The sequence below is a fragment of the Burkholderia oklahomensis C6786 genome (assembly GCF_000959365.1).
Taxonomy (GTDB): Bacteria; Pseudomonadota; Gammaproteobacteria; order Burkholderiales; family Burkholderiaceae; genus Burkholderia; species Burkholderia oklahomensis.
This window is the reverse complement of record NZ_CP009555.1, coordinates 1,931,500-2,159,596: the sequence shown is the minus strand read 5'-3', so window position 1 is coordinate 2,159,596 and position 228,097 is coordinate 1,931,500. Positions and strand designations below refer to the sequence as shown.

The 228,097-nt window shown below is 65.0% G+C and carries 214 protein-coding genes, 8 tRNA genes, 3 rRNA genes, 2 pseudogenes and 1 riboswitch (2 of these 228 running past the window's edge); of the genes and pseudogenes, 65 read left to right on the top strand and 162 right to left on the bottom strand.

Annotated elements, in window-relative coordinates; translation table 11 throughout:
- The 6 genes from hemA to BG90_RS09720 all read left to right on the top strand — a co-directional run.
- Positions 1-1,257, top strand: partial view of a glutamyl-tRNA reductase gene (gene hemA, locus BG90_RS09745; RefSeq protein ID WP_010117186.1) — the 3' portion only. Its footprint begins 42 nt before the window's first position; the window shows 1,257 of its 1,299 coding nt (coding positions 43-1,299); the start codon falls outside the window, past its left edge; it ends in the stop codon at positions 1,255-1,257.
- A gap of 65 nt (positions 1,258-1,322) precedes the next feature.
- The gene (gene prfA / locus BG90_RS09740; RefSeq protein WP_010106709.1) at positions 1,323-2,405 is read left to right on the top strand and encodes a peptide chain release factor 1; all 1,083 of its coding nucleotides are present in this window, start codon (positions 1,323-1,325) and stop codon (positions 2,403-2,405) included.
- A gap of 22 nt (positions 2,406-2,427) precedes the next feature.
- Complete coding sequence (prmC, locus tag BG90_RS09735) at positions 2,428-3,285, top strand: peptide chain release factor N(5)-glutamine methyltransferase (protein WP_045568125.1); 858 nt, start codon at positions 2,428-2,430, stop codon at positions 3,283-3,285.
- 78 nt (positions 3,286-3,363) lie between these two features.
- Entirely contained in the window at positions 3,364-3,672 is a 309-nt protein-coding gene (grxD, locus tag BG90_RS09730; RefSeq protein ID WP_010106712.1) for a Grx4 family monothiol glutaredoxin, read from the top strand.
- 13 nt (positions 3,673-3,685) lie between these two features.
- A complete protein-coding gene (locus tag BG90_RS09725; protein WP_010106713.1) occupies positions 3,686-4,282 on the top strand; it encodes a UbiX family flavin prenyltransferase in 597 nt (198 codons plus the stop codon).
- A 231-nt stretch (positions 4,283-4,513) separates the two neighbouring features.
- Complete coding sequence (locus tag BG90_RS09720) at positions 4,514-5,302, top strand: DODA-type extradiol aromatic ring-opening family dioxygenase (protein ID WP_010106714.1); 789 nt, start codon at positions 4,514-4,516, stop codon at positions 5,300-5,302.
- A 475-nt stretch (positions 5,303-5,777) separates the two neighbouring features.
- Here the strand turns inward: BG90_RS09720 and BG90_RS09715 are convergent, their stop codons facing one another.
- Positions 5,778-7,376, bottom strand: a complete 1,599-nt coding sequence (locus BG90_RS09715; RefSeq protein WP_010117191.1) for an APC family permease — start codon at positions 7,374-7,376, stop codon at positions 5,778-5,780.
- A 434-nt stretch (positions 7,377-7,810) separates the two neighbouring features.
- Here BG90_RS09715 and BG90_RS09710 point away from each other — a divergent pair, with 434 nt between their 5' ends.
- Positions 7,811-8,014, top strand: coding sequence for a cold-shock protein (locus tag BG90_RS09710; protein ID WP_010106722.1), 204 nt, complete (start codon positions 7,811-7,813; stop codon positions 8,012-8,014).
- Positions 8,015-8,129: 115 nt separating this feature from the next.
- On the opposite strand, the gene BG90_RS09705 is transcribed toward BG90_RS09710, so the two are convergent.
- A complete protein-coding gene (locus BG90_RS09705; protein WP_010117193.1) occupies positions 8,130-9,389 on the bottom strand; it encodes an Hsp70 family protein in 1,260 nt (419 codons plus the stop codon).
- A gap of 432 nt (positions 9,390-9,821) precedes the next feature.
- Positions 9,822-10,427 (bottom strand): nitroreductase family protein, encoded by a 606-nt coding sequence (locus BG90_RS09700; protein ID WP_010106727.1) that lies wholly within the window; start codon positions 10,425-10,427, stop codon positions 9,822-9,824.
- Here BG90_RS09700 and BG90_RS37810 point away from each other — a divergent pair.
- A pseudogene (locus BG90_RS37810) lies at positions 10,389-10,553 on the top strand (restriction endonuclease subunit R); the annotation flags it as partial. The gene BG90_RS09700 and the pseudogene BG90_RS37810 sit on opposite strands and share 39 nt — an antisense overlap.
- Before the next feature lie 362 nt (positions 10,554-10,915).
- Here the strand turns inward: BG90_RS37810 and BG90_RS09695 are convergent.
- The gene (locus BG90_RS09695) at positions 10,916-12,199 is read right to left on the bottom strand and encodes an MFS transporter (protein ID WP_010106729.1); all 1,284 of its coding nucleotides are present in this window, start codon (positions 12,197-12,199) and stop codon (positions 10,916-10,918) included.
- Between the two features lie 161 nt (positions 12,200-12,360).
- Between BG90_RS09695 and BG90_RS09690 the strand changes: the two genes are divergently transcribed.
- On the top strand, positions 12,361-12,990 hold the full coding sequence (locus BG90_RS09690) for a TetR/AcrR family transcriptional regulator (RefSeq protein WP_010106731.1): 630 nt from the start codon (positions 12,361-12,363) through the stop codon (positions 12,988-12,990).
- A gap of 669 nt (positions 12,991-13,659) precedes the next feature.
- Entirely contained in the window at positions 13,660-14,241 is a 582-nt protein-coding gene (locus tag BG90_RS09685) for a DUF1415 domain-containing protein (protein WP_010117197.1), read from the top strand.
- Between the two features lie 69 nt (positions 14,242-14,310).
- Here the strand turns inward: BG90_RS09685 and BG90_RS09680 are convergent, their stop codons facing one another.
- The 4 genes from BG90_RS09680 to BG90_RS09665 form a co-directional block, all read right to left on the bottom strand.
- Positions 14,311-15,204 carry a class I SAM-dependent methyltransferase gene (locus BG90_RS09680; RefSeq protein ID WP_010117198.1) on the bottom strand — a complete coding sequence of 298 codons (894 nt, stop codon included), beginning with the start codon at positions 15,202-15,204 and terminating at the stop codon, positions 14,311-14,313.
- A 129-nt stretch (positions 15,205-15,333) separates the two neighbouring features.
- Positions 15,334-16,470, bottom strand: a complete 1,137-nt coding sequence (locus BG90_RS09675) for a methyltransferase (RefSeq protein WP_010117200.1) — start codon at positions 16,468-16,470, stop codon at positions 15,334-15,336.
- 420 nt (positions 16,471-16,890) lie between these two features.
- A complete protein-coding gene (locus BG90_RS09670) occupies positions 16,891-18,009 on the bottom strand; it encodes an acyltransferase family protein (protein ID WP_010117202.1) in 1,119 nt (372 codons plus the stop codon).
- A 413-nt stretch (positions 18,010-18,422) separates the two neighbouring features.
- A complete protein-coding gene (locus BG90_RS09665; RefSeq protein ID WP_025990018.1) occupies positions 18,423-18,929 on the bottom strand; it encodes an LEA/WHy family protein in 507 nt (168 codons plus the stop codon).
- 25 nt (positions 18,930-18,954) lie between these two features.
- Between BG90_RS09665 and BG90_RS34920 the strand changes: the two genes are divergently transcribed.
- The 7 genes from BG90_RS34920 (at position 18,955) to BG90_RS09635 (ending at position 28,915) form a co-directional block, all read left to right on the top strand.
- A complete protein-coding gene (locus tag BG90_RS34920; RefSeq protein ID WP_107950763.1) occupies positions 18,955-19,194 on the top strand; it encodes a hypothetical protein in 240 nt (79 codons plus the stop codon).
- Between the two features lie 346 nt (positions 19,195-19,540).
- A complete protein-coding gene (locus BG90_RS09660; RefSeq protein WP_038802021.1) occupies positions 19,541-21,694 on the top strand; it encodes a M1 family metallopeptidase in 2,154 nt (717 codons plus the stop codon).
- 1,035 nt (positions 21,695-22,729) lie between these two features.
- Positions 22,730-22,966, top strand: coding sequence for a hypothetical protein (locus BG90_RS09655; RefSeq protein WP_010106747.1), 237 nt, complete (start codon positions 22,730-22,732; stop codon positions 22,964-22,966).
- Between the two features lie 106 nt (positions 22,967-23,072).
- Positions 23,073-23,303, top strand: coding sequence for a hypothetical protein (locus BG90_RS09650; protein WP_010106749.1), 231 nt, complete (start codon positions 23,073-23,075; stop codon positions 23,301-23,303).
- Positions 23,304-23,939: 636 nt separating this feature from the next.
- Positions 23,940-25,208, top strand: coding sequence for an HlyD family secretion protein (locus tag BG90_RS09645; protein WP_010106752.1), 1,269 nt, complete (start codon positions 23,940-23,942; stop codon positions 25,206-25,208).
- Between the two features lie 15 nt (positions 25,209-25,223).
- Complete coding sequence (locus BG90_RS09640; protein ID WP_045568124.1) at positions 25,224-27,470, top strand: peptidase domain-containing ABC transporter; 2,247 nt, start codon at positions 25,224-25,226, stop codon at positions 27,468-27,470.
- Positions 27,467-28,915, top strand: a complete 1,449-nt coding sequence (locus BG90_RS09635) for a TolC family protein (RefSeq protein WP_025990019.1) — start codon at positions 27,467-27,469, stop codon at positions 28,913-28,915. Before BG90_RS09640 ends, BG90_RS09635 begins: the two co-directional genes overlap by 4 nt.
- Before the next feature lie 144 nt (positions 28,916-29,059).
- On the opposite strand, the gene BG90_RS09630 is transcribed toward BG90_RS09635, so the two are convergent.
- Positions 29,060-30,019 carry a hypothetical protein gene (locus BG90_RS09630; protein ID WP_010117208.1) on the bottom strand — a complete coding sequence of 320 codons (960 nt, stop codon included), beginning with the start codon at positions 30,017-30,019 and terminating at the stop codon, positions 29,060-29,062.
- A 125-nt stretch (positions 30,020-30,144) separates the two neighbouring features.
- On the opposite strand from BG90_RS09630, the gene BG90_RS09625 reads away from it, so the two are divergent.
- The 5 genes from BG90_RS09625 (at position 30,145) to BG90_RS09610 (ending at position 37,123) form a co-directional block, all read left to right on the top strand.
- Positions 30,145-30,996 (top strand): M15 family metallopeptidase, encoded by an 852-nt coding sequence (locus BG90_RS09625; protein ID WP_010117209.1) that lies wholly within the window; start codon positions 30,145-30,147, stop codon positions 30,994-30,996.
- A gap of 99 nt (positions 30,997-31,095) precedes the next feature.
- Positions 31,096-31,305, top strand: a complete 210-nt coding sequence (locus BG90_RS36110; protein ID WP_157135632.1) for a hypothetical protein — start codon at positions 31,096-31,098, stop codon at positions 31,303-31,305.
- Positions 31,306-31,312: 7 nt separating this feature from the next.
- Positions 31,313-35,206, top strand: coding sequence for a type VI secretion system membrane subunit TssM (tssM, locus tag BG90_RS09620; RefSeq protein ID WP_010117211.1), 3,894 nt, complete (start codon positions 31,313-31,315; stop codon positions 35,204-35,206).
- Complete coding sequence (gene tagF, locus BG90_RS09615; protein ID WP_010106765.1) at positions 35,203-36,192, top strand: type VI secretion system-associated protein TagF; 990 nt, start codon at positions 35,203-35,205, stop codon at positions 36,190-36,192. Before tssM ends, tagF begins: the two co-directional genes overlap by 4 nt.
- 4 nt (positions 36,193-36,196) lie before the next feature.
- Positions 36,197-37,123 (top strand): OmpA family protein, encoded by a 927-nt coding sequence (locus tag BG90_RS09610; RefSeq protein ID WP_010117212.1) that lies wholly within the window; start codon positions 36,197-36,199, stop codon positions 37,121-37,123.
- Positions 37,124-37,279: 156 nt separating this feature from the next.
- Here BG90_RS09610 and tssA read toward each other — a convergent pair whose 3' ends face one another.
- From tssA to BG90_RS09565, 9 genes are all read right to left on the bottom strand, one after another.
- Positions 37,280-38,395 carry a type VI secretion system protein TssA gene (gene tssA / locus BG90_RS09605; RefSeq protein WP_010117213.1) on the bottom strand — a complete coding sequence of 372 codons (1,116 nt, stop codon included), beginning with the start codon at positions 38,393-38,395 and terminating at the stop codon, positions 37,280-37,282.
- An 82-nt stretch (positions 38,396-38,477) separates the two neighbouring features.
- Positions 38,478-41,147 (bottom strand): type VI secretion system ATPase TssH, encoded by a 2,670-nt coding sequence (gene tssH, locus BG90_RS09600; RefSeq protein ID WP_010117214.1) that lies wholly within the window; start codon positions 41,145-41,147, stop codon positions 38,478-38,480.
- A 33-nt stretch (positions 41,148-41,180) separates the two neighbouring features.
- Entirely contained in the window at positions 41,181-42,281 is a 1,101-nt protein-coding gene (gene tssG, locus BG90_RS09595; RefSeq protein ID WP_010117215.1) for a type VI secretion system baseplate subunit TssG, read from the bottom strand.
- On the bottom strand, positions 42,245-44,083 hold the full coding sequence (gene tssF / locus BG90_RS09590) for a type VI secretion system baseplate subunit TssF (RefSeq protein WP_010117216.1): 1,839 nt from the start codon (positions 44,081-44,083) through the stop codon (positions 42,245-42,247). Before tssF ends, tssG begins: the two co-directional genes overlap by 37 nt.
- A gap of 78 nt (positions 44,084-44,161) precedes the next feature.
- Positions 44,162-44,644 (bottom strand): type VI secretion system baseplate subunit TssE, encoded by a 483-nt coding sequence (gene tssE, locus BG90_RS09585; protein ID WP_010117217.1) that lies wholly within the window; start codon positions 44,642-44,644, stop codon positions 44,162-44,164.
- Positions 44,645-44,701: 57 nt separating this feature from the next.
- Entirely contained in the window at positions 44,702-45,205 is a 504-nt protein-coding gene (locus BG90_RS09580) for an Hcp family type VI secretion system effector (protein WP_010106777.1), read from the bottom strand.
- A gap of 71 nt (positions 45,206-45,276) precedes the next feature.
- A complete protein-coding gene (tssC, locus tag BG90_RS09575; RefSeq protein ID WP_010117218.1) occupies positions 45,277-46,767 on the bottom strand; it encodes a type VI secretion system contractile sheath large subunit in 1,491 nt (496 codons plus the stop codon).
- A 16-nt stretch (positions 46,768-46,783) separates the two neighbouring features.
- Complete coding sequence (gene tssB, locus BG90_RS09570; protein WP_010106779.1) at positions 46,784-47,302, bottom strand: type VI secretion system contractile sheath small subunit; 519 nt, start codon at positions 47,300-47,302, stop codon at positions 46,784-46,786.
- A gap of 36 nt (positions 47,303-47,338) precedes the next feature.
- Positions 47,339-48,013: a tetratricopeptide repeat protein gene (locus BG90_RS09565; RefSeq protein ID WP_045568123.1), complete on the bottom strand. Its 675-nt coding sequence runs from the start codon at positions 48,011-48,013 to the stop codon at positions 47,339-47,341.
- A gap of 376 nt (positions 48,014-48,389) precedes the next feature.
- Between BG90_RS09565 and tssJ the strand changes: the two genes are divergently transcribed.
- From tssJ to icmH, 3 genes are all read left to right on the top strand, one after another.
- Positions 48,390-49,004: a type VI secretion system lipoprotein TssJ gene (gene tssJ / locus BG90_RS09560; RefSeq protein ID WP_010117220.1), complete on the top strand. Its 615-nt coding sequence runs from the start codon at positions 48,390-48,392 to the stop codon at positions 49,002-49,004.
- Positions 49,005-49,112: 108 nt separating this feature from the next.
- Positions 49,113-50,459, top strand: coding sequence for a type VI secretion system baseplate subunit TssK (gene tssK / locus BG90_RS09555; protein ID WP_010106783.1), 1,347 nt, complete (start codon positions 49,113-49,115; stop codon positions 50,457-50,459).
- Complete coding sequence (gene icmH / locus BG90_RS09550; RefSeq protein ID WP_010117222.1) at positions 50,456-51,241, top strand: type IVB secretion system protein IcmH/DotU; 786 nt, start codon at positions 50,456-50,458, stop codon at positions 51,239-51,241. Before tssK ends, icmH begins: the two co-directional genes overlap by 4 nt.
- A 93-nt stretch (positions 51,242-51,334) precedes the next feature.
- Here the strand turns inward: icmH and BG90_RS37805 are convergent, their stop codons facing one another.
- Positions 51,335-52,303, bottom strand: coding sequence for a YadA family autotransporter adhesin (locus BG90_RS37805; protein ID WP_107950862.1), 969 nt, complete (start codon positions 52,301-52,303; stop codon positions 51,335-51,337).
- A 420-nt stretch (positions 52,304-52,723) separates the two neighbouring features.
- Between BG90_RS37805 and BG90_RS34905 the strand changes: the two genes are divergently transcribed.
- Positions 52,724-53,481, top strand: a protein-coding gene (locus BG90_RS34905; RefSeq protein ID WP_107950761.1) for an IS5 family transposase whose coding sequence is annotated in 2 segments (ribosomal slippage) — positions 52,724-53,039 and positions 53,039-53,481 — 759 coding nt in all. Because the reading frame shifts where the segments join, the coding sequence is not laid out codon by codon here.
- Positions 53,482-53,614: 133 nt separating this feature from the next.
- On the opposite strand, the gene BG90_RS09530 is transcribed toward BG90_RS34905, so the two are convergent.
- The 8 genes from BG90_RS09530 to BG90_RS09500 all read right to left on the bottom strand — a co-directional run bounded on the left by BG90_RS09530 (position 53,615) and on the right by BG90_RS09500 (position 64,695).
- Entirely contained in the window at positions 53,615-53,878 is a 264-nt protein-coding gene (locus tag BG90_RS09530) for a PAAR domain-containing protein (protein ID WP_010117228.1), read from the bottom strand.
- A gap of 9 nt (positions 53,879-53,887) precedes the next feature.
- On the bottom strand, positions 53,888-55,534 hold the full coding sequence (locus tag BG90_RS09525; RefSeq protein WP_052712363.1) for a type VI lipase adapter Tla3 domain-containing protein: 1,647 nt from the start codon (positions 55,532-55,534) through the stop codon (positions 53,888-53,890).
- Positions 55,535-55,552: 18 nt separating this feature from the next.
- Entirely contained in the window at positions 55,553-57,793 is a 2,241-nt protein-coding gene (locus BG90_RS09520; RefSeq protein ID WP_045568122.1) for a DUF3274 domain-containing protein, read from the bottom strand.
- Positions 57,794-57,806: 13 nt separating this feature from the next.
- Positions 57,807-60,596: a type VI secretion system Vgr family protein gene (locus BG90_RS09515; RefSeq protein ID WP_045568121.1), complete on the bottom strand. Its 2,790-nt coding sequence runs from the start codon at positions 60,594-60,596 to the stop codon at positions 57,807-57,809.
- Between the two features lie 414 nt (positions 60,597-61,010).
- Entirely contained in the window at positions 61,011-61,319 is a 309-nt protein-coding gene (locus BG90_RS31030; RefSeq protein WP_010117671.1) for an H-NS histone family protein, read from the bottom strand.
- A 661-nt stretch (positions 61,320-61,980) separates the two neighbouring features.
- Positions 61,981-63,012 carry an extracellular solute-binding protein gene (locus BG90_RS09510; protein ID WP_010117669.1) on the bottom strand — a complete coding sequence of 344 codons (1,032 nt, stop codon included), beginning with the start codon at positions 63,010-63,012 and terminating at the stop codon, positions 61,981-61,983.
- Positions 63,009-63,863, bottom strand: coding sequence for an ABC transporter permease (locus tag BG90_RS09505; protein WP_010117668.1), 855 nt, complete (start codon positions 63,861-63,863; stop codon positions 63,009-63,011). The genes BG90_RS09510 and BG90_RS09505 overlap by 4 nt, the downstream gene beginning before the upstream one ends.
- Positions 63,850-64,695: an ABC transporter permease gene (locus BG90_RS09500; protein ID WP_025990088.1), complete on the bottom strand. Its 846-nt coding sequence runs from the start codon at positions 64,693-64,695 to the stop codon at positions 63,850-63,852. The genes BG90_RS09505 and BG90_RS09500 overlap by 14 nt, the downstream gene beginning before the upstream one ends.
- A gap of 529 nt (positions 64,696-65,224) precedes the next feature.
- Here BG90_RS09500 and BG90_RS32370 point away from each other — a divergent pair.
- Together BG90_RS32370 and BG90_RS09495 are read left to right on the top strand one after the other, a co-directional pair.
- Positions 65,225-65,677 carry a GNAT family N-acetyltransferase gene (locus BG90_RS32370; protein WP_010117666.1) on the top strand — a complete coding sequence of 151 codons (453 nt, stop codon included), beginning with the start codon at positions 65,225-65,227 and terminating at the stop codon, positions 65,675-65,677.
- A gap of 16 nt (positions 65,678-65,693) precedes the next feature.
- A complete protein-coding gene (locus BG90_RS09495) occupies positions 65,694-66,710 on the top strand; it encodes an AraC family transcriptional regulator (protein WP_010117665.1) in 1,017 nt (338 codons plus the stop codon).
- A gap of 16 nt (positions 66,711-66,726) precedes the next feature.
- Here the strand turns inward: BG90_RS09495 and BG90_RS09490 are convergent, their stop codons facing one another.
- The 5 genes and pseudogenes from BG90_RS09490 to BG90_RS09480 form a co-directional block, all read right to left on the bottom strand.
- Positions 66,727-67,164, bottom strand: coding sequence for an SET domain-containing protein (locus BG90_RS09490; RefSeq protein ID WP_010117664.1), 438 nt, complete (start codon positions 67,162-67,164; stop codon positions 66,727-66,729).
- A gap of 320 nt (positions 67,165-67,484) precedes the next feature.
- Positions 67,485-67,790: pseudogene (locus BG90_RS09485) on the bottom strand (integrase core domain-containing protein); the annotation flags it as partial.
- Between the two features lie 17 nt (positions 67,791-67,807).
- On the bottom strand, positions 67,808-68,032 hold the full coding sequence (locus BG90_RS37285) for a hypothetical protein (protein WP_144444681.1): 225 nt from the start codon (positions 68,030-68,032) through the stop codon (positions 67,808-67,810).
- A complete protein-coding gene (locus tag BG90_RS32365) occupies positions 68,029-68,445 on the bottom strand; it encodes a hypothetical protein (RefSeq protein ID WP_232288913.1) in 417 nt (138 codons plus the stop codon). Before BG90_RS32365 ends, BG90_RS37285 begins: the two co-directional genes overlap by 4 nt.
- Before the next feature lie 372 nt (positions 68,446-68,817).
- A protein-coding gene (locus tag BG90_RS09480; RefSeq protein WP_085970859.1) for an IS3 family transposase occupies positions 68,818-70,052 on the bottom strand; the annotation gives its coding sequence in 2 pieces (ribosomal slippage) (positions 68,818-69,698 and positions 69,698-70,052; 1,236 coding nt in all).
- A gap of 473 nt (positions 70,053-70,525) precedes the next feature.
- Between BG90_RS09480 and BG90_RS37280 the strand changes: the two genes are divergently transcribed.
- The 3 genes from BG90_RS37280 to BG90_RS09465 all read left to right on the top strand — a co-directional run bounded on the left by BG90_RS37280 (position 70,526) and on the right by BG90_RS09465 (position 72,221).
- On the top strand, positions 70,526-70,810 hold the full coding sequence (locus BG90_RS37280; RefSeq protein WP_232288902.1) for a hypothetical protein: 285 nt from the start codon (positions 70,526-70,528) through the stop codon (positions 70,808-70,810).
- Positions 70,811-70,926: 116 nt separating this feature from the next.
- Positions 70,927-71,193, top strand: a complete 267-nt coding sequence (locus BG90_RS09470; protein ID WP_010117235.1) for a DUF4224 domain-containing protein — start codon at positions 70,927-70,929, stop codon at positions 71,191-71,193.
- Positions 71,193-72,221, top strand: a complete 1,029-nt coding sequence (locus BG90_RS09465) for a tyrosine-type recombinase/integrase (RefSeq protein ID WP_010117237.1) — start codon at positions 71,193-71,195, stop codon at positions 72,219-72,221. The genes BG90_RS09470 and BG90_RS09465 overlap by 1 nt, the downstream gene beginning before the upstream one ends.
- A 76-nt stretch (positions 72,222-72,297) precedes the next feature.
- Here the strand turns inward: BG90_RS09465 and BG90_RS09460 are convergent.
- The 7 genes from BG90_RS09460 to BG90_RS09430 all read right to left on the bottom strand — a co-directional run bounded on the left by BG90_RS09460 (position 72,298) and on the right by BG90_RS09430 (position 77,443).
- Positions 72,298-72,373: transfer RNA gene (locus BG90_RS09460), tRNA-Thr, on the bottom strand.
- Between the two features lie 20 nt (positions 72,374-72,393).
- Positions 72,394-72,918 (bottom strand): ClpXP protease specificity-enhancing factor, encoded by a 525-nt coding sequence (locus BG90_RS09455; protein ID WP_025990023.1) that lies wholly within the window; start codon positions 72,916-72,918, stop codon positions 72,394-72,396.
- A 69-nt stretch (positions 72,919-72,987) separates the two neighbouring features.
- A complete protein-coding gene (locus BG90_RS09450; RefSeq protein ID WP_010106845.1) occupies positions 72,988-73,599 on the bottom strand; it encodes a glutathione S-transferase N-terminal domain-containing protein in 612 nt (203 codons plus the stop codon).
- Between the two features lie 93 nt (positions 73,600-73,692).
- Positions 73,693-74,451: a cytochrome c1 gene (locus tag BG90_RS09445; RefSeq protein WP_010117241.1), complete on the bottom strand. Its 759-nt coding sequence runs from the start codon at positions 74,449-74,451 to the stop codon at positions 73,693-73,695.
- Positions 74,452-74,472: 21 nt separating this feature from the next.
- Positions 74,473-75,855, bottom strand: a complete 1,383-nt coding sequence (locus BG90_RS09440; protein WP_010106848.1) for a cytochrome b — start codon at positions 75,853-75,855, stop codon at positions 74,473-74,475.
- On the bottom strand, positions 75,856-76,476 hold the full coding sequence (gene petA / locus BG90_RS09435) for a ubiquinol-cytochrome c reductase iron-sulfur subunit (protein WP_025990024.1): 621 nt from the start codon (positions 76,474-76,476) through the stop codon (positions 75,856-75,858).
- Between the two features lie 220 nt (positions 76,477-76,696).
- Positions 76,697-77,443 (bottom strand): Nif3-like dinuclear metal center hexameric protein, encoded by a 747-nt coding sequence (locus tag BG90_RS09430; protein WP_010106850.1) that lies wholly within the window; start codon positions 77,441-77,443, stop codon positions 76,697-76,699.
- 21 nt (positions 77,444-77,464) lie between these two features.
- On the opposite strand from BG90_RS09430, the gene BG90_RS09425 reads away from it, so the two are divergent.
- The gene (locus BG90_RS09425; RefSeq protein ID WP_010106851.1) at positions 77,465-78,673 is read left to right on the top strand and encodes a Do family serine endopeptidase; all 1,209 of its coding nucleotides are present in this window, start codon (positions 77,465-77,467) and stop codon (positions 78,671-78,673) included.
- A gap of 307 nt (positions 78,674-78,980) precedes the next feature.
- Here BG90_RS09425 and tatC read toward each other — a convergent pair whose 3' ends face one another.
- From tatC to BG90_RS09280, 29 genes are all read right to left on the bottom strand, one after another.
- Positions 78,981-79,763, bottom strand: a complete 783-nt coding sequence (gene tatC / locus BG90_RS09420) for a twin-arginine translocase subunit TatC (protein WP_010106852.1) — start codon at positions 79,761-79,763, stop codon at positions 78,981-78,983.
- Between the two features lie 38 nt (positions 79,764-79,801).
- A complete protein-coding gene (gene tatB / locus BG90_RS09415; protein ID WP_010117244.1) occupies positions 79,802-80,329 on the bottom strand; it encodes a Sec-independent protein translocase protein TatB in 528 nt (175 codons plus the stop codon).
- Between the two features lie 22 nt (positions 80,330-80,351).
- Positions 80,352-80,588, bottom strand: a complete 237-nt coding sequence (gene tatA, locus BG90_RS09410) for a Sec-independent protein translocase subunit TatA (RefSeq protein ID WP_010106854.1) — start codon at positions 80,586-80,588, stop codon at positions 80,352-80,354.
- Between the two features lie 87 nt (positions 80,589-80,675).
- Positions 80,676-81,041: a histidine triad nucleotide-binding protein gene (locus tag BG90_RS09405; protein WP_010106855.1), complete on the bottom strand. Its 366-nt coding sequence runs from the start codon at positions 81,039-81,041 to the stop codon at positions 80,676-80,678.
- 28 nt (positions 81,042-81,069) lie between these two features.
- Positions 81,070-81,459, bottom strand: coding sequence for a DUF4870 family protein (locus tag BG90_RS09400; protein WP_010106856.1), 390 nt, complete (start codon positions 81,457-81,459; stop codon positions 81,070-81,072).
- A 53-nt stretch (positions 81,460-81,512) separates the two neighbouring features.
- Complete coding sequence (locus BG90_RS09395; RefSeq protein ID WP_010106857.1) at positions 81,513-81,881, bottom strand: phosphoribosyl-ATP diphosphatase; 369 nt, start codon at positions 81,879-81,881, stop codon at positions 81,513-81,515.
- Positions 81,878-82,291, bottom strand: a complete 414-nt coding sequence (gene hisI, locus BG90_RS09390; protein ID WP_010106859.1) for a phosphoribosyl-AMP cyclohydrolase — start codon at positions 82,289-82,291, stop codon at positions 81,878-81,880. The genes BG90_RS09395 and hisI overlap by 4 nt, the downstream gene beginning before the upstream one ends.
- Positions 82,291-83,064, bottom strand: a complete 774-nt coding sequence (gene hisF / locus BG90_RS09385) for an imidazole glycerol phosphate synthase subunit HisF (RefSeq protein ID WP_010106861.1) — start codon at positions 83,062-83,064, stop codon at positions 82,291-82,293. The genes hisI and hisF overlap by 1 nt, the downstream gene beginning before the upstream one ends.
- Positions 83,065-83,146: 82 nt before the next feature.
- A complete protein-coding gene (gene hisA, locus BG90_RS09380) occupies positions 83,147-83,902 on the bottom strand; it encodes a 1-(5-phosphoribosyl)-5-[(5-phosphoribosylamino)methylideneamino]imidazole-4-carboxamide isomerase (protein WP_010106863.1) in 756 nt (251 codons plus the stop codon).
- Between the two features lie 166 nt (positions 83,903-84,068).
- Complete coding sequence (gene hisH, locus BG90_RS09375) at positions 84,069-84,710, bottom strand: imidazole glycerol phosphate synthase subunit HisH (RefSeq protein ID WP_010106865.1); 642 nt, start codon at positions 84,708-84,710, stop codon at positions 84,069-84,071.
- Complete coding sequence (locus BG90_RS09370) at positions 84,707-85,327, bottom strand: YchE family NAAT transporter (protein WP_010106867.1); 621 nt, start codon at positions 85,325-85,327, stop codon at positions 84,707-84,709. The genes hisH and BG90_RS09370 overlap by 4 nt, the downstream gene beginning before the upstream one ends.
- Positions 85,328-85,382: 55 nt before the next feature.
- Positions 85,383-85,970 carry an imidazoleglycerol-phosphate dehydratase HisB gene (hisB, locus tag BG90_RS09365; protein WP_010106868.1) on the bottom strand — a complete coding sequence of 196 codons (588 nt, stop codon included), beginning with the start codon at positions 85,968-85,970 and terminating at the stop codon, positions 85,383-85,385.
- 63 nt (positions 85,971-86,033) lie between these two features.
- Entirely contained in the window at positions 86,034-87,104 is a 1,071-nt protein-coding gene (gene hisC / locus BG90_RS09360; protein WP_010106870.1) for a histidinol-phosphate transaminase, read from the bottom strand.
- Between the two features lie 151 nt (positions 87,105-87,255).
- Positions 87,256-88,593 carry a histidinol dehydrogenase gene (gene hisD / locus BG90_RS09355; protein WP_010106871.1) on the bottom strand — a complete coding sequence of 446 codons (1,338 nt, stop codon included), beginning with the start codon at positions 88,591-88,593 and terminating at the stop codon, positions 87,256-87,258.
- Between the two features lie 40 nt (positions 88,594-88,633).
- The gene (hisG, locus tag BG90_RS09350) at positions 88,634-89,290 is read right to left on the bottom strand and encodes an ATP phosphoribosyltransferase (protein WP_010106872.1); all 657 of its coding nucleotides are present in this window, start codon (positions 89,288-89,290) and stop codon (positions 88,634-88,636) included.
- A complete protein-coding gene (gene murA, locus BG90_RS09345) occupies positions 89,287-90,636 on the bottom strand; it encodes a UDP-N-acetylglucosamine 1-carboxyvinyltransferase (protein ID WP_010117245.1) in 1,350 nt (449 codons plus the stop codon). The genes hisG and murA overlap by 4 nt, the downstream gene beginning before the upstream one ends.
- A 13-nt stretch (positions 90,637-90,649) precedes the next feature.
- Positions 90,650-90,889, bottom strand: a complete 240-nt coding sequence (locus BG90_RS09340; protein WP_006029348.1) for a BolA family protein — start codon at positions 90,887-90,889, stop codon at positions 90,650-90,652.
- Between the two features lie 94 nt (positions 90,890-90,983).
- On the bottom strand, positions 90,984-91,739 hold the full coding sequence (locus BG90_RS09335) for an ABC transporter permease (protein WP_010117247.1): 756 nt from the start codon (positions 91,737-91,739) through the stop codon (positions 90,984-90,986).
- Positions 91,736-92,662, bottom strand: a complete 927-nt coding sequence (locus BG90_RS09330) for an ABC transporter ATP-binding protein (protein ID WP_010106878.1) — start codon at positions 92,660-92,662, stop codon at positions 91,736-91,738. Before BG90_RS09330 ends, BG90_RS09335 begins: the two co-directional genes overlap by 4 nt.
- A gap of 229 nt (positions 92,663-92,891) precedes the next feature.
- Positions 92,892-93,161 carry an STAS domain-containing protein gene (locus BG90_RS09325; RefSeq protein ID WP_010106879.1) on the bottom strand — a complete coding sequence of 90 codons (270 nt, stop codon included), beginning with the start codon at positions 93,159-93,161 and terminating at the stop codon, positions 92,892-92,894.
- The gene (locus BG90_RS09320) at positions 93,158-93,790 is read right to left on the bottom strand and encodes an MlaC/ttg2D family ABC transporter substrate-binding protein (protein ID WP_010106880.1); all 633 of its coding nucleotides are present in this window, start codon (positions 93,788-93,790) and stop codon (positions 93,158-93,160) included. Before BG90_RS09320 ends, BG90_RS09325 begins: the two co-directional genes overlap by 4 nt.
- Positions 93,791-93,904: 114 nt before the next feature.
- Positions 93,905-94,858, bottom strand: a complete 954-nt coding sequence (locus tag BG90_RS09315) for an MlaA family lipoprotein (protein WP_010117250.1) — start codon at positions 94,856-94,858, stop codon at positions 93,905-93,907.
- A gap of 47 nt (positions 94,859-94,905) precedes the next feature.
- Positions 94,906-95,439, bottom strand: a complete 534-nt coding sequence (gene mlaD / locus BG90_RS09310) for an outer membrane lipid asymmetry maintenance protein MlaD (RefSeq protein ID WP_010117253.1) — start codon at positions 95,437-95,439, stop codon at positions 94,906-94,908.
- A 12-nt stretch (positions 95,440-95,451) separates the two neighbouring features.
- Positions 95,452-96,219, bottom strand: a complete 768-nt coding sequence (gene mlaE, locus BG90_RS09305) for a lipid asymmetry maintenance ABC transporter permease subunit MlaE (RefSeq protein ID WP_010106886.1) — start codon at positions 96,217-96,219, stop codon at positions 95,452-95,454.
- Complete coding sequence (locus tag BG90_RS09300) at positions 96,216-97,034, bottom strand: ABC transporter ATP-binding protein (RefSeq protein WP_010106887.1); 819 nt, start codon at positions 97,032-97,034, stop codon at positions 96,216-96,218. The genes mlaE and BG90_RS09300 overlap by 4 nt, the downstream gene beginning before the upstream one ends.
- A gap of 99 nt (positions 97,035-97,133) precedes the next feature.
- A complete protein-coding gene (gene thiE / locus BG90_RS32350; protein ID WP_010117255.1) occupies positions 97,134-98,237 on the bottom strand; it encodes a thiamine phosphate synthase in 1,104 nt (367 codons plus the stop codon).
- Positions 98,234-99,049, bottom strand: a complete 816-nt coding sequence (locus tag BG90_RS09290) for a thiazole synthase (RefSeq protein ID WP_010117258.1) — start codon at positions 99,047-99,049, stop codon at positions 98,234-98,236. Before BG90_RS09290 ends, thiE begins: the two co-directional genes overlap by 4 nt.
- A 51-nt stretch (positions 99,050-99,100) precedes the next feature.
- Positions 99,101-99,298, bottom strand: coding sequence for a sulfur carrier protein ThiS (thiS, locus tag BG90_RS09285; RefSeq protein WP_010106892.1), 198 nt, complete (start codon positions 99,296-99,298; stop codon positions 99,101-99,103).
- A gap of 41 nt (positions 99,299-99,339) precedes the next feature.
- Positions 99,340-100,473, bottom strand: a complete 1,134-nt coding sequence (locus tag BG90_RS09280) for an FAD-dependent oxidoreductase (protein WP_010117260.1) — start codon at positions 100,471-100,473, stop codon at positions 99,340-99,342.
- 225 nt (positions 100,474-100,698) lie between these two features.
- Positions 100,699-100,828: riboswitch (TPP riboswitch) on the bottom strand.
- Positions 100,829-101,097: 269 nt separating this feature from the next.
- On the opposite strand from BG90_RS09280, the gene BG90_RS09275 reads away from it, so the two are divergent.
- A complete protein-coding gene (locus BG90_RS09275) occupies positions 101,098-102,864 on the top strand; it encodes an ABC transporter ATP-binding protein/permease (RefSeq protein ID WP_025990025.1) in 1,767 nt (588 codons plus the stop codon).
- A gap of 148 nt (positions 102,865-103,012) precedes the next feature.
- On the opposite strand, the gene BG90_RS36965 is transcribed toward BG90_RS09275, so the two are convergent.
- Positions 103,013-103,204 carry a hypothetical protein gene (locus BG90_RS36965; RefSeq protein WP_158335890.1) on the bottom strand — a complete coding sequence of 64 codons (192 nt, stop codon included), beginning with the start codon at positions 103,202-103,204 and terminating at the stop codon, positions 103,013-103,015.
- 177 nt (positions 103,205-103,381) lie between these two features.
- Between BG90_RS36965 and BG90_RS09265 the strand changes: the two genes are divergently transcribed.
- Positions 103,382-104,626: an MFS transporter gene (locus tag BG90_RS09265; protein WP_010117268.1), complete on the top strand. Its 1,245-nt coding sequence runs from the start codon at positions 103,382-103,384 to the stop codon at positions 104,624-104,626.
- A 24-nt stretch (positions 104,627-104,650) separates the two neighbouring features.
- Complete coding sequence (locus BG90_RS09260) at positions 104,651-105,952, top strand: D-amino acid dehydrogenase (protein ID WP_010117269.1); 1,302 nt, start codon at positions 104,651-104,653, stop codon at positions 105,950-105,952.
- Positions 105,953-106,606: 654 nt separating this feature from the next.
- Here BG90_RS09260 and thpR read toward each other — a convergent pair.
- From thpR to BG90_RS09225, 5 genes are all read right to left on the bottom strand, one after another.
- Positions 106,607-107,167, bottom strand: coding sequence for an RNA 2',3'-cyclic phosphodiesterase (thpR, locus tag BG90_RS09250; RefSeq protein ID WP_025990026.1), 561 nt, complete (start codon positions 107,165-107,167; stop codon positions 106,607-106,609).
- Positions 107,164-108,678 carry an alanine/glycine:cation symporter family protein gene (locus BG90_RS09245; RefSeq protein WP_045568119.1) on the bottom strand — a complete coding sequence of 505 codons (1,515 nt, stop codon included), beginning with the start codon at positions 108,676-108,678 and terminating at the stop codon, positions 107,164-107,166. Before BG90_RS09245 ends, thpR begins: the two co-directional genes overlap by 4 nt.
- A gap of 277 nt (positions 108,679-108,955) precedes the next feature.
- A complete protein-coding gene (locus BG90_RS09235) occupies positions 108,956-110,422 on the bottom strand; it encodes a glutamate synthase subunit beta (RefSeq protein WP_010117283.1) in 1,467 nt (488 codons plus the stop codon).
- 92 nt (positions 110,423-110,514) lie between these two features.
- Positions 110,515-115,218, bottom strand: a complete 4,704-nt coding sequence (locus BG90_RS09230) for a glutamate synthase-related protein (protein ID WP_010106906.1) — start codon at positions 115,216-115,218, stop codon at positions 110,515-110,517.
- Between the two features lie 293 nt (positions 115,219-115,511).
- Positions 115,512-116,225 (bottom strand): transposase, encoded by a 714-nt coding sequence (locus tag BG90_RS09225; protein WP_010106907.1) that lies wholly within the window; start codon positions 116,223-116,225, stop codon positions 115,512-115,514.
- Positions 116,226-116,417: 192 nt separating this feature from the next.
- Between BG90_RS09225 and BG90_RS09220 the strand changes: the two genes are divergently transcribed.
- Positions 116,418-117,149 carry an OmpW/AlkL family protein gene (locus BG90_RS09220; protein WP_025990027.1) on the top strand — a complete coding sequence of 244 codons (732 nt, stop codon included), beginning with the start codon at positions 116,418-116,420 and terminating at the stop codon, positions 117,147-117,149.
- 145 nt (positions 117,150-117,294) lie between these two features.
- Here BG90_RS09220 and ugpQ read toward each other — a convergent pair whose 3' ends face one another.
- From ugpQ to pilM, 12 genes are all read right to left on the bottom strand, one after another.
- On the bottom strand, positions 117,295-118,056 hold the full coding sequence (gene ugpQ, locus BG90_RS09215) for a glycerophosphodiester phosphodiesterase (protein WP_010117284.1): 762 nt from the start codon (positions 118,054-118,056) through the stop codon (positions 117,295-117,297).
- 29 nt (positions 118,057-118,085) lie between these two features.
- On the bottom strand, positions 118,086-119,171 hold the full coding sequence (locus tag BG90_RS09210) for a sn-glycerol-3-phosphate import ATP-binding protein UgpC (RefSeq protein ID WP_045568118.1): 1,086 nt from the start codon (positions 119,169-119,171) through the stop codon (positions 118,086-118,088).
- Between the two features lie 25 nt (positions 119,172-119,196).
- Positions 119,197-120,042: a sn-glycerol-3-phosphate ABC transporter permease UgpE gene (ugpE, locus tag BG90_RS09205; protein ID WP_010117287.1), complete on the bottom strand. Its 846-nt coding sequence runs from the start codon at positions 120,040-120,042 to the stop codon at positions 119,197-119,199.
- Positions 120,039-120,923, bottom strand: coding sequence for a sn-glycerol-3-phosphate ABC transporter permease UgpA (ugpA, locus tag BG90_RS09200; RefSeq protein ID WP_025990028.1), 885 nt, complete (start codon positions 120,921-120,923; stop codon positions 120,039-120,041). Before ugpA ends, ugpE begins: the two co-directional genes overlap by 4 nt.
- A gap of 124 nt (positions 120,924-121,047) precedes the next feature.
- Positions 121,048-122,373, bottom strand: coding sequence for a sn-glycerol-3-phosphate ABC transporter substrate-binding protein UgpB (gene ugpB, locus BG90_RS09195; RefSeq protein WP_010117289.1), 1,326 nt, complete (start codon positions 122,371-122,373; stop codon positions 121,048-121,050).
- Positions 122,374-122,455: 82 nt separating this feature from the next.
- Positions 122,456-123,685, bottom strand: coding sequence for a deoxyguanosinetriphosphate triphosphohydrolase (locus BG90_RS09190; protein ID WP_045568117.1), 1,230 nt, complete (start codon positions 123,683-123,685; stop codon positions 122,456-122,458).
- 47 nt (positions 123,686-123,732) lie between these two features.
- A complete protein-coding gene (aroB, locus tag BG90_RS09185) occupies positions 123,733-124,812 on the bottom strand; it encodes a 3-dehydroquinate synthase (RefSeq protein ID WP_010117293.1) in 1,080 nt (359 codons plus the stop codon).
- Entirely contained in the window at positions 124,809-125,363 is a 555-nt protein-coding gene (locus BG90_RS09180; RefSeq protein WP_010106921.1) for a shikimate kinase, read from the bottom strand. Before BG90_RS09180 ends, aroB begins: the two co-directional genes overlap by 4 nt.
- A gap of 80 nt (positions 125,364-125,443) precedes the next feature.
- Positions 125,444-127,132, bottom strand: coding sequence for a type IV pilus secretin PilQ (locus BG90_RS09175; protein WP_045568294.1), 1,689 nt, complete (start codon positions 127,130-127,132; stop codon positions 125,444-125,446).
- Between the two features lie 5 nt (positions 127,133-127,137).
- A complete protein-coding gene (locus tag BG90_RS09170) occupies positions 127,138-127,959 on the bottom strand; it encodes a hypothetical protein (protein WP_010117295.1) in 822 nt (273 codons plus the stop codon).
- Between the two features lie 38 nt (positions 127,960-127,997).
- A complete protein-coding gene (locus BG90_RS09165; RefSeq protein ID WP_010106925.1) occupies positions 127,998-128,687 on the bottom strand; it encodes a hypothetical protein in 690 nt (229 codons plus the stop codon).
- The gene (gene pilM / locus BG90_RS09160) at positions 128,684-129,631 is read right to left on the bottom strand and encodes a pilus assembly protein PilM (RefSeq protein WP_010117296.1); all 948 of its coding nucleotides are present in this window, start codon (positions 129,629-129,631) and stop codon (positions 128,684-128,686) included. Before pilM ends, BG90_RS09165 begins: the two co-directional genes overlap by 4 nt.
- A gap of 239 nt (positions 129,632-129,870) precedes the next feature.
- On the opposite strand from pilM, the gene BG90_RS09155 reads away from it, so the two are divergent.
- Positions 129,871-132,264, top strand: a complete 2,394-nt coding sequence (locus BG90_RS09155; RefSeq protein ID WP_025990029.1) for a penicillin-binding protein 1A — start codon at positions 129,871-129,873, stop codon at positions 132,262-132,264.
- A 113-nt stretch (positions 132,265-132,377) separates the two neighbouring features.
- Here BG90_RS09155 and cyaY read toward each other — a convergent pair whose 3' ends face one another.
- Positions 132,378-132,704: an iron donor protein CyaY gene (cyaY, locus tag BG90_RS09150; protein ID WP_010106932.1), complete on the bottom strand. Its 327-nt coding sequence runs from the start codon at positions 132,702-132,704 to the stop codon at positions 132,378-132,380.
- Between the two features lie 36 nt (positions 132,705-132,740).
- Between cyaY and lptM the strand changes: the two genes are divergently transcribed.
- Together lptM and lysA are read left to right on the top strand one after the other, a co-directional pair.
- Positions 132,741-133,022 (top strand): LPS translocon maturation chaperone LptM, encoded by a 282-nt coding sequence (gene lptM / locus BG90_RS09145; protein ID WP_010106933.1) that lies wholly within the window; start codon positions 132,741-132,743, stop codon positions 133,020-133,022.
- A 10-nt stretch (positions 133,023-133,032) separates the two neighbouring features.
- Complete coding sequence (gene lysA, locus BG90_RS09140; protein ID WP_010106934.1) at positions 133,033-134,304, top strand: diaminopimelate decarboxylase; 1,272 nt, start codon at positions 133,033-133,035, stop codon at positions 134,302-134,304.
- Positions 134,305-134,465: 161 nt separating this feature from the next.
- Here the strand turns inward: lysA and msrQ are convergent, their stop codons facing one another.
- The 5 genes from msrQ to BG90_RS09115 form a co-directional block, all read right to left on the bottom strand.
- Positions 134,466-135,188, bottom strand: a complete 723-nt coding sequence (gene msrQ, locus BG90_RS09135; RefSeq protein WP_010117300.1) for a protein-methionine-sulfoxide reductase heme-binding subunit MsrQ — start codon at positions 135,186-135,188, stop codon at positions 134,466-134,468.
- Between the two features lie 10 nt (positions 135,189-135,198).
- Complete coding sequence (msrP, locus tag BG90_RS09130; protein WP_010106936.1) at positions 135,199-136,194, bottom strand: protein-methionine-sulfoxide reductase catalytic subunit MsrP; 996 nt, start codon at positions 136,192-136,194, stop codon at positions 135,199-135,201.
- A 164-nt stretch (positions 136,195-136,358) separates the two neighbouring features.
- Positions 136,359-137,549 (bottom strand): c-type cytochrome biogenesis protein CcsB, encoded by a 1,191-nt coding sequence (gene ccsB, locus BG90_RS09125; protein WP_010117303.1) that lies wholly within the window; start codon positions 137,547-137,549, stop codon positions 136,359-136,361.
- A gap of 4 nt (positions 137,550-137,553) precedes the next feature.
- Positions 137,554-139,734 carry a cytochrome c biogenesis protein ResB gene (locus BG90_RS09120; protein WP_025990030.1) on the bottom strand — a complete coding sequence of 727 codons (2,181 nt, stop codon included), beginning with the start codon at positions 139,732-139,734 and terminating at the stop codon, positions 137,554-137,556.
- A 128-nt stretch (positions 139,735-139,862) separates the two neighbouring features.
- Positions 139,863-140,510 carry a c-type cytochrome gene (locus BG90_RS09115; RefSeq protein ID WP_025990031.1) on the bottom strand — a complete coding sequence of 216 codons (648 nt, stop codon included), beginning with the start codon at positions 140,508-140,510 and terminating at the stop codon, positions 139,863-139,865.
- Positions 140,511-140,726: 216 nt separating this feature from the next.
- On the opposite strand from BG90_RS09115, the gene yihA reads away from it, so the two are divergent.
- Together yihA and hemB are read left to right on the top strand one after the other, a co-directional pair.
- Positions 140,727-141,386 carry a ribosome biogenesis GTP-binding protein YihA/YsxC gene (gene yihA / locus BG90_RS09110; RefSeq protein WP_010117309.1) on the top strand — a complete coding sequence of 220 codons (660 nt, stop codon included), beginning with the start codon at positions 140,727-140,729 and terminating at the stop codon, positions 141,384-141,386.
- Positions 141,387-141,645: 259 nt separating this feature from the next.
- A complete protein-coding gene (hemB, locus tag BG90_RS09105) occupies positions 141,646-142,644 on the top strand; it encodes a porphobilinogen synthase (RefSeq protein WP_010117310.1) in 999 nt (332 codons plus the stop codon).
- Between the two features lie 162 nt (positions 142,645-142,806).
- Here hemB and dsbD read toward each other — a convergent pair whose 3' ends face one another.
- The 57 genes from dsbD to BG90_RS08820 all read right to left on the bottom strand — a co-directional run bounded on the left by dsbD (position 142,807) and on the right by BG90_RS08820 (position 190,218).
- On the bottom strand, positions 142,807-144,693 hold the full coding sequence (dsbD, locus tag BG90_RS09100; RefSeq protein ID WP_010117312.1) for a protein-disulfide reductase DsbD: 1,887 nt from the start codon (positions 144,691-144,693) through the stop codon (positions 142,807-142,809).
- Positions 144,686-145,012, bottom strand: a complete 327-nt coding sequence (cutA, locus tag BG90_RS09095) for a divalent-cation tolerance protein CutA (protein WP_010106945.1) — start codon at positions 145,010-145,012, stop codon at positions 144,686-144,688. The genes dsbD and cutA overlap by 8 nt, the downstream gene beginning before the upstream one ends.
- Before the next feature lie 159 nt (positions 145,013-145,171).
- Positions 145,172-145,567 carry a 50S ribosomal protein L17 gene (gene rplQ, locus BG90_RS09090; protein ID WP_006400638.1) on the bottom strand — a complete coding sequence of 132 codons (396 nt, stop codon included), beginning with the start codon at positions 145,565-145,567 and terminating at the stop codon, positions 145,172-145,174.
- 141 nt (positions 145,568-145,708) lie between these two features.
- Positions 145,709-146,686 (bottom strand): DNA-directed RNA polymerase subunit alpha, encoded by a 978-nt coding sequence (locus tag BG90_RS09085; protein ID WP_009888441.1) that lies wholly within the window; start codon positions 146,684-146,686, stop codon positions 145,709-145,711.
- A gap of 127 nt (positions 146,687-146,813) precedes the next feature.
- Positions 146,814-147,437 carry a 30S ribosomal protein S4 gene (gene rpsD / locus BG90_RS09080; RefSeq protein WP_010106946.1) on the bottom strand — a complete coding sequence of 208 codons (624 nt, stop codon included), beginning with the start codon at positions 147,435-147,437 and terminating at the stop codon, positions 146,814-146,816.
- Between the two features lie 151 nt (positions 147,438-147,588).
- Positions 147,589-147,990: a 30S ribosomal protein S11 gene (gene rpsK, locus BG90_RS09075; RefSeq protein ID WP_010106947.1), complete on the bottom strand. Its 402-nt coding sequence runs from the start codon at positions 147,988-147,990 to the stop codon at positions 147,589-147,591.
- Between the two features lie 28 nt (positions 147,991-148,018).
- Positions 148,019-148,384 (bottom strand): 30S ribosomal protein S13, encoded by a 366-nt coding sequence (gene rpsM, locus BG90_RS09070; protein ID WP_010106948.1) that lies wholly within the window; start codon positions 148,382-148,384, stop codon positions 148,019-148,021.
- A 38-nt stretch (positions 148,385-148,422) separates the two neighbouring features.
- Positions 148,423-148,539 carry a 50S ribosomal protein L36 gene (gene rpmJ / locus BG90_RS31025; RefSeq protein WP_004199844.1) on the bottom strand — a complete coding sequence of 39 codons (117 nt, stop codon included), beginning with the start codon at positions 148,537-148,539 and terminating at the stop codon, positions 148,423-148,425.
- Positions 148,540-148,559: 20 nt separating this feature from the next.
- Positions 148,560-148,778: a translation initiation factor IF-1 gene (infA, locus tag BG90_RS09065; RefSeq protein WP_004521905.1), complete on the bottom strand. Its 219-nt coding sequence runs from the start codon at positions 148,776-148,778 to the stop codon at positions 148,560-148,562.
- A gap of 9 nt (positions 148,779-148,787) precedes the next feature.
- Positions 148,788-150,134, bottom strand: coding sequence for a preprotein translocase subunit SecY (gene secY, locus BG90_RS09060; RefSeq protein ID WP_006029294.1), 1,347 nt, complete (start codon positions 150,132-150,134; stop codon positions 148,788-148,790).
- Positions 150,135-150,178: 44 nt separating this feature from the next.
- Positions 150,179-150,613 carry a 50S ribosomal protein L15 gene (gene rplO, locus BG90_RS09055; protein ID WP_010106951.1) on the bottom strand — a complete coding sequence of 145 codons (435 nt, stop codon included), beginning with the start codon at positions 150,611-150,613 and terminating at the stop codon, positions 150,179-150,181.
- Positions 150,614-150,641: 28 nt separating this feature from the next.
- Positions 150,642-150,824, bottom strand: a complete 183-nt coding sequence (gene rpmD / locus BG90_RS09050; protein WP_010106952.1) for a 50S ribosomal protein L30 — start codon at positions 150,822-150,824, stop codon at positions 150,642-150,644.
- A 15-nt stretch (positions 150,825-150,839) separates the two neighbouring features.
- Positions 150,840-151,358 carry a 30S ribosomal protein S5 gene (gene rpsE / locus BG90_RS09045; protein WP_010106955.1) on the bottom strand — a complete coding sequence of 173 codons (519 nt, stop codon included), beginning with the start codon at positions 151,356-151,358 and terminating at the stop codon, positions 150,840-150,842.
- Positions 151,359-151,372: 14 nt separating this feature from the next.
- Positions 151,373-151,738: a 50S ribosomal protein L18 gene (gene rplR / locus BG90_RS09040; protein WP_010106956.1), complete on the bottom strand. Its 366-nt coding sequence runs from the start codon at positions 151,736-151,738 to the stop codon at positions 151,373-151,375.
- A 12-nt stretch (positions 151,739-151,750) separates the two neighbouring features.
- Positions 151,751-152,281 (bottom strand): 50S ribosomal protein L6, encoded by a 531-nt coding sequence (gene rplF, locus BG90_RS09035; protein ID WP_010106957.1) that lies wholly within the window; start codon positions 152,279-152,281, stop codon positions 151,751-151,753.
- Positions 152,282-152,301: 20 nt separating this feature from the next.
- Positions 152,302-152,697 carry a 30S ribosomal protein S8 gene (gene rpsH, locus BG90_RS09030; RefSeq protein WP_004185153.1) on the bottom strand — a complete coding sequence of 132 codons (396 nt, stop codon included), beginning with the start codon at positions 152,695-152,697 and terminating at the stop codon, positions 152,302-152,304.
- Between the two features lie 14 nt (positions 152,698-152,711).
- The gene (gene rpsN, locus BG90_RS09025) at positions 152,712-153,017 is read right to left on the bottom strand and encodes a 30S ribosomal protein S14 (protein ID WP_010106961.1); all 306 of its coding nucleotides are present in this window, start codon (positions 153,015-153,017) and stop codon (positions 152,712-152,714) included.
- Positions 153,018-153,024: 7 nt separating this feature from the next.
- Positions 153,025-153,564, bottom strand: a complete 540-nt coding sequence (rplE, locus tag BG90_RS09020; RefSeq protein ID WP_004202757.1) for a 50S ribosomal protein L5 — start codon at positions 153,562-153,564, stop codon at positions 153,025-153,027.
- Between the two features lie 17 nt (positions 153,565-153,581).
- Complete coding sequence (gene rplX, locus BG90_RS09015; protein ID WP_010106963.1) at positions 153,582-153,890, bottom strand: 50S ribosomal protein L24; 309 nt, start codon at positions 153,888-153,890, stop codon at positions 153,582-153,584.
- Between the two features lie 9 nt (positions 153,891-153,899).
- A complete protein-coding gene (rplN, locus tag BG90_RS09010; RefSeq protein ID WP_004197951.1) occupies positions 153,900-154,268 on the bottom strand; it encodes a 50S ribosomal protein L14 in 369 nt (122 codons plus the stop codon).
- Positions 154,269-154,578: 310 nt separating this feature from the next.
- Positions 154,579-154,851 carry a 30S ribosomal protein S17 gene (rpsQ, locus tag BG90_RS09005; RefSeq protein ID WP_009888377.1) on the bottom strand — a complete coding sequence of 91 codons (273 nt, stop codon included), beginning with the start codon at positions 154,849-154,851 and terminating at the stop codon, positions 154,579-154,581.
- Entirely contained in the window at positions 154,848-155,042 is a 195-nt protein-coding gene (gene rpmC, locus BG90_RS09000) for a 50S ribosomal protein L29 (RefSeq protein WP_004199856.1), read from the bottom strand. Before rpmC ends, rpsQ begins: the two co-directional genes overlap by 4 nt.
- A gap of 9 nt (positions 155,043-155,051) precedes the next feature.
- Positions 155,052-155,468: a 50S ribosomal protein L16 gene (gene rplP / locus BG90_RS08995; RefSeq protein WP_004199857.1), complete on the bottom strand. Its 417-nt coding sequence runs from the start codon at positions 155,466-155,468 to the stop codon at positions 155,052-155,054.
- A 2-nt stretch (positions 155,469-155,470) separates the two neighbouring features.
- A complete protein-coding gene (rpsC, locus tag BG90_RS08990) occupies positions 155,471-156,271 on the bottom strand; it encodes a 30S ribosomal protein S3 (RefSeq protein WP_010106966.1) in 801 nt (266 codons plus the stop codon).
- A gap of 11 nt (positions 156,272-156,282) precedes the next feature.
- The gene (rplV, locus tag BG90_RS08985; protein WP_004199272.1) at positions 156,283-156,612 is read right to left on the bottom strand and encodes a 50S ribosomal protein L22; all 330 of its coding nucleotides are present in this window, start codon (positions 156,610-156,612) and stop codon (positions 156,283-156,285) included.
- Positions 156,613-156,624: 12 nt separating this feature from the next.
- Complete coding sequence (gene rpsS, locus BG90_RS08980) at positions 156,625-156,900, bottom strand: 30S ribosomal protein S19 (protein ID WP_004199273.1); 276 nt, start codon at positions 156,898-156,900, stop codon at positions 156,625-156,627.
- A 10-nt stretch (positions 156,901-156,910) separates the two neighbouring features.
- Positions 156,911-157,738 carry a 50S ribosomal protein L2 gene (gene rplB, locus BG90_RS08975; RefSeq protein ID WP_010106968.1) on the bottom strand — a complete coding sequence of 276 codons (828 nt, stop codon included), beginning with the start codon at positions 157,736-157,738 and terminating at the stop codon, positions 156,911-156,913.
- Positions 157,739-157,740: 2 nt separating this feature from the next.
- The gene (gene rplW, locus BG90_RS08970) at positions 157,741-158,055 is read right to left on the bottom strand and encodes a 50S ribosomal protein L23 (RefSeq protein WP_004199275.1); all 315 of its coding nucleotides are present in this window, start codon (positions 158,053-158,055) and stop codon (positions 157,741-157,743) included.
- A complete protein-coding gene (rplD, locus tag BG90_RS08965; RefSeq protein ID WP_006029285.1) occupies positions 158,052-158,672 on the bottom strand; it encodes a 50S ribosomal protein L4 in 621 nt (206 codons plus the stop codon). Before rplD ends, rplW begins: the two co-directional genes overlap by 4 nt.
- Positions 158,672-159,331 carry a 50S ribosomal protein L3 gene (gene rplC, locus BG90_RS08960; RefSeq protein ID WP_010106969.1) on the bottom strand — a complete coding sequence of 220 codons (660 nt, stop codon included), beginning with the start codon at positions 159,329-159,331 and terminating at the stop codon, positions 158,672-158,674. Before rplC ends, rplD begins: the two co-directional genes overlap by 1 nt.
- 187 nt (positions 159,332-159,518) lie before the next feature.
- Positions 159,519-159,830 carry a 30S ribosomal protein S10 gene (rpsJ, locus tag BG90_RS08955; protein ID WP_004199280.1) on the bottom strand — a complete coding sequence of 104 codons (312 nt, stop codon included), beginning with the start codon at positions 159,828-159,830 and terminating at the stop codon, positions 159,519-159,521.
- Positions 159,831-159,962: 132 nt separating this feature from the next.
- Positions 159,963-161,153, bottom strand: a complete 1,191-nt coding sequence (tuf, locus tag BG90_RS08950) for an elongation factor Tu (protein ID WP_038802782.1) — start codon at positions 161,151-161,153, stop codon at positions 159,963-159,965.
- A gap of 39 nt (positions 161,154-161,192) precedes the next feature.
- Positions 161,193-163,295: an elongation factor G gene (fusA, locus tag BG90_RS08945; protein WP_010106972.1), complete on the bottom strand. Its 2,103-nt coding sequence runs from the start codon at positions 163,293-163,295 to the stop codon at positions 161,193-161,195.
- 121 nt (positions 163,296-163,416) lie between these two features.
- Positions 163,417-163,887 (bottom strand): 30S ribosomal protein S7, encoded by a 471-nt coding sequence (gene rpsG / locus BG90_RS08940; RefSeq protein ID WP_004198359.1) that lies wholly within the window; start codon positions 163,885-163,887, stop codon positions 163,417-163,419.
- 170 nt (positions 163,888-164,057) lie between these two features.
- Positions 164,058-164,438, bottom strand: coding sequence for a 30S ribosomal protein S12 (gene rpsL / locus BG90_RS08935; protein WP_010106973.1), 381 nt, complete (start codon positions 164,436-164,438; stop codon positions 164,058-164,060).
- 215 nt (positions 164,439-164,653) lie between these two features.
- Positions 164,654-166,501, bottom strand: coding sequence for a DNA helicase RecQ (recQ, locus tag BG90_RS08930; RefSeq protein WP_010117322.1), 1,848 nt, complete (start codon positions 166,499-166,501; stop codon positions 164,654-164,656).
- A gap of 192 nt (positions 166,502-166,693) precedes the next feature.
- Positions 166,694-170,932, bottom strand: coding sequence for a DNA-directed RNA polymerase subunit beta' (gene rpoC, locus BG90_RS08925; RefSeq protein ID WP_025990032.1), 4,239 nt, complete (start codon positions 170,930-170,932; stop codon positions 166,694-166,696).
- A gap of 21 nt (positions 170,933-170,953) precedes the next feature.
- Positions 170,954-175,060, bottom strand: coding sequence for a DNA-directed RNA polymerase subunit beta (gene rpoB, locus BG90_RS08920; RefSeq protein ID WP_010106977.1), 4,107 nt, complete (start codon positions 175,058-175,060; stop codon positions 170,954-170,956).
- Positions 175,061-175,424: 364 nt separating this feature from the next.
- Complete coding sequence (gene rplL, locus BG90_RS08915; RefSeq protein WP_010106978.1) at positions 175,425-175,799, bottom strand: 50S ribosomal protein L7/L12; 375 nt, start codon at positions 175,797-175,799, stop codon at positions 175,425-175,427.
- A 63-nt stretch (positions 175,800-175,862) separates the two neighbouring features.
- Entirely contained in the window at positions 175,863-176,360 is a 498-nt protein-coding gene (gene rplJ, locus BG90_RS08910; RefSeq protein ID WP_010106979.1) for a 50S ribosomal protein L10, read from the bottom strand.
- A gap of 298 nt (positions 176,361-176,658) precedes the next feature.
- Entirely contained in the window at positions 176,659-177,357 is a 699-nt protein-coding gene (gene rplA / locus BG90_RS08905; RefSeq protein ID WP_010106980.1) for a 50S ribosomal protein L1, read from the bottom strand.
- Positions 177,358-177,789 (bottom strand): 50S ribosomal protein L11, encoded by a 432-nt coding sequence (gene rplK / locus BG90_RS08900; RefSeq protein ID WP_004198368.1) that lies wholly within the window; start codon positions 177,787-177,789, stop codon positions 177,358-177,360.
- 146 nt (positions 177,790-177,935) lie between these two features.
- Positions 177,936-178,493, bottom strand: coding sequence for a transcription termination/antitermination protein NusG (gene nusG, locus BG90_RS08895; RefSeq protein WP_004525645.1), 558 nt, complete (start codon positions 178,491-178,493; stop codon positions 177,936-177,938).
- Between the two features lies 1 nt (position 178,494).
- Positions 178,495-178,875: a preprotein translocase subunit SecE gene (gene secE, locus BG90_RS08890; RefSeq protein ID WP_025990033.1), complete on the bottom strand. Its 381-nt coding sequence runs from the start codon at positions 178,873-178,875 to the stop codon at positions 178,495-178,497.
- A 42-nt stretch (positions 178,876-178,917) separates the two neighbouring features.
- Positions 178,918-178,993 (bottom strand) — tRNA-Trp (locus BG90_RS08885).
- A gap of 59 nt (positions 178,994-179,052) precedes the next feature.
- Positions 179,053-180,243 carry an elongation factor Tu gene (gene tuf / locus BG90_RS08880; protein WP_038802783.1) on the bottom strand — a complete coding sequence of 397 codons (1,191 nt, stop codon included), beginning with the start codon at positions 180,241-180,243 and terminating at the stop codon, positions 179,053-179,055.
- A gap of 63 nt (positions 180,244-180,306) precedes the next feature.
- Positions 180,307-180,381: transfer RNA gene (locus tag BG90_RS08875), tRNA-Thr, on the bottom strand.
- 24 nt (positions 180,382-180,405) lie between these two features.
- Positions 180,406-180,479 (bottom strand) — tRNA-Gly (locus BG90_RS08870).
- A 43-nt stretch (positions 180,480-180,522) separates the two neighbouring features.
- Positions 180,523-180,608: transfer RNA gene (locus BG90_RS08865), tRNA-Tyr, on the bottom strand.
- Between the two features lie 393 nt (positions 180,609-181,001).
- Positions 181,002-181,358 carry a GNAT family N-acetyltransferase gene (locus BG90_RS08860; RefSeq protein WP_010122024.1) on the bottom strand — a complete coding sequence of 119 codons (357 nt, stop codon included), beginning with the start codon at positions 181,356-181,358 and terminating at the stop codon, positions 181,002-181,004.
- Between the two features lie 290 nt (positions 181,359-181,648).
- A protein-coding gene (locus tag BG90_RS32345) for an IS5 family transposase (RefSeq protein ID WP_181911579.1) occupies positions 181,649-182,460 on the bottom strand; the annotation gives its coding sequence in 2 pieces (ribosomal slippage) (positions 181,649-182,112 and positions 182,112-182,460; 813 coding nt in all).
- Positions 182,461-183,142: 682 nt separating this feature from the next.
- Positions 183,143-183,256, bottom strand: a 5S ribosomal RNA gene (rrf, locus tag BG90_RS08850).
- A 185-nt stretch (positions 183,257-183,441) separates the two neighbouring features.
- Positions 183,442-186,322: ribosomal RNA gene (locus BG90_RS08845) — 23S ribosomal RNA — on the bottom strand.
- A 355-nt stretch (positions 186,323-186,677) separates the two neighbouring features.
- Positions 186,678-186,753 (bottom strand) — tRNA-Ala (locus tag BG90_RS08840).
- Between the two features lie 39 nt (positions 186,754-186,792).
- Positions 186,793-186,869, bottom strand: a tRNA-Ile gene (locus BG90_RS08835).
- A 63-nt stretch (positions 186,870-186,932) separates the two neighbouring features.
- A 16S ribosomal RNA gene (locus BG90_RS08830) occupies positions 186,933-188,465 on the bottom strand.
- The 16S, 23S and 5S rRNA genes sit together here with 2 tRNA genes alongside, the layout of an rRNA operon.
- Before the next feature lie 469 nt (positions 188,466-188,934).
- A complete protein-coding gene (locus tag BG90_RS08820) occupies positions 188,935-190,218 on the bottom strand; it encodes an SGNH/GDSL hydrolase family protein (protein WP_025990034.1) in 1,284 nt (427 codons plus the stop codon).
- A gap of 487 nt (positions 190,219-190,705) precedes the next feature.
- Between BG90_RS08820 and paaA the strand changes: the two genes are divergently transcribed.
- From paaA to BG90_RS08780, 8 genes are all read left to right on the top strand, one after another.
- Positions 190,706-191,701, top strand: a complete 996-nt coding sequence (paaA, locus tag BG90_RS08815; protein ID WP_010117328.1) for a 1,2-phenylacetyl-CoA epoxidase subunit PaaA — start codon at positions 190,706-190,708, stop codon at positions 191,699-191,701.
- A 44-nt stretch (positions 191,702-191,745) separates the two neighbouring features.
- Entirely contained in the window at positions 191,746-192,030 is a 285-nt protein-coding gene (paaB, locus tag BG90_RS08810; RefSeq protein WP_006023751.1) for a 1,2-phenylacetyl-CoA epoxidase subunit PaaB, read from the top strand.
- A gap of 10 nt (positions 192,031-192,040) precedes the next feature.
- Entirely contained in the window at positions 192,041-192,844 is an 804-nt protein-coding gene (paaC, locus tag BG90_RS08805; RefSeq protein WP_010117329.1) for a 1,2-phenylacetyl-CoA epoxidase subunit PaaC, read from the top strand.
- A gap of 38 nt (positions 192,845-192,882) precedes the next feature.
- A complete protein-coding gene (gene paaD, locus BG90_RS08800; RefSeq protein WP_010117330.1) occupies positions 192,883-193,488 on the top strand; it encodes a 1,2-phenylacetyl-CoA epoxidase subunit PaaD in 606 nt (201 codons plus the stop codon).
- A gap of 1 nt (position 193,489) precedes the next feature.
- Complete coding sequence (gene paaE, locus BG90_RS08795) at positions 193,490-194,578, top strand: 1,2-phenylacetyl-CoA epoxidase subunit PaaE (RefSeq protein WP_010117331.1); 1,089 nt, start codon at positions 193,490-193,492, stop codon at positions 194,576-194,578.
- A gap of 121 nt (positions 194,579-194,699) precedes the next feature.
- On the top strand, positions 194,700-195,530 hold the full coding sequence (locus BG90_RS08790) for a DUF1835 domain-containing protein (protein ID WP_025990035.1): 831 nt from the start codon (positions 194,700-194,702) through the stop codon (positions 195,528-195,530).
- A gap of 28 nt (positions 195,531-195,558) precedes the next feature.
- Positions 195,559-196,158: a TetR/AcrR family transcriptional regulator gene (locus BG90_RS08785; RefSeq protein ID WP_009888231.1), complete on the top strand. Its 600-nt coding sequence runs from the start codon at positions 195,559-195,561 to the stop codon at positions 196,156-196,158.
- Positions 196,159-196,402: 244 nt separating this feature from the next.
- On the top strand, positions 196,403-197,050 hold the full coding sequence (locus tag BG90_RS08780; protein WP_010106994.1) for a GNAT family N-acetyltransferase: 648 nt from the start codon (positions 196,403-196,405) through the stop codon (positions 197,048-197,050).
- A gap of 84 nt (positions 197,051-197,134) precedes the next feature.
- Here the strand turns inward: BG90_RS08780 and BG90_RS08775 are convergent, their stop codons facing one another.
- A complete protein-coding gene (locus BG90_RS08775; RefSeq protein WP_045568114.1) occupies positions 197,135-197,650 on the bottom strand; it encodes an Lrp/AsnC family transcriptional regulator in 516 nt (171 codons plus the stop codon).
- 151 nt (positions 197,651-197,801) lie between these two features.
- Here BG90_RS08775 and hppD point away from each other — a divergent pair, with 151 nt between their 5' ends.
- Positions 197,802-198,899, top strand: a complete 1,098-nt coding sequence (hppD, locus tag BG90_RS08770; protein ID WP_010106996.1) for a 4-hydroxyphenylpyruvate dioxygenase — start codon at positions 197,802-197,804, stop codon at positions 198,897-198,899.
- Positions 198,900-199,058: 159 nt separating this feature from the next.
- Here hppD and BG90_RS08765 read toward each other — a convergent pair whose 3' ends face one another.
- On the bottom strand, positions 199,059-199,256 hold the full coding sequence (locus BG90_RS08765) for a hypothetical protein (protein ID WP_025990036.1): 198 nt from the start codon (positions 199,254-199,256) through the stop codon (positions 199,059-199,061).
- Between the two features lie 319 nt (positions 199,257-199,575).
- Between BG90_RS08765 and BG90_RS08760 the strand changes: the two genes are divergently transcribed.
- On the top strand, positions 199,576-203,157 hold the full coding sequence (locus BG90_RS08760; protein ID WP_010117335.1) for an indolepyruvate ferredoxin oxidoreductase family protein: 3,582 nt from the start codon (positions 199,576-199,578) through the stop codon (positions 203,155-203,157).
- A 298-nt stretch (positions 203,158-203,455) separates the two neighbouring features.
- Here BG90_RS08760 and BG90_RS08755 read toward each other — a convergent pair whose 3' ends face one another.
- Positions 203,456-205,726 carry an NADP-dependent malic enzyme gene (locus BG90_RS08755; RefSeq protein ID WP_010117336.1) on the bottom strand — a complete coding sequence of 757 codons (2,271 nt, stop codon included), beginning with the start codon at positions 205,724-205,726 and terminating at the stop codon, positions 203,456-203,458.
- A 528-nt stretch (positions 205,727-206,254) separates the two neighbouring features.
- Between BG90_RS08755 and BG90_RS08750 the strand changes: the two genes are divergently transcribed.
- The 7 genes from BG90_RS08750 to BG90_RS08715 all read left to right on the top strand — a co-directional run bounded on the left by BG90_RS08750 (position 206,255) and on the right by BG90_RS08715 (position 214,164).
- On the top strand, positions 206,255-206,941 hold the full coding sequence (locus tag BG90_RS08750; RefSeq protein WP_010117338.1) for an orotate phosphoribosyltransferase: 687 nt from the start codon (positions 206,255-206,257) through the stop codon (positions 206,939-206,941).
- Positions 206,942-207,619: 678 nt separating this feature from the next.
- The gene (locus tag BG90_RS08740) at positions 207,620-208,216 is read left to right on the top strand and encodes a YbhB/YbcL family Raf kinase inhibitor-like protein (protein WP_010117343.1); all 597 of its coding nucleotides are present in this window, start codon (positions 207,620-207,622) and stop codon (positions 208,214-208,216) included.
- Positions 208,217-208,414: 198 nt separating this feature from the next.
- Positions 208,415-208,984 carry a flavodoxin family protein gene (locus BG90_RS08735; protein ID WP_010117345.1) on the top strand — a complete coding sequence of 190 codons (570 nt, stop codon included), beginning with the start codon at positions 208,415-208,417 and terminating at the stop codon, positions 208,982-208,984.
- Between the two features lie 160 nt (positions 208,985-209,144).
- Positions 209,145-210,089 carry an N-acetyl-gamma-glutamyl-phosphate reductase gene (argC, locus tag BG90_RS08730; RefSeq protein ID WP_010117347.1) on the top strand — a complete coding sequence of 315 codons (945 nt, stop codon included), beginning with the start codon at positions 209,145-209,147 and terminating at the stop codon, positions 210,087-210,089.
- Positions 210,090-210,564: 475 nt separating this feature from the next.
- Positions 210,565-211,938 carry a DUF2957 domain-containing protein gene (locus tag BG90_RS08725; protein ID WP_010117349.1) on the top strand — a complete coding sequence of 458 codons (1,374 nt, stop codon included), beginning with the start codon at positions 210,565-210,567 and terminating at the stop codon, positions 211,936-211,938.
- Positions 211,939-212,063: 125 nt separating this feature from the next.
- Positions 212,064-213,317 (top strand): DUF2957 domain-containing protein, encoded by a 1,254-nt coding sequence (locus tag BG90_RS08720; RefSeq protein WP_010117351.1) that lies wholly within the window; start codon positions 212,064-212,066, stop codon positions 213,315-213,317.
- 16 nt (positions 213,318-213,333) lie between these two features.
- Positions 213,334-214,164 (top strand): OmpW/AlkL family protein, encoded by an 831-nt coding sequence (locus tag BG90_RS08715; protein WP_010107011.1) that lies wholly within the window; start codon positions 213,334-213,336, stop codon positions 214,162-214,164.
- Positions 214,165-214,348: 184 nt separating this feature from the next.
- Here BG90_RS08715 and BG90_RS08710 read toward each other — a convergent pair whose 3' ends face one another.
- Positions 214,349-215,287 carry a LysR family transcriptional regulator gene (locus tag BG90_RS08710; protein WP_010117353.1) on the bottom strand — a complete coding sequence of 313 codons (939 nt, stop codon included), beginning with the start codon at positions 215,285-215,287 and terminating at the stop codon, positions 214,349-214,351.
- A gap of 95 nt (positions 215,288-215,382) precedes the next feature.
- On the opposite strand from BG90_RS08710, the gene BG90_RS08705 reads away from it, so the two are divergent.
- Positions 215,383-216,651 carry an MFS transporter gene (locus BG90_RS08705; protein ID WP_025990037.1) on the top strand — a complete coding sequence of 423 codons (1,269 nt, stop codon included), beginning with the start codon at positions 215,383-215,385 and terminating at the stop codon, positions 216,649-216,651.
- 351 nt (positions 216,652-217,002) lie between these two features.
- On the opposite strand, the gene BG90_RS08695 is transcribed toward BG90_RS08705, so the two are convergent.
- Together BG90_RS08695 and BG90_RS08690 are read right to left on the bottom strand one after the other, a co-directional pair.
- Positions 217,003-217,659, bottom strand: a complete 657-nt coding sequence (locus tag BG90_RS08695) for a LysE family translocator (protein WP_010107013.1) — start codon at positions 217,657-217,659, stop codon at positions 217,003-217,005.
- 106 nt (positions 217,660-217,765) lie between these two features.
- Positions 217,766-218,635 (bottom strand): NAD(P)-dependent oxidoreductase, encoded by an 870-nt coding sequence (locus BG90_RS08690; protein WP_010107014.1) that lies wholly within the window; start codon positions 218,633-218,635, stop codon positions 217,766-217,768.
- A 129-nt stretch (positions 218,636-218,764) separates the two neighbouring features.
- Between BG90_RS08690 and BG90_RS08685 the strand changes: the two genes are divergently transcribed.
- Complete coding sequence (locus tag BG90_RS08685; protein WP_010117358.1) at positions 218,765-219,520, top strand: Mut7-C RNAse domain-containing protein; 756 nt, start codon at positions 218,765-218,767, stop codon at positions 219,518-219,520.
- Positions 219,521-219,612: 92 nt separating this feature from the next.
- Here BG90_RS08685 and BG90_RS36405 read toward each other — a convergent pair whose 3' ends face one another.
- Positions 219,613-219,843, bottom strand: a complete 231-nt coding sequence (locus BG90_RS36405) for a hypothetical protein (RefSeq protein WP_010107017.1) — start codon at positions 219,841-219,843, stop codon at positions 219,613-219,615.
- A gap of 233 nt (positions 219,844-220,076) precedes the next feature.
- Between BG90_RS36405 and BG90_RS34885 the strand changes: the two genes are divergently transcribed.
- The 3 genes from BG90_RS34885 (at position 220,077) to BG90_RS36105 (ending at position 222,416) form a co-directional block, all read left to right on the top strand.
- Positions 220,077-220,550: a hypothetical protein gene (locus BG90_RS34885; protein WP_124072246.1), complete on the top strand. Its 474-nt coding sequence runs from the start codon at positions 220,077-220,079 to the stop codon at positions 220,548-220,550.
- Positions 220,551-220,822: 272 nt separating this feature from the next.
- On the top strand, positions 220,823-221,194 hold the full coding sequence (locus tag BG90_RS08675) for a hypothetical protein (RefSeq protein ID WP_010107020.1): 372 nt from the start codon (positions 220,823-220,825) through the stop codon (positions 221,192-221,194).
- A gap of 931 nt (positions 221,195-222,125) precedes the next feature.
- Entirely contained in the window at positions 222,126-222,416 is a 291-nt protein-coding gene (locus BG90_RS36105; RefSeq protein WP_157135633.1) for a hypothetical protein, read from the top strand.
- 96 nt (positions 222,417-222,512) lie between these two features.
- Here BG90_RS36105 and BG90_RS08670 read toward each other — a convergent pair whose 3' ends face one another.
- On the bottom strand, positions 222,513-222,830 hold the full coding sequence (locus BG90_RS08670) for a hypothetical protein (RefSeq protein ID WP_025990038.1): 318 nt from the start codon (positions 222,828-222,830) through the stop codon (positions 222,513-222,515).
- A gap of 516 nt (positions 222,831-223,346) precedes the next feature.
- Between BG90_RS08670 and BG90_RS08665 the strand changes: the two genes are divergently transcribed.
- Positions 223,347-224,753, top strand: coding sequence for an amino acid permease (locus BG90_RS08665; protein WP_010117365.1), 1,407 nt, complete (start codon positions 223,347-223,349; stop codon positions 224,751-224,753).
- Between the two features lie 136 nt (positions 224,754-224,889).
- Here the strand turns inward: BG90_RS08665 and BG90_RS08660 are convergent.
- From BG90_RS08660 to BG90_RS08640, 5 genes are all read right to left on the bottom strand, one after another.
- A tRNA-Ala gene (locus tag BG90_RS08660) sits at positions 224,890-224,965 on the bottom strand.
- 60 nt (positions 224,966-225,025) lie between these two features.
- Complete coding sequence (locus BG90_RS08655) at positions 225,026-225,382, bottom strand: c-type cytochrome (protein ID WP_010107026.1); 357 nt, start codon at positions 225,380-225,382, stop codon at positions 225,026-225,028.
- On the bottom strand, positions 225,379-226,179 hold the full coding sequence (locus tag BG90_RS08650; RefSeq protein WP_010107028.1) for a BON domain-containing protein: 801 nt from the start codon (positions 226,177-226,179) through the stop codon (positions 225,379-225,381). Before BG90_RS08650 ends, BG90_RS08655 begins: the two co-directional genes overlap by 4 nt.
- 18 nt (positions 226,180-226,197) lie before the next feature.
- Positions 226,198-226,773, bottom strand: a complete 576-nt coding sequence (locus BG90_RS08645) for an SIS domain-containing protein (RefSeq protein WP_010107029.1) — start codon at positions 226,771-226,773, stop codon at positions 226,198-226,200.
- 122 nt (positions 226,774-226,895) lie between these two features.
- Complete coding sequence (locus BG90_RS08640) at positions 226,896-227,330, bottom strand: YraN family protein (RefSeq protein ID WP_045568113.1); 435 nt, start codon at positions 227,328-227,330, stop codon at positions 226,896-226,898.
- Between the two features lie 46 nt (positions 227,331-227,376).
- Here BG90_RS08640 and rsmI point away from each other — a divergent pair, with 46 nt between their 5' ends.
- Positions 227,377-228,097, top strand: partial view of a 16S rRNA (cytidine(1402)-2'-O)-methyltransferase gene (gene rsmI, locus BG90_RS08635; RefSeq protein ID WP_010107031.1) — the 5' portion only. Its footprint extends 167 nt past the window's final position; only the first 721 of its 888 coding nucleotides appear in the window; the start codon lies at positions 227,377-227,379; the stop codon falls past the right edge of the window.

The following is a 228,097-nucleotide window of genomic DNA, read 5'->3' as shown; positions in this document are numbered from 1 at the left end:
GTCGCCTTGCGCGAACGCGTGGCGTTTCCGCTCGAACAGATCAAGCCTGCACTCGCGACGTTCAAGAGCGTCTTCCTCGGCCATCCCGCGCCGAACTCGCCCGAAGCGGCGATCCTGTCGACCTGCAACCGCACCGAGCTGTACTGCGCGACCAACGATCGCGCGGCCCGCGACGCCGCGATCCGCTGGATGTCCGACTATCACCGCATTCCCGCCGACGAGCTCGCGCCGCACGTCTACGCGCTGCCGCAGTCCGAGGCGGTGCGTCACGCGTTCCGCGTCGCGTCGGGGCTCGATTCGATGGTGCTCGGCGAAACGCAGATCCTCGGCCAGATGAAGAACGCGGTGCGCACCGCGTCCGAGGCGGGCTCGCTCGGCACCTATCTGAACCAGCTGTTCCAGCGCACGTTCGCGGTCGCGAAGGAAGTGCGCGGGACGACCGAGATCGGCGCGCAGTCGGTGTCGATGGCGGCCGCGGCCGTGCGGCTTGCGCAGCGGATCTTCGAACAGGTCGCGCAGCAGCGCGTGCTGTTCATCGGCGCGGGCGAGATGATCGAACTCTGCGCGACGCACTTCGCCGCGCAAGGTCCGCGCGAGCTCGTCGTCGCGAACCGCACCGCCGAGCGCGGCGCGAAGCTCGCCGAGCGCTTCGGCGGCCGCGCGATGCCGCTCTCCGACTTGCCCGCGCGCATGCACGAGTTCGACATCATCGTGTCGTGCACCGCATCGACGCTGCCGATCATCGGCCTGGGCGCCGTCGAGCGCGCGGTGAAGGCGCGCCGCCATCGCCCGATCTTCATGGTCGACCTGGCGGTGCCGCGCGACATCGAGCCCGAAGTCGGCGAGCTGAAGGACGTGTTCCTCTACACGGTCGACGATCTCGGCGCGATCGTCCGCGAAGGCAATGCGTCGCGGCAGGCAGCCGTCGCGCAAGCCGAGGCGATCATCGAGACGCGCGTGCAGAACTTCATGCAGTGGCTCGACGCGCGCAGCATCGTGCCCGTGATCCGTCACATGCACACGCAAGCCGACGCGCTGCGCCGCGCGGAAGTCGAGCGCGCGCAGAAGATGCTCGCGCGCGGCGACGATCCGGCCGCCGTGCTCGACGCGCTGTCGCAGGCGCTCACCAACAAGCTGATCCACGGCCCGACGAGCGCGCTCAACCGCGCGAACGGCGCCGACCGCGATTCGTTGATCGAACTGATGCGCGGCTTCTACCAGCACGCGCCCCGCTCGTCGGACTCGTCGGGCCGTTAGCGGCGCCCGCCTGTCCGTCCCCCCTTTCCTTTTCGAATTCTTCCCTGGGAGCGTCGCTCCGCACCATGAAGACGAGCATGCAAAGCAAGCTCGACCAGCTCACAACGCGGCTGGCCGAACTGAACGACCTGTTGAGCCGCGAGAACGTCACCGCGGATCTCGACCAGTACCGCAAGCTGACGCGCGAACACGCGGAAATCGGCCCCGTCGTCGAGCACTACGCGCAGTGGCGCCAGGCGCGCGCCGACGAGCTCGCCGCGCAGGAGCTGCTCGGCGACGCGTCGATGCGCGACTTCGCCGAAGACGAGCTGCGCGGCGCGCGCGAGCGGATGGGCCGCCTCGCGGCCGAGCTGCAGACGATGCTGCTGCCGAAGGATCCGAACGACGAGCGCAACATCTTCGTCGAAATCCGCGCGGGCACGGGCGGCGACGAATCGGCCCTGTTCGCGGGCGATCTGCTCCGGATGTACCTGCGCTACGCGGAGCGGCAGCGCTGGCAGGTCGAGATGATGTCGGAGAGCCCGTCGGATCTCGGCGGCTACAAGGAAGTGATCGTGCGGATCGCGGGCTATGGCGCGTACTCGCGCCTGAAGTTCGAATCGGGCGGGCACCGCGTGCAGCGCGTGCCCGCGACCGAGACGCAGGGCCGCATCCACACGTCCGCGTGCACGGTCGCGGTAATGCCGGAAGCCGACGAGATCGGCGAAGTCGAGATCAATCCGGCCGACTTGCGGATCGACACGTTCCGCGCGTCCGGCGCGGGCGGCCAGCACATCAACAAGACCGATTCGGCGGTGCGCGTCACGCACATCCCGACGGGGATCGTCGTCGAATGCCAGGACGACCGCTCGCAGCACAAGAACAAGGACCGCGCGCTGAAGGTGCTCGCCGCGCGGATCAAGGACAAGCAGTATCACGAGCAGCACGCGAAGGAAGCGGCGACCCGCAAGAGCCTGATCGGCTCGGGCGACCGCTCCGAGCGGATCCGCACGTACAACTTCCCGCAGGGCCGGATGACCGATCACCGGATCAACCTGACGCTGTACAAGCTCGAGCAGATCATGGACGGCGATCTCGACGAGCTGATCGCCGCACTCGTCAGCGAGCATCAGGCCGAACTGCTCGCGTCGCTCGGCGACGCCGAGTGACATCGTCCGGAAACCACGCACGATGAGCACGACGAGGCCCACGCCCGCCACCGCCGCCGATTTGCTGCGCGCGTCGCCGCTCGACGCGGTCGACGCGCGGATCCTGCTCGCGCACGCGCTCGGCTGGACCCGCACGCAGTTGATCACGCGCGCCGACGAACCGCTCGACGCCGCCGCGGTCGAGCGCTACCTCGCGCTCGAGGCGCGCCGCGCGGCGGGCGAGCCGGTCGCGCAGCTCACCGGCGCGCGCGAGTTCTTCGGCCTCGAATTCGAGATCACGCCGGACGTGCTGATCCCGCGGCCGGAGACGGAGCTGCTCGTCGAGACGGCGCTCGACGCGATCGACGGGATCGCCTCGCCATGCGTGCTCGATCTCGGCACGGGCAGCGGCGCGATCGCGGTGTCGATCGCATCCGAGCGGCCCGACGCGCGCGTGTGGGCGCTCGACCGGTCGGCGGCGGCGCTCGACGTCGCGCGCCGCAACGCGCGCAAGCTGCTCGCCCCGGCGCGCCCGGGCGGCCCGCTGCAGTTTCTCGAAAGCGACTGGTACGCGGCGCTCGATTCCGGCCGGCGCTTTCATGTGATCGTCAGCAACCCGCCGTACATTGCGCGGCACGATCCGCACCTCGCCGAAGGCGATCTGCGCTTCGAGCCGCGCGGCGCGCTCACCGACGACGACGACGGCCTCGCCGCGATCCGCGCGATCGTTGCCGGCGCGCATGCGTTCCTCGCGCCGGGCGGCGCGCTGTGGATCGAACACGGCTACGATCAGGCGGCCGCCGTGCGCGCGCGCCTCGAGGCGGCGGGCTTCGCCGACGTCGAATCGCTCGCGGATCTCGCGTCGATCGAGCGCGCGACGGGCGGCCGCCTGCCCGGCTGACGCCGCGGGCTCGCCCGCCGGCCCAGGTGAAATCCAGTATCATTTCTCTTCTAACGCCCAGCTACAGCAAGGTCAGTCATGGATACCCAACAACGTATCAAGCAAATCGTCGACGAAAACCAGGTCGTGCTCTTCATGAAAGGCACCGCGCAATTCCCGATGTGCGGCTTTTCGGGCCGCGCCGTGCAGGTGCTGAAGGCGTGCGGCGTCGACCAGTTCAAGACGGTCAACGTGCTCGAGGACGAAGAGATCCGCCAGGGCATCAAGGAATTCTCGAACTGGCCGACGATCCCGCAGCTATACGTGAAGGGTGAATTCGTCGGCGGCTCGGACATCATGATGGAGATGTACCAGTCGGGCGAACTGCAGCAGCTCTTCACCGCCTGATCCGCACATCCCGATGGAGCCTCGTCCGGCGCCGCCGCGGCGCCTGATCGTCGCGATCACGGGCGCCACCGGCGCGATCTACGGCGTGCGCATGCTCGACATGCTGCGCGCGTCGGGCGGCGTCGAAACGCACCTGTTGATCTCGAGCGCCGGCTGGCTCAACCTCCAGCACGAACTGCAACTGTCGAAGGACGACATGCTGGCGCGCGCCGATGTCGTCCATTCGGTGCGCGACGTCGGCGCGAGCATCGCGTCCGGCTCGTTCGCGACGGACGGCATGATCGTCGCGCCGTGCTCGATGAAGACGCTCGCGAGCATCGCGCACGGCCTGTCCGACAACCTGATCACCCGCGCCGCGGACGTCACGCTGAAGGAGCGCCGCCGGCTCGTGCTGCTCGTGCGCGAAACGCCGTTCAACCTCGCGCACCTGCGCAACATGACGGCCGTCACCGAGATGGGCGGCGTGATCTTTCCGCCAATGCCCGCGTTCTACGCAATGCCGAAATCGATCGACGAGATGGTCGACCATACGGTCGGACGCGTGCTCGACATGTTCGCGCTCGGCGCGCCGCGCACCACACCGTGGCAAGGGCTGCGCGAGCACGGCTGACGCCGAGGGCCGAGACCGGCATGGCGGCGTTTCTCCGTCGGCAGTCAACCGCGCGCCATTCGCGCCCGTCGCCCCACGTAATCGCGACCGGCCGCCCATTGTTGCCGCATTGTCGCACCCGCGCGATTAACAACATCCCCGATACAATCAAATCCGTTTTTCGCATTTATCAATGATCGGTACGAGCCTATAGTCTTAGGCAATGTCACTTCCCAGAAGTCCCCGATCATCATGAACCGCCTTCCGTCCCTCTATCTGTCGCACGGCGCGCCGACGCTGCCGATCGATCCGACGCTGCCGTCCGGCGCATTCGCGGTGCTTGGCGGCGAGCTGCCCCGCCCGCGCGCGGTGCTGATGCTGTCCGCGCATTGGCTCACGCATCAGCCCGTCGTCAGCAACGCCGAACGGCCCGACACGATCCACGATTTCTACGGCTTTCCGCGCGCGCTCTACGAGATCCGCTATCCGGCGCCCGGCGCGCCCGACGTCGCGGCCCGCGCGGCCGCGCTGCTCGGCGAAGCAGGCATCGAGACGGCGACCACGCCGCACGGGCTCGATCACGGCGCGTGGGTGCCGATGCTGCTGATGTTCCCGAACGCGGACGTACCGGTCGCGCAGTTGTCGATCCAGCCGCGCGCCGACGCCGCGCACCACTTCCGCGTCGGCCGTGCGCTGCGGTCGTTGCGCGACGAGGGCGTGATGGTGATCGGCTCGGGCCAGATCACGCACAACCTGCGCGCGGCGGATTTCTCGGCCGCTCCCGAGGACGCGGACCCGCGCGTCGCCGAATTCACCGGCTGGTTCGAGGAGAAGCTCGCCGCGCGCGACGTCGACGCGCTGCTCGACTATCGCCGCCAGGCGCCGCAAGCGGTGCTGATGCATCCGACCGACGAGCACCTGCTGCCCGTGTTCGCGGCGCTCGGCGCGGCGGACGACGACTACCGGCTGCGCATCCAGTCGCTCGGCACGTACCAGCGCGTGCTCGCGATGACGAACTATGTATTCGACTCGGCGGCCTGACGCGCGCTGAGCCGGGAGCTTCGGGAGCTTCGGGAGCTTCGGGGGTTTCGGGGGTTTCGGGGGTTTCGGGGGTTTCGGGGGTTTCGGGGGTTTCGGGGGTTTCGGGGGTTTCGGGGGTTTCGGGAGTTCGGAGCTTCGGGCTTCGGGACTTCGGACTTTCGGGACTTCGAAGCTCCCAAGCACCGCGCCGGCTTCGTTCGGGCAACAGCGTCCCGCCGCCGCGACCATCCGCCGGGAGCGTTCCGGCACGAACCCACGACGTCCGGCCCGCACCACCAGCAACGGCATGCCGACACGGACAACGCGCTTCGCCCGAGCGACGCCGCTCGCCCCGGCGGCCCGCCCGAACGCGTCGGCCGACACACCACACTCCGGCCGCCCCAAAACGACAAAGCCCGCCCGGGATTTCCCAGGCGGGCTTTGTCTTCGCGCTTCGACGTCCGTCGCCGCCGATCGTCGGCGACGGACCGCGCGATTACGCGCCGATCCCTTCGAGGATCTCGTCGCGCGACTCGCGCTCGTCGAGATATTCGGTGCGATAACCGGTATTCACGCCCCAGTAGTAAAACACGAGCGAGATCGCCGCGACGACCAGCATGTCCCAGCCGTACGGCAACAGGTTGTGGCCGCCGAACTCCTTGCTGCCGATGAGCGACAGCACGGCCATCGTCGGCAGATACGCAACGAGCCACCACGCGGCCTTGAGATCGCGGCCCCAACCGCCCCAGCCGGACTTCGCCTGGAAGTAGAAGTAGACGGGCAGCGCGACGACCATCAGCAGGATGATTTCGCCCGTCAGCGGCCACTTCGCCCAGTACAGGATCAGCGACGCGCATACGAACGCAAACGGCGCGATCAGCTTCATGCCCGGGATCGCCAGCGGACGCTCGAGGTCCGTCGCCGCGCGGCGCAGCGCCATCAGGCTGATCGGGCCCGTCAGATACGAGATCACGGTCGCGACCGAGATCACCGCCGCGAGCGAGCTCCAGCCGCGGAAGAAGAACAGGAAGACGAACGACACGATCAGGTTGAACCACATCGCGGGGCGCGGCACGCCGTAGAGCGGATGCACGCTGCCGAAGATCTTCGGCATCGTGTTGTTGCGCTCCATCGCATAGATCATGCGGGTCGTCGTCGCCATGTAGGTCGTGCCGGTGCCGCTCGGGCTCACGAACGCGTCGATGTACAGCAGGATCGCGAGCCAGTTCAGGTTCAGCGCGATCGCGAGTTCCGCGAACGGCGAAGCGAAGTTGAAGTGCACCCAGCCCTTCGCGACGTCGGCCGGATTCACCGCGCCGATGTAGGCGACTTGCAGCAGCACGTAGATCACGAGCGCGATCAGGATCGACGAAATCACCGCGAACGGCACGCTGCGCGACGGATTGCGCGCCTCGCCGGCGAGGTTCACGGGACTCTGGAACCCGTTGAACGCGAACACGATGCCGCTCGTCGCGACCGCGGTCAGCACGGCCGACCAGCCATACGGCGCGAAGCTCGCGTTCGTCGCGGCGCCGAGGTTCTCGCTATGGAAGCTCGACAGCATCAGGCCTGCGATCGTGAGACCGGGAATCAGGAACTTGAAGATCGTGATCGTGGTGTTTGCGCGCGCGAAGAGCTTCACCCCCCAATAATTGAGCAGGAAGTAGATGACGACGAGGACCGCCGACAGCAGGAGGCCGGGTGTCGTGAGTTCGCCGTTGACGAATAGCGCGTGCGCCCACGCGTACGGCCAGGTGCTCATGTATTGGATCGACGCCTCCGCCTCGATCGGGATCACCGAGACGATCGCGATCCAGTTCGCCCACGCGCTGATGAAGCCGACGAGCGAGCCGTGCGAATAGCGCGCATAGCGGACCATGCCGCCCGATTCGGGGAACATCGCGCCGAGTTCGGCATACGTCAGTGCAATGGCGAGAATCACGACCGCGCCGATGATCCACGCGCAGATGGCGGCGGGTCCGGCGATCTTGGCGGCTTTCCATGCGCCGAACAGCCAGCCCGATCCGATGATCGATCCCAGCCCGGTCAGCATCAAGGCGAACGGACCGATGTTCCGTTGAATAGAACTCTTCACAACCTCTCCTATGTCTCAAAAAGCAAGGTCGGCACGCCGCCAAGGATCGAGCCGGACGGCACCGCACATGCATTCTTGGGGGACAGGTTGTCCGATCGGGAGCAACCCATCCGCGCGCGGCGCGTAGTTTAACGGTTGCACCGCGGAATGGACGTAAAAATCGATCGCCCCCTACAAAAAATTGATGACAATGGCAAGCTTTGTAAGCTCTAATATTCGGTTGCCTCAGCATTAACCCTGATATTCGATCGAATACGATTGACCGTCGAATCGAATAGTCGTATAAACGGTCGAGCAGGATTTCAAGCGGCGAGTGAATAGGTACTTTCGTAGTTCGCCCATCAACGGTACTCCGGTTGGTCCCATTACCCCCTTCCTTGATTTTCATGCGCTCCCCGGGCTTTGGCCCTGTTTTACATTTTTAGGAACAAGTTATGGCAACCGGCACCGTCAAGTGGTTCAACGACGCTAAGGGTTTTGGTTTCATCACCCCGGAAGGCGGCGGCGAAGACCTCTTCGCGCATTTCTCGGAAATCCGCAGCGAAGGCTTCAAGACGCTGCAAGAGAACCAGAAGGTCGAGTTCGAAGTGAAGACCGGCCCGAAGGGTCTGCAAGCAGCGAACATCAAGCCGCTGTAAGCGCAGCGCGAGATTTCGCAGCACAGTAAAAAGCCCCGCTTCGGCGGGGCTTTTTGTTTTCGGCGAATCGGGAGGTCACCGGCGCGGGTGCGGCGAGCCGCCCGCGCACCGTCCGTCAGCCGTACACGCGCTGCGCGTGGATGCCGAGCCCCGTCGCGACGCTCGCAAGGCGATCGCCGTACACCGGCTGCGCATCCTGGAACGCCGCCGCGAGCGCGCCCGACAGGAACGCGAGCCCCGTCGAGCCGCCCGTGAAATACAGCGCGCCGACGTCGTGCGGCGCGATCCCAGCGAGCCGCACCGTCTCGCGGGCGGCGTCGACGATCCGCGCGGTCTCGTCGCGGCTCGCGTCGATCAGTTGGTCCGCGTCGAATGCGATCTGCAGATCCTCCTCGACGTCGTTCAAATCGATCATCGTCTCGCCGCCCGCCGATACGCCGATCTTCGCCTCTTCCGCGCGCGCGGCGAGCGCGTGGCCGAGCCGCCGCTCGACGACGCGCAGCAGCCGCTCGAAATGGCGGACATCCGTATACAGATGCTTCATCAGCTTGAGCTCGCCGATCCGCTTCGGCGTGTAGACGGTATTGATCAGGTGCCAGGTCGCGAGATCGAAATAGATCCGATTCGGCAGCTCGCGGCCCTCCGGGTTGAGCGCGCGGTAGCCGAACGCGGACAGCACCGCCGACAGCTCGACGCGCCGGTCGTAATCGGTGCCCGCGACGTGCACGCCGTGGTGCGCGAGCACGTCGTCCTTGCGCTCGAGCCGGCGCATCCGCTCGGGGCCGACGCGCACGAGCGAGAAGTCCGACGTGCCGCCGCCGATGTCCGCGACGAGCACGAGCCGTTCGGCGTCCTGCCGCGACTCGTAGTCGAACGCGGCGGCGATCGGCTCGTACTGGAATTGCACTTCGGTCAGCCCCACCGCGTGCGCGGCCGCTTCGAGCTGCTGCTGCGCGAGGCGGTCGGCGCGCGGATCGTCGTCGACGAAGAACACCGGGCGGCCGAGCACCGCGCGGCCGATCGCGCCGCCCGCGCACGCCTCGGCCTTCTGCTTCAGATGCATCAGGAAGAGCGCGATGATGTCGGTGTACGCGATCGCGGAGCCGTCGCCGAGATCGGTCGTGGTTTCCGCGAGCGGCGAGCCTAGGATGCTCTTCATCGAGCGCATCAGGCGGCCGTCGAAGCCGTCGATGTACGATGCGAGCGCCGAGCGGCCGTATTCGCGGGCGCCCTCGTCGGTGTTGAAGAAGATGGCGGTGGGCAGCGTCAGGTGCTCGCCCTCGACGGGAGCGAGCCGCATGCCGGGCGCGCCGCCGTCGCGCGGCAACGCGACTGCGGAATTGGACGTGCCGAAGTCGATCGCGCAGTAGGTCATGGAGCGGGTCGCCGGATGGCGGTGCAAAAACGGAAGGACCGGCTTTTTATCACGAAACCGCCGGGCGTCACAACCGGGGCGCGGACGGATGCGCGGCGGCGCTCCGATGCGGACGATGCGGGCGCGGGTGCTCCGGGCGGGGGTGCTCCGCGCCGGCCCGGCATGCCGGGCGCGGCCGCCGGCCTTCACGGTCGGCCGGGCTTTTGCTTCCCGATGTTCCGACACGATATCGTCGAGCGACGGCGGCACGCGCTATGTCGCCGCCTCGATCGACAACTGCTTCAACGTGCCCATCGATTCGGCATCGCCGGCCGCGCGCTCGCCGCCGATCGGGCCGGGGCGCCGGCGCGGCGAACCCGCATCGGCGACACCGGCACGCGCGCGGCCCGGCCGCTCGACTCGCCGCGCGCGCCGCATGCCCGCCGCGTTGCGTCACGCCGCCGACGAGAACGGCTTTTGCCACGCGTCCGCGTAGACGACCTCGCCGAGCGGATGACGCGTGCGCGGCGCGCGCTCGCGCTCGCGCAGCACCGGATCGAGCTTGTCGGCGTCGCCATAGTGGCCGATCGAGATGATCGCGAGCGGCTCGACGTCGGCCGGGATCGCGAACGCGTCGCGGAACGCCTTCGTGTCGAAGCCGCTCATCTGGTGCGCGGCGAGGCCGAGCGCGTGTGCCTGCAGCACGAGCGACATCGCGGCCGCGCCGGCGTCGTAGAACGCCGTCGTGCTCGGCTCGCCCTTCGACGTCAGCGTGTGCGCGGTCACCGCGATCAGCACCGGCGCGGGCGCGTTCCAGCCCTGGTTGAACGGCACGAGCGTCGAGAATGCGCGCTTGAACGCGACCTCGTCCTTGCTGCGGTCGAACACGATGAAGCGCCACGGCTGCGCGTTGTACGCGGACGGCGCCCAGCGCGCCGCTTCGAGCACCGCATGCAAATGCTCGGCGCTGACAGGCTCGCTCGAATACGCGCGCGGACTCCAGCGGCCAGCGATCAGCTCGTGAATCGATACGGAAGTGGGAGCGGGTTTGACGGACATGCGTTTCCTCACCAATTTGAAAAAAGGGCTCGGTCGCCCGGAAAAGAAACGCCAGCATAACCGCTTGTCGCGGAACTTGCCGGACTGCGCTCGCGAATGTAAATCGGCGACGGCGCAAAGGACCGTCGGGTGTCGGGTGTCGGGTGTCGGGTGTCGGGTGTCGGGTGTCGGACGTGCGGCCGAGGGGGGTCGCCTGGTCGCTTGGTCGCCGGATCTGCGGATCGCCGGATCGCCGAATCTGCGACGATCGGCGATCTGGTCGCACGCTGCGGGCAATCGTCGCGCTTTCGAGGCGGCCAAGTCAGTCGAAGCCGGGGCGGCCGGCACAATCGAGCGCCGAGCCTTTGCCCTTCGCCTACGGCTTTCCGACCATGGCTCCCCGCTCTCCGCCGCCCTCCGCTTTTCATCACCCGTCGCCCACGGCCCGCTCCTCACCGGCCGCCCGCGGTTGCACCGCGCGTCTGCCGAGCGCGCCGCGCCCGAGCCGCTCAGGCCGCGCTCGCCGACACCCGCGCCGTCCCGCGATTGATCCGCAGCACGATCAGCGCACCGACGAGGCACAGCCCGCCCGAGATCATCGACGCGACCGTGTACGTGCCGAGGCTCGCGCGCAGCACGCCGGCGCCGAGCGCCGCGAACGCCGCGCCGAGCTGATGGCCCGCGACGATCCAGCCGAACACCACGGGCGCCGCGTCCTTGCCGTACACGTCGGTCGCGAGGCGCACGGTGGGCGGCACGGTTGCGATCCAGTCGAGCCCGTAGAACACCGCGAAGAGCGGCAGCCCGAAGAAGTCGATGCCGAATGCATGCGGCAGATAGATCAGCGACAGCCCGCGCAGCCCGTAATACCAGAACAGCAGCACGCGGCTGTCGTAGCGGTCGGACAGCCAGCCGGACATCGTCGTGCCGATCAGGTCGAACACGCCCATCGCGGCGAGCAGCGACGCGCCCTGCACTTCCGTCATCCCGTAATCGCTGCACATCGCGATCAGATGCGTGCCGACGTAGCCGTTCGTGCTCGCGCCGCAGATGAAGAAGCTCATGAACAGCAGCCAGAAGTCGCGCGTCTTCGACGCCATCGCGAGCGTGCCGAACGCGACCGCGATCGGGTTGCGCCTCGCGCCGTCGTCCGCGCGCGGCGCGCCGGCGGGCTCGCCGTACGGGCGCAGGCCGACGTCGGACGGCCGCTCCGGCAGCAGCAGCGCGACGAGCGGCACCGCGATCGCCACCGCCACCGCGACCGTCAGCACGACGGGCCGCCAGCCGTGACGCTGCGCGATCGCCGCGAGCATCGGCAGGAACACGAGCTGGCCCGTCGCGGAGCTCGCGGTCAAGAGCCCCATCACGAGGCCGCGCCGCGCGACGAACCAGCGGGTCACGAACGTCGCCGACAGCGTGAGCGCAGCGACGCCCGTCGCGCCGCCGACCATCACGCCCCAGATCAGCACCATTTGCCACGTCGCCGTCATTATCGACGACAGCGCGACGCCCGCGCCCATCACGCCGAGCGCGGCGAGGATCGTCGGACGGACGCCGAAGCGCTGCATCGCCGCCGCCGCGAACGGCCCGGTGAGTCCGTACAGCGCGATGTTCACCGAGATCGCGAGCGAGATCGCCGCGCGGCTCCAGCCGAATTCGTGCTCGAGCGGCACCATCAGCACGCTCGGCGTCGCGCGCGTGCCCGCCGCCGCGAGAAGGATCAGGAACACCACCGCCGCCGCGAGCCAGCCGTAATGGAAACGCCCGCCTATCCTCTTTACCGCCCAGTTCATTCGGATCACTCCTGACACCGGCCGCGCCGATCCCGTCGGCACGCCGGAAGTTGAGGGGAAGATGCGCCGATCCTTGTTACCGATCAGTCACAAGTTGTTGCGATCCTAGTGACCGATCGGTAACATGTCAAGCAGTCAATTTTTCTTGATCGAGATCGAGCATGGTCACCACCGTCGCCAAAGCCGCCAAGCCGGCCGGCCGCCGGACGCGCAGCCTCCAGATCGCGGGCGCGGAAGCGCAGCAGCATCTGCTGCGCGCGGCGGAAGAGCTGTTCTATCAGGAAGGGATTCGCGCGGTGGGCGTCGACGCGATCGTCGAACGCGCGGGCGTCAACAAGATGAGCCTGTACCGGCAGTTCGCGTCGAAGGACGAGCTCGTGCTCGCATACCTAGACCGAATGGACGCGTGCTTCTTCGAGCGCCTCGACACGAGCGTCGCCAAGCATCCGGGCGATCCGAAGGCGCAACTCGTCCAGTATTTCGACGACCTCGCGCAGCGCGCGTCGCAACCCGGCTATCGCGGCTGTCCGTTCGTCAACGTCGCGACCGAGTTTTCGGAACTCGATCATCCGGCGCGGCTCGCGGTCGCCGACAACAAGGATCGGCTGATGGCGCGGCTCGTCGCGCTGTCGGAAGCAGCGGGCGCGCGCGAGCCGCAGGCACTCGCCGACGCGCTCGCACTGCTGATCGAAGGAATTTACGCGGCGAGTCAGACATACCGGCCGGGCGCTTCCCCGATCGGCCGCGCGCCGCGCGTCGCGCGGCAGTTGATCGACGCGGCATGCGCGTGAAGCGATGCCGGCAAATGCGCGGCCGCTAAAAGAGGCGCGAGGTGTGACGGTCGATTGGTCGAACTGCCGATACGCTGATTGGTCGAATTTCGGACGCTCGGACGCTCGGACGCTCGGACGCTCGGACGCTCGGACGCTCGGACGCTCGGACGCTCGGACGCTCGGACGCTCGGACGCTCGGACGCTCGGACGCTCGGACGCTCGGACGCTCGGACGCTCGGACGCTCGGACGCTCGGACGCTCGGACGCTCGGACGCTCGGACGCTCGGACGCTCGGACGCTCGGACGCTCGGACGCTCGGACGCTCGGACGCTCGGACGCTCGGACGCTCGGACGCTCGGACGCTCGGACGCTCGGACGCTCGGACGCTCGGACGCTCGGACGCTCGGACGCTCGGACTCGCAGATTCCCGGATTGGCCGACCGGCCAACCGCCGCAACGGCGGAAATCGCCGCGTCATGCGCCGGCCGCCGGCGTCGCCAAAAAGCCGCCATGCCGCAACGCAGGCCATCGCCACATCGCCGCGCGCTCGCCGGCTTCGGGCACGCATCGGCGCGAGCCAGCCCTGAGCGCGCCGACCGTGCGCCGTACCCGAAGCGCGACGCGCCGACGCACGCCGCCCCGCCCCCGCCCGCTACAATCGCGGCTTGACCGCCACGCCGTTGCCCCATGACCGAAATCTCTCCGCCCGAGACCGAAATCCTCGCCGCCACGCGCCACTGGCTGACGCGTGCGGTGATCGGGCTCAACCTGTGCCCGTTCGCGAAGAGCGTCCACGTGAAGCGCCAGATCCGCTACGCGATCAGCCGCGCGACGTCGCTGGAAGCCGCGCTGACCGATCTCGAGCGCGAGCTGCGGCGCCTCGAAGCCGCCGATCCGGACGAAATCGACACGACGCTGCTGATCTTCCCGAACACGTTCGGCGATTTCCTCGACTACAACGACGCGCTCTGGTTCGCCGATCGCCTCTTGCAGCAACTGCGGCTCGAAGGCACGTTGCAGATCGCGAGCTTCCATCCGCACTATCAGTTCGACGGCACCGGGCCCGACGACATCGAGAACTACACGAATCGCGCGCCGTATCCGATCCTGCACTTGCTGCGCGAAGCAAGCATCGAGCGGGCCGTCGACGCCTTCCCGGACGCGGCCGACATCTACGAGCGCAATCAGGCGACGCTGCGGCGCTTGGGCCATGCGGGCTGGCGCGACTGGATGGCGCAGCGCGGCGAGGACGAAGAAGAAGCGAAATAGCGCGACGCGGCGTGAAGCGCGAAGCGATTTCGCACCGAACGCCGCATATGGCGCGTCACGCGCCGAAAGTCATGCGCGCGGCTCGGACTCGGCGGCGGCCGATTCGGCCTGCGCGGCATCGGCCGGTTGCGCGGCGGGCGCGAAGAAGCGCTCGTGCAATTCCGCGAGCCCGAACATGTCGAGGATCTCGTTGAGGCGCTCGCTCGGCTTGCGCCGCGGCAGATTCTTGTATTGCGCGACGATGAGCTCGTTCTTCATCGAATGCTCCCATCCGACGAGCTCCGTCACGTTCACCTGATAGCCGTGCGCCTCGAGCTGCAGACAGCGCAGCACGTTGGTGATCTGGCTGCCGAACTCGCGCGTGTGCAGCGGATGCCGCCACACTTCGGTCAGCGCATTCGCGAGCGACTTCCCCTTGTTCTTGCGCAGCACGCCCGCGACCTCCGCCTGGCAGCACGGCACGAGCACGATGTACCGCGCGCGCTTCGCGAGCGCGAAGCGGATCGCGTCGTCGGTCGCGGTGTCGCACGCGTGCAGCGCGGTGACGACGTCGACCATCTCCGGCAGTTGCGGCGATGCGATCGAATCGGCGACCGACAGGTTCAGAAACGACATCCCGCCGAAACCGAGCCGCTCGGCGAGCTCGGTCGAGCGCACGACGAGCGCCTCGCGCGTTTCGATGCCGTAGATGTGCGAACCGGCGAGCGGGCGCGCCTTGAAGAACAGGTCGTACAGGATGAAGCCGAGATACGACTTGCCCGCGCCGTGATCGACGAGCGTCACGCCGCCCTTGTCCCGCTCGACGTCGGCGAGCAGCGGCTCGATGAACTGGAACAGGTGGTACACCTGCTTCAGCTTGCGGCGGCTGTCCTGGTTCATCTTGCCGTCGCGCGTCAGGATGTGCAGCTCCTTCAGCAGTTCGATCGACTGGTTCGGGCGAATTTCGTAAGTCTTGGTCGACATCGGGAGGCAGGCCGGCGGCCGCTCGAATCAAACGTCGGGCGGCGGTGGGCGGCGTCAAAGCGTGCGTGGAAGCGTCACAGTTTACCTAAAACAACCCGCACCGCCCCGGTTGGCGTCGCGCGCGCCGGCTCAGCCGCGCACGGCGAGACGCCAGAGCGACGTCGTCTCGGCCGCCCGCGCGCGATGCAGCGGATCGGCGGGGTCCGACGCCTTCGGATGAACGGGCTTCACGTCGTCACGGCCGACGACGGCGAGGCCCGCCGCATCGATCCAGCCGAGCAATTCGTCGCGCGTGCGCAGGCCGAGATGCTCGGCGAAGTCCGACAGGATCAGCCAGCCCTCGCCGCCCGGCGCGAGATGCGCGGCGAGTCCCGCGAGAAAGCCCTTCAGCATCCGGCTGTCCGGATCGTAGATCGCGTATTCGAGCGGCGAGCTCGGCCGCGCGGGCACCCAAGGCGGATTGCAAACGACGAGCGGCGCGCGTCCGTCGGGAAACAGATCGGCTTCGACGATCTCGACCTGCGACGCGTAGCCGAGCCGCGCGACGTTCTCGGCCGCGCACGCGAGCGCACGCGGGTCCTGATCGGTCGCGACGACGCGTTCGACGCCGCGCGACGCGAGCACCACGGCGAGCACGCCTGTGCCGACGCCGATGTCGAACGCGAGCGACGTCGACGGCAGCGATGCACGCGCGACGAGATCCACGTATTCGCCGCGCACGGGCGAAAACACGCCGTAGTGCGGATGAATCCGCTCGCCGCCGAGCGCGGCGATCGGCACGCCCTTCTTGCGCCATTCATGCGCGCCGACGATGCCGAGCAGTTCGCGCAGCGACGCGATCGAACGCTCGCCGCCCGCGCCGTACGCCTCTTCGCATGCGGCCCGCAGATCCGGCGCGCGGCGCAGCGCGATCGAGTAGTCGGCTTCGAGCGGAATCAGCAGCATCCCGAGCGTGCGCGCGCGCTGCGCCTGCGCCATCCGGTGGAGATTGAACGCGTCGACGGGCGTCGCGGCCGGCTTCGTCTTCTTCGGCTTGCGCTCGATCCGGCGCGCGAGCGCCTGCAATAGCTGGCGCGCGTTCTGGAAGTCGCCCTGCCAGACGAGCGCCGTGCCTTCGCAGGCGAGGCGGTAGGCGGCGTCGGCCGTCGTGCGGTCGTCGGCCGCGACCGCGCGGCGCGGCGGCGGCGAGCCGGCTTCGGAGCGCCAGCGAACGGCGTGCTCGACGCCGTCGGCGTCGGTCCAATGGAATTCGGGAAAGGCGGTCACAAGGAATCGGGAATCGTTGAGTCGATGGGCGGCGCGACGCGCCGCGGACGACACAGTACCGCGCTTTGCCCCCGGCCGGCAAAAAAGCGCCCGGCGCACGATGGCGGCGCGTGCGGTTTGCGCATCGATGATCGATGTGGTCAGTCACTGCGCTGCGCATAGCATGCGGCGGCGCGTATCGAAAGTCGGTCGTCGAAGGTCACACGCCGCGCGTCGAATCTCGAACGGTGCGTCATGCGCCACATGGGCGGCATTCGCGACAGGCTGCCGTCGAACATCGAACGCCGGCTGTCGAATGCAAATGCAAAATGCGAAACATCATCGCGAACCGATCGCGTCACAACCGATCGCCGCAGCAATCGACGACCGGCGAGCAACGCGCGGCGCTCGCCGTGCGCCGCCGCAAGCGAACCCCTCGCTTCAGACCTTCGCCGTCGCTGCGTCGACGCGACGCTTCGGCGTCAACGCATGCGCGAAGCGCACGAACGGCGCCTCGCATAACCGATAGCTCACCCACGACAGCGCAATCGCCGGCAGAACCGGCAGGGCCATGTAGACGCCGAGCGGCAGATCCGTGATCCCGTGTCGCTCGCACATCCACAGCAACAGATACAGCGGAATGCCGTGCAGCAGATAGATCGAGTAGCTGATCTCGCCGAGCCACGCGAAGAGCCGCAGACGAATCTTCAATACCGTTGCGAGCGCAACGAAAATCGCGATGCCGAATACGTAGCCGAGCGACGCGGAAACATGCACGAAATCGCGATGCCGCCAGTTCGCGGCCGCCATCAGCAGCGAGATCGCGACGATGAGCGCGCCGAGCGCGATCGTCGCCGAGCGATACGTGAGCGGTAAGCGGCCGCGCATCGGCGCGAACGTCTTCAACGGCGTCTCGTACGCCTGCCGGAAGCACGCGCCCCAGAACATGATCGCGAGGTGATAGAGCATCCCCTTGTACTGGCCGAGCGCGTCCGCCGGAACGATCCGCAGCGCCGACGTGGCGACGAAGAACACGCACAGTCCCGCGCAAGCCGCGCACAGAACGCGCATGCGATGCAGCGCGCCGATATTGAACAGCAGTACGCACAGCACGTAGAAGTACAGCTCGGTTTCGAGCGTCCAGTAGTGCCCCATCACCGGATCTCGACCGAACGCGGTCGGGATCATCGTCAGGTTCGCGAGCAGGCCGGTCGCATCCATTCGCAGCCCGAACAACCGCCAATACACGAGATAACCGAGCGGCAGCGACAGCCAGAACGCCGGGTAGAGCCGAAAAAAGCGACGCACGACGAAGCGGCGCGTGCCCTCCGACGGCGCGCCGCGCAGGCTCGTCGGAATCAGCATCCCGCTGATGCAGAAGAAAATGACGACGCCGATGCGACCGAAATTCACCGAGCGCTGCAACGCGTCGAGCACATGCTGCGAGCCCGCGAGCTTGTCGAACAGCTCCGCGTAGTGAGTCCACATGACGAACAGCACGGCGACGGCGCGCATCGCATCGACATGCGCGAAACGGCTCGGACTGGTGGAATCGGACATGGCGGAATCGATCGTACGGCTGGCGCTGCGCGCGAAACGGCGACGCGCGCGAACTCGACACGCAAGCGCGCCGAGCGGCATCGCCGCCTCGTCACGACACCGTAGCGCGCCGCGCGCGCGCTTTCCGTGCGGCACCGCACGCAGCGGCCCGGCCGGTGCGATCGATGGGCGGGCGGCACGACATGCGGCGCGCGGCCGGCGACTGACGCCACGCGGCCGAACTCGACTCGCGAGCGCCCCGCGCGAAAGAAGGCGAGCGGGTGCGCGGCGTACGCCGATCAATCGGGGCAACGCGGTCGGAACGATGCGCGAGCGCCGCTTCCCGCGACATAGCGACATCAAGCGGCAGAAGACGTCACGTCCGCCCGGCGCATAACCGGCGCCCGATCACCCGCGAATCGCCCGCCTCACGCTCAATAACCGCCGCCATCACCGCCCGGCGACGCCGGCAAGCTGAGCGTGCCGGAATCGGTGAAGCCCACGCTGCCGAACATCCCGCCGGCAAGCTTGCCGCGCAGCACGTAAGGCAGCTTGCCCGATTCCGTCACGTCCGCGAGTCCGAACGCCTGCCGCGCAGCCGAGAACGCGGACACCGTGACGGGCACGCTCAGCACCTGTTCGCCGAAGCGCGGCACCGTGCCCCGCGCGTCGCTCACGCCGCTCGCGAACGGCCTGCCGTTCAGTTCGAGATCGAGCGCGACGCCGTCGTATTCGATCGGCGCGTCGTTCGGATTCTGCAGCCGCAGCTTCACGTCGAAGCGCATTTCGAGCCCCTGCCCGACGAGCGGCTCGATGCCGACGACGCTCACGCGCACCGGATCGCGCGCGGTCAACGCCGCGCACCCGACGAGCGCGAGCAGCGCGGCGAGCGCGACGAGCAATTGGCCAACGAAGAAACGGGAACGGTGCATGGCATGCATCGGCGACGGCCCTCAAGAGCGAGACATGGAAGCGGTCATTGTAACCAGCGCCGATGCGACGACCGCCGCACCGGACCGCCCGAGCCGCGTCCGGCGCGCAACGCCCGCTTTTCGTAGTTCGCAAGTCGACTTCCCGCTCTTCGCGGCCACCCACTACGAACATTCAATTAGCACCATTCGCGGATTAATCATTCCGGAAATGAAATTAGAAGAAGGAATCGGAAAGTCATATCTCATCAAATTTTTTTTGATTCCTTTACGTTAATCCATCAAGTATATTGAGCCATCTTTCGAATCGCCTGACATTCCTTAACGCCGCTTGACGAATCTGACGTTTCGCCTGGAGGCAAACGGCAGCGCTTCGCCGGGCCGCCCCGGAGCGTACGGGCGACGAAGGCCGCCGGCACGCGCTTCGCGCCGCGCCGGCCATCATCCACAAACCAGAATCAAAAGGGGGCACCCAACCATGATTATCTTCACGTAAGCAGCCAGCATTCCTTTCGAATATAACCGGGGTAATTCATTTCGCTGTCGATTGACGGCGAAGGCGAACTATTGCCCGTTGAATTCATGCAGGACCGGACAATTTTCTTTCCAATTCGAGGTTCAGTATGTGGATAAACAATCGTAGATTGCGATATCTGTCCCTGCTAGGCGCCCTCACGCTCGCCGCCTGCGGCGGCGACGACGGCGGCACCGGCTCGGCCGTGTCGCTCGGCGCCGCGCACAGCCCGTCGAACGGCACCAACAGCGGCAACGCAACCGCGCCCGCAGCCGCCGTCGACAAGAGCACGAAGCCCGTCGAAATGCCCGACACCGTCGTGCCCGTCAACTACAAGCTCTGGTTCCGCCCGAACGCGGACCTGAACCAGTTCAACGGCCGCGCGGACGTCGAGATCAAGGTCCTCAAGCCCGTCAACGCGATCGTCGTCGCGGGCCACCGGATCCAGTTCGCGAACGGCAAGATCACGCTGCAGCCGGGCAACGTACAGCTGATCGCCACGCCGCAGGACAAGGGCGACTTCTATCAGTTGCGCCCCGCGAGCGGCCAGATCGCCCCGGGCAACTACTCGCTGCACATGGAGTGGCAAGGGATCATCAACTTCAAGTCGTACGACGATCCCGTCAATCGCACGGGCGGCAGCTGCGGCAACGATCCTTATCCGGGCTGCTCGGCGGCCGAAGGGATCTTCCGCGTCGACCTGAAGAGCACCGACGGCACGACGAGCGGCGCGATTCTCACGCAAGGCGAAACGAATCTGTCGCGCCAGTGGTTCCCGGGCTGGGACGAGCCCGCGTTCCGCCCGACCTATGAAGTGACGGCCGAAGTGCCGCAGGCATGGCGCGTCGTGTCGAACGCGGCCGAGAAGCCGGCGGTGAACGTCGGGGCCGGCTACAAGCTGGTGTCGTTCGAAAAGACGCCGCCGATGCCGTCGTATCTGCTCTTCTTCGGCGGCGGCCTGTTCGACGTGCTCGAAGACGACTTCACGAGCCCGCTGCCCGACGGCCGCGGCCTGCATCTGCGCGTGTTCACGCCGCCCGGCATGCGGGACTGGGCGAAGCCCGCCATGCAGCGCACGAAGCAGGCGCTCGATTACTACTATCGCTACACCGGCATCACGCTGCCGCTCACCAAGTTCGACACGGTCGCCGCGAACGATGCGTTCAAGGATCAGAAGGGCCTGAACTTCGGCGGCATGGAGAACTGGGGCTCGATTCTCGAGTTCGCCGACGACATCCTGCCCGAACCGGGCCAGCCGATGTCGCGCTACGGCAACCAAGTGCTCACGCACGAAGTCGCGCATCAATGGTTCGGCGATCTCGTGACGACCGACTGGTGGGACGACGTTTGGCTGAACGAATCGTTCGCGCGGTTCTTCGAGACGAAGACGACGATCCTGTTCTTCCCGGACGAATTCAACTGGCTCGACCACATCAAGTCCAAGTATCGCGTGATCAACAAGGACATCGGCCCGGATGCGTTCCCGGTGCAGCCGAACTTCAACGGCTGGGCGTCGAACGACTTCGTGCTGAGCGCGAGCGCGTTCACCTATAACAAGGGCGGGCACGTGCTGAAGATGCTCGAGGGCTATCTTGGCGAAGAGACGCTGCGCAAGGGCCTGCGGCAGCACCTGACCGACTACGCGTTCGGCAACGGCACGCCGAAGCGTCTGTGGGATGCGCTCTCCGCCGCGAGCGGCCAGCAGATCGGGCCGATCGGCGACAGCTTCGTGCGTCAGACGGGCGTGCCGCTCCTGTCGCTCGACACGCAGTGCGACTTGACGAAGAACCAGAACGTCGTCACGCTCAAGCAGTCGCCGTTCCCGAACAAGAACAAGTACCCGGGCTCGCAATGGACGATTCCGGTGACGCTTGCTTACGGCAACGGCCTCGTCAACCGCAAGACGCTCGCGCTGAGTGATACGCAGACGCAGATCCGCCTCGACGGCTGCTCGGCCGTCATCGCGAATCCGAGCGGGTTCGACTATTACGTGACGAACTACGGCGACACCGCATGGAGCGCGCTCCTCACGCAGATCAACTCGTCGACCGATCCGGTGCTGCTCTCTAACCTGAAGAACGAGGCCTCGCTGCTCGTCAGCTCGAATCTCGCGCCGGCTTCGCGCGAGACGAGCATCTCGTCGATCAACTCGCCGGCCGCGATGAAGCTGCGTCAGGCGCCGTCGATCTTCGAGACGGTGAAGGAACGTCCGGCGCTGCGTTACCAAGGCAAGTTCACGCCGCGCGAACAACGGACGCAATAAGCCGTTCGCGAACATCGCTGCCTGCATCATCCGTCGCCGTGTATCGCGCGGCGGCGGACACCGCGAAGCAGCGACACACGGATGCAACGCGCGTCATTCGGGCCTCCGATCGGAGGCCCGTTTTTTTAACCACGCCACGTCGTCGTTATCGACGCTCGAACAGCATATCCAAACAAAACCAACACGCAGTTCATTTAAATGCGTCGCCATACGGCTGCACGCAAACGGTAGATGTGCGAACGGATTTGTCGAAATTTTGAGAATTTCGACATCGACCGAGCGTATCGGCTCGATGCCGCCGCTGCGGCTTCGACAGAACGAATCGTCTCAGCATGCGCCACAGCGCGGACATGCGACGACGTTCGCCGCGACGCGGCCACGCGCATCGCGCGTATATCACATCGATACGGATCTCACTCATTCCTAATCGAAAATCGTTCGATCGCCAGAACTAAATCACGGTGTTTTTCTACGCCCTTTAAACGTCGATTAAATCGACGGACCGCACCGTGATGATGAGTACGCTACCGAACTTAACAGTTCAATCCGACATTTGATAATTGCCGCACGACAACGCGAGCATCGAAAACATGCCGTCATGTCGTAACGAATTCGCTGAACCTGCGCAATCGCATTTGTTCGATCGCGCGACGCGCCGCAAGACAAGCGCGTCGCAACCAGTCGATGTGCGTTGCCTCCGGCTCGGCGCCGTTCGTCGACGATCGAGCCGCAATGCTCGACGACGAACGAACGTTGCCATTCATCCAAGACCAAGTTCGGGGGCCGATTGATGACGAAGGCAAGGGAAGACAGCATGGATCAGGTGTCCGGCGCATCGCGACCTGGGTCGACGGTGCGCCGGACACAAGGACGACTCGACCATCGGGCGTCGCGAACGGATCGGCGCACGGCGCATCGATCCGCTCCCCGCGACGAACGATCGCCGTAGACCGGATTGATTTGCTGCGCTTCGTCAACGGCGTCGCAGATCTACCCCGCCAGATGGGCCATCTGGCAGTTAATTGGAGAAAGTCAATGCAAGAACTCAACCAACAAGAGATCGACCTCGTCGGCGGCGCAACGGTTGGCGGCGGCCTGATCGGCGGCCTCACGGGCCTGATCGGCGCTTACGGCGGCGCACTGTACGATCTCGGCGCGAACCTGACGGGCGACCTCGTCGGCTTCGCGACGGGTGTGGTTCAAATCGGCGAAACGCTCGTCGGCGGCACGCTCGGCAACATCGCGAGCATCATCACGGGCCCGAAGGCGTAATACACCGGCACACCGATGATCGATTGAGCGCCGACGGACTCCTCTCTCCTTGTCTCGACCGCTCGATGGATTTTTCAGCCACCTGCACATCATTCGGAGATTCACTATGCAAGAACTCAATCAACAAGAAATCGCCATGGTCGGCGGCGCTTCGCTCCTGACCAACCTGGTCGGCGCAATCGGCAACGAAGTGCTGCTGCTGGGCCAGTCGGCCTACAACTTCGGCGCGAACCTGACCGACTCCGCGGGCGCGATCCTCACGCACACGGTCGACGGCGTCGCCGGCGCGCTCACCAGCACGATCGGCATCATCCAGGGTGTGCTGACGGGCAAATAATCGCGTTTCGACGCGACGACTCTCGAAGCACCGGCGTCGAACGATCCTCCGGCGCCGGCAGCTTGGTTAGTTATGCCGAATGCGTGCCCGGTCCCGTCGCCGGGCACGCGAAACGAACGATTCCACTTCCCGTCCGGCGCGAAACGCCATGCGCAACGCACGCGCGATCCGACATGGGCGGCAACCGCACTCGACGCCTCCAAGCCGATTGTTCATCCACTCGAATCATCCGGCACATTGGGTGGAAAGATATCAAAGATCGTCAAAACGTAGACCAACGCGCTTTCCTGTTTTGCTCGGCTCCGATACCTTCTGATGCGACGCCAACGAGAATCGAATCGTCCGCATCCGAGGCCAGGACCGCCGCAATCTTCAGCGAGCGGCCGCTGCGAACGATTCGTCGATGAAACGCCGAGCGCCGCATTGCATTGCGGCTTCGTTCGCCGGGACATCGTCACGACATCCATGACGAGCTAGACATGCACGAACCGACTCGAGCACGAATCGAAGCCGCCGCGCGCAGCGATCGCCCGGTCGACGCGATGCGCACGTTCGCACGCGGCGACGCTCGAACGGCCTGACGCCATCGCGACGCGGCTCCGCGACGACATACACGCTACTTTCGGCAGTCCATCCATGACGCCCAATACTCCACTCTTTCGAACGGCCGCGCAGGAAGCGCAGCGCACGCAGACGCTGGGCGAGATCGTGCTGATCCGTCCGGTGTCGTTCGCCGTGCTGGCCGGCGCAGCCGCGAGCATGGCGCTCGGCGTGATCCTGCTGTTCACGTTCGGCACTTATACGCGACGCACGACGGTCGACGGCGTGCTCACGCCGGATACGGGCCTCGTCAAGGTCTATGCGCAGCAGACGGGCGTCGTGCTGAAGAAGAACGTCGTCGAAGGACAGCACGTCGCGCGTGGACAGGTGCTCTATACGGTGTCCACCGATCTGCAAAGCGCGGCCGCGGGACAGACGCAGGCGGCGCTCATCGAACAGGCGCAGCAACGCAAGACGTCGCTGCAGCAGGAGCTCGACAAGACCAGGACGCTGCAACAGGACGAGCGCGACACGCTGCAATCGAAGATCGCGAGCCTGCGCGCGGAGCTCGCGGGCATCGACGACCAGATCGCCGCGCAACGCACGCGCACGTCGATCGCGGCCGATGCGGCGTCGCGCTACGCCGGCCTTCTCGCGCAGGACTACATCTCGAAGGATCAGGCGCAGCAGCGCCAGGCCGACCTGCTCGATCAGCGCTCGAAGCTGAACAGCCTGATGCGCGATCGCGCAGGCGCCGCGCAAGCGCTGAAGGAAGCGCTCAACGATCTGTCGGGGTTGTCGCTCAAGCAGCAGAACCAGTTGTCGCAAATCGACCGCAGCGTGATCGACGTCGATCGCACGCTGATCGAAAGCGAGGCGAAGCGCGAGCTCGTCATCACCGCGCCGGAAACCGGCACCGCGACCGCGGTGATCGCCGAGCCCGGCCAGACGGCCGACACGTCGCATCCGCTCGCGAGCATCGTGCCGACGGACGCGCACTGGCAGGCGTATCTGTTCGTGCCGAGCGCCGCGGTCGGCTTCATCCACGTCGGCGATCGCGTGCTCGTCCGCTATCAGGCGTATCCATATCAGAAGTTCGGCCAGTACGAAGCGAGCGTCGTGTCGATCGCGCGCACCGCGTTGTCGGCGGCCGAGCTCGCGACGAGCGGCGGCCCCGCCGCGCAAACGGCGAGCGGCACGTACTACCGGATCACGGTCGCACTGAAGTCGCAAAGCGTGACGGCCTACGGCAAGGCGCAGCCGCTCCAGGCGGGCATGGCGTTGCAGGCCGACATCCTGCAGGAGCGCCGCCGTCTGTACGAGTGGGTGCTCGAACCTCTTTACAGCCTGACGGGCAAACTCTGACGCGATCACAAGCCTATGTCACTCCTCGATCGTCTCTCGTTCGGCATCGGCAGCAAGCTGCCGATGATCCTGCAGACCGAAGCAGCCGAATGTGGTCTTGCCTGCCTCGCGATGGTTGCGGGTTTTCACGGCCATCACGTCGACCTCGCGACGATGCGCAGCCGCTTCCCGGTATCGCTGAAAGGCGCGGGCCTCGGCCGCGTGATCGAGATCGCGCAGCGCCTCGATCTCGGCACGCGCGCGCTGAAGCTCGATCTCGATCAGCTCGGCCAGCTACGCGCGCCGTGCGTGCTGCACTGGAACTTCAACCACTTCGTCGTGCTGAAGGAAGTCAACGGCAGGAGCGCGACGATTCACGATCCCGCGCAAGGCGTGCGCAAGCTGTCGCTCGACGAATTATCCCGCTCGTTTACGGGCGTCGCGCTCGAGCTGTGGCCGACAGGCGGCTTCAAGCCGCGCGTGGCGTCGCCCGCCGTGAAGCTGCGTCAACTGCTCGGCCCCGTGTCCGGGCTGTCGCGCTCGCTCGGCCAGATCCTCGTGCTCGCGATCGCGCTCGAAGTGTTCACGCTCGTATCTCCGTTCTTCCTGCAATGGGTGATCGACGAGGTGATCGTCAGCGCGGATCGCGATCTGCTGACCGTGCTCGCACTCGGCTTCGGCCTGTTGCTGCTGATGCAGCAGGCGACGAGCGCGATCCGCGCGTGGGCGCTGATGTATCTCGGCACGACGCTCAACGTGCAATGGCGCGCGAACGTGTTCACGCACCTGCTGAACCTGCCCGTCCAGTACTTCGAGCGGCGCCACCTCGGTGACGTCGTGTCGCGCTTCGGTTCGATCGACACGATCCAGCAGACGCTGACGACCTCGTTCCTGTCCGCAGTGATCGACGGGCTGATGACGATCGTCACGCTCGCGATGATGTTCGTCTACAGCCGCACGCTCGCGTTCGTCGCGCTCGGCACGATGGTCCTCTACGCACTGCTGCGCTGGCTCTGGTATCGGCCGCTGCGGCGCGCGGCGGAAGACCAGATCATCCACACCGCGAAGCAACAGAGCCATTTTCTCGAAACGGTGCGCGGCGTGAAAACCATCAAGCTGTTCAACCGCCAGAGCGAACGCCGCTCGAGCTGGCTCACGCTGCTCGTCGAGCAGATCAATGCCGGCCTGCACGTGCAGAAGCTGCAGCTCCTGTATCAGCAATTGAACGGCCTGCTGTTCGGCCTCGAAGGGCTCGTCATCATCTGGCTCGGCGCGCGTCTCGTGATGGACGGCGAATTCACCGTCGGCGTGCTGATGGCGTTCAACGCGTACAAGGGGCAGTTCGACAGCCGCGTCGGCAGTCTGATCGACAAGTTCTTCGAGGTGAAGATGCTGCAATTGCAGGGCGAGCGGCTCGCCGACATCGTGTTCGCGCAGGGCGAATCCGACGCCGGCGCGCGGCACGTGCCGGGCGAGGCGGAGAACCTCTCCGCGGGCATCGAGGCCAGCGATCTCGTGTTCCGCTATGCCGAAGGCGAGCCGACCGTGCTCGACGGCGTGTCGCTGAAAATCGAGCCGGGCGAGTCGGTCGCGCTGATCGGACCGTCGGGCTGCGGCAAGACGACGCTCGTCAACGTGCTGCTCGGCATCCTCGAACCGACGAGCGGCGCGATCAAGATCGGCGGCGTCGACGTCGAGCGCCTCGGCCTCGACCGGCTGCGTTCGCTCGTCGGCACCGTGCTTCAGGACGACGTGCTGTTCGCCGGCTCGATCGCCGACAACATCAGCTTCTTCGATCCGGACGCCGATCCGAAGTGGGTCGCCGAATGCGCGCATCTCGCGGCCGTGCATGCGGACATCGTCGCGATGCCGATGGGCTACAACACGCTCGTCGGCGACATGGGCACGGTGCTGTCGGGCGGACAGAAGCAACGCGTGCTGCTCGCGCGGGCGCTCTACAAGCGGCCGAAGATCCTCGTGCTCGACGAGGCGACGAGCCACCTCGATCTGCAACGCGAACGGCAGGTGAACGCCGCGGTCGGTGCGCTGAAGATGACGCGCGTGATCGTCGCGCACCGTCCGGAGACGATCGCGTCCGCGTCGCGCGTGATCATGCTGGACGCGGGCAAGGTCGCCCTCGACAAGCCGACCGCCGAGCTCGCCGTGGCGCCGAAGCCGGCCGTGGCTCCTGGCGCAGCGTCCGCTCCGGCTGCGACGCCCGCTCCGGCCGCCGCTCCCGCGCCCGCCGCGCCGGCGGCCGCGCAACCCGTCGCTGGACGGTGAACGCGATGAAGTCCGCACGCACGCTCGTCGCCGCCGGCGCGCTCGCGCTCTTCGCGTCGCACGCCGCGCATGCGCAATGGCTCGATATCTACGGAACCCGAAAGAACGTGTCCGCGACACCCGCCGCACCGCTGTTGAAGAACGCGACGTGCCAGCCCGAGCTGGCAAGCCATCCGATCGCACTCGAAGACGCGATCCTGCAGGCGATCTGCGCGAACCCGCAGGCGCGGCAGGCATGGGCGAATGCGCGCGCGCAAGCGGCGCAGGTCGGCGTGAACGAGGCCGCGTATTTGCCGACGCTGAACGCGACGGGCGGCATTCAGCGGAACTGGGCATCCACGACCTACGAGGCCAATCTCGGGACCGTCTCGGCGAGCGATACGCAAACGCAAACACAAACGAGCCGCTACGGCGCGCTCAACCTGAGCTGGGTGCTGTTCGATTTCGGCAAGCGCAGCGCGGCGCTCAGGCAGGCGCGCGAACTTCTTGCCGCCGCCAACGCGACGCAGGATGACACGCTGCAGACGATCCTCTTCAACGCCGCGCAAGCGTATTACAACCTGCGCGACGCGCAGGCGGCCGTCGACGCGGCGCGCACGATCGAACGCGCCGCGCAGGAAAGCCTCACCGAGGCGAAAGCGAAGCACGACGCCGGCGCGGGCACGCTGAGCGACCAATTGCAGGCGCAGACGAGCTACCGCCGCGCGGTGCTCGATCGCGTGAGCGCCGAAGGCGACGTGCAGAATGCAACCGGTGCGCTCGCAGTCGCGATGGGACTCGACGCGAACACGCCGCTGCAAATCGCTCCCGCCGAGCCGGCCGTCGATCGCAACGCATTCGCGGAAGGCGTCGCGCAATTGATCGACGAAGCGAAACGGCAGCATCCGAAACTCGTCGCCGCGCGCGCGAAGCTCGACGCCGCGCGCGCGAACGTCGACGCGGCGCGCGCGCAAGGACGTCCGACCATTTCGCTGACGGGCAGCCTCAGCCGCAACAGTCCTTCGTATCAGCAACAGTTCGGCATCCAGACCACTGCGAGCCACGGCAGCACGATCGGCGTCCAGGTGACGATCCCGCTCTTCGAAGGCTTCGCGTCAGGCTACCGCGTCGCGGCCGCGCAGGCGCAGGCGGACGCGCAGGAAGCGGACGTGCAGAACGCCGAGCTGAACGTGTCGCTCGACGTGTGGAAGAGCTTTCAGAGCCTGCAGACCGACACCGCGAATCTCGACAACTCGAAAGACCTGCTCGGCGACGCGCAGCGCTCGCTCGACATCGCGCGCGGCCGCTACAAGGCGGGCGTCGGCACGTTCACCGAGCTGCTGAATGCGCAGACGGCGCTCGCCGACGCGCAGAAGCAGCGCGTGCAGGCGGTATCGAAATGGCGCACCGCGCGGCTCAAGCTCGCGGCGAGCCTCGGCGGCATCGGGTTGTGGTCGGTGCGTTGAAGGAGCGTCGATGCGGCGGCATGCGCCGCGATTCGGCATCGGCAACGGAGTACGAAAGATTGAAAAATCGAGGAGAGGCGCCGGACTAAAGCGCGGCGCGTTCACATTCGCGTCACCGCACGCATGCCGGATGTCACGCGTGCGTCACGGCTGACGGTTCTGCGTCGCGGAAGTCGGGCACGCCGGATCCTTGCCCCAGTGGTTTTCGCACACGCGCCAGCGGCACAGTTGATCCTCGAAGAAGCCGCGCTCGCCGCATTCCTTCACGCGCGCGGCAAGCGACGTATCGGCCGATGCGGACGTCGCCGCCGCAGCCTTCTTCGACGCCGTATTCGCGCTCGTCTTCGCCGCATCGGCAGGATTCGCGGGCTTCGTCCGCGCGACGAGCGCGGCGAGCAGATCGGCGTCCGGATCGTCCTTGCCGGTCTTCTTCGCACCGGTTTCGCGGCGCTTCTTCGCCTGCGCGGTTTCGGTAGCCTGCGTCTTGTCGTGACGCTTGCGCGCCGCGGCTTCCGTTTTCGCCTGCGCCGCATCCTGCTTCGCGGCGACGCTCTTCGTCGCGCCCTTCTCCACGCGCTTCGCCGGCGTCGCTGCGGCGACCGCGGCCGCGGCGGCGGTCGCGCCGACGACGGCCTCGGTCGGCGAAACGTCGGATGCGCCGTTCGCGAGCGCGCGCGACAAGCGGCTCTCGCCGGCTGCCGACGCCGCGGCGGCCGGCTTCGCGTCGCTCGCGGCGCTGTCGTCGTTCACGATCGTCGCGGGCTGCGGCGCCGATGCCTGCGTGATCTGCGCCCCGCTTGCCGGCACGGCGTTGCTCGCGGGCGCTGCGGCGACGGCCGGCGCCGATGCGGAGGCCGCGATTTCGGCATGTTCGGTGGAGGGCTGCTGCAGCCGCCATGCGCCCCACCCTGCCACCGCGACGACAGCGAGCGCGACGAGCGCGAGCGGCCCTTTTCGCGAACGCGGTGCGTTTTCGGGTTGGGGGGAGACGCGGCCTTCAAGATTCGCGAGAATACGCGAGTTGTTCGCGCCGCTTTCTTTGCCGGCATGGGAAGAAAGCAGGCTAGGCGGGGCTTTCGAATTCGAATCGTCCGGCGCGCTCATTCAGTGTCTCGTTGAATCCTGGTTTAATTCGCCGCAATAATATTGTCCCGGCCTACGCGGAGGCAGGCCTGATTCTAAGATCAAGCATTGCAAATTACAATCGATTCCATATTCCGGGGTTTTCTTTGATTGCCGTCGTTCTAGTCGCATATTTCGCCATCGCCGTCCTCGCAGCGGCGCTGCTGTTATTACCGGCAGTGCGCGCAACGGTATTCGATTCGGTCGCCCAATTCCACGGCCGAATCAGCCGGCGTGCATCCGATCGCGCCGCCCGTGCGCGCGAGCATCTCGCGCAATCGGCAAAAATGTCGCGCTCGACTTTAAGCGGCATGCAAAATTTACTAGTGCGGCGGCGCTTGCTGATTGCGACCACGACAGGTATTCTTGCGACGCCTCCATTGATCGCTATCGCGTTACGCGGTCGGCAACTATTCCAATACGACGACACTTTACGCGCGCCGGACGAGAAAATTGCCGCGCTTTTAAAAGGCGAGCAGCTCGTTCCGCCGTTGCCGCTGCCGCCCGAAGTTTTCGCCACCCGCGAGGTCGAGCAGGTTCGGCCCGCGCTGAAGGACGCAAGCCGCGATTGGAATTTGCTCGATACCGATTTCAGAACGCGCCTGTTGCTCGTCTACAAGATCATGCACGAGCGATACGGCTATGAAATGGCGTTGCTCGAAGGCTATCGCAGCCCCGAGCGACAAAACCGATTGGCGCAAATGGGCAGCAACGTCACCAATGCGGCGGCGTTCCAGAGCTATCACCAATACGGACTGGCGGCCGACAACGCATTCCTGCGCGACGGCAAGCTCGTCATCTCGGAAAAAGATCCGTGGGCCATGCGAGGCTATCAGTTGTACGGACAAGTCGCCGAAGAGGTCGGCTTGACCTGGGGTGGCCGATGGAAATTGATGGACCTCGGACACGTCGAATACCATAAGCCCGGCTTCAAGCTGGGGCGCTCGTCCGCTCGATAAAGGACGAGCAGGAAATAATGAGGGCGGCATGGGGCAACCAAACTTCGCGACGGAAACACAATCCGGCAATCATTCGATCGGCACGCGCCGGCCGGCGCGATGCGCCGCCCGCTCGTCGACGAACGCATTTCGCACGAGCGCGCCGCCGCCCGCCCCGCCGAAGCGGCCTGCCTTCCCGCTAGATGCATTCACGACAACGTGACGTCACCCGATGCCGTCACGCTTGTCGGCACAGCACGCGCGCGTCGCGCCGCGCGTGCGTTTCGCGCCGCCGCCCAATTCGCCTTATTGAATCGCACCGGAACCTGAACGTCCTATGCAACGCTTCCTCAACGTGTTGACTCACCCTCGCACGCTCACGATCGTCGGCTTCGCCGCGCTCGCGGCGGTTCTGTTCCTCGCGGCCGATGCGCTACAGATCGGCTTCGTATGGGCGGCCGTCGCGTTCGCCGTCGCCGTCGCGCTCTGGCTCGCGACGAAGCTCTGGCGCCGCTGGCGCGTGCGCCGCGCGAACCGCCGGCTCGGCGACATCCTCGAACAGCAGGCCGAAACGGGCAAGATGTCCGCTGCCGCGGCCGAGCCCGCGAAGCAGGCGGACCTCGACGTGCTGCGCACCCGTCTCGCCGACACGGTGAAGACGATCAAGACGTCGAAGATCGGTCAGGTGTCGGGCGGCTCCGCGCTCTACGAGCTGCCGTGGTACATCGTGATCGGCAACCCGGCCGCAGGCAAGAGCAGCGCCGTCATCAACTCGGGGTTGCAGTTTCCGTTCGCGGACAAGAACAGCGCGGTGATCCACGGCATCGGCGGCACCCGGAACTGCGACTGGTTCTTCACGACGGAAGGCATCCTGCTCGACACCGCGGGCCGCTATTCGGTGCACGAGGAAGATCGCAGCGAATGGCTCGGCTTCCTCGATCTGCTGAAGCGCCATCGCCCGAAGGCGCCGATCAACGGGATCATCGTCACGGCGAGCATCGCCGAGCTGACCGGCAACCGTCCCGAATTCGCGATCAACCTCGCGAAGAACCTGCGCCAGCGCGTGCAGGAGCTCACCGAGAAGCTCGAAGTATTCGCGCCCGTCTACGTGATGTTCACGAAGGCCGATCTGATCACGGGCTTCACCGAATTCTTCAGCAGCAGCGACCGCCAGGAATACGACCGCGTATGGGGCGCGACGCTGCCGTACGAGCCGGACGAGAAGCGCGACGTCGTCGCGCTGTTCGACGAGCGTTTCGAAGAGCTGTACGAAGGGCTGAAGGAGATCAGCGTCGCGCAACTGTCGATCAGCCGCGGCAACAAGCTTTCGCCCGGCCAACTGAGCTTTCCGCTCGAGTTCTCGACGATCAAGCCCGCGCTGCGCTCGTTCCTCGCGACGCTGTTCGAAAACAATCCGTTCCAGTACAAGCCGATCTTCCGCGGCTTCTACTTCACGAGCGCGCTGCAGGAAGGCGAGACGAACAGCGCCGCCGCGCAGCGGATCGCGAATCGCTTCGGCCTCGACGCGCAAAGCCTGCCGAAGCCGCACAGCGCGTTCTCGAAGAACGGATTCTTCCTGCGCGACCTGTTCTCGAAGGTGATCTTCGCGGACCGCCAGACGGTCCGCCAGTTCGCGAGCCCGACGAAGACGCGCATGCGCTACGCGACGTTCTTCGGCTTCGTCGCGGCGCTCGCGCTCGCGCTCGGCGGCTGGACCTGGTCGACGATCGGCAACCAGCAGCTCGTGTCGAACGTGCAGGCCGACCTCGACAACGTGACCCGCCTGCAGCAGAACCGCAACGACCTGCAGTCCCGTCTGCAGGCGATGGACATCCTCGAAGACCGGATCGAGCAGCTCGAGCAGTTCCGCCGCGACAAGCCGCTGTCCGTATCGCTCGGCCTCTATCAAGGCGACCGTCTCGAGCAGCATCTGCTGACCGAGTACTACAACGGCGTGCGGCAAATCCTGCTGAACCCGGTCTCGGGCAACCTCGCGTCGTTCCTGAAGGACGTGAACACGCATCCGGACCAGCTCGCGCCGATGACGCGCGCGCCGGAATCGGGCGCGGTCCAAGCGGGCGCCGTGCCGGTGTCGACGAACCCGGCGGCGCCGGGCGCGGCCCCCTCCCCTGCCGCCGCGCAGAATCCGCAGCAGGGCGGCCTCTACAACGACGCGTCGCCGACCAACGTCGAGGACGCGTACAACGCGCTCAAGACCTACCTGATGCTGTCCGACAAGCGGCACGTCGAGCAGGCGCATCTGACCGACCAGATCGCGCGCTTCTGGCGCGGCTGGCTCGAGACGAATCGCGGCAACATGCCGCGCGACGAGATGATCAAGAGCGCGGAGCGAATGATCACGTTCTATCTGTCGCGCGTCTCCGACAACGACTGGCCGATGATCGAAGCGAACCTCGCGCTCGTCGACCAGACCCGCGAGAACCTGCGCCGCGTCGTGCGCGGGATGCCGGCGCGCCAGCGCGTGTACGAAGAAATCAAGGCGCGCGCGTCGACCCGCTTCGCGCCGATGACGATCGCGCGGATCGTCGGCGAAGGCAACACGGGCCTCGTCGCGGGCAGCTACGCGATCCCCGGCACGTTCACGCGCGAAGCGTGGTTCCAGTACGTGCAGCCCGCGATCCGCGACGCCGCGACGAAGGAGCTGCAGGCGAAGGACTGGGTGCTGAACACCGCGACGGCCGACGACCTGACGCTCGAGGGCAGCCCCGAGCAGATCCAGAAGACGCTCGTCGCGATGTACAAGACCGAGTACGCGCAGCACTGGCAGAAGTTCATGCAGGGCATCGCGGTGCAGGGCTTCGGCAACTTCGGCCAGGCGGTCGACGCGATGAACAAGCTCGGCGACCCGCAGGATTCGCCGATCCGCAAGGTGCTCGAGACCGCGTACGACCAGACGTCGTGGGACAACCCGTCGCTCGCGAACGCGACGATCAAGAAGGCGCAGACGGGCGTCGTGAACTGGGTCAGGCAATGGTTCACGCGTCAGCCGGGCGGCCAGGTCGCGGCGAACATCGACATCAACGGCAATCCCGCCGAGGCGCCGATGGGTCCGATCGGCCAGGAGTTCATCGGGCTCGGCCGGATCGTCGCGACGCATGACGGCACGTCGATGCTGAAGGGCTACATGGACACGCTGTCGAAGGTCCGCACGCGCTTCAACGTGATCAAGAACCAGGGCGACCCCGGCCCCGGCGCGCGCCAGCTCATGCAGCAGACGCTCGACGGCAACGGCTCCGAGCTCGCCGATTCGCTGAAGTTCGTCGACGAGCAGATGCTGACGGGCCTGACCGATTCGCAGCGCAAGTCGCTGCGTCCGCTCCTCGTGCGTCCGCTGATGCAGGCGTTCGCGGTCGTGATCCAGCCGGCGAGCGTCGAAGTGAACAAGGTGTGGAACGCGCAGGTCTACCAGACGTTCCAGGGCTCGCTCGCGAACAAGTATCCGTTCGCGGCGGGCGCGAAGGTCGAAGCGGGCGCGAGCGAAATCGCGCAGGTGTTCGGTCCGGACGGCTCGATCGCGAAGTTCGTCGGCACGACGCTCGGGCCGCTCGCGGTGCGCCGCGGCGACACGCTGTCCGCGCGCACCTGGGGCGACATGGGCCTCGCGCTCACGCCTGACTTCACGAACGGCTTCGCACGCTGGGTCGCGCCGCTTGCGGGCGGCGCGGCGGCGAGCGCCGCCGCGTCGTCCGAACCGCAGACCGTGTTTCAGGTCCTGCCGCAGCCGAGCAGCGGCACGACCGAATACACGATCGCGATCGACGGCCAGCAGCTGCGCTACCGCAACACGCCGCCGCAGTGGACGAACTTCGTGTGGCCGAACCCGCAGGGCTCGCCCGGCGCGACGCTGTCCGCGACGACGTTCGACGGCCGCACGCTCCAGCTCGTCAACGAGCCGGGCCGCTACGGTCTCGAGAAGCTGATCAACTCGGCGCAGCGCAAGCGCCGTCCGGACGGCACGTTCGACCTGACGTGGACGCAAGGCAACGTCAGCGTATCGGTGACGATGCGCATCATCAGCACGTCGCAGCCGACGGGCGGCGGCGACCAGCCGCAGCAGCAGAGCCTGCGCGGGCTGCGCCTGCCGTCGTCGGTCGCCGACGCGAGCGCGGGCGGCGCGGCCAACGCGACTGCGCAGCCGGGCTCGAGCGCCGCGGCCCCGCAGGCCGCCGTCGCGGCGGCTTCCGCATCGAACGCACAGAGGGCGCAATGACGCAAACGGTCCAGGCCCAGATCGCCTACTTCGGCAAGATCCCGTCGCGCGGCGACTTCGTGAAGAGCGCGCACAACCCGCAGTTGCTGCAGACGCTCGACCACTGGATCGCACGCGCGATGGAGCTCCTCGCCGACGACCCGCGCTGGAAGATCGTCTACGAGAACGCGAAGCCGATGCACTTCGCGTTCCTCGGCTCGAAGAGCCGGCTCGCGATCGCGGGCCACATGATCGCGAGCCATGACGCGTCGAACCGGCGCTTCCCGTTCCTCGCCGCGACGGCGCTCGAAGTCGAGCGGCCGCTGCCGTTCCTCGCGCGCAGCCCGCTCGCGTTCGCGCGGCTCTGGTCGCGCGCCGCCGCGCAGATGCAAACCCTCCTCGGTCCGCAGGAGCCGGCCGGCGCGCTGCAGGCGCTCGGCGACACGCAAGTGCCGATCGACACGGGCGGCCCGGGCAGCGCGCACGACGGCACGTTCAACGATTTCGTCGAGCACCAGACCCTGTACGGCCTCGAGCAGATGCTGCTCGCGAGCGGCCATCCGGTGAAGCTGCGCGGCGCGATGCTCGCGCTCGGCTCGCTGCTGCGTCCCGTGATGCAAAGCGGCACGTCGCACATCGAGCGCGGGCTCACGCTGCCGCTGCCGACCGATCCGTTCTATCGCACCCTCGTCGCCGCGTTCTGGCTCGAGCTCGTCGCACCATTCGTGTCGCGCGCCGATTTCGAGCTGGCGATCTTCATCGGCACGATCGCCGAGCGCGAGCGGCTCATCATCGGCTTCAACGGCGCGTCCGCGAAAACCCTGCACAGCGTGGTCGATCCGCAGACTTACGCCGAACACAACATCGACATCGACGATCCGGAGTGGATCGACGCACATGCGCAAAACGACCATGGGATCAGCAAGCTCGTCAGTTATCTCGAACAACCGCAACTGTCGCTGCGTGTCTGCATCGACACGTTCCATGAAGCGTTCATCGGAGCGTGATGCGATGACGAAGCCGCTCCGCTCTTCCCGCTTCAGGCTCACGCTCGCCGCGCTCGCGCTGGGCGGCACGCTGCACGGCGTCGCGCTCGCCGACAACGTCGGCCCCGCGACCGTCACGCCGATCGACGCAGGCGGCGTGCCCGTGAAATCGACCCCGCTCGCCGCACCCGCTCCCGCCGCGGCAAGCGGCGCGGGCGGCGGCGCGACCGTGTCGTCGCCACCGCCCGCGAACGCGACGCCCGGTCAGGTCGTCGCCGGCGGCAAGGTCGCCGACGAGGCGACGAAGGCCGCCGTGCTGCAGCGCCTGCGCGACACGTACGGCGCCGCGAACGTCGTCGATCAGATCGAAGTCGGCGACGTCGCGACGCCGCCGAACTGGTCCGCGAACGTGCAGAAGCTGATCGGCCCGCAGTTGAAGCAGATCAGCAAAGGACAGCTCAAGATCGACGGCACGCAGATCGACGTGAAGGGCGAGGTCCACAACGAGGCGCAGCGCCAGCAGCTCGCGAGCGACATGGCGAACGCGCTGAACCCGACCTACACGATCAAGAACGGGCTGCGCGTGAGCGCATCCGAGCAGGGCCTGCTCGACCAGACGCTCGCGAACCGCACGATCGAATTCGAAACCGGCAGCGCGACGCTCACGCCGCAAGGCCGCGCGATCCTCGACCAGATGGCGGGCGCGCTCGCGAAGATGTCGAGCCGCACGGTCGAGATCATCGGCCACACCGACAACTCGGGCAATCGCGCGTCGAACATCGCGCTCAGCCAGGCGCGCGCCGACGCGGTGAAGGGCTATCTGGTGGCGAAGGGCATCGCGTCGCAGCAGTTGACGACGACGGGCGTCGGCCCCGATCAGCCGATCGCGTCGAACGACACGAACGACGGACGCGCGCGCAATCGCCGGATCGAGTTCCGCGCGGGGCAGTAAGCGGCGCGAGCGCCAACGGCGGCGGGGCGGGCGGCCCGCCTGCGCGGCGGTACAGCGATCCGCCGGTACGGCAAGCAAGATGGAAATGGCGACGGACGGTCCTTGGCGGCCGCTCCGTCGCTTTTTTTGGGCCGGCCGCCGCGAGCCGGCCGACGCTCACGCGTTGTCATCCGGCTTCAGGCCGAGCAGCTCGCGGATGTGCGCGAGCGAGCCGTCGTCCTTGACGACCGACGCGAGCCACTGATGCAGCGGCATGTCCGCCCATTCGGCGGCCTTGTCGGCGAGATACGCGACGGGGCTGTGCGGCTCCGTCCCGCGGAAATACTTCGCGACCGCGCGCAGCTGCTCGACGGCCTGCGCGCGATTCTGGATGCCGGCGATCACGATCGGCGCGGGAGCGGACGGCGTATGCCTCTGCGCGTGTTCGTCCGGGTAAAGCGGCGTCTTGAAGCTCGGCTCCGCGCGCTCGATCGGCGTGCTCGGCGCGGCGGCCTGCGGCTGCGCGTCCGGCGAGTAGCCCTGCTCCTTCGCGAAGCGCTCGGCGAGCCGATAGACCGTTTCGTACGTGTCGCGCGCCTGCCGGAAACTCGGCGCCGCATCGCCCGCGCGCTGGTCGAGCTCCTGCTCGAGCGCGTCGAGCGCCACCTGGAACGCCCTCAGCTCGCCGAGCAGCCGCGCGTAGAACGCGACGGACGTCATCCGCTTCGACGCTTCGATCTGCTCGACCGACGGCTTGCCGCGCGCTATTTCGTCCGCCTGCTCGGGATCGCGCTTGATCGCCTGCGCGACGTGCTGCGCGACGTCCCAGTCGAGCTCGCTGAACGCGTTCGACGCCCCGTCGGTGAGCGGCACCGCGCGCAGCAGCTCGGCCGTTCGCCCGACGAGCCACGCGACGTTGCCGAGCCGGTACTCGGCGTCGTCGCCGTCCGGCAGCGGGTGCACGTGATCCCAGAATTGCCGGCACAGATTCGTCAGCAGCTCGTAGCCCTGCGTGAGCCCGCCGATGCCGTCCTCGAGCGCGAGCGCCTCGGTCAGCCATACCGCGAGCCGCAGGTCCTTGGTCCGATCGCGCAAGAGCGCGGTCGATTGCTCGACGACGAAGCTCCAGTCCGCTTCCTTGATGTCGGTGATCCACTCGCCCTGGTCGAGCGACGGATCGTCGAACTTGCGCGCGTGCTGGATCGCGTCGAATTCGGCGGAGAACAGGAGATCGTCGCCGCACGGCGACGCTTCGCTGATCGGCGTCAGCAAGTCGTTGAAGTTGATCGGCATGGTCGAATGCTATGTCTGTCCGTTGCGGCGTCCATCGTTGCGATGACCACGCGACGCGTGACGCACGCGCCGCGCGGCGGTCTTACTCGACCGTGTACTCGAATTCGCCCGTCTCGGCCGCGCGCGCGGCGATCCGCGCGATCGCTTCGCCGTCGGCGATCCGCGACAGCACGTGCCCGGCGATCTCCGGCAGCAGCGTGCCGTTCAGGATGTGATCGACATTGCGCGCGCCCGAATCGACTTCGGTGCAGCGCGCGAGCACGGCGTCGACGAGCGACTCGTCCCACTCGAACGCGGCCTTGTGGTTCGATTCGATCCGGCGGCGGATCCGTTCGAGCTTCAGCTCGATGATGTCGGCGAGCACGTCGTCGGAGATCGGATAGTACGGAATCACCTTCATCCGGCCGAGGAACGCGGGCTTGAACGCCTTGTAGAGCTGCGGGCGCAGCGTCTCGGCGAGCGCCTCGGCGTCGGGCAGCTCCTCCGGCGCCTTGTTCAGGCACGCCTGCATCACCGCGGACGACCCGACGTTCGACGTCAGGATGATCAGCGTGTTGCGGAAGTCGATCTCGCGCCCTTCGGCGTCGTCCATCGCGCCCTTGTCGAACACCTGGAAGAACATTTCGAGCACGTCCGGATGCGCCTTCTCGACTTCGTCGAGCAGCACGACCGAATACGGATTGCGGCGCACCGCTTCCGTCAGCACGCCGCCTTCGCCGTAGCCGACGTAGCCGGGCGGCGAGCCCTTCAGGCCCGATACGCTGTGCGCTTCCTGGTACTCGCTCATGTTGATCGTGATCATCTTGCGCTCGCCGCCGTACAGCACGTCGGCAAGCGCGAGCGCGGTCTCGGTCTTGCCGACGCCCGACGGCCCGACGAACATGAACACGCCGCGCGGCTTGTTCGGATCCTCGAGGTTCGCGGTCGCGGTGCGCACGCGCTGCGCGATCGCGTCGAGCGCGTGGTCCTGGCCGATCACGCGCGCGCCGATCAGATCGCGCAGATTCAGCACGGTCTCGATCTCGTCCTTCACCATCCGGCCGAGCGGAATGCCGGTCCACGACGCGACGATCTCCGCGACGACGTGGCCGTCGACCTGCAGCGGCACCATCGGCTGATTGCCCTGCAGCGCGCGCAGCGCGTCGACGCGCTCGGCGAGCGTCGCGCGGGTCGCGTCGACGTCGACCGGCTTGCCGTCGACGGACGGCTCGCGCGCCGCATCGAGATCGGCACGCAATGCGCCGATCTCGGTGACGAGCGCGCGCTCCTGTTCGTAACGCGCTTCGTCTTCGGCGAGCGCCTTCAAATCGGCATCGCGCTCGTCGCGCAGCTCGGCGAGGCGCTCGTCGTGCGCGGCGCCGCCCGCGACTTCGCGCTCGAGCGCCGCGATCTCCGCGTCGATCCGCTCGATGCGCTTTTTCGTGTCGTCGATCGCGGCGGGCGTCGCGCTGTGCGCGAGCGCGACTTTCGCGCAGGCGGTGTCGAGCACGCTGATCGCCTTGTCCGGCAGCTGGCGGCCGCTGATGTAGCGATGCGACAGCCGCACCGCCTCGGTGATCGCATCGTCGAGAATCCGCACGTTGAAGTGCTTCTCCATCAGCCCCGCCATCCCGCGCAGCATCGCGGCGGCGAGCGGCTCGCTCGGCTCCTCGATCTTCACGACCTGGAAGCGCCGCGCGAGCGCCGCGTCCTTTTCGAAGTACTTCTTGTATTCGCTCCACGTCGTCGCCGCGATCGTGCGCAGCTCGCCGCGCGCGAGCGCCGGCTTCAGCAGGTTCGCCGCATCGTTCTGGCCGGCCTGCCCGCCCGCGCCGATGATCGTGTGCGCTTCGTCGATGAAGAGAATGATCGGATGCGCGCTCTTCTTCACCTCGTCGATCACGCTCTTCAGGCGGTTCTCGAACTCGCCCTTCACGCTCGCGCCCGCCTGCAGGAGCCCCATGTCGAGCACGTGCAGCGCGACGCCGCGAAGCGGCGGCGGCACGTCGTCAGCCGCGATCCGCAGCGCGAGCCCTTCAACGACGGCTGTCTTCCCGACGCCCGCCTCGCCCGTCATGATCGGGTTGTTTTGCCGACGGCGCATCAGGATGTCGATCGCCTGGCGGATCTCCGCGTCGCGGCCGATCACGGGATCGATCTTGCCTTCGCGCGCACGCTGCGTGAGGTTCGTCGTGTACGTGTCGAGCGCCGGCGTCTTCGACGGGCCGCGCGGCGCGCCGCCCGCCGCCGCGGCGCCGTCCGGCACGGCGGCGTCGCTCTCCGCCTGTCGCGGCTCGGCTTCGACCGAGCCCGCGGTGATCTCGTCGAACTTGTGCTTCAGGTCGTCGACGCGCACGCGCGTGAACTGCGACGACATCCGCTGCGCGAACTGCGCGAGATCGGGCCCCGTCAGCAATGCAAGCAGCAAGTGGCCCGAACGGATCCGGCCGATCTGCGAATCGAGCGACGCGATGAGCCACGCCTGCTCGAACAGCTCGGTCAGATGCACCGAGAACACCGGCGTGCGCGTATTGCCCGTCTTCAATCCTTCGAGCTCGCGCTCGAGGTCCGCGCGCAGCGCGTGCGGATCGACGCCGCTCGCGCGCAGCACGAGCGGCACGTCGCCGGTCGACTCGTCGAGCAGCGCGAGGAACAGGTGCTCGAGATCCACTTCATAGTGGCCGCGCGCGAAACAGTGGCTGGCGGCGCGCTCGGCGGCCTTCCGGCACACCGGATTCAGTTTCGCGATCAGGGTCTTCAGGGGCGTGCTCATCGGTTACGGTCCACTCAGGTTCGATCGTTGTTATCAATGAATGACATGCAGTTCGTAGCGCGCGTCCGCGCGGTCGCGCTCGGCTTCGCGCGTGCAGAGGAACGCGTCCCAGCCGAGTCGCGCGCCATTGCCGAGGATGCTCGCGCCGACCTCGGTACGGCGCAGCACGAGCGATACTTCATATTCGAGCGTGACGCCGGCGAGCAGCGTCAACATCCGCTCGAGCGCGACCGCGCGCTCCTCGCCTGGCAAGAACGCCTCGTAGTCGCGCTTCGACAGCGGCCCGACGACGAGCCGCGCGCGCATGTCGCGCTGCCACACGCGTTCGCCGACGAGCGCCGTCGCGCCGAGCGTCACGTTCACGTCGCCGAGCACGCTCAGTTGATCGGGCGGCACGTCGTACCACTTGCCGACGAACTGCTCGATGCGGATCGGCACGCGGAAGTACTCGGACAGCGTGCGCTGCAGATAGGCGGCCGACACCGGCCGGTGCCGCGCGGCGAGCGCATAGCCCGCGATCGCTTCGTCGAGCAGCGCGCCGCGGCCTTCCTGCACGGTCGAGCGCGCATCGTCGTTCGCGACGCCCGCGAGCGCGAGCAACAGCGGCAGATAGCGCTCGTCGCGGTCGAGCTCGTAATGCAGCGGCAGCCGGTACTTCTTCCACGCCGCGTAGAACAACGCGGTCGCGCGATTCGAGAACACGTCGAAAAACGCGCGCGCCGCGTGATCGCGCTTCAGCTGCTCGCGCGCGATGATCTGCTCGGTGTAATGGAGCGGCAACGCGCCCTGGCCGCCCAGCAGGCCGAAGAAAGCCGGCGTGAGCTCGACGCGCGACAGCGCGCCCGCTTCGACCGCCGCGTTGCGCTGCGGCTCGTCCTTCAGCGCGTCGCCCGCTTCGTCGTACGACTGCGCGCGCTCGAGCTCGCTCGGCGGAAAACCGAGCGACAACGTGTTTCTGAAGCCGATCCGCCGCGCGACGATCTCGCCCGGCCGGCTCGCCGCGTAGCGTTGCGGATGACGCTTCGCGAACCAGGTCTCGAGCAGCCGCACCGCCTGAAAGAACTCGAAGCGATGCGGCTCGTCGAGCAGCCGCTCGACTACGCCAGGATCGATTCGCCGCTGCGCGGTTTGCATCGCATGATCTCCTCGCCGGTGCGCTTCGACACGACGATCAGTTGAACAAAGCTGTTGAGGTGCACGTAAAGCCCGAAGAACGCGTCGATCATCCGCACGAACGTCGCGAGGCTCGATCCGACGAAATGCTCGTCGTCGATCGTGAGCCGGATCTCGACGCCGCGCACGAACGTCGCGAACGGCTTGCCGGGCAGCCACTGCACCGCGCCCTTCTGCTCGATGCCGACGATCCCGTCGATGTGACGCGTCGACACCGCAGACCGTCTCAGATCGTACAGCACGAGCACTTCCTTCAGCGCGGCGAGCCCTTCCTCGGCGAGCGACACGTGATTGAGCGCGAGGTGCGACACGAGCCGCCAGTGCGCGGCGCGGCCGCGCTCGAAGCGCGCGCTCGGCGTCGGCCGGCGCAGCAGCGCGATCGGGCCGGGCTGCGCGTCGCCGTCGATGAAGAGATCGCCGCCGTCGAGCCCCGTCGCGAGCGCGGCCGGCAGGTCGCGGTTCGTGCAGGTGAGATCGAGGCTCAGCGTGTCGGTCTGCGGCGCGCCCGGCTCGAAGTCGATGTCGACGACCGAAATCTCGGTCTCGTAGCCGGGGCTCTTGCGCGCGACGTTGTCGTCGCGGCGCGCGAACCAATAGTGCCCCACCTGCCCTTCCTCGCCGTGATGCAGCGAATAGAACGGCCGGAATTCGATGACCGCTTCCCGATTGGCGCGCTGCCGCACGAGATGCACGGAATCGATCGAATACACCTCGTACGCGAACGCGCGGCGCGCGTCGGCGATGACCGGATACGACACCGCCTGATGGCTGACCCGGATCGGCTCGCCGTGCTGCCGGAACAGGTTGACGACCGGCGTGCAGAACAGGCGAAAGTGACTCGCGGCCAGCAGATCGAGCAGCCGCGCGACGTGCGAATCGCTGCGCACGTCGCGCAGGACCACGTGCAGCGTCAACTGCCGGCAATGGCCCGCGCGGCGCGCCAGCGCGGCCAGATCGAAGTCGACGAAGTTGAATTTGTCCGGGAATGCGAAATATTCGGTCAGCAGCCGGTACGCCGGGTGCGAACGGGCCGGATAGTCGATCAGCGCATCGGCTTCGTCGAAGCCCGCGTGCTCGAACGGCGCCTTGCCGAGCGCGATCCAGCGGCCGCCGCGCTCGGGCTCGACGTAGAACGCGAGCGCATGCGCGAACAGGCAATCGGCCAGCGCGGCGACGAACGACTGCTCGCCGTGCAGATGCGCGCGCAGCTTGCCGAGCTTCAGCTCGGCGAGATCGAGCTGCGGCGACGTCGATTCGAACGCGATCGAGATCACACCCGTCGCGTTGCCGGGCAGCGCGGCCGAGCTCGGCGCCGCGGCGATCGATCCGTAGCGCGCATCGGCGAGCCGGACCGGCGCGAGCGTCACGTCGTACGCGGTGCGGAAGCGGCACTGCACGCCGCGGATCGCGCGGCTCTTCAGCTCGGTGCCGCGCTCGACGACCTGCGGCTCGGTCAGTCGAGCGAACGATTCGGGCGCGCCGAATTGCGCGATCGAGCACGACGGAAACGGTCGCAGATAATGCGGATAGAGAACTTCGACGAGCGCTTCGGTGAATTCGGGATACTCGTCGTCGAGCTTTTTGTTGATCCGCGCGCCGAGGAGCGCGAACGATTCGATCATCCGCTCGACGTGCGGATCCTCGCAATGCTCGCCCGTCTGCGACAGACGCGCGGCGATCTTCGGGTACCGGTTCGCGAATTCGAGCGAATAGCGCCGCAGAAACGACAGCTCGCGTTCGTAATACGGCAGCAACTCTTCCATCGACGATCCCCGAAACCTGATGCTCTCGTGCCGGGCTTCTCGTTGCCGCGCGGCGCCCGGCGGCTCACGCGATACGGCTCAAACCTTGGTGGCGCGCGAGCGCGTCACCGAATATTGCAACGTCGACGGCTGCAGCATCGCATCGAAGGTCACCGGCTCCTCGGCCGGATGCACGACGAGCAGCGCCTGGATCGCGAAGTAGAGCGCGTTCGTCGACTGCTCGTTCAGCTCGAACGTCACCAACACCTGCTGCAGCCGCGGCTCGTGCCGCGCGATCGCCTGCTGAATCGACTTGCAGATGAACGTGCGGTCGTAGTGGCTCGCGAGGCTCAGGCCGGCGAAGTCGTTCAGCCCGTAGGTCAACACCGAGCGCTGGCACTCCGGCAGCGCGGCAAGATCTTCGTCGGTCAGCGCGATGCGCGTGTTCAGGATCGCCTCGACGTCGCGCGCGACCGTGTTCTTCAGTTCTTCCAGCGACAATTGCCGCATTGCAGCGGGCGCCGGCACATGCGGTTCGTCGTCGAACAGCTTGTCGAGGAAGCTCGGTTCGAAGCGTTTCATCGGGCTCCACGCAAAACGGGAACGGGGCACGCGCCGTGCCCCGTTCCCGCGTCGAACTTAGACCGCGTAGGTCTTGTCGTTCTTCGTGAGGCTCCAGGCGCCCTGCGTGTTGCCGCCCTGGTTGCCGCCGATCTTCTGCTGCGTCTGCTTCCACTGGACCGCGGCGTACTTCAGCGCGAATTGCTCGAGGGGCAGGCCTTCCTTCTGCACGCTCGGCGTCACGCTCGCGACGATCACGTACTTCAGCTTGATCTCGAGATACTTGACGCGCTCGCCTTCGCCGTCCGAACGCATGAAATCGATCGTCACTTCGTCGAACGTCGTGCCGCCCGACGCGTGCTGATACAGCAGCGGGCTCGCCATATCGATTTCTTTCGTGAACACCATGTCGCCGTGCTCGCAACGCTCCGACGTGTGGCCGCCCGAAGTCGACGCGGTCGCCGAACGCGGCTGGACGATCGAATGGTCCCAGGATTTCAGCTCGATCCAACCGGCATGGTCCTTGTCCGCGGACTCGCCCTTGATGGCAGGATTGCCGAACTTCAAGTACATGTCTAACATGGCCTACGACTCCCCAAAGAGGTGGTTTTAACGTCCTACCCGGGCGGCCCGCCCGGGCGATCTCAACTCGCTTATGAATTTGCCGGTTTGGGCAGATCAGCGACAAGGCGCAGAGAAATCGACAGCTCGTCGAGCTGGAAGTGCGGGCGCAGGAACGCGACCGAACGATACGCACCCGGCTTGCCGGGAATCTCTGACACTTGTACGGAGGCTTCGCGCAGCGGGAACTGCGCTTTCTGTTCCTGAGTCGCGTTGTCGTCCAGCAACACGTACTGCGAGATCCAGCGATTGAGGAACGTTTCGACGTTCTGCGCGGACGCGAAGCTGCCGATCTTGTCGCGCATCATCGCCTTCAGGTAATGCGCGATGCGCGATACCGAGAAGATGTACTGCAGCTGGGCGGACAGGACGGCATTCGCATTGGCGCTGTCGGTGCTGTATTTCTTCGGTTTTTGCACCGATTGCGCAGCAAAGAACGCGGCGTAGTCGGAATTCTTGCAATGCACGAGCGGGATGAAGCCGAGGTCGCTCAACTCCTTCTCGCGGCGGTCGGTGATCGCGATCTCGGTCGGGCACTTGAGCGCGATTTCGCCGTCGTCGGTCTTGAACGTGTGGGTCGGCAGATCCTCGACGAGGCCGCCGCCTTCGACGCCGCGAATCGCCGCGCACCAGCCGAAGTCGTCGAACGCGGCCGTCAGACGCGCGGCAAACGCCCACGAGGCGTTGCACCACAGGTACTTGTTGTGATCGGTGCCGTCGACGTCCTCGACGAAGTTGAAGCTCTCCGCGATCGCGCCGTCCTTCGGATTGAACGGCAGGCGGCCGAGGAAGCGCGGCAGCGTGAGGCCGACGTAGCGCGAATCCTCGGAATCGCGGAACGACTTCCACTTCGCATATTCGACGGTGTCGAACACCTTGCCGAGGTCGCGCGGCTTGCCGAGATCGGCGAACGACTCGAGGCCGAGCAGCTCGGGCGCGGCCGACGCGACGAACGGCGCGTGCGCGGCCGCCGCGACGTGCGACATCTGCTCGATGAAGTACAGGTCTTCCGGCTGGCGCGAGATCTCGTAGTCGCCGACCAGCACGCCGAACGGCGAGCCGCCGAACGTGCCGAATTCTTCTTCGTACACCTTCTTGAAGAGCGCGCTCTGGTCGAACTCGGACGCGTTCTTGAAATCGCGCACGAGATCGCGCTTCGGCGCGTGCAGCGCCTTGATCTTGATCGTCGAACCGGTGTTGCTTTCCTTCACCAGGTAGTCGAGCCCGCGCCACGTGCTCTCGAGACGCTGGAACTCGGCCGCGTGCATCACGGCCGAGAGCTGCGACGAGATCAGGCGATCGAGCTCCGCGACGCGCGCGTCGATCGTCGCCGACAGGTTGTCCGACACGACCACCGTGCCGTCGAGCACCTGATTGACGAGTTCGCCGATCAGGTCCTTCGCGCGCGCATGCTCGGATTCGGATTTCGCGACCTTGCTCTTCTCGACGATGTCGTCGAGCAGCGAGGATTCCGTGCCGGCCTGAGCGCCGGTCGATTGGGCCGCAGCCGTTTGCTGGTTCATTTCGCCACCCCGTTGCTCATTCGCCCTGCTTGTCGCCGCCGTCGGCGCTCTTCTTCAGCGCTTCCAGCTGCTGCGTGTTCGACAGCACTTCGCTCAGCAGGTCTTCGAGCTTGTCGTTGCCGGCCAGTTTGTTGCGCAGATCGGCGAGCTTCGAGCGCGCCTCGAGCAGACGCCTCAACGGTTCGACCTGCTCGACGACTTCGTCCGGATTGAAATCGTTGATCGAACGGAACTTCAGATCGACCGCGAACTTGCCGCCCGCTTCGCTCAGGCGGTTCTCCACCTGGAACGCGGCGCGCGGCTCGATCGCCTTCATCACGTCGTCGAAGTTGTCGCGATCGATGTTCACGAACTTACGGTCGCGCAGCTTCGGCTGCTCGACTTCCGACTGCCCGGCCAGATCGCCGACGACCCCGACGACGAACGGCAGCTCCTTGATCTCGATCGCGTCGCCCCGTTCGACCTCGTACGTCAGTTGGACGCGGGGCGGCCGCACTTTCTGCAAGCGCTTTTGAATGCTCTCTTTCTTCGCCATCGACGGCTCCCGATTAGTGTGTGGGTCGCGCGCGGCTTAACGCAGTGCGCTGAACGGATCGCCGCCAGCCGCCTTCGCGGGCGCCGACGTGGTTGCCGCCTTCGCGGGCGCCGGCGTCGCGGGGGCAGCCGGCGTCGCGGGTGCGGCCGCCGTGCTGTTTTCGGCGGGCGCGGCCTCGTGCACGGGCGGCTTCGCGCGGCGCACGATGCGGCGCTTCTTCACGACGGGCTTCGTCTGCTGCTCGGGCGGGAACAGCGCGGCTTCGCCGAGCGTGTCGCGCAGCTGCTTCGCGAGCGCCTGCGCGTCCGACTTCGCGTCGCCCGCGAGCGACGAATCCTGGCGCAGCTCGCCGAGCGATTCGGTCGCGATGCGCAGGCCCGCGACGGCAAGCACGCTCTTCGCCTGACGGTCGGTCTTGTCGCGCTGCAGCGCCTCCTGAGCGGCGACGATCGCCTGGCCGTAGTGGCCCTGCTGGAACTGGATCTGCGCGATTCGCGACCACGGCTCTTCGCGCGTCGGATCGGATTTCGCAAGTTGCTGATAAAGGCCGATCGCGCGGTCCTGATCGCCTGCCTTCGCCACAGCGTCGGCGTCGGCCAACGACTTGTTGAATGCTTCGGGCGTCGGCGGAGTCGGCTGCGACGCGCAACCGGCGATGATGCCGCAGGCCAACACTACCCCAGAAAGTTTTGCGAAGAGACGGTCTTTCATCGTTTATTTCCCCGGCGCGGGCGTTTTAAATCGTTGAGAATTCGTGATTTTGCTTTGCTACAAGCGCGCGGGTATAGTACCGATCAATTTTTCATAATTCAATCTTCGCGTGAAGAGCGGCCGTTTTAAAAGTAGCGCAGCGCGCCGCCCGAAGCGGCCGCGCACGCCCGGGGAATCACACGTGTACCGCTCCCAATGCAATTATTGCCGCAAAAGAATTCGATTTCGCCTAATTTGTGGAAATTTTTTCCGAATACAACGACATTGACGGCGATCTGTCCGGTATTTGAAGATGCAGTTGTTTTTTGTGCCACCAAATCGGCCAAGTAACTGATAGTTTTGACAGGGAGCAAAGGGCGCCGCGCCCGGAAAATCGATGAATCCGCATGTGACTCGTTACGCGCTGCCGCTCGCCGCCTGCGTCCTGCTCGGCGGCTGCGCGGCCGCCGTGCCGCTCCTCGGTTCGGCAGGCAGCGCCGCGCTGCAGATGGTGGGCGTCGGCAAGCCCGACGTGCCCGATTCGCAGAAGCCGCCGCGCAACGTCGGCTTGACGCTCTACGCCGCGCCGAACCTCAACGCCGCGAACGACAACCGCCCGCTCGCGCTCGTCGTGCGCCTCTACGCGCTGAAGGATCCGACATCGTTCCAGCAGGCGCCGTTCGACAGCTTCACCGATCCGGCCAAGGAAAAGACCGCGCTCGGCAACGATTTGCTGAGCGTGCGCGAAATCACGCTGATTCCGGGACAGCGCTACAACGCGACCGAAAAAGTGTCGCGCGAAGCGCAGGCATTCGGCATCGTCGCGCTCTTTCGCGACCCGGCGCTGCAGCGCTGGAAGCTGGCTTTCGATCCTGCGAAGTCCGAGAAATCCGGCATAATTATCGGCCTGCACAACTGCGCGATGACCGTGACGGGCGGCACCGTCATCCCTTCGCAACAGGGCATGCCGGCGGAGCGGCTCGATTTGCTCTCGTCGGTGAACTGCGGGTGAAATTCGAGATGGCATTTAAAAGTCATTTAACAAAGATTAACGATTCGCTCGCCAATTGCGACGCGAATAAACCGACCAACGGCCCAATCACATTTAAGCGGATTTGACATGAGTTATTCGGCCAAGGTGCTCTGGGGGGAAGGCCTCTTTCTGAGGCCGCAGCACTTTCAGCGGCAGGACGCGTATCACGAAGCGCGCCTCTTCGAATCGATTCAGGCGATCCAGCCGTACAACTGGGGCGTGCGTTCGGTGCGGTTCGATCGCGACGCGCTCGGCAGCAACGTGCTGCGCGCAAGCGAACTGTCGCTCGTGTTCCCGGACGGCGCGCTCTACTCCGCGCCGCAGGCCGACGAACTGCCGCCGCCCATCGCGCTCGACACGCTGCCCGAGGGCATCAACGAATTCACGTTCTACCTGGCGCTGCATCCGCTGCGCGAGACGGGCTCGAACTACGCGGAGAACCGCGACGGAGGCTTCGTGTCGCGCTTCGTCAGCGAGCAGGCGAGCGTCGCCGACCACTTCACCGACGCCGCCGAAGCCGACATCACGTTCCTGAAGACCAACGTGAAGCTGATCGCGCACAGCGAGCCGCGCGACCAGTTGCTGTCGATCCCGCTCGTGCGCGTGCGCCGCACCGCGACGTCCGGCTTCGAGATCGACGACAGCTTCGTGCCGCCGTGCCTTGCGATCGAGGCGTCGCCAATCCTGCATCAGCGCCTGCGCCAGCTGATCGACGCGCTGCAGGCGAAGGTGAACGCGCTGTACGGCTTCCATCGCGAACCGACGAAGAACATCATCGAATTCCGCTCGGGCGACATCGCATCGTTCTGGCTGCTGCACACGGCAAGCGCCGCGTTCGCCGCGCTCGCGCACCTGCACCAGCATTCGGCGCTGCATCCGGAGCGGCTGTTCCAGGAACTGCTGCGCCTTGCCGGCCAGCTGATGACGTTTTCGAAGGGCTATGTGCTCGCCGATCTGCCCGCTTATCGGCATGACGATCCGGGCCCCGGCTTCGCGCGCCTCGACACGATCCTGCGCGACCTGCTCGAGACCGTGATCTCGACGCGCTACTTCGCGATCACGCTCGAGGAAGTGCGGCCGTCGTTCCACGTCGGACGGCTCGATTCCGGCAAGATCGACGACAAGACCGCGTTCTATCTCGCGGTGTCGGCGGACATGCCTTCGGTCGAGCTCGTCGAGGCCGTGCCCGCGCGCTTCAAGGTCGGCGCGCCGGACGACGTCGACAAGCTCGTGCTGTCCGCGATGCCGGGCGTGCGCCTCGCGTACACGCCGCAGGTGCCGCCCGCGATTCCCGTGCGCCCGGGCGCATGCTACTTCGCGCTCGATGCGCGCAGCCCGCTCTATGAGCGAATGCTGCAGGCCCAGTCGGCGATGATCTACGCGCCGTCCGGAATCAACGATCTCAAATTCGAACTGATCGCCGTCACGTCATGAGCTACGCGCCTTCCCTTTTCGGCGGCAACACGCCGCCCCCCGCGCCGCAAACGGTGTCGTCGACCGACGCCGGCTTCCAGGCGCGCTCGCTCGTCGATTTGCTGTACGACGGCTTTTTCATGCTGTTCCTGCTGAAGAACGGCCGCGAGCCGGGCGACGCCTCTGAGTTCGGCACGCGCATCCAGGAATTCCTCAGCGAGTTCGAGCGCGGCGCGAAGAAGCTCAACATCGCCGCCGAGGACGTCTATGCGGCGAAGTTCGCATTTTGCGCGGCGATCGACGAATCGGTGCTGTCGTCGCAGTTCAAGATCCGCGCGGACTGGGAGCGCCGGCCGCTGCAGCTCGTACTGTTCGGCGAGCAGCTCGCGGGCGAGAAGTTTTATCAGTATCTCGAAGAATGCCGTGCGCAAGGCGCGGCGCGGCTGCAGTCGCTCGAGGTGTTCCACATGTGCCTGCTGCTCGGTTTTCAGGGCAAGTATCTGCTCGAAGGACCGGAGAAGCTCGCGTATCTGACCGCGCGGCTCGGCGACGAGATCGCGCACATGAAGGGCAAGCGCGCGCCGTTCGCGCCGCATTGGCCGCTGCCGGATCAGATCTCGCACCGGCTCAAGCGCGAGGTGCCGCTGTGGGCGATTGGAGCGGTGTTCGCGCTCGTCGGGCTGCTCGCTTATGCCGGGCTCAACACGTATCTGCGGAATAGCACCGTACGGACGTTGGCGCCTTATTCGCAGGTCATCAAGGTCGGGCCTGAGTCGGCGAATTTGACGATTTCGTTGCCTTGATTGAGGGAAGCCCGGCTGGATGCCGGGCTTTTCATGTCGATGGAAGCGACGGCCGCGGGTCCAGCGGCCGTCGATCATAAAGCGTCCGCAAAGTCAGTGCTGCCAGCTCGCCCCGACGCCTACCGTTTTTCCCTCCGAACTCAACCCGATCCCGGTTCGGATCTTCAGATTGGCCGCAAGCCATGCGGTACCGCCGAGCGCGATCGCATGGCAGCCCTTGTACGATCCTACCCCGATGCCGATCGACAGCGTCTTGTTTCTGTCGACGTCCGGGATCATCGTCAATGCGGTCACGGCCGCCACACCCGAGTAGGCGCTGCGCGCGGTCGCGTCGATTTGTCGCTGCAAGTCGCCGAAACGCCGGTCCGAACGAAGCCCAATCGTCGTCAGCGCCGAGTTGAGCTGGTTTACGTTCACCGCGTCCGTCCCTTTGGTGCCGGGCGCGACATGCACGATCTGGCGCTCGCCGCCCGATCGTCCGACCGAGACAGTGTTGTCTCGCGTCGCCAGCGAGCCAGCACCCAATGCGACCGAGTCGACGCCCGAGGCGGCCGCATCCGCGCCCAGCGCAATTGCACGTTCGCCTGTCGCCCCCGACCTCATGCCGAGTGCGATCGCGCCGTCACCAGCCGTCCGCGCGCTTGTGCCGACGGCAGCCGAGTCTGCATAGGCCGCGCACGGCGAACGAATTGGATCCGTGAGCACGTGCCCAACGCCAGCGCCGCCAGGCACGTCAATCTCGGTCAACAGCATGGTCGACGCTTCGTGAGCATCCCACCACCAATCGTCCCGATTCACAGACCAGCGCTCACTTTCGCCGAATAACGATCCTCCATCCGATCCGTCGATCGAGTCATTGTCTGAATCGTCTTTCCATTCGATGCCCGGCTCGAAGCTCGACACGTAAAACGGGCGATCGGGTGGTTCATTGAGCAAATCGTCGGGTAGATCGACCAAGTAATAGTAGTTGCGAGCGTGATCGCTGTTCGCGTGCTCGGCCTCGTCGAGCGTCGTGCCATGAGAAACAGGCGTGGCATACGCGAAACAAACTGACGCACTCAAGACCAAGCATACAATCGCAGACGGGACGCAGTGCCCGGCTGCTCGGCACTCGCACATATCGCAGACGTGCCGTGTCGACGATGAGGCACCGGCTGATTCCTGTCGTCTCCAAAGTTGGACGAATTTACTGACGTACCGGAGAAGCCGCCCCGATATTTTCATCCACCTCGCACCACAAAAATCGATCACCTGAGATCTACCTCTTATCGTTTTCCGGACGACCAGCACGCCTCTCCTCCAAAAACACTAGCATGCCGACCGTTCGGCGCTGCAATCGCCAGACGCCGAAACGCCACGCCCCACATTCATTTTTTCATCACGCTCATATGCGCGAATCGGGAAAACGCCTTATTTTTCCAACAAGTTGACGACGTGTCAGGGCGTGTTCACACTATATAGATTTAAGGTTATGCTTCGGAGATGGAAATCTCCAAAGCCCAATTCAAACAGATAGAGCATTGCCTGCCACGTCAGCGGGGCAATGTGAGCCTGTCAAACTTGCAAGTGCTCAACGCGATCCTCTATGTCGCCGAGCACGGGTGCAAATGGCGTGGCCTGCCCTCGCGGTTTGGCCGTTGGCACACCATCTATACACGCATGAATCGCTGGTCCCGCAACGGCGTGCTCGACCGTGTGTTCACGGAGTTGCAGCGCGCGCAGATTATTCGCATCCGGATCGAAGCGGTATCGCTGGATAGCACGATCGTCAAAGTTCATCCTGATGGGACCGGCGCGTTAAAAAAAATGGACCACAGGCCACCGGTAAATCTCGCGGAGGATGGACAACCAAGATTCATATGGTTGCCGCGGATGCTCGAACAGCCATAACGTTCGCGCTGTCGCCCGGCCAAGCCGGCGATGCTCCCCAGGGGCGCGCACTGCTTGAAAGTCTGGGGCCACCGAACCGACCGCTGCACCTCCTGATGGACAAGGCGTACGAAGGCAACGAAACCCGGCAACTCGCACTCGACCTCGGCTTCATCCCAGTTATTCCTCCGTTGCGTACACGTGTTGAGCCTTGGGAGTACGATCGCGAAATGTACAAGCGTCGAAACGAAGTCGAACGGCTGTTCCGACGCCTGAAGAGCTTTCGGCGCATCTTCTCGCGCTTTGACAAACTCGATCTGATATTCATTGCCTTTATCAACTTCGCCTTGATCGTCGAAGTTCTTCGATAGTGTGAACACTCCCTAGGGCAATTCGATAAGCTGCGTACGTTCCTGAAAGCACAACCAACGATTCAAGTACCAGGGACGAAACTGAAGGCGTACGGACGGGCGACAGTTCGATGAAGCCGGCCGACGAGCTCCATCACGTGCGTCCCGACTGCGAAATCGACGAGATCAGCGTGGCCCCGCAAGAGGTCTTGTGGCCGTCGAACGCAACCGCGCGGCCATCGATGCGAACGTCCTCGTCCCCCTCCGCAATCACGCAGCGATCGTGGCCGGCCATTGGGCACGTGCAGCGGTCGCCGGCACAGGCCACTGCCCGCCCCATTACGGTCGAATTTTCGCGGCCGGTTTCGACACGGCCGCCGTGCGAAGTCGAGTCACCAATGCGAATCACGCCGCGCATACGCGCCCCTTATCGGAAAGGATTCACATCCGATTGCTTGTGCGTCGGCGGGCTCACCATCACGATCGTCGCCGTGCCGTTCGGCCGCCGATTGATCGTGGCGCTGGCTCCGCCTTCGTTGTAGCCGGCAATCAGACCGAGTCCGATTTGGACCAACGGCGAGCTGATGCCCGTGTTCCCGATCCGGCGGCCGATGTCGTAGCCTTCCTTCACGTCATCGAGACTCGGCGCGGACGGGCCGCTTTGCGCGAGCGCCTGGTTGATCGGCACGACCCAGGTGCGATCGCCCGTCGTGTCATAGAAGACCCGCTTCGGCGTTTCCCCGGTCGGCAGCGTATCGATGGCCTGCTGCCACCCCGCCTTGAGCGCTTCCGCTTGCTGCGCGGTCTTGAGCGGCTTGCCGTGCGCATCGGCGAGTTTCACGTCGATGGGCCGATGCAGGTAGCCGAGCAGCGGCGCGTTGTCGAATTGCTTCACCTGCCATGTCGTCCAGCGCACCGGGATGTACGGCGTCGGTTTGAACTCGCCCGGCCCTTTGTTGCTGATCGTTTTCCAGAAATCGGGGAGTTTGGTTTGCCACCATTGAGCTGACATGAAACCGAGAAAAGCGCGCGGCTGAATGCCCGCCGCCTTCTGCTGCTCTTGATAGTACGCTTCAAAGCTGCCCGGTCCTTCCCCGTTGTTCTTCTCCCAGAAGAAATTCCACAGTTTGGTAATGTCGTATTCGGTCGTGTTCTTGTCGACGTTTTCCGTCTGCTCGACGGCGTACGGACGAATCAGACGGTCGACGCGATCCGAGCGGGACACGAGCAGCGTGACCATGCTATCCGGCATCGTCGGAATGTTCGATTGCTTGAAGGTATCCACGTAGCCTGGTGTCTGATTGAGATCGCGAGTCGCGGCCCCGTCAAAAGTGACGATGACCGCTTCGGGTATGTCCGGATGCGCGTCGAAGAACGCAAACAACTTCTCGATGATGGTAGAACCATCGTTTGTGTTCGCGTCTTCTTGCCACAGCAAGAGCGTGACGCCCAGGCTAGCCTCCTGACGAATACCGGAGAGCTCATTGGCTGGCCGACTAACGTGTGATGCTTTCGGCGGCTCCCAGATGAAGACCGGGACCGGCCAATATTCAACGGAGTGGCGCGCCCCGTATTTGAAGCTGATCCGCGTCGACAACCCTACCTCGGTCATCCGTTCATCTTCGTTGGCGGGATAGTCAGCGGAATCCTGCGACATGTATGTCGAATGGTTGTCTGCCTTGGCCTCGATGGCTTTCCAGATCTCTTCATTCGTCTCCTTTCCCGTCACAAGCCCTAGGCCACGCACTTCCAATACGAATTTTCCGCCTGACTGAGCTAGCAATGCCGGTAAACCGTTGTTCCCGGATGGATCCATAGCCGATTTCGTCGGCGCAGTCGTGGCCGCCGGTGCGGGTTCAGCGGAGCCACTATGCAACCAGAAGTAGCTCGCAGTGAAGGCCGCCACGACGCCCCCCAGCGCAACCAATACACCGTTCCGAATGCTACTCACCATGCCAGGCATCTCCTGTCCCGTTGCTTGCCAATAGTGATAATGCCGCGCCATCACGATGATTGTCCAACCCAGCGCGATCAAGATAAACCCAAGTGCGTACGGCCAGATACGAGGTTTCATAACGCCTCTTCGTCAATCTCACGTTTTCTGTTCAGGCTTCAGTTCACTTGTGATCAGCGGCGGCAGGGCGAGCGAAACAAACTTCTCAGACGGGAATAGGCCCTTCTGATAGTACTTCGCGCATGCATCAATAAAGCCCTGTGTATGATCGTCTAAACGGGCAAAGCTCTTGCAGTTCGTGATCTTCTTCTGTGCGCTCGGCGTCATCTTCCAATCCGCCATCAAAAGCAACAACTGCCGCCAGTCCGGATCATCCAGCGTCACCGCCTGGCCGATCGCCACGTCCATCGCCGTGACCCAGCGATGATTCTCCGAACTGAGCAGAACGCCCGAATGATAGTTGTTCGCTTCCAGTTGATCGGCATCGGCACCCATGCGCTTGCGAACCTCGTCCGGGGTCTCCTCGCGTTGGATCACGTACGTCTGATACCGTCCGCCCGTGGCGGCCGCCGACAGAATCGAACCGAGCGACTGACTCGGCACGATGCGCCAGTTGTGCGATTGCTCGTCGACCGGACGGCCGCGATTGAACGCCAGCTTGTGCGGCTCGATGCTGGCGCCCGGATCGTCCGTCGTCGCGACGTCTTTCCATTTGAACTTCGCGTACTGATTGCCGAGCGCGACGTTTTTCGTCACGTCGTCGGGACGCATCAATCCGGCGACATCGGCGTGCCCGGGCACCTGCCCGCCTTTCTGAACCTCACCGCCGTACAGGTCGGGCTCGTGCGGCGGCTTCAGTTGCTCGCCGTTGATGAGGCGAATGTCGTTGCGCTTGAACGATGCCTGCAGCGCCATGTTCTTGCCGGATTCGACCAATGTGCCGAGCATCGTGCCGTCCGTGTCGGGCCCCGGTGTCAATCGCTGAACCTGATCCCGAACCGGCATGCGCGCGGGCGGCGTGCCGACGGCGACCTTCGAGCGCTTCCCCTTGCCGTCCTGGTCGCGCTCCAGCCGCGTCCACATGCGCTGAAAAAAGCGCTTTGGTTCGAGCACCGTCATCGCGTGCATCGTTTTGCCAAGCTTGGCTGCCGCACCATCGGCCGGAACCTCGTCGGGCACGCCGAACGTGCCGATCCCGCGTACCTTGTCGAGGCCCACCACGGTGTCTTCCGGGCAGAAGTAGAGATAGACCTTGCCGCGATTGTCGCGCTCGTCGAACGTGATCCAGTTCTTGCCGCTCTTGTCCAGCCGCGTTCCTTGCGTCTTGCTCCAGTTCTGTCCGGCGCGCCCGCATGAGTGAGCCGAGTCGATCATCAGCTTGGCCAGGTCCGGAATCGTATGCGGCTCGCTTGTCACCGCGTTGACGATGTCGACCAGCGTCTTGAGCTTCGCGTGCCCGGTTTGATGGCTACCGTCCTTGGTGAACTGAAGGCTGTACGGCGTGTCGACCATGATGATGCAATCGACGCAGCGTTGACCTTGCTGCTTGAGCATCGCCTGCGCGAGCAGCGTGATGATCGTGCCCTGGCTGTGCCCCATCACGGTGATCGTTTCGTGCTGAGGATCCATTCCGTGTTCCAGCGCGAGCGCGGACGGCTGGATGGTCCGAATGGTCTTGATGAGGTTCGCCAGGCGAGCGGCGGCCAGCACGAAGTAGCGGCGATCGGGCGACTTGCCGGCGAAAATCGTATTGCCGGCAAGCGCGTTTTGCATGACCGTGCGCTCCAGCTTGTCCGGTTCGAATCCGCGGCTGTACATCTGAGGGATATTGTTCGTCGCGTTGGCGAAAAACCCGCCGCCCTTGCCGAAATGGGCGTCGAGCCGGTTCGCGTGGATGTCCTGATACTGGCCGCGCGTCAGCAGGTTGCCGTCGCTGTCCGCGACGCGGCTCTTGACCTCGCCCGGACTGTTGATCTTCGCGATCTCGTTGTCCGCCGCGCGATAGCCCCAGTAGAACGGCAGGAACATGCTGTGCGTGCTACTGGCTTCCACGCGTTGATGGAGATACATATCGGGATCACTCAATACTTCCGCGTACCGAACGCTATCGCCCTTGGCCTTCGCAGCGAGCGCACTCGCATACTTCCGGCCATACTCCCCCGGCCGCAGATCGCTTCGCGACAATCGCTCGTTGAGCCCCTGGCACAGCCCGCGCTCCACGGTGAAAAAAGCCGCACCGGGATCGTTGACGCCGTGTATGAAGATCACCACGCCCGGCAGATCACGCGGAATCGGCACGGGCCGATCGCCCGGCCGATTCGCCATCGTGACGCCCGCCCCATGGGCGGCGGTGAAGCACTGATCGTTGATACCGTTCATCGTTCGCTCGGGTTCAAAGCTTCGGCTTCAGATAGTCGATCTTCGCGATACGCATCGCGTCGTCCTTGACCAGATCCGTCAGGCCGCTCGCATCGGTCTTGCCCTCGATGACGCGCCCGTCGTCCAGCGTGATCCGAAATGGCTTGTTCGCCGCCGGCAAATCGCCGTCCTCGCCCGGGTAGTGCAGCTTGAAACGCTGATCCGTCGGCTGATTGTTGAACGCGGTCTTCGTCGCTTGCGCGGTCGACGGCCCGCCCCACTGATGCGACGCCGACAGCAGCTTGATGTCACCGTCCGTGCCCAACGTGACGCCGTTGCCGATCTCGATGTAGCTGCCGTCCTCCGCGACGAGCCGGATCTTCGGCGCGCTCACCAACACTTCGCTCTCGTTCGTCGTGATCTTGACGCCCTTCTGGGCATTCGCCGTCAACGTGCCGGATTGCGCCTGCAGCAGCACGGGTCCTTCGCCCGCCACCGCCTGCACGCCCGTGCCGCGAGCGAACAGCTGCATCCCCTGTCCCGCCGTCGCGTTGAACCGCTGGCCGCTCATCAGTTGCAGGTGCTGCTGCGCGACCTGGTCGATGTTCTCGCCCGCGTACGTGACATGCGTCTTCGGCGTGACATTTACCGACCCAGCCTGGGCGCCGAACGCCATCAGCGCCTGTTCGCCGGTGGCGTCCGCCGTGCCGGAGTCGGCCGCTCCCGCGCCCGTTCCCGGCGCCCAGTTCTTGAAGGTCGCGGCAACGGCCTGCTGGCCGGCCGTATCCGCCGCCTGCCCGCCGTGCTGCCCCGCGTAGTCGCCCAACGCCTTGAACAGCTCCGCGCATTCGCCGAGCAATCGAATCAGTTCGTCACGATCGAGTTGCCCGCCACTCGCCTGGGTGCGCGCGTAGGTCGTCAGCAAGATGCCTTGCGCCGCCCGCAGCGCCGCCGCCGCGTCGGTGCGCAGCTCGGCGCCTTCTCCGCGATCTTTTCCGTGGCCGTTGTCGCGCGGCTGAGTCAGGTAGCCAAGGTTCAACTGCGAATGCGCGTGTTCGCTCGCGAGCTGCGCGCTGATCTGATTGGGCGTGTCGTCGAGACGCAACTGGTTGTACCGCTGCCCCTTGATTTCCTTCGTCTTGATGCCCGATAGATAGCGGTTGCCGGGCAGCCTCCCCGTGTGGCTGAACGTCGCCGGCGGATTCGCGCCGTTGCCCAGCACCCCGATGATCACCAACCGGTCCGGATCGCCCGAAAGGCAACCCAACAGAACTTCCATGCCGACGCGCGGCAGGAACGATGCGCCGAAGTTGGTCCCGGCTAGACTCGTCGCGACGCGAATCGGCGCGCTGTCGCCCGCATTGTCGTTGGTGCCCGCGCCCTGCGCGTGCGCGTGATCCGCCGGATCGAGGCCGTGAATCCGCACGCGCACCCGGCCGTCCTCGTCGCAGAACACTTCCTCACCCTCTGCGCCGACGATCGTGCCCGTCAGCAGATGCACGGACGGCAAGTCGGTCCGCGGGTCGTACGCGGGCGCGAGCGGCACGCCGCGGCGCACGCAGGTGAACGTGTTCTCGTAACGCGTATCCGCATCCTTCGCGAGCGCGCCCGGCAATGCAGCGGCTGCCTGCGCGAGATTGCGACTCGCCGCGAACAGCGCCTGTACGCGTTCGTTGAGTCCTTTGGGCAGGTTGTTCCAAAGATCGTGGTCGATCGACGTGATCACGAACTGGCGCTTGTCGGCAAGTTGCACGTCCCAGTCCGGGTCGCCCGTCAGCGTGATCCACGCGCCCACGGCGAGATCCCGCACACTGCTGACGCCGTCGTAGCGTTCGGCTTCGAACTCGTGCGCGAGCATGCGCGCGTGCGTGAGCCGCTCGTGATCGCTCCACGAATCGCCCGCGTGCGGGATGTCGATCGCGACGTCGGTCAGCAACCTGGCCAGGTCGTTGCCCGACTCGCCCTGATCGAGACTCGAGCCGACGGTCGATTCGTCGATCCGCGCCTTCTTGTAATCCCATGACGGCCGGCCAGCCTTGCCCGGAACCAACTGCCGGCGCAGCGCGAACAGCGTCACCGTGTCGCGCTGTTCGGTGCCGGCGTCGCGCGGATGCAGCCGAACCGTGCCCGCCGGCGCCGTTGGCAGCGACATCGGATCGTCACAGCATACGAGCGTATGCACCGGCGTTTCGTCGTGAATGTTCTGCGCGCGCCTGGCCGGGCCGGCCTTCGCGAATACGGTGATCCCTTCGCGGCGCAACAGGCGACGCACGAAGTGCGCGTCCGATTCATTGACCTGGCGGGTCAGTTCGCGAAGTGGATAGCGGTCGGCGCGAAGGCTGGATAGATCGAATTCGAACGCGCGCGCGAGGGCCGGGCTGCGTTGCTGCCATTCGTTGAACAGCGTGGTGAGAATTTCGACGACGTTCCGCTTTCGAAACACCCGCGAATTGGTGCGCTTGTCCATCAACGACAGTACGTCGCACACGGTCAGCTGGTACACGCAGAGTTCGCCGTCGCTTTGTCCGATCTGGACGTCGCTGATGATCGCGTTCACCAAGTGCAGCTGTCCGCGGTCGGTCACGAGCCGGATCGAAACCGGAATGCCGAGGAACACGCCGGGCGGCAGGTCGTGGCGGGTCGACACGCAGGTCAAACGCCCCCGTATCCCGGTCATCAGTCCTTCCTGAACGCTCGCGTGCTGCAGCGCCAGGAGATGGCCGATCGCGGCATGCGCGGCGCCGAAGTGCAACGCGACTGGACGTTTATTCCAGTCGACCGCCCCCGACGCGAAACCGCGTAGCGTATCGCTCAAATTGGTCACGGCAGACTCTCAGGTTTCTGCTTGGATTCGAATTGGAGGAGTATTGATTTTCGAGGCGATTGAGGCACTCCTCACGGCGCGTTAATTTTAGCAAGATCGGGACAAAAGGCCGCCAAATTGACGAAGGTTCACGATCGCCTTGATGATGGGGCATCGGACAAAGTGGGACCGACCTGTCAGAATTATCAGGGCAGTCCCGTCTATGGGCGAGCCGAGCGGCTACCGGACGGCCCGCGGCAGCAAAACTGAGCTTGCGGATGGATCAATCTTTGCCCGCTCGCTCGAGTCCCATTTGGAAAGCTGGCGTTGGCGCGAGGATTCGAGTCAAAATTCAGCGGCCAACCCGAGATATCAAATTCGTCCACGAATGAGCAGCCAGAAAGGTGGCCTGAGTATCGCGCCGGTGGTCAGTCTCTATCGCGGAGGTTGATCGATGAGGAAATCGTCGCGCGACATGCCGGTCAGCCATTTCGGCGCTCGCCCTCGACCGGTCCACGTCTCCCCGGTCATTGGATTCCGATATTTGGGGGGAAGCGGGCCACGTCGCTTGTCCGGCGAGCGTAAGCGCGTCCAGTTCGGAAAAATCTGCTCCGGCCGGATTTCGTACCTCAAGACAGCCTCTCGAATCTCCGTAAGCACCGCAGAGATTTCGCGCTCTTTGGCTGCTTCGGCCTCCTTATTGAGTGCATCGAGTTGAGCTTTCAGTTCCTCGTAAGTTGCCACAATGTCTCTCCAATAGGATTGCGCGACGTACACACCCGAGCGCCGTGTGACGTCAGGGACATGTATTGCATGCCATGGATGCGATGACACGACGAGAATAAAAAGGCGATCGCCGATACCGACGATCGCAAAACCGCCTGCTCCGAGGCAGATCGGAGGGCAGCAGGCGGTGGCCTAAGCGGTTTTGGCGATCAGGTGTCGCTCACGTATCGGATCGAATGACAGCGAGTGGTGTTCGGCGAAACGATCGAATTGTCGGTCGCAGGTCGGCCACTTTGAGGCGTTAAACGGCGCTCGAACATCCGACTGTCTGAGGTCTTTCGGTATCCCGATGGAGGGCTAATGTCCGTGCGCGATGGGCACAGGCGCTCGCGATTCATGGCGCGTGGCCTTGCTCGCATCGCAACGAAAGGAAACGTCGAGATATCGAAACGACAAGTGTCCCGATGTTCCCGTAGAATAGAGTCAGCCATGGTGGTCTCTCAATGTGTACACCTAGGTCAGGCCGTGGGTAATGTTCGCAGCATTGCCCGCGGCCGCATCATTTCAATACGCCAGGCTCGACGGCCCTTTCCCGAACAACCAGGCATGCCGTCTTAAGCTTGTATTTTTCCTACCTTCAACTACTTGCCGGTTTGGAACTTGTTGGGTCTATGGTGTGTCAGCGATTTCCCTTCAACTTTAGCCAGACTTTGTTTCGTAACTGAATCGCCGTTGGCGAACACATTTTGTAAGGACGGAGCCTTGCTTTGTATTGCTCCGGGGTTTTGATTGCGGGGTTCTTCAATAGTGCGGCATCGATATACCGCTCGGAGCCGATGATCTCGTTGTTGTAGCGAACGGCATTTGTAACCTGTGCGATGTTCTCCGGGCGCATCATCCAGTTGACGAATTGATATGCCGAGTCGGTGTTTCGTGCCTTTGCCGGGATAAGCAAGCTATCCATGAACAGACGGACGCCCTCCTTCGGGTATACAAACGTGATGCTGGGAAGGCGGTCCTGTGCACGCGCAGCGGCGCCGCTCCAGATATGCTGCACTACGATCTGCTTGGATGCGAGACGATCTATGGTCCCATCATTGCTGTACGTCTTCACGAACGGTTTCTGTTTTTGCAGAACGTCGAGCACCCGCTTCGCATCAGCAGGATTTTCTGTGCATTCATCCTGTCCCAGATACCAACTCGCGGCCATATACAGCTCTTCTTCGACATCCAGGTCGCCGATCTGTCCGCGCAACTCCGCCGGCGGATCGAAGAACGACTTCCAACTCTCGTCGAGTTTCCCACCGGAAACGCGCGCACTATCGTACGCGAAGCCAGTCAGCACGACGGTGTATGGCATTGCGTAGTCCCGTTTCGGATCGAATGACGGATGGCGATACTCGGGTTTGATGTTGGCGATATTCGGCAGCTTGTTCTTGTCGAGCTTTTGCAGGAGTCCGGACTTCACAAGCACCGGAACGTAATAGTCCCCTGCGATCACAACGTCGTAGCCACCTCCGCCCGACTGCAACTTTTGAGTCAGGGCTGCATCGCTCGCGTAGGTGTCGAGCGTTGTCTTGATGCCGGTTTCCGCCTGGAACTTCTTGATCAGCGTATCGGGCAAGTAATCCGGCCAGCTGCCGATATGGAGTTCGGCCGAGACGGCATTACCGACAGCAAGCAACAGCATCACTCCGACTACTTTTTTCATACGGTTCCTATCGTTTGAATGTTCGAGTGATACAACTCGGATTGCCCCGGCGTGGCAGTCTGCCCTGCCCCCTTCCTGCCGAGAACCCAGACCGTCAGTAGTTGAATCGACGATAGCCCAATGACGGCTGTCGAGATCGCACTCACCTTTGGCGTAATTCCAATCTTCAATGCGCTGAAGATGTACATGGGCAAGGTGGTCATGCCGGCACCAGCCAAGAAGTAGCTGGTGACGTAGTCGTTCATGGACGCGACGAAGGCAAGCAGCGCACCGGCGGCGATACCGGGCAATGCCAAAGGAACCGTGATTTGACGAAATGCAGCCCATGGCGGGGCTGACAAGTCCGCTGCTGCCTCAAGCAATGTGCGGTCAATTGTCTTCAGACGCGCGTTGATCGGGAGATATGCGAGTGGGACACAAAACACCACATGCGCAAACAGGACGGCAACGAACCCGATTTCGAACGCAAACATCGAGAACACCATCACAGTAGCGATCGCGAGAACAACCTCCGGTATGACGAGCGGCAAAGCAATTACAGTTCCGCGCAGATCGAAGCTGTGCGTCTCCTGTCGTGACCACGCAGCAACCGCCGCACTCGTTGCGAGTGCGGTCGAAAGAACCATAGACGACAAGGCTAAGACCAGGGAGTTTTGCGTCGCACGGATGAGCGTCGGATCAGACCATGCTTCGAGGTATCCCTGGATACTCCAACCTTCCCAAACAAGGGCCGATGGCCCCCGATTGAAACTCATCCATGCGACAACCACCAGCGGCAGATAGAGAAACAAGAGGACAGCAATCGCGAGTTCTACCGTCATCGGAAAGTGGCGCAGTTCACGCGAGGTCATGGGCAAGTTCCCGTCGCTGGAGGGTGGATGTCAGCCGCAGCGTGAGCATGGCCAGAAGAACGACCGCGAGGAGGACAAACGACATAGCTGCGCCCAACGGCCAATCGCGGCCACCTGCGAATTGGAAATCGATCAGGTTCCCGACCATGAATGCGTGATTGCCACCAAGCAAGCTGGGAATCGCGTACGAACCTAGTGCTGGCACGAAGACGAGCCCAATACCGGCCATGATGCCGGGACGACAGCCAGGGACGATCACTTGCAGAAGCGCCCCCCCCTTATTGGCACCAAGATCGTAAGCCGCCTCGACCAATCGCCAGTCAAATTCGTCGAGTGCTGCGAAAATCGGTAAGACCATAAAAGGAGTGAATGCGTAGACGAGGCCGATGAGAGTCGCAATGTCGGTGTAAAGCAGAGCAAGCGGCCCCCGAAGTAGGCCGAATATGCTGAGGGCCCGACTAAGTAAGCCATTGTCCGCCATGACGATAATCCAACCGCACATCTGTACCACGACGCAGGTCCAGAACGGTATGGTTACGAGCACCAACAAGATGGCCCTCCACATCGGAGCACGGGTTGCGATAAATAAAGCCGTGGGAAACCCGAATAACACGCATCCGGTGGTCGCCAGGAACGCCATGACCGTGGACCGTAGAAAGATGCTCACGTAACCCTGTTGAAGCACCAATGAACCGTCCCAATCCCGATCGAACACTACACGCTCATAGGCGCGAATCGTGAAATCTCCCCATGAAACACCACCGAATTCGAGCGGCGTGCTCAATGATATGATCGCGAGGACCGCGAGTGGGAGTATTACGCCTAAAATCATGACCAAGGAGGTCGGTTCGCAAACCGCGCTCCATGAGTTAAGTTTCTTTAGAATGGAAACTCGAAAAGTCACCAATTGCCTCGAATCGGTCAGTTCACTGGGAAGAATGCGTAACAAATTGGTTGCCATATTTTACAGATCGCTCGCGTACTAAACGCGACAATCTGTTATCTCAAAGCGCCAAGTTTGTTACAGGCTCGCATCAAACGCCCCCCGCAATTTCGCATGCCGGAATATTCGAGCACCGATTATAGCCAATAGGTATGGCCATTAGCCAATAACAGCTCAATTATTAACAGACTGTGCATTGTTTGATTTCTGAAAGCATGCGCAGCATGACGTACGTATTGCCCACGCAATTCTCAATCTGCCTTCGTCATTATGCATTGGGCTCTGGACCGCGAACATCGGCGAAGAGGACGATATGGAGCGAGATGCGAAATATGCAACAATTGTGATGCTGTCGTCGATATTGGGTTGTAGGGCGTCAGCACATTTTACGATGTAAAACAGAGAGAAGATAGTCAATATGACAATGGCCTACAGACTAGAATATCGCCCGATGAGCGTAACCGACATAGGGGCGTTTTACGAAATTCGCTTCTCGGTGAAAGAAAATCGGATACATCCGCATCAGATCCATCTACTTGATCGCGATCTTCTGGTGGAACAAATCCATCAAGGAGGTGGTTGGATCTGCGAGTGCGGGGGCGAGGCGGTAGGCGTTTGCTTACCGGTCGTTACGGATACGCCATTTATTTGTGCGCTGTTCGTGAAACCATCGTTCCATGGGTACGGCATTGGACGCGAGCTACTCGAGCGCGCGGTCAAATGGCTGGAAGGCAAAGGCGTAAATCGGGTTAAGCTAGTCACGGACCCGGGTTCGCGAGCGGACGGTTTCTATCAGCAACTTGGCTGGAAACGCGGCGGACTCGACGAATATGGATGCCAAGTTGTGTTCACGAAACTGTTGGCAAATTGATCCAGAGCAAGTTCAGATGAAGCCGGTAGCCAATGTGTTCAGTCATACTGCTGCGCAGCGCCCCGCGTCGCTCCATACCATCGTCATCGCGCTCAATGTGATGAAAGAAATGGGAGTGTCGGCCGAAGTGATATTGAAAGGCACGGGTATTTCGCCGAAGGAGGTCGAGCAAGCCAACGCGATGGTAACGCATGCTCAGGAAATGGTCTTGTTCGCCAATGCTCTTGAGGCGACGGGAAATTCGGCTATCGGACTTCATATTGGGAACTCAATTCCCGTAACGGCATATGGCCTCCGGGGGCATGCGATGCTAGTGAGTCCAACGCTGGGTGACGCGATGCGCCTTGCGTATGAGCATCCGCTACTGGCGATCAGCTATTTCCAGATCACTTTAGGGGTGAATGCCGATCTGGCTCGCGTTACCGTCGGTGGGTACACCTATCGGGCGGATCTGCTGATTCTCAATACGGATATGTGCCTCGCTGCAGTTAGACGTGAAATAGTCGACCTTATCGGGAGAGTTCCGGCGTTTAGGCGGCTGGGGCTTGCGTTTCCGCCACCTATTCATGCCCATGTCTATTCGGAGATATTTAACTGTGAAATTATATTTGATGCCAAGGAAAATTTCTTGGAGTTTGATGCCGACTTGCTAGCCACTAGACTACCTCTCGCACATTCTCTCGAATTCGAAATATCAAAGAGAGCGTGTGAAAAACGTGAATTCGAATTATCGCATTGGATCCCGGCGGACCTTGTTGGACGGCTCCTTGGGATAATGTACGATAATCCGATGTGTCAGGATGTTATGAAATTCACTGAAAGGCTCGGAATGTCGCCGCGGAGCTTACAGCGTAAATTAAAGGAGATGGGCACATCCTTCAGTGCTCTACATGATCTGGTGCGACGCGATATCGCTTCACGATATATTTCCGAAAACAAGTCGATCAAGGAGATAGCAGCGAGACTGGGATACAAAAATACCTCGGCATTCAGCCGTGCAATGAAGCGTTGGTCAAAGCTCACGACGGACTGATCGGATTTGTTCCTATTTAACTGGCGGCCATCATAGTACCGCGGCAGCGCGCACCGCCGCAATGGCATGCATATTCTTGACGTACCTCCTGTAAGTTCGATCCGGCGACCTCCAGGCCATAGTCGAGGAACAGTTCGTCGCCCAGCGCGATGCTCCGAATCGACTCGATGAAGATGCGATTGTTTAACTCGACGGCGTGGCAGTTTGGTTCACATGCGTGGTTGAGCCACCGTGCACTGTTCCCCCCACTGCTACCGTCGATGACGCGCCCGTTGGAAAGCCCGAAGTAGAACGTATGTCCGGCTTGTCCGTTGCAGCGATGCGCCTGCGTGGCTGTTCGCCACGCGATGACTTGTCCCTTGTACTCGAGCAACAACTCGCCCGCCTTAATCGGCCGCAGCGCGAACACACCCCGTCCGTGAATGCGCGACCTGCGCACGGTGAATCGCTTCATCTGAGTTCTTCGATGTCTTGATTTTTGCTGAGGCATCTGGCGGTCCTTTTTTCGCTCACAATTCCCAGAGCGTCGGCGCCAGACGGATTGGCCTTGCAATTCTACTCGCGAGCGTCAGTCGAACGGGCGATGGTCGCGCGTTCGCTTTCGTCTAGCGAAGAGGACCGAACCGAGTCAACGGCGGCAGGTACCGTACGCCATGGGTAATCGCGCGATCTCCGACTCGCCGAAGGGCGAGTCGCGACGCTCCAAGTTAATCGTCCATGGATTCGATCCCGGAGTGCAGTAGGCACTGATCTGCCTGATTTCTTCGGACCACTTCAATCTTGGAGAACAGCCTCGGTTGCTTCAGTTGAACAATGCCGCTGCTTGAACTCGTTGGGCGTCAGGTAGGCCAGACTTGAATGTGGACGAACAGCATTGTAGTGCCGCCTCCATTGGGCGATCACAACGTTCGCTTCCGTACGCGTGCGGAACCATGCAAAGCTCAGGCATTCGTCGCGGAGCTTGCCGTTGAAGCTCTCGTCCGCGCCATTTTGCCAAGGCTTGCCGGGATCGCTGAACGCCATTTCCATCCCGCTATCCGCCGCCCACTTCAGGATGGCCCGCGACACGAACTCCGGACCGTAGTACATGCAGAATGTCAGCCATCAGGGATAACGGGCATCCTTTGGATTGCCCGTTCACCGCCCGCCGGAGGAAACCGAAATGGCCGACTTGCTGGAAGGTCTGTCTTTCCTCCTGTGGTTTGCATCACGCGTTCTTTGGCCAAATCCATCATCGACGCAGCCTTGTCCGTCGCGACCCGGCCGATGCCCTTCGCGAGATTGGCGCCCATGCCGGCCGCAAAGCGACCAGTGTCGCTCATGAATCAGCTGAAACCACCACTGCTGCCAGAAAAACTGCTGACGCCAGCACTACCGCCCCCGAGACTGCCGGAGCCGCTGCTGCCGCCGCTAAACATGCCCGTTCCCTCGGCCTTCCCTCGGTCATATTTCGTTGCGCCCTCTGGAACGCAACCTGCAGGGCCGACGCTCCACCTGCGCCATTGGTCGCGCCGGCCAATACCGAGGAACCGACCGATGCGGCTGCGCTCGCCGTCATGGCGGCCGCTGCCATGACTGAACCAACGCCGACACCACCGATCGAGCCAACACCGCCAACGCCAACGATGCCTGAGATGCTCGGCGGTATCTTGTTTGTGAGATACATCAGCACGAAAGCAGCGATGAGCATGACCGCCTTCCACGTGCCGGAAGTCGTCTTGACGATGGTTGCCATGCACCTGTTCTGAGAGCTGACCGTGCCGAAAATGTACTTTTCAGCGTCCAGCAGAAAGCACAAGGGATTACGTGAAATTCATGCAACCCCTTGAGGCAGCAGCATCTCTTTCGTCAACGCTGCGCGACCTCCACGCCGCATCGCACTTCTTCCCACTCATTTACCCTTCTGTTGATTGGTCCAAGACTCGTCGTTGCCGCCTTTCACTGCGATACCAACGATCGTCCTATTTGCCTTCGTGATCGTAGCATCGGCGTAATGTCGGATTACGGGTGATTCGCAACCGAAAACAGTTCGGGCACCGCGATTAACCACCGTGTTCGGCATCGAGTCCCTGGACTTGCCCCTGCATGACCGGACACGCGGTCACGCTTAGGTTGGAGAATTTGCTTGCTGGCGAAACTCGCGCGGCGAGCAGTATTTCAAGGCGCTGTGCGGATGCGACTCGTTGTAGTGGTCGAACGCAATGGCCAGGTTCTGCAGCGCCGTTCGGGCGTCGGGCTTGGGCATCCACGAAACGTAATCGCGCTTCATCGTTTTGACGAAGCTCTCGGCCATCCCGTTGCTCTGCGGACTTCTGACGGGTGTCGTGACCGGCTTCAGGCCGATTTCACGCGAGAACGTCATTGTCTCGTCGGCAATGTAGCAGGAACCGTTGTCGCTCAACCACTCGATTTCGCTGTCAGCCTTCAACGCACCGGCGAAACGGTTTTCGACCGCCTGAAGCATCACGTCGCGCACCATGTCACCGGTGTAACCACCGGTGGTCGCAGCCCAGCTCATGGCTTCCCGGTCGCAGCAGTCCAGTGCGAAGACGACGCGCAAAGGGGCACCGTCGTCGCAGCGGAATTCGAAACCGTCCGAGCACCAGCGCACGTTGCTTCTGTCCACCGCGACCTTGCCATCGTGCCGACGCGTCGATGGGACATGACGAGGTCGGCGTTCGAGCAGCAGGCCGTGGCGACGCATGACGCGATACACCCGCTTTGCATTGACGCGAGGTTGGCCCAGCGCGTCCCGGCTTCGCCTCAGCAGCGCCCATGCGCGCCGGTAGCCGTACGTGGGCAGGTCGGCAACCAGCTCTCGCAGTTCGGTGACGAGCGGCATGTCATCCAGAACGGGCGTCTTGCGCCGGTCGACCCACTCAGCAGGACGCTTCGACTTGACCGCGAGATTCGCGCGCGACACACCCAGGACTTCACAGACCGTCTTCAACGGTCGTCCCCCGGCAGCAATGGTGAGCGCGCAATCAACTTTTTTGCTCGACCGTACTCCACTGCTTCGCGGAGAATTTCCACTTCCATCGTTTTTTTGCCCAACAGCCGCTGAAGTTCGCGAATCTGCTTCATCGCTTCGGCCAGGTCCGATGCCGGAACCACCTGTTCGCCAGCACTGACGGCCGACAGGCTTCCATCCTGATAGAGCTTGCGCCAGGCGAAGACCTGGTTGGCATTCACCTGATGGCGACGGGCAACACCGGAAACTGTCGCGCCGGGCTCGAACGTCTCGCGCACTATCGCGAGCTTCTCCTCGACAGAACGCCGGCGGCGCTGCTCCGGCTGGGTCAGAACTTCGACCGGTTCTACGTTGTGGTTAGGCTTAAACATAGGCAGAAGACTACCTCATAATTTAAGCGTTACCACGTGTCCGGTTTTCGCGGGGGCTGCTCCAAGCGCCGCATTTACACCCGTCGCGTGCCCTACCTCACGCCGATTTCGCTCGACCGCTTGGCCGCGTTCGGCCTCCACGTGTCGGTACGCGAAGACTTGGCGACGGACGCGCAGCAAGGAGGCCGAGCATGACCCGCTCTCAGCCCATGCGGCCGCCGCGCGGCCGTACCCCTTCCCCCATTCTTTCCGGCCGCGTAGCGGCCCTGGATTCGGGTTTCCGCTGCGTGCGCCGATGCGCGCAGCAGTCGGCGCACGCCAACCCGCGGCCGCCGCTTCGTTCGCTTCCCCCCGTCCCCCCCGCGAGTCGAAACGGCCGGGCAACAGCGCGAGCCGAGAGGGAGCGGGGCCGCGCGCGCGGATTTTTCCACAGCGACCGGGCACGCAGCGCACGCGAATCGTGGATTTCGGGCGTGTCCACTCGTAAGTCCTTGATTGTTGAGAGGACTGCCGCCGCGAGTCTCCGTCTATTTGCCATTAGTCGAGCCGCTTTTGCCACGAGTCCGGTTTTCGCGCCGGCCGCCGTCGCCCTTCTCTCTTCTCTCTCTATTTCATTGAAAAAGAAAGAGAAAGAAAGCGAGGAAGGGCAAGGCATAGGCCAAAACGGACTGCCACGAGTTGAGTGCGTTTTGCCATCAGTTACGGACGCTGCCTATTTTTTAGGCCACGAGTTTTTCGGTGTCGCCATGCCTGAATGATGGCAATTGATGGCACTCGCACACCTTAAAAATCAAAGAGTTATGAGAGATTTGGGTGGAAACCACGAGTCCACTAGTTGTTCTGCGTGTCCCCCCTTTACGCGTTGAAAATCACCATGCAAGAATATCCACGCCGCGGTCCGCAGCGCGGCGCAGGCGCATATCTCGGCCGCCAAGAACTGCGCGAATTGACCGGCACGCCGCAACGCGCGCGCCAAATCCTGTGGCTTGCTCAACAGGGTTGGCCGCACGTCGTCGACGTGCACGGCCGCGTGTTGGTCGCACGCGCTTACCACGACAAACAGATGGGCATCATCGAATCGAAGCAAACGCGCTCGCTACAGCTCACCACGCCCGCATCGCTCAACCTCCGAGCTGTGTGATGGGTCGCAGAGCACAAACCGCTGGAGCGATCCCGCGCTTTCGGTCGCGCACGAACGCAGACGGCACCAAGCGTTACTACTACGACCACGGCGCAATCGAGGGCCGGCGCTTTCTCGAGCCCCTCGGCACCGATCGCGTCGTCGCACTCCAACGATGGGCCGAGCTCGAAGGAAAGCGTGTGCCTTCGGCCGAAACGACGCGGCATACGTTCGCGATGCTTGATCGCGCGTACCGCCAGCGTGAGCTTCCGCATAAATCACTGGCGACGCGGCGCATGTACGACCTTTTCCTGACACGACTCGCGGCCGTCATCGGTGACCGCGAGTTAGACACGCTCACACCCGCTGACGTGGCGTCCATCTGGCGGGCCACGGCCGAGAAGCGCGGCGTCGTGACGGCGAACCGCACGAAAGCTGTGCTATCGCTTGTCCTGAACTGCGGCCGGCTGTGGGACATGATGACGATCGCGAACCCATGCGCGGGCGTGCGCGGCAAGAAAGAGACTGGCCGACAGGACATCCTCATCGATGACGAGCTGTATGCGTCCGTCTACGCCGTCGCCGATGAGCCCCTCCGTAATGCGATGGATTTGGCTGACCTCTGCGCGCAACGCCCGGCGGACATCCTCGGCGTGCAACGATCGAACATCGTGAAGGGCAACCTCATCTTCCGCACGCGCAAGACCAGAGCTTTCGTCACCATTCAGATAACGGGCGAGCTGGCGAAACTGATTGAGCGCTTGCTCGCTTGGCGCGGGTCAAAGGTTGATGTCTCCCCGTATCTGCTGCGTGACGAGGAAGGCTATCCCCTCACAAAAGGCCAGCTACGATCGCGGTTCGACAAAGCGCGCGAAAAGGCTGGCATCAACAAGGCGAAATTTCAGTTCCGCGACCTGCGCGCGCGCGGCGTGACGCACAAAACGATTGACGAAGGATTGGAGGCTGGACAGCGCTTGGCGGGGCATAGCGGCCCCGGCATGACAGCGCGCTACGTGCGCGGCACACGCCCGGTCAAACCGTCGCGCTGATGAGTTTTGGAAACGTGAAGGGTGTTTTGGAAACGTCAAGGGGTTACGCAAACCTCACGTAACCCCTTGATTTATATGGTGCCGGCTGCAGGACTCGAACCCGCCACCTGATGATTACAAATCAACTGCTCTACCAGATGAGCTAAGCCGGCGTTGAACTCAAAATTCTACCTCATTTCACGATCTTGAGGCGAGCCCGGCCGCCTTTCGCGCCATCGCCGTCGCCATCGGACTTCGGCGGTTCGTCCGCGCGATCGCCGGATTCCGGCGCCGCTTCCGCCGCGCCCCGCGCGGCATCGGCCGCCGCGGCCTGCCCACCGCCGTCGTCGCCATCGTCCGCCGCAGCAAGCGCCTCGCCGCCGTCATCGTCGCCAGCCTCCGCGACGACGTCGACCTGAAACGCCATCCCCTGCCCGTTCTCGCGCGCATAGATCGCGAGCACATTCGCAATCGGCACCTCGATCTTGTGCGCCTTGCCCGAGAACCGCGCAGTGAACTCGATCCATTCGTTGCCCATCTGCAACTGGCTCGTCGCCTCGAAGCTGATGTTCAACACGATCTCGCCGTCGCGCACGAACTGGCGCGGCACGCGCGTCGACTTGTCGACCCGCACCGCGATGTGCGGCGTATATCCGTTATCCGTGCACCACTCGTACAGCGCGCGCAGCAAATACGGCTTCGTGGAAATCTCTTGCATCGCCATCCTCGAACGGAAGCGGATGCGGCGACGTCGCGCCGCCGCATCCGCGCCCCAGTCACATACAGCTTAACGACGCATGACCTTTTCGGACGGCGTCAGCGCTTCGATATAGGCAGGACGGCTGAAGATCCGCTCTGCATACTTCATCAGCGGCGCGGCGTTCTTCGACAGATCGATCCCGTAGTGGTCGAGACGCCACAGCAGCGGCGCGATCGCGACGTCGAGCATCGAGAACTCTTCGCCGAGCATGTACTTGTTCTTCAGGAAGATCGGCGCGAGCTGCGTCAGGCGATCGCGGATCGCGAGGCGCGCCTTCTCGTGGCTCTTCTCCGCCGCCTTGCCCTTCTCGTTCTCGAGCGTGCTCACGTGCACGAACAGTTCCTTCTCGAAGTTGAGCAGGAACAGGCGCGCGCGCGCGCGCTGCACCGGGTCGGCCGGCATCAGTTGCGGATGCGGGAAGCGCTCGTCGATGTACTCGTTGATGATGTTCGATTCGTACAGGATCAGATCGCGTTCGACGAGAATCGGCACCTGTCCGTACGGATTCATCACCGCGATGTCTTCCGGCTTGTTGAACAGGTCGACGTCGCGGATCTCGAAATCCATGCCCTTTTCGAACAACACCAGCCGGCAACGCTGGGAGAACGGACAAGTCGTGCCGGAATACAGAACCATCATGTTTGCGTTTCCTCAAAAAGCTGAGGGCCAGCGCGCGGAAAAGCCATCCCACAGGCTCTTCCTTGCGCTGGCCCCACGCCAGTCACGGCGTGATTACTTGATATCTTTCCAGTAGGCGGCATTGAGCCGCCAGGCGAAGAAGGTCAGGACCCCGAGGAACAGCAGCACCCACACGCCGAGACGTTTGCGGGTCTGTTGCGCCGGCTCGGACATCCAGCTCAGGTATGCGACCAGATCGCCGACGGCAGCATCATAATCCACCGGCGAAAGCGTCCCGGGCGTCACCTGCTGGAACCCGACGAGCGTGTGCACCTTCTCGCCCGTTTCCTCGTCCTTCTTTTCCTCGAATTTCGCAATGCGCTCCCCTTGAAGCTGCCACAGCACGTGAGGCATGCCGACGTTCGGGAACACGGCGTTGTTCCAGCCCGTCGGCCGCGTATCGTCGCGGTAGAAAGTGCGCAGATACGTATAGAGCCAATCACGGCTGCGGGCGCGCGCTTCGACGGACAGATCCGGCGGCGCGACGCCGAGCCAGGTCTTCGCGTCTTCCGGCCGCATCGCGACACTCATCGTGTTGCCGACCTTGTCGGTCGTGAACAGGAGATTCGCCTCGATCTCCTTCTGCGAGATGCCGAGATCCGTCAGCCGGTTGTAGCGCATCAGGTTCGCACTATGGCAATTCAGGCAATAGTTTACAAACAACTGCGCGCCATGCTGCAAAGAGACGAGATTCTCCGCGTTGTCGGGCGCACGGTCGAGCGGAAATTCGCCCTCCTCGGCCCGCACGGGGACGCTCGTCAGCAGACATGCCGACACAATAAACATTGCGAGCGTCGAAAGCAATTTCTTCATACTTATTCCTCCTCGCTCACGTCAATGGGGTTTGAACCGCACGCGTTCGGGCGGTTGCTTGAATTTGCCGAGCGGCGTCCAGAACGGCATGCCGAGGAAGAACGCGAAGTACACGAGCGCGCACACCTGCGCGATCAGCGTCGCGGCGGGCGAAGGCGGCCGCGTGCCGAGGAACGCGAGCGTCAGGAACACGATGACGAAGATCCCGAAGAACACCTTGTGGAAAAACGGCCGGTAGCGGATCGACTTCACCGGGCTGCGGTCGAGCCACGGCAGGAAGAACAGCGTGACGACGGCCGCACCCATCACGACGACGCCCCAGAACTTCGATTCGGTGAAGTACATGAAGACGACGAGCGCCGCGGCGAGCGCGGGCAGCGCGATCTTCCACTTGCCGCGCGCGCGCACGAGCGCCAAGAGGCCGAGCGCCACGAGCACGATCATCAGCACGATCTTGAACGGGTCGGTGGTCGCGCGAAGCATCGCGTAGAAGGCGGTGAAGTACCAGACGGGCGCGATCTCGGGCGGCGTCTGCAGCGGATTCGCCGGGATGAAATTATTCGCCTCGAGGAAGTAGCCGCCCATCTCCGGCATGAAGAACAGGATCGCCGCGAACACCATCAGGAACACGCACACGCCGAAGAAATCGTGCACCGAGTAGTACGGGTGGAACGGAATGCCGTCGAGCGGCACGCCCTTCTCGTCCTTCTTCTCCTTGATCTCGATGCCGTCCGGGTTGTTCGACCCCACTTCGTGCAGCGCGATCAGGTGCGCAACGACGAGCCCGAGCAGGACGAGCGGAATCGCGATCACGTGGAACGCGAAGAAGCGGTTCAGCGTGACGTCGGACACGACGTAGTCGCCGCGAATCCACAGCGACAGGTCCGGACCGATGAACGGAATCGCCGAGAACAGGTTCACGATCACTTGCGCGCCCCAGAACGACATCTGCCCCCATGGCAGCAGGTAGCCGAAGAACGCCTCGGCCATCAGGCACAGGAAGATCGCGCAGCCGAAGATCCACACGAGCTCGCGCGGCTTGCGGTACGAGCCGTACAGCAGGCCGCGGAACATGTGCAGGTAGACGACGACGAAGAACATCGACGCGCCCGTCGAGTGCATGTAGCGGATCAGCCAGCCCCACGGCACCTCGCGCATGATGTACTCGACCGACGCGAACGCGAGCGTCGAGTCGGGCTTGTAGTTCATCGTCAGGAAGATGCCCGTGACGATCTGGTTGACGAGCACGAGCAGCGCGAGCGATCCGAAGAAATACCAGACGTTGAAATTCTTCGGTGCGTAGTACTCGGAAAGATGCTGCTTCCAGGTGGAAGTGAGGGGAAAGCGCCGGTCGACCCAGCCGAGCAAGCCTGTCGTGGAGATCTCTTTGTTATCGGTCGCCATTTACGCTTCTCCTTTCTCGTCCTTGCCGATCACGAGCGTCGTGGCCGACGTGAACATGTAAGGCGGGACGTCCAGATTCTGCGGCGCCGGCTTGTTCTTGAAGACCCGGCCGGCCAGGTCGTAGGTCGAGCCGTGGCACGGGCACAGGAAGCCGCCCGGCCAGTCGTCGGGCAGGTTCGGCTGCGGCCCCGGCGTGAAGCGCTGGGTCGGCGTGCAGCCGAGGTGCGTGCACACCGCCATCACGACGAGAATGTTCTTGTGGTCGGCCCTCGACCGGTACTCGTTCGCGCAATACGCGGGCAACGGCATCGAGTATGGGGATTTCGACTGCGGATCGGCGACTTCCTTGTCGGCCTTGACGACGTCGGTGAGCATCGAGTCGGTGCGGTTCAGCACCCAGACCGGCTTGCCGCGCCAGGCGACCGTGAGCATTTCGCCCGGCTTGAGCGCGCCGATATCGACCTCGATGGGTGCGCCCGCCGCCTTGGCCCGGGCAGACGGCGCCAACGACGCCGCGAAAGGTATTACGGTGGCGACGCCTCCTACGCCACCTGCTACGGATGTCGCAATCAGCCATGTCCGGCGGCCGCTGTCGACGTGTTCCTCTTCTTTGTCTCGCATTACACGCCCCAATTACGAGTTGGATTTCCGTCACGACATTTCACACCGCCGCTAGTTTGCTCGAATGGAGTCGGCATTTACAAGACCCGAACGTTAAATACCTTCGGAAGCCATTATTAATCAAGGGTTTCCCCGTGCTATCGAAATTTCCGGGCCGATAATCGACGCAATGCGCACCGCATCATGTTTTTCTTTGGATGCAGCGCGACAATTTGCGCGGTTAAACCGGGTTATGAATGTCGATAAAAATATGCTCGAGATCAAATCGTTCCGATAAATGCTGGCCGAGCGCCTGGATGCCGAAGCGCTCGGTCGCATGGTGCCCCGCCGCAACGAACGCGACGCCGCTCTCGGCCGACGCGTGCGTCACGTACTCGGACACTTCGCCCGTCAGGAACACGTCGGCACCCGCTTCGATCGCCGCGTCGAAATAGCTTTGCGCGCCGCCCGTGCACCATGCGACGCGGCGAAGCTGCTGGTCCTCATCGCCGAGCACGAGCGGCGTGCGGCCGAGCGTGTTCTCGACCTTCGCCGTGAAGTGCTCGAGCGTGACGGGCATCGGCAGCGTCGCGAGCCAGCCGAGGTCCTGGTCGCCGAAGCGGGCGTCGCCGATCAGGCCGAGGCGTTCGCCGAGCTGCGCGTTGTTGCCGAGCTCGGGGTGCGCGTCGAGCGGCAGGTGGAACGCGAACAGGTTCAGGTCGTTCGCGAGCAGGCGCTTCAGGCGCTGGTACTTGCGGCCCGTGATTTGCGGCGCCTCGTTGCGCCAGAAGTAGCCGTGATGGACGAGCACCGCGTCCGCGCCCCATTCGAGTGCGCGATCGAGAAACGCGAGCGAAGCCGTCACGCCGGTGGCGATTTTTTCAATCTTGCGACGGCCCTCCACCTGGAGGCCGTTCGGGCTGTAGTCCTTGAACCGCTCAATTTCGAGGGTATTGTTCAAGTACAATTCAAGTTCGATCCGATCCATATAAACCTCTAATATCTTCAAATGCTTAGACGCTTCTGGCTGTTCTTCGCCCAGGCGGTGACGGTGCTGCTCGCGCTGATGTTCATCGTGGCGACGCTCAAGCCGCAATGGCTCCAACGGCAAGGACAACTCGGCAAACAGCTCGCGGCGCCGATCGTCGCGCTGCGGGAAGTCGCGCCCGGCGTCGGCGGCGCGCCCGCTCAATCCTCGTATGCGGACGCCGCGCAGAAGGCGATGCCCGCGGTCGTCAACGTATTCTCCAGCAAGGACGGTTCGCTGCCGCCCGATCCGCGCGCGAAGGATCCGCTCTTTCGCTATTTCTTCGGCGATCGCAACGCGCGGCGGCAGCAGGATGAGCCCGCGGCCAATCTGGGGTCGGGCGTCATCGTAAGCTCGGAGGGTTACATTCTAACGAACCAGCACGTCGTCGACGGCGCGGACCAGATCGAAGTCGCGCTCGCCGACGGCCGCACCGCGACCGCGAAGGTGATCGGCAGCGATCCCGAGACCGATCTCGCGGTGCTCAAGATCAACATGACGAACCTGCCGACGATCACGCTCGGCCGCTCGGACCAGGCGCGCGTCGGCGACGTCGTGCTCGCGATCGGCAATCCGTTCGGCGTCGGCCAGACGGTCACGATGGGGATCATCAGCGCGCTCGGGCGCAATCATCTCGGCATCAACACGTTCGAGAACTTCATCCAGACCGACGCGCCGATCAACCCGGGCAACTCGGGCGGCGCGCTCGTCGACGTGAACGGCAACCTGCTCGGCATCAACACGGCGATCTACTCGCGCTCGGGCGGCTCGCTCGGCATCGGCTTCGCGATCCCCGTCTCGACCGCGCGCAACGTGCTCGAGAGCATCATCACGACGGGCGCCGTCACGCGCGGCTGGATCGGCGTCGAGCCGCAGGACGTGACGCCCGAGATCGCCGAGTCGTTCAGCCTCGCACAAAAATCGGGCGCGATCGTCGCGGGCGTGCTGCAGGGCGGCCCGGCCGACAAGGCGGGGATCAAGCCGGGCGACATCCTCGTGTCGGTCGACGGCGAGGAAATCACCGATACGACGAAGCTCCTGAACGTCATCGCGCAGATCAAGCCGGGCACGCCGACAAAGGTGCACGTCGTGCGCAAGGGCAAGGAGCTCGACGTGACGGTCGTGATCGGCAAGCGGCCGCCGCCGCCGAAGCAGGCGCTCGACGAGCAGAACAGCGACGAGGAGGAGTAAGCAGGCGTCAGGCGGCCGAAACAACGCCCGCGACGCACGCTTCGCCGCCTTCCGGCGTGACGGCAAACAAAATAGCAACCTAAGTGAGCTGCCCCAAAGGTTGGATCGGTGTCCAGCTTCCTGGGGCCGGTTCAAAGACGGGGGGCTTGTTTGCTTCTGCTTCGCCTGATCGAACCAACCGCCCGACGCGAAATCGGAAACGGCGCTTGCCGCCCGCTCTACGGCCCGCCGGGGCCTGTCGATGGCCTTTCAGCGACCCGGCAGCCACGCGCCGGCAAGCCCGGCCCGCCGCTTGGCCGCCGCCCGCTCAGCTCGCCGCGGTCTTGCCCTGGTCTTCTTCCTTCGGCGGCGGCTTGACGAAGAGCCGCGCCGCGACGATCCCCGCCTCGTACAACAGCACGAGCGGCAGCGCGAGCATCAGTTGCGAGAACACGTCGGGCGGCGTCACCACGGCCGCGACGACGAACGCGCCGACGATCACGTACGGCCGGATCTCCTTGAGCTTCTGCACGGTCAGCACGCCCATCCGCACGAGCAGCACGACGACGACCGGCACCTCGAACGTCACCCCGAACGCGACGAACATGCCGAGCACGAAGCTCAGGTAATTGTCGATGTCGGTCGACATCTCGGCGCCGAGCGGCGCGTTGTAGTGCGCCATCACGCGGAAGATCGTCGGAAACACGAGGAAGTACGCGAACGCCATCCCGCACAGGAACAGGAAGTAGCTGCTGCCCACGAGCGGCGCGACGAGCTTCTTCTCGTGCTGGTACAGCCCCGGCGCGACGAACGCCCAGATCTGGTACAGCACGATCGGCAGCGCGATCACGAGCGCGACGAGCATCGTCACCTTCATCGGCACGAAGAACGAGCCGGTGACGTCGGTCACGATCATCTTGCCGCCCTTCGGCAGGTTCTGCATCAGCGGCCGCGCGAGCAGCCGGAAGATGTCGGGCGCCCAGTAGACGAGCCCGAGAAACACGACGATCACCGCCACGCCCGCCCGGATGATGCGGTCACGCAGCTCGACGAGATGGGAGATGAAGGTCTCTTCCGGACCTTCGTCCGGATTGTGCTGGGGGTCGCTCACACCGGCCCTCGGTTGAAATGACTAGCGCGAATCATCGATCAGAAGAAACGCGCGGGACGGCGCAGACTCGCCGGCTGGTGCCGCGCGACGCGCGCGGCGCCCGACTGCACCTGCGTGCGGCGCATCGTTGCGCGCTTATACCAGACGGGCGTCGCCGTCTTCCTCACCCGCCAGTTGCGGCGCTTCGCCGACGCGGCGGCGACGCCGCGCCACGACGGCTCGCCGAACGGCGCAGCCGGGCCGTCCGACGTGTCGGCGGCCGCCGGATCGCCCGGCGACACCGCCGAGTTCCACACGGCGTTGAGATCGCGCTCGTGCTCGCGCAGGTTGTCGTGGATCGTGTTCTCGACGTTGCGCGCGGCCTGCTCGAAATCGCCCTTCATCGAGCGCAGCGCATCGAGCTCGATCTCGCGCGAGACTTCCGCCTTCACGTCGTTGATGTAGCGCTGCGCGCGCCCGAAGAGCGCGCCCGCCGTCCGCGCGACGCGCGGCAGCCGCTCGGGGCCGAGCACGACGAGCGCGACGACGCCGATCAGCGCCATCTTCGAAAGACCGAGGTCGAGCATCGCGGCAGTCCGTCAGCGCGTCTTACGCTTTGTGCGAATCGGACGAGCGCGGCGCGGCTTCCTTCGCGTCGACGTCGACCGATCCCGAGCGCGGCAGCTGCTGCGCGTCAGCGGGGGTCTCGCTCTCCTTCATGCCATCCTTGAAACCCTTGACCGCACTGCCGAGATCGTTGCCGATGTTGCGCAGCTTCTTCGTGCCGAACACCAGCGCGACGATCAGCAACACGATCAGCCAATGCCAAATACTCAATCCGCCCATGATGAAACTCTCCTAAACCTCGCCGGTCTCGCGGCGCAAATCGCCGGCCCCGCGCCGGCTTCGTTCGGATGACGGGCATCCGTCATCTCATCCCATCCGGCGCCACGGACGCGGCCCGGCCAGAATATGCGCGTGCAGGTGATAAACCTCCTGCCCGCCGCCCGGCCCGGTATTGATCACCGTCCGGAACCCGGTTTCGCCGCCCGTATACGCGCAGCCCAGCTGCTCGGCGAGCCGCGCGACGAGAACCATCATTCTACCAAGCAGCGGCGCGTCTTCCTCGGTGACGGCGGACAGCGTCGGCACGTGCTTGCGCGGAATGACGAGCACGTGCGTATCGGCCGCGGGCCGGATGTCCCTGAAGGCAACGAACTCGTCGTCCTCGTGCACCCTCGTGCTCGGGATCTCGCCTGCCGCGATCTTGCAGAACAGGCAGTTCGGGTCATGACTCATCGTGTTCCCCGACGCGTCCCGCAAGGCGTCAGAACCATGCCTGCGGATCGAGCGTCTTGTTGTCGTTCAAGTACAGCCAGCCTTTGATGATACGGTACAGCGTCCAGATCCACACCGCGCCCAGCACGACGAAGCCGATCCCGACGAGCAGCAGCGCGAAGCCGATCAGATACGCGATCAGCGCGCGCCAGAATGTGCGGATCTGCCATTCGAAATGGGCCTGATACGCGGTGCCGAGCGTATCGTCGCGCTTCACGTAGTTGATGATGATCGCGACGATGCCCGTGATGCCGCCCGTCAGCCAGTGAATCGCGTACAGCAGGTAGAGGATGTGCGTCAGCGTGCGCAACGACTGCTGGCGCTCGCTATCGGTCGCGTTCTGGTACGACGGCGGAAATTGGTTCGGCGACTCTGACATGATGCTATTCCCCTTTTGATGACAAATCTTGCGCGGCGTGTGGTCGCATCGGCTCATCCGCCGTTTTCTTCGCGCTCGCGGCGCTTGCGCAGCGCCTTTTCCTCGATGCCCGACAACCCTTCGCGGCGCTCGAGCTCGGCGATCACGTCGGCGGGGCTCAGGTCGAAGTGCGACAGCGCGACGAGGCAGTGGAACCACAGATCCGCGACCTCGCCCACGAGCGCGGACGGCGCGCCGCCCTGGCGCACGTCCTTCGCGGCGAGCACCACTTCGGTCGCTTCCTCGCCGATCTTCTTCAGGACCGCGTCGTCGCCCTTGTGGAAGAGGCGCGACACGTACGATTGCTCGGGGTCGCCGCCCTTGCGGCTGTCGATCACGGCGGCGAGGCGCAGCAGCGTGTCTTCGATCATCGATTGCGTCATTTGTAGATATGTTCGGGATCTTTGAGCACCGGATCGACCGCGACCCATTCGCCGTCGTCGACGGTGCCCTCGAATTTCTGGAAAAAGCACGAGCGCCGGCCGGTGTGGCACGCGATGCCCTCGACCTGCTCGACCTTCAGCAGCACGACGTCCTCGTCGCAGTCGATCCGCACTTCGCGCACGTGCTGCACGTGGCCCGACTCCTCGCCCTTGAACCACAGGCGCTGCCGCGAGCGCGAGTAGTACACCGCGCGCTTCAATTCGATCGTCTTCGCCAGCGCCTCGCGGTTCATCCACGCGAACATCAGCACGTCGTTCGTCGCCGCGTCCTGCGCGATCGCCGGCACGAGGCCGTTCGCGTCCCAGCGGACCTTGTCGAGCCAGTCGCCCGGCTTCAGTGCATCGCTCATCACAACCTCACAGGAATGCCGCGCTCGGCCATGAAGCGCTTCGCCTCGCCGACCGTGTGCTCGCCGTAGTGGAAGATGCTCGCGGCCAGCACCGCGTCCGCGCCGCCTTCGGTGATGCCCGCCGCGAGGTGCTCGAGCGAGCCGACGCCGCCCGACGCGATCACGGGCACGGACACCGCGTCCGACACCGCGCGCGTCAACGCGAGATCGAAGCCCGCCTTCGTGCCGTCGCGGTCCATGCTCGTGAGCAGGATCTCGCCCGCGCCGAGCTCGGCCATCTTGCGCGCCCATTCGACGGCATCGAGGCCCGTGCCCTTGCGGCCGCCGTGCGTGAACACTTCCCAGCGCGGCGCCTCGCCTTCGCCCGACACGCGCTTCGCGTCGATCGCGACGACGATGCACTGCGAGCCGTACTTGTCGGCCGCATCGCGCACGAGCTGCGGATTCGCGACCGCCGCCGAGTTCATGCCGACCTTGTCCGCGCCGGCGTTCAGGAGGCGCCGCACGTCCTCGACCGCGCGCACGCCGCCGCCCACCGTGAGCGGAATGAACACCTGCGACGCGACCGCCTCGATGATCGGCAGGATCAGGTCGCGGCCGTCCGACGTCGCCGTGATGTCGAGGAACGTGAGTTCGTCGGCGCCCTGCTCGTCGTAGCGCCGCGCGATCTCGACGGGATCGCCCGCGTCGCGCAGCTCGACAAAATTGACGCCCTTGACGACGCGCCCGGCGGTCACGTCGAGACAGGGGATGATGCGTTTAGCTAGAGCCATGATGTTGCGCGGCATGCCGCGGGTAATGCCGCCCGCACGCGGCGGACGGCTTGGCGAAAAGGCGTAGTGCCGACGCGGCGCGTCAGGCGTTGTCGAGCTCGCCGTTCAGTTCGTCCGCGCGTTTCTGCGCGGCGGCGAAATCGAGGTCGCCCGAGTAGATCGCCCGGCCGCAGATCACGCCTTCGACACCTTCGTCTTCCACTTTGCAGAGCTTCTCGATGTCGCCGATGTTCGACAGGCCGCCGCTCGCGATCACCGGAATGCCGACCGCCTGCGCGAGCTTCACCGTCGCCTCGATGTTGACGCCTTGCAGCATCCCGTCGCGGCCGATGTCGGTATACACGATCGACTCGACGCCGTAGTCCTCGAACTTCTGCGCGAGGTCGATCACTTCGTGGCCCGTGAGCTTGCTCCAGCCGTCGGTGGCGACCTTGCCGTCCTTCGCGTCGAGGCCGACGATGATGTTGCCCGCGAACGCGCTGCACGCGTCCTGCAGGAAGCCCGGATCCTTCACCGCCGCCGTGCCGATGATCACGTACGACAGCCCGGCGTCCAGATACTTCTCGATCGTCTCGAGGCTGCGGATGCCGCCGCCCAGTTGCACCGGGATTTCGTCGCCGACCTCTCCGAGAATCGCCTCGATCGCCTCGAGATTCTTCGGCTTGCCGGCGAACGCGCCGTTCAGGTCGACGAGATGCAAACGCCGCGCGCCGAGATCGACCCATTTACGGGCCATCGCCGCAGGATCCTCGGAAAAAATCGTCACCTGGTCCATATCGCCTTGTTTGAGGCGCACACACTGACCGTCTTTAAGATCGATGGCCGGAATCAGCAGCATAGCAATCGGGTGTTGTCAGGGAAAAATGAAGAGATCAAAAGGCGCGCGCCGGCCCATCCGGCGCGATGCCGTCTCGCTAGTTTAGTACAACTCTTTCTGCGTAACCGCTCGCAAGGCCCGTGCGGCGGGCGACTTGCGCACGCCGGCTGTGGCTCTCGCGCCACGTTCAAGGGTTCCAATGGACAAAATTCCGGTATAGCCGCAATCCTGCTTCCGCGCTCTTTTCCGGGTGAAATTGGGTCGCGAAGAGGTTGTCGCGCGCGACCGCGGACGTAAAAACGCCGCCGTATTCGGTCTCGCCCGCAATGTGCGCCGGGTTGTCCGGCACCACGTAATAACTGTGCACGAAATAGAAATACGCGTTGTCCGGCACCCCCTCCCATAGCGGGTGCGGCTGCGCCTGGCGCACGCGGTTCCAGCCCATCTGCGGCACCTTGAAGCGCGAGCCGTCGTCCTGCAGCCGGCCTTCGAGCTCGAAGCGCAGCACCTTGCCCGGCAGCAGGCCGAGGCCCTTCGTGTCGCCTTCCGCGCTCCAGTCGAACAGCATCTGCTCGCCGACGCACACGCCGAGGAGCGGCTTCGCGCGCGACGCCTCGATCACCGCCTCCTGCAGCCCAGACTCGCCGAGGCAGCGCATGCAGTCGGGCATCGCCCCCTGGCCCGGCAGCACGACGCGGTCCGCCGCGCGAATCGCCTCGGGCCGGTCGACGATCTTCACGTCGGCGGCGGGTTCCGCCTTCATGAGCGCCTGCGCGACCGAGCGCAGGTTGCCCATTCCATAATCCACAATCGCAATCGAAGTTTTCATGTCAGTGCAGGCAACAATGCCTTCAGTCCATCGACGATGAATTCCACCGCCAGCGCCGACAGCATCAATCCCATCAGACGCGTGACGATGTTGATGCCGGTGCGGCCGATCCAGTGCGCGATCGGCTCGGCGAGCCGCATCGCAATGAAACAGATGAGCGCGAGCGCCGCGCCGATCGCGACGAGCCCGAGCCGGTCGTACCAGTGCCGGGCGTTCGCCGCGTAGACGATCACCGTGCTGATCGAGCCCGGCCCCGTCAGGAGCGGAATCGCGAGCGGCACGACGGCGACGCTGTTCTTCGACTCCGCCTCGTCGCGCTCCTCGGGCGTCGAGCGCGTGTTGCCGATCTGCGCGTTCAGCATCGAGATCGCCATCAGCAGCATGATGATCCCGCCGCCGACCTCCAGCGAACCCACCGAGATCCCGAAGAAATCGATGATCTGCTGGCCGAGCAGCGTCGTCACCGCGATCACGCAGAACACCGAGATCGCCGCGATGCGGATCGTGTGCCGCCGCTCGGCTTCCGCCTGCTGGGCCGTCAGGCTCAGGAAAAACGGCACCGCGCCGAGCGGATTGATCAGCGCGAGCAGGGAAATGAACGATTTGAGCAGATCCATCGCAAGCCGGCGCAGCCGCCGCGGCCAGTGGGGTCGTTTTCGCTCCGGCCGGGAATCAGAGGCTGCCCTTCGTCGACGGGATCTGCCCCGCCGCACGCTCGTCGAGCTCCACCGCCATCCGCAGCGCGCGGCCGAACGCCTTGAACACCGTCTCGAGCTGATGGTGCGCGTTGACGCCGCGCAGGTTGTCGACATGCAGCGTCACGCCCGCATGATTGACGAAGCCGCGGAAGAATTCGATCGACAGGTCGACGTCGAACGTGCCGATCCGCGCGCGCGTGAACGGCACGTGGAATTCGAGGCCCGGACGCCCGGAGAAATCGATCACGACGCGCGACAGCGCCTCGTCGAGCGGCACGTACGAATGCCCGTAGCGGCGGATGCCCTTCTTGTCGCCGATCGCCTTCGCGACGGCCTGGCCGAGCGAGATGCCGACGTCCTCGACGGTATGGTGATCGTCGATATGCGTGTCTCCATGCGCTTCGATGTCGAGATCGACGAGACCATGGCGCGCGATCTGGTCGAGCATATGGTCGAGGAACGGAACGCCGGTCGCGAGCTTCTGCTTGCCGGTGCCGTCGAGGTCGATCTTCACACGGATCTGCGTTTCGCTGGTGTTGCGAACGACTTCCGCCACGCGCATGGTGATTCCTTGAATTGACTGATGTAAATGGGGACGAGAAAGGCGGCGCCCCGGGGTGGCCCGTCAGGGCAGCGCCAGCTGCAGTGCGGCCAGAAGACGCGCGTTTTCTTCGGGAGACCCAACCGTTACGCGCACGCAATTGGCGAGCAATGGGTGCATTTTACTCACGTTTTTGATCAAGACCCGCTCGGTCAAAAGTACGTCGAACACGGCGGCCGCGTCCGGCACACGCACGAGCAGGAAATTGCCGGCGCTCGGGAACACCGTCGCGCCCGGCAGCGCGCCGATCGCACGCGCGAGCCCGGTGCGCGCGTCGCGCAGCTGCGCGGCCTGCGTATCGAGCACGTCGAGACGCTCGAGCAGGAACTCGGCCGCCGCCTGCGTCAGCACGTTCACGTTGTACGGCGGACGCACCTTGTCGAACTGCGCGAGCCACGCGGGCAGCCCGACGAGGTAGCCCAAGCGGATGCCGGCCAGGCCGAGCTTCGACATCGTGCGCATCACGACGACGTTGTCGAACTCCGCCGCGCGCGGCAGCCAGCTGCGCTGCGCGAACGGCTGGTACGCCTCGTCGATCACGACGAGGCTCGCCTCCGCGGCCGCGATGATCCGCTCGACGCCCTCGTCCGGATACAGCGTGCCCGTCGGGTTGTTCGGATAGGCGAGATAGACGAGCGCCGGCCGATGCTCGGCGAGCGCCGCGAGCATCGCGTCGACGTCGAGCGTCAGGTCGGCCGCGAGCGGCACGCCGACGAACTCGAGCTGCGCGAACTTCGCCGACAGCTCGTACATCACGAAACCCGGCACCGGCGCGAGCACCTTCGCGCCCGGCTTCGCGCACGCCATCGCGAGCATGCCGATGATCTCGTCCGAGCCGTTGCCGAGCAGCACGTCGCATGCGGCGGGCACGCCCATCGCGGTGCGCAGCTTGTCGATCAGCACGGCGGGACGCGGCGCCGGATAGCGGTTCAGCGCGACGTGCGCGAGCCGCTCGCCGAGCTCGGCCGCGAGCGGCGCGGGCAGCGAATACGGGTTCTCCATCGCGTCGAGCTTCACGAAGCCCGTCGCATCCGGCACCGGGTAGCTCGTCATCGCGAGCACGTCGCGGCGGATGATGTCTTCTGGCGTAGTCATGGTGGCAACGGCGCACGGCGCCGGCATGGCTCCGGCCAAAGCGCCCTCGCGCGACACATGCGTCGCGCGGGAGCCGCTTCGCCGGGCGGTCTCGGGTTGTCGTCTTTTTGGGCTGGTCTCGTCTCGCGCTTCCGCCGCGCTGGGCTTACCCTTAGCCTTTCTGGCGGTCGCCCGCCCCCTTCATCCGGTACTCGGCGCTCTTCGCGTGCGCCTGCAATCCTTCCCCGTAGGCGAGCTCGGACGCGATCTCGCCGAGCGTGTGCGCGCCTTCGGCGCTCACCTCGATCAGGCTCGAGCGCTTGAAGAAATCGTAGACGCCGAGCGGCGACGAAAAGCGCGCGGTGCGCGACGTCGGCAGCACGTGGTTCGGGCCCGCGCAGTAGTCGCCGAGGCTCTCGCTCGTGTAGCGGCCGAGGAAGATCGCGCCCGCGTGGCGGATCTGCTTGCCCCATTGCTGCGGCTCGAGCGCGGAGATTTCGAGGTGCTCGGGCGCGATGTCGTTCGCGATCTTGCACGCCTCGCTCATGTCGCGCACCTTGACGAGCGCGCCGCGGCCTTCGAGCGACGCGCGGATCACGTCCTGGCGCGGCATCGTCGGCAGCAGCTCGTCGATCGCCTTCTGGACGCGCTCGATGAACGCATCGTCCGGGCACAGCAGGATCGACTGCGCGAGCTCGTCGTGCTCGGCCTGCGAGAACAGGTCCATCGCGACCCACGACGGATCGGTCGTGCCGTCGCACAGCACGAGGATCTCGGACGGCCCGGCGATCATGTCGATGCCGACCGTGCCGAACACGCGGCGCTTCGCCGACGCAACGTACGCGTTGCCCGGGCCGCAGATCTTGTCGACGGCGGGCACCGTCGCCGTGCCGTACGCGAGCGCGGCCACCGCCTGCGCGCCGCCGATCGTGAACACGCGGTCGACGCCGCCCAGGAACGCGGCGGCGAGCACGAGCTCGTTCTTCACGCCGTCCGGCGTCGGCACGACCATCACGATCTCGCCGACGCCCGCGACGCGCGCGGGAATCGCGTTCATCAACACCGACGACGGATACGCCGCCTTGCCGCCCGGCACGTACAGACCGACGCGGTCGAGCGGTGTGACCTTCTGGCCGAGCACGGTGCCGTCGGCTTCCGTGTACTGCCAGCTGTGGCTGCCGCACTCGATCTTCTGCTTCTCGTGGTAGCCGCGCACGCGCGCCGCCGCCGCCTCCAGCGCCGCGCGGCGCTTCGGCTCGAGGCTTTCGAGCGCCGCCTCCAGCGCGTCCTGCGGCAGCTCGAGCGCCGCGACGCTGTCCGCGTTCAGCCGGTCGAAGCGGTTCGTGTAGTCGAGCACCGCGGCGTCGCCGCGCGCCTTCACGTCCGCGAGGATCTGCGCGACCGAACGCTCGATCGCGTCGTCTTCGCTCGCCTCGAACGCGAGCACCGCGCGCAATTCGGCCGCGAATCCTTCGCTTGCCGAATCGAGTTTGCGAATCTTGATAGCCATGCTGTCATCCGTTCCGGTAATGCGCCGAAAACCGCAAGGGTCAGACTCCGCTCCGCTGCGACGCGCGTTCGAACGCGTCGAGGAACGGCTTCAGCGCGGCGCGCTTCAGCTTCAGCGCGGCCTGGTTCACGACGAGGCGCGACGAGATCGGCATGATCTCCTCGACCTCGACCAGATTGTTCGCCTTCAGCGTGCCGCCCGAGCTGACGAGGTCGACGATCGCGTCGGCCAGGCCCACGAGCGGCGCCAGCTCCATCGAGCCGTACAGCTTGATCAGATCGACGTGCACGCCCTTCGCGGCGAAGTGCTCGCGGGCGGTCTCGACGTATTTCGTCGCGACGCGCAGCCGCGCGCCCTGGCGCACCGCGTTCGCGTAGTCGAAGCCCGCCGGCACCGCAACCGACATCCGGCAGCGCGCGATGTTCAGATCGATCGGCTGGTACAGCCCGCCGCCGCCGTGCTCGAGCAGCACGTCCTTGCCGGCGACGCCGAAGTCGGCTGCGCCGTACTCGACGTAGGTCGGCACGTCGGTCGCACGCACGACGATCACGCGCAGGTTCGGGTCGGTGGTCGGCAGGATCAGCTTGCGCGACGTCTCCGGATCCTCGGCGACCGTCACGCCCGCCGCCGCGAGGAGCGGCACGGTCTCCTCGAAGATACGCCCTTTCGACAGCGCCAGCGTCAGCGGTGCGGTCATGCTTCGCTCCCTGAAATGCGGCGCACGTTCGCGCCGACGGCCGTCAGCTTCGTTTCCATCCGGTCGTAGCCGCGGTCCAAATGATAGATGCGGTCGACGAGCGTCTCGCCTTCCGCGCAAAGGCCAGCGATCACGAGGCTCGCCGATGCGCGCAGGTCGGTCGCCATCACGTTCGCGCCGGACAGCTTGGGCACGCCCGTGACGAGCGCCGTGTTGCCGTCGACCGCGATGCTCGCGCCGAGGCGGTTCAGCTCCTGCACGTGCATGAAGCGGTTCTCGAAAATCGTCTCGATCACCTGCGCGGAGCCGTCCGCGACCGCGTTCAGCGCCATGAACTGCGCCTGCATGTCGGTCGGGAACGCCGGGTATTCGGACGTGCGGATCGCGACCGCGCCCGGCCGGCGGTCCATCTTCACGCGCAGCCGGTCGCCGCCCTCCTCGATCGTCACGCCCGCTTCGCGCAGCTTGTCGATCACCGCGTCGAGGATCTGCGCGCGCATGCCGGTCAACGTCACGTCGCCGCCCGCCGCCGCGACCGCGCACAGGAACGTGCCCGCCTCGATCCGGTCCGGGATCACCGCATGCGTCGCGCCGTGCAGCCTGTCGACACCCTGGATCACGAGCCGGTCGGTGCTGATCCCGTCGATCTTCGCGCCCATCGCGACGAGCAGGTGCGCGAGATCCGACACTTCGGGCTCGCGCGCGGCGTTCTCGATCACCGTCTCGCCGTCCGCGAGCGTCGCCGCCATCAGCAGGTTCTCGGTGCCCGTCACGGTGACCATGTCGGTCACGATCCGCGCACCCTTCAGGCGCTTCGCGCGCGCCTCGATGTAGCCGTGCTCGATGTGGATCTCGGCGCCCATCGCCTGCAGGCCCTTGATGTGCTGGTCGACGGGCCGCGCGCCGATCGCGCAGCCGCCCGGCAGCGATACCTTCGCGTAGCCGAAGCGCGCAAGCAGCGGGCCGAGCACGAGGATCGACGCGCGCATCGTCTTCACGAGCTCGTACGGCGCAACCGGATTGTCGACGCGCGACGCGTCGAGCACCACGCGCGCGCCGTCCGTCTCCTCGCGCATGCCCATCTGGTCGAGCAGCTTGAGCGTCGTGCGCACGTCCTTCAGGTTCGGCACGTTGTCGAGATGGACGGGCTCGGCGGTCAAGAGACCCGCGCAGAGGATCGGCAGCGCGGCGTTCTTCGCGCCCGACACGGCGATCTCGCCCGCCAAGCGGCGGCCGCCCTCGATCACGAGCTTGTCCGTTGCGTGCGCGTGCGCATCCCGATTGCCGGCCGGGGTTGCCGTGGCGACGCGTTCGACGGCGTCGCGTTCGTTGACGGTGACTTGCACTGACTGTTTCCGGTTATGCGTTCTGCCATTCGGCGGGCGTCAGCGTCTTCATGCTGAGCGCGTGGATTTCCTGCTTCATGCGGTCGCCGAGCGCCGCATAGACGAGCTGATGCCGCTGGATCGGCCGCTTGCCCTCGAATGCGGGCGAGACGATCGTCGCGAAGAAGTGCTGGCCGTCGCCTTCGACTTCCAGATGAGTGCAGGCAAGGCCCGCCTCGATGTATTGCTTGACCAGTTCGGGAGTCGGCAACATGAAATGCTCCTGTCAGTACGCGCCGGGCCGCCCGACGTGAATCGACGCGCGCCCACGGGCGGCGGCGAACGCAGCGAGCGGCGATCGTTTCATATCAATGACGCAGTTTGTAGCCGGTGGCGAGGAGCCGCATCGCGATCAACGCGAGCAACACGAAGAACCCGGCGACGACCGCGAGGCTTGCGAGCGGATCCACGTCGGCGACGCCGAAGAACCCGTAGCGGAAGCCGTCGATCATGTAGAAAAACGGATTGAGCCGCGACACTTCGCGCCACACGGGCGGCAGCGAGTGCGTCGAATAGAACACGCCCGACAGGAACGTGAGCGGCATGATGAGGAAGTTCTGGAACGCGGCGAGCTGATCGAACTTCTCGGCCCAGATCCCCGCGATCAGGCCGAGCGTGCCGAGGATCGCCGAGCCGAACAGCGCGAACGCGATGATGTAGAACGGCGCGGCGAAGCTCATCGGAATGAACCAGGCCGTGACGACGAACACGCCCGCGCCGACCGCGAGCCCGCGCACGACGGACGCGAGCACGTACGCGCCGAAGATGTCCGCGTGCGACAGCGGCGGCAGCAGCATGAACACGAGGTTGCCCGTGATCTTCGACTGGATCAGCGACGACGAGCTGTTCGCGAACGCGTTCTGCAGCACGCTCATCATCACGAGGCCGGGCACGAGGAAGCTCACGTACGCGACGCCCGGATACACCTCGACGCGGCCCGTGAGCGCGTGGCCGAAGATCGTCAGATAGAGGAGCGCCGTGACGACGGGCGCGAGCACCGTCTGGAACGACACCTTCCAGAACCGCAGAATTTCCTTGTAGAACAGCGTGCGAAACCCGCTCATGCCAACCCCTCGATCACATCGGCGCCGTTCATCACCTGCACGAACACATCCTCCAGATCGGCCTTGCGGATCTCGATCTCATCGAAGCCGCAGCCGGCCGCGCGGCACAGCGACAGGATCCGCTCGACCTCGTCGTAATCGGTGAGCCGCAGCAGATGCTCGGGCGCGGCGGCCGGCGCGGGCTCGGCTTCGAGCGCGCGCAGCTCGGCGGGCAGCGCGCCATGCGACAGCCGCACGAACAGTTGCAGCCCCGAGAAACGCTGAAGCAGCGCGCGCGTGTGGTCGAGCGCGACGACTTCGCCGCGCCTGAGCATCGCGATGCGATCGCAGAGCGATTCCGCTTCTTCGAGATAGTGGGTCGTCAGCACGATCGTGTGGCCCTCGCGGTTCAGCCGCGAGATGAACTTCCACAGCGTCTGGCGCAGCTCGACGTCGACGCCCGCCGTCGGCTCGTCGAGCACGATCACGGGCGGCCGGTGCACGAGCGCCTGCGCGACGAGCACGCGCCGCTTCATCCCGCCCGACAGCGCGCGCATGTTCGCATCGGCCTTTTCGGTGAGATCGAGGTTCGCCATCACTTCGTCGATCCAGTCGTCGTTGCGGTGCAGTCCGAAATAGCCGGACTGGATCCGCAGCGTCTCGCGAACCGTGAAGAACGGATCGAACACCAGTTCCTGCGGAACGACGCCGAGCGCGCGCCGCGCCGCCCGGAAATCCTTGACGACGTCGTGGCCGCGCACGGTGACGGTGCCTTCGTCGGCGCGCGCGAGGCCGGCGAGAATGCTGATGAGTGTGGTCTTGCCTGCGCCGTTCGGGCCGAGCAGACCGAAAAACTCGCCTTCCTCGACCGACAGGCTGACGCCCTTGAGCGCCTGAAGCGACTTGTAGCGCTTCTTGACGTGACGGATTTCTATGGCTGACATGACTGAGCGCGGCACGACGGCCGCGACGCCTTCTTTATGCTCGATGCGAATGGGGAAATGGGGACCGTTCGGCAGTCCCGCAAAACGGTTGATTATAGGGCAAACCGGCGAGGCCGGCCGGCGCGGGGAACCCGGAGCCGGAACCCTGGAGCGCAAGCCCGTTATCGGCGTGAACGGGCCATAGGCCCGCGGGCGGCGTGGCAGCCGGCGGCGGGCCCGGACGCGAGCGTCAATGTCGCCCGGAGAGAAGCGTGTCGATGCCGTACGCCTGCGCAAGACTCGCAAGCTTCGGCGGCAGATTGAGGATGTCGAGCGTCACGCCGCGCGCACGCGCGGCGCGCTGCCAGGCGAGCAGCACCGCGAGCGCCGACGAATCGAATTGCGCGAGCGCCCCGCAATCGACGGCCGTCGCGCCCGCGTCGATGCGCGCGAGCCCCTCCGCGAGCGCGGCCTTCGCGCTCGCGTGGGTCAGCGTCGCACCGGAGTCGAAGCGGCTCACGATGCCTGCTTGCCCGAGGCAAGCTGCTGGTTGCGCTCGGTCAGGAACTGGATCAGACCGTCGACGCCGCTTTGCTGGATCTTCTCGTTGAACTGCTGCTGGTAGGTCTGGATCAGCCATGCGCCCAGCACGTTCAGGTCATACACGCGCCAGCCCTGCGCCGTCTTGTACAGGCGATAGTCGATCTGCACCGGCTGGCCGTTGTTCATCGCAACCGTGCGCACGACGACGTCGGTCGCATCCGCATCGGCGCGGAACGGCGGGTACTGGATCTGCTGATCCGGCTTCAACTGAGCGAGCGCGCCCGAATACGTGCGGATCAGCAACTGCTTGAACTGCTCGATCACCTGCTGCTGCTGCGCGGGCGTCGCGGTGCGCCAGTTGCGGCCCATCGCGAGCTGCGTCGTGCGGCGGAAATCGGTGTACGGCAGGATGTCCTTGTTGACGATCGTGATGATGCGGGCGGTATCGCCCTGCTTGATCGTCTGCGTGCGCACTTCGTCGAGCACCTGCTGCGTCGCGGACTTGATGAGCGCCTGCGGATTCGACTGGTCGACTTCCGCGTGCGCGGCTGCCGCGCCGAACGAGAACAGCGCAGCAAAGACGGGGATCAGAAACAGTTTCTTCATAGGTATGACCTGCTTATGTGAGTCGATGCCTGACTTGGAACCGTCGACGGCGGCGCAAGTTCGCGCCGGCCGCCGTCAGAATCGTTTCCGGCTGTAACGAATGTAAGTGCCGGATCAGTGCAGCCGGATGCTCGGGAAGCGGATGCCGCCCGGCGACGGCGGCACGACCTGCTGCGCGGGCACGTTGGTCGCGCTGCTCGGGTTCGGCGCCGCGGCCGATGCGGGCGCTGCCGCTGCCGATGCCGGGGCCGCGCCGGAAGCCGCAGCCGGTGCGGAAGCCGCAGCCGCGCCGCTCGCGGGCGCCGCGGCGCCCTCTTCCGGCATCTCGTAATTCGGCGGCGGCGCTTCGTTGCCGTAATTCGGCAGGTTCGACTGCGCGGCCGTGCCGCCGCCGATCAGCGCCTGGCGGCGCTGCAGGTACGCGTTGCGCACGAACGAATACTTGTCGATCGCGGCCGCCTCGAGCACATCGCCCGCGCCGAGCAGATTCGCGCGCGTGTTGACGAGGTTCAGGCCGAACAGGCCCCAGCTCACGCTGTCGGGCCGCACGTAGGTGAGCGGATTGCCGGCATAGTCGACGGCAAGACCCGCCGTGTCGCGCATGGTGCTCGGGCCGAGCAGCGGCAGCACGAGGTACGGGCCGCTCGGCACGCCGTAGTGGCCGAGCGTGATGCCGAAGTCGTTCGCATGCTTCGGCAGGTTCGCGAGCGTCGCGACGTCGAACAGGCCGCCGACGCCGAACACCGTGTTGATCACGACCCGCATGATGTCGCCGACGCCGTCGGCGATCTTCAGCTGCACGAGGTTGTTCGCCGCGATGTAGACGTCGCCGATGTTCGAGAAGAAGTTCGTCACGCTGTCGCGCATCGGCTGCGGCACCGCCCATTGATAGCCGCGCGCGACGGGCTTGAGCGCGTACTGGTCAACCTTGTCGTTGAACGTGTACATCGTCCGGTTGAAGCCTTCGAACGGATCGCCCTTCGTCGGCGTCTGCACGGTCGCGCAACCGCTCAATGCCGCGGCCGCCGTGATCGCCAGCACCGCCTGGCTGATGCGGATCGTCTGCATGATGTTCTTCCCCTCGTTTCTTCTGTCGTGTTCCGCTAGCGCGACGTTCATTGCGCCGCCGCGCCCGACGCAGCCGGCGCAGGCGCCCCCGACGCCGCGGCGGCCGGCTTCGCGCCGCCCGCGTCCGCGGCCTTGCTGTACAGGAACTGGCCGATCAGGTTCTCGAGCACGATCGCCGATTGCGTCATCGTGATCGTGTCGCCCGCCTTCAGCATTTCCGTGTCGCCGCCCGGCTCGAGGCCGATGTACTGCTCGCCGAGCAGGCCCGACGTCAGGATCTTCGCCGACGAATCCTTCGGAAACTGATACTGCTTGTCGAGATCGATCGTGACGAGCGCCTGGTAGGTGTTCGTGTCGAAGCCGATCGAGCCGACGCGGCCGACGACGACGCCCGCGCTCTTCACGGGCGCGCGCGGCTTCAGGCCGCCGATGTTGTCGAACTTCAGCTTGACCGCGTAAGTCGGCTGAAACGACAGCGAACTCATGTTGCCGACCTTCAGCGCGAGGAACAGCAACGCGAGAAAGCCCAACACTACGAAGAGGCCGACCCAGAAGTCGAGAGCAGTCTTTTTCATCGTCATCCCAGAAAAGGCTTAGCTGAACATCAACGCGGTCAGCAGGAAATCGAGGCCGAGTACGGCGAGCGATGCGTACACGACAGTCTTGGTCGTCGCGTGCGACACGCCCTCGGGCGTCGGCTTCGCTTCGTAACCCTGAAACAATGCGATAAACGTGACGGCGAAGCCGAACACGACGCTCTTCAGCACGCCGTTGCCGACGTCGGCCCACACTTCGACGCCGCCTTGCATCTGCGACCAGAACGCGCCGGGGTCGACGCCGATCAGCAGCACGCCGACGACGTAGCCGCCGAGCACGCCGACCGCGCTGAAGATCGCGGCGAGGAGCGGCATCGCGATGACGCCCGCCCACATGCGCGGCGCGATCACGTTCTTGAGCGGGTCGACCGCCATCATCTCGAGCGCGGTGAGCTGCTCGCCCGCCTTCATGAGGCCGATCTCGGCCGTGAGCGACGTGCCCGCGCGGCCCGCGAACAGGAGCGCCGACACGACGGGGCCGAGCTCGCGCACGAGCGACAGCGCGACGAGGAGGCCGAGCGCCTGCTCGGAGCCGTAGCGGTTCAGCGTGTAGTAGCCCTGCAGGCCGAGCACGAAGCCGACGAAGAGGCCCGACACGGCGATGATCACGAACGAATAATTGCCGAGGAAGTGGACCTGCTTCGTGACGAGCCGCGGCCGCCTCAGCAGCGAGAAGAACTCGAGCACGACGCGCACGAACATCCGGGTCGCGTAGCCCGTGCGCTCGAGTCCGCCGAGCACGAAACGACCGATCGCGCTGATCATCTGCGCCCTCCGCCAAGGCCGAAATCCGCCGCGAGCGGCTGGCTCATGTAGTGAAATTTGAACGGGCCGTCCGGCGCGCCGTCGATGAACTGGCGCACGCTCGGATCGGTCGACGCCCGAAGCTCGTCGGGCGTGCCCTCGGCGAGGACGCCGCCGTTCGCGAGGAAGTAGACGTAGTCGGCGATCGCGAACGACTCCGGCACGTCGTGCGTGACGAGGATCGACGTCGCGCCGAGCGCGTGGTTCAGCGTGCGGATCAGGTTCGCGGTGATGCCGAGCGAAATCGGATCGAGGCCCGCGAACGGCTCGTCGTACATGATGAGCTGCGGATCGAGCGCGATCGCGCGCGCGAGCGCGATGCGCCGCGCCATCCCGCCCGACACCTCGGACGGCATCAGGTTGCGCGCGCCGCGCAGGCCCACCGCGTTGAGCTTCATCAGCACGAGATCGCGGATCAGGTCTTCCGGCAGGTTCGTGTGCTCGCGCAGCGCGAATGCGACGTTGTCGAACACCGACATGTCGGTGAAGAGCGCGCCGAACTGGAACAGCATGCCCATCTTTCGGCGCAGCGCGTACAGGCCGTCGCGCGTCTGCGCGCCGACGTCGGCGCCGTCGAACAGCACCTGGCCGCGGCGCGCGCGCACGAGGCCGCCGATCAGGCGCAGCACGGTGGTCTTGCCGCAGCCGGAACCGCCCATCACCGCGACCACCTGGCCGCGCGCGAAGCGCATGTTCAGGTTCGACAGGACGAGACGCTCGCCGTAGCCGAAAGCGACGTCGCGAAGCTCTAGCAGGGACTCGGAGGAGGAGCTCACGGAGCTGACAATCCTTATACGCAGAACGCCGAATTATAGGGCCTGCATCCGAATGATGTCGTGAAGGCCTCTCAGGCGTTCCAGTCAGAGATTGTCAAATTATCGTCCGAATATTTGCTGCATCGCAATGATCGCCGCCCGATAGTCGGCTGCGGCCGTGATCGCGCTGACGACGGCCGCGCTGCCGACGCCCGCCGCCAGCACGGCGCCGAGCGTGTCGACGGTGATTCCGCCGATCGCGACGAGCGGCGCCTGCGGCCCCGCGAAGCGCGCGTAGCGCGCGAGCCGCGCCAAGCCCTGCGGCGGCGCGGCGACCGCCTTCGTCGCGGTCGCGAACACCGGGCCGAGCGCGAGGTAGCTCGCCTTCACCTGCAGCGCGACGAGCATTTCGTAATATCCGTGGCTCGACAGCCCGAGCCGCGCGCCGGCCTGCGCGATCGCCGCGAGATCGGCGGTCTCGAGGTCTTCCTGGCCGAGGTGGACGCCGTACGCGCCCGCGTCGAGCGCGAGCCGCCAGTGATCGTTGATGAACACGCGCGCGTCCGGATGACGGCGGCCCGCGGCGACGGCCCGCTCGATTTCCGCGCGCAGCGCGTCGGGCGACGCATCCTTCACGCGCAGCTGCACCGTCTTCACGCCGCAGTCGAGCACCCGCTCGACCCATTCGGCGCTCGGCAGCACCGGATACAGGCCGAGCCGCTGCGGGCACGCCGGGAACGCGGGCTCGGGCGACGCGGCCGCATCGAGCGCGCGCGGAAAGCGTGCCGGATCGACGGGCCAGGGATCGTCGCCGCGCGCCTCGTCGCCGTCGCGCCACGCGAGCGCGAGCACGAGCGCGTCGGGCGCCGCAAAGCCGCAATCGAGGAACGCGGCGAGCGCGGCGATCCAGTCTTCGGCGAGCGGCGCGCGCGCGGCGAGCGCATGGCGCGCCGCGCCGGCGTACAGCGTCGCCGACGTGTCGTCGATGACGATCGCCTCCGCGCCCGCCGCAGTCAGCCGCGCGAGATGCGCGGCGTCGGCATCGGCGTCGCCCGCGGTCGCGACCCACAGGTCGCCCGCGCGCGGCCGCTCGGGCGGCGCGAGGCAGATCCGCGAGCGCGCCGCGGGCTGCGGCCACACGCCGAGCGTCGCGCGAATCCGCTCGGCGGCCTCGGTGAGCTCGTCGGCGGGCGGCCAGAACGCGTCGGGCAGCGCGGCGCTCATGCGTGGCTCCCGTCCTGATGCCAGAACGGCATCCCGACGACGGGCGTGCTCGCGTGCGCGGTCTCGCGCGCGTCCATCGGCCCGGCCAGGTACGCGGCGCGCCCCGCCTCGACGCCCTGCGCGAACGCGCGCGCCATGATCTCCGGATGCGTCGCCTGCGACACGGCGGTGTTGAGCAGCACGCCGTCGAAGCCCCACTCCATCACCTGGCACGCGTGCGACGGCACGCCGAGCCCCGCGTCGACGATGAGCGGCACGTCCGGCAGCCGCTCGCGCAGCACCCGCAGCCCGTACGGGTTCACGACGCCCTTGCCGGTGCCGATCGGCGCGCCCCACGGCATCAGCGCCTCGCAGCCCGCGTCGAGCAGGCGCCGGCCGATCACGAGATCCTCGGTGCAGTACGGCAGCACCTTGAAGCCGTCCTTCACGAGCAGCGTCGCCGCCTCGATGAGGCCGACCGGGTCCGGCTGCAGCGTGTAGTCGTCGCCGATCAGCTCGAGCTTGATCCAGTCGGTCTCGAACACTTCGCGCGCCATCTGCGCGGTCGTCACCGCCTCGGCGACCGTCTGGCAGCCGGCCGTGTTCGGCAACAGCGGCACGTCGTGGCGCTTGAGCAGTTCGAAGAAGCCGGCCTCGGCCGCGCCGGCGTTCATCTGGCGCCGCAGCGCGACCGTCACCATGCCCGGCCGCGCGGCCGCGATCGAATCGGACAGCGACTGCAGCGACGGATAGCGCGACGTGCCGAGCAGCACGCGGCTTGCGAAGGTTGTGCCGTGGAGCGTGAGCGTGTCGGCGGAAGAAAGAGGCGTCATCGGAAGATCCTGTGGGAACGGGTGCGGGGACGAAGCCGGCGCGTCAACGCGTCAGCCGCCTGCGACCGGATGCACGATGTCGAGCTTGTCGCCCGCGGCGAGCGCGCGTGCCGCGTGCTGCGTGCGCGCGACGAACGCGCCGTTGATCGCGACCGCGAACGGCGGCTGCGCGCCGTATGCGGCGAGCGCATCGGCGACCGTCGCGCCGTCGGGCAGCGAAAGCGTCTGTTGATTGATCTGGATGTCCATGATGCTGTCGATATCGATTGATCGGATCGGCGGGCCGCGCTTCACGCGGGCGCGTGCGCCGCGCCGTGCTGCAGCAGCGCCGGCCAGCGCGCATCGTGCCGCCACGCGGCGAACGTGTCGGCATCCTTCACCGTACGCTCGATGAGCGCGCCTGCGAAGCGGGCCGCGGTGTCGGCGACTTCCGGCGCGATCATGAAGCCGTGCCGGTACAGGCCGTTGACCGCGAGCGTCGCGCCGCCGTCCCAGACGAGCGCCGGGCGATGGTCGGGCAGCGTCGGCCGGCATTGTGCATTCAGCTCGAGGATGCGCGCCTCGCCGAACGCCGGATGCACCGAGAACGCGGCGCTCAGCAGCTCGAGCGCCGAGCGTACGCTGACGGGCGACATGTCCTCGCCTTCGATCTCGGTCGCGCCGATCACGTAGAGATCGTTCTCCTTCGGCGCGACGTAGAGCGGATAGCGCGGATGCAGAAGCCGCACGGGGCGCGTGAGGCCGATGCCCGGCGCGTGCACGCGCGCGACCTCGCCGCGGATCCCGCGCAGCGTCGGCATCTGCGCCTTCGCGCCGAGCCCGCGGCAGTCGATCGTGATGCGCGCGGCGGGCGCCGCCTGCGGCTCGATTGCGGCGTTCCAGTGCGCGTCGACGCCTCGCTCGGCAAGGCCCGCGGCGAGCGCGCGCAGCACCTGGCGGTTGTCGAGCTGGCCTTCGCGCGGCAGCAGGAGGCCGTGCGCGAAGCGCCCGGCGAGCGCCGGCTCGGCCGCGTCGACCTGTGCGCCCGCGAGCGCGACGAGGCCGCCGTCGAGCAGCTCGGCGCTCGCGTTCGCGCGCACGCGGCGCTCGAAGAGCGGCGCTTCCGCGCGGTCCGCGTGATGCCAGACGACGAGCGTGCCGTTGCGCTGGAAGAACACGGGCTCGGGCAGCTCGGCGAGCCAGCTCGGCCACAGGTCGAACGACGCGACGCCGAGATCGGTGATGAAGCGCTCGGCGCTCGCCGCTTCGGCGACCGGCGCGAGCATCGCCGCCGCGACCCAAGCGGCGGAGCCCGAGCCCGCCGCATCGCCGCGCTCGTAGAGCGCGACGCGGTGACCGGCGCCCGCGAGGCGCCACGCGATCAGGCGGCCGACGAGGCCGCCGCCCAGCACCGCGAAATCGGGTTCAGACGCGCGCAGGTTCATCGCATCCGCCTGTCGTGTTCGTCACCAAGAGACGGCCCGAAAGGCGGGCCGGGGAAGCCGCCGCGGCCGACGGCTCGCAGCGAAGCAAAAGAACTGAAGATTGCACGGTCATCGATACCTTCCGTCACGCGCGAAGATGCGCACCCAAAAGGACGAAACCGGCGACTGAGGCCGGCCGGAACCATGCGGCGCGCAGCTCGACAAAGCGACGGCGGCGGGCGCGGCCCGGCGGGATCGGAAACTTCCCGCGCCGGTATTACCCGGATCGGGTGCGAAGGGTCTCTCTCAGCCTCGCCGCGCATCCGGCCTGCCGATCGGCAGGGCCGAGGCGCGCGAAGCACCCCTGTTTCGTCGACGGCCATTAGACCATAAAAGCGGAAACCGCCGCAAACCTCGCACTGCGGCAAATTCGCCTGCCGCACTGCGGCGCTGGCACAATGCCCGCTGGGCGCGGCGCACGAGCGGTATCGCGGCGGCGCGCCCATGTCGCTCCCGGCGTTAAGCGCCGTTTAAGGCATGCTCGCCAGAATCCGCGGCACGAGCGCCGCGCGGCGGCGCCGAACGGGCGCGCCGGGCGCGGCGCAGCCGTCCGCCCGGCGTCGCCGGCCCCACATCAGGAAGCTCATGACTCAATCGATGCAAGCCCTCGCCCCCGTTCCGGACGACCCGTCGCGACATCCGTCTCCGATATCCACGTGGAGCCTCATCAAGCCCTATTGGGTTTCCGAAGAGTGGAAGGTCGCGTGGGGACTGCTCATCACGATCGTCGCGATCAACCTGACGCTCGTGTGGATCAACGTGCGGATCAACTCGTGGAGCGCGTCGTTCTACAACGCGCTGCAATCGAAGGACGTGCGCGACTTCCCGAGCCTGCTGATCACGTTCGCGGTGCTCGCGTTCGCGTTCATCATCCTCGCGGTGTACAGCCTCTACCTGCGGCAGATGCTCGGCTTCCGCTGGCGCCAGTGGCTGACGACGCGCTTCCTGCACGAATGGCTCGGCGACCGCAACTTCTACCGGATCGAGCGCGACCGGCTCGCCGACAACCCCGACCAGCGGATCGCCGACGACCTGCAGTCGCTCGCGTCGACGACGCTGTCGCTGTCGCTCGACCTGCTGTCGACGGTCGTCACGCTGATCTCGTTCGCGACGATCCTCTGGTCGATCGCCGGCGCGGCGACGATCACGCTCGGCGGCCACGCGATCACGATCCCGGGCTACATGGTGTGGGTCGCGATGATCTACGCGATCGCCGGCTCGTACGTGATGCACCGCTTCGGCCATCCGCTCGTGTCGATCAACTATCAGCAGCAGCGCGTCGAGGCGGACTTCCGCTTCAGCCTGATCCGCATCCGCGAGAACGCCGAGCAGATCGCGTTCTACGACGGCGAGCCCGTCGAGACCGCGCACGAGCAGAACCTGTTCCAGCGAATCCGCGAGAACTGGTGGCGCGTGATGCGCTACACGAAGCGCCTCACGTTCGTGCTGAACTTCTACGCGCAGCTCGCGAGCCTCTTTCCGATCGCGGTCGCCGCGCCCCGCTACTTCGCGGGCGCGTTCACGTTCGGCGTGCTGATTCAGATCAGCCGTGCGTTCAGCACCGTCAGCGACTCGTTCTCGTGGTTCATCAACAGTTACGGCACGCTCGCCGAATGGCGCGCGACCGTCAACCGTCTGCGCGAATTCAAGCGCGTGATGGGCGCGTCGCACCTGAAGGAAGCGATGTCGCCCGCGACCGAGCACGGCGGCATCAACCTGCACTACGTCGACACGGCCGAAATCACGACGTCGGGCCTGAAGCTCGCGCTGCCGAACGGCGCGGCGCTCGCGTCGATCGGCGACGTCGCGATCCAGCCCGGCTCGCGCTGGCTCGTGCGCGGGCCGTCCGGCTCCGGCAAGAGCACGCTGATGCGCGCGCTCGCGGGCCTCTGGCCGTTCGGCGACGGCGCGATCGACGCGCCCGTCGACGCGCGGATGATGTTCGTCCCGCAGCAGAGCTATCTGCCGATCGGCACGCTGAAGGCGGCGCTCGCGTATCCGTCGGCCGTCGACACGTTCAGCGACGACGCATGCCGCGACGCGCTGCGCGCATGCGGTCTCAGCGACTATGCCGAGCGGCTCGGCGAGACCGGCCACTGGACGCGCATCCTGTCGCCCGGCGAGCAGCAGCGTCTCGCGGGCGCGCGCGTGCTGCTGCACAAGCCCGACTACCTGTTCCTCGACGAAGCGACGAGCGCGCTCGACGCCGACAACGAAGCGCGCCTCTACCGGCTCTTCGACGAGCGGCTGCCGAAGGCGGCGATCGTCAGCATCGCGCACCGCGAATCGGTCGCGTCGTTCCATGAGCAGACGCTCGACGTGCGCCGCGACGAAGCGAGGGTCGCCGCGTGAGCGACGCGCATTCTCGCGTCGTGCTGATCACGGGCTCGGGGATCGGCGCGGCGCTCATCGCATTTCTGCGCTCCGATGGCGCGCCACGTCACCGGACAGGTGATTCGCGTCGACGGCGGCCTGACGCCCGGTTGAACGCATCGTCCGATTAACGGACCGGTTCGGCCGGCATCGGCATCGGCATCGGCATCGGCATCGGCATCGGCATCGGCATCGGCATCGGCATCGGCATCGGCATCGGCATCGGCATCGGCATCGGCATCGGCATCGGCATCGGCATCGGCATCGGCATCGGCATCGGCATCGGCATCGGCATCGGCATCGGCATCGGCATCGGCATCGGCATCGGTGTCGGCGTCCGCTGTCCGCCGTCAACGCATGATGCGCGACGCGCGCCCCATGCTACGCGCGCCCCCCATTGCAATTTTTTCTGCCGTCACAGCCCCCGTACAATGGCCCGCGTCGCGCGCGACGCGGGCGCGACGACGACAACGGCGGAGCGAGAGGAGCGGCGCGCATGCAGGCATTCCAGTGGTTCCACGAGCTGTCGGCACGCGAGCGGCGCACGCTCTACGCCGTCGACGCGTTCGACTTCATGATCTATTCGTTCCTGATCCCGTCGCTGATCGCCGCGTGGGGGATGTCGAAAAGCGAAGCGGGGATGATCGCGACGAGTTCGCTGATCTCGTCCGCCGTCGGCGGCTGGCTAGCCGGCATCCTCGCCGACCGCTACGGCCGCGTGCGCGTGCTGCAATGGACGATCGCGACGTTCGCGCTGTTCACGTTCCTGTCCGGCTACACACACTCGTTCTGGCAGCTGCTCGCGACGCGCACGCTGCAAGGCTTCGGCTTCGGCGGCGAATGGTCGGTCGTCACGATCATGATGGCCGAGACGATCCGCTCATCAGAGCATCGCGCGAAGGCGGTGGGCACCGTGCAGAGCAGCTGGTCGTTCGGCTGGGCCGCCGCCGCCGTGCTGTACTGGGCGTTCTTCGCGCTGCTGCCCGAGCAATACGCATGGCGCGCGTGCTTCTGGATCGGCATCGTTCCCGCGCTGTGGATCCTCTACATTCGCCGCAACGTGAGCGATCCAGACATCTACGTCGCTGCGCGCCGCGCGCGCGAGCGCGGCATCGACCGCGCGCACTTCCTGCAGATCTTCGACCGCGCGCACCTGAGGACAACGCTGTTCGGCAGCGCGCTCTGCACCGGCATGCTCGGCGGGTACTACGCGATCACGACGTGGTTGCCGACCTATCTGAAGACGGTCCGGCATCTGTCGGTGTTCAACACGAGCGGCTATCTGATCGTGCTGATCGTCGGGTCGTTCGTCGGCTATCTCGTCGGCGCGTGCCTGTCCGACCGGATCGGGCGGCGCGCGTCGTTCGTCCTGTTCGCGGCCGGCTCGTTCTCGCTCGGGATGGCGTACACGATGCTGCCGATCACCGACGCCGCAATGCTGCTGCTCGGCTTTCCGCTCGGCATCGTCGTGCAGGGCATCTTCGCGGGCGTCGGCGCATACTTGTCCGAGCTGTATCCGGGTGCGATCCGCGGCTCCGGCCAAGGCTTCTGCTACAACCTCGGCCGCGGAATTGGCTCGTTCTTTCCGATTCTCGTCGGCTCGCTGTCGCAATCGATGTCGCTCGTGAAGGCGATCGGCCTCGTCGCGGGCAGCGGCTATCTGCTCGTGATCGTCGCGGCGCTCGTGCTGCCGGAGACGAAGGGCAAGTCGCTCGTCGAGCACGCCGAGGCCGCGCGCTGACCGCGCGCATCATTTCGAACCGACATGCATACGATCGTTCTCGGCGCCGGCGTGATCGGCGTCGCCACCGCGTTCCATCTGCGCGAAGCGGGATTCGACGTCACCGTGATCGAGCGCGAGGCCGACGTTGCGCTCGCGACGAGCCGCGGCAACGCCGGCATCATCGCGCCCGGCTACGTGACGCCGTGGGCCGCGCCGGGCATGCCCGCGAAGATCCTCAAGTACCTGTTCAAGCCCGCGTCGCCGCTCATCTTCCGGCCGACGCTCGACCTCGCGCAATGGCGCTGGATCGCGCGCTGGCTGCGCGAGTGCGAGCTCGCGCGGTTTCGCGTGAACAAGCAGCGGATGCAGCGCGTCGCATATTACAGCCGCAGTTGCCTGCGCGCATTCCGCGACCGGCATCCGTTCGACTACGGCGCGAGCCGCGGCTATCTGCAGCTCTTTCGCAGCGAGTTCGACGTGCAGCTCGCGATGCCCGCGCTCGCGGTGCTGCGCGACGCGGGCATCGGGCATCGCGAGGTCGGCGCCGACGAATGCATGCAGATCGAACCCGGCCTGCGCTGGGCGAACGCGCGGCCCGTCGGCGGGCTCTATCTGCCCGACGACGAGGCGGGCGACTGCGCGCGCTTCACGCGTCGGCTTCGTGCGATCTGCGAAGCGAACGGCGTCCGGTTTCGCTTCGGCACCGACGTGCGCGCGCTGCAAATCGAACGCGGTCGCACGTGCGGCGTGACGATCGCGCGCGCGGACGCGCCGCAGCGGCGGCAAGGGCGGCCCGCGCAGGAAGAGCGGCTCGCGGCGGATGCGGTCGTCGTCTCGCTCGGCGTCGACAGCGCGGCGCTGCTCGCGCGCGTCGGCGTCCACGTGCCGCTCTATCCGGTCAAAGGCTATTCGGCGACGCTGCCGATCGTCGACGAAGAAAAAGCGCCGCGCGCCGCGCTGATGGACGAATCGCTGAAGACCGCGATCACGCGCTTCGGGCCGACGCTGCGCGTCGCGGGCACGGCCGAACTCGGCGACCGTCGCGCGACGCTGCGCGAGCAGGCGCTCCGCACGCTGATGAAGGTGCTCGACGACTGGTTCCCGCATGCGGCGCGCGCCGCCGACGCGCAGTTCTGGGTCGGCCGTCGGCCGATGACGCCCGATGGCGCGCCTTTGCTCGGCCCGTCCGGCATCGACGGCTTATGGCTGAACGTCGGCCACGGCTCGACCGGCTGGGCGATGTCGATGGGTTCGGGAAAGGTGGTCGCCGATCTCGTCGCCGGGCGCGAGCCGGAGATCGATCTCGACGGGTTGACGCTCGCGCGGTACGGCGGCGGGCGGTGAGCGGCCGGTGGGTGGCGGCTGGCGACGCGCCAGCGGGACGCGCGGCCGCGGATCGCGGCCACACTCGCCGACGATCGGGAATGCATGTCGACGACGCGCGCGAAGTTGAAGCAATCGTCGCGCGCGAGGCGCGAGCGCCGCAAGCGATCATGCGCGAGGACGGCATTCACCTCGACGAGCGCTGCCGAATGGGCGCGGCGATCATCGGGGCGCGTCCCGATGACAATTGCCGACGCCGCGCCCGCCCAAAGCGATCGGCGCGCGACGGAGAATCACGGCGCGAATGCGGGAACGAATCAAACGAATCAGAAGATAGCCGCCCGATCGAACCAGAAAGCCGCTCGATGTCGCGAAATGAGCATCGAATGACGACCGCCCCATCAAGGCCATCGACGATTGATTGCCCACCCGACGTGCGGATGGCGCAAGCCGCGGACAACAAGAGAACCGCAAGCGGAAGCGGCACGGAGAGAAGCGCCGAGGCCGAGCAGCGTCGCCGAATGCCGATCGGCGACGCAGCCGGTCATTTCGTCAGACGAGCGAAAGAAAGGACATCGAACGACGAGCGGCCGACGCCGCGATCGCTTCGGGAGCCTGAGCGTTCGGCGAAATGCCGCTCAACAACAAGGCCCCCGCGCTATGCTCGCCCCGCCGTCATCCACGCAGCGCCGCCGACGCGAGCACCCGATGCTCGGCGCCCGGGCGCGCGAGAATGCTCTCGTAGAGCGTGAGCGTTTCGAACCGCAACGCGAGCGGCATGCCGCTTGCGGCATCGTTCGCGCTGTCGACCGCCACGCGACGCGCATCGCGCGGAAACCGCGCGATCGTCACGTGCGGCTTGAACGCACGGCTGTCGGGCGGCAAGCCGAGCTCGCGCAACGCGCCGCCCACCCGATCGCCGAGCGCGAGCAACTGGGGCTGCGGCGCGAGCTCCGCGACGACGAGCCGCGCATGCGCGGTGCTCGGCCAGCAGACGACGCGCTCGACGTCGACGGTCGGCACCGCGTCGACCGCCGCGAGTTCGGCGAGGCGCGCGCCGAGCTGCTCGCTCTTCGCCCGCTCGACCGCGCCGAGGAACGCGATCGTCACGTGCAATTGATCGCGCGACGTACGCCGCGCGCCGGCGGCGACGGGCAGCGCCGCGAGCGCGTCGCGCGACGCCCGATCGAGCGTGAGCGCGACGAAGCAGCGCAGCCGGTCGCCCGCCATCGTCACCGCGCGGAGCCGAGCGGCCCCGCGGCCTGAGTCGCGCCCGCGGCACCCGCGCCGCGCGCCGCCGCGAGCTTGTCGCCCTGCGGCAGCGGCCCGTGATCGCCCCACACGTCTTCCGGGAGCACCTTGGCGAGCGCGGGAATCGTCTTGCGCGTAAACACCGGATCGGCCACGCCCGCCGCGCGCTGGCGCTGGTAATCGCGCCATGCGGCGAGCGCGTACTTGCCGAGCATCAGGATCGCGATCAGGTTGATGAGCGCCATCAGGCCCATGCTCGTGTCGGCCATCGCCCACACGAGCGGCAGTTGGCCGACGCTGCCGAACATCACCATCCCGAGCACCGCGAGACGGAAAATCAGCAGCGCGCCGCGCCGGCTCGTGACGAATTCGACGTTGCCTTCCGCATACGCGTAGTTGCCGATCACCGACGAAAATGCGAGGAAGAAGATCGCCACCGCCATGTAGATGCCTCCCCAGTCGCCGACGTGGCTCGAGATCGCGCGCTGCGTGAGCGCCGCGCCTTCCATCGACGTGCCCGGCTCGTACTGCCCCGACAACAGGATCACGAACGCGGTCGCGCTGCAGATCACGATCGTGTCGACGAACACGCCGAGCATCTGGATCAGGCCCTGCGTGACCGGATGCCGCGTGCTCGCGGTCGCGGCCGCGTTCGGCGCGCTGCCCATCCCCGCTTCGTTCGAGAACAGGCCGCGCTTCACGCCGATCGACACCGCCTGGCTCACCGCATAGCCGGCGAAGCCGCCCGCCGCCTGCTCGAGGCCGAACGCGCTCTTCACGATGAGCACGATCATCTCCGGCACGAGCGCGACGTGCGTCGCGACCGCGTAGACGGCGAGCGCGAGATAGCCGATCGCCATCACGGGCACGATCACCTGCGCGACGTGCGCGATCCGGCGAATGCCGCCGAAGATGATCGGCGCCGTCAGCGCGACGAGCCCGAGCCCGACCGCGGCGCGGCTGAAGCCGAACGACGTGTTGAACGCCTCGGCGATCGCATTCGCCTGCACCGCGTTGAACACGAAGCCGAACGCGAGAATCAGCGACAGCGAGAACAGCACGCCGAAGCCGCGCGAGCGCAGCCCGATCTGGATGTAGTACGCGGGACCGCCGCGATACGTGCCGTCATGATGCGACACCTTGAAGATTTGCGCGAGCGTCGCTTCGACGAACGCGGACGACATCCCGACGAGCGCCGTCATCCACATCCAGAAGATCGCGCCCGGGCCGCCCACCGTCATCGCGACCGCGACGCCGGCGATGTTGCCCGTGCCGACGCGGCTCGCGAGCCCGGTCGCGAACGCCTGGAACGACGAGATGCTGCCCGGCTCGCCCTTGCTGCCGACGAGGCGCATGCTGAGGAACAGCGCGCGCAGCTGGATCATCCTGAAGCGCAGCGTGAACCACACGCCCGCGCCGAGCAGCAGCGCAATCAGCACGTAGTTCCAGAGAATGCCGTTGATCCCGTCGATCAACGCATGCACAAAGCCTTCCATCCATCATCTCCTGATTTGGGGTCGGATTATTCTTGATTCCGGTCATAGCCGGCTGAGGGCCGACATGATATGACAGGTTTCGCCGACGCTTACAAAATGAAATTTTTGCAGAGAAAGATGAAAGGATGGGCGCTGCGTGCAGCGCGCGTCGACGAAGCCGTCGCGAGCCGCGCGATACCCGCGCCGTGCCCGCGGCCGGACGATCGCGCATAAAAAAACCGGGCGCCCTAATGGACGCCCGGTTCGTCGAAACGACGCTCTGGCGAACGATGCTCGCTCAGCGCGGCAGTTCCGAACTGCCCATCAGGTACGCGTCGACCGAGCGCGCGCACTGGCGGCCTTCGCGGATCGCCCAGACGACGAGCGACTGGCCACGGCGCATGTCGCCCGCGGCGAACACCTTGTCGACCGACGTGTAGTACGCGCGATCGCCTTCGGTGCCCGCACGCGCGTTGCCGCGCGCGTCCTTCGCGACGCCGAACGCGTCGAGCACGGGTGCGGCCGGCTGCGTGAAGCCCATCGCGAGCAGCACGAGATCGGCCTTGATCTCGAACTCGGAATTCGGCACTTCCTGCATCTTGCCGTCGACCCACGCGACGCGCACCGCGATCAGCTTCTCGACCTTGCCGTTCTTGCCTTCGAAGCGCTTCGTCGCGACCGCCCAGTCGCGCTCGCAGCCTTCGTCGTGCGACGACGACGTGCGCAGCTTGATCGGCCAGTACGGCCACACGAGCGGCTTGTTCTCCGCTTCGGGCGGCTGCGGCAGCAGCTCGAACTGCGTGATGTGCTTCGCGCCGTGGCGGTTCGACGTGCCGACGCAGTCCGAGCCCGTATCGCCGCCGCCGATCACGACGACGTGCTTGCCCTTCGCGAGCAGCTGATCGGGCACCTTGTCGCCAGCGTTCACCTTGTTCTGCTGCGGCAGGAAATCCATCGCGTAATGGATGCCCGCGAGCTCGCGGCCCGGCACCGGCAGATCGCGCGGCGTTTCCGAGCCGCCCGCGATCACGACCGCGTCGAACTCGTCCTTCAGCGCGTCGGGCGAGATCGTCTCCTTCGCCATGTTGCCGATCGACTCGGGCAGCGGCTCGCGGCCGATGAACACGCTCGTGCGGAACGTCACGCCTTCCGCCTCCATCTGGCGCATCCGGCGGTCGATCAGCCACTTCTCGAGCTTGAAGTCGGGGATCCCGTAGCGCAGCAGGCCGCCGATCCGGTCGCTCTTCTCGAACACCGTCACGTCGTGCCCCGCGCGCGCGAGCTGCTGCGCGGCGGCGAGGCCCGCGGGGCCGGAGCCGACGACCGCGACCTTCTTGCCCGTCTTGTGCGCCGCCGGCTGCGGCTCGACCCAGCCTTCCGTCCACGCCTTGTCGATGATCGCGTGCTCGATCGACTTGATGCCGACGGGATCGTCGTTGATCCCGAGCGTGCACGCCGCTTCGCACGGCGCCGGGCAGATGCGGCCCGTGAACTCGGGGAAGTTGTTCGTCGAGTGCAGCACTTCGATCGCCTGCCGCCAATCCTGGCGATACACGAGATCGTTGAAGTCCGGAATGATGTTGTTGACGGGGCACCCGCTGTTGCAGAACGGGATGCCGCAATCCATGCAGCGCGCGCCCTGGATCTTCGCGTCCTCGTCGGTGAGTGCCGCGACGAACTCCTTGTAGTGCTTCACGCGCGTGAGCGGTGCTTCGTACGCCTCGTGGCGGCGTTCGAACTCCAGAAAACCGGTTGCCTTGCCCATAAGGTTCTCTTCTGAATCTGTTGAATCGAGTAAGGGGGACCCGCGCCCGCCATCGGACGGGCGCGTTCGCTATGTCGTCGAGCCGCCCTGCATCAGGCGGCGAGCACCTCGTTGGCTTTCTTCTTCGCGCCGATTTCGCCGAGCGCGCGCTTGTATTCGTGCGGGAACACCTTCACGAACTGGCGACGCGCCGCATCCCAGTTTTCGAGCAGCGACTTCGCGCGCGGCGAGCCGGTGAACTGGAAGTGGCGCTCGACGAGCCCCTTGAGGAGCGCTTCGTCCGTCGCGCCGCCGTGCCAGAGCGCGGGATCGACCGTGCGCTCCTGCTCGGCCTGCTGCAGCACCGGATCGAGCGCGACCATCGACTTGTTGCACTTCGCGGCGAATGCGCCGTCCGGGTCGTACACGTATGCGACGCCGCCCGACATGCCCGCGGCGAAGTTGCGCCCGGTCTCGCCGAGCACGACGACCGTGCCGCCCGTCATGTATTCGCAGCCGTGGTCGCCCGTACCCTCGACGACCGCCGTCGCGCCCGAGTTGCGCACGCAGAAGCGCTCGCCCGCGACGCCGCGGAAGAACGCCTCGCCTTCGAGCGCGCCGTACATCACCGTGTTGCCGCAGATGATGTTCTCCTCGGACTTGCCGCGGAAATCGTTGGTCGGACGGATGATGATCCGGCCGCCCGACAGGCCCTTGCCGACGTAGTCGTTGCCGTCGCCGACGAGGTCGAGCGTCACGCCCTTCGCGAGGAACGCGCCGAAGCTCTGGCCCGCCGTGCCCTTCAGCTGGATGTGCACCGCGTCGTCGGCGAGGCCGTCATGGCCGTGCTTCTTCGCGATCGCGCCGGACAGCATCGCGCCGACCGTGCGGTTCACGTTGCGCACCGGCTGGATGAACGACACGTGCTCGCCGTTCTCGATCGCGGCCTTCGCCTTCTCGATCAGCGTGTGGTCGAGCGCGCGCTCGAGGCCGTGGTCCTGCGACTCGAGGTGGCGGCGCGCAATCCCCTCGCAGCCTTCCGGCTGATAGAACACGCGCGTGAAGTCGAGGCCCTTCGCCTTCCAGTGCTCGACGCCGCGGCGCATGTCGAGCAGATCGGCGCGGCCGACGAGATCGTCGAACTTCGCGATGCCGAGCTGCGCCATGATCTCGCGCGCTTCCTCGGCGACGAAGAAGAAGTAGTTGACGACGTGCTCGGGCTGGCCCGAGAACTTCGCGCGCAGCACCGGATCCTGCGTCGCGACGCCGACCGGGCACGTGTTCAGATGGCACTTGCGCATCATGATGCAGCCTTCGACGACGAGCGGCGCCGTCGCGAAGCCGAATTCGTCCGCGCCGAGGAGCGCGCCGATCACGATGTCGCGGCCCGTCTTCATCTGGCCATCGGCCTGCACGCGGATGCGGCCGCGCAGGCGGTTCAGCACGAGCGTCTGCTGCGTCTCGGCGAGGCCGAGCTCCCACGGCGTGCCCGCGTGCTTGATCGACGACAGCGGCGATGCGCCCGTGCCGCCGTCATGACCCGCGATCACGACGTGATCGGCCTTCGCCTTCGCGACGCCCGCCGCGACCGTGCCGACGCCCACTTCCGACACGAGCTTCACCGAGATGCTCGCGACCGGGTTGACGTTCTTCAGGTCGTGGATCAGCTGCGCGAGATCCTCGATCGAATAGATGTCATGGTGCGGCGGCGGCGAGATGAGACCGACGCCCGGCACCGAGTAGCGCAGCTTGCCGATGTATTCGGACACCTTGTGGCCCGGCAGCTGGCCGCCTTCGCCCGGCTTCGCGCCCTGCGCCATCTTGATCTGGATCTGGTCGGCCGACGCGAGGTACTCGGCCGTCACGCCGAAGCGGCCCGACGCGACCTGCTTGATCTTCGAGCGCAGCGAATCGCCTTCCTTGAGCGGAATGTCGCGGACGATTTCGTCGCCGATCACCGACTTCAGCGTGTCGCCGACCTTGATCGGGATGCCGCGCAGCTCGTTGCGATAGCGGTGCTCGTCCTCGCCGCCTTCGCCGGTGTTCGACTTGCCGCCGATCCGGTTCATCGCGATCGCGAGCGTCGTGTGCGCTTCCGTGCTGATCGAGCCGAGCGACATCGCGCCCGTCGCGAAGCGCTTGACGATGTCCTTCGCCGGCTCGACTTCGTCGATCGAAATCGCCTTCGCCGGATCGACCTTGAACTCGAACAGGCCGCGCAGCGTCATGTGACGCTTCGTCTGATCGTTGATCAGGTGTGCGTATTCCTTGTACGTCTGGTACGAATTGCCGCGCGTCGCGTGCTGCAGCTTCGCGATCGAATCGGGCGTCCACATGTGGTCTTCGCCGCGCACGCGGAACGCGTACTCGCCGCCCGCGTCGAGCATGTCGGCGAGCACCGGGTTGTCGCCGAACGCGTCGCGGTGCAGGCGGATCGCTTCATCGGCCACGTCGAAGAGGCCGATGCCGCCCACCTTCGACGCCGTGCCCTTGAAGTACTTCTCGACGAGATCGGTCGACAGGCCGAGCGCTTCGAAGATCTGCGCGCCGGTGTACGACATGTAGGTGGAGATGCCCATCTTCGACATCACCTTCTGCAGGCCCTTGCCGACCGCCTTCGTGAAGTTGTAGACCGCCTTCTCCGGCGACAGGTCGCCCGGCAGGCCTTCCGCCATCTTCGCGAGCGTTTCCATCGCGAGGTACGGGTGCACGGCTTCCGCGCCGTAGCCCGCGAGCAGCGCGAAGTGGTGCGTCTCGCGCGCGGAGCCCGTCTCGACGACGAGGCCCGTGCTCGTGCGCAGCCCCTGCTGCACGAGGTGCGTGTGGATCGCCGACGTCGCGAGGAGCGCCGGGATCGCGACGTTCTCGGCGTCCGTCTTGCGGTCCGACACGATGAGGATGTTGTAGCCTGACTTCACCGCGTCGACGGCTTCCGCGCACAGCGACGCGAGGCGCGCCTCGATGCCTTCCTTGCCCCACGCGACCGGATAGCAGATGTTCAGCTCGTACGCGCTGAACTTGCCGCCCGTGTAGCGATCGATCGAGCGGATCTTCGCGATGTCCTTGAAGTCGAGCACGGGCTGCGACACTTCGAGACGCATCGGCGGGTTGATGTTGTTCGTGTCGAGCAGGTTCGGCTTCGGGCCGATGAACGACACGAGCGACATCACCATGTTCTCGCGGATCGGGTCGATCGGCGGGTTCGTCACCTGCGCGAACAGCTGCTTGAAGTAGTGATAGAGCGTCTTGTTCTTGTTCGACATGACGGCCAGCGGCGAATCGTTGCCCATCGAGCCGACCGCTTCCTCGCCCTGCTGCGCCATCGGCGCCATCAGGAACTTGAGGTCTTCCTGCGTATAGCCGAACGCCTGCTGGCGATCGAGCAGCACCGCCGACGCGCGGCGCTCGGCCGCGACATCCGCGTCCTCCGGCTCGATCTCGTCGAGCTTGATGCGGACCGCGTCGATCCAGCTCTTGTACGGCTTCGCGTTCGCGAGGTTGTCCTTCAGTTCCTTGTCGTCGATGATCCGGCCGTGCTCCATGTCGATCAGGAACATCTTGCCCGGCTGCAGGCGCCACTTCTTGACGATCTTCGATTCGGGAATCGGCAGCACGCCCGATTCCGACGCCATGATCACGAGATCGTCGTCGGTGATGATGTAGCGCGCCGGACGCAGGCCGTTGCGGTCGAGCGTCGCGCCGATCTGGCGGCCGTCGGTGAACGCGATCGCGGCGGGGCCGTCCCACGGCTCCATCATCGCGGCGTGGTATTCGTAGAACGCGCGGCGGTTGTCGTCCATCAACGTGTGCTGTTCCCACGCTTCCGGAATCATCATCATCACCGCGTGCACGAGCGGATAGCCCGCCATCACGAGCAGCTCGAGGCAGTTGTCGAACGAAGCCGTATCCGACTGGCCCGGATAGATCAGCGGCCAGAGCTTCGGCAGGTCGTCGCCGAGCACGTGCGACGCGATCGCGCCGGTACGCGCGTTCAGCCAGTTGACGTTGCCCTTCACCGTGTTGATTTCGCCGTTGTGCGCGATCATCCGGTACGGGTGCGCCAGCTCCCACGCGGGGAATGTGTTCGTCGAGAAGCGCTGGTGCACGAGCGCGAGCGCGGAGACGACGCGCCCGTCCTGCAGATCGCGGTAGTACACGCCGACCTGGCCGGCGAGCAGCAGGCCCTTGTAGACGACCGTGCGCGCCGACATCGACGGCACGAAGTATTCCTTGCCGTGCTTGAGCTTGAGCGCCTGGATCCGGTGGCTCGCGGTCTTGCGGATCACGTAGAGCTTGCGCTCGAGCGCGTCCGTCACCATCACGTCCTTGCCCCGGCCGATGAAGATCTGGCGGATCACGGGCTCGCTCGCCTTCACCGCGGGCGAGATCGGCATCGCGTGATCGACCGGCACGTCGCGCCAGCCGAGCACGACCTGGCCTTCCGCCTTCACCGTGCGCTCGAGCTCCTGCTCGCACGCGATCCGCGACGCGCTCTCCTTCGGCAGGAAGATCATGCCGACCCCATATTCGCCGGCGGGCGGCAGCGTCACGCTCTGCTTCGCCATCTCCTCGCGATAGAACGCGTCGGGGATCTGGATCAGGATGCCCGCGCCGTCGCCCATCAGCGGATCGGCGCCGACCGCGCCGCGGTGATCGAGATTCTCGAGGATCTTCAGACCCTGCTCGACGATTTCGTGGGTCTTCTTGCCCTTGATGTGAGCGACGAAGCCGACGCCACAGGCGTCGTGCTCGTTTTGCGGGTCGTACAGACCTTGCGCGGCGGGAATCGCGCTCTGCGGCTGCTGGTGGTCGATCATGGGGACACCGTCTGTAAAGGGCCTAACGGCCGTTGAACCATTTGCTTGTTGCCCGTCGCCCCCGCCTCCCGGTGGAGCGCAACGCGGCCGGCCGGGACGGAGCGCACCGCGCCCGGGACCGCCGGAACTCGGAATATACGCGACGAATCAATGGAATAGCAAATTAATGCCAATGATTTGCCCCTAATTATCATCTTGGTGCGCGATCACGCCGTTTTATTGGGGCCGCATCAAAATGGGGCAAAAACAAGCGGCACCCTCGGGCGCCGCCTCGCGCGCCACCGCCGACGCGCTCACTGCTGGATGGGCGGCGTGTTCTCGCGCACCTTGCGAGGCCGCCCGCGCGGCAGCGGCGACACGCGCCGGTTCGCCGTGCGCGCAGCCCACTCGCGGTAGGTCTCGCCGCCCAGCACCCAGCCCTTCAGCGTCGCCTGCTGGAGCTGATCGGCCTGGCGCTCGTCGAGCGGCTGCTCGCACAGCTCCTTGTACGCACGCTGCCGCTCGAACGGCGTGTTGCCGAGCGCCCAGTACAGCGGATGGTCGGTGATCAGGCTGTCGACGGTGAGGCCGACGTGATGCCGATAGCTCGACCAGCGGTACGCTTCGGGGCTCGTCACGAGCTGCGCGCGCACGGGGCTTATCTCGACGACCCGGCTCGCGAGCAGGAAGTAGCGCTCGCCCTCGATGACGGTCGCGCGATAGCGCCCTTCCCACAACGTGCCGCGCCGCGAGTAGCGCCGGTTGAAATGCGCGACGTAGCGGCGGCCGACCGCCTGCATCGCTTTCGGCAGGCTGGCCTCGTCGCTCGGCGTCACAAGAAGCTGGACCTGGCGCGGCAGCAGCACGTATGCATGCACCGCCAGATGATGATCGCGCGCCGCCGCCTTCAGGCAATCGATGAATAATTCGTAATCCTGGTCGTCGACGAACGCCGGTTGCTGATCCAGGCCGCGTAGAATCACGTGCTGCGGCTGATCGGGAACGTAAAGTCGTGCTAGCCGTGCCATGCTGAATGTCCGTTTGATCGCGTTAGGAAATACCCGAAGGCTCGTATAAGTGCGTCCGCGTCAAAGCCCGTCGCGGTGCGGGAATACGCACGGTCGTGCGAATTCTAGGGAAAATGCTCTAGCTTACAACTCTGTTCTGTTTGAAACACCGTCGTCATAATGAGCACGCCCTTTTATCGGAGGAGACAAAGGATGAAACAAAAAATGGCCATTACGGGGGCCGTTGCGCTCGCCTTCGCGGCAGCCGCGACCGCAGCGCACGCGCAATCCGCAGGTAGCTTCTACGTCACGACCGGCTGGTTCCACCTCGCGCCTCAGGACAGCAGCGATCCGCTCAAAGTCATGAACGTCGGCGGCACGCCCGTCAATCACGAGGTGCCCAACACGGGCGCGGGCATCGACAATGCGGATACCATCGGCTTCGCCGCGGGCTACTTCCTGACGGATCACATCGCCACTGAATTGGTCGCCGGGATCCCGCCAAGGTTCAATCTGAACGGCAAAGGCTCGCTCGAACAGTTCGGCGTGCTCGGCCATGCGTACCAATGGAGCCCGGCGCTCCTCCTCAAGTACTACTTCAACGACGCAAAGGCGAAGTTCCGGCCTTACGTCGGCGTCGGTGCTTCGTACATCTGGTTTACCGGTGCGAAGATCTCCAATAGCGCATTCGAGCGCGGTGTGCTCGGCGGCCCGACCAGCGTGACGACCAGCAATCAGTGGGCGCCCGTCCTCAACGCAGGCTTCACTTACAACTTCACCGACCACTGGTTCGGCGGGCTTTCCGTGTCGTATATTCCGGTGAGCCTGACGGCTACGCTGACGACGCAACGCCCGACGCCGATCGGTACGCTCACGCAAACCTCGCAGGCGAAGATCCGACTGAACCCGATCGTGACCTACCTGAACATCGGCTACCGTTTCTAAGCGTAGTCGAATATTTGGGGAATGGTTAATTCCGCTGCAATTTGTAGCGGAATTTTCTTGAGGTTACGAGACGACCATCGCCTCTTGCTCCGGCGGCGACCCGCCGGAGCGGTTTCGTTCGCGCATTGCACGCAAACCGTCGATTTCATCCTTCGCGATCGGCGAAGCCCGGCCCGATCAGGTCGATCCGGTCCGTGCAAATGACGTCCACGCCCCACTGCATGAGCTCGCGGGCCCGCGCGGGATCGTTCACCGTGTACGCGAGAATGCGCAGCCCCGCCGCTTTCACGTCGCGCACGAGCGCCTCGTTGAATTGCGCGTGATACGCGTGCAGCGACACGCAGCCGAGCCTTTGCGTCTCCTCCAGCCAATCGGCCGGAATCTCCTCGTACAGCATCCCGCGCGGCAGGTCCGGCGCCGCCGCGCGCGCGGCGCCGAGTGCCGCCGCCGAGAACGACGACAGCAGCGGCGGCACGGCGGCAGCGCGCCACAGCGCGGCCGCTTCCGCCGCGACGACGCGGCCCGTCTCTTCGTCGCGCTCCAGGCACGGCTTGATCTCGACGTTCGCCGCCAGACCGAGCGCGAGGCAGCGCGCCGCCGCCTGCGCGAGCGTCGGCATCCGCTCACCCGAAAAGCGCGCGTCGAACCACGCGCCGGCGTCGAGCGCCTCGAGCGCCGCGTAGCGCATCTCGCGCGCGGGCCCCGTTCCGCTCGACGTGCGCTCGACCGTGTCGTCGTGCAGCAGGAACGCGACGCCGTCCGCCGACAGCTTCGCGTCGAATTCGACCATCTTGTGTCCGTAGCGCGCGCCCGTGTCGAGCGCGGCCAGCGTGTTTTCCGGCGCGAGCGCGCCGCCGCCCCGGTGCGCGACCACGCGCGGATAAGGCCAGGTTTGCAGGATCGTCATCGCAGTCTCGTCGGAAGCGGTGGGTCGAATCAGCCGGCGCGCTTGCCCGTCGCCGGATCGAAGAAATGCAGATGCCGCGCGGGCAGCGCGACGGGCAGCGTCTCGTCGCGCGCCGGGCGCATCGCATGCGGCAGCCGCACCGCGACGTCGTGCGCGCCCCAGCGGCCGTGCGCGAGGTTGTCCGCGCCGAGCAGCTCGCACGAATCGACCGCGAGCGATGCTGGCGCCGCGCCCGGCTGCGGCGTCATGTGCTCGGGCCGCACGCCGAGTATCCATTCGCGCCCGAGCGCGATCTCGCGGCCGACGCCCGCCGCGCCCGCGACCGGCAGCCTGGGGCCGCCGTCCGCGACGTCGAACGTCGCGCCGTCTTCGGAAAGCCGCCCGTGCATCAGGTTCATCGCCGGCGAGCCGATGAAGCTCGCGACGAACGTCGTCGCCGGTTTCTCGTACACGTCGACGGGCGCGCCGATCTGCTCCGCGTAGCCGCGATTCATCACGATCACGCGCTGCGCGAGCGTCATCGCTTCGATCTGGTCATGCGTCACGTAGACGCTCGTCGTCGCGAGGCGCGCGTGCAGCCGCTGTATTTCGAGACGCATCTGCACGCGCAGCTTCGCGTCGAGGTTCGACAGCGGCTCGTCGAACAGGAACACCGACGGCTCGCGCACGATCGCGCGCCCCATCGCGACGCGCTGCCGCTGCCCGCCCGACAGCTCGCGCGGCCGCCGCGGCAACAGCGGCCCGAGCTCGAGAATCTGCGCGGCCGTCTGAACGCGCGCGTCGATCAGCGCGCGGTCGACGCCGCGGATCTTGAGCCCGTAGCCCATGTTCTGCGCGACCGTCATGTGCGGATACAGCGCGTAGTTCTGGAACACCATCGCGATGTCGCGATCCTTCGGCTCGAGCGCGTTGACGACCCGGCCGCCGATCTCGATCTCGCCTTCCGTCACCGTCTCGAGGCCGGCGATCATCCGCAGCAGCGTCGACTTCCCGCAGCCGGACGGCCCGACGAGCACGACGAACTCGCCGTCGGCGATATCGACGTCGATCCCGTGCAGCACGTATTGCGCGCCGTCGTAACTTTTCCTGACGCCCTTCAAGCTCAGCGCGGCCATGCTTCGACATCCTCCAGATTGCGTTTCATTTTTCCGAATCGACGAGACCGCGCACGAACCAGCGCTGCATCGCGAGCACGACGACGAGCGGCGGCAGCATCGCGACGAGCGTCGCCGCCATCACGAGATGCCACTCGGTCGCGGCGTCGCCGCTCGCGATCATCGACTTGATGCCGACGACGGCCGTCGTCAGCGACGCATCGGTCGTGATCAGGATCGGCCACAGATACTGATTCCAGCCATAGATGAACGTGATCACGAAAAGCGCCGCGATGCTCGTCTTCGACAGCGGCAGCACGACGTCCCAGAAGAAGCGCAGCGGCCCCGCGCCGTCGATGCGCGCGGCATCGACGAGCTCGTCCGGCAGCGTCATGAAGAACTGCCTGAACAGGAACGTCGCCGTCGCCGATGCGATGAGGGGCAGCGTCAGGCCGGCGTAGCTATTCGTCAGATGCAGCGTCGACACGACCTGCACGGTCGGAAAGATCCGCACCTCGACGGGCAGCATCAGCGTGACGAAGATCAGCCAGAACGCGGCATTGCGCAGCGGAAAGCGGAAATAGACGATCGCGTACGCGGACAGGATCGATACCGCGATCTTGCCCACCGCGATCACGAGCGCCATCACGATGCTGTTCACGAGCAGCGTGCCGAACGGCGTCGTCATCCCGCCGCTGCCGCGCTGCCAGACGGCCGCGACGTTCTCGACGAGATGCGTGCTCGGCACGAGCCGCAGCGGCACCGTGAACACTTCGTGCGCGTTCATCGTCGCCGCGCAGAAGCCGACGTACACCGGAAACACGATGACCGCGATCCCGGCGATCAGCATCGCGTGGCAGAACAGGTCGAAGCCCTTGCGATTCTCGATCATGCGTATTGCACCCTGCGCTCGACGAAGCGGAACTGGACGACCGTCAGCGCGACGACGATCGCCATCAGCACGACCGATTGCGCGCCCGAGCTGCCGATGTCGAGCCCCTGAAAACCTTCCGCGTAGATCTTGTAGATCAGCGTCTTCGTGCTCTGCCCCGGGCCGCCCGCGGTGGCGGCGTCGATCACCGGGAACGTGTCGAAGAACGCGTAGACGAGATTGACGACGAGCAGGAAGAAGCTCGTCGGCGACAGCAGCGGCAGCGCGATGTGAAAGAAGCGCCGCACGGGGCCCGCGCCGTCGATCGCGGCCGCCTCGATCAGCGAGCGCGGAATCGCCTGCAGTCCTGCATAGAAGAACAGGAAGTTGTAGCTGACCTGCTTCCACACCGATGCGATCACGACGAGCAGCATCGCCTGGCCGCCGTTCAGCGCGTGATTCCAGACGATGCCGAAGTGCGCGAGCGCATACGTGATCACGCCGATGCTCGGGTTGAACAGGAACGCCCACAGCACGGCGGCGATCGTCGGCGCGACCGCGTACGGCCAGATGAGGAGCGTCCGGTACGCGCGCCCGCCGCGGATCACGCGATCGGCGCACGCGGCGAGCAGCAGCGACACGACGAGCCCGCAGACGGTCACGCTCGCGCTGAACGCGAGCGTCGTCTTGAACGACTCGACGTAGAGCGGATCGGCAAACAGGTGCGCGAAGTTGCCGAAGCCGACGAACTCGCTCGACGTGCCGAACGCATCCTGCATCTGCGTCGACTGCCAGAGCGCGACGCCCGCCGGCCATAGGAAGAAGATCGCGGTGATCGCGAGCTGCGGCGCGACGAGCATGTACGGCAAGGCGCTCGCGCCGAAACGGGAACGGGGTGTCATCGGCAGGATTCCGAACAGACGTCAGACGAATGCCGCCGCCCGCGGCCGCCGTCGCCGCCCGCCCGCACGCGAAGCGCTGCGGTGCGGGCGGGCGGTGACGGCCGCGACGCGCGGCGGCGAGCGCTCAACCGCCCGACTTCTCGAAGCGGCGCAGCAGCTCGTCGCCGCGCGTGGCGGCCGAATCGAGCGCCGCCTTCGGCGTCTTCTTCTGCGCCCACACCTGCTCGAGCTCCTCGTCGACGATCGTGCGGATCTGCGGCATGTTGCCGAGCCGCAGCCCCTTCGTGTACGGCAGCGGCGGCTTGTTCATCATCTGCTTGATCGCGGTGTCCGCGCCCGGGTGCTTCGCGTAGAAGCCCTGCTCGCGCGCGAGATCGTACGCGGCCGTCGTCACGGGCAGATAGCCCGTGTCCTCGTGCCACTTCGCGGCGACGGCGGGCGAGCTCAGATACGCGAGGAATTTCGCGACGCCCTTGTACGTGGCCGGATCCTTGCCCGCGAGCACCCACAGGCTCGCGCCGCCGATGATCGCGTTCTGCGGCGCGCCCTTCACGTTCGCGTCGTACGGCATCATCCCCGTGCCGAAGTCGAACTTCGCGTACTTGCGGATCGTCGCGAGCGCGCCCGACGACGTCGTCATGATCGCGCAGTCGCCGCTGTAGAACTTCGCGGTCGCCTCGTCCTTGCGGCCGACGTACGTGAACGTGCCGTCCTTCGCCATGTCCTGCAGGAACTGGATGTGCGCGATCTGCTGCGGCTTGTTGAAGTCGAGCGTCGCGTCGGCGCCGTCGAAGCCGTTGTTGCGCGTCGCGAACGGCAGGCCGTGCCACGCGCTGTAGTTCTCGAGCTGGATCCAGCCCTGCCAGCCCGTCGTGTAGCCGCACGCGTAGCCCGCTTTCCTCAGCTTTTCCGCGTCGGCCTTCACGTCGGCCCACGTCTTCGGCGGCTGGTTCGGATCGAGCCCCGCCTTCTTGAACGCGTCCTTGTTGTAATACAGCACGGGCGTCGAGCTGTTGAACGGCATCGACACGAGGTGCCCCGTCTTCGCATCGCTGTAATAGCTCGCGACCGTCGGCACGAACGCCTTCTCGTCGAGCGGCACACCCGCCTGGCGGAACACGTCGGACACGGGCAGCACCGCCTTCTTCGCCTGCATCATCGTCGCCGTGCCCACTTCGTACACCTGCAGGATCGCCGGCGCGTTGCCGCTGCGGTAGGCGGCGATGCCCGCCGCGAGCGCCTGGTCGTAGGCGCCCTTGAAGACCGGCACGATCTTGTAGTCGCTTTGCGATGCGTTGAACTGCGCGGCGATCTCGTTCACGCGCTCGCCGAGCGCCGCCTCCATCGCATGCCAGAACTGGATCTCGGTGGCCGCGCACGCCGCCTGCTGCGCGCCGAGCCAAAGCACGCTCCCGAACGCGAGCGAACGAACCAGCGTCTTGTATTTCATCGACTCTCTCCTTTTCTCCTCGGTCCGGGCAACACGCGCCGCACCGCCGCCCGTCCGCGCCGGACACGGCAAGCCGGCCAGTTTAGTTTTCGTCCATGACAAACAAGCGTTGATACTCTTTCAATGCGAAACGATCGGTCATGCCGGCGATGTAGTGCGCGACGAGGCGCGGCTGCTGCGCGGCGTCCGCCGCCTGATAGTCGGGCGGCAGCAGGCGCGGGTCACCCGTGAACGCGTTGAAAAGGCCGGTGACGACCCGTTGCGCCTTGCTCGCCATCCGCATCACGCGGTAGTGACGGTACAGGTTCTTGAACAGGAAGCGCTTGAGCGCCGCCGCCTGCGCGGCGATCCGCTCGCCGTGCGCGACAAGCGGCGGCGCCGCGCGCACGTCGTCGAGCGACGTCGGCGCGTGGCGCGCGAGATTGCGCGTCGTCGCATCGATCAGATCGACGATCAGCGTGTTGATGATCCGGCGCACCGTCTCGTGCACGAGGCGGCGGCCTTCGAGATGCGGGTACTCGGCGAGCGCCGCCTCGTAATGGCCTTGCCACAGCTCGACTTCCGCGAGCTGCTCGATCGTGATGAGCCCCGAGCGCAGGCCGTCGTCGACATCGTGATTGTTGTACGCGATTTCGTCCGCGATGTTCGCGAGCTGCGCCTCGAGCGACGGCTGCCTGCCCTGCAGGAACCGCTCGCCGAGTTCGCCGAGCTTGCGCGCGTTCTCGCGCGAGCAGTGCTTGAGGATCCCTTCGCGGGTCTCGAAGCACAGATTCAGCCCGTTGAACGCGCCGTAGTGTTCCTCGAGCTCGTCGACGACGGCAAGGCTCTGCAGGTTGTGCTCGAAGCCGCCGTAATCGCGCATGCACGCGTTGAGCGCGTCCTGCCCCGCGTGACCGAACGGTGTGTGGCCGAGATCGTGCGCGAGCGAGATCGCCTCGACGAGATCTTCGTTCAGGCGCAGGTTGCGCGCGACGGAGCGGGCGATCTGCGCGACTTCGAGACTGTGCGTGAGACGCGTGCGGAACAGGTCGCCTTCGTGGTTCACGAAGACCTGCGTCTTGTATTCGAGTCGTCTGAACGCGGTGGAGTGCACGATGCGGTCGCGATCGCGCTGGAACTCGGTGCGCGCCGCGGGCGGCGCCTCGGGATAGCGCCGGCCGCGCGATTGCGACGCGTGCGCCGCATACGGCGCGAGATGCGCTTCGAGCGCGGCGGTGGTCGGCGCGGCGACGGGGATCGCCTGCTCGCCGCCCGCGCGCGCGGGTTGCGCGTCGCGCGTTTCGCGTGGGATGCCGCCGGGTATTTCGCTCACCGTGTCGTGTCCTCCACTTCAAATGCGCCGGATCGGCCCGCGCCGCGTTACTGGGTGCTTGCCGCCAGCGTCGCGGAAACGGCGTCGTCCGGCGCCTGGGTCATGATCGTCTCGCCGAAGCGTTTTAGCAGAATGAACTTGATCGCGCCCGCTTCCGCCTTCTTGTCGACGCGCATCAGCTCGACGTAGCGCGCGTCGCCCAGGCTCGGCGCGCGCGTCGGCAGATGCGCGGCCTCGACGACCTTGCGCAGCCGCGCGCGCGACGCTTCGTCGAGATGGCCGACGCGCACCGACAAATCGGCCGCCATCACCATCCCGCAGCCGACCGCTTCGCCGTGCAGCCATTCGCCGTAGCCGAGACCCGCTTCGATCGCGTGCCCGAACGTATGGCCGAAGTTCAGGATCGCGCGCAGGCCGCCTTCGCGCTCGTCCGCGGCGACGACGCTCGCCTTGATCTCACACGAGCGCTTGACCGCGTGCGCGAGCGCACCCGGATCGCGGCGATTCAGCGAATCGACGTTCGCTTCGATCCAGTCGAAGAATTCGGCGTCGGCGATCGCACCCGTCTTGATGATCTCGGCGACGCCCGCCGCGAGCTCGCGATCGGGCAGCGTCGACAGCGCGCCGATGTCGGCGATCACCGCCTGCGGCTGATAGAACGCGCCGATCATGTTCTTGCCGAGCGGATGGTTGATGCCCGTCTTGCCGCCGACCGACGAATCGACCTGCGACAGGAGCGTCGTCGGCACCTGGATGAACGGCACGCCGCGCATGTAGCACGCGGCGGCAAAGCCCGTCATGTCGCCGATCACGCCGCCGCCGAGCGCGATCAGCGTCGTCTTGCGATCGGCGTGCTGCTCGAGCAGTCCGTCGAAGATCAGATTGAGGGTTTCCCAATTCTTGTACGCTTCGCCGTCGGGCAAGACGACGGTCGACACGCGCTTGCCGAACGGCGCGAGCGCCGCGCGCAGCTTGTCGCCGTAGAGCGGATCGACCGTCGGGTTCGTGACGATCGTGACGGACGCGCCCGCGATGTGCGGCGCGAAGAGTTCGGTGCGGCCGATCAGATCGGCGCCGATGTGAATCGGATAGGCGCGCTCGCCCAGGTCGACGTTGACGGTAATCATGCTTGTATTGGCTTGGCGACGATGCCCGCCATCTCGAGCTGCATCAGCACCATGTTGACGAGCCCGTTGACGGACGGACGGCCGGTCTCGATGACGAAGTGCGCGCATTCGCGATAGAGCGGATCGCGCGCTTCGTACAGCGCTTCGAGCTTGGCTTTCGGATCGTCGGTTTGCAACAGCGGGCGGTTCTTGTCCTTGCGCGTGCGCAGCCAGAGGTCGTGCGGATTCGCGCGCAGATAGACGACAAGGCCGCGCGAATGCAAGAGTTCGCGGTTTTCGGAACGCAAAATCGCGCCGCCGCCCGTCGCCAGCACGATGTTCTCGCGCTGCGTGAGCTCGGCGATCATCTGCGCCTCGCGGTCGCGGAAGCCGGCCTCGCCTTCGAGTTCGAAGATGACCGGAATGCGCGCACCCGTGCGCGCCTCGATCTCGTGATCCGAATCGAAGAACGGTCTGTCGAGCCGGCGCGCGACCGCCCGGCCCACGGTGGTCTTACCCGCCCCCATGAGCCCGACGAAAATTACGTTCACGTGTGGGTCCCGCGCTTGCAACGGCTTCCTCTGCTTCAATGAGTGTGTCGCGCAGCTTACTGGCAAAGCGCCCGCCTTGTCGAGCCTGGCTCCCACGGGGTTCAGGGCCCGATCACGACGGTCGGCGTGATGTAGACGACGAGTTCGCTGCGCTGCGCACGCAGCGCGCGGTGCCTGAAAAGCGCGCCCAATACCGGTATTTTGCCCAAGAGCGGCACCCGAGTCACATCGTCGCGGTCGTCGCTCTCGAAAATCCCGCCGATCGACACGGTTCCGCCGTTTTCGACCTCGACGCGCGTCTGCACGTGCTTCGTATGGATCGCGGGGCCGGATGCGGTTTCCTCGCCGACGCTGTCCTTCGCGATATCGAGATCGAGAATCACGCGCCCGTCGGGCGTGATCTGCGGCTCGACTTCGAGCTTGAGGGTCGCACGCCGGAACTGGACGCCGGACACGCCGTTGCCGACCTTCGCCTGGTACGGCAACTCGGCGCCCTGCTCGACGACGGCCTTCGTCCGGTCAGCCGTCACGACGCGCGGACTCGACACGATCTGGCCCCGGCCCTCCGACTCGAGCGCGCTCAGCTCGACGTCGAGCAAGCGGCTCGCACGCGCGGCAAACAGCGTCAGACCGGCGGTCGCCGCGTCGAAGCCGCCGATCGGCCGTGCGGTGAGATCGGCCAGCGTGCCGTTGCGGCCGGCGACGACGCCCGTCGCGCGGTCACCCGCATCGGGCGCACGCAGCGCGAGGCGCGCGCCGAGATTGCGCGAGAACCCGCGGTCGCCCTCGACGATCCGCGCTTCGATCAACACTTGCCGAGACGGCGTATCGAGCTTGCCGATCAGATCGGCGACCTGCACGAGACGCCCGGACAGGTCGGTGACGAACAGCAGATTCGTCCGAGGATCGGCGAGCACCGAGCCGCGCTTCGACAGGATCCGCTGTCCGGCCGAGCCGGCGAGGAGGCGCTGCACGTCGGCCGCACGCGCGTAGCGGAGCACGAAGCTACGGCTCGCGAGCGGCTCGAGCTCCGCGGCGCGTGCGTGCGCGTCGAAACGCAGGCGCTCGCGCTCCGCGAGTTCGGCGACGGGCGCGATCCATATCACGGTGCCGCGCCGCGCCATCGCGAGACCGTGCGCTTCCAGCAGCGCGTCGAATGCGCTGCGCCAACGAACATTGTTCAGACGCAACGACACGGTGCCATGCACGCGCTCGCTGACGACTATGTTGATGCCCGTGAAGCGCGCGAACGCATCGAAGACCGCGGCGAGGCTCGCCTGCTGCAGGTTGAGGGAGATTGGGCGGTCGTCGTCGGATTCGGCGACGGCGGCGGCGGCTGCGGGGGTGATGGCTGCAGCGGTGTCGGAAGCGGCGTCCGGCGGCAGCGAGCGAGGCTCGCCGCTCATTCGCTGCGCAGGCGCGAGCGGGACGGGCGGCCCTTCCAGCGCGACGTCCGCCGCCATGCCGCCCGCCGATGCGGCGCCGGCCGACGCCGAATCGACAGACGCCCCGGCTGCCCGCGCCACGCCGTTCGCCGCCTGTGCCGCGTCGTCGCCGAGTTCGACTGCGCCGCCCTCGTCACCCGCGTCTTGCAATTGTTCCGCAACCGAAACGCGCGCGGAATCCGTTCGCCAAGCCGCGGCCGGCAACGGCGCGCGGCCCGCCGCCCCGACCGATGCGACTGCCGACCACCCGACGGGCGCCCCCGCGGGCAAAGGCGGCAGCGACGCCGCGGCCTCGCCCGCCGTCCCGATCGCGCACCCTATCAATAATTGAGCGAATCCGCGCATCTGCATCATCCCGTCGCGCCCCCCACCGTCATTACGCGACGCCCGCCGTCGTGCGTCGCGAGCGTCACGCCACCGGCTTCGATCCGCGCGAGACGATCGCCCCCGATCATCTGCCCCGGCGCGACGGACCATGCGTCGTCGCCGCGCTCGAACAGCGCGAGCCCGCTGCGCCGGTCGCGCAGCACGCCGACGAGTCGCGCCGCGTCTGCGGCGTCGTCGACGGCAAGCATCGGTATCGTTGAAAAAGGATCGGCGACCGGCGCCTCGCGCACGTCCGCAGGCCGCTGTCCGCCACCGGCCGGCAGCGCCGGCCACACGTCGAGCCGGGCATCGAGCACGGTGGCGCGGCCGTCGCGCTTCACGCTCGTCGCGATGGGCACGATGAGCGCAGGCAACGCGGCAAGCCCCGACAAAAAGCGGGACAGCGCACCAAAGTCGCCTTCCGCACTCATCACGAACGCATAAACACCGCCGTCGTCACGCCGATCGTCGGCGCGCTCGCCTTCGAGCCGTTCGAGCTTGCGCATCCGCAACCCGCTCGCGTCCGCGTGGCCGGCGATTCGCAGCGCGAGGTCCGCGGGCGTCTGCCGTTCGTCCAGCGAGCGGCCATGGCCTGCAGACGATGCCGGCGGCACGGCAAGGAGTCGCCGCGCACGGGCCTCGCGCGAAGCAACCGCTTCGAGCGCCACTCTGCTTCGCTCGACGCCGCCCCAGTCCGCGTCGCGGCCCGCGTGGACGCCGCAAGCGAACACGCCGCCTGCGAGCGCTGCTCCCGCCGCGGCCCGCCAACCGGCGCCCGAGACCCGGCGAAAATCGGCAAGTCGCATCCAGGCGAGCCAGGCCGCCGATCGTCCATCCGGCATATTCAGGCGCCCTCCCGTGCGTGCGCCTGCACACGCGCACGACGCGCCGCGACGCCGGCGACGCGGCCTTGCCGGTCCCCGGGCCAGCGAATCCGCACCGAGAAGGAAAGCGACCGGCCACCGCCCGCTTCGCGCCCCCATGCAATCCGCGCGGCCTGCAGGCCCGCGACCTCCATCGTCCAGCCGCGCTGCGCAGCCTCGAGTTCGCGCAGCCAGCGCCCGGCCGACGCGTGATCGAGCGCGCTCGCTTCGAGCAGCGCCTCGTGCCCGTCGCAGCGGATCGAGCGTAGCCGCACGCCGTCGTAGCGCAACTGCTGCAGTGCGTCGAACAGGTCGACCGTCCGCGCGCGCGGCTCGGCGCGCCCGATCGCCAACGCCGCGCGTTCGCGCTCGGCATCGCGCAAGCGCGCCGCCTGCTCCGCTTCCTTCAATTGCGGCGCCCACACGGCAAGCCGGCGCTCCATCAGCGCCCGCTGCGCATCGAAGCGGGCACGCTCGAACGTGCGGCCGACGCGCCATAGCGCAACGCCCGCAAGCCCCGCGCAAGCGGCGGCAGCCAACTCGCCGAGCACGCGCCGCCGCGCACGGCGCGCATCGCGCGCCCGGTACGGCAGCAGATTGAAGCCGCCAAGCCATGCACGCCGGATCTGCGGATCGCGCGCCACCGCGCCGCTCGCTGCGCTCGGCGTCATTCGAACACCCCGCGCAGCGCGAGCCCGAACGCCACCGCGAAACCCGGCGAATGGGCATACTCCTCGTCGATCGCGCCCAGCGGACCGCACGCCGCACATTCGAACGGCAGCACGATGCAGCCGAGCAGGTCGCCGACGTCGGCGAGCGAGATCCGTGCGCCGCCGAGCCATTCCAGATCCCCGGCGACGAACGCGCAGCGCGGCGCGCCGGCCCGCGCGAGCTCACGCAGCGCATCGGCAAGATCCGCGTGTTCGGGCGCCGGATAGCGGATCTGCGCGGCGACCGCGTCGGCCGACACGAGCCAGCCATGCACGCCGCCCTCGCCGATCCATACGCCGAGATACGGCTCGCCCTCGTCGACCTCGCGCGCGGCGACATGGCGTATCGCACGCAACGCGGCGGGCGGCTCGCCGTCGACCGCGACGAGTTCGACGCCGGCCGACGCGGCGGCCTCCATCCGCACATCGAGATGCACGTGCGCCGCCGTCGCGAACGCCACCTCGCGCGGGGCGGCCGCGTCGTTGACACACCAGTCGACCGCGAGCGCGTCGCGCGCGAGCCCGGTGAGCCGCTCGGCTGCTGCGCGCACGGCAGGCTCGACGGCCGCACCGGCTTCGCCGCGCGGCCACGCGAGCGTCGCGGTCGAGAATGCGCCGTCCGGCAGCGCCATCACGCCCGCCATCGTCCGCCGCGCCATGCCCACCGGCCGCGCTTGCGGCGATCGGCCGAGCGCCGCCGTCATCGCCGCCGCTACAGCCGACCAATCGGCATCGGCCGGCTCGTCGAACACACCGGCCGGCAGCGGCTCCGCGTCGAGCGCCTCGAGCCGCACCGTGCCGCACCGAACACGCCGACTCAGCACTGCGATTCGCACCGCGCGCCGGTTCACGTCGATCCCCGCTGCGAAGCGCCGGCCGATCGACCACCACGAACGTCCTTGCATCCCTGTCCTCCATGAGCGCGCCTCCCGTCGAAGCGCGATACGGAGCCATTTTGCAAAGCCGCCCGGCGCGCCGGGAGTCTGCCGAACGGCCAACGCCTGCGCCGCCGGGCCGCAAGCGCGCTACAGTGAGTCATCGGCGCGCCGCACGGCCCAACGCGCCGGTTCCTCCCGTCCGGAACCTTCCGGAGCCCGGCAAAACCGGACAGCTATAATCGCGGGACTGTTTTTTTGGTGTGCCTATGCAATCTACGAATCCTGCGTCCCCGCCTCCCCCGCCCGAGCCGCGCCGCCGCCCGCTGTGGCTGAAGCTCGTGCTCGGCGTCGCAGGCGTGTGCGTGGCGCTCGCAGCCTGCGTCGGGCTCGTGCTCGGCTATGCGCTCGTCGTCGCGTCGCCGAACATGCCGTCGCTCGACGCGCTGACCGACTACCGCCCGAAGGTGCCGCTGCGCATCTACACGGCGGATCACGTGCTGATCGGCGAGTTCGGCGAGGAGCGCCGGGACATCGTCCATCTTCAGGACGTCCCCGATTCGCTGAAGAAAGCGGTGCTCGCGATCGAGGACGCGCGCTTCTACGAACACGGCGGCGTCGATCTGACAGGCATCATCCGCGCCGGCATCGTCGCACTGACGAACGGCCATGCGACGCAGGGCGCGAGCACGATCACGATGCAGGTCGCGCGCAACTTCTTCCTGTCGAGCGAGAAGACGTACACCCGCAAGATCTACGAGATGCTGCTCGCGTACCGGATCGAGCGCGCGCTGACGAAGGATCAGATTCTCGAGGTCTACATGAATCAGATCTTTCTGGGGCAGCGCGCGTACGGCTTCGCCGCGGCGGCCCATGCGTACTTCAACAAGGATCTGAAGGACATCACGCTCGCCGAGGCGGCGATGCTGGCCGGCCTGCCGAAAGCGCCGTCCGCGTACAACCCGGTCGCCAACCCGAAGCGCGCGAAGGTCCGCCAGCAGTACATCCTGCAGCGGATGCTCGAACTGAACTTCATCACGCGCGAACAGTACGACGAGGCGGTCGCCGAGCCGCTCGTCGTCAAGAGCCCGAGCCGCGAATACAGCGTGCACGCGGAATACATCGCCGAAATGGTGCGGCAGATGATGTACGCGCAATACAAGGACGAGGCGTACACGCGCGGGCTGAACGTCGTCACGACGATCGATTCCGCAGACCAGACGCTCGCGTACCGCGCGCTGCGCAAGGGCCTGATGACGTACGACCGGCGCCGCGGCTATCGCGGGCCGGAAGGCTTCATCGAGCTGCCCGCGAACGCGGACGACCGCGAGCAGGCGATCGACGACGCGCTCGTCGATCATCCGGACAACGGCGAGCTGATCGCGGCCGTCGTCACCGAGGCGAGCCTGCGGCAGATTCGCGTCGTATTCTCGAACGGCGGCGACGCGACGGTGAGCGGCGACGATCTGCGTTTCGCCGCGAGCGCGCTGTCGACGAACGCGCAGCCGAACAAGCGGATCCGCCCCGGCGCGATCGTGCGCGTCTTCAAGAACGACGACGGCTCATGGGCGATCGGGCAGTTGCCGCAGGTCGAAGGCGCGTTCATTTCGATCGTTCCGCAGGACGGCGCGATCCGCTCGCTGATCGGCGGCTTCGATTTCAACAAGAACAAGTTCAACCACGTGACGCAGGCGTGGCGACAGCCGGGCTCGTCGTTCAAGCCGTTCATCTACTCGGCGTCGCTCGACAAGGGGCTCGGCCCCGCGACGATCATCAACGACGGCCCGCTCTACTTCAGCGCCGCCGAAACGGGCGGCCAGCCGTGGGAGCCGAAGAACTACGGCGGCGGCTTCGAAGGCCCGATGTCGATGCGCACCGCGCTGCAGCGCTCGCGCAACCTGGTGTCGATCCGCATCCTCAACCACATCGGCCCCAAATACGCGCAGCAGTACATCACGCACTTCGGCTTCGACGCGGATCGTCACCCGGCTTATCTGCCGATGGCGCTCGGCGCGGGCCTCGTCACGCCGCTGCAGATGGCGGGCGCGTTCTCGGTGTTCGCGAACGGCGGCTACCGGATCAATCCGTATCTGATCGCCGAAGTGACCGATTCGAGCGGCAACATGGTCGCGCGCGCGCAGCCGCTCGTCGCCGAGCAGAACGCGCCGCGCGCGATCGATCCTCGCAACGCGTATGTGATGAACAGCCTGTTGCAGAGCGTCGCGCAGCGTGGCACGGGCGCACGCTCGAACGTGTTGAAGCGCACCGATCTCGCGGGCAAGACCGGTACGACGAACGACTCGCGCGACGCGTGGTTCGGCGGCTATCAGCACACGCTCGCGGCGATCGCGTGGATCGGCTACGACAGCCCGCGCAGCCTCGGCGATCGCGAAACCGGCGGCGGTCTCGCACTGCCCGTATGGATCGACTACATGGGCCCCGCGCTCAAGAACGTGCCGGAATACAAGATGCCGATGCCCGACGGTCTCGCGACGCTCGGCGGCGAGCTGTATTTCGATCAGTTCACGCCGGGCCATGGATTCGTCGCGACGGTCGGCGTGAACCTGCCGGCCGCGCCGCCCGACTCCGCGAGCGTCGTGCCAGGGCATGTCGACGAACAGGAGAAGCAGGACATCATGAACCTGTTCCGCGGCGGCAACTGAGCGTCGTTCGCCAAACGAAAAAGCGGCCTTCGGGCCGCTTTTCGCTTTTTCCATATGGGGCTCGGCTCGGCAACGCTCGCACGGCGTGCGCTCGCCTGCGCGCCGCAGCCGAATCACGCGCTGAACGTGATCGGCATTCCGGCCTGCTGGGTCGCGTAGCCGGTCAGCGCAGCGAAGAACTCCTGGCCGCTGCGCGTATCGCGCCACGCGCCGTCGACGAACCGGTAGTGGAAACCGCCCGCTTTCGCGGCGATCCAGACTTCCTGCATCGGCGGCTGCAGGTTCACGATGATCTTCGAGCCGTTCTCGAACGTGAGCGTGAGCACGCTGCCGTTGCGCTCGAGATCGATGTCGGCGTCGCCGTCGTTGGCATCGTCGACCGACCGCTCGACGGCCGTCAGCACGGCTTCGGCACGGGCCAGGTAATCAGTATCGGACATGCTAAACTCTATCGATTCAATTGTTTAGGGACGGTCATGCGTATCGTTTTCCAGATGAGCGCGATTGTAGCGGCTTTGGCGCTCGCAGGCTGCGGCCAGCGCGGCCCGCTGTACATGCCGGTCGTGCCGCCGCTGCCGCCCAAGCCGACTGAACAGACGCTGCCGCCGTCGGACGTGACGCCCGACGCGGAAACGGCTTCGGTGCGCGACAACGGCGCATCCGGCGCCGCCGACGCGCCGCTCACGCTGTCGCCCGACCTGTCGACGCAACGCACGCCGCAAGCGGCGCCCGCGTCCGGCGCCTCTTCCGCCCTATGACCGATCCTGCATGACTCAAGCTGCATTTGACTACGTCGACGGCACGCTCCACGCCGAGCGCGTCGCCGCCGCCGAACTCGCCGAGCGTTTCGGCACCCCGCTGTTCGTCTATTCGCGCGCCGCGCTCACCGCGGCCTACGACGCTTATGCGAAAGCGTGCGCGGGCCGCCGCGCGTCGGTTCACGTCGCCGTGAAGGCGAACAGCAACCTCGGCGTGCTGAACGTGTTCGCGCGGCTTGGCGCGGGCTTCGACATCGTGTCGGGCGGCGAGCTCGCCCGCGTGCTCGCCGCAGGCGGCCGCGCGCAGAACGTCGTGTTCTCGGGCGTCGGCAAGAGCGCGGACGAAATGCGCGCCGCGCTCGAAGCGGGCGTCAAATGCTTCAACGTCGAATCGACCCCGGAACTCGACCGGCTGAACGCCGTCGCCGCGTCACTCGGCAAGCGCGCGCCCGTGTCGCTGCGCGTGAATCCGGATGTCGATCCGAAGACGCATCCGTACATCTCGACCGGGCTGAAAGCGAACAAGTTCGGCATCGCGTTCGACGAAGCGCGCGCGACCTACCGCGCGGCGGCCGCGCTGCCGAACCTCGACGTGGTCGGCATCGACTGCCACATCGGCTCGCAGATCACCGAACTGAGCCCGTACCTCGACGCGATCGACAAGCTGCTCGATCTCGTCGAGCAGATCGAGGCGGACGGCGTGAAGATCCACCACGTCGACGTCGGCGGCGGGCTCGGCATCACGTACGACGACGAAACGCCGCCCGACATCGGCGCCTACGTGCGCGCGGTGCTCGAGCGCATCGACGCGCGCGGCCACGGCCATCGCGAAATATGGTTCGAGCCGGGCCGCTCGCTGACGGGCAACGCGGGCATTCTGCTCACGCGCGTCGAGTTCCTGAAGCAGGGCGACGAAAAGAACTTCGCGATCGTCGACGCGGCGATGAACGATCTCGCCCGTCCCGCGATGTATGAAGCGTTTCACGCGATCGAGCCGGTGAAGCCGCGCACGGACATCGCGACGGCGGTCTACGACGTCGTCGGCCCGGTCTGCGAAAGCGGCGACTGGCTCGGCCGCGAGCGATCGCTCGCGATCGCGCCGGGCGATCTGCTCGCGATTCGCTCCGCGGGCGCGTACGGCTTCACGATGAGCTCGAACTACAACACGCGGCCGCGCGCGGCCGAGGTGATCGTCGACGGCGCGAACGCGTATCTCGTGCGTCCGCGCGAAACGGTCGAAAGCCTGTTCGAACGAGAATCGGTGCTGCCCGGCGGCAAGTGAGCGAACACCGGCTCGCGTGCGCGGCCAGCCGGTGAGCCCCGATCAAATAGCAAGAAAGGCGATGTCCGAATGAACGGACATCGCCTTTTTGGTTGCGTGCCGCGCAATGCGACATTTGTCGTCCATGCGATATGCACAACGCGTATGCCGCACACGACACGCTACGACACACGCCCGCCTGCCAGAGCTCCGCGCCAGCGCTGCCGCGCCCACACGGCCACCCGCCAGCCGAGCAGCACGAGCACGATCACGCCGTACAGCTTCGGCAGCACGAGATCGTGCTTGCCCGCCTTCATCCACCAGAAATGCAGGATGCCGAACATCGCGATCGCATAAATCGCCCGGTGCAGCGTCTGCCAGTGCCGGCCGAGCCGGCGCGCGATCGCGCGCGGCGACGTCGCGGCGAGCGGAATCAGCAGCACGAACGCGGCGAAGCCGACGGTGATGAACGGGCGCTTCACGACATCCTTCGCGATATCCATCACGTCGAACCACTTGTCGAACCAGATGTACGTCGTGAAGTGCAGCACCGCGTAGAAAAATGCGTAGAGCCCAAGCATGCGCCGCAGCCGCAGCAGCGCGTTGATGCCCGTCAGCCGACGCAGCGGCGTGACGGCGAGCGTAATGCACAGGAACACGAGCGTCCAGAGCCCCGTCGAGCGCGTGATGAACTCGATCGGATTCGCGCCGAGCCGGTCGGTCATCCCGAAGAACACGATGCGCGCGAGCGGATACAGCGACGCGACGAACACGGCGATCTTCACGGGCATGAGCCAGCGCGGCGCGCCGCCCGCCCGGCCGGCATCCCGGCGCGGCACGCGGCCGCGCACGCCGGCGCCCGCAGCGGTTCCGGCGAATGTCGAGGGTTGCATATCGTTCTCCATTCACCGTTACTCAGAAGTATTTCTTCAGATCCATGCCGCGATACATCGACGCGACCCAATCGCCATAGCCGTTGAACATCAGCGTCTTGCGCTTCGGCGTGAAGAACCCGTCTTCGCCGATGCGCCGCTCGGTCGCCTGGCTCCAGCGCGGATGGTCGACATTCGGGTTGACGTTCGAATAGAAGCCGTATTCGTTCGGCGCATACGTGTTCCAGCTCGTCGGCGGCTGATGCTCGACGAAGCGGATCTTCACGATCGACTTCGCGCTCTTGAAGCCGTATTTCCACGGCACGATCACCCGCACCGGCGCGCCGTTCTGATTCGGCAGCACCTGCCCGTAGACGCCCATCGTGAGCAGCGTGAGCGGATTCATCGCCTCGTCCATCCGCAGTCCTTCCGAATACGGCCAGTCGAGGATCGGCGCAGACAGCCCCGTCATCTGCGACGGATCCGCGAGCGTGATGAATTGCACGTACTTCGCGTTGCCGGTCGGCTCGACACGCTTGATGAGCTCCGCGAGCGGAACGCCGATCCACGGAATCACCATCGACCAGCCTTCGACGCAGCGCAGCCGGTACACGCGCTCTTCGAGCGGCGCGAGCTTCAGCAGCTCGTCGATGTCGTAGACCTTCGGATTCCTGATCTCGCCCTCGACCGACACGCGCCACGGACGCGGCCGCAGCGTGCCGGCGTTGCGCGACGGATCGCCCTTGTCGGTGCCGAATTCGTAGAAGTTGTTGTAGGTCGTGATGTCCTTGAACGACGTCACCTTCTCGGGGACGACGAACTTCGGATTGGTCGGCGCGACAAGCTTGCGCGCCTTCGGATCCGGCGACGAGTAAGCGGCGAGCGCGAGCCCGTGCGCGCCGATGAGCCCGCCCGCCGCGGCGGCGCCCGCCGCCTGCAGGATACGGCGGCGGTTCTCGAACACCGCTTGCGGTGTGATTTCGCTGCGCGGGATATCGTCGCCGGCAAGCGTTTTGCGCAGCGCCTTCTTGATCAACATGTCGATGCTCCGTTCTGCCAGCCGGGACACTCACGTCCCGACAATCCTTGGACCCAGTTCCGCACCGGCCGTTTCGGCAGCGTACCGCCAAATGTCCGGCGCAAGAAAAAACCGCCGGGCACATAGTGCGTCGGCGGTTATTAGTCGTTCGAACGGCGCGGATCTTACAGCTTGCCGTAGCTGTGCAAGCCGGACAGGAACATGTTGACGCCGAGGAATGCGAACGTCGTGACGAGGAGGCCGGTCAGCGCCCACCACGCGGCGACCGCGCCGCGCAGCCCTTTCATCAGACGCATGTGCAGCCACGCCGCATAGTTCAGCCAAACGATGAGCGCCCAGGTTTCCTTCGGATCCCAGCTCCAGTAGCCGCCCCACGCCTCGGCCGCCCACAGCGCGCCGAGGATCGTCGCGATCGTGAAGAATGCGAAGCCGACCGCGATCGACTTGTACATCACGTCGTCGAGCACCTCGAGCGCCGGCAGGCGATCGGCGAGCACGCCGCGCTCCTTCACCAGATACGCGACCGCGACCATCGCCGACAGCGCGAAGCTGCCATAGCCGATGAAGTTCGCCGGCACGTGGATCTTCATCCACCAGCTCTGCAGCGCGGGAACGAGCGGCTGGATCTGCTGCGCGTCGCGCGCGATCGAGTACCACATCAGGAAGCCGACCGCCGCGCTGATCACGAGCAGCACGAACGCGCCCAGCGCGCGCGTGCCGTAATGCCCTTCGTAGTACAGATAGAGGAGCGCGGTGATGAGGCTGAACAGCACGAATACTTCGTACAGGTTCGACACGGGGATGTGGCCGACGTCCGAGCCGATCAGATACGACTCGTACCAGCGCACCATCAAGCCGGTAAAGCCCATCAGCACGGCGACCCACGTGAGCTTCTGGCCGATCGCGCCGCCGGACTCGGAGCGCGACAGCATGCCGATCCAGTAGAACAGAGTGGCGAGCACGAAGAGCGCGCTCATCCACAGGATCGCCGACTGGCTCGACAGGAAGTACTTGAGCAGGAACGCCGAATCCGCTCGCGCGAGGTCGCCTTGATAGATCTGCAGCGACAGCAGCGACAGCGCGGCGATCGCCGCCATCAGGAGCCGCGCGGGCTTCCAGCGCCAGCCGAGCACGATGAGCGCCGGCACGGTGCCGATCAGCACGGCCTTGTCGTAGTAGTCCATGTGCGCGTGGTATTGCGCGAGCGCGAAGCCCGCGCCGGCCACGAGCGCCAGCGCGAACAGCCAGTCGACGAGCGACAGGCGGCGCAGGAACGGCCGGTCGTCGAAGAGCGCCGGCTCGGCCGCGGCGGAGGCGCGCGGCGCGTGGGATGACGAAACTTGGGTCAGATCCATGATGTTACCGAGTCGAGTCCTTGGAACCGGCGCCGTCGGGCGCGCGGGGGGCGGGCGGCGCGCCCAATGCGGCCCCGGCCGCATCGCGCGTCTGCACGAATTCCTTTTCGAAGTCGAATGTCTTGCGTGCGGTGGACATCGCCATCAACACGCTGACGCCCGCGCCCGTATCCTTGAGCCAGAACCAGAGGCGTCGCTCGCGCACGTAGAACATCGCGAAGATGCCGGCGACGAGCAGCAGGCTGCCAAGATACACCAGATTCTTGCCCGGCGCGCGCGTCAGCTGGAACACCGAGGCCTGCACTTGCTTGAACGAATCGAGCTGCAGATAGACGGGCGCGCCGTACAGGAAGCTGTCCGACAGCGCGTTGATTGCGTTCTGCACGAAGCGGACCGTGTCCTGCGCCTGCTGGACAGGCGGCTCGTTCGCACGCTCGCGCGCGACTTGCCAGACTTCCCACATCGAGCCCTCGAGCATCCGCAGCAGCAGCGCGGCGGCCTTCTCCTTCTCTTCCTTCGGCACCGACCGGTCGATGAACGTCGCGACCGCCTGGAAACCGCCGATCGGATTGCCGTCGGCGCCGCGCCCGATGCTGCCGTCCGCGCCCGCGAAAAGGGTCAGGACACGTTGCGCGCTATCGTCGAGGCGGCCGCGCAGCGCGGCATCGCCGGCGCCGAGCGAATGCTGCGCGAAGCGGCGCGCCGCCTCGGTGCGCACCGCAGGATCTTCGAGCGCCGCGCGCAGCCGCATCCATTCGCCGACCGTGTCGCGGCTGTCGGCGGGAATCCGCAGATAACGGAACGGATCGTTCGGGCTCGCGCGCACGCCGGCGAGGAACACGCGGTCGCCGCCCATGTCGATGGGCAGCATGTAGTTGTTGAATTCGCGCGCCTGGCCGTCCTTGCCGCGCACCTTGTACTGGACCGACGGCCCGATGTTGTGCAGCTCGAGCGGCTTCGACGTCTTCGCGCCGGAGCCGAGCCGCTCGTCGAAGATCTCCTTGATCGAGCGGTTCGCCGCGACGCCGCGCGCGTCGGTCTTGCCGTTCGCGTCGGTGACGTTCTCGACGTTGATCGCGCGGAAATCCGAGAACTCGACGGTTTCGCCGTCGGCGCCCGCCGTCGTCAGCGGCACCGAGTTGCCGATCGCGCCCTTGAACGGGAACGTCGCGGCGCTCGCGCCCGTCATCGGATACGCGGTCATTTCCATCAGCGAGCCGCCGTCCTGGAAGCTCGACTGATAGATCGACACGCCCTTGTACGTGAACGGCTTGTTGACCTCGACGCGCGCGGGAATCCGCTTGCCGGTCTCGCGATCGACGACGACGATGTCGCTCGCGAAGAGCTTCGGCATGCCGGTCGAGTAATAGTCGACGATGAACTTCTCGAGCTGGATCGAGAACGGCAGATCCTGGATCAGCGAGCCGGTCGGCTGATTGAGGATCGCGGTCGACACGTACTGGCCCTCCGGCACCCAGGCGTAGCCGCGGAACGTCGGGTTCGACGCGGACAGCCGGTGCTCGGCGCCGATCTCGCTGATCGTCGCGCTCGAGTTGACGGGGCTCTTGCCGAACATCCACATCTGGAATTTGATCGGCAGGTTGCTGTCGAGCAGGCCGCCGACGCAGATCACGACGATCGCGACGTGCGCGGCGATGTAGCCGAACTTCGTCAACGCGCCGCGCTTCGCGGCGACGAGCGTCGCGCCTTCCGATTCGCGCACGACGTGCCGGTAGCCCGCCTTCGCGACGAACGCGGCAATGGTCTGCGCCGCGCGCGCGCGATCGCCCGCGACCGCGAACTCGGCCTTGTGATGGAACGCGCGCAGACTGCCTTCGCGGACCTTGTCCTTCCAGCTCTTCGCGTCGGCGAGCATCTTCGGCGCGTTGCGGATCACGCAAAGCGAGATCGACACGACGAGGAAAATCAGGATCAGCATGAACCACCACGCGCTGTAGACCGTGTAGAGGCTGAGCGAGCGGAAGATGTCGGCCCAGAACGGGCCGAACTGATTGACGTAGTTAGGATACGGATCGTCCTGCGTGAGGACCGTGCCGATGATGCTCGCGATCGACAGGACGACGAGCAGCGCGATCGCAAAACGCATCGAGCTCAGCAGCTCGACCGTGCGCTTGACCGCGGACTGGCCCGCTCTCGACTGCAACCCCGACGTGGTAACGCTCATTCAAACTCCAACTCACAGCAAAAAAGGGTAAGGCGGCCGTTCTTCGACGGCGCCCCACCCTTTTCTTGTTTTAGCGGCCGCCGCGTGGACGGCCGGCTCGTTCATTCGGCTCGCGAACCGGAATCGGCTCAGTGCAGGCCGGCGATGTAATCGGCGACGGCCTTGACCTCGCTGTCCGTCAGCCGGAGCGCGATCTGATGCATCGCCTCGTTGTTGCGCGTGCCCTGCTGGAACGCGGTCAACTGCGCGGCCGTGTAGTCCGCCCACTGGCCCGACAGCCGCGGATACTGGACCGGAATGCCCTGCCCCGTCGGCCCGTGGCAGCTCGCGCAGGCGGGCACGCCCTTCTCGGCGATGCCGCCGCGATAGATCTTCTGCCCGACCGGCACCGTGGCCGCGTTGCGCGCGGCGCCGAGCTTGGCCGACTGCGATCCGTAATAGGCGGCGACGTTGCGCGCATCCTGATCGTTCAGCGCGCTCGCGAATCCGACCATCACGGAATTGACGCGCACCGGCCCCTTCGCGCCCGGCTGCGTCTTGAAATCGTGCAACTGCTTGACCAGATAATCGGGGTGCTGGCCGGCGAGCTTCGGGAACGAGCCCGTCACGCTGTTGCCGTCGACGCCATGGCACGCCGCGCACACCTGCGCCGCGATCGCCTTGCCCCGGTCGAGATCCGGCTTTGCCGCATCCGCCGCTTTTGCCTCCGCCATGAAACCAACGAGCCCTGCTACTGCGAACTGAAGCACCACCAAAGACTTGCTCAGTCGATTCATTCGCACACCTTGTTTCGTCTTGTGGGAGTTGTGAGGTTCTGCAAAAAACGACGGCGCCCAGTCTACCGTAGAAGCGCGCTCATCAGCTTCCACCGCCTGCGGCGAATGCGCCGTATTGTACAATACCCCGATGAAAGCCTCGGTGCCCATCAGGGCTACTTCGGGGCTCCCCGCCTTCCACCGCGCGGCCCGCGCCGCCAGTCTCCCTCCTGCCCCATGGCCTTCTTGCTCCATCAAGCCCGCTTCCTCACGACCGTCAATCATCTGCGCGACCTGCCGCCGACCGTGCAGCCCGAAATCGCGTTCGCCGGCCGCTCGAATGCCGGCAAATCGACGGCGATCAACGTGCTTTGCAATCAGAAGCGGCTCGCTTTCGCGTCGAAGACGCCCGGGCGCACGCAGCACATCAACTATTTCTCGGTCGGCCCGGCGGCGGAGCCCGTCGCGAACCTCGTCGACCTGCCGGGCTACGGCTATGCGGAAGTGCCGGGCGCCGCGAAGGCGCACTGGGAGCAGTTGCTGTCGACGTATCTGCAGACCCGCCCGCAACTGCGCGGCATGATCCTGATGATGGACTCGCGCCGGCCGCTCACCGAACTCGATCGCCGGATGATCGAGTGGTTCGCGCCGACCGGCAAGCCGATTCACACGCTGCTGACGAAGTGCGACAAATTGACGCGGCAGGAGAGCACCAACGCGCTGCGCGCGACGCAGAAGGGCCTCGACGCGTATCGGGACGCCGGCTACGCCGGCAAGCTGACCGTCCAGCTCTTCTCGGCGCTGAAGCGCACGGGGCTCGACGACGCACATGCGCTGATCGAGAGCTGGGTGCGGCCCGCGGCCGCCGACGAAGATCGCGGTGCTGTAGCAGAATGACGATCGTGCAGCGTGCCTTGCGAAGCCCGCATCTGCCTGACGGATGTCGTGATTCGATTCGTGCGGCCCATAAAAAAACCCGCCGTTCAACGGCGGGTTAAACAGCCTAATCGAAAAACGACAGGCACCCGCTCAGGGAGGAGAAGCGGGGAGCATTGCGCAGAGCGCGCTGCTCGATCGCTATCATATACCATTGTCTCAAAAGTTTACCGAAGGGAACTGTAAGCTTCCTTCGAACACGGATTCCAGCCATTCCGCCATGAGCATCCATCCCCTGTACCGTCCGCGCCGCATGCGCCGCGACGATTTCTCGCGCCGCCTGATGCGCGAAAACATCCTCACCACGAACGACCTGATCTACCCCGTGTTCGTCGTCGAAGGCACGAACGTGCGCCAGCCGGTGCCATCGATGCCGGGCGTCGAGCGCGTGTCGGTCGATCTGCTGATGGGCGTCGCCGAACAGTCCGTCGAGCTCGGCGTGCCGGTCCTGTCGCTCTTTCCGGCGATCGAGCCGTCGCTGAAGACGCCCGACGGCCGCGAAGCGGCCAACCCCGAAGGGCTGATTCCGCGCGCGGTGCGCGAGCTGAAGCGCCGCTTCCCCGAGCTCGGCGTGCTGACCGACGTCGCGCTCGATCCGTACACGAGCCACGGCCAGGACGGCGTGCTCGACGAGTCCGGCTATGTGCTCAACGACGAAACGCTCGAGATCCTCGTCGAGCAGGCGCGCGCGCAGGCGGAAGCGGGGGTCGACATCGTCGCGCCGTCGGACATGATGGACGGCCGCATCGGCGCGGTGCGCGAGATGCTCGAGAGCGACGGCCACATCTACACGCGGATCATGGCGTACTCGGCGAAGTACGCGTCCGCGTTCTACGGCCCGTTCCGCGACGCGGTCGGCTCCGCGTCGAATCTCGGCAAGAGCAACAAGATGACCTACCAGATGGATCCGGCCAACAGTGACGAGGCGCTGCGCGAAGTGCGTCTCGACATCGAAGAAGGCGCGGACATGGTGATGGTGAAGCCCGGCATGCCGTACCTCGACATCGTGCGCCGCGTGAAGGACGAATTCCGCTTCCCGACCTACGTCTACCAGGTGAGCGGCGAGTACGCGATGCTGAAGGCCGCCTCGCAGAACGGCTGGCTCGATCACGACAAGGTCGTGCTCGAATCGCTGCTCGCGTTCAAGCGAGCAGGTGCGGACGGCGTCCTCACGTACTTCGCGCTCGACGCGGCACGGCTGCTGCGCGCGCAGAAGTAAGCGCGCGGCCGAGGCCGGCATCCCGCGAACAAAGGGGCGCGCCGGTTGTGAAAACAAGAACGGCGAGGCATCGAGCCTCGCCGTTTTTATTTGCGCTTGATTAAAGCGTGGCGACGGCCATGTGCGCGACACGAACCCAACCGCGCGGCCCGCTTCGATCCGTCACGACGCCGACCACGCAGCCGGCAGCGACATGCGATCGAGACTGCGCAGGAAACGATCCGCGGACTGATAGCCGACAACGCGCCCGTGCTCCTGCCCGTTCCGATCGAACACGATGATGCCGGGCGGCCCGAACAACCCGAAACGCTTCAAGAGCGCCTGATCGTCCGGCGTGTTCGCCGTGACGTCCGCGCGCACGAGGTGCATTTGCGCGAGCCGCACCTCGACGCGCGCGTCGGAGAACGTCAGATGCTCCATCTCCTTGCAGCTCACGCACCAGTCCGCATAGAAGTCGAGCATCACGGGCTGCGTCGACGTCTTCACGATCTCGTCGAGCTCGGCGACCGAACGCACCGGCGCGAACGCCGGCCCTTCGTGCGCGGCCCCGCCGGCATTCGCCCCCGCGCCGCTGGGCGCCGCTCGCGCCGCCAGCACCGCGAGCGGGCGCAGCGGATCGGTCGAGCCCGCCGCCAAGCCGACGAGGAGCGTCGCGGCCCAGATCGCGAGCGCGGCGCCGAGCCCGCGCCCGAGGCGGCGCCAGATTGACGACGAGCCCGAATGCGGTGTGAAGAGCCCGAGCGCAGCGGCGGCGATCAGCAGCCACAACGCGCCCAGGCCGAGCTGCGACACGGCGTTCAGCACCGGCCAGACGATCCACAGTGCGGCAGCGAGCAGCACGACGCCGAAGAACACCTTCACGCCGTCCATCCAGGCGCCGGCGCGCGGCAGCAACGTACCCGCGCCGAGCCCGATGACGAGGAGCGGAACGCCGAGGCCGATACCCATCGAAAAGAGCGCCGCGCCGCCGAGAAACGCGTTGCCGGTATGCGCGATGAACGCGAGTACCGCGAAAAGCGGCGCGGTCATACACGCGCCGACAACGAGCGCCGACAGTGCGCCCATCGTTGCGACGGCGGCAAAGCGCCCACCCTTGCGCGGCCCGGAAGTCTGCGCGGCGCCGCTCTGCCAACGCTGCGGCAGCGCGATGTCGATTCCGCCGATCAACAGCAGCGCGAACACGGTGAGGAGCAGCGCGAACGCGCCGAGCACCCACGGATTCTGCAGCCACGCGCCGAGGCTCTGCCCGACCAGCGCGGCCGCGACGCCGAGCGCCGTATAGACGAGCGCCATGCCGATCACGTAGGTGAGCGACAGCGCGACGGCGCGCGTGCGCGTCGCGTGCGCGCCTTCGCCGACGATGATCGCCGACAGGATCGGAATCATCGGGTACGAGCACGGCAACAGGCTCAGCACCATGCCGGCCACGAAATAGAGCGCGATGATCGTCAGGAACCCGTGGCCTTCGAGCAGCGAGCGCGCGTAGTCGGCGCTCGTCACGCGCTCGTACCAGCTGCCGCCATCGGCCGCTGACGGATCGGCGCCGGCACCGGCGGCGGCCACCGGCGTCGCTCCGGCGGCGCCGAGCGCCGCGCCGTCGATCCGCGCGACATGCTCGGCGGGCGGATAACAGATCCCTTCGTCCGCGCAGCCTTGCGACGTCACCGCGAGCTCGAACGGTCCCGACGCCTGCTTGACCGGCAGATGGATCGTCAGGTCGCCGCGGTAGGTTTCGACGTTCTTCTGGAACGTCGGATCGAACTTCACGTGCCCGGCCGGCAGTTGCGCGTCGCCGAGCGTCGCCGAGCCGCTTTTCACGGCGAACGCGAACCGCTCGCGATACATGTAATAGCCGTCGGCGATCTTGAAATGGATGTCGACCTGCCCCGGCGCCTCGCTCGCGCTGAATTTGAACGCGACCGCGGGATCGAGAAAGTCGTCTGCGGCGCGCGCCGCGAACGACGCGCCGAGCAGCACGCCGAGCATTGCGACGACGGCGAGCAGGAAGCGGAGGCGGGACTTCGCGTGAAGCGGATTACGGTTAAACATGAAATGAACGCTGAGTTTCGGTGGCGACCCACTGACCGTAGGCGGCGGACGCCGTCGCCTGCCACGAGACGATCTCCGGGACGTCGTACGGATGGTGCGACTGGATATACCGCTCGAGCTCCAGCGCCCGCACGGCGCTCGTCTTGAACAGTAGCTGAATCTCGGTGGCCGTCTCGACCTTGCCCTGCCAATGGTAGCTCGAACGGATCGCGCCGAGCTCGGACACGCACGCGGCGAGCCGGGCCGACAGCGCGCCGTCGGCGAGCGCGCGGGCGACGGCGGCGTCGGGCACGGTCGTCAACATCATCACGATCACCATTCGCGCCTCCGTCATCTGCGTTGAAACGTCATATCGTATCGCACGTCGGGAAAGCGCGTGGACGATGCGCGCCGCGTCAATCCGACGCACGGAATCGATCAACGGAAACAAAAAGGGCCAAGCATCGCTTGGCCCTTCGTGCTACGTATCGGAAGACGCTTATTCGGCTTCCTGGACGTTTTCGGTCTCGTCGACTTCCGGACGGTCGAGCAGTTCGACGAGCGCCATCGGTGCGTTGTCGCCGACGCGGAAACCAAACTTCAGGATGCGCAGGTAGCCACCCGGACGATTCGCGAAGCGCGGGCCGAGGACGTCGAACAGCTTCGCGACGGAATCGCGATCGCGCAGGCGGTTGAACGCCAGGCGGCGGTTCGCGAGCGACGGCTTCTTGCCGAGCGTGATCAGCGGCTCGACGACTTTACGGAGTTCCTTCGCCTTCGGCAGCGTCGTCTTGATGACTTCGTGCTCGATCAGCGAGTTGGACATGTTGCGGAGCATAGCCAGACGGTGGCTGCTCGTGCGGTTCAGTTTCCGCAGACCATGACGGTGACGCATTTCAGTTTCCTTGATTCAAAGTTTTGATCCAGCTCTTCTATCGCGCGAGAAAATCAGGCGCACGGGCCGGTACGGGAAAAAAGCAAGATGCGGATTTTAAAAGAAAATCCGCATCTTGACCAGTTACAGCGATAACCGGGATTACTTGTCGAGGCCAGCCGGCGGCCAGTTCTCGAGCTTCATGCCCAGCGTGAGACCGCGCGAAGCGAGCACTTCCTTGATCTCGTTGAGCGACTTGCGGCCGAGGTTCGGCGTCTTCAGCAGCTCGTTTTCCGTGCGCTGGATCAGGTCGCCGATGTAGTAGATGTTCTCGGCCTTCAGGCAGTTCGCCGAACGGACGGTCAGCTCGAGATCATCGACCGGACGCAGCAGGATCGGGTCGATCTGCGGCGCGCGCGACGGCGCTTCCGCGGCCGTTTCCGTGCCTTCCAGCGCCGCGAACACGGACAGCTGGTCGACGAGGATGCGCGCCGATTGGCGGATCGCTTCTTCCGGCGTGATGACGCCGCTCGTTTCGATGTTCATCACGAGCTTGTCGAGGTCGGTGCGCTGTTCGACGCGCGCGCTCTCGACTGCATAGCTCACACGGCGAACCGGCGAGAACGACGCGTCGAGGACGATGCGGCCGATGATCTTCGCCGTTTCGTCGCCGTAGCGGCGCACGTTGCCCGGCACGTAGCCGCGGCCCTTCTCGACCTTGATCTGCACGTCGAGCTTGCCGCCCTTCGACAGATGCGCGATCACGTGATTCGGGTTGATGACTTCGCAGTCGTGGGCCAGTTCGATATCGCCGGCCGTCACGACGCCTTCGCCTTCCTTGCGCAGCGTCACCGTGACTTCGTCGCGGTTATGCAGCTTGAACACCACGCCCTTCAGGTTCAGCAGCAGGTTGACGACGTCCTCTTGCACACCATCAAGCGTCGAATACTCGTGCACGACACCGGCGATCGTCACTTCGGTCGGCGCATAGCCGACCATCGACGACAGGAGCACGCGGCGAAGCGCATTGCCCAAGGTGTGGCCGTAACCGCGTTCGAACGGCTCCATCACCACTTTCGCGTGGTTCTCGCCAAGCGATTCCACGGCGATGATCTTGGGTTTCAACAAACTGGTTTGCATAGGTTTTCCTTTTCAATACCCTCGGCTCGTTACACCGATAAGGCTGACCGGTAACAACCTGAAAATGAACAGCCGAGGCCCTGCCTTGCGAGACGCAATGAGCAGGATTCCTCGGCCATCAATCGGATTAACGCGAATACAATTCGACGATCAGGCTTTCGTTGATGTCGCCCGCGATGTCGGCGCGCTCCGGCACTTGCTTGAACGTGCCTTCGAATTTCTTCGCATCGACCGCAACCCAGCTCGCCAGGCCGCCTTGCTCGGCCAGCGACAGCGCTTCGACGATACGCGCCTGCTTCTTCGCCTTTTCGCGGATCGAGATCACGTCGCCAGCCTTGACTTGCTGCGACGGGACATTCGCGACGACGCCGTTCAGCGTGATGGCCTTGTGGCTCACGAGCTGACGCGCTTCAGCGCGGGTCGAGCCGAAGCCCATGCGGTACACGACGTTGTCGAGACGCGACTCGAGCAGTTGCAGCAGGTTTTCACCCGTGTTGCCCTTGCGGCGGTCGGCTTCAGCGAAGTAGCGGCGGAACTGACGCTCCAGCACGCCGTAGATGCGCTTGACCTTCTGCTTTTCGCGGAGCTGCGTGCCGTAGTCCGACGTGCGCGCACCCGAGGTGCGGCCGTGCTGACCCGGCTTGCTGTCGAGCTTGCACTTGTCGGCGAGCGAGCGGCGCGCGCTCTTCAGGAACAGATCAGTGCCTTCACGGCGGGACAGCTTGGCTTTAGGGCCGATATAACGTGCCACTTTGCATTCCTCTATCTATCTGTCACGCGGACCTGAATCCGCGCTAGTTCGCGCCCTTTGGGGCGAACGGTGGGCTTAATCAATCAAATGCGCAATAAAAAAGCGCAGCCCGTCGACGCATAGCGGCGACAGGCAAGGCGCCAACGCATCGTTAGATGCGGCGACGCTTCGGCGGACGGCAGCCGTTGTGCGGAATCGGCGTCACATCCGAAATTGCGGTGATCTTGATGCCGAGGCCGTGCAGTGCGCGCACTGCCGACTCGCGGCCCGGGCCGGGGCCCTTGATCCGCACTTCCAGATTCTTCACGCCATATTCCATCGCCACCCGGCCGGCCGACTCGGCAGCCACCTGTGCAGCGAACGGCGTCGACTTGCGCGAGCCCTTGAAGCCCTGGCCGCCCGACGTCGCCCACGCCAGCGCATTGCCCTGGCGATCGGTGATCGTGATGATCGTGTTGTTGAACGACGCGTGAACGTGAACCACGCCTTCAGCGACGTTCTTCTTGACCTTTTTGCGAACGCGTTGCGCCGCGGAGTTCGAAGCCTTAGCCATTACGTTTTCCTGTAACTGTCAGTTCCGCTTATTTCTTCAGCGCTTGCGCTGCGCGACGCGGACCCTTGCGAGTACGGGCGTTCGTACGCGTACGCTGGCCACGCAGGGGCAGGCCCTTGCGATGACGCACGCCGCGATAGCAGCCGAGATCCATCAGGCGCTTGATATTCATCGTCACTTCACGGCGCAGATCGCCTTCGACGACAAACTTGCCCACTTCTTCACGCAGCTTTTCGAGGTCTGCGTCGGTCAGGTCCTTGACCTTCTTCGAGAAAGCCACACCAGAAGCCGCGCAAATGCTGCGCGCGCGCGTGCGGCCGATACCAAAAATCGCCGTCAGACCGATTTCGGTATGCTGGTGGTTCGGGATGTTAACCCCTGCGATACGAGCCATTGTTGTTCCTCAAACAAAAAGCGCAAACAAACGCGCAGTCAGCCTTGACGTTGCTTGTGACGCGGATCCGAGCTGCAGATCACGCGAACCACGCCTTTGCGCTTGATGATCTTGCAATTGCGGCAAATGCGCTTAACCGATGCCATCACTTTCATGATATTACCCTTTTTCTAAATCACTTCGCCCGGAACACGATCCGTGCACGAGACAGATCGTAAGGCGTCAACTCAACCGTCACCTTGTCGCCGGGAAGGATACGGATGTAGTGCATCCGCATCTTTCCGGAGATATGCCCCAATACGACATGGCCGTTTTCCAGCTTCACCCGGAAGGTCGCATTCGGAAGGTTTTCGATCACCTCACCCTGCATCTGGATTACATCGTCCTTGGCCATAGGTCCTTTTTAACGCATTGGGATGTTGCCGCCCTTGAAGTTGGCCTTCTTGAGCAGCGACTCATACTGTTGCGACATAACGTACGACTGCACCTGCGCCATGAAGTCCATCGTGACGACGACAATGATCAGCAGCGACGTTCCACCAAAATAAAACGGCACGTTCCAGCGCAGTACCAGGAATTCCGGCAGCAGACACACGAAGACGATGTAGACCGCACCGGCCAGCGTGAGACGCGTGAGGATCCGGTCGATGTACCGCGCGGTCTGGTCACCCGGACGGATGCCCGGCACGAACGCGCCGCTCTTCTTCAGGTTGTCCGCGGTTTCCCTGCTGTTGAACACCAGCGCGGTGTAGAAAAAGCAGAAAAACACGATTGCCAGCGTATACAACAGCACGTACACCGGCTGGCCCGGCTTCAGCGCTTCCGCGACGTTGTGCAGCGTATCGGACAGCCAGCCCTTGCGCTCGCCCGAGCTGAACCAGCTCAGGATCGTCGCCGGGAACAGGATGATCGACGACGCGAAGATCGGCGGGATCACGCCCGACATGTTCAGCTTCAGCGGCAGGTGCGACGACTGCCCGCCGTAGATCTTGTTGCCGACCTGGCGCTTCGCGTAGTTCACGAGGATCTTGCGCTGACCGCGTTCGATGAACACGACCAGGTAAGTCACCGCGGCAATCAGAACGACGATGATGATCGCCGAAATGATGCTCATCGAACCCGTGCGCACCAGCTCGAACAGCCCACCGACGGCATTCGGGAACCCTGCTGCGATCCCGCCGAAGATGATGATCGAGATACCGTTGCCGAGACCGCGCTCGGTGATCTGCTCGCCGAGCCACATCAGGAACATCGTGCCCGTCACCAGCGTGACGACCGTCGTCAGACGGAACACCGCGCCCGGATCGGTCACGAGCCCCGGCTGGTTCTCCAGCGCGGCGGCGATGCCGAAAGCCTGGAACGTCGCGAGCACCACGGTGAAGTACCGCGTGTACTGCGTGATCTTCCGCTGTCCGGCCTGCCCTTCCTTCTTCAGCGCCTCGAGCTGCGGCGACACGATCGCCATCAGCTGCATGATGATCGACGCCGAAATGTACGGCATGATCCCCAGCGCAAAGATCGTGAAGCGCGACAGCGCGCCACCCGAGAACATGTTGAACATGCCCAGGATGCCGCCCGCCTGGCTCTGGAACAGCTTCGCCAGTTGATCCGGGTCGATGCCCGGCACCGGAATGTGCGCGCCGATGCGGTAGACGATCAGCGCCAGCAGCAAGAACATTGCACGCCGGCGCAGATCGCCGAACTTCGCCGTGCTTCGACCGGGTTTTGCGAGACTCGGACTGTTAGCCAAGTATCTTCTCCGATGCAAATGCTAGTGACGGCACGCGTTGCGTGTCACTCGGCAAACGAACCGCCGGCCGCTTCGATCGCGGCGCGCGCACCCTTCGTCGCACCCAGACCCTTAACGACGATCTTGCGCTTCAGCTCGCCCGTCGCGATGATCTTCGCGCTCTTCGTCAGTTCGCCGACGAGGCCGGCTTGCTTCAGAGCGAGCAGATCGATTTCGTCGACCGGCAGCTTCTCGAGGTCGGAGAGGCGCACTTCACCGACGAATTCCTTCGTCAGCGACGTGAAGCCGCGCTTCGGCAGACGACGCTGCAGCGGCATCTGACCGCCTTCGAAGCCGACCTTGTGGAAGCCGCCCGAACGCGATTTCTGACCCTTGTGGCCACGGCCGGCCGTCTTGCCGAGGCCAGAACCGATGCCGCGACCGACGCGACGCTTGGCGTGCTTCGCGCCTTCGGCCGGCTTCAGGTTATTCAATTCCATATCAACTCCTTGATCCGTAGTCGGCCGCTTAGCCGATGACCTTCACAAGGTACGAGACCTTGTTGATCATCCCGCGCACCGCCGGCGTATCCTGCAGCTCGCTGACCGAGTTGAGACGGCGCAGACCCAGACCGCGCACGGTGGCGCGATGCGTTTCGCGGGTCCCGATCAGGCTCTTCACGAGCTGAACCTTGACAGTTTTTTCAGACATGGTGACCACCTGGGCTTAGCCCAAAATATCTTCGACGGACTTGCCGCGCTTCGCCGCGATGTCGGCCGGAGTCGACTGCTTGCGCAGACCGTCCAGCGTCGCACGAACGAGGTTGTACGGATTCGTCGAACCGTGGCTCTTCGCAACGACGTTCTGCACGCCCATCACGTCGAACACCGCGCGCATCGGGCCGCCGGCGATCACGCCCGTGCCACCCTTCGCCGGGGCGAGGAGGACTGCCGACGCGCCGTGCTTACCGTGCACTTCGTGTTGCAGCGTGCCGTTCTTGAGCGGCACCTTGAACATGTTGCGGCGAGCCTGTTCCATTGCCTTCTGGACAGCGACCGGCACTTCCTTCGCCTTGCCCTTGCCCATACCGATGCGGCCGTCACCGTCGCCGACCACGGTCAGCGCGGCGAAGCCGAGAATCCGGCCACCCTTCACGACCTTGGTCACGCGATTGACCGAAATCATTTTTTCGCGAAGGCCGTCGTCGCGCTCGTCAGCCTGAACTTTCGCTTGCATCTTTGCCATGACGAATTCCTTCCTTAGAACTTGAGCCCAGCTTCACGAGCTGCCTCAGCCAGCGCCTTCACGCGGCCGTGGTAGCGGAAGCCCGAGCGGTCGAAGGCGACGGATTCGATGCCGGCGGCCTTGGCCTTCTCAGCAATACGCTTGCCGATCAGCGTCGCAGCATTAACGTTGCCACCCTTGCCCGACTTGTCGGCAAGCTGAGCACGCACTTCCGCTTCGAGCGTCGACGCGCTGGCGAGCACCTTGGTGCCGCAGGGCGAGAACACTTGCGCGTAGATGTGCGTGTTCGTGCGATGCACGGCGAGACGCGCGACCTGCAACTCAGCGATCTTGATACGCGTCTGGCGAGCGCGGCGCAGGCGAGATTGAGTCTTATCCATGATTGCGCACCCTTACTTCTTCTTCGTTTCTTTGAGGATCACAACCTCGTCGGAATAGCGCACGCCCTTGCCCTTGTAAGGCTCCGGCGGACGGTAACCGCGGACTTCCGCAGCCACTTGACCGACTTGTTGCTTGTTGATCCCCTTGATCACGATTTCGGTTTGCGTCGGGGTTTCAGCCTTGATGCCTTCCGGCATCTGGTGCACCACCGGGTGCGAGAAACCCAGCGACAGGTTCAGCTTGTCGCCTTGCGCTTGCGCACGATAACCGACGCCAACCAGCGTCAACTTGCGCTCGAAACCCTTGGTCACGCCGTGCACCATGTTCGCGATGATCGCGCGCATCGTGCCCGACAGTGCATTTGCTTCGCGGCTGTCGTCAACCGGCGACAGGTTCAGCGTGCCGTCGTTGTTCGCCACGCTCACGAGCGGATTGACCGCTTGCGTGATCGTGCCCAGCGGCCCCTTGACGGTGATGGAGCCGTCGGCCAGCTTGACTTCCGCGCCTTGCAGCGCGATCGGGCTCTTACCTACTCGAGACATGTTCCTCTCTCCCTTCGGCTTTAAGCGACGTAGCAGATGACTTCGCCGCCGACGCCCGTAGCGCGCGCCTTGCGGTCGGTCATCACGCCCTTCGGCGTCGACACGATTGCCACACCGAGGCCGTTCATGACCTGCGGAATCTCGTTACGGCCGCGATACACGCGCAGACCCGGCTTCGACACGCGCTCAAGGCGCTCGATGACCGGACGGCCTGCGTAGTACTTCAGCGCGATGTTCAGTTCGGCCTTCGCGCCGTCCGCCTTCACGGCGAAATCGTCGATATAGCCTTCGTCCTTCAGGACCTGCGCGATCGCAACCTTGACCTTCGACGAGGGCATCGACACCGAAACCTTCTCGACCATCTGCGCGTTGCGGATGCGAGTCAGCATATCGGCGATAGGATCACTCATGCTCATTTATGTTTCTCCTATTACCAGCTCGCCTTGGTCAGGCCAGGAATCTCGCCACGGAATGCGATTTCACGAATCTTGTTGCGCGCGAGGCCGAACTTGCGGAACGTGCCACGCGGACGGCCCGTGATCGCGCAGCGGTTACGCTTGCGGGTCGGGTTTGCGTTGCGGGGCAGTTGCTGCAGTTCCAGACGAGCGGCGTAACGCTCTTCTTCGGACTTGCTCGCGTCGTCGATGATCGCCTTCAGTTCAGCACGCTTCGGAGCGTACTTTTGCGCAAGGCGAGCGCGCTTCTTTTCACGTTCGATCAGTGCCAGTTTAGCCACGGTAACCTCAGTTTCTGAACGGGAACTTGAAGCTGGCGAGCAGAGCCTTCGCTTCGTCGTCGGTCTTCGCGGTCGTCGTGATGCTGATGTTCAGCCCACGCAGCGCGTCGATCTTGTCGTAATCGATTTCGGGGAAAATGATCTGCTCTTTCACACCGATGTTGTAGTTGCCGCGGCCATCGAAAGCACGACCCGACACGCCGCGAAAGTCGCGCACGCGGGGCAGGGCAACCGTCACGAAACGATCGAGGAATTCATACATTGCGCGGCCACGCAGCGTGACCATCGCGCCGATCGGGTAGCCCTGGCGGATCTTGAAGCCCGCGATTGCCTTGCGAGCCTTCGTCACGACCGGCTTTTGACCCGCGATCTTCGTCAGATCGCCAACGGCGTTCTCGATGATCTTCTTGTCGGCGACCGCTTCGCCAAGACCCATGTTCAGGGTGATCTTGGTGATGCGCGGCACTTCCATGACCGACTTGTAGCCGAACTTCTCGATCAGGCCGGGAACAACCTTCTCTTTGTAAAACTCTTGAAAACGTGCCATTTCTCTACTCCGCAGCGTCAGGCGCTCAGGACGGCACCGGTCGTCTTCAGGAAGCGAACCTTCTTGCCATCCTCGACCTTGATGCCAACACGCGAAGCCTTGCCGTTCGCGTCGACCAGCGCGACGTTCGAAATATGCAGCGGCATCGTCTTCGCTTCCACGCCGCCCGTCGTACCCTTCATCGGGTTCGGCTTCACATGCTTCTTGACGAGGTTGATACCTTCGACCGTCACATGCTCGGCGCCCACGGCCAGCACGACACCGCGCTTGCCCTTGTCCTTGCCGGTGACGACGATCACTTCGTCACCCTTGCGAATCTTGTTCATCGCGACTCCTTACAGCACTTCCGGCGCCAGCGAAACGATCTTCATGAATCGTTCGCTACGCAGCTCACGCGTGACCGGCCCGAAGATACGGGTGCCGATCGGCTCGAGCTTGTTATTCAAAAGCACAGCGGCGTTGCCGTCGAACTTGATCAGCGAGCCGTCTTGACGACGAACGCCCTTGGCGGTGCGGACCACCACGGCGTTGTAGATTTCGCCTTTCTTCACGCGCCCGCGCGGCGTTGCCTCTTTGACGCTCACCTTGATGATGTCGCCAATGCTGGCATAACGACGCTTCGAGCCGCCGAGCACCTTGATGCACATGACTTCACGCGCACCCGTGTTGTCGGCCACTTCAAGCCGAGATTCGGTCTGGATCATGGTTTGTCTTTCCCAACTTAATCCGGATACGCCACCATGGCGCATACGGTCAGTCTTGGTCCCGTCAGCCAATCGGCTGCTTGGGTTGGAACAGCAGCGACGGCAAACGAAACCCGCCATCGCAAATCGGTGAATCCTTCGGAGCAGGCCTGACGCCAGTCCGCTTCCCCCACCAGTCACTTCGCCCGCGACGGGGCTCCCATAAAGAGGGAAGACCGGGATTATAACAAACAATCCCGGTCACGCAAGCAAAAACTTTGCGATTTCAAGCACTTCTACTGCTGAAGCACTTTTTACTGCCTTGTCCCGCTCAGATCACGCGGGCCGCCTCGACGAGACGCGAAACCGTCCAGGCCTTCGTCTTCGAAACAGGACGGGTTTCCTGGATTTCGACGAGATCGCCTTCGTTGTACGTGTTCGCTTCATCGTGCGCGTGGTACTTCTTCGAGCGCACGACATACTTGCCGTAGATCGGGTGCTTGACGCGGTGCTCGACCAGCACGGTGACGGTCTTGTCCATCTTGTTGCTGACGACCTTACCGACGAGCGTCCGCTTCAGCGAGGTTTTCACGCTATCGTTCATTTCTGGTTCGCCTTCTGAGTCAGGACGGTCCGCACACGTGCGATGTCGCGACGAACCTTCTTCAGCTGGCTCGTGTTCGTGAGCTGCTGGGTCGCGAGTTGCATGCGCAGGCCGAATTGCGCCTTCAACAGGTCCGACAGCTCCTTGTTGAGCGCGGCCTGATCTTTCTGGAGAAGTTCGGAAGCCTTCATGTTTTCTCCTTAGGCGCCGAGCTGACGCACGATGAACGTCGTCTTCAGCGGCAGCTTCGCTGCGGCCAGACGGAACGCCTCACGCGCCAGTTCTTCGGATACGCCATCCATTTCATACAGCATCTTGCCCGGCTGAATCTCGGCGACGTAGTACTCAGGGTTACCCTTACCGTTACCCATCCGCACTTCGGCCGGCTTCTGCGAAATCGGCTTGTCCGGGAAGATGCGAATCCAGATGCGGCCGCCACGCTTGATGTGACGCGTCATTGCACGACGCGCCGCCTCGATCTGACGTGCGGTCAAACGGCCGCGACCGACAGCCTTCAGGCCGAACTCACCGAACGACACGGCGTTGCCGCGCGTGGCGATACCGGTGTTACGCCCCTTCTGCTCTTTGCGATACTTCCTGCGTTTCGGTTGCAGCATCGTTATTCTCCAGTCTTGCCGTCTTCCGGCTTGCCGGCGCCACGGCGCGGTGCGCCACGGCGAGCACCCGGAGCACCGCCTTCGCCGTCACGGCGCGGGCGACGGTCGCCCGGACGCGCGTTGCGACGCGGACGCTTGTCTTCGGCTACTTCTTCCACCACCGGCGCATCGTTGCGGCCGAGCGTATCGCCCTTGTACACCCACACCTTGACGCCGATGACGCCGTACGTCGTCTTCGCTTCCGACGTCGCGTAGTCGATGTCGGCGCGCAGCGTGTGCAGCGGCACGCGGCCTTCGCGATACCACTCGGTACGGGCGATTTCGATGCCGTTCAGACGACCGGCGCTCATGATCTTGATGCCCTGGGCGCCAAGACGCATCGCGTTCTGCATCGCACGCTTCATCGCGCGGCGGAACATGATCCGGCGCTCGAGCTGTTGCGTGATCGAATCGGCGATCAGCTGCGCATCGGTTTCCGGCTTGCGGATTTCTTCGATGTTGACGTGGACCGGAACGCCCATGCGGCGTTGCAGTTCCGTCTTCAGCAGTTCGATATCCTCGCCCTTCTTACCGATGACGACACCCGGACGCGAGCTGAAAATCGTGATGCGCGCGTTCTTCGCCGGACGCTCGATGACGACGCGCCCGACCGAAGCGTTCTTCAGCTTCTTCTTCAGGTATTCACGAACACCGATGTCTTCCTGCAACATCGCCGCGAAATTGTTGTTGTTCGCGTACCAGCGCGAAGCCCAATTGCGGCTGACGGCCAAACGGAAGCCAGTCGGATGAATTTTCTGTCCCATCGTATGACCCCTTAATTCCCGACCGTCACAGTGATGTGACAGGATTGCTTCTCAATGCGGTTGCCGCGGCCCTTGGCGCGCGCGGTGAAGCGCTTGAGCGATGCAGCCTTGTCGACGTAGATGCTCTTGATCTTGAGCTCGTCGATATCGGCGCCTTCGTTGTGCTCCGCATTCGCGATCGCCGACAGCACGACCTTCTTCACGATGCCAGCCGCCTTCTTCGGCGAGAACGTCAGAACGTTCAGCGCCTTGTCGACCGGCAAACCGCGGATCTGGTCAGCCACAAGGCGCGTCTTCTGCGCCGAGATGCGGGCACCGCGATGAATTGCTTTCACTTCCATCTTGATAGCCCCTTATTTCTTGGCCTTCTTGTCGGCCGCGTGACCCTTGAACGTACGGGTCAGTGCGAACTCGCCAAGCTTGTGGCCGACCATGTTTTCCGAGATGTACACCGGAACGTGTTGACGGCCGTTGTGCACGGCGATCGTCAGGCCGATGAAGTCCGGAAGGATCGTCGAACGACGCGACCAGGTCTTGATCGGCTTCTTGTCGCGCGAAGCTGCAGCCGCCTCAACTTTCTTCAGCAAATGGGCGTCGCAGAACGGACCTTTTTTAACAGAACGTGCCATTGCCTACTCCTTAACGCTTGTGACGGCGCTGGACGATCATCGTCGTCGTGCGCTTGTTGCGACGCGTGCGGAAGCCCTTCGTCGGCGTGCCCCACGGGCTCACCGGGTCGCGGCCTGCGGCGGTCCGGCCCTCACCACCACCGTGCGGGTGGTCGATCGGGTTCATTGCAACGCCACGCACCGTCGGGCGGATACCGCGCCAGCGGTTCGCACCGGCCTTGCCGATCTGGCGGAGGCTGTGCTCTTCGTTACCGACTTCACCGATCGTCGCACGGCACTCGATATGCACGCGGCGGATTTCGCCCGAACGCAGACGAACCTGCGCATACACGCCTTCGCGCGCGAGCAGCATCGCCGAAGTACCGGCCGAACGCGCCATCTGCGCACCCTTGCCCGGCAGCATTTCGATGCAGTGGATCGTCGTACCGACCGGAATGTTGCGGATCGGCAGCGTGTTGCCCGCGCGGATCGGCGCTTCCGCGCCCGACATCAGCTGCTGGCCCACCGTCACGCCCTTCGGCGCGATGATGTAGCGGCGCTCGCCGTCGGCGTACAGCACCAGCGCGATGTTTGCGCTGCGGTTCGGGTCGTATTCGAGACGCTCGACCTTCGCCGGAATGCCGTCCTTCGTGCGACGGAAATCAATCACGCGGTAGTGCTGCTTGTGACCGCCACCCTGGTGACGCGTCGTGATACGGCCGTTGTTGTTGCGGCCAGCCTTGGAGCTCTGCGTGTCGAGCAGCGCTGCGTGCGGCTTGCCCTTGTGCAGGTCCTTGTTGACCACCTTGACCATCGCGCGGCGACCCGGCGAAGTCGGCTTAACTTTCACGATTGCCATGATTACTTGGCCTCCGCTTCAAAGTTGATTTCCTGGCCGGGCTTCAGGCAGACGTACGCCTTCTTCACGTCCTTGCGGCGACCCATCGAGCGGCCGAAGCGCTTTTGCTTGCCCTTCTGAACCAGCACGTTGACCGAATCAACTTCAACCTTGAACAGCAGCTCGACAGCCGCCTTCACTTCCTGCTTCGTGGCATCCGGTGCGACTTCGAACACGACTTGCTCGTTCTTGTCGGCAACCAGCGTCGCCTTTTCGGAGATCACCGGTGCGAGCAGGACCTGCATCAAACGATGATCGTTCTTGCGAATCTCGCTCATGACAGCAACTCCTCGATCTGGGCGACCGCAGCCTTCGTGACCAGCACTTTCTTGAAGTAGATCAGCGACAGCGGGTCAGCGTAGCGCGGCTCGACAACCGCCACATGCGGCAGGTTGCGCGACGCGAGGTACAGGTTTTCGTCGACCGTGTCGGTAATGACCAGCACGGATTCGAGACCCATGGCCTTGAACTTGTCGGCCAGCAGCTTGGTCTTCGGCGCTTCGAGAACGATGTCCTCGACGACCGACAGACGGCCTTCGCGGGCCAGCTGCGAGAAGATCGAGCAGAGACCTGCGCGATGCATCTTCTTGTTGACCTTGTGCGAGAAGTTTTCGTCGGGCGAGTTCGGGAAGATCCGGCCACCGCCACGCCACAGCGGGCTCGACGACATACCGGCACGAGCACGGCCCGTACCCTTCTGGCGCCACGGCTTCTTGGTCGTGTGCTTGACTTGCTCGCGATCCTTCTGCGCGCGGTTGCCCTGGCGAGCGTTCGCCTGGTAAGCAACGACGACCTGATGGATCAGCGCTTCGTTGTAGTCACGGCCGAACACGACGTCCGACGCGTTGACCACCGCACCTTCCTGACCATTCGAATTCAGGAGCTTGAGTTCCATTATTTCGCCCCCTTCACGGCACGCGTCTTCACGGCCGGCGTCACGAAAACCTTGCCGCCCTTCGCACCCGGAACTGCACCCTTGACGAGCAGCAGCTTGCGATCGGCGTCGATGCGAGCGATTTCGAGGTTCTGAACCGTCACCGTCTCGTCACCCATGTGACCCGTCATGCGCTTGCCCGGGAACACACGACCCGGATCCTGCGCCATGCCGATCGAGCCCGGCACGTTGTGCGAGCGCGAGTTACCGTGCGACGCACGGCCGGAACCGAAGTTGTAGCGCTTGATCGTGCCGGCGTAGCCCTTACCGATCGACACGCCTTGCACGTCGACCTTCTGGCCCACTTCGAACAGATCCGGGCCAACGATGGCGCCATTCGACAGTTCGGCTGCCTTGGCCGCATCGATGCGGAATTCCTTGAGGATTTCACCGGCTTCGACACCGGCTTTGGCGAGATGACCTGCCAGCGGCTTCGTCACGCGCGATGCGCGGCGGGAGCCGAATGCAACCTGCACGGCCGTGTAGCCGTCGGTTTCAACAGTCTTGATCTGCGTCACGCGGTTGTCCGACACGTCGAGCACGGTGACGGGAATCGAATCCCCTTCAGCCGTGAAGATACGGGTCATGCCAACCTTGCGACCTACGAGTCCAAGGCTCATCGTTTTCTCCATTCCCGACTGCGATTGGTCGGGGCTAATTTACAAAACGCCGTGACCCAGGGAGCCCCCAAGTCGCCAGCTTTTTACGCAAATACGCGAAAAGCCTTGCATTATAGCGAGGCTTTTCGTTTTCTGCAAGCAATCAAAGACTTAGCGCCGTCCGGCAAGCCGGGCGCCGCTGCAAGCCTTATTGCAGCTTGATTTCCACGTCGACGCCAGCCGGCAGATCGAGCTTCATCAGCGCATCGACCGTCTTGTCGGTCGGGTCGACGATGTCCATCAGGCGCTGGTGGGTGCGGATTTCGAGCTGGTCGCGCGACGTCTTGTTGACGTGCGGCGAACGGAGGATATCGAAGCGCTGGATACGCGTCGGCAGCGGCACAGGGCCACGGACGATCGCGCCGGTCCGCTTTGCCGTGTCGACGATCTCGGCAGCCGACTGATCGATCAGACGATAGTCGAAAGCCTTCAGGCGAATGCGGATTTTTTGCTGCTGCATGGCGATTCCTTCAAAAGAGCGAGGCGATATTGCACCGCCAGATCACAAAAAGAACGTAGGACCGGACATCCGCGGAGGGCGGGCGCCCGGTCCCGGGCGCTGAATATTACTACAAACTGCGGATCGTCGATATTACTCGATGATCTTGGCGACGACGCCGGCGCCGACGGTGCGGCCGCCTTCGCGGATTGCGAAGCGCAGACCTTCTTCCATCGCGATCGGCGCAATCAGCTTCACCGTGATCGACACGTTGTCGCCCGGCATCACCATTTCCTTGTCCTTCGGCAGCTCGATCGAGCCCGTCACGTCCGTCGTACGGAAGTAGAACTGCGGACGGTAGTTGTTGAAGAACGGCGTATGACGACCGCCTTCGTCCTTCGACAGCACGTACACCTCAGCCGTGAAGTGCGTGTGCGGCGTGATCGAACCCGGCTTCGCCAGAACCTGGCCGCGCTCCACGTCTTCACGCTTCGTGCCGCGCAGCAGGATACCGACGTTGTCGCCTGCCTGACCCTGGTCCAGCAGCTTGCGGAACATTTCCACGCCCGTGCAGGTCGTCTTCACCGTCGGCTTGATACCGACGATTTCGATTTCCTCACCCACCTTGATCACGCCGCGCTCGACACGACCCGTCACCACCGTACCGCGGCCCGAGATCGAGAACACGTCTTCCACCGGCATCAGGAACGCACCGTCGACCGCGCGCTCCGGCGTCGGGATGTACGTGTCCAGCGCGTCCGCCAGGTTCATGATCGCCACTTCGCCCAGCTCGCCCGTGTCGCCTTCCAGCGCCAGCTTCGCCGAACCCTTGATGATCGGCGTGTCGTCGCCCGGGAAGTCGTACTTCGACAGCAGTTCGCGCACTTCCATCTCGACCAGCTCGAGCAGCTCGGCGTCGTCCACCATGTCGCACTTGTTCAGGAACACGATGATGTACGGAACGCCAACCTGACGCGCCAGCAGGATGTGCTCGCGCGTTTGCGGCATCGGGCCGTCCGCGGCCGAGCACACCAGGATCGCGCCGTCCATCTGCGCCGCGCCCGTGATCATGTTCTTCACGTAGTCAGCGTGGCCCGGGCAGTCGACGTGCGCGTAGTGGCGGTTCGCCGTCTCGTATTCCACGTGCGCCGTGTTGATCGTGATGCCGCGCGCCTTTTCTTCCGGCGCCGCGTCGATCTGGTCGTATGCCTTCGCTTCGCCGCCGAACTTCTTCGTCAGCACCGTCGTGATCGCTGCCGTCAGCGTCGTCTTGCCGTGGTCAACGTGACCAATCGTACCAACGTTCACGTGCGGCTTGGTCCGCTCGAATTTACCTTTTGCCATGACTCTCTTCTTTCAAAAATAATCAGTTGTATTGTCGAGTTACTTCGACTTGGCGCTGATGATCGCATCAGCAACGTTCTTCGGAGCTTCAGCGTAGTGCTTGAACTCCATCGTGTACGTTGCACGACCTTGCGTCAGCGAACGCAGCGACGTCGAGTAGCCGAACATTTCCGACAGCGGCACTTCGGCGCGAACGATCTTGCCGCCGCCGACCATGTCATCCATGCCCTGGATGATGCCGCGACGACCCGACAGATCGCCCATCACGTTGCCCATGAAATCTTCGGGCGTCTCGACTTCCACAGCCATCATCGGCTCGAGCAGAACCGGATCGGCGCGGCGCATTGCTTCCTTGAACGCCATCGAACCAGCCATGCGGAACGCATTTTCGTTCGAGTCGACGTCGTGGTACGAGCCGAAAGTCAGCGTGACCTTGACGTCCACCACCGGGAAGCCTGCCATCACGCCGCTCTTCAGGGTTTCCTGAATACCCTTGTCGACCGAAGGAATGAATTCGCGAGGAATCACACCGCCCTTGATCGCGTCGACGAATTCATAACCCTTGCCTTGCTCGCTGCGCTCGAGCGTAATCACCGCATGGCCATACTGACCGCGGCCGCCCGACTGCTTGACGAACTTGCCTTCCACATCCGCAGCCGACTTGCGAATGGTTTCGCGGTATGCCACCTGCGGCTTGCCGACCGTCGCTTCCACGCCGAACTCACGCTTCATCCGGTCAACCAGGATTTCGAGGTGGAGCTCGCCCATGCCCGAAATGATCGTTTGACCCGATTCTTCGTCGGTCTGCACGCGGAACGACGGATCTTCCTGAGCGAGACGATTGAGCGCCAGGCCCATCTTTTCCTGGTCAGCCTTCGTCTTCGGCTCGACTGCCTGCGAAATCACCGGCTCCGGGAAAATCATGCGCTCGAGCACGATCGGATGTGCCGGATCGCACAGCGTGTCGCCCGTCGTCGCCTCCTTCAGGCCGACCGCTGCGGCGATGTCGCCAGCGCGCACTTCCTTGATTTCTTCGCGCTGGTTCGCGTGCATCTGCAGAATACGGCCGAGACGTTCCTTCTTGTCCTTGGTCGCGTTGAGCAGCGTGTCGCCCGAATTCACCACGCCCGAATACACGCGGAAGAAGATCAGTTGGCCGACGAACGGGTCGGTCATGATCTTGAACGCGAGCGCCGAGAACTTCTCGTCGTCGGCAGCGCGGCGTTCCGTCTTCTCGCCATTTTCGAGTTCGCCCGTAACCGGCGGAATATCGACCGGCGACGGCAGGAAGTCGATCACGGCGTCGAGCATGCGCTGCACGCCCTTGTTCTTGAACGCGGTACCGCACAGCATCGGCTGGATTTCGCAAGCGATCGTACGATCTCGCAGACCCTTGACGATTTCCGCCTCAGCCAGTTCGCCCGCTTCGAGATACTTGTTCATCAAGTCTTCGCTCGACTCGGCCGCCGCTTCGACCATCTTCTCGCGCCACTCGTTGCACGTATCGACGAGTTCGGCCGGGATGTCGACGTAGTCGAACTTCGTGCCTTGGGACGCCTCGTCCCAAATGATCGCCTTCATCTTGATGAGGTCGACGACGCCCTTGAAGGTTTCTTCCGCGCCGATCGGCACCACCACCGGCACCGGGTTCGCCTTCAGACGGGTCTTCAGTTGGTCATAAACCTTGAAGAAGTTCGCGCCGGTGCGGTCCATCTTGTTGACGAACGCAAGACGCGGCACCTTGTACTTGTTCGCCTGGCGCCACACCGTTTCCGACTGCGGCTGCACGCCGCCCACTGCGCAGTAGACCATGCACGCGCCGTCGAGGACGCGCATCGAGCGCTCCACTTCGATCGTGAAGTCGACGTGCCCCGGGGTGTCGATGATGTTGATGCGGTGTTCCGGATAGTTGCCGCCCATGCCCTTCCAGAAGGCGGTGGTCGCAGCGGACGTGATCGTGATGCCACGCTCCTGTTCCTGCTCCATCCAGTCCATCGTTGCAGCGCCATCGTGAACTTCACCGATCTTGTGGTTCACACCGGTGTAAAACAGAATGCGCTCGGTCGTCGTCGTTTTGCCGGCGTCGATGTGAGCGCTAATACCGATGTTGCGGTAGCGCTCGATAGGAGTCTTACGAGCCACTTTGATCCTCTATTGGTTGGCGCGATGCGACCCTTGTCGCAGCACACCTCAACACAAACGGGCGAGGCGCTTGAAAAGCGCACCCGCCCGGAATTTTTCCGCTAACAGCCCAGCCTGGCGCTTAGAAACGGAAGTGCGAGAACGCCCGGTTGGCTTCCGCCATCCGGTGAACTTCGTCGCGCTTCTTCATCGCGCCGCCGCGGCCTTCAGCCGCTTCGGAGAGCTCACCGGCCAGACGCAGCGCCATCGACTTCTCGCTACGCTTCTTCGCAGCCTCGCGCAACCAGCGCATCGCCAATGCCATACGACGCGACGGGCGCACTTCGACCGGAACCTGATAGTTGGCACCACCAACGCGACGGCTCTTCACTTCGACGACCGGCTTCACGTTGTTGAGCGCAACCGTGAACACTTCCAGCGGGTCCTTGCCACCCTTGGTCTGGATTTGCTCGAATGCGCCATAAACGATGCGCTCAGCGACCGACTTCTTGCCGGACAGCATCAGCATGTTCATGAACTTGGCTACATCTACATTGCCGTACTTCGGATCCGGCAACACTTCCCGCTTGGGGACTTCGCGACGACGCGGCATGTTTCTTCCTTTACCTGTTCAGTTGGAGCTCGAAAGCCCCGCGGCCACCAACTAACCCGATCTCATCTGCTCGACTAACCAGCTTGGCCGGGTGACCACTTACTCGACAGCACCGGCAATCCGGCACCACCGCCTTAACCGCCCGGAGGCGATCTCCATTCAGAGGCAGCTTACTTCGCAGCCTTTGCACGCTTCGCGCCGTACTTCGAACGAGCTTGCTTACGGTCCTTGACGCCCTGCGTATCCAGCGAGCCGCGAACCATGTGGTAACGCACACCCGGCAAGTCCTTCACACGGCCGCCGCGGATCAGCACAACCGAGTGTTCCTGCAGGTTGTGGCCTTCACCGCCGATGTACGAAATCACTTCGAAGCCGTTCGTCAGACGAACCTTGGCGACCTTACGGAGTGCCGAGTTCGGCTTCTTCGGCGTCGTCGTGTACACACGGGTGCACACGCCGCGACGCTGGGGGCAGTCCTGCAAGGCCGGGCTCTTGCTCTTCGTCGTTTCCGACGTGCGGCCTTTGCGAACCAGTTGATTGATGGTTGGCATTGTTTATTCCTGAAATTGACCAAAAACGACACGTCGGCCTCGGGCAAAGCGAAATCCGACATGCGTGACGCTCCGGAACGCGTACGCGACCCAAGGCTTGCGCCCAGGAATCAACCCACCGAGAACCGGAACCCAGCATAATATTCCGAAAATCCCAAGTGAGTCAACAGCTTGCGTGATTTTTGGTGCCAGAATGCGGTCGCCGGCGACGCGCGTCAGGCCGCTTCGACGACCTCGAGGATCTCGTCGCCGAAGCGGTCGAGCTTGCGCGCGCCGATCCCTGGAATATGGCGCAGATCTTCGATCGACTCCGGCGCGTTGCGGGCGATCTCCGCGAGCGTCGCGTCGTGGAAGATCACGTACGCGGGCACGCCGTCGCTCTTCGCGGTCTCCGCCCGCCACGCGCGCAGCCGCTCCCAGCACGCGCGCTCGCGCGGATTCATGCCGGCCGTCGGATCGACGCGTGCGCCGCTGCGGCCCGACGACTGGCGGGTGCGCGCCGGCTTCACGTAGCGGCGCAGCGTGACCGTCTCCTCGCCCTTGAGCACCGGCTTGCTCGCCTCGGTCAGCACGAGCGCGCCGAAGCCGCCGTGATCGACGGCGAGGTAGCCGAACGCGACGAGCTGCCGGAAGATCGCGCGCCATTCGGGCTCGGACAGCTCGGCGCCGATGCCGAACGTGCTGAGATTCTCGTGGCCGCGCTGCAGTACCTTCTCGTTGCGCGCGCCGCGCAGCACTTCGATCAGGTGGCTCGCGCCGAAGTTGAAGCCGCTCGCGCGCTGCGCACGGAACACGCACGACAGCGCCATCCGCGCCTCGCGCGTCGCATCCCACGTCGCCGGCGGCTCGATGCAGGTGTCGCAGTTGCCGCACGGTGCGCTCGTCTCGCCGAAATACGCGAGCAGCCGGACGCGGCGGCACGACGCCGTCTCGCACAGCCCGAGCAGCGCGTCGAGCTTCGACGTCTGGACGCGCTTGTGCGTGTCGTCGGCGTCCGACTCGTCGATCATCTTGCGCTGCTGGACCACGTCGCCGAGCCCGTACGCCATCCACGCGTTGGCGGGCATGCCGTCGCGGCCCGCGCGACCCGTCTCCTGGTAGTAGCCTTCGACGCTCTTCGGCAAATCGAGGTGCGCGACGAAGCGCACGTCCGGCTTGTCGATGCCCATTCCGAACGCGATCGTCGCGCACATGACGACGCCTTCCTCGCGCTGGAACATCTCCTGGTGCCTCTGCCGGATTCCGAATTCCATCCCCGCGTGATACGGCAGCGCACGAACCCCTTGCGCCTTCAGCCACTCGGCCGTCTCCTCGACCTTGCGGCGCGACAGGCAGTAGACGACGCCCGCGTCGGTCGTGCCGTCCGCATTCGTGTGCTCCGCCCGGATGAAATCGAGCAGCTGCGCGCGCGCGTTGTCCTTCTCGACAATCCGGTAGCGGATGTTCGGCCGATCGAAGCTCGACACGAAAATCCGCGCGTCGTCGAGCGCGAGCCGCTGGACGATCTCGTCGCGCGTGATCGCGTCGGCGGTCGCCGTCAGCGCGATTCGCGGCACGTCCGGGAAACGCTCGTGCAGCACCGACAACTGGATGTACTCGGGCCGGAAATCGTGCCCCCACTGCGACACGCAGTGCGCCTCGTCGATTGCGAAGAGGCCGATGCGGGCGCGCTCGAGCAGATCGAGGAAGCGCGGCGTCATCAGCCGCTCGGGCGCGACATAGAGCAGATCGATGTCCCCGTCGCGCAGCGCGCGCTCGGTCGCGGCCGCCTCGGCGCCGGAGAGCGTCGAATTCAGATACGCGGCGCGCACGCCGACTTCGGAAAGCGCGGCGACCTGGTCCTGCATCAGCGCGATCAGCGGCGACACGACGATGCCGGCGCCGCAGCCAGCCTCGTTGCGCACGAGCGCCGGAATCTGGTAGCAGAGCGACTTGCCGCCACCCGTCGGCATCAGCACGAGGCAGTCGCCGCCCGCCGCGACGTGCTCGACGATCTCGCCCTGTTGACCTCGGAAGGCGGGATAGCCAAAGACTTCGTTGAGAATTTCGAGCGCGCGGGACATGGATCGGATGGAGGACAACGAAAAGTGCCGGTGGGCGGAATTTTACCAACGTCCCCGCAGCGAAAGGAGAACGGCGTTCGCACGTTATCCGATCGGCAGACTCGCCGCCGAACGGTTCGCGAAAAAAAAGCCGCCCGGTCGAAACCGGGCGGCTTCATCAGCAGACTGGCAAAGCGGCTCGCGCCGCTTCGCTTACTCCGCCGGATGCTGCGGCTCTTCGGCGGGCGCCGCCGGCGTGCCGAACTCGAACGCCTCTTCCGCTGCGATCTGGTCGAAACGTTCGCGATCCGACAGTTCCTTCGCCTTGCGCGCCTTGTGGAACGCGAGGCCCGTACCTGCCGGAATCAGACGGCCGACGATCACGTTTTCCTTCAGGCCGCGCAGATCGTCGCGCTTGCCCATGATCGCCGCTTCGGTCAGCACGCGGGTCGTTTCCTGGAACGATGCCGCGGAGATGAACGAGTCGGTCGACAGCGACGCCTTCGTGATACCCAGCAGGATGTTGTCGTACGTTGCCGGACGCTTGTCCTCGGCGATCATGCGATCGTTCTCGTCCAGCATGTCCGAACGCTCGACCTGCTCGCCAGGGATGAAACGCGTATCGCCGTTGTCGACGATCTGCACGCGGCGAAGCATCTGACGCACGATCACTTCGATGTGCTTGTCGTTGATCTTCACGCCCTGCAGACGGTACACGTCCTGCACTTCGTCGACGATGTAGCGCGACAGCGCCTCGATACCCTGCAGACGCAGGATGTCGTGCGGATCGGCCGGACCGTCCACGATCATTTCGCCCTTGTTGACGACCTGAGCATCGTGGACCAGCACCTGCTTTTCCTTCGCGATCAGGAACTCGTGCTGGTTGCCCTCGAGATCCGTGATGACGAGACGCTGCTTGCCCTTCGTGTCCTTGCCGAACGACGTCGTACCCGTGACTTCCGCGAGAATGCCCGCATCCTTCGGCGAACGCGCTTCGAACAGCTCGGCCACGCGCGGCAGACCGCCGGTAATGTCGCGCGTCTTCTGCGCTTCGGTCGGGATACGTGCGAGCACTTCACCCACCTGCACTTGCTGACCGTCCTTCACGGTGATCAGCGCGCCGACCTGGAAGCCGATCTGCACCGCGTGCTCCGTGCCCGGGATCTTCACTTCTTCGCCGTTCGCGTCGAGCAGCTTCACCTGCGGGCGCACGCTCTTCGAAGCTTGCGAACCGCGGCGCTTCACGTCGATCACGACGAGGGTCGACAGACCGGTCACGTCGTCGATCTGCTTCGCGACCGTCACGCCTTCCTCGACGTTCTCGAACTTCACCGTACCGCCGTACTCGGTGATGATCGGACGCGTCAGCGGATCCCACGTGGCCAGCTGCGTACCGGCCTTGATCTGCGCACCGTCGAGCTGCAGCAGCGTCGCGCCGTACGGCACCTTGTGGCGCTCGCGCTCCCGGCCGATATCGTCCGTGATCATCGCCTCGCCCGAGCGCGAGATGACGATCTGCTCGCCCTTCGCGTTCGTGACATAACGCATCGTCGCCGTGAAGCGCACGGTACCGTTGCTCTTCGCTTCGACCGACGAAGCCACTGCCGCACGCGATGCCGCACCACCGATGTGGAACGTACGCATCGTCAGCTGCGTGCCCGGTTCGCCGATCGACTGCGCCGCGATCACGCCGACCGCTTCGCCGACGTTCACGAGCGAGCCACGGCCGAGGTCACGGCCGTAGCACGACGCGCACAGGCCGTAGCGCGTTTCGCAGGTCAGCGCCGTGCGCACGCGCACTTCGTCGATGCCGAGGCGCTCGATCTCTTCGACCGCCGTTTCGTCGAGCAGCGTGCCGGATTCGTACAGCGTTTCCTGCGTCTCCGGATTCACGACGTCCGCCACCGCGACGCGGCCGAGGATGCGGTCGCGCAGCGCTTCGACGACTTCACCGCCTTCGACGAGCGCCTTCATCGCGACGCCGTTGGACGTGCCGCAATCGTCCTCGACGACGACGAGATCCTGCGTCACGTCGACGAGACGACGCGTCAGGTAACCCGAGTTCGCCGTCTTCAGTGCCGTATCAGCCAGACCCTTCCGTGCACCGTGGGTCGAGATGAAGTACTGCAACACGTTCAGGCCTTCGCGGAAGTTCGCGGTAATCGGCGTCTCGATAATCGAGCCGTCCGGCTTCGCCATCAGGCCGCGCATACCGGCCAGCTGACGAATCTGCACCGCCGAACCCCGGGCGCCCGAGTCGGCCATCATGTAGATCGAGTTGAACGATTCCTGGCGCGTTTCGTTGCCGTCGCGGTCCGTCACCGGCTCCGTCGACAACTGCTCCATCATCGCCTTGCCGACCGCTTCCGACGTCGCCGACCAGATGTCGACCACGTTGTTGTAGCGTTCCTGCGCGGTGACGAGACCCGACATGTACTGGCGGTCGTATTCCTTCACCTTCTTCGCGGCGTCGCCGACGATCGTTTCCTTCTGCGGCGGCACGAGCATGTCGTCGACGCAGATCGAGATGCCGGCGCGCGTCGCGAGGCGGAAGCCCGACTGCATCAACTGATCGGCGAAGACCACCGTCGCGCGCAGACCGCACTTGCGGAACGCCGTGTTGATGAGGCGCGAGATTTCCTTCTTCTTCAGCGGCTTGTTCAGCACCGAGAACGGCAGGCCGGCAGGCAGGATTTCCGACAGGATCGCGCGGCCGACGGTCGTCGCGTACAGCGAGATCTTCGGCACGAACTGCGGCGCGCCTTCCGACGTGTCCTCGTTGCGGACCATTTCGGTGATCCGCACGTTCACGCGCGATGCGAGCTCGACTTCCTTGTTCTCGTACGCGCGGAGCACTTCCGACACGCCGGTGAACGACAGGCCTTCGCCCTTCGCATTGATCGCTTCGCGGGTCGCGTAGTACAGACCCAGCACGATATCCTGCGACGGCACGATCGACGGATCGCCGTTCGCCGGGAACAGCACGTTGTTCGACGCAAGCATCAGCGTGCGCGCTTCCATCTGCGCTTCGAGCGACAGCGGCACGTGAACGGCCATCTGGTCACCGTCGAAGTCGGCGTTGAACGCCGCGCAGACGAGCGGGTGCAGCTGGATCGCCTTGCCTTCGATCAGAACCGGCTCGAACGCCTGGATGCCGAGACGGTGCAGCGTCGGCGCGCGGTTCAGCATCACCGGGTGCTCGCGGATCACCTCTTCGAGGATGTCCCACACGACGGGCGTCTGGTTCTCGACTTCCTTCTTCGCGGCCTTGATGGTCGTCGCGACGCCCATCACTTCGAGCTTGTTGAAGATGAACGGCTTGAACAGCTCGAGCGCCATCAGCTTCGGCAGACCGCACTGGTGCAGCTTCAGCGTCGGGCCGACCACGATGACCGAACGGCCCGAGTAGTCGACGCGCTTGCCGAGCAGGTTCTGGCGGAAGCGGCCGCCCTTGCCCTTGATCATGTCGGCGAGCGACTTCAGCGGACGCTTGTTCGCGCCCGTCATCGCCTTGCCGCGACGGCCGTTGTCGAGCAGCGAGTCGACGGCTTCCTGCAGCATCCGCTTTTCGTTGCGGACGATGATTTCCGGCGCCTTCAGCTCGAGCAGACGCTTCAACCGGTTGTTACGGTTGATCACGCGGCGGTACAGGTCGTTCAGGTCCGACGTCGCGAAACGGCCGCCGTCGAGCGGCACGAGCGGACGCAGTTCCGGCGGCAGCACCGGCAGCACTTCGAGGATCATCCACTCGGGCTTGATGCCCGAGCGCTGGAATGCCTCGAGGACCTTCAGGCGCTTCGCGTACTTCTTGATCTTCGCTTCCGAGCCGGTGTTCTTCAGCTCGGTGCGCAGCGTCTCGACCTGCTCGTCGATGTTGATCGCGCGCAGCAGCTCGCGCACGCCTTCCGCGCCCATTTCGGCGCGGAATTCGTCGCCGTATTCCTCGACCTTGTTGTAGTAATCCTCTTCGGTCATGATCTGACGCGCCTTCAGCGGCGTCATGCCCGGATCGATCACCACGTATGCTTCGAAGTACAGCACGCGCTCGATGTCGCGCAGCGTCATGTCGAGCACCATGCCCAGACGCGACGGCAGCGACTTCAGGAACCAGATGTGCGCGACGGGCGACGCCAGCTCGATGTGGCCCATCCGTTCACGACGCACCTTCGCGAGCGTCACTTCGACGCCGCACTTCTCGCAGATCACGCCGCGGTGCTTCAGGCGCTTGTACTTGCCGCACAAGCACTCGTAGTCCTTGATCGGGCCGAAGATCTTCGCGCAGAACAGACCGTCGCGCTCCGGCTTGAACGTGCGGTAGTTGATCGTCTCCGGCTTCTTCACCTCGCCGAACGACCACGAACGGATCTTGTCCGGCGAAGCCAGACCAATCTTGATCGCGTCAAAAACTTCTTCTTGTTGGACTTGCTTGAATAGATCGAGCAAAGCTTTCATCGCTTCTCTCCAGTAGTCCGATTAGTTCCGGTCCAGGTCGATGTCGATACCCAGCGACCGGATTTCCTTCACCAGCACGTTGAACGACTCGGGCATGCCGGCATCGATCACGTGATCGCCCTTCACCAGGTTTTCATAAACCTTGGTACGGCCCGTGACGTCGTCCGACTTCACCGTCAGCATTTCCTGCAGCACGTACGATGCGCCATACGCTTCGAGCGCCCACACTTCCATTTCACCGAAACGCTGGCCGCCGAACTGTGCCTTGCCGCCGAGCGGCTGCTGCGTCACGAGCGAGTACGGGCCCGTCGAACGCGCGTGCATCTTGTCGTCGACCAAGTGGTGCAGCTTCAGGTAGTGCATGTAGCCGAGCGTCACGCGACGTTCGAACATTTCACCCGTGCGGCCGTCGTACAGGCGGACCTGATTCTTCGACGGGTTCATGCCGAGCTGTTCCGCGATCTCGTCCGGGAACGCCAGATCGAGCATCTTCGACATTTCTTCCTCGGTCGCACCGTCGAACACCGGCGTTGCGAACGGCACGCCTTCGCGCAGGTTCTTCGCGAGCTCGAGGATTTCGTCGTCGCTGAAGCTGTCCAGATCTTCCGCGCGGCCCGACTCGTTGTAGATCTTCGTCAGGAACGCACGCAGTTCCTCGAGCTTCACCTGACGCTGCAGCATTTCGCCGATACGCCAGCCGAGGCCCTTCGCGGCCCAGCCGAGGTGCACTTCCAGAACCTGACCCACGTTCATCCGCGACGGCACGCCGAGCGGGTTCAGCACGACGTCTGCCGGACGACCGTCGGCCATGTACGGCATGTCTTCGATCGGAACGATCTTCGACACGACACCCTTGTTACCGTGACGGCCTGCCATCTTGTCGCCAGGCTGCAGGCGGCGCTTCACCGCGAGGTACACCTTGACCATCTTCAGCACGCCCGGCGGCAGTTCGTCGCCTTGCGTGAGCTTCTTGCGCTTCTCTTCGAACGCGAGGTCGAACTGGTGACGCTTTTCCTCGATCGAGTTCTTGATCGCTTCGAGCTGAGCCGCCGCTTCGTCGTCCGCGAGGCGGATGTCGAACCAGTGATAGTGGTCGAGGTCTTCCAGGTAAGCCTGGTCGATCTTCGTGCCCTTCGCGAGCTTCTTCGGACCGCCGTTCGCGACCTTGCCGACGAGCATGCGCGCGAGACGCTGGAACGCGTCGCCTTCCACGATGCGCAGCTGGTCGTTCAGGTCGAGGCGATAGCGCTTCAGTTCGTCGTCGATGATCTGCTGAGCACGCTTGTCGCGCTGGATGCCTTCGCGCGTGAACACCTGGACGTCGATCACGGTGCCGCTCATGCCCGACGGCACACGCAGCGACGTGTCCTTCACGTCCGACGCCTTCTCGCCGAAGATCGCGCGCAGCAGCTTCTCTTCCGGCGTCAGCTGGGTTTCGCCCTTCGGCGTGACCTTGCCGACCAGCACGTCGCCCGCTTCGACTTCCGCACCGATGTAGACGATGCCCGATTCGTCGAGACGACCGAGCTGGACTTCCGCCAGGTTCGAGATGTCGCGCGTGATTTCTTCCGGCCCGAGCTTCGTGTCGCGTGCAACGACGTTCAGCTCTTCGATGTGGATCGACGTGTAGCGATCGTCGGCCACGACCTTCTCCGAGATCAGGATCGAATCCTCGAAGTTGTAGCCGTTCCACGGCATGAACGCGATCAGCATGTTCTGGCCGAGCGCGAGCTCGCCCAGGTCCGTCGATGCGCCGTCGGCCAGCACGTCGCCGCGCGCGACCTTGTCGCCCATCTTCACGATCGGACGCTGGTTGATGTTCGTGTTCTGGTTCGAACGCGTGTACTTGATCAGGTTGTAGATGTCGACGCCGACTTCACCCGCGACCGCTTCGTCGTCGTTCACGCGAATCACGATGCGGCCCGCGTCGACGTAGTCGACGACGCCGCCGCGCAACGCCTGCACCGTCGTGCCCGAGTCGACCGCCACGGTGCGCTCGATACCGGTACCGACGACGGGCTTCTCAGGGCGCAGGCACGGCACGGCCTGACGCTGCATGTTCGAGCCCATCAGCGCGCGGTTCGCGTCATCGTGCTCGAGGAACGGAATCAGCGAAGCCGCAACCGACACGATCTGCGACGGCGCCACGTCCATGTACTGGATGCGGTCCGGCGTGACCATCATCGTTTCGCCGGCTTCGCGCGACGACACCAGTTCGTCGACCAGCTGACCGTTGTCGTCGATCGCCGCGTTCGCCTGCGCGATCATGTAGCGGCCTTCTTCGATCGCCGACAGATAGTCGATCTGGTCGGTCACCTTGCTGTCGGCGACCTTGCGGTACGGCGTCTCGAGGAAGCCGTACTCGTTCAGGTGCGCGTACAGGGCGAGCGAGTTGATCAGACCGATGTTCGGACCTTCCGGCGTTTCGATCGGGCACACGCGGCCATAGTGGGTCGGGTGCACGTCGCGGACTTCGAAGCCCGCGCGCTCGCGCGTCAGGCCACCCGGGCCCAGTGCGGAAACGCGGCGCTTGTGCGTGATTTCCGACAGCGGGTTGGTCTGGTCCATGAACTGCGACAGTTGCGACGAACCGAAGAACTCGCGGATCGCCGACGAGATCGGCTTCGAGTTGATCAGGTCGTGCGGCATCAGGTTTTCGCTTTCGGCCTGGCCGAGGCGTTCCTTCACCGCGCGCTCGACGCGCACGAGACCTGCGCGGAATTGGTTCTCCGCCAGTTCGCCGACGCAGCGCACGCGACGGTTGCCGAGGTGGTCGATGTCGTCGACTTCGCCCTTGCCGTTGCGCAGCTCGACGAGGATCTTGATCGTCGCGAGGATGTCGTCGTCCTGCAGCGTCATCGGGCCCGTGATTTCGTCGCGGCCGACGCGGCGGTTGAACTTCATGCGGCCGACCTTCGACAGGTCGTACGCGTCTTCGCTATAGAACAGACGGTTGAACAGCGCCTCGACGGCTTCTTCCGTCGGCGGCTCGCCCGGGCGCATCATCCGGTAGATCGCGATGCGCGCGGCCGTCTTGTCGACGGTTTCGTCGACGCGCAGCGTCGACGAGATGTACGGACCCTGGTCCAGATCGTTCGTATAGAGCGTCTGGATTTCCTTGATCTTCGCTTCGCGCAGCTTCTCGAGCACGCCTTCCGTGATCTCGTCGTTCGCGTTCGCGATCACTTCACCCGTGTCGCCGTCGACGACGTTCTTCGCCAGCACGCGGCCGAGCAGATAGTCTTCGGGCACCGAGATGTACTTGGTCTTCGCGGCTTCGAGATCGCGAATGTGCTTCGCGTTGATCCGCTTGTCCTTCTGGACGATGACCTTGCCTTCGCGATCGGTGATGTCGAAGCGCGCGACTTCGCCGCGCAGGCGCTCGGGCACGAACTCCATCTGCGCGCCTTCGTCCATCAGCGTGAAGTTGTCGAAGACGAAGAAGTTCGCGAGGATCTGTTCCGGCGTGAGGCCGATCGCCTTCAGCAGGATCGTGACCGGCATCTTGCGGCGACGGTCGACGCGGAAGTACAGCACGTCCTTCGGATCGAATTCGAAGTCGAGCCACGAGCCGCGGTACGGAATGATCCGCGCGGAGAACAGCAGCTTGCCCGAGCTGTGCGTCTTGCCCTTGTCGTGTTCGAAGAACACGCCGGGCGAACGGTGCAGCTGCGACACGATCACGCGCTCGGTGCCGTTGATGACGAACGAACCGGTCGGCGTCATGAGCGGAATTTCGCCCATGTACACTTCCTGTTCCTTCACTTCCTTGACGACGGGCTTGCTCGGCGACTCCTTGTCGAGGAGCACGAGGCGCACCTTCGCGCGCAGCGCCGAGCAATAGGTCAGGCCGCGCTGCTGGCATTCCTTGATGTTGAACGCCGGCGACGACAACGCATAGCTCACGAACTCGAGACGAGCGAAGCCGTTATGCGAAACGATGGGAAACACCGACGTGAAGGCGGCCTGCAACCCTTCGGACTTGCGTTGCGCGGTAAGCACATCGGCTTGCAGAAATGTGCTGAATGATTCAAGCTGGGTGGCCAGCAGGAAAGGCACTTGGTGAACGATGGAACGCTTCGCGAAACTCTTGCGAATGCGCTTCTTCTCGGTGAAGGAATATTGCATACGATCTCCGAATCACGACGGGCGCTATCGAGGCGGGATACCTTGACGTGTCAAACCCGAGTGTTCACCGACTGAGACCCGATGGCCGTCCGACGGCACGAGCCGAGAAGCTTGGTGGTTGGCCGCTACCAACCGCTGGCTGACGGCAGCGGATGCCTGTGTTGCCCGCTGCCCGACCAAACTTGCCTTCTGCAGTCGCTTCAGAAGACAAAGAAAAATCGCCGATCGATGGTGGATGGGCGTTTTTCTTTGGCTTCTGCGGGTGCTCGTCCGACCTCTTCAAAGAGTGTCAAAACACTGCCCCCACAAAGCACAAAAAGGCCGGCGGTGGAAAACCGCCAGCCTTCGCACAGCGCGTCGGAACTTACTTGACTTCGACCTTCGCGCCCGCGTCTTCCAGCTTCTTCTTGGCTTCGTCAGCGGCAGCCTTGTCGACGCCTTCCTTGACGGGCTTCGGTGCGCCGTCAACCAGATCCTTCGCTTCCTTCAGGCCCAGGCCCGTCAGTTCGCGAACGGCCTTGATGACTGCAACCTTGTTGCCGCCTGCTTCCGTCAGAACGACCGTGAATTCGGTCTTCTCTTCAGCAGCCGCAGCAGCGCCGCCAGTGGCCGGGCCAGCAACTGCGACAGCAGCGGCCGACACGCCAAACTTCTCTTCGAACGCCTTGACCAGCTCGTTCAGTTCCAGAACGGTCATCCCTTCGACTGCTGCCAGGATGTCTTCTTTTGCGATTGCCATTTGAAATACTCCTAAATTGAATTCGGATACAGCCAGCGATCTGTTGTGCCCAGATGCGTCCGCTTATGCAGCTTCGGCTTGCTTCTTCTCCGCCAGCGCGGCAAGAGCGCGCGCAAAGCCGGAAACAGGCGCCTGCATGACGAACAGCAGCTTCGAGAGCAGTTCTTCGCGGCTCGGGATGCTGGCCAGCGCTTGCACGCCCGCCTTGTCCATCACCTTGCCATCGAACGAACCGGCCTTGATGACCAACTTGTCATTGCTCTTGCCGAAGTCGTTGACGACCTTCGCAGCAGCAATGGCATCTTCCGAGATGCCGTAGATCAGGGGGCCAGTCATCTGCTCTGCCAGCGGAGCAAACGGCGTACCTTCGACGGCGCGGCGCGCCAGCGTGTTCTTCAACACGCGCAGGTAAACCTGTTGCTCGCGCGCTTTCGCGCGCAGCTTGGTCAGATCGCCAACCGTAATCCCACGATACTCAGCCAGCACAACGGTCTGGGCCTTCGCAACTTGCGCGGCGACCTCAGCAACGACGGCTTGCTTGTCTTCTCTATTAAGCGGCACGGTTAGCCTCCAGAATCGATACGCTCCGCATGACGCATCGCGTACCTCGTTCAACAACGGCGTCCGACTCGTTAGGAGTATTTCCGCCGAAGATCGTCGATCGCTCGTCGACCTTCCGCTTCACCACTGCAAAACTTTTTCGGGTTCGCCATCTGCGTTGGCTTGCATTAAGGGATCGCCCAACTGCTGCTTTCCCACCAACGGTCTTTGATAACCGGCCGTCCGACGATGCTGCATCGAACGACCGCCCAAAGCCCTTTTGAGCCGCTTCTCGCGGAAGCGGCCCGAATAACTTCACTTACTGCGCGGCCAGCGAGCCCTGGTCGACGCGAACGCCGACGCCCATCGTGCTCGACAGCGCGATCTTGCGCAGATACACGCCCTTGCTCGTCGCCGGCTTCGCCTTCTGCAGCGCTTCGATCAGCGCCGACAGGTTCGAACGCAGCGCGGTCGGCTCGAACGATGCACGGCCGATCGTCGCGTGGATGATGCCCGCCTTGTCGACGCGGAACTGCACCTGACCCGCCTTCGCGTTCTTCACCGCGGTCGCGACGTCCGGCGTGACCGTGCCGACCTTCGGGTTCGGCATCAGGCCTCGCGGGCCGAGGATCTGACCCAGCGTGCCGACGATACGCATCGTGTCCGGCGAAGCGATCACGATGTCGAAGTCCATTTGACCGGCCTTGATCTGCTCAGCCAGATCTTCCATACCGACCACTTCGGCACCGGCAGCGCGCGCTTGCTCGGCCTTCTCGCCTTGCGCAAACACGGCGACGCGGACCGACTTGCCGGTACCGGCCGGCAACACGACCGAACCACGAACGACCTGGTCCGACTTTTTCGCATCGATGCCGAGCTGAACCGCGACGTCGATCGACTCGTTGAACTTCGCGCTCGCGCATTCCTTCACGAGAGCCAGAGCCTCGTCGATCGCGTACAGTTTCTGACGGTCGACCTTAGCGGCAAATGCCTGACGGCGCTTCGAGATCTTGGCCATTTACACGCCCTCCACAGTGATGCCCATCGAGCGTGCGCTACCAGCGATGGTGCGAACGGCCGCGTCGAGATCAGCTGCCGTAAGATCCGGCATCTTGGTCTTCGCGATTTCTTCCGCTTGCGCGCGGGTGATCTTGCCGACCTTGTCGGTGTGGGGCTTGCTCGAGCCCTTGTCGACCTTCGCCGCCTTCTTGATCAGGACCGTCGCGGGCGGGGTCTTCATCACGAACGTGAAGCTCTTGTCCGCGTATGCCGTGATGACGACCGGCACCGGCAGACCCGGCTCCATGCCTTGAGTCTGCGCGTTGAACGCCTTGCAGAACTCCATGATGTTCAGGCCGCGCTGGCCCAGTGCCGGACCGACCGGCGGCGACGGATTGGCTTTACCTGCAGGGATCTGCAGCTTGATAAAGCCGACAATCTTCTTTGCCATTTGAAAACCTCGTTGGAACGCATGAAAGCGTCCGGTGAGTGATAACGCGGGTTCGTCCTGCGACTACTTGCGCTCCTCAACGACCATTAGCGCGGGCCGTAAGCGCGAAGGTGGGCAGCTCCCGGAGCTGCCCACCTGAACTTTGCTCAAACCTTTTCGACCTGGCCGAATTCCAATTCGACCGGCGTTGCGCGACCGAAAATGGTGACCGACACGCGAACTCTCGATTTTTCGTAGTTCACTTCTTCGACCGTGCCGTTGAAGTCCGTGAACGGACCCTCCTTCACGCGCACCATCTCGCCGACTTCGAACAGGGTCTTCGGGCGCGGCTTCTCCACACCTTCCTGCATCTGCGACATGATCTTTTCGACTTCCCGCGGGGAAATCGGACTCGGGCGATTGCGCGCCCCGCCGACGAAACCGGTGACCTTCGCGGTGTTTTTCACGAGGTGCCACGTTTCGTCTGTCATTTCCATTTCAACCAGCACGTAGCCGGGGAAGAAACGACGCTCGGTCACCGCTTTGTGACCGCCCTTGACTTCAACCACTTCCTCGGTCGGAACCAGGATCTGGCCGAACTTGTCCTGCATGCCGGCACGTTCGATGCGCTCTTGAAGCGCACGTTGCACGCTCTTCTCCATACCGGAGTAGGCGTGCACGACGTACCAACGTTTTCCACTCGGGGATGCCGGAGTATCGCTCATATCATTTCCAACCCAGAATCACCGAGAATATCACCCATTCGATGGATTTATCGCTTATCCAAAGAAGGAGGGCCATGACCAGCACAAAACCGAAGACGACAAGCGTGGTTTGCGTGGCTTCCTTGCGCGTGGGCCAAACGACTTTGCGCACCTCGCGGTACGAATCCTTCGCAAAAGCAATGAAGCCCTTGCCCGGAAGCGATATCAGCGCAACGCCCACACCGGCGATCACCCCCACTGCCAAAGCAGCGCCGCGGATATACCACTCCTTGCCACCCAGCAAGAAGAAGCCCGCGAATCCGGCCAAGACCAACAATACACCCAGGGCCAGCATCAGCTTATCGCCGGAGGTATTTACAGTTTCGACGGAAGGATTCGCCATAACACTCTAAAACAAACGCCACGCAGAAAAACGTGGCTTATGTGGCAGGGGCAGAGGGAATCGAACCCCCAACCTTCGGTTTTGGAGACCGACGCTCTGCCAGTTGAGCTATACCCCTAGACCATGTTGGGACCGGCTGACACCGGCCCCTAAACTGTCGATCAGCGAATAACTGGCTTACTCGATGATCTTGGCGACGACGCCGGCGCCGACGGTGCGGCCGCCTTCACGGATTGCGAAGCGCAGACCTTCTTCCATCGCGATCGGCGCAATCAGCTTCACCGTGATCGACACGTTGTCGCCCGGCATCACCATTTCCTTGTCCTTCGGCAGCTCGATCGAGCCCGTCACGTCCGTCGTACGGAAGTAGAACTGCGGACGGTAGTTGTTGAAGAACGGCGTATGACGACCGCCTTCGTCCTTCGACAGCACGTACACCTCAGCCGTGAAGTGCGTGTGCGGCGTGATCGAACCCGGCTTCGCCAGAACCTGGCCGCGCTCCACGTCTTCACGCTTCGTGCCGCGCAGCAGGATACCGACGTTGTCGCCTGCCTGACCCTGGTCCAGCAGCTTGCGGAACATTTCCACGCCCGTGCAGGTCGTCTTCACCGTCGGCTTGATACCGACGATTTCGATTTCCTCACCCACCTTGATCACGCCGCGCTCGACACGACCCGTCACCACCGTACCGCGGCCCGAGATCGAGAACACGTCTTCCACCGGCATCAGGAACGCACCGTCGACCGCGCGCTCCGGCGTCGGGATGTACGTGTCCAGCGCGTCCGCCAGGTTCATGATCGCCACTTCGCCCAGCTCGCCCGTGTCGCCTTCCAGCGCCAGCTTCGCCGAACCCTTGATGATCGGCGTGTCGTCGCCCGGGAAGTCGTACTTCGACAGCAGTTCGCGCACTTCCATCTCGACCAGCTCGAGCAGCTCGGCGTCGTCCACCATGTCGCACTTGTTCAGGAACACGATGATGTACGGAACGCCAACCTGACGCGCCAGCAGGATGTGCTCGCGCGTTTGCGGCATCGGGCCGTCTGCGGCCGAGCACACCAGGATCGCGCCGTCCATCTGCGCCGCGCCCGTGATCATGTTCTTCACGTAGTCAGCGTGGCCCGGGCAGTCGACGTGCGCGTAGTGGCGGTTCGCCGTCTCGTATTCCACGTGCGCCGTGTTGATCGTGATGCCGCGCGCCTTTTCTTCAGGCGCCGCGTCGATCTGGTCGTATGCCTTCGCTTCGCCGCCGAACTTCTTCGTCAGCACCGTCGTGATCGCTGCCGTCAGCGTCGTCTTGCCGTGGTCAACGTGACCAATCGTACCAACGTTCACGTGCGGCTTGGTCCGCTCAAACTTTTCCTTGGCCATTTTCAACTCCCGAAAGGAATTTCACATGTTGCGCCGCGCGCAAACAGACACTGACTACTTCACTGGTGCCCATGGGCAGGATCGAACTGCCGACCTCTCCCTTACCAAGGGAGTGCTCTACCACTGAGCCACATGGGCGCCTTACGCTTCAACTGCCTGAACTGGAGCGGGTGAAGGGAATCGAACCCTCGTCGTAAGCTTGGAAGGCTTCTGCTCTACCATTGAGCTACACCCGCAAGGGCCAGCAACGATTCCCTATACCGCTCTGTGCTTATGTCTTGGTGGAGGAGGTTGGATTCGAACCAACGTAGGCGTAAGCCAACAGATTTACAGTCTGCCCCCTTTAGCCACTCGGGCACCCCTCCGTAGAGAACTGACGATTATGGGGGTACATCGAACTCGTGTCAAGCGCTTCGTTGAGATTATTTGCATCTTCTTCGAGCGCGCCGATGCCGTCCAACCTGCGCCGCCGCTTTTCAGTTGCCATCGCACCGGCAACGGGGCCATCTATGCGCGTTACTGAACCGAACGGGAACGTCTGGTACCACCTTTCGTCGCTTCCGCCTGCCCGGCAAGAAACGCGCCGGAAAACGGGAGACCTGAATCATACGGTGTTGGAAGGGGGCCGCCAAGTGCCGAACAGCGACAAGCACAAAAGAAATCGCTCGAACGGCAAAAGCCGGCGATCAATGATCGAGCTCCATATATGAATCATCACTCGCGGGATTGATCAGCGACGTCAGCACGTGGTCCGCTCATCAGCCGTTTATCCGAAGATAGCGATGCGCAAAGCCCTCGCTCTCGAAGCCCAACCGAGCAAGAAGTCGGCCCCTACGCACGTTTTCGGGACGGTAATTCGCCATGATGCGATGCAGGCGTAGCACGCCGAACACATGCTCGGTCGCGATTCGCAGTCCCACCTGCATCAACCCTCGCCCCTGCAGCGCCTGATCGACAGAAAATCCGAGGTGGCATGCCTGAAGCAGCCTGCGCACGATGTTCGTAAAGTGGCAAGCTCCGATAACAGCGCCATCTTCGGCCCGAAACAGGAGCAAATGCAGCACGGATTGCGCCTCGTTCTCTCGCGCCAGATCGACGAGCCACGCGTCGATCAAGGAGAGGGGTAGAAAGCGCTATCCCTGAGGGGTTCCCACGGCGATAGGTGAGCGATGTTCGACGTGTAATCGCGGTGCAGCGCTCACGCATGCGTCGGGGTCACCGCTTGCCGAGTGATATCTTTCGTCACGACGAGGCCGCCGGGAGCAAATCCGAATCGATGCGGCATCTTCATTCACCGCCAGAAACGTTGGGAATCCGATTTCGGTCTTTCTTGGTCGTGCATGCGCGTCGGTCTTCCAATAGAACTGCTCGGAGGAAACGCCCCGGTATTCTGGGCTAAGAAGCGCTAACAGAATGATTTTTGGAGGTGTCGCCAGCAAATGATGCAGGCGGCGATTTTCATGAACGCCTCGTGTATGGAGGCAAGGCGCTCGAATCGAATGCGCAGGCGTCTGAAGTTGTGCAGCCACGCGAAGGTGCGCTCGACGACCCACCGGGTCTTGCCGAGGCCGCTGCCGTGGGGCTCACCACGGCGTGCGATCTGCGTGGCGATACCGGCAGCGTGCAAGGGCTTACGATATTTGTCGTGGTCGTAACCGCGATCGGCCTGCACAACGACGGGCTTTGACAGAGGCCTCCCGCGCTTGCCACGAATGGGCGGAATGGCCTCGATCAGAGGCAGCAGTTGGGTGACGTCGTTGCGATTGGCACCCGTGAGGATCAGCGCGAGCGGGATGCCCTGCGCTTCGGTAACGAGATGGTGCTTTGAACCGGGTCGCGCCCGATCAGTGGGATTGGGTCCTGTTTTTGACCCGATCCCACTGCACGAATGGAGGACGAATCGATAACCACACGCGACCAGTCGATGCGATCGGCTGCACGAAGTTTCGCCAGCAATACTTCGTGCAGCCGGTCCCAGACGCCCGCCTGTTGCCAGTCGCGCAGTCTGCGCCAGCAGCTCATGCCCGAGCCGCAGCCCATTTCCTGCGGAAGCATTTCCCAGGGAATACCGGATTGCAGCACAAACAGGATGCCGGTCAGCACGGCGCGATCGTCCAGCGGCTTGCGGCCCGGGTATCGCGTACGGCGTGACTTCGGTGGAGGCAGCAGTGGTTGGATCAGTGACCACAGTTCGTCATCGAGTATCGGTTTGGCCATGGCCTCCTCGTCAGCGAAACAACGAAGAGGTTAACAAAACGCGCGGCGGGTTAACAGCCCCCAAACACTCATTTTGTTAGAGTTTTTAAGCGAATTTTCTTGACTCAGCCACCCTTCTCCTTCGCCTGAAGCCAATAGGCGCCTGGAGCTGACGATTGCGATGCCTGACAGCCGTCGCCGGCAAGCGTCCAAACAAAGGAGGAAAAACGGCGGTTCCCTAGGCTGCCAAAATTAAGACGGCAGGAAAAGTGTCCCTGCACGACGCCTCAGCGTGAGGTTTATCGACCGTTGACCGAATTAGGCGGTGGCCGCCATCGATCGTCTCGTCCACCACTCGATGATCTTCGAGTTGAACGTGGAAAGCTACCAACGTCGCAGCGCCGACAACAAGCGCGCGGCGACGTCAATTACCCCAACCAGAATCGGAAGGAGCGGCAACTCACTCCGCCGACCAGTCAAGATAGTTGTCGCTCGGGCAGCCATCGTAATTGACAATCTACACGGCCGGGCGGCCAAGCCGTACGTTGGTGCCTGACTGGAGCAGAAGCTTGGGTAAGAAGAGGGGCGCTGTCCGGCGGCGTGGCGGGGGGAGTCGTGGGCGGCAGGCCGAGGCCATCCGCGTGATGCGAGCGCAAGAAAGACAAAACCCCCGCCTGACAGGGCGGGGGTTTTGAGAGGGGGAGCCTGACGATTACCTACTTTCACACGGGCAATCCGCACTATCATCGGCGTAGAGTCGTTTCACGGTCCTGTTCGGGATGGGAAGGGGTGGGACCGACTCGCTATGGTCATCAGGCAAAGAGGGTTGTCGCGCTGCTTCGCAACGCGACCAATCTGGGAAGAAGCAGTAATCCTGGGGTTGTGAGGTTGTATCTCACACGTACGCGGTACTTCAACCGCAGTACGTCGAGTGCTTCACACTCGACGTTCGACATTCGTAAAGCGCTGAAGCGCTAACGACTGTCGAAACAGACTTGTTATAGGATCAAGCCTTACGGGCAATTAGTATCGGTTAGCTGAACGCATTACTGCGCTTACACACCCGACCTATCAACGTCCTGGTCTCGAACGACCCTTCAAGGGGATCAAGTCCCCGGGGAAGTCTCATCTTAAGGCGAGTTTCCCGCTTAGATGCTTTCAGCGGTTATCTCTTCCGAACATAGCTACCCGGCGATGCGACTGGCGTCACAACCGGTACACCAGAGGTTCGTCCACTCCGGTCCTCTCGTACTAGGAGCAGCCCCCTTCAAACTTCCAACGCCCACGGCAGATAGGGACCAAACTGTCTCACGACGTTTTAAACCCAGCTCACGTACCTCTTTAAATGGCGAACAGCCATACCCTTGGGACCGGCTACAGCCCCAGGATGAGATGAGCCGACATCGAGGTGCCAAACACCGCCGTCGATATGAACTCTTGGGCGGTATCAGCCTGTTATCCCCAGAGTACCTTTTATCCGTTGAGCGATGGCCCTTCCATACAGAACCACCGGATCACTATGACCTGCTTTCGCACCTGCTCGACTTGTCGGTCTCGCAGTTAAGCACGCTTATGCCATTGCACTATCAGCACGATTTCCGACCGTACCTAGCGTACCTTCGTACTCCTCCGTTACGCTTTGGGAGGAGACCGCCCCAGTCAAACTGCCTACCATGCACTGTCCCCGACCCGGATCACGGGCCAAGGTTAGAACCTCAAACAAACCAGGGTGGTATTTCAAGGACGGCTCCACCGAAACTAGCGTTCCGGTTTCATAGCCTCCCACCTATCCTACACAGATCGGTTCAAAGTCCAATGCAAAGCTACAGTAAAGGTTCATGGGGTCTTTCCGTCTAGCCGCGGGTAGATTGCATCATCACAAACACTTCAACTTCGCTGAGTCTCGGGAGGAGACAGTGTGGCCATCGTTACGCCATTCGTGCAGGTCGGAACTTACCCGACAAGGAATTTCGCTACCTTAGGACCGTTATAGTTACGGCCGCCGTTTACCGGGACTTCAATCAAGAGCTTGCACCCCATCATTTAATCTTCCGGCACCGGGCAGGCGTCACACCCTATACGTCCACTTTCGTGTTTGCAGAGTGCTGTGTTTTTATTAAACAGTCGCAGCCACCAGTTTATTGCAACCCCTTCACCCTTCCCCCGCAGGGGGGTCAAGCTACCAGGGCGTACCTTATCCCGAAGTTACGGTACCAATTTGCCGAGTTCCTTCTCCCGAGTTCTCTCAAGCGCCTTAGAATACTCATCTCGCCCACCTGTGTCGGTTTGCGGTACGGTCATTGTTAAACTGAAGCTTAGAGGCTTTTCTTGGAACCACTTCCAATTGCTTCGCGACCTAAGTCGCTCGCGCCACACCCTTGAATTCCGCACCCGGATTTGCCTAAGTGCCTTCTCCAATGCAGCGACCGGGACTTCCAACACCCGGACAACCTTCCGCGATCCGTCCCCCCATCGCATTTAACAATGGTGCAGGAATATTGACCTGCTTCCCATCAGCTACGCATTTCTGCCTCGCCTTAGGGGCCGACTCACCCTACGCCGATGAACGTTGCGTAGGAAACCTTGGGCTTACGGCGAGGGGGCCTTTCACCCCCTTTATCGCTACTCATGTCAGCATTCGCACTTCCGATACCTCCAGCACGCTTTTCAACGCACCTTCGCAGGCTTACGGAACGCTCTCCTACCATGCGAGCAAAGCTCGCATCCGCAGCTTCGGTATATAGCTTAGCCCCGTTACATCTTCCGCGCAGGACGACTCGATCAGTGAGCTATTACGCTTTCTTTAAAGGGTGGCTGCTTCTAAGCCAACCTCCTGACTGTTTTAGCCTTCCCACTTCGTTTCCCACTTAGCTATATTTGGGGACCTTAGCTGGCGGTCTGGGTTGTTTCCCTCTTGACACCGGACGTTAGCACCCGATGTCTGTCTCCCGTGATTGCACTCTTCGGTATTCGGAGTTTGCTATGGCGGGGTAATCTGCAATAGACCCCCCAACCATGACAGTGCTCTACCCCCGAAGGTGAGACACGAGGCACTACCTAAATAGTTTTCGGAGAGAACCAGCTATTTCCAAGTTTGTTTAGCCTTTCACCCCTATCCACAGCTCATCCCCTAACTTTTCAACGTTAGTGGGTTCGGACCTCCAGTACGTGTTACCGCACCTTCATCCTGGCCATGGATAGATCACTTGGTTTCGGGTCTACGCCCAGCAACTGAACGCCCTATTCGGACTCGCTTTCGCTACGCCTGCCCTATTCGGTTAAGCTTGCTACTGAACGTAAGTCGCTGACCCATTATACAAAAGGTACGCCGTCACCCCTTGCGAGGCTCCGACTGTTTGTATGCATGCGGTTTCAGGATCTATTTCACTCCCCTCCCGGGGTTCTTTTCGCCTTTCCCTCACGGTACTGGTTCACTATCGGTCGATCACGAGTATTTAGCCTTGGAGGATGGTCCCCCCATCTTCAGACAGGATTTCACGTGTCCCGCCCTACTTGTCGTACACCTAGTTCTTTCATACTGTTTTCGCCTACAGGGCTATCACCTGCTATGGCCGCACTTTCCAGAGCGTTCGGCTAACAATACAAATAAAGAGTACAGGCTCTTCCCATTTCGCTCGCCACTACTTTGGGAATCTCGGTTGATTTCTTTTCCTGCGGTTACTTAGATGTTTCAGTTCACCGCGTTCGCCTCACATAGCCTATGTATTCAGCTATGGATACTCCATTCGGAGTGGGTTTCCCCATTCGGACATCTACGGATCAAAGCTCGTTTGCCAGCTCCCCGTAGCTTTTCGCAGGCTACCGCGTCCTTCATCGCCTGTGATCGCCAAGGCATCCACCACATGCACTTGTTCGCTTGACCCTATAACGAGTCTGTCTCTTCGACAGTCGCTACAGGTTGAGTTCTCGCGTGTCGCTCAGCGTTAGTGCTTTAGCACTTACGCGGAGCCCACACTACGTGTGTGCCGTATTCCAAAATCGAGCCGAACAATGAAGTTCGAATCATCTTGAGATACTTCGATACAATCACAACCCGGATAACTTCCACGTCCATCTCAAGACGCTTCCGCTATCCAAATTACTTGCTTCTTCCAGATTGTTAAAGAACGACAGCCGATATGGTGTTACTCATATCACTCTGACTGGCTCAATCGCCAATGGCAAATGCTCGTCTCACACGTCACTTTCGTGTGATCCAAACGCTTCCCATTGAAGATTGGTGGAGGCAGACGGGATCGAACCGACGACCCCCTGCTTGCAAAGCAGGTGCTCTCCCAGCTGAGCTATGCCCCCATACCGAGACTTCACCCAGGTTCCCTGCGCCAGACAACTTGGTGGGTCTGGTTGGATTCGAACCAACGACCCCCGCCTTATCAAGACGGTGCTCTAACCGACTGAGCTACAGACCCCTGAGCCTGTCCTAAATTTACAGCCGATAAGCGTGAGCGCTCAACGCAGCGGTTAAGCTCGAGAAAGGAGGTGATCCAGCCGCACCTTCCGATACGGCTACCTTGTTACGACTTCACCCCAGTCATGAATCCTACCGTGGTGACCGTCCTCCTTGCGGTTAGACTAGCCACTTCTGGTAAAACCCACTCCCATGGTGTGACGGGCGGTGTGTACAAGACCCGGGAACGTATTCACCGCGGCATGCTGATCCGCGATTACTAGCGATTCCAGCTTCATGCACTCGAGTTGCAGAGTGCAATCCGGACTACGATCGGTTTTCTGGGATTGGCTCCCCCTCGCGGGTTGGCGACCCTCTGTTCCGACCATTGTATGACGTGTGAAGCCCTACCCATAAGGGCCATGAGGACTTGACGTCATCCCCACCTTCCTCCGGTTTGTCACCGGCAGTCTCCTTAGAGTGCTCTTGCGTAGCAACTAAGGACAAGGGTTGCGCTCGTTGCGGGACTTAACCCAACATCTCACGACACGAGCTGACGACAGCCATGCAGCACCTGTGTATCGGTTCTCTTTCGAGCACTCCCACCTCTCAGCAGGATTCCGACCATGTCAAGGGTAGGTAAGGTTTTTCGCGTTGCATCGAATTAATCCACATCATCCACCGCTTGTGCGGGTCCCCGTCAATTCCTTTGAGTTTTAATCTTGCGACCGTACTCCCCAGGCGGTCAACTTCACGCGTTAGCTACGTTACTAAGGAAATGAATCCCCAACAACTAGTTGACATCGTTTAGGGCGTGGACTACCAGGGTATCTAATCCTGTTTGCTCCCCACGCTTTCGTGCATGAGCGTCAGTATTGGCCCAGGGGGCTGCCTTCGCCATCGGTATTCCTCCACATCTCTACGCATTTCACTGCTACACGTGGAATTCTACCCCCCTCTGCCATACTCTAGCTTGCCAGTCACCAATGCAGTTCCCAGGTTGAGCCCGGGGATTTCACATCGGTCTTAACAAACCGCCTGCGCACGCTTTACGCCCAGTAATTCCGATTAACGCTCGCACCCTACGTATTACCGCGGCTGCTGGCACGTAGTTAGCCGGTGCTTATTCTTCCGGTACCGTCATCCCCACCCAGTATTAGTCGGTAGGATTTCTTTCCGGACAAAAGTGCTTTACAACCCGAAGGCCTTCTTCACACACGCGGCATTGCTGGATCAGGCTTGCGCCCATTGTCCAAAATTCCCCACTGCTGCCTCCCGTAGGAGTCTGGGCCGTGTCTCAGTCCCAGTGTGGCTGGTCGTCCTCTCAGACCAGCTACTGATCGTCGCCTTGGTAGGCCTTTACCCCACCAACTAGCTAATCAGCCATCGGCCAACCCTATAGCGCGAGGCCCGAAGGTCCCCCGCTTTCATCCTCAGATCGTATGCGGTATTAATCCGGCTTTCGCCGGGCTATCCCCCACTACAGGACATGTTCCGATGTATTACTCACCCGTTCGCCACTCGCCACCAGGTGCAAGCACCCGTGCTGCCGTTCGACTTGCATGTGTAAGGCATGCCGCCAGCGTTCAATCTGAGCCAGGATCAAACTCTTCAGTTCAAACCTGTTACTGTTTTCGGTTGTTTCCAACCGGTCGCTCACTCAAAGCTGACAGGTCGTGAATTGCTTCACAAACCTGACTTACTTTCGTGTGAGACTCTTGATACTTTCGCTTTCGATCCGTAGATCGTCCGCCCCATCAAGCGCCCACACTTATCGGCTGTTCATTGTTAAAGAGCACATCTGCGAGAAGCACTTCCTACTTCGGACCGCCTTCTCAGCAGCGCTGCGTTGTCTGCAGCAGAGAAATGAGATTATGATCACTTATTCGCAGCGCGTCAACGACTTTTTTACCGCCTCGCCGCGCACCGCCTGGATCTTCTTCCCGCTTCCCCTCTCGCGTCCCGTCACCGTTACCGCGAAAGAGGCGTGATTCTAGGCACCATTCCGCTTTCGCGCAAGCACTTTTTAAGGGCCTCATTAAATTTCTTGTATCGGCGTGGCGCACCACGTCGATACAGCGCGTTCATCAGCGTCCGGCAGCGGCCACCAATCGCTCCAGCGGCACCGCGTCGGCCATCGCCGCATACCCCGCATCGCTCGGGTGAATACCGTCGCCGCTGTTATAGCGGCGCTGCAGCTCCGACGGCTTCGCCGGGTCGCGCAGCGCGGCGTCGAAATCCACCACGCCGTCGAACGCACCCGACGTCCGAATCCACTCGTTGACCTGGCGGCGGATCGTCTCGCGCGCAGGCGGCAACGACGCCGGCGTCAGCGTCGCACCGAACACCGCGACACCGCGCGCATGCGCAGCTGCAATCACCCGGCGGTACCCCTCGATCAGCGACTGCACGTCGACCTGCGTGTGCGGTGCGTCGCAATCGAGCCCCGAACGGGCGGGCATCGTCGCGAAATTGATGTCGTTGATGCCGATCAGCAGCACCGCGACCTTCACGCCGGCGCGCATCAGCACGTCACGCTCGAAACGGCGCTCGAGCGCGACGCCGTAGCAGCGGGAGTCGCTCAGCAGCCGGTTCCCACTGATGCCGAGATTCACCACGCCGATGTTGCGCTCCCCCGCGCGCTCGAGGCGGGCCGCGAACGCGTCCGGCCAGCGCCGATTGCGGTTCAGGCTCGAGCGCAAGCCGTCGGTGATCGAATCGCCCACAGCCGCAATCATCGCCGCGCCCGGCTGCGCCGCCTCGACCGAGAGCTCGGCCACCCAGGCGGACTGCGTGAAGCGCGTCCGGTATGCGTCGGGCGCCGCATCGCCCGCATGATTGCCCGGCGTGGATACGTAATTGACCTGATTCGCGACACGGTGCCAAACCGTCATCGCCTGGCGGCCACCCATATATAGACTGAGTGCGTATGGTTCGCCGGCCGTCACGTCGTACGCGACAGGATCGCTTTCCCGCTCCTGACCAGCCGGCACCTCGACCTCGCGTCGCCCGCCGAACGTCACCGCCGCCGAACGGCCGGCCGTCACCGCGGCGCCGCCCGCCGAGCGGCCAATGCTCGCCTCGCCGATCACGAGGGGCGCCTTGCCATACGCATTGCTCACGCGCACACGGATCGCCCGTCCCGAGAGCGTCGGATAGACGATCTGGCGGACGGTGCGGCCCGCGACGTCCGGTGCGCGATACAGCGGCGGCGGTGCCGGGAGATCCGGAATCGGCTGCAGCGCCGTCGCCCATGACGCGACCCAGCGGGTTGGCTGGGTCGGCGCGGCGGCTTGCGCGGCGCTCGCCGCCTGTGATGCGACCAAAGCGAAACAGCATGAAAGAGCGGAAAGCCCACGTCGGGACGTCATTCGAAACTCCTCGCAGCAAAGCTTCGGATTGTGCCTGATGTCGATTCGCGCGCTCTATTGAACGGGGGAGAACAACACTCGGCGCCGGCTTGTCGGTTCTCGGACCGCTGACTGCTGACCAGCAGTCCACTAATCCCGCGAGTCGGGGTTCGGGGTTCGGGGTTCGGGGTTCGGGGTTCGGGGTTCGGGGTTCGGGGTTCGGGGTTCGGGGTTCGGGGTTCGGGGTTCGGGGGTTCGGGGGTTCGGGGGTTCGGGGGTTCGGGGTTCGGGGTTCGGGGTTCGGGGTTCGGGGTTCGGACATTCCGGAACAGAATTCGGACGCCCACCCCGCAGCACGGCGCATTCCTTCTGCGGAACCTGCACTCCACCCGCGGCAAATCGCCGTCGCCCGATCCGCGAATCTCGTGCCTCCGCTAAAATGATCTATTAACCGACCGGTCGGTTGGCTTATACTGCGTGAACATTCCACCTGGACGAGAACATCGCCATGTACACGCAATCCCTCGACATCCCCGGCAACGTCGCGCCGCTCGATGCCGCCGCCGATTCGCCCGAACAGGCCGGATTCGATGCCGTCATCGCCGCCGACGGCAAGATCGAACCGCAGGACTGGATGCCCGACGCATACCGCAAGACGCTCGTTCGGCAGATTTCGCAGCACGCGCATTCGGAAGTCGTCGGCATGCTGCCGGAAGGCAACTGGATCACGCGCGCGCCGAGCCTGAAGCGCAAGGCGATCCTGCTTGCGAAGGTCCAGGACGAAGCCGGTCACGGCCTCTATCTATATAGCGCCGCGGAAACGCTCGGGGTATCTCGCGACGCGCTGATCGACGCGCTGCACGCGGGCAAGGCCAAGTATTCGAGCATCTTCAATTACCCGACCCTCACATGGGCGGACGTCGGCGTGATCGGCTGGCTCGTCGACGGCGCCGCGATCATGAACCAGATTCCGCTCTGCCGCTGCACGTACGGCCCGTACGCGCGCGCGATGATCCGCGTCTGCAAGGAGGAATCGTTCCATCAGCGGCAAGGCTTCGACGCACTGCTCGCGATGATGAAGGGCACCGACGCGCAGCGCGCGATGGTGCAGGACGCGGTGAACCGCTGGTGGCGGCCCGTGCTGATGATGTTCGGCCCGCCCGATGCCAATTCCGTCCACAGCAACCAGTCGGCCAAATGGGGGATCAAGCGGATCTCGAACGACGACCTGCGGCAGAAGTTCGTCGACGCGACAGTCGAGCAGGCCAAGGTGCTCGGCGTCACGCTGCCCGATCCCGATCTCAAGTGGAACGACGCGCGCGGCCATTTCGACTACGGCGCGCTCGACTGGGACGAATTCTGGCGCGTCGTCAACGGCGACGGCCCGTGCAACAGGGAGCGCCTCGCGACCCGCGTGAAGGCGCACGACAACGGCGCGTGGGTCCGCGAAGCCGCACTCGCGCACGAGGAAAAGCGCCGCCGCGCGCAGCAGCAAGCGGCATGACGCGCGACGCCGCCATCCGTATTCAGGAGATTCAGGAGAAAGCGATGAACAAAGAATGGCCGATCTGGGAAGTTTTCGTGCGCAGCAAGCAAGGGCTCGACCACAAGCACTGCGGAAGCCTGCACGCGGCCGACGCGTCGATGGCGCTGCGCATGGCGCGCGACGTCTATACCCGCCGCCAGGAAGGCGTGAGCATCTGGGTCGTGCCGTCGGCGGCGATCACCGCGTCCGATCCGAACGAAAAGGCGGAAATGTTCGAACCGGCGGGCGACAAGATCTATCGCCATCCGACGTTCTACACGCTGCCCGACGAAGTCAACCACATGTGAGCGGCAGGCCATGACGACGACCCCACAACACCTCGCCTACGTGCTGCGCCTCGCCGACAACGCGCTGATCCTCGGTCAGCGCAACGCCGAATGGTGCGGCCACGGGCCGGTCCTCGAGGAAGACATCGCGCTCACGAACATGAGCCTCGACCTGATCGGCCAGGCGCGCCTGCTGTATACGCACGCAGCCGAGCTCGAGCGGCAGCTCACCGGCGCCGCGCGGACCGAGGACGACTACGCGTACTTCCGCACCGAGCGCGAATTCGCGAACTACACATTCGTCGAGCTGCCGCACTACGGCCCGCTCTGCGGCACCGCGCATGCGGAGCTCGACTATGCGGTGACCGTCGTGCGCAACTTCTTCTATTCGACGCTGATGCTGCACGTCTGGAGCGCGCTCGAGGCGTCGAGCGACGCGCAGCTCGCGGCCATCGCGGCGAAGTCGCTGAAGGAGACGCGCTATCACGAGCACCACGCGCGCGAATGGCTGATCCGCTTCGGCGACGGCACCGACGAATCGCATCGCCGCGCGCTCGCCGCGCTCGATTATCTGACGCCGTACACGCGCGAATTCTTCGCGGCGGACGCCGTCGACGACGCGGCGGCCGCGGCCGGCATCGGCCCGGCGATCGCGTCGCTCGAGCCGGCATGGCGCGCGGACGTCGACGCGACGCTCGCCGAAGCGACGCTCGCGCTGCCCGCGGCCGGCCAGTACGTGCCGACCGGCAAGCGCGGCGAGCACTCCGAGCACATGGGCTATCTGCTCGCGGAGCTGCAGAGCGTCGCGCGCCAGTATCCGGGCGCGTCCTGGTAGGCCCGGGCGCGACGAACGACGAACGACGGAGCCAGACGATGTCCGCCCTCCCCGCATCCGCCCCCGACCAAACGGCCGCCGCCATCGACCGCCCCGGCCGCGCCGCCGCGCACGGCGACGATCCGCTCGTCGCCCGCGCGTGGGACGCGCTCGAAGCCGTGCCCGATCCGGAAATCCCGGTCGTGTCGATCCGCGAGCTCGGCATCCTGCGCGATGTACGCCGCGCCGCCGGCGGCATGCTCGAAGTCGTCATCACGCCGACCTACTCCGGCTGCCCGGCGATGCAGCAGATCGCGGAGGACATCGACGCCGCGCTCCGGCAGGCCGGCGTAGCGCCGCACCGGACCGTGACCGTGCTCGCGCCCGCATGGACGACCGACTGGATCACCGCCGACGCCCGCGAGAAGCTGCGCGCCTACGGCATCGCGCCGCCCGTCGGGCATTGCGGCAGCGTCGGCGATACCGGCGCCGCCCCCGCGCAGCGCGTCGTGCGCTTCATGCCGAAGCCGCTCGCCGCGCCCGTCTGTCCGCGCTGCGGCTCCGCGCACACCGAGCGGCTCGCGCAGTTCGCGTCGACCGCGTGCAAGGCGCTCTATCGCTGCGTCGACTGCCGCGAACCCTTCGACTACTTCAAACCTTATTGATATGGCGACTCCGCAATTCCATCCGCTGCGCATCCGCGACGTGCGGCCCGAGACCGCCGACGCCGTCACGGTGTCGTTCGAGGTGCCGCCCGAGCTGCGCGATGCGTACCGCTTCACGCAGGGCCAGTTCGTCACGCTGAAGGCGCACATCGACGGCGAGGAAACCCGCCGCTCGTACTCGATCTGCGTCGGCACGACCGACTACGACCGCGACGGCGAGCTGCGCATCGGCATCAAGCGCGTGCGCGGCGGCCGCTTCTCGAACTTCGCGTTCGATACGCTCAAGCCCGGTCACACGATCGACGTGATGACGCCGGACGGCCGCTTCTTCACGCACCTGAACGCCGACCACGGCAAGCAGTACGTCGCGTTCGCGGGCGGCTCGGGGATCACGCCCGTGCTCGCGATCGTCAAGACGACGCTCGAGTTCGAGCCGCGGAGCGCGTTCACGCTGATCTACGGCAACCGCAGCGTCGACTCGATCATGTTCGCCGAGGAGCTCGAGGATCTGAAGAACCGCTTCATGGAGCGATTCGTTCTCTATCACGTGCTGTCGGACGACCTGCAGGACATCGAGCTGTTCAACGGCGTGCTCGACCAGGCCAAATGCGCGGCGTTCCTCGATTCGCTCGTGCCCGCCGCGACGATCGACGAAGCATTCGTCTGCGGCCCGGCGCCGATGATGGACGCCGCCGAGGCCGCGCTCGCCGCGGCCGGCGTGCCGCACGAGCGGGTGCACGTCGAGCGCTTCGGCACGCCGCTGCCGCAGGCGGGCGTGCCCGCCGTCGAGATCACCGACGACACGCCCGCCGCCGACCTCGAGATCGTGCTCGACGGCAAGAAGCGCAAGCTGCGCCTGCCGTACGAAGGCGTGAGCCTCCTCGACGTCGGGCTGCGCGCGGGCCTCGCGCTGCCGTACGCGTGCAAGGGCGGCGTCTGCTGCACGTGCCGCGCGAAGGTGCTCGAAGGCGAGGTGCGGATGGAGAAGAACTACACGCTCGAGCCGCAGGAAATCGCCGACGGCTTCGTGCTCACCTGCCAATGCCATCCGGTCAGCGACAAGGTCGTCGTCAGCTACGACGATCGATAGGCGGCGTCTTGCCGCGCGGTTACTCGCCGCCGCCCATCTCGCTTACACTAGGGGCCGCCCGCAGGCCGGACGCGCGAAGCGCCGGCTCCCGGGCGGCTTTTCTCATGTTGACGACAGGCCAATGAGCACTATCCACGTGACCATGGGCGGCTCCGCCGCCGCTTCTCTTCGCATCGCGCTCGCCGACGCGGGCCGCGACGAAGGCGTCGTCGAACTGTTCGACGATCTGTCGGTCGGCCCGCTGCGCGGCGCCGACGACACGCCGGACGTCCGCGCGGCGTTCTGGGAGCACGTGATGGGCGACGTGCAGCAAGACTGGGCAGCCGGGCTCGGCGACGACTTCGCGAAATTCGAGACGCTCGCGGCCGGCACGGGCCAGATCGTCGTCTGGCACGCGCACAGCGTCGCCGATCAGCTGATGCTGAGGCGCGTCGCCTACCATCTGCGCAACGCGCCGCAGCGCCTCAACGAGGTGCGGCTGTCGAGCGCGGACATCGACGATCCGCAGGCGTGGGTGCGGCTGCGCGCCGACCAGGCGACGGCCACCGGCATCTTCTCGCCTGCCCAGCTCCTCGCGAAGCTGCCGGAAGCGGCGCCGATCTCGGTGCTGCGGATCAGCCGGCTCGCGCTCGAATGGCAGGAAGCGAAGCAGGCGAACGCCGAGCTGCGCTACTGGATCTGCAACACGTTCAAGGGCGGCCACTACGCGGACATCGACGCGCTCGTGCTCGAGCACGCGCCCGACGAATGGGGTCCCGCCGCGCGCACGGTCGGCGCCGTGATGGCGTTCGCCGACCGCGGCCACCTGTTCGTCGGCGACACTGTCGCGTTCTGGCGCTGCCGCGAGCTCGCGGCGGCCGGCCGCATCGAGCTGCAAGGCGCGCCCCATTCGATCGACCATCTGAAGACGGCGACGCTGCGCGTCGCGCCCGCCGTCGCCGTCCCCCGCTAACCCGACCCCGCATCACGCACCGAATCACATGGCCCGCACCCGAGCCCCCGATCACGAATCCCAGCGCGAGCAGATCCTCGATCTCGCCGCCGCCAAGTTTGCGCAGACGAGCTACCCGAGCACGTCGATGACCGATCTCGCGAACGCGAGCGGCACGTCGAAGGCGCGGCTTTATCACTATTACGAGGGCAAGGAAGCGATCCTGTTCGACCTGCTCGACCGCTACACGAAGCGGCTGATGCTGATCATCGCCGAGGTCGAGGGCGCGAGCCAGCGGCGCGGGCTCACCGAGCGCGAGGCGTTCGCCGAGCTCGTGCGGGCGTTCCTCGCCGAATACGAGACGTCGCACAGCCGCCACGTCGCGCTGCTGAACGACGTGAAGTACCTCGAGGACGCGCAGCGCCAGATCATCCTCGACCGCCAGCGCGACATCGTCGCCGCATTTGCGCGCCAGCTCGCGCGCGCGTATCCGGAGCGGATCTCGAAGGACAACCAGACGCCCGTGACGATGATGGTGTTCGGGATGATCAACTGGACGTTCACATGGCTGAAGCCGGGCGGCCGCCTCGGCTATCGCGACTTCGCCGAGCAGGTGATCGGCATGATCGAGCACGGCCTGGGCGGCTGAATCGTCTGATTTATTGCAAAGCAGCAAGCGTTGCGCCAACGTAACAGTGCGACGCTTTGCCTACACCCCTGTCAAAAATCCTTAAAACACCAATAAAAACAGGAACTTATATTCTCCAAACGGTGAATTTAGAGTCCGACCTCGACACGAATATCCGGGTTTTCCCCAGTCTCGGCACGGCCGTTCGGCTAAAATTGCGCTGCGTTGCACAAATCAGCTGCACGGTCTTTTTGAGGAACCCACGATGAACAAGCCAGACCTTCGTCCTGCCGATGCGGTCGGCGTCGCCGGTCCCGCGCCAGTTCTCGTTCGGGAACTGGCTTCCGGCGACCGTCAACAACTGCTCACCCACTTTCTCGCGCTCGACGAAGACGATCGTCTGCTGCGCTTCGGTCAAGCGGTGCCCGATCACGTGATCGAGAACTACGTCCGCACGATCGACTTCGGCCGCGACACAGTGTTCGGCGTGTTCGATCACGCGCTCGAACTGATCGGCGTCGGCCATCTCGCCTACCTGCCCGCGGAAGGCGACAAACGCACCGCCGAATTCGGCGTGTCGGTGCTCGAACGCGCGCGCGGCCAGGGCGTCGGCTCGAAGCTGTTCGAACGCGCCGCGATCCGCAGCCGCAACACGCACGTCACGACGCTGTACATGCACTGCCTGTCGCGCAACGCGACGATGATGCACATCGCGAAGAAGTCCGGAATGCGCATCGAGTATGCGTACGGCGAAGCCGATGCGTATCTGTCGCTGCCGCCCGCCGACCACTCGACGATCATCGCCGAGATGATGCAGGAGCAGGCGGCCGTGTTCGACTACGCGCTCAAGCGCCAGGCGCGACGCGCGACGCAGATCTTCGAATCGCTGCTGCCCGCTGGCCTCACCGCGTAACGCGCGGCGCTTCGCATCCGCCGAGCAGGAACGAAGACGGGCGGCCCGCAACGGGCCGCCCGTTTCCTTTTGGCGACGCAAGATTCAGCGGATCGGCAGCGCGGTCGTCTCCTTGAAGCGCTCGAGCGAGAAGCTCGTCTTCACGTCGATCACCGACGGATGGTGCAGCAGCTGCTCCTGCATGAAGCGCGAGAAGTGCGCCATGTCCTCGACCTGCACGCGCAGCAGATAGTCCATGTCGCCCGTCATCGCGTGGCACGCGACGACCTCCGGCCACGCCTGCACCGCCGCGCGAAACAGCTCGGCGTGCGTCGCGCCCGCGCGCGCGGACGTCTCGTCGCCGCGCGCGGGCGCGACGCCGCCGCGCTTCTCCAGACGCACGCTCACGTAAGCGAGCAGGTCAAGCCCGAGCTTCTGCGGATCGAGCAGCGCGACGTAGCCCGTGATCACGCCCATCTCCTCGAGCCGGCGGATTCGCCGCAGACACGGGCTCGGCGACAGATTCACCCGCTCGGCGATGTCCTGGTTCGACAAGCGCCCGTTCTCCTGAAGAATTGCAAGAATGCGCCGGTCAATCGCATCCAATTCCACATGCGCCATTTCCTGCCTCCCTGCCTGTTCGTGCGGACGAGAAATTGCGCAAGCGTAGCGTTACGCGACCAAGTTCGCAAGTTTCCGCCCTGCCCGCCCCGCTACACTTTGCCGCATATATTCACCAAGACGCGCGCCCCGCCGAGGGCTAGGAGACGCCATGCAAATCCCCACCTGGGACAATCCCGTCGGCACCGACGGCTTCGAATTCATCGAATACACCGCACCCGATCCGAAAGCGCTCGGCCAACTGTTCGAGCGGATGGGCTTCACCGCGATCGCCCGCCACCGCCACAAGGACGTGACGCTGTACCGCCAGGGCGACATCAACTTCATCATCAACGCCGAGCCGGACTCGTTCGCGCAGCGCTTCGCGCGGCTGCACGGGCCGTCGATCTGCGCGATCGCATTCCGCGTGCGGGACGCCGCGAAGGCGTACAAGCACGCGCTCGAGCTGGGCGCATGGGGCTTCGACAACAAGACGGGCCCGATGGAGCTGAACATCCCGGCGATCAAGGGGATCGGCGATTCGCTGATCTATTTCGTCGACCGCTGGAAGGGCAAGAACGGCGCGAAGCCGGGCGCGATCGGCGACATCAGCATCTACGACGTCGACTTCGAGCCGATTCCGGGCGCCGATCCGAATCCGGTCGGCCATGGCCTCAACTACATCGACCATCTGACGCACAACGTCCACCGCGGCCGGATGCAGGAGTGGGCGGAGTTCTACGAGCGCCTGTTCAACTTCCGCGAGGTCCGCTACTTCGACATCGAAGGCAAGGTGACGGGCGTGAAGTCGAAGGCGATGACGTCGCCGTGCGGCAAGATCCGGATTCCGATCAACGAGGAAGGCTCGGACACCGCGGGCCAGATCCAGGAATACCTCGACGCGTATCACGGCGAAGGCATCCAGCACATCGCGCTCGGCGCGGCCGACATCTACAAGGCGGTCGACGGCCTGCGCGCGAAGGGCGTGACGCTGCTCGACACGATCGACACGTACTACGAACTCGTCGATCGCCGCGTGCCGAACCACGGCGAGCCGCTCGACGAACTTCGCAAGCGCAAGATCCTGATCGACGGCGCGCACGACGATCTGCTGCTGCAGATCTTCACCGAAAACCAGATCGGGCCGATCTTCTTCGAGATCATCCAGCGCAAGGGCAACCAGGGCTTCGGCGAAGGCAATTTCAAGGCGCTGTTCGAATCGATCGAGCTCGACCAGATCCGCCGCGGCGTCGTGCAGGACAAGGCGTAAGCGGGCCCGCGCGAAGCGCCTCGGCGGCGTGCCGCGCGCCGAGCGCGGCCGCACAAACAGAAAGGGCGGGAATCCCGGGATTCCCGCCCTTTCGCGTTATCGATCATCGGGCGACGGGCCGGCGATCGCTCGTCGCCGCGCTGCCGCCCCCGTCGCGAATCACCTCTGCGCCGCGCCGCGCTCGCCGGTCGCGGCGCCCGCGAGCGCCGGCGCCTCCGCGCCGCCTGCAGCCGCAAGCTGCAGCATCTGGGTGCTCGCCGTCGCCAACACGCTCGCGCCTTCCGAGCGCGCCGGCCCGCTCATCGCGAAAAACGCCGCCGACACCATCAGGAAATTCTGGATATATCGAGTCTTCATTGCACCTCCATTGCAACCGTCCGGCACGCATTCGCGGCGCCGGCACGAGCCGGCGCCGCCCGGCGCAACCGGACAGGGCTCTAGAGACTAACGGCAATCGCCGCGCGAGGCCCGCCGTTTTACATGCGCTTACAGCCTGTAACGCATTGATTCCTCACGTTTTCGGGTCGCACGCCGCCGATTTTTGACGCGCAGCGGCGGGTTTTTCCCAGTGCTACCATCGAACGAAACCCGCCAATATTCGGGCCGACTGACGCGTCCACAAGACGCCGACGCGCCGATAGTTTTGGCGATCCCGAACCGGGTGAGGAGACACCGCATGAACGCCCCGCTAGACGCAGGCCAGCGCGCATCGCTCGAAGCCGCGCTGCAATCCGTCACGCTAGACGACAAATACACGCTCGAGCGCGGACGCGCCTACATGAGCGGCATCCAGGCGCTCGTGCGCCTGCCGATGCTCCAGCAGGAACGCGACCGCGCCGCCGGCCTGAATACCGCCGGCTTCATTTCCGGCTACCGCGGCTCGCCGCTCGGCGGGCTCGACCTGTCGCTGTGGAAGGCGAAAAAGCACCTCGCCGCGCACCGGATCGTGTTCCAGCCCGGCCTCAACGAAGACCTCGCGGCGACGGCCGTCTGGGGCTCCCAGCAAGTCAATCTGTATCCCGGCGCGAAGCACGACGGCGTGTTCGCGATGTGGTACGGCAAGGGCCCGGGCGTCGACCGCACGGGCGACGTGTTCAAGCACGCGAACTCGGCCGGCTCGGCGCCGCATGGCGGCGTGCTCGTGCTCGCGGGCGACGATCACGCGGCGAAGTCGTCGACGCTCGCGCACCAGTCGGAGCACATCTTCAAGGCGTGCGGGCTGCCTGTGCTGTTCCCGTCGAACGTGCAGGAATATCTCGATTTCGGCCTGCACGGCTGGGCGATGAGCCGCTACTCGGGCCTGTGGGTCGCGCTGAAGTGCGTGACGGACGTCGTCGAATCGTCGGCCTCCGTCGACATCGACCCGCATCGCACCGAGATCGTGCTGCCGACCGACTTCGTCATGCCCGACGGCGGCCTGAACATCCGCTGGCCCGATCCGCCGCTCGTGCAGGAAGCGCGCCTCCTCGACTACAAGTGGTACGCGGCGCTCGCGTACGTGCGCGCGAACAAGCTCGACCGCATCGAGATCGATTCGCCCAACGCGCGCTTCGGCATCGTCACGGGCGGCAAGGCGTACCTCGACGTGCGCCAGGCGCTCGTCGATCTCGGCCTCGACGACGCAACCTGCGCGCGGATCGGTATCCGTCTCTACAAGGTCGGCTGCGTGTGGCCGCTCGAGGCGCAAGGCGCACAGGCGTTCGCGCGCGGGCTCGACGAGATCCTCGTCGTCGAGGAAAAGCGCCAGATCCTCGAATACGCGATCAAGGAAGAGCTGTACAACTGGCCGGACGGCCAGCGCCCGCGCGTATTCGGCAAATTCGACGAGAAGGACGGCGCGGGCGGCGAATGGTCGGTGCCGATGGGCAACTGGCTGCTGCCCGCGCACTACGAGCTGTCGCCCGCGATCATCGCGAAGGCGATCGCGACGCGGCTCGACAAGTTCGAGCTGCCGTCCGACGTGCGCGCGCGGATCGCCGCGCGGATCGCGGTGATCAACGCGAAGGAGACCGCGCTCGCGAAGCCGCACGTGACGATCGAGCGCAAGCCGTGGTTCTGCTCCGGCTGCCCGCACAACACGTCGACGAACGTGCCCGACGGCTCGCGCGCGATCGCGGGCATCGGCTGCCACTACATGACCGTCTGGATGGACCGCAGCACGAGCACGTTCAGCCAGATGGGCGGCGAAGGCGTGCCGTGGATCGGCCAGGCGCCGTTCACCGACGAAAAGCACGTGTTCGCGAACCTCGGCGACGGCACCTACTTCCACTCGGGCCTCCTCGCGATTCGCGCGGCGATCGCGTCGAAGGCGAACATCACGTACAAGATCCTCTACAACGACGCGGTCGCGATGACGGGCGGGCAGCCCGTCGACGGCGTGCTGACGGTGCCGCAGATCACGCACCAGCTCGCGTCCGAAGGCGCGAAAAGGATCGTGATCGTCACCGACGAGCCGCAGAAATACGACGGCAGCACGTCGCTGCTCGCGCCGGGCGTGACGATCCACCATCGCGACCGGCTCGACGACGTCCAGCGCGCGCTGCGCGAGATCGAAGGCACGACGATCCTGATCTACGACCAGACCTGCGCGACCGAGAAGCGCCGCCGCCGCAAGCGCGGCGCGTATCCGGATCCGGCGAAGCGCGTCGTGATCAACGAGGCGGTCTGCGAAGGCTGCGGCGACTGCTCGGTGCAGTCGAACTGCCTGTCGGTCGAGCCGCTCGAGACCGAATTCGGCACGAAGCGGCAGATCAACCAGTCGACCTGCAACAAGGATTTCTCGTGCGTGAAGGGCTTCTGCCCGAGCTTCGTGACCGTCGAAGGCGGCAAGCTCCGCAAGCCGAAGGCCGTGTCGGCCGACGCGAGCGCGCTGCCGCCGATCCCCGAGCCTGCGCTGCCCGCGATCGACCGCGCGTACGGCGTGCTCGTCACGGGCGTCGGCGGCACGGGCGTCGTGACGATCGGCGCGCTGCTCGGGATGGCCGCGCACCTCGAGAGCAAGGGCGTGACGGTGCTCGACGTGACGGGCCTCGCGCAAAAGGGCGGCGCGGTGATGAGCCACGTGCAGATCTCGCACGCGCCCGCCGACATCCATGCGACCCGCATCGCGATGGGCGAAGCCGATCTCGTGATCGGCTGCGACGCGATCGTCACGGCGGGCGACGAATGCACGTCGCGAATGCGCCACGGCGTGACGCGCGTCGTCGTCAACAGCGCGAAGACGCCGACCGCCGAGTTCATCAAGAATCCGAAGTGGTCGTTCCCGGGCGCGAGCGCCGAGCTCGACATTCGCGCGGCGGCGGGCGATGCGGTCGATCTCGTCGACGCGAGCCACTTCGCGGTTGCGCTGCTCGGCGACGCGATCTACACGAACCCGTTCGTGCTCGGCTACGCGTGGCAGCGCGGCTGGCTGCCGCTCACGCACGCGTCGCTCGTGCGCGCGATCGAGCTGAACGGCGTGCAGGTCGAGCAGAACCGCGCGGCGTTCGAATGGGGCCGCCGCGCGGCCTTCGATCCGGCGAGCGTGCGCGCCGCGGCGGCGGGCGGTGCGCAAGCGGGCGCGACGGTGATCTCGCTGCATACGAAGAAGGCGATCGACGCGCTGATCGCGACGCGCGTCGAGCAGCTGAGCGCGTATCAGAACGCCGCATACGCGGCGCGCTTCTCGGCAGCCGTCGACAAGGTGCGCGAAGCCGAGCGCGCGCTCGGCGCCGACGCCGCGCAGGAGCCGCTCACCGAGGCGGTCGCGCGCAATCTCTACAAGCTGATGGCGTACAAGGACGAGTACGAGGTCGCGCGGCTGCAGTCCGATCCGGCGTTCGTCGCGAAGCTCGCCGAGCAGTTCGAAGGCGACTGGAAGCTCAGGTTCCATCTCGCGCCGCCGCTCTTCGCGAAGAAGGATGCGCACGGCCGTCTCGTGAAGCGGCAATACGGACCGTGGATGATGCCGGCGTTCCGCATGCTCGCGAAGCTGAAGTTCCTGCGCGGCACCGCGCTCGACGTGTTCGGCCGCACCGACGAACGGCGCACCGAGCGCGCGCTGATCGGCGAATACGAGGCGCTCGTGCACGAGCTGCTCGGCGGCCGGCTCACGCGCGACACGCTGCCGCTCGCGATCGAGCTCGCGAGCCTGCCGGACGGCATCCGCGGCTACGGGCACGTGAAGGAGAACAACCTGCGCGCGGTGCGCGGGAAGTGGGAGCAGTTGCTCGGGCAATGGCGGTCGCCGGAAGGCGGGCGGACGCGCAACGTCGCGTAGCGCAGCGGCCGGCGGTCCGCCGCGCCGGCGACGGCGACGGCGCGAAGCGCGCGTGTGAAGGCGCGATGTCGGAGCGACCGTCGCTCACGGGCAGCGACGGTCGCCGCCGGACGAACCTTGCGGCTCCCGTCGCACGACAGCGGCGCGATGACAGGCAACGAATCCGGCGCCGGCAAACCGCTTGCCTCGCACGCCGCGCCTACGCCAATGAAAAAGGCGGCCGCCCGACCGGGCGACCGCCTTTCCTTTCGTCTCGACGCCGCATGCCGGGAAGGCTTGCGGCGCCCGCGTGCGCGCATTACTTCACCTGGACGTTCGCCGCGGCGACGGCCGTCATGTTGATGATCCGACGCACGGTCGCGGCCGGCGTCAGGATGTGCACCGGCTTGCTCGCGCCGAGCAGGAACGGGCCCACCGTCACGCCTTCGCCGCCGACCATCTTCAGCAGGTTGTACGCGATGTTCGCCGCCTCGACGTTCGGCATGATCAGCAGGTTCGCCTCGCCCGACAGCGCCGTGCCGGGGAACGCGGCCTTGCGAACCACTTCGGAGAGCGCCGCGTCGCCGTGCATTTCGCCGTCGACTTCGAGGTGCGGCGCACGCTCGACGATCAGCTTGCGCGCTTCCGCCATCCGGCGCGACGACGCCGACGGCGCGCTGCCGAAGTTCGAGTTCGACAGCAGCGCCGCCTTCGGCGTGATGCCGAAGCGCTCGATCTCGGCCGCGGCCTGGATCGTCATGTCGGCGAGCTGCTCGGCGCTCGGCTGCTCGTTCACGTACGTGTCGCACATGAACAGGTTGCGGCCCGGCAGCATCAGCAGGTTCATCGCCGCGAAGTGCTCGGCGTCCGACGCGCGGCCCAGCACCTGCTCGATGAACTTCAGGTGGCTGTGATACGTGTCGATCATCCCGCAGATCATGCCGTCGGCGTCGCCGAGGTGCACGAGCATCGCGCCGATCAGCGTGTTGAACTTGCGCAGCGCGGCCTTCGCGACTTCGGGCGTCACGCCGTCGCGCGCGCCGATCTCGTGGTATGCCTGCCAGCATTGCTGGTAGCGCGGATCGTCTTCCGGATTGACGATCTCGAAGTCGACGCCGCCCGCAAGCTTCGAGCCGATCTTCTTGAGACGCATCTCGACGACGGACGGACGGCCGACGATGATCGGCTTCGCGATCTTTTCCTGCAGCACGAACTGCGCGGCGCGCAGCACGCGCTCGTCCTCGCCTTCGGCGAACACGATGCGCGCGGTCTTCGTCTTCGCGGTCGCGAACACGGGGCGCATCACCATGCCGGTGCGGTAGACGGTCGCGCCGAGCTGCTCGCGGTACGCATCCATGTCGGCGATCGGGCGCGTCGCGACGCCCGAATCCATCGCGGCCTGCGCGACGGCGGGCGCGATCTTGATGATGAGGCGCGGATCGAACGGCTTCGGAATCAGGTATTCCGGGCCGAATTCGAGCGAGTGGCCTTCATACGCCTTCGCGACTTCCTCGCTCTGGTCGGTTTCCTGCGCGAGCTCGGCGATCGCGCGCACGCACGCAAGCTTCATCTCTTCGGTGATCGTCGTCGCGCCGACGTCGAGCGCGCCGCGGAAGATGAACGGGAAGCACAGGACGTTGTTGACCTGGTTCGGATAGTCGGAGCGGCCCGTCGCGACGATCGCGTCCGGGCGCACCGCCTTCGCGTCTTCCGGGCGGATTTCCGGCTCCGGGTTCGCAAGCGCCAGGATCAACGGCGTGTCGCCCATCGTCTTCACCATGTCCTGCTTCAGCACGCCCGCGCTCGAGCAGCCGAGGAACACGTCCGCGCCCCGGATCGCGTCGGCGAGCGTGCGCGCGTCGGTCGTCGCCGCGTAGCGCTGCTTCGACGGATCGAGGTTGCCGCGCCCTTCGTAGATCACGCCCTTCGAATCGGCGACAAGCACGTTCGCCTTGTCGAGGCCGAGCTTCACGAGCAGGTCGAGACACGCGATCGCCGCCGCGCCCGCGCCCGAGCAGACGAGCTTCACGCTCGACAGGTTCTTGCCGACCACCTTCAGGCCGTTCAGGATCGCCGCCGACGCGATGATCGCGGTGCCGTGCTGATCGTCGTGGAAGACGGGGATCTTCATCCGCTCGCGCAGCTTCTGCTCGATATAGAAGCACTCGGGCGCCTTGATGTCCTCGAGGTTGATGCCGCCGAGCGTCGGCTCGAGCATCGCGATCGCCTCGACGAGCTTGTCCGGATCGGACTCGGCGAGCTCGATGTCGAACACGTCGATGCCCGCGAACTTCTTGAACAGGCACCCCTTGCCCTCCATCACCGGCTTCGCGGCCAGCGGGCCGATGTTGCCGAGGCCGAGCACCGCGGTGCCGTTCGTCACGACGCCGACGAGATTGCCGCGCGACGTGTATTTCTGCGCGTCGAGCGGATCGGCGTAGATCGCGTCGCACGCCGCGGCGACGCCCGGCGAATACGCGAGCGACAGATCGAGCTGGTTCGACAGCGGCTTGGTCGGCGTGACCGAAATCTTGCCGGGTTTCGGATTCTGGTGATAGGCGAGAGCGGCCTGCTTCAGTTGTTCGTCCATGATTGACCTGCGAGAGACTTGCGTAATTATCTAAAGACTCAGTACCGAGCACCGGGGGCCGCGGATGCGGGAATCGAAGGGATGGTCGACTGCGGCGGCCGTCGCGAGCCGGATCGGCGCGACATGTAACCTTGGCGGGTGGCAAGCGGGAAGTACAAGGCACCGAGCAAATACTTAGGGTCGCCTAGTGTACACCTCGTGCAGGCCCGTCAGTTGCTGCGCCGCGGCAGCCCATTGCTTCGGCGTGCTTCCTTTCAATGCCGCAAGCAAGCGGCAAATCCGCATGCCCGGACGCTCGCGCGACGCCCGCGGCCGTCGTCCGGCCGCCGAAAATCTGGCGCTCGGACGGCGTCGGGCGGCTCGAAAAGCGCCCAAATCGGGTAAAATAGCCGGCTACGCGCGCAGCGAAGCGGCTCGACGCCGGCGGTCACGCCCACGTCGGCCCGCAGCCCGGCCCTCACGGCCGGAATCACGCGAGCTGCGCCACCGGGCCGCGCCCGCCCCCGCTCACCATCAAGGAACGCCCCCATGACAGGCTTCGATCGTCAGACGATCTCCGACACGACCGCCAAAATCCTGCTCGAAGTGCAAGCGGTGCACTTCAACGCCGACAAGCCCTTCATCTTCACGTCCGGATGGGCGAGCCCCGTCTACATCGACTGCCGCAAGCTGATCTCGTTTCCGCGCGTGCGCCGCGGCCTGATGGAAATGGCGGAAGCGACGATCCTGCGCGACGTCGGCTTCGAGCAGATCGACGCGGTCGCAGGCGGCGAAACCGCCGGCATTCCGTTCGCGGCCTGGATCGCCGACCGGATGATGCTGCCGATGCAGTACGTGCGCAAGAAGCCGAAGGGTTTCGGCCGCAACGCGCAGATCGAGGGTTATCTGGAAGAAGGCTCGCGCGTGCTGCTCGTCGAGGACCTGACGACCGACAGCCGCAGCAAGATCAACTTCATCAACGCGCTGCGCACCGCGGGCGCGCAGGTGAACCACTGCTTCGTGCTGTTCCACTACGACATCTTCAAGGAAAGCGTGTCGGTCCTGAAGGACATCGACGTCGACCTGCACGCGCTCGCGACCTGGTGGGACGTGCTGCGCGTCGCGAAGGCGTCGGGCTACTTCGAGACGAAGACGCTCGACGAAGTCGAGAAATTCCTGCACTCGCCGGCCGAATGGTCGGCCGCGCACGGCGGCGCGACGGGCGCGCAGGAGTAACGCGAGCCCGCTTCGCCGGCGAGAAGTCCGCGCCGCGCAAAGAACCGCCTGCCGTCGACGACGGCGGGCGGTTTTTTTATGCGCGCGCTCGCGGCCGGCGCGATCTTTCGATCAAGCGTGCCGCGCCGCGGCGCGCCTCTCGTGCTGTCGCGCGTCATCGCGGCGCTCGTCCGCCGGCTTTGTTTGCGGCGCGCAGCGCGCCGCCCCGCGATCAATTGCCGCGCACGCGGTCCGTTTCGGCGCGCCGCGGCGCGCGTTGCGCCTGCTGCGGGCCAGCGACATCTTCGTCATGTCGCACGTCACCGCACGGCGCCTCACCTCACCTCACCTCGCCTCGCCTCGCCGGCCACGTCTCTCGAATTCTCGTTCGGTCGTGCATCACCGACGCCCTATGCCAGGCCGCGCCCACCGCCGCTTGCTTCTTGTCGCACCGCCGCCTTCGTTCCGGGCCGCCGTCGCACGTCGCTTCCGGGTCGCAATGCACGCCCCTGCGCCGTCCCGGCCCGAACCGTCCCGCTGCCGGAGCCGACGGCATGCGCCGTCGCGCGAAGTTGACGAGACTGCCGCCGCCATGCGTCCCCTAATGCTAGACTTGCCCTCATATTCGGGTTCGAGCATCACATCTCGACAACGATCAGCGCCGGGCCGCCCCGGCACAAGTGACGGGAGAAGGGCCATATGCGTGTGGGTCGCCGAGTCGTTCCGCCTGGTTCGCCCCGTCGTCTGCTCTCGCTCGCCCTCGCCTGCGTTTCCCTTTTCGGTCTGCTCGGCGGTCCGCGCGCGCTCGCCGAAGACGCGTTCACGCTGACGAGCGACGACCTGCGCCCCGGCGGGCGCGTCGGCGCCGTGCTCCTGTTCAATCAAGGCGACTGCAAGGGCGGCAACCGCTCGCCGCAACTCGCCTGGCGCAACCCGCCGCCCGGCACGAAGGGCTTCGCCGTCACGATGTTCGATCCCGACGCGCCCGGCCGCGGCTGGTGGCACTGGGCCGTCGCCGGCATCCCGGCGAACGTGTCGAGCCTGCCCGCCAACGCGAGCGCGTCCGGCTATCTGCGCAAGCTCGGCGCGACCGAGGCGCGCAACGATTTCGGCGTCGACGGCTACGGCGGCCCGTGCCCGCCGCCTGGCAAGCCGCACCGCTACGTGATCACCGTCTACGCGCTGAAGGCGACCGACCTGCGCGTCGCGACGGGCCGCCCCGCGCAGATGTTCGACCATGAGATCGGCACCGAGACGATCGGCTCCGCGCAGCTCGTCGTCACATACGGCCGCTAGTCTCCTGCGAGGTGCGGCGCGTCCGCGATTCGCTCCATCCGGGAAATTCAGTCGCACGCGACAGCGGTCGTACGCATCATTTCGCACCGCTAGACTCTTTTCGCCTGCCGTCCGCACGCGTCGCCGCGGGCAGCCATCGTCCGCCGCGCCGCCCGCCCGGGACGCGCGGCTTCGTCGTCTCATCTTGGAGAAACGGGAATGCCGAACATCGTCATCGTCTATCACAGCGGCTACGGCCACACGAAAAAGCTCGCCGAATCCGTGCTCGCGGGCGCGCAGGAAGCGGGCGCGAACGCGCGGCTCGTCGCCGTCGGCGATCTCGACGACGCCGGCTGGGCCGCGCTCGACGCCGCCGACGCGATCGTCTTCGGCGCGCCGACCTACATGGGCGGCCCGTCGGCCGACTTCAAGAAGTTCGCCGACGCGACGTCGAAGGCGTGGTTCGGCCAGAAATGGAAGGACAAGATCGCGGCGGGTTTCACGAACTCCGCGTCGATGAACGGCGACAAGTTCTCGACGATCCAGTATTTCGTCACGCTCGCGATGCAGCACGGGATGGTGTGGGTCGGCACGGGCCTTCTGCCCGCGAACACGAAGGCGTCGACCCGCAACGACATCAACTACGCGGGCGGCTTCACCGGCCTCCTCGCGCAATCGCCGTCGGACGCGTCGCCCGACGAGGCGCCCGCGGGCGGCGATCTCGAGACCGCGAAGACGTTCGGCGCGCGCGTCGCGACCGCGACCGCGCGCTGGCTCGCCGGCAAGTGATCCGCGCGTGATCCGCCGTTGATCCGCCAAGGGGCAGGATCATCTGCCCCGGCCGGCCGGCTTTTTTCGGCCGAGCCGGTTACGGCGCCGCGCATCACGTCTTAGAATGGCGGTTTTCACGGCGGCGACGCGCCGCCCGCCCCGATCCAGCGAGAGCGAGATGAGCACGAAAGTTTTTGTCGACGGCCAGGAAGGCACGACCGGCCTGAAGATCTTCGAATATCTGTCCGCGCGCAGCGACATCGAAATCCTGCGCATCGACGAAGCGAAGCGCAAGGACGTCGACGAGCGCCGCCGCCTCATCAACGCGTCGGACGTCACGTTCCTGTGCCTGCCCGACGCCGCGTCGCGCGAATCGGCGACGCTCGTCGAGAACCCGGACACGACGCTGATCGACGCGAGCACCGCGTTCCGCACGAGCGCCGACTGGGCGTACGGCCTCCCCGAGCTGAACCGCGCGCAGCGCGAGCGCATCCGCGCCGCGAAGCGCATCGCGGTGCCGGGCTGCCACGCGTCGGCGTTCGTGCTCGCGATGCGCCCGCTCGTCGACGCGGGCGTCGTCGCGCCGGATTTCGCCGCGCACAGCTACTCGATCACCGGCTACAGCGGCGGCGGCAAGAAGATGATCGCCGATTACGAGGCGGGCGGCGCGAAGCTCGCGAGCCCGCGTCCGTACGCGCTCGGCCTCGCGCACAAGCATCTGCCGGAGATGGCCGCGCACACGGGCCTCGCGAGCGCGCCGCTCTTCACGCCGATCGTCGGGCCGTTCTACAAGGGCCTCGCCGTCACCACGTACTTCACGCCGAGCCAGCTCGCCAAGCGCGTGACGCCGCAAGACGTGCAGCGCGTGCTCGCCGAGCATTACGCGGGCGAGGCGTTCGTGCGCGTCGCGCCGTACGACGCGGCCGAGAATCTCGACGACGGCTTCTTCGACGTGCAGGCGAACAACGACACGAACCGTGTCGACCTCTTCGTGTTCGGCACGGCGGAGCGCTTCGTCACGGTCGCGCGGCTCGACAACCTCGGCAAGGGCGCGTCGGGCGCCGCGATCCAGTGCATGAACCTCAACGTCGGCGCGGCCGAGGACACGGGGCTCAAGCGCTGAACGACGCATTGCTTGCAGCGCGAGACAAGCCGGCCCGAAAGGCCGGCTTTTTATTGCATCGCATGAGAATTGAAAGTTATTCAAATAATGTCACGCCATTAATAGAGATTTACAAACTTTCATTTCCATTCAAAATAAAATCTTGAAAATTTCAAAGCCGTAATGACTATCCCGGATAGGGATTCACCCGATGTGCGTGCTTAAAACGCTTGCCCCAACATCGTCGCCCGCAAACAAAATCCTGTAAAAACAAGGGCCGGCGCACTCCGCCAGACAAATTTCAAACGCTCATCTCGTTTTAATCCCTCCGCTCCCGCCTCTTGTTTCGGCATCCCGAATACAATGAATTGTTTAAATCGTCTCATTTAGACGGTTCCATCAATTGACAGCCGAAAACGACGCAGCCAAATTAACCCACACAATTAAACACATTGGAGACAGAGGCATGTCGGACGCCTTTTCGAAAGGGGTGGCAATGGCCATAGCCGTCGCCCCTTTGTTCGCCGCTTGCAGTGGAGGGGGCGGCGGCACCCCGGCCCCCATCGATGTTCCGCAATGCTCCGGCGCGAGCTGCGGCGTCCAGGGACCGCCGAGCTCGGCCGCGGGCAATACGTCGCTCTGCCCCGCCAACGCTGACATCGGCAGCAGCACGTATCTCGGCGGCGCAGGCAGCGGCGAAATCGTGAGCCTGAACATCAACGCGACCGCGATGACGTACACGCTCAAGTGGCTCGAGTCGCCGATTCCGCTCGCGACCGGGACGGTCACGCCGACGCGCGCCGGCACGACGATCACGGGCAACGTCGCGCACCCGCCCGCCGGCACGCTGCCGACCGCCGAGCAGACGCGCTGCGCGTTCGTGCTGCTGCCGGGCAGCGGCACGTCGCCCGCGACGAACTCGACCTACTCGACCGCAGCCGACTTCAACCAGGCGAACCCGCCGATGATCCTCGTCGGCTTCGGCGTCGCGGGCGGCGGCATTCCGGGCGCGACGATCCAGTACAGCGGCCTCACGATCATCCCGGGCGTGCTGCAGAACATCGGCCAGGTGCCGCAGCGTCACTTCGACTTCTATCCGTTCCTCGCGTTCTCGAACACGACGACCGACGTGACGAAGCTCGCCGGCACGTACAACGCGCTGCTGTACCACTTGGTGCCGTCGAGCAACTATGCAACGAAGGGGATCAATTCGAGCGAGACGTTCGACGCGAACGGCGCGTGCACGTCGACGAGCACGTCGGGCTGCATGACGACGGGCAACCCGTGGACGTCGAGCGGCAGCGGCTACTTCAACAGCACGCAGGCGCCGCAGATCCTGCCGCAGACGCAGCTGCCGCTCATCGGCGCGACGGGCAAGTCGGCGGTCGCGCACATGGTGCTCGGCCAGTTGAACGGCGCGACCGTGCCCGTCGTCGTGCGTACGGGCAACGTGAACCTCGGCACGCCGCCGCTGCATACCGACGCGCAGGTCGACGACGAATCCGGCATCGCGGTGCTCGGGCCGGCGACCGCGCTCGCGCTGGGCAGCGTCGACGGCGGCTACGCGGGCGCGGACTCGAACTTCAAGTACACGGCGACGGTGGTCAAGGGAACGACGGCCACGTTCGTCAATCCGAGCACGCAACAGGCGGAAACCGGCCTGAACCTCGACTACGGTCAGTCGACGCCGGGCCTCCTCGGCGTCACGACGACCGACACGTCCGCGCAAGGCTTCGTGATTGCGAACGGCGGGCTGTTCGCGACGCTGATCCAGGGCACCGTCAACGGCGGGATCACGCCGAGCTCGGCGATCGCCGGACAGACGCCGTCCGCGCCGTACTTCGGCGTCGGCGCGCAAGTCAGCAAGTAACGAGACCCGAACGCACGTCCGGCGCGACGCATCGCGCCGGACCGCGCCGCAGCGGGCGAGATAGAGAGCGGCCGACAGGGAGCTGGCCGCCGGATAAAGACAATTTTGGAGTTTGGAGGAGCAACATGAAGCAGCGGAATCTCATTTTGGCGATGGCCTGCGCCGCGCCCTTCATTTCGGCGTGCAGCGGCGGCGGCGGCAGCGATTCGCAGCCGCTCGTCGAAACCGCACTCTGCCCGTCGACGGTCGATTACAGCACGGTCTACACGGGCGGCGGCGGCGACGGCGAACTCGTCAAACTGCAGATCGACACGACGAAGCTGACCTGGCAGATCACCTACGTCGCGTCGCCGATTCCGCAAACGACGGGCACCGCCGCGCCGTCGCGCGCCGGCACGACCCAGAACGGCACGCTCACGCAGGAAACCTTGCTGCCGACGCACAAGCTCAACAACTGCGCATACCGTCTGAACGGCGCAAGCCTCGATCCGAACCGGCCTGCGCGCATTTTCCTCGGCATGGGCATCGTGGGCGGCACGATTCCCGGCGCGGAGCTTCAGTACGGCGGCCTGCTCGGCCAAGGCGCGATTCCCGACACCAAGTTCCCGTACTATCCGTTCATCGCATTCTCGACGCTCGAAACCAACATCGCCAAGCTCGCCGGCACATACAGCCAGCTCGGCTACGGCCAGGTGGCGTCGCAGAACTTCGCGCCCGTAACGATCGACGCGAAGGTGACGATCAACGCCGACGGCACCTGGATCCGTTGCGACTCGACGGGCATCTACGCGGGCACTTGCCGCCAGCCCGGCACGAACCTCGCGCAATCGCCGAACGGCACCGGCGCGTTCGAGACCGATCACTTCCAGAGCCAGCTGAAGCCGACGCTCGCGACGGTGCCGCAAGCGAAGGGCTTCCTCATCGTCGGCAAGGTGAACAACCAGCTCGTGCCGGTCATGATCCGCACGGGCGTCGCCAACCCGAACCCGACGCCCGACGCGAACGGCGTGCCGGGCCTCACCGCCGACGACGAATCGAGCATCTCGCTCCTCGCGCCGCAGACGGCGATCAACGTCGGTTTCGTCAACGGCGAATACATCGGCGTCGACAGTCAGTTCGACTACCGTTCGACGGTGCTCGTCGACAAGCAGGCGACGCTGCTCGATCCGTTCAATGCGTCGCAAGCGTCGCTCGCCACCGCGCTCAATCTCGACTACACGCAGACGGTGCCGGGCACGATCACGTCGGCGCACGTCGGCGCGAGCAGCTCGACGCCGACCGGCAAGTTCATCTTCACCGGCGCGGGCGGGGCATTTGGCTTCCTCGATATGTCGAACTCGTCGTCGCCGTATTTCACGGTCGGCGCCTTCGTGCAGTAAGCGCTCGGGAGGCCGTATGAAGAAAATACTCTGCGCGGCGCTCGGCGCCGCCGCATTGACGCCGCTCGCCGCTCACGCGCAAAGCGCCGGCAGCAACGTCGTCACGCTCGGCTGGTTCCACGTGATGCCGCAGCAAAGCACCACGCCGCTCACGACGAGCGTCGCGCCGACGCCGATCAACACGCCGCTCGGGCTGACGGGGTCGTTCACGTCGCCGGGCACCGGCACGCGCACGAGCGGCGCGGACACGGTCGGCCTGACCACGAGCCACTTCCTGACCGACAACATCGCGGTCACGACGGTGGCGGGCGTGCCGCCCGTCTTCAAGATCACCGGGCAAGGCACGATCCGCCCGCCCGGACCGGCGGGCGCGCTCGCGTCGCAAAACCTCGGCGATCCGCAGATCAATCCGATCGTCAAGAGCGTGCGCCAGTGGAGTCCGGCCGTGCTGTTCCAGTATTACTTCGCGCAGGCGAACTCGAAGGTCCGGCCGTTCGTCGGCATCGGCGTGTCGTACAACTGGTTCAGCGATCTTCAGTTGAACCGCAACTTCGTGAAGTCGACGCAGGACAACCTTGGCGCCGTGCTCGCCGCGGGCGCCGGCAAGCCGGGACCGACGCAGGTGTCGGCGAAGGCGTCGTCGTCGTGGCAGCCGGTGTTCAACGCGGGCCTCACGTACAACGTCACCGATCACTGGGGGTTGCTCGCGTCGATCACGTACATCCCGCTGAAGACGACGTCGACCGTGACGATCAAGGCCGCCGACGGTACGGTGCTGGCGGAATCGAAAAACGAGCTGAAGGCGGATCCGCTCGTCAGCTTCGTCGCGGTGACATACAAGTTCTGACGGAGGGGGAGCGCCCGCGCGGCTTCGGATCGGATTCGCGCGGGCAAAAAAAAGCCCGCCTGAAAAGGCGGGCTGAATCCATATCAGAGGAGACATGGAGGAGACAGTTCAAACTATACCGGTTTGTTTGACGCAATGCAACATTTCCATCGAGAAAATACGGATTTTCCCTTGAATGCCGGCTCTAATGAGCCGGCATTTCTGCTTCGTCCCCTGATCGCCTGCGGTTTTCCGCCTCCAGCACCGCGGCGAGCCGCTCGCGCAGCAGCTCGACCGGCCGCATCAGCCGCCCCGGCAGCACGCCGTGCACGAGCCACACGCTGATCCCCGGCTCGACGTCCACCGTGCCGACGACCTGCAGCGCATCGCGGTGCGGGCTGCGCGCGAGCGCGGCCGTCGACGCGATGCCGAGCCCCGCCCCGCGCGCGACGAGCGACAACTGCAAGTCCGAGCCGAACGCCTCGACCGCGACGTCGAACGGCAGCCCCGCCGCGCTGAACGCGCGGCTCAGCGCCGAACGCATCCCGCAGCCGTCCTGGCTCAGCACCCATGGATAGCGCGACAGCGCGTCGAGCGGCACGGGCCCCGGCGGCAGCGCGAAGTCGCGCGCGGCGACGAGCACGGTCGGCTGCACGCCGAGCAGCGTCGACACGAGCGTCTCCGGCATCGGGAAGCTCGCCGGCATCATCACCGCGGCGGCGTCGAGCGCCGCGCGCTCGACGCTTTGCAAGAGCGCCGGCGACCAGCCGGCCGTGATCCGCAGCGTGAGGCGCGGAAACGCTTCGCGCAGCCGGTCGATCGGCCCTTCGAGCGCGAGCTCCGACAGAAACGGCGGCACGCCGATCCGCAGTTCGCCCGCCGGCTCGCTGCCGGGCGCGGCGACGGCGAGCAACTCGTCGACCGAGCGCAGCACGTTGCGCGCGAGCGCGTAGACCTCGCGGCCCGCCGCGGTCGGCTTGAGCGGCTTGCTCTGCCGGTCGAGGAGCGGCACGCCGAGCGTCGTCTCGAGGTTCTGCACGCGCCGCGTGAGACCCGGCTGCGTCAAATGGAGCTTGGTCGCGGCGGCCACCATCGAGCCGTTGTCGACGACCGCCACGAAGGCTTGAAGATCGCGCGCATTCACAACAAACTCGCATAATCATATTAAAGATATTTCAATTGTCGCATAACAAGCGCATCTCTACGATGAGGGCTCTTCACGCTTCCAAGGCCCTTTCGATGAACCGCTCAGCCGATCTTCGCGTCGACTCGCTCGCCGACCGACCGTGCGCCCCTCCCTCGTCAACCCTCACGCCCGCGCTCACCGTGTTCTTCTCGGCGACGGTCGGCGTGATCGTCCTCAACCTGTTCGCCGCGCAGCCGCTGGCGGGCCCGATCGCCGCCGACCTGCGCCTGCCTCCGGGCCTGACCGGACTCGTCGCGACGCTGCCGCAGCTCGGCTATGCGGCGGGCCTCGTGCTGCTCGTGCCGCTCATCGACCTGCTTGAGAACCGCCGGCTCATCGTGACGACGCTCGCCGTCTGCGCGGTGACGCTCGCGCTGCCCGCCGTCACGCGCTCAGGCGCCGTGTATCTCGCTGCGGTGTTCGTCGCGGGCGCGGCATCGAGCGTGATCCAGATGCTCGTGCCGATGGCGGCGTCGATGGCGCCGGACGAGAAGCGCGGCCGCGCGGTCGGCAACGTGATGAGCGGCCTGATGCTCGGCATCCTGCTGTCGCGACCGCTCGCGAGCCTGATTGCCGGCACGGCCGGCTGGCGCGCGTTCTACGGCACGGCGGCGGCCGCCGACATCGCGATCGCCGCCGTGCTCGCCGCGAAGCTGCCGCTGCGCGCGCCGTCGCTGTCGACCCGCTATGCGGCGCTGCTCGGCTCGCTCTGGACGCTCGTCGCGACCGAGTGCGTGCTGCAGCGGCGCGCGCTGTCCGCAGCGCTGTCGATGGGCGCGTTCAGCGCGTTCTGGACCGCGATCGGCCTGCGTCTCGCCGCCGCGCCGTTCGGCCTCGGGCTGCATGGAATCGCGATGTTCGCGTTCGCCGGCGCGACGGGCGCGATCGTCACGCCGTTCGCGGGCCTCGCCGGCGATCGCGGCTGGGAGCGCGGCGCGTTGCGCGGCGCGCATGTGGCGATGCTCGTCGCGTTGGCGGCGTTGGGCATCGCAGGCGCGGGCTGGGGCGGCTTCGACGCGACCGCGCACCCGACGCTCGCACTCGCGCTGCTCGTCGCCGGCGCAGCGGTGCTCGATGCGGGCGTCGTCGCCGACCAGACGCTCGGCCGCCGCGCGATCAACCTGCTGAATCCCGCCGCGCGCGGGCGGCTCAATGGGCTCTTCGTCGGGCTGTTCTTCGTCGGCGGGTCGCTCGGCGCGATGCTGGCGGGCGCGGCGTGGGCATGGGCGGGCTGGGGCGCGGTATGCGCGGTGGGCTTCGCGTTCGCGGGCGCCGCGTTCGCGCTGGACTGGATCGCCGGGCGGCGGCGAGCGGCATGCTGAAAAGACGACGCCTCGCGTCGTCGCCGACGCGAGGCGTTTTCGCCGTTCATGGAAGCGCGATCGGCATGTTCCGCTTCATCGATGCTCGAAGTCGCAGCCGACCGCGCGGAGCGGCTTCGTCGCCGTCCGAGATTGCGCGGAATTCGACGCCGTCTGTCGCTTCGATTCGTGCGAGCCGGCAACGCGCCCGCAGCCGCGTTCCGTCAGTCGGCGTGCCGCGGACTTCGACGCGAACCGCCCGCGCGTTTTCGCCATCTCACGAACGTCGATGCGGCGCGCATGCGGCGCCTTTGCCGCTTCGCCGACCCACCACTTCGCCGACTTGCCGACCCATCGAACGCGGCGCGCCGCTCAGTGCCGCACGAGCGCCATCATCGCGCCGAAGCCGACGAACAGGCCGCCCGTCAGGCGGTTGAAAATCTTCGCGACGTTCGCGCTCCGGAGCGTCACGCCGATCCGCGTGCCGAACGATGCGTACACGATGTACCAGCTCACCTCGATGACCGCGAACGTCGCGACGAGGATGCCGAACTGCGGAAGCGTCGGCGCGGACGCGTCGATGAACTGCGGCAGCAGCGCGGCGGCGAACAGGATCGCCTTCGGGTTGCTGCCCGCGACGAGAAAGCCGTTGCGAAAGAGCGCCCAGCGCGACGCGGAAGCGGGCGCGCTCGCGCGGCCCGCTTGCGGCGCGGCGCCGGCGGCATCCGCGGCGGATTCCGCGTCGACGCGCGCACGCCACGCCTTCACGCCGAGATAGATCAGATACGCGGCGCCCGCGAAGCGGAGCGCGTCGAACATCGCAGGCCACGCTTCGAGGAACACGCCGAGCCCCGCGGCCGACACCGACAGCATCGCGACGAGCGCCGTCATGCAGCCCGCCATCGTCGCCGTCGAACGCCGCAGCCCGTGACGCGCGCCGTGCGTCATCACGAGCAGCATGTTCGGGCCGGGAATCGCCGACACGACGAACACCGTCGCGACGAACAGCCACCACGTATGCAGATTCATTGCCGCCCCGCTTTCGAAATTGAAATGGAAAGGTCGATTATGCCGGGGAATGTGCTTCGCTGTCTGCGGCGGGGCGGCGGGGCGCCGCTCGCGGCCCCGGCGCGCTTTACCGCCCCGCCCGGCGCGCCGCGACCTGCCCGAGCACCGCGAAGTCCTTGTCGCCGTCGCCGTGCGCGACCGCTTCGATCAGGCTGTCGCGCACGACGCTCGCGACGGGCAGCGGCACCGACAGCGCGTCGCCCGCCTCGAGCGCGAGCCGCACGTCCTTCAGGCCGAGCCGCGCCTTGAAGAGCGCCGGCTCATAGCGCGATTCGGCGATCATCGCGCCGTAGCCCTGATAGACGGGGCCGGGAAACACGCTGTTCGTGATCACGTCGAGATAGTCGTTCATCGCGACGCCGTGCGCGGCGAGCAGCGCCGCCGCCTCGCCCATCGTCTCGATCGCCGATGCGATCGTGAAGTTGGCCGCGATCTTCACCGCGTTCGCGTGCTGCGGCAGCGAGCCGAGCCGCCAGGTCTTCTGACCGATCGCGTCGAACGCGGGCTGCATCCGGTCGATCGCCTCCGCGGGCCCGGCCGTGATGATCGTCAGGCGCGCCGCCGCCGCGACGTGCGGACGCCCCATCACGGGCGCCGCGACGTAGTGAATCCCGCGCTCCGCGTGCGCATGCGCGAGCTGCTCGGCGAGCGCGACCGAAATCGTCGCCATGTTCACGTGGATGAGGCCGCGAGGCGCGTGCTCGAGGAGCGCCGCGTCGAACACGCCGCGCGCGGCCGCGTCGTCGGCGAGCATCGAGAACACCGCGTCGCCCGTGAACGCTTCGGCGACCGTCGCGACGTGCTGCGCGCCCAGCTCGACGAGCGGCGCGACCCGTTCGGCCGAGCGGTTCCACACCCGCACGCGATGCCCCGCCTTCAGCAGATTCGCCGCGATGGCGCTGCCCATCTCGCCCGCGCCGATAAATCCGATGTCCATGTCCTGCTCCTTTGTATTCGTCATATCCGTCGAAAGCACGAGTAAAGCACAGGCGCACGACATTTGCCGTCCCGCGCCCGGCGACTCGCACGACGTGCGGGAAACGCGCCGCGGTGCGATACTCGACCGATGGTCACCGTGACTTTCCGCTTCTACGAGGAGTTGAACGATTTCCTCGCGCGGCCGCTGCGCCGCCGGGAATTCGAGCACGCGTGCATGCGCGGCGCGAGCGTCAAGCATGCGATCGAAGCGCTCGGCGTCCCGCACACCGAAGTCGAGCTGATTCTCGTCAACGGCGAATCGTCACCGTTCGGCCGCGTGCTCGAGCACGGCGACCGCGTCGCCGTCTACCCGACCTTCGAAGCGATCGACATCCGCCCGCTGCTGCGCGTGCGTGCCGCGCCGCTGCGCGTCACGCGCTTCATCGCGGACGCGCATCTCGGCAGGCTCGCGCAATTGCTGCGTCTCGCGGGCTTCGACACGCTGTACGACAACCACTATCCGGACGACCTGATCGAGGCGATCGCCGCGCGCGAAGCGCGGATCGTCCTTACGCGCGATCGCGAGCTGCTCAAACGCCGCACGATCACGCACGGCTGCTACGTGCGCGCGCTGAAGCCGCAGGCGCAGCTGCGCGAGCTGTTCGACCGGCTCGATCTCGCCGGCAACGCGCGGCCGTTCCGGCTGTGCCTGTCGTGCAACGCGCCGCTGCGGCGCATCGATCCGGCCGAAGCCGAAGGCCGCGCGCCGCAAGGCGTGCTGCAGCGCCACACGCGCTTCGTCACCTGCGACGTCTGCCGCCGCGTGTTCTGGGAAGGCTCGCACTGGCGGCGAATGCGCGCGCTGATCGATCACGTGTCGCAGCCGAAGCCGCCGCTCGCGTGACGCGCGCATAAAAACAAACCCCGCGTTCGCGAGAACGCGGGGTTCGTCATGACGAGCCGCGACGGCGGCGATGCGCCGCCGCGGGCAAGCGCTTACTGCTGCGCGCCCTTGTCGTTCGTGCCGGCTGCCGAAGCGGCGGAGGCCTTCGCCTTGGCCTTCTCCGAACCGTGCTGCTTCAGCTCGTGCTTCGGCTTGCTCTTGTCGTGCTTGACAGCCGACGCAGCCGCCGGCGCCGAAGCTGCCGGTGCCGATGCTTGTGCGAACACGGAAGCCGAAGCGAATGCGATAGCGGCGGTTGCCACCGAAGCGATGATCTTCTTCATTGTTTTTCCTTGAATATCCAAACGGAAATATCCGGTTAATCACGATGCGTTGGAGCGCATCCGGCGCCGGTATTGTTCGAGATTCACGACGCACACCCTACAAAACGTAAGGATTTCTTTCGCGTGAACACTCGTGCGCCGGTTCTATAACGCAGCGAATGCGCGCTGCGTTGACACGGCTCGCACGTCTTTCGAGCCGATCCGAATTCGGCCCGAAAGATCAAATAGATAGCATGATCGGCGGGAATTTCCAGGATCTCGATCAAATGCATCGCATTGGCATTGCTCACGCCATTCGAATCTCGCGATTTAACCTGTCTGATCAAATTCGAGGCGAATTCGATTCGATGAGCGGATGTGTCGCATCTCGCCGGCCGGTCGCGACGGGATCAACAACGGGCGATGCCGGTGCGCGAGCGCGCGCATCGTGGAATCGTCGCGTCGAATGGCTGGACGACGGCGAGCGCTGCAAAGCCATCGCCGATGTGGCGAAGCGACGATGCGGAACCGATGGCCGGGAATCGTGCGCATCTGCGGACTACCGCGTGAAGCGCGGCGCATATTGCGAATGTTCAATCCGCGCATCGCGCATGCATGCGTACGTGCCGGTACGCGCCGACGCGCGCAAATCGATGCTCGACACGGCGCGCCGTCCTCGCAAAACACTCGGCACGCCAGCACGCTCGGCATCGGCCGGGCACGCATGAGCGCACGCCTCCGCACGATGCCATCGCGCCTGCCCGGCGTTCGATTCGCGCGCGATGCACGTCGTCGTGAACGATCGCAGCCGGCACGATACGCTCGAACGAAAACAATTTTTAACACAAACGATGCGCATGCCTTGTTAGGCTCGCGACACGATCGGATTTTCCCCAATCTCTTCGGCGCGCCGCCCTTCGCGCGACGTCGCGCATCGGAACGACGCGAAATGCATAGAATCCGGATGCGTTTTTGCCGAATGACTCACCTTGGATCGCCCATGAAATCGACTCAGATTCTCGCCAGCTGCGCGCTCGTCGGCGCCGTAGCGGCGCTCGCCGGTTGCGCAGGCTCACCGGCGAACGGCCCGCAGGCCGAATCGCCCAGCGGCCGGATCATCTACGTCGCGTCGCCGCGCAGCCCGGTCGACGTCGAGCGCTGCCTGACGAGCCGCGTGCCGCAGGCGCGCGTCGCGCAGCACAACCCGACCACGGTCCTGATCGGCCCGTACTCGTCCGATTCCGATTGGACCGTCACGCTCGCGCCGACCGCGTCGGCCGGCACGAGCATCGGCGTCTATCGCCCGCGCAGCGGCGACGGCGATCCGGAGGAGTCGGAGCTGCGCTTCCACATCGCACGCTGCGCAGTCTGACGCACGTCGCCCGTCGAACGTCACGCAACGCGCGCCGCCCCAAGCCAGTGGCGCGCGATCGATGCCTTCACTGCGCCGCGGCTGCGCGCCGCACACCCAGCCACGTCGCGCAGGACCGCAGGACACGAGCAGCAGCCCGCCGATCAGCGCGAACGGCGCCTGCGGGCACCAGTCGTGCAGCGCAGTGCCGACGCGCAGCGCCGCGGCCATGCCGAGCCCCTGCGCGGCCGACATCGTGCCCGAGCACGCGCCTTGCTCGCGCATCGACCGCTGCGCCCGCGAGCGCAGCGACGGCCGGAAACGACGCTCCCATCCCGAACGTCGCGACGAGATAGTCCGTGCAGACGGCCATCGGCTGCGTCGGCTCGTCGAGCGGGCGGTTCCTGGCGTCGATCACGGGACACCGGGCCGATAAGCGCGGCTGCGCGGCCCAAGCTTTTCATCGGCATGCGCGCGGCGGAGATGCTTGCGTATGCATGTTTCGCTCTCTTCGAGGTCTTTTCCTTGCGCTTGTCGATCCGCCTCTCCGCTGCGGATCGCGCTGCCTGAGAACGACAGCAATCCGCATTCGGCCGCGCAACATCACTCCTTCCGCCGACGCGTTTCTGTGCGCCTTCGCGAACCCGAGCGCGCGATGACTGCAAACTCGCTCGAATCCGAATCGATGCGACGACGCATCGGCACGCCTTTCTCCATCCAATCGATTCGAACCGAACACAGTTCTCGGTAATCCTGCCATTGCGCCTTTGTTCAATGCGGCTCGTCGACTGCTTTCGGCATCGGCACAGGCGCCGTCGGCCGCTTTGTCTTCAATTCTTTTAATTGATGTATGTATACGTAGTAAGAGTTAACAAGAGCGGCCCTTTCCTGTGGACAACCCGGGTTTTCCCTGACGGATCAGCGCGGCATCGATTCCATAACCATATCCGCTGTGCGTGAATATCCGCCGCGAGCGAAGGATAACTTCGACGCGCCCGGAAGCCAGGCCGGTTTTATCAAGATTTGGTCCACAGGCTGGGCGGCGAGTTATCCCAAGGATTTCCAGAGCCGCGCGTGGATAACTCTTCTTGCGCAGGCACATCGCTTTCCTGTGCGCGGGCTCGCGCGATTGAATCGCCTTTTGCCAATCAAGCCGAACGCCACTGCGAAAGCGCAGTGCATGCACGCAGCGATGATCGGCGAATCGGGAAACGATGTTCGAGTCGTTGCCTTTGCTCGTTAGTTGCAATGTGGCTTTTGCGTTCGTTTCCCAGGCCGCTTCAAGCCCGCACGCGCGGACCCGGCATTCAGTCGAACGAGCCCGAAATGCGCAACCGGGTCAACGTTCCCAGCGCTTGCCGAACGACACCGTCGCTTCGCACATGCAGCCGATCAACACGCCGACGATCCCACCGAACGTGACCGTGATCCCGAGCGACGAGAGCGCCGACGCATCGGGCGCGCGGACCGCGACGCCGATCGCCACAAGCATGCCGAAGAGCATCGCGCATGCACATGCCGCTGAATAACCGCGCATCAGTTTCGGATAGCGCGAGCGAGACGGCCCGAACGCACGAAAAAACGCATAGCCGAGACAGAAGACGTAGATGGCTACCGGCAACCCTGTAGACGCAACCCAACTGCTCTCGATCGGCATGATCGGACTCCGTGAATGTCGTCGCTCGGATGGAACACGCAATCGGGACGAATCGTGCACGACGATGCGTCGTCACGTGGCCATAGTTTCTTTTGCTGAAATTAAGACAAATACAGGAACATCCACTCGCGAACAGCCACTAGCATAGCGCCAAATACCAGACTCCGACCGAGGGGCATCTGTTCATGCATGCTGGAGACACTGCTCGATGCATCTACCGATTCGCCGCGCGAACCCATACGCGCGCCACATGCCAGCCATCGCCGCCGAGCGCGGACCGCGCCGGACGGCGTCGTGTCCCGATTCGCCGCGCCGTGTCCGTCCCCTCTTCCATTTAAGCCACGCCGGCTCGCGCAAGCGAACCGCCCGCATCGCGCGCGCCTGAAGCCGCGCGCGCACTTTCGCTCAGTCGATCCACGTCGACTCGCCGTCGCTGCGACGATGCGAGACGCGCGCACGCCGTACGCCGCCGACGTGCGCCATGCCAATTTCATCAAACCCAAAGGAGACATCCCCATGGAGAAAAGAAGCACCGAAACCGACCTACACCGAGGACTCGGGCAACGGCAGATGCGCTTGATCGCGCTCGGCGCGGCGATCGGCGTCGGCCTCTTTCTCGGCTCGGCCAACGCGATCAAGATGGCGGGCCCCGGCATCATCCTGTCGTACATCCTCGGCGGCGCCGTGATCTTCGTGATCATGCGCGCGCTCGGCGAGATGGCAGTGCACGAGCCGGTCGCAGGTTCGTTCAGCCGTTACGCGCGCAACTATCTCGGGCCGCTCGCCGGCTATCTGACGGGCTGGAACTACTGGTTCCTCTGGCTCGTCACCTGCATCGCTGAAATCACTGCGGTCGGCATCTACATGGGCATCTGGTTCCCGGACGTGCCGCGCTGGATCTGGGCGCTCGCCGCGCTGACCGCGATGGGCTCCGTGAACCTGCTCACCGTGAAGGCGTACGGCGAGTTCGAATTCTGGTTCGCGCTGATCAAGGTCGTGACGATCGTCGTGATGATCGCGGTCGGCATCGCGATGATCGCGTTCGGCATCGGCAATCACGGCGTGCCGATGGGCATTTCGAATCTCTGGGCGCACGGCGGCTTCTTCCCGAACGGCGCGCAGGGCGTGCTGATGTCGATGCAGATGGTGATGTTCGCGTATCTCGGCGTCGAGATGATCGGGCTGACGGCGGGCGAAGCGGAGAATCCGCAGAAGACGATTCCGGGCGCGATCAACTCGGTGTTCTGGCGCATCCTGCTCTTTTACGGTGGCGCGCTGTTCGTGATTCTGTCGATCTATCCGTGGAACGAGATCGGCACGCAAGGCAGCCCGTTCGTGATGACGTTCGAGCGGCTCGGCATCAAGACGGCCGCGGGCATCATCAATTTCGTCGTGCTCACGGCGGCGCTGTCGTCGTGCAACGGCGGCATTTTCAGCACGGGGCGCATGCTGTACAACCTCGCGCAACAGGGCCACGCACCGCGCGCGTTCGGCGAGACGACGGGAGGCGGCGTGCCGCGCCGGGCGATCGTCGTGTCGATGGCGGCGCTGCTCGTCGGCGTGCTGCTCAACTATCTCGTGCCGGAAAAGGTGTTCGTCTGGGTGACGTCGATCTCGACGTTCGGCGCGATCTGGACGTGGGGCGTCATTCTCGTCACGCAGATGAAGTTTCGCGCGAGCCTTGCGCCGGCCGAAGCGCGCGCACTGCGATTTAGGATGCCGTTCTGGCCGTATGGGTCGTGGATCGCGCTCGCGTTTCTCGTGCTCGTGATCGGGTTGATGGCTTATTTCCCGGATACGCGGATCGCGCTTTATGTCGGGCCGGCTTGGCTCGTGTTGCTCGTCGTGCTGTATTACGGGCTGAAGCTCGAGCCGGAGGGAGGGAAGGCGGCGGGGTTGGAGCGGAGGTATGGGCGAGGGTGATTGATTGGCGGACGAACGACGCGCGCCGTTCGCGGGATGGTTGCGGCGCGCGTTGGTTGGCCGAGTGGAAATCAGGGGCGAACGCTAAAGCAAAATGAAAAGGGCCTAGCCATCCGGCTAAGCCCTTGAATTCGATTGGTGGAGCGGAGGAGGATCGAACTCCCGACCTTCGCATTGCGAACGCGACGCTCTCCCAGCTGAGCTACCGCCCCTCACCAACAGCCGACGATCATACATCACCCAATCGGCGGTTGGCAACAGATTTGCGCCGGTTATTTCGACGGCGCGCCGGCCAGCACCCATTGGACGACCGAGCGCACGTCCGTGTCGCTCATCCGCGGGTGCGCGGGCATCGGAATCGCGCCCCAGACGCCGGAGCCGCCTTCCTTCACCTTCTTCGCGAGCTTCGGTTCCGCCTGCTTGTCGTTCTTGTACCGCTCGGCGATCTGCTGGAACGACGGCCCGACGAGCTTCCTGTCCACCGCGTGGCAGCCCATGCACGCATTGCTGCGCGCGACTTTCAGGCCGTCGCCGACATCCGCGCGCGCCGGAGCGCTCGCCAGCGCGCAGCCGAGCGCCGCAACGGCCGCGGCGCCCATCGTCCGTTTCACGTACTTCCCGAACCTCATTGGGTCCCCGCCTTCGGATTGCCCGGATGCACGTTCGTCGAATTGGAGACCGGCGCGGGCGCCTGCAGCGGCGTCGCGGTAACGCTCGAATCCGGCACCGCGCCCACCGTCGCGCCTTCTGACGCGGTCGCGGGCGCAGCGGCGGCCGACGCGCCGCTCGCGGGCGTCGCCGCCGTCAGCGCGTCCGCTTCCTGCGGCTTGATGTACTGGAACACCTTGACGACCTTCTCGACGCCCGGCACGCGGCTCGCGACGTCCGCGCCGCGATTGCCTTCGTCGCCCGTCACGAGGCCCATCAGGTAGACGTTGCCGCGCTCGCACACCACCTTGTAGTTGTTCGCGGAGATGCCCTTCTCGGCGATCATCGCGGTCTTCACGCGGCCTTCGAGGTACGAGTCGTTCGCCCGGTCGGACAGCGAGCTCGCCGGCCCGACCGCGAGTTCGTTGACGATCGTGTTCACGTTGTTGATCGCACGGACGATCTCCTCGGCGCGCTGCTTCGACGCATCGTTCGGCACTTCGCCCGTCAGCAGCACGCGGCGGTTGAACACCGTCACGTTCACGTGCGAGCCGTCCGGCAGCCCGTTGTTCATCTGCGTCAGCGCCTTCACCTGGATCTCGCGATCCTCGGTCTGCGCGCCGAGCGTGCGGCGATCGGTCGCGACGAGCGCGCCGCCGCCCGCCGCCGCGCCGGCGACCGCGAGCACGCAGCCCTGCAGCGTTGCGGCAAGGCCGGCCGACAGGCCGATCACGAGCGTGGTTCTCACTAGCGTCTGTCTGACGCGGCTGTTACTCATCGACGGCTCTCCTTCGAATCAATCCTCGCCCAGCAGCATCGCGTCGATGCCGTCGCACAGGCAGTGGATGGTCAGCAGATGGACTTCCTGGATGCGCGCCGCCCGTTCGGACGGCACGCAGATCTGAATATCGGTGTCGGCGAGCGACGCGCCGAGGTGCCCGCCCCCGTTGCCCGTCAGCGCGACGACGATCATCTCGCGCTCGCGCGCCTCTTCGACCGCGGCCAGCACGCGCGGCGATTCGCCGAGCGGGTCGAGCACGAGCAGCACGTCGCCCGTCTGGCCGAGCGCGCGCACTTGTTGCGCAAAGATCTGGCCGGCATCGCCCGCGCCCGCGCGGCTCGCGTCGGCATGGAGCGCAAGCCCCGGCAAGCCGGGCCGCTCGCGCTCGAATCCGCCGATCAGCGCGGCGGCGAGCCGCTCGGCCGCCGCGGCCGACGGGCCGTCGCCGCATGCGACGATCTTGTTGCCGTTCGCAAGCGCCATGAACATCGCGTCGACGGCTGCGGCGATCGGCAGGGACAGCGCATCGAGCGCTTCATGGACGAGCGCGGCGCTGTCGCGAATATGTTGCTGAATACGTTCGACTGACATCGATTCCTAATCGGGTACTACGCGCGTGGTCTGTGTCGCGCGGCATCGTGAGTGCGGCGAGTTTACCGCACTCCGCCCTCACCGCCAGACCGTCGCCGCAACTCCTTACATCTCGACACAAGCTAGCCGGCCTCGTCGACGCGAAATGCGTCGCGCAGCCACTCGAGCCGGCCGCCTTCGAACGCGACGACGTCGAAGCGGCACGGGCTGGCGCCGCCCGTTCGCGCCCAGAACGCGTGCGCGGCGAGCACGAGCCGCTTTCGCTTGCGCGCGCCGACGCTCGCCGCCGCGCCGCCGTAGCGGCCGCTCGTGCGTGCGCGCACTTCGACGAACACGAGCGTGCCGTCGCGCTCGCGCATGACCAGGTCGATTTCGCCGCCGCGCACGGTCACGTTGCGTGCGACGAGCGCGAGTCCCGCGCGCTCGAGGAAGCGCTGCGCGCGCGTCTCGAACGCAGCGCCGACGACGCGCTTGGACCCGGCCGCCGCAGAAAAGTTGTCGCGCGGCGCGGCTTTGGCGCCGTCCGCCTCCTGCCGCGCCGCGCGCGCGTGGCACAATGCGGTGCTTCTTCCGTTTGCGCCGTGTGCGGGCGCCTTTCGTGTCATGACTTCCCTCCTCGATCTTGCGCAGGCGCAGCAGTATCCGACGGGCGCCCTCTACGTCGTCGCGACGCCGATCGGCAACGCCGCCGACATCACGCTGCGCGCGCTGCACGTGCTCGCGCTCGCCGACCGCATCGCCGCCGAGGACACGCGCAACACGGGCCAGCTGCTCGCGCGCTACGGAATCTCGAAGCCGCTCGTCGCGGTGCACGAGCACAACGAGCGCGCGGCCGCGGCGAAGCTGATCGACCACCTGCGCGCGGGCGAGCGGATCGCGTACGTGTCGGACGCCGGCACGCCGGGCATTTCCGATCCGGGCGCGAAGCTCGTCGACGCGGTGCGCGCCGCCGGCCACGGCGTGATCCCGCTGCCGGGCGCGAGCGCGGCGAGCGCGGCCGTGAGCGTCGCGGGCGACTGGGCCGGCGCGTTCACGTTCGCGGGCTTCCTGCCGCCGAAGCCGAAGCAGCGCGACGCGGCGCTTCAGCAATTGAAGGCGCATCCGTACGCGCTCGTGTTCTACGAGGCGCCGCACCGGATCGTCGAGACGGTCGAAGCGCTCGCGGCCGTGCTCGGTGGCGCGCGTCGCCTGCTGATCGCGCGCGAGCTCACCAAGCTACACGAGGAGTTGTTCGAGGGCACGCTGGCCGAAGGGCCAACGTGGCTGCGCGCCGACGCGAACCGGCAGCGCGGCGAGTTCGTGCTCGTCGTCGAACGCGCACCTG

What these genes read in the sequence shown, in the direction of transcription:
- rpoC (WP_025990032.1), bottom strand. Translation starts at nt 170,932, where the DNA reads ATGAAAGCTTTGCTCGATCTATTCAAGCAAGTCCAACAAGAAGAAGTT.
- tssK (WP_010106783.1), top strand. Translation starts at nt 49,113, where the DNA reads ATGAGTTATTCGGCCAAGGTGCTCTGGGGGGAAGGCCTCTTTCTGAGG.
- BG90_RS09710 (WP_010106722.1), top strand. Translation starts at nt 7,811, where the DNA reads ATGGCAACCGGCACCGTCAAGTGGTTCAACGACGCTAAGGGTTTTGGT.
- tssC (WP_010117218.1), bottom strand. Translation starts at nt 46,767, where the DNA reads ATGAACCAGCAAACGGCTGCGGCCCAATCGACCGGCGCTCAGGCCGGC.
- BG90_RS08765 (WP_025990036.1), bottom strand. Translation starts at nt 199,256, where the DNA reads ATGAAGACTCGATATATCCAGAATTTCCTGATGGTGTCGGCGGCGTTT.
- BG90_RS08645 (WP_010107029.1), bottom strand. Translation starts at nt 226,773, where the DNA reads ATGTCAGTCGAACGTATTCAGCAACATATTCGCGACAGCGCCGCGCTC.
- icmH (WP_010117222.1), top strand. Translation starts at nt 50,456, where the DNA reads ATGAGCTACGCGCCTTCCCTTTTCGGCGGCAACACGCCGCCCCCCGCG.
- BG90_RS09220 (WP_025990027.1), top strand. Translation starts at nt 116,418, where the DNA reads ATGAAACAAAAAATGGCCATTACGGGGGCCGTTGCGCTCGCCTTCGCG.
- recQ (WP_010117322.1), bottom strand. Translation starts at nt 166,501, where the DNA reads ATGTCCCGCGCGCTCGAAATTCTCAACGAAGTCTTTGGCTATCCCGCC.
- dsbD (WP_010117312.1), bottom strand. Translation starts at nt 144,693, where the DNA reads ATGTTTAACCGTAATCCGCTTCACGCGAAGTCCCGCCTCCGCTTCCTG.
- rpsE (WP_010106955.1), bottom strand. Translation starts at nt 151,358, where the DNA reads ATGGCAAAGATGCAAGCGAAAGTTCAGGCTGACGAGCGCGACGACGGC.
- BG90_RS08650 (WP_010107028.1), bottom strand. Translation starts at nt 226,179, where the DNA reads ATGAGTAACAGCCGCGTCAGACAGACGCTAGTGAGAACCACGCTCGTG.
- rplN (WP_004197951.1), bottom strand. Translation starts at nt 154,268, where the DNA reads ATGATCCAGACCGAATCTCGGCTTGAAGTGGCCGACAACACGGGTGCG.
- BG90_RS09725 (WP_010106713.1), top strand. Translation starts at nt 3,686, where the DNA reads ATGGAGCCTCGTCCGGCGCCGCCGCGGCGCCTGATCGTCGCGATCACG.
- BG90_RS08705 (WP_025990037.1), top strand. Translation starts at nt 215,383, where the DNA reads ATGAACCGCTCAGCCGATCTTCGCGTCGACTCGCTCGCCGACCGACCG.
- hemB (WP_010117310.1), top strand. Translation starts at nt 141,646, where the DNA reads ATGAGCATCCATCCCCTGTACCGTCCGCGCCGCATGCGCCGCGACGAT.
- tssJ (WP_010117220.1), top strand. Translation starts at nt 48,390, where the DNA reads ATGAATCCGCATGTGACTCGTTACGCGCTGCCGCTCGCCGCCTGCGTC.
- BG90_RS09470 (WP_010117235.1), top strand. Translation starts at nt 70,927, where the DNA reads ATGCAAGAATATCCACGCCGCGGTCCGCAGCGCGGCGCAGGCGCATAT.
- BG90_RS09425 (WP_010106851.1), top strand. Translation starts at nt 77,465, where the DNA reads ATGCTTAGACGCTTCTGGCTGTTCTTCGCCCAGGCGGTGACGGTGCTG.
- BG90_RS34920 (WP_107950763.1), top strand. Translation starts at nt 18,955, where the DNA reads ATGGAAGCGGTCATTGTAACCAGCGCCGATGCGACGACCGCCGCACCG.
- hisF (WP_010106861.1), bottom strand. Translation starts at nt 83,064, where the DNA reads ATGGCTCTAGCTAAACGCATCATCCCCTGTCTCGACGTGACCGCCGGG.
- aroB (WP_010117293.1), bottom strand. Translation starts at nt 124,812, where the DNA reads ATGATTACCGTCAACGTCGACCTGGGCGAGCGCGCCTATCCGATTCAC.
- BG90_RS08775 (WP_045568114.1), bottom strand. Translation starts at nt 197,650, where the DNA reads ATGGCGCATGTGGAATTGGATGCGATTGACCGGCGCATTCTTGCAATT.
- BG90_RS09495 (WP_010117665.1), top strand. Translation starts at nt 65,694, where the DNA reads ATGAAGCCGGTAGCCAATGTGTTCAGTCATACTGCTGCGCAGCGCCCC.
- lysA (WP_010106934.1), top strand. Translation starts at nt 133,033, where the DNA reads ATGACTCAAGCTGCATTTGACTACGTCGACGGCACGCTCCACGCCGAG.
- BG90_RS08685 (WP_010117358.1), top strand. Translation starts at nt 218,765, where the DNA reads ATGGTCACCGTGACTTTCCGCTTCTACGAGGAGTTGAACGATTTCCTC.
- BG90_RS09705 (WP_010117193.1), bottom strand. Translation starts at nt 9,389, where the DNA reads ATGACCTACTGCGCGATCGACTTCGGCACGTCCAATTCCGCAGTCGCG.
- BG90_RS09530 (WP_010117228.1), bottom strand. Translation starts at nt 53,878, where the DNA reads ATGCGCGGCGTGATTCGCATTGGTGACTCGACTTCGCACGGCGGCCGT.
- hisB (WP_010106868.1), bottom strand. Translation starts at nt 85,970, where the DNA reads ATGCGCGTGGCGGAAGTCGTTCGCAACACCAGCGAAACGCAGATCCGT.
- BG90_RS36405 (WP_010107017.1), bottom strand. Translation starts at nt 219,843, where the DNA reads ATGAAGAAGATCATCGCTTCGGTGGCAACCGCCGCTATCGCATTCGCT.
- BG90_RS09290 (WP_010117258.1), bottom strand. Translation starts at nt 99,049, where the DNA reads ATGACGCCTCTTTCTTCCGCCGACACGCTCACGCTCCACGGCACAACC.
- BG90_RS09340 (WP_006029348.1), bottom strand. Translation starts at nt 90,889, where the DNA reads ATGTTGCCGACTCCCGAACTGGTCAAGCAATACATCGAGGCGGGCCTT.
- rpmD (WP_010106952.1), bottom strand. Translation starts at nt 150,824, where the DNA reads ATGTCTGAAAAAACTGTCAAGGTTCAGCTCGTGAAGAGCCTGATCGGG.
- tssG (WP_010117215.1), bottom strand. Translation starts at nt 42,281, where the DNA reads ATGCAAACCGCGCAGCGGCGAATCGATCCTGGCGTAGTCGAGCGGCTG.
- hisI (WP_010106859.1), bottom strand. Translation starts at nt 82,291, where the DNA reads ATGAGCGATGCACTGAAGCCGGGCGACTGGCTCGACAAGGTCCGCTGG.
- BG90_RS09265 (WP_010117268.1), top strand. Translation starts at nt 103,382, where the DNA reads ATGCAGGCATTCCAGTGGTTCCACGAGCTGTCGGCACGCGAGCGGCGC.
- rpoB (WP_010106977.1), bottom strand. Translation starts at nt 175,060, where the DNA reads ATGCAATATTCCTTCACCGAGAAGAAGCGCATTCGCAAGAGTTTCGCG.
- msrQ (WP_010117300.1), bottom strand. Translation starts at nt 135,188, where the DNA reads ATGGAGAACGATATGCAACCCTCGACATTCGCCGGAACCGCTGCGGGC.
- petA (WP_025990024.1), bottom strand. Translation starts at nt 76,476, where the DNA reads ATGCGAGACAAAGAAGAGGAACACGTCGACAGCGGCCGCCGGACATGG.
- rpsS (WP_004199273.1), bottom strand. Translation starts at nt 156,900, where the DNA reads ATGGCACGTTCTGTTAAAAAAGGTCCGTTCTGCGACGCCCATTTGCTG.
- hisH (WP_010106865.1), bottom strand. Translation starts at nt 84,710, where the DNA reads ATGAAAACTTCGATTGCGATTGTGGATTATGGAATGGGCAACCTGCGC.
- rpmC (WP_004199856.1), bottom strand. Translation starts at nt 155,042, where the DNA reads ATGAAGGCTTCCGAACTTCTCCAGAAAGATCAGGCCGCGCTCAACAAG.
- BG90_RS09170 (WP_010117295.1), bottom strand. Translation starts at nt 127,959, where the DNA reads ATGCGACTTGCCGATTTTCGCCGGGTCTCGGGCGCCGGTTGGCGGGCC.
- BG90_RS08820 (WP_025990034.1), bottom strand. Translation starts at nt 190,218, where the DNA reads ATGACGTCCCGACGTGGGCTTTCCGCTCTTTCATGCTGTTTCGCTTTG.
- BG90_RS09330 (WP_010106878.1), bottom strand. Translation starts at nt 92,662, where the DNA reads ATGTCAGCCATAGAAATCCGTCACGTCAAGAAGCGCTACAAGTCGCTT.
- BG90_RS08715 (WP_010107011.1), top strand. Translation starts at nt 213,334, where the DNA reads ATGAAGAAAATACTCTGCGCGGCGCTCGGCGCCGCCGCATTGACGCCG.
- BG90_RS08785 (WP_009888231.1), top strand. Translation starts at nt 195,559, where the DNA reads ATGGCCCGCACCCGAGCCCCCGATCACGAATCCCAGCGCGAGCAGATC.
- BG90_RS08675 (WP_010107020.1), top strand. Translation starts at nt 220,823, where the DNA reads ATGAAATCGACTCAGATTCTCGCCAGCTGCGCGCTCGTCGGCGCCGTA.
- tuf (WP_038802782.1), bottom strand. Translation starts at nt 161,153, where the DNA reads ATGGCAAAAGGTAAATTCGAGCGGACCAAGCCGCACGTGAACGTTGGT.
- BG90_RS08780 (WP_010106994.1), top strand. Translation starts at nt 196,403, where the DNA reads ATGAACAAGCCAGACCTTCGTCCTGCCGATGCGGTCGGCGTCGCCGGT.
- BG90_RS08665 (WP_010117365.1), top strand. Translation starts at nt 223,347, where the DNA reads ATGGAGAAAAGAAGCACCGAAACCGACCTACACCGAGGACTCGGGCAA.
- BG90_RS09640 (WP_045568124.1), top strand. Translation starts at nt 25,224, where the DNA reads ATGTCACTCCTCGATCGTCTCTCGTTCGGCATCGGCAGCAAGCTGCCG.
- BG90_RS09610 (WP_010117212.1), top strand. Translation starts at nt 36,197, where the DNA reads ATGACGAAGCCGCTCCGCTCTTCCCGCTTCAGGCTCACGCTCGCCGCG.
- BG90_RS09520 (WP_045568122.1), bottom strand. Translation starts at nt 57,793, where the DNA reads ATGAACGGTATCAACGATCAGTGCTTCACCGCCGCCCATGGGGCGGGC.
- BG90_RS09655 (WP_010106747.1), top strand. Translation starts at nt 22,730, where the DNA reads ATGCAAGAACTCAACCAACAAGAGATCGACCTCGTCGGCGGCGCAACG.
- BG90_RS09700 (WP_010106727.1), bottom strand. Translation starts at nt 10,427, where the DNA reads ATGTCCGTCAAACCCGCTCCCACTTCCGTATCGATTCACGAGCTGATC.
- BG90_RS08695 (WP_010107013.1), bottom strand. Translation starts at nt 217,659, where the DNA reads ATGAATCTGCATACGTGGTGGCTGTTCGTCGCGACGGTGTTCGTCGTG.
- thiS (WP_010106892.1), bottom strand. Translation starts at nt 99,298, where the DNA reads ATGGACATCCAGATCAATCAACAGACGCTTTCGCTGCCCGACGGCGCG.
- rplB (WP_010106968.1), bottom strand. Translation starts at nt 157,738, where the DNA reads ATGGCAATCGTGAAAGTTAAGCCGACTTCGCCGGGTCGCCGCGCGATG.
- rpsH (WP_004185153.1), bottom strand. Translation starts at nt 152,697, where the DNA reads ATGAGCATGAGTGATCCTATCGCCGATATGCTGACTCGCATCCGCAAC.
- BG90_RS09500 (WP_025990088.1), bottom strand. Translation starts at nt 64,695, where the DNA reads ATGATTTTAGGCGTAATACTCCCACTCGCGGTCCTCGCGATCATATCA.
- BG90_RS36110 (WP_157135632.1), top strand. Translation starts at nt 31,096, where the DNA reads ATGCGCCGCCCGCTCGTCGACGAACGCATTTCGCACGAGCGCGCCGCC.
- BG90_RS09315 (WP_010117250.1), bottom strand. Translation starts at nt 94,858, where the DNA reads ATGCAGACGATCCGCATCAGCCAGGCGGTGCTGGCGATCACGGCGGCC.
- ccsB (WP_010117303.1), bottom strand. Translation starts at nt 137,549, where the DNA reads ATGGATCTGACCCAAGTTTCGTCATCCCACGCGCCGCGCGCCTCCGCC.
- BG90_RS09210 (WP_045568118.1), bottom strand. Translation starts at nt 119,171, where the DNA reads ATGGCCGCGCTGAGCTTGAAGGGCGTCAGGAAAAGTTACGACGGCGCG.
- paaC (WP_010117329.1), top strand. Translation starts at nt 192,041, where the DNA reads ATGACGACGACCCCACAACACCTCGCCTACGTGCTGCGCCTCGCCGAC.
- BG90_RS09430 (WP_010106850.1), bottom strand. Translation starts at nt 77,443, where the DNA reads ATGGATCGGATCGAACTTGAATTGTACTTGAACAATACCCTCGAAATT.
- BG90_RS09275 (WP_025990025.1), top strand. Translation starts at nt 101,098, where the DNA reads ATGACTCAATCGATGCAAGCCCTCGCCCCCGTTCCGGACGACCCGTCG.
- tssM (WP_010117211.1), top strand. Translation starts at nt 31,313, where the DNA reads ATGCAACGCTTCCTCAACGTGTTGACTCACCCTCGCACGCTCACGATC.
- BG90_RS09115 (WP_025990031.1), bottom strand. Translation starts at nt 140,510, where the DNA reads ATGAATCGACTGAGCAAGTCTTTGGTGGTGCTTCAGTTCGCAGTAGCA.
- BG90_RS08720 (WP_010117351.1), top strand. Translation starts at nt 212,064, where the DNA reads ATGAAGCAGCGGAATCTCATTTTGGCGATGGCCTGCGCCGCGCCCTTC.
- BG90_RS09455 (WP_025990023.1), bottom strand. Translation starts at nt 72,918, where the DNA reads ATGCAAGAGATTTCCACGAAGCCGTATTTGCTGCGCGCGCTGTACGAG.
- tssE (WP_010117217.1), bottom strand. Translation starts at nt 44,644, where the DNA reads ATGAAACGCTTCGAACCGAGCTTCCTCGACAAGCTGTTCGACGACGAA.
- BG90_RS08670 (WP_025990038.1), bottom strand. Translation starts at nt 222,830, where the DNA reads ATGCCGATCGAGAGCAGTTGGGTTGCGTCTACAGGGTTGCCGGTAGCC.
- nusG (WP_004525645.1), bottom strand. Translation starts at nt 178,493, where the DNA reads ATGAGCGATACTCCGGCATCCCCGAGTGGAAAACGTTGGTACGTCGTG.
- BG90_RS09400 (WP_010106856.1), bottom strand. Translation starts at nt 81,459, where the DNA reads ATGTCAGAGTCGCCGAACCAATTTCCGCCGTCGTACCAGAACGCGACC.
- BG90_RS09085 (WP_009888441.1), bottom strand. Translation starts at nt 146,686, where the DNA reads ATGCAAACCAGTTTGTTGAAACCCAAGATCATCGCCGTGGAATCGCTT.
- BG90_RS09510 (WP_010117669.1), bottom strand. Translation starts at nt 63,012, where the DNA reads ATGAAAAAAGTAGTCGGAGTGATGCTGTTGCTTGCTGTCGGTAATGCC.
- argC (WP_010117347.1), top strand. Translation starts at nt 209,145, where the DNA reads ATGAGCACGAAAGTTTTTGTCGACGGCCAGGAAGGCACGACCGGCCTG.
- tatB (WP_010117244.1), bottom strand. Translation starts at nt 80,329, where the DNA reads ATGCTCGACCTCGGTCTTTCGAAGATGGCGCTGATCGGCGTCGTCGCG.
- rplO (WP_010106951.1), bottom strand. Translation starts at nt 150,613, where the DNA reads ATGGAATTGAATAACCTGAAGCCGGCCGAAGGCGCGAAGCACGCCAAG.
- ugpQ (WP_010117284.1), bottom strand. Translation starts at nt 118,056, where the DNA reads ATGACGATCCTGCAAACCTGGCCTTATCCGCGCGTGGTCGCGCACCGG.
- mlaE (WP_010106886.1), bottom strand. Translation starts at nt 96,219, where the DNA reads ATGATCAGCGCGATCGGTCGTTTCGTGCTCGGCGGACTCGAGCGCACG.
- hisA (WP_010106863.1), bottom strand. Translation starts at nt 83,902, where the DNA reads ATGCTGCTGATTCCGGCCATCGATCTTAAAGACGGTCAGTGTGTGCGC.
- rplW (WP_004199275.1), bottom strand. Translation starts at nt 158,055, where the DNA reads ATGAGCGAGATTCGCAAGAACGATCATCGTTTGATGCAGGTCCTGCTC.
- BG90_RS09405 (WP_010106855.1), bottom strand. Translation starts at nt 81,041, where the DNA reads ATGAGTCATGACCCGAACTGCCTGTTCTGCAAGATCGCGGCAGGCGAG.
- BG90_RS08690 (WP_010107014.1), bottom strand. Translation starts at nt 218,635, where the DNA reads ATGGACATCGGATTTATCGGCGCGGGCGAGATGGGCAGCGCCATCGCG.
- rpsJ (WP_004199280.1), bottom strand. Translation starts at nt 159,830, where the DNA reads ATGCAGCAGCAAAAAATCCGCATTCGCCTGAAGGCTTTCGACTATCGT.
- BG90_RS09225 (WP_010106907.1), bottom strand. Translation starts at nt 116,225, where the DNA reads ATGGCACGGCTAGCACGACTTTACGTTCCCGATCAGCCGCAGCACGTG.
- rplC (WP_010106969.1), bottom strand. Translation starts at nt 159,331, where the DNA reads ATGAGCCTTGGACTCGTAGGTCGCAAGGTTGGCATGACCCGTATCTTC.
- rplD (WP_006029285.1), bottom strand. Translation starts at nt 158,672, where the DNA reads ATGGAACTCAAGCTCCTGAATTCGAATGGTCAGGAAGGTGCGGTGGTC.
- infA (WP_004521905.1), bottom strand. Translation starts at nt 148,778, where the DNA reads ATGGCCAAGGACGATGTAATCCAGATGCAGGGTGAGGTGATCGAAAAC.
- BG90_RS08750 (WP_010117338.1), top strand. Translation starts at nt 206,255, where the DNA reads ATGACAGGCTTCGATCGTCAGACGATCTCCGACACGACCGCCAAAATC.
- tssA (WP_010117213.1), bottom strand. Translation starts at nt 38,395, where the DNA reads ATGCCGATCAACTTCAACGACTTGCTGACGCCGATCAGCGAAGCGTCG.
- BG90_RS08725 (WP_010117349.1), top strand. Translation starts at nt 210,565, where the DNA reads ATGGCCATAGCCGTCGCCCCTTTGTTCGCCGCTTGCAGTGGAGGGGGC.
- secE (WP_025990033.1), bottom strand. Translation starts at nt 178,875, where the DNA reads ATGGCGAATCCTTCCGTCGAAACTGTAAATACCTCCGGCGATAAGCTG.
- rplA (WP_010106980.1), bottom strand. Translation starts at nt 177,357, where the DNA reads ATGGCCAAGATCTCGAAGCGCCGTCAGGCATTTGCCGCTAAGGTCGAC.
- BG90_RS09685 (WP_010117197.1), top strand. Translation starts at nt 13,660, where the DNA reads ATGACCGAAATCTCTCCGCCCGAGACCGAAATCCTCGCCGCCACGCGC.
- BG90_RS09450 (WP_010106845.1), bottom strand. Translation starts at nt 73,599, where the DNA reads ATGATGGTTCTGTATTCCGGCACGACTTGTCCGTTCTCCCAGCGTTGC.
- BG90_RS08760 (WP_010117335.1), top strand. Translation starts at nt 199,576, where the DNA reads ATGAACGCCCCGCTAGACGCAGGCCAGCGCGCATCGCTCGAAGCCGCG.
- BG90_RS09155 (WP_025990029.1), top strand. Translation starts at nt 129,871, where the DNA reads ATGCAATCTACGAATCCTGCGTCCCCGCCTCCCCCGCCCGAGCCGCGC.
- hisG (WP_010106872.1), bottom strand. Translation starts at nt 89,290, where the DNA reads ATGACCGCACCGCTGACGCTGGCGCTGTCGAAAGGGCGTATCTTCGAG.
- rpsL (WP_010106973.1), bottom strand. Translation starts at nt 164,438, where the DNA reads ATGCCAACCATCAATCAACTGGTTCGCAAAGGCCGCACGTCGGAAACG.
- BG90_RS09440 (WP_010106848.1), bottom strand. Translation starts at nt 75,855, where the DNA reads ATGGCGACCGATAACAAAGAGATCTCCACGACAGGCTTGCTCGGCTGG.
- rpsQ (WP_009888377.1), bottom strand. Translation starts at nt 154,851, where the DNA reads ATGAACGATAGCGTGAAAACCTCGCTGAAGCGGACGCTCGTCGGTAAG.
- rplF (WP_010106957.1), bottom strand. Translation starts at nt 152,281, where the DNA reads ATGTCTCGAGTAGGTAAGAGCCCGATCGCGCTGCAAGGCGCGGAAGTC.
- tagF (WP_010106765.1), top strand. Translation starts at nt 35,203, where the DNA reads ATGACGCAAACGGTCCAGGCCCAGATCGCCTACTTCGGCAAGATCCCG.
- BG90_RS09580 (WP_010106777.1), bottom strand. Translation starts at nt 45,205, where the DNA reads ATGTTAGACATGTACTTGAAGTTCGGCAATCCTGCCATCAAGGGCGAG.
- BG90_RS32365 (WP_232288913.1), bottom strand. Translation starts at nt 68,445, where the DNA reads ATGGCAACCATCGTCAAGACGACTTCCGGCACGTGGAAGGCGGTCATG.
- prfA (WP_010106709.1), top strand. Translation starts at nt 1,323, where the DNA reads ATGAAGACGAGCATGCAAAGCAAGCTCGACCAGCTCACAACGCGGCTG.
- cyaY (WP_010106932.1), bottom strand. Translation starts at nt 132,704, where the DNA reads ATGTCCGATACTGATTACCTGGCCCGTGCCGAAGCCGTGCTGACGGCC.
- msrP (WP_010106936.1), bottom strand. Translation starts at nt 136,194, where the DNA reads ATGTTGATCAAGAAGGCGCTGCGCAAAACGCTTGCCGGCGACGATATC.
- BG90_RS09445 (WP_010117241.1), bottom strand. Translation starts at nt 74,451, where the DNA reads ATGAAGAAATTGCTTTCGACGCTCGCAATGTTTATTGTGTCGGCATGT.
- hisC (WP_010106870.1), bottom strand. Translation starts at nt 87,104, where the DNA reads ATGACTACGCCAGAAGACATCATCCGCCGCGACGTGCTCGCGATGACG.
- BG90_RS09505 (WP_010117668.1), bottom strand. Translation starts at nt 63,863, where the DNA reads ATGACCTCGCGTGAACTGCGCCACTTTCCGATGACGGTAGAACTCGCG.
- hppD (WP_010106996.1), top strand. Translation starts at nt 197,802, where the DNA reads ATGCAAATCCCCACCTGGGACAATCCCGTCGGCACCGACGGCTTCGAA.
- rplE (WP_004202757.1), bottom strand. Translation starts at nt 153,564, where the DNA reads ATGGCACGTTTTCAAGAGTTTTACAAAGAGAAGGTTGTTCCCGGCCTG.
- BG90_RS09660 (WP_038802021.1), top strand. Translation starts at nt 19,541, where the DNA reads ATGTGGATAAACAATCGTAGATTGCGATATCTGTCCCTGCTAGGCGCC.
- BG90_RS09670 (WP_010117202.1), bottom strand. Translation starts at nt 18,009, where the DNA reads ATGTCCGATTCCACCAGTCCGAGCCGTTTCGCGCATGTCGATGCGATG.
- BG90_RS09245 (WP_045568119.1), bottom strand. Translation starts at nt 108,678, where the DNA reads ATGGAAGGCTTTGTGCATGCGTTGATCGACGGGATCAACGGCATTCTC.
- rplV (WP_004199272.1), bottom strand. Translation starts at nt 156,612, where the DNA reads ATGGAAGTGAAAGCAATTCATCGCGGTGCCCGCATCTCGGCGCAGAAG.
- BG90_RS36965 (WP_158335890.1), bottom strand. Translation starts at nt 103,204, where the DNA reads ATGCCGATGCCGATGCCGATGCCGATGCCGATGCCGATGCCGATGCCG.
- rpsC (WP_010106966.1), bottom strand. Translation starts at nt 156,271, where the DNA reads ATGGGACAGAAAATTCATCCGACTGGCTTCCGTTTGGCCGTCAGCCGC.
- grxD (WP_010106712.1), top strand. Translation starts at nt 3,364, where the DNA reads ATGGATACCCAACAACGTATCAAGCAAATCGTCGACGAAAACCAGGTC.
- BG90_RS09175 (WP_045568294.1), bottom strand. Translation starts at nt 127,132, where the DNA reads ATGCGCGGATTCGCTCAATTATTGATAGGGTGCGCGATCGGGACGGCG.
- rpsM (WP_010106948.1), bottom strand. Translation starts at nt 148,384, where the DNA reads ATGGCTCGTATCGCAGGGGTTAACATCCCGAACCACCAGCATACCGAA.
- BG90_RS08740 (WP_010117343.1), top strand. Translation starts at nt 207,620, where the DNA reads ATGCGTGTGGGTCGCCGAGTCGTTCCGCCTGGTTCGCCCCGTCGTCTG.
- paaD (WP_010117330.1), top strand. Translation starts at nt 192,883, where the DNA reads ATGTCCGCCCTCCCCGCATCCGCCCCCGACCAAACGGCCGCCGCCATC.
- ugpE (WP_010117287.1), bottom strand. Translation starts at nt 120,042, where the DNA reads ATGATCGAGAATCGCAAGGGCTTCGACCTGTTCTGCCACGCGATGCTG.
- paaB (WP_006023751.1), top strand. Translation starts at nt 191,746, where the DNA reads ATGAACAAAGAATGGCCGATCTGGGAAGTTTTCGTGCGCAGCAAGCAA.
- BG90_RS09690 (WP_010106731.1), top strand. Translation starts at nt 12,361, where the DNA reads ATGGTCACCACCGTCGCCAAAGCCGCCAAGCCGGCCGGCCGCCGGACG.
- ugpB (WP_010117289.1), bottom strand. Translation starts at nt 122,373, where the DNA reads ATGAAATACAAGACGCTGGTTCGTTCGCTCGCGTTCGGGAGCGTGCTT.
- BG90_RS09695 (WP_010106729.1), bottom strand. Translation starts at nt 12,199, where the DNA reads ATGAACTGGGCGGTAAAGAGGATAGGCGGGCGTTTCCATTACGGCTGG.
- rpmJ (WP_004199844.1), bottom strand. Translation starts at nt 148,539, where the DNA reads ATGAAAGTGATGGCATCGGTTAAGCGCATTTGCCGCAATTGCAAGATC.
- BG90_RS09260 (WP_010117269.1), top strand. Translation starts at nt 104,651, where the DNA reads ATGCATACGATCGTTCTCGGCGCCGGCGTGATCGGCGTCGCCACCGCG.
- rpsK (WP_010106947.1), bottom strand. Translation starts at nt 147,990, where the DNA reads ATGGCTAAGGCTTCGAACTCCGCGGCGCAACGCGTTCGCAAAAAGGTC.
- BG90_RS09490 (WP_010117664.1), bottom strand. Translation starts at nt 67,164, where the DNA reads ATGAAGCGATTCACCGTGCGCAGGTCGCGCATTCACGGACGGGGTGTG.
- BG90_RS09645 (WP_010106752.1), top strand. Translation starts at nt 23,940, where the DNA reads ATGACGCCCAATACTCCACTCTTTCGAACGGCCGCGCAGGAAGCGCAG.
- thiE (WP_010117255.1), bottom strand. Translation starts at nt 98,237, where the DNA reads ATGAGCGCCGCGCTGCCCGACGCGTTCTGGCCGCCCGCCGACGAGCTC.
- BG90_RS08790 (WP_025990035.1), top strand. Translation starts at nt 194,700, where the DNA reads ATGAGCACTATCCACGTGACCATGGGCGGCTCCGCCGCCGCTTCTCTT.
- BG90_RS09395 (WP_010106857.1), bottom strand. Translation starts at nt 81,881, where the DNA reads ATGACGCAATCGATGATCGAAGACACGCTGCTGCGCCTCGCCGCCGTG.
- BG90_RS09320 (WP_010106880.1), bottom strand. Translation starts at nt 93,790, where the DNA reads ATGAAGAAACTGTTTCTGATCCCCGTCTTTGCTGCGCTGTTCTCGTTC.
- hisD (WP_010106871.1), bottom strand. Translation starts at nt 88,593, where the DNA reads ATGGCTATCAAGATTCGCAAACTCGATTCGGCAAGCGAAGGATTCGCG.
- BG90_RS34885 (WP_124072246.1), top strand. Translation starts at nt 220,077, where the DNA reads ATGATCGGCGGGAATTTCCAGGATCTCGATCAAATGCATCGCATTGGC.
- tssB (WP_010106779.1), bottom strand. Translation starts at nt 47,302, where the DNA reads ATGGCGAAGAAAGAGAGCATTCAAAAGCGCTTGCAGAAAGTGCGGCCG.
- BG90_RS37285 (WP_144444681.1), bottom strand. Translation starts at nt 68,032, where the DNA reads ATGAGCGACACTGGTCGCTTTGCGGCCGGCATGGGCGCCAATCTCGCG.
- ugpA (WP_025990028.1), bottom strand. Translation starts at nt 120,923, where the DNA reads ATGACACCCCGTTCCCGTTTCGGCGCGAGCGCCTTGCCGTACATGCTC.
- BG90_RS09120 (WP_025990030.1), bottom strand. Translation starts at nt 139,734, where the DNA reads ATGAGCGTTACCACGTCGGGGTTGCAGTCGAGAGCGGGCCAGTCCGCG.
- cutA (WP_010106945.1), bottom strand. Translation starts at nt 145,012, where the DNA reads ATGGTGATCGTGATGATGTTGACGACCGTGCCCGACGCCGCCGTCGCC.
- paaA (WP_010117328.1), top strand. Translation starts at nt 190,706, where the DNA reads ATGTACACGCAATCCCTCGACATCCCCGGCAACGTCGCGCCGCTCGAT.
- BG90_RS09565 (WP_045568123.1), bottom strand. Translation starts at nt 48,013, where the DNA reads ATGAAAGACCGTCTCTTCGCAAAACTTTCTGGGGTAGTGTTGGCCTGC.
- rplQ (WP_006400638.1), bottom strand. Translation starts at nt 145,567, where the DNA reads ATGCGTCACCGTCATGGTCTGCGGAAACTGAACCGCACGAGCAGCCAC.
- BG90_RS32370 (WP_010117666.1), top strand. Translation starts at nt 65,225, where the DNA reads ATGACAATGGCCTACAGACTAGAATATCGCCCGATGAGCGTAACCGAC.
- prmC (WP_045568125.1), top strand. Translation starts at nt 2,428, where the DNA reads ATGAGCACGACGAGGCCCACGCCCGCCACCGCCGCCGATTTGCTGCGC.
- tssF (WP_010117216.1), bottom strand. Translation starts at nt 44,083, where the DNA reads ATGGAAGAGTTGCTGCCGTATTACGAACGCGAGCTGTCGTTTCTGCGG.
- BG90_RS08655 (WP_010107026.1), bottom strand. Translation starts at nt 225,382, where the DNA reads ATGAGGTTCGGGAAGTACGTGAAACGGACGATGGGCGCCGCGGCCGTT.
- BG90_RS09665 (WP_025990018.1), bottom strand. Translation starts at nt 18,929, where the DNA reads ATGCATGCCATGCACCGTTCCCGTTTCTTCGTTGGCCAATTGCTCGTC.
- BG90_RS09230 (WP_010106906.1), bottom strand. Translation starts at nt 115,218, where the DNA reads ATGATCGACCACCAGCAGCCGCAGAGCGCGATTCCCGCCGCGCAAGGT.
- yihA (WP_010117309.1), top strand. Translation starts at nt 140,727, where the DNA reads ATGGCCTTCTTGCTCCATCAAGCCCGCTTCCTCACGACCGTCAATCAT.
- rplR (WP_010106956.1), bottom strand. Translation starts at nt 151,738, where the DNA reads ATGGATAAGACTCAATCTCGCCTGCGCCGCGCTCGCCAGACGCGTATC.
- tatA (WP_010106854.1), bottom strand. Translation starts at nt 80,588, where the DNA reads ATGGGCGGATTGAGTATTTGGCATTGGCTGATCGTGTTGCTGATCGTC.
- BG90_RS09650 (WP_010106749.1), top strand. Translation starts at nt 23,073, where the DNA reads ATGCAAGAACTCAATCAACAAGAAATCGCCATGGTCGGCGGCGCTTCG.
- BG90_RS09630 (WP_010117208.1), bottom strand. Translation starts at nt 30,019, where the DNA reads ATGAGCGCGCCGGACGATTCGAATTCGAAAGCCCCGCCTAGCCTGCTT.
- rplP (WP_004199857.1), bottom strand. Translation starts at nt 155,468, where the DNA reads ATGCTGCAACCGAAACGCAGGAAGTATCGCAAAGAGCAGAAGGGGCGT.
- BG90_RS09370 (WP_010106867.1), bottom strand. Translation starts at nt 85,327, where the DNA reads ATGGATCTGCTCAAATCGTTCATTTCCCTGCTCGCGCTGATCAATCCG.
- BG90_RS08755 (WP_010117336.1), bottom strand. Translation starts at nt 205,726, where the DNA reads ATGGACGAACAACTGAAGCAGGCCGCTCTCGCCTATCACCAGAATCCG.
- tuf (WP_038802783.1), bottom strand. Translation starts at nt 180,243, where the DNA reads ATGGCCAAGGAAAAGTTTGAGCGGACCAAGCCGCACGTGAACGTTGGT.
- BG90_RS09680 (WP_010117198.1), bottom strand. Translation starts at nt 15,204, where the DNA reads ATGTCGACCAAGACTTACGAAATTCGCCCGAACCAGTCGATCGAACTG.
- paaE (WP_010117331.1), top strand. Translation starts at nt 193,490, where the DNA reads ATGGCGACTCCGCAATTCCATCCGCTGCGCATCCGCGACGTGCGGCCC.
- pilM (WP_010117296.1), bottom strand. Translation starts at nt 129,631, where the DNA reads ATGCAAGGACGTTCGTGGTGGTCGATCGGCCGGCGCTTCGCAGCGGGG.
- BG90_RS09525 (WP_052712363.1), bottom strand. Translation starts at nt 55,534, where the DNA reads ATGAAACCTCGTATCTGGCCGTACGCACTTGGGTTTATCTTGATCGCG.
- BG90_RS09720 (WP_010106714.1), top strand. Translation starts at nt 4,514, where the DNA reads ATGAACCGCCTTCCGTCCCTCTATCTGTCGCACGGCGCGCCGACGCTG.
- BG90_RS09165 (WP_010106925.1), bottom strand. Translation starts at nt 128,687, where the DNA reads ATGACGCCGAGCGCAGCGAGCGGCGCGGTGGCGCGCGATCCGCAGATC.
- BG90_RS08735 (WP_010117345.1), top strand. Translation starts at nt 208,415, where the DNA reads ATGCCGAACATCGTCATCGTCTATCACAGCGGCTACGGCCACACGAAA.
- lptM (WP_010106933.1), top strand. Translation starts at nt 132,741, where the DNA reads ATGCGTATCGTTTTCCAGATGAGCGCGATTGTAGCGGCTTTGGCGCTC.
- mlaD (WP_010117253.1), bottom strand. Translation starts at nt 95,439, where the DNA reads ATGACGATGAAAAAGACTGCTCTCGACTTCTGGGTCGGCCTCTTCGTA.
- rplL (WP_010106978.1), bottom strand. Translation starts at nt 175,799, where the DNA reads ATGGCAATCGCAAAAGAAGACATCCTGGCAGCAGTCGAAGGGATGACC.
- rplX (WP_010106963.1), bottom strand. Translation starts at nt 153,890, where the DNA reads ATGAACAAGATTCGCAAGGGTGACGAAGTGATCGTCGTCACCGGCAAG.
- BG90_RS09335 (WP_010117247.1), bottom strand. Translation starts at nt 91,739, where the DNA reads ATGAGCGGGTTTCGCACGCTGTTCTACAAGGAAATTCTGCGGTTCTGG.
- BG90_RS09235 (WP_010117283.1), bottom strand. Translation starts at nt 110,422, where the DNA reads ATGGGCAAGGCAACCGGTTTTCTGGAGTTCGAACGCCGCCACGAGGCG.
- BG90_RS09465 (WP_010117237.1), top strand. Translation starts at nt 71,193, where the DNA reads ATGGGTCGCAGAGCACAAACCGCTGGAGCGATCCCGCGCTTTCGGTCG.
- rpsG (WP_004198359.1), bottom strand. Translation starts at nt 163,887, where the DNA reads ATGCCGCGTCGTCGCGAAGTCCCCAAGCGGGAAGTGTTGCCGGATCCG.
- rplK (WP_004198368.1), bottom strand. Translation starts at nt 177,789, where the DNA reads ATGGCAAAGAAGATTGTCGGCTTTATCAAGCTGCAGATCCCTGCAGGT.
- tssH (WP_010117214.1), bottom strand. Translation starts at nt 41,147, where the DNA reads ATGAGCACGCCCCTGAAGACCCTGATCGCGAAACTGAATCCGGTGTGC.
- BG90_RS09280 (WP_010117260.1), bottom strand. Translation starts at nt 100,473, where the DNA reads ATGAACCTGCGCGCGTCTGAACCCGATTTCGCGGTGCTGGGCGGCGGC.